The sequence below is a fragment of the Spirosoma sp. SC4-14 genome, from assembly GCF_037201965.1.
In the GTDB taxonomy this organism is placed as follows: domain Bacteria; phylum Bacteroidota; class Bacteroidia; order Cytophagales; family Spirosomataceae; genus Spirosoma.
The window spans coordinates 5,209,258-5,439,943 of the sequence record NZ_CP147518.1 but is presented as its reverse complement, the minus strand read 5'-3'; the positions used below and the strand labels follow the sequence as shown (position 1 = coordinate 5,439,943).

Below are 230,686 nucleotides of genomic sequence, written 5' to 3'. Positions count from 1 at the left end.
TGCACAAACGGGTCAATGAAGGAAATCGACGCGACGAAATTGCTCAGCTCGCCATGACGTTTAATCAGATGCTGTTTCGGCTGGAAGATGCTTTTGTGTCTCAACGTAGTTTTGTCGCCCATGCGTCTCATGAGCTTCGCACACCACTCACCAATACGTTAGGAACTCTGGAAACGTCGCTGCGCTACGACCAGAACCCCTCCGACTGGCGCGACAGCATGGAGGTAGCCGTTGACGAGCTGAAGAAAGTGATTGCACTAACCAACGGTTTGCTGGGTTTAGCTAAAGTAACCGACGGTACCGTTGCGCTCGCAACAGTTCAGGTCGACGACTGTTTGCTCATGGCTATTGGACAGGTGCAGGACAAATATCCGGGGCGGAGTTTGCCGCTTCGTTTTATAGCTGGTGAAGAAGAGTTGTTTACCGTAAAAGGCAACGCAACCTTGCTCACAACTGCTTTTTTGAACGTTCTCGATAATGCCTGTAAATACTCCAGCGAAGCCGTTTCGATACAATTACAGACCAGCGTAAACCAAATCACAGTGACGGTTCTCGACCGGGGGCGGGGTATTGACGAAAGCGACGCTGCGCATATACTCGACCCACTTTTTCGGGGAAAAAACACCGATGGAGTGCCTGGCTATGGGATCGGCTTAGCCGTAACTCAGAAAATTATTGATTTACATCAGGGCACCATTCAGATTATTTCCAGTATAAATGAGGGTACTACCGTTACAATTAAATTACCCAGTCTGATCTGAGTTATCACTATTAATACTAATCGTAAAGCTTTCCTGCTGATTATGAGCTAATTATACGTGGTAGGTTTGGCATCTTTATAAAACCACCCGACTGCTGTACGATTAAGAATCTTAACGTGGAGATTAATAATATTTTAATAAAAATTTAATGATTAACCACTATTTCTAAGGAAAATTCGACGGCATATCAGGCAGATCTGAAGACCGGATAGTATGATGATAAATAGCGGGTATTTTGCCTCTTAAGATTATAAAATAGGATTATTTTTATTATAAGTCTTTACTTAATCCAAAAAAATCTTCTTTTTAAAACGCATAAAATCCTTCATTTGCTGTTGAATTACCCTATATAACAGACTATCGGTTTAAAAATTGCTATAGTGTTTTTTGAACATTTTTAATGTATTCTAATTTCCTTCTCATGTCATTTTAATGTTGCTGTGCTTGCTTTGTAGTGTTCGATACAAGTACACATTATGCAACGCCGGAATTCCCCTTCCATTTTGCTCTACAGTTTTGGACTTGCCCTTGCCCTCTCGCTGGTGTTCAATGGGTATTTGCTGTATGAGCAGAGTCGTCAGCGTAGCATCTATGAATATGAATTAGGAGACTCGGTGCATTCGTTCGATCTGGTTGTCTGGCAACAGCAGCTTTCGGAATGCAAACGGGCCAACCAGCAAAAAGATAGTTTGATTCGTCAGTTAGAACAGGCTCCCAATGCACCGCCTTTGCCTGCTATATCGGACCAGCGAACGTCGTCGAGATAATTCTTCTACCACTATAAAACCTTTGCTACTCTGAAAAACCAAGTTATTATCTCCCCGTATGTGCAGGCAACTGTATTCCCATGTGTTGGGCATTCCACCGTATCTGTAGCCGTTCCATACAGTCTGCCTGAGCTGATCCTGATAAACATGAAGCTATACTCGATTCTATTCACGGCCGTTTCGAGATGCCAGACCTGGATAAGAAATTTTTTAGCAGTGGTTGTTCCAGGCCCAACGTGAATAGTGTCCAGATCCAGAAACTGAAATGAGATAGACTTATCTCTTAAAAATCGTCAAAATAATTCTGTGTAAAAGTTAATATTCCGATGAAGAGAATCCTTATGCTCATGCTCATGAGCTTATTTGCATTACTGGGCTATACAAGCTGTTCACATAAAGAAGAAGAGAAAGGGGAGGAAATCAAGTATACGGCCACGACTCCTCTGGTGACGGATACGACCATTACCAACCAATACGTATGTCAGATTCGTTCGATTCAGCACATTGAGTTAAGAGCGCTGGAAAAGGGCTACCTGCAAAAGATTTTTGTGGACGAAGGGCAGTATGTTAAGAAAGGACAGATGATGTTCCAGATTCTGCCGATTCAATATCAGGCCGAACTGCAAAAAGCCGAAGCCGAAGCCAATTTCGTCAGCGTTGAGTATCGAAATACCAAAGCGCTGGCCGATAGTAATATCGTATCGAAAAACGAATTAGCGCTGGCAAAAGCAAAGCTCGACAAGGCAAACGCCGAAGTGTCTTTAGCAAAAGTACATTTAGGGTTTACGGAAGTAAGAGCGCCTTTCGATGGCATCATGGATCATTTTCAGGTGCGGTTAGGAAGCCTTGTTAACGAAGGCGATTTGCTGACGACACTCTCCGACAATAGCAAAATGTGGGTGTATTTCAACGTGCCCGAGGCCGAATACCTGAATTACAAAACCCACACGCAGCAGGAAAACCTGAATCATGTGAACCTACTGATGGCCAATCAACGGCTGTTCAATCACCCTGGCGTAGTGCAGACTATTGAAGCTGATTTCAACAACGAAACCGGGAACATTGCTTTCCGGGCTACATTCCCGAATCCGAATGGGCTGTTGCGTCATGGCGAAACCGGTAATATTCAGATGACACTGCCGCTCAAAAACGCTATGATCATTCCGCAAAAAGCGACCTTCGAAGTCCTGGAAAAGAAATACGTATATGTGATCGATAAAGACAGCAAAGTTCGTTCGAGGGAAATCACGATAGGGGCCGAGCTACCTCACATTTTTGTTGTTCGATCGGGTCTGAATAAAGATGATAAGATCCTTCTGGAAGGCTTGCGTCAGGTGAAGGAGAATCAAAAAATTGAATACAAGGTTCAGCCACCTGCTTCTGTCATCTCGAATTTAGGGTTGTACGCCGAGTAATAAGCTGTTCTAAAAACCAGAAAATATGTTCACAAAATTCATCCGCAGACCCGTATTCGCTATCGTGATTTCCATCATGATAGTCTTTATCGGGGTACTGGCAATTCAAAAATTGCCTATTTCTCAATTCCCGGATATTGCCCCTACCACCGTAAACATATTTATCGATTATCCTGGATCCAGTGCTGACGTTCTGGTTAAATCTACCCTGATTACGCTGGAACAGGCCATCAACGGGGTTCAGGACATGCGGTATATAGCCACTGATGCAACCAGCGCAGGGGAGGCTACTCTCCGGATTATTTTTGAGCCGGGGACAGACCCGAATACTGCCGTTATTCGGGTAAAAACAAGGGTAGACCAGGTTATGCCCCTGTTGCCCGAACTGGTTCAGCGGGAAGGCGTTATCATTACCCCTATTCAGCCTAGTATGTTGATGTACGTCAACCTCTATGCGAAAGAAAAGGGTATTGATGAGAAATTCCTGTTCAACTACGCTACGGTGAAAATGATCCCCGAAATCAACCGGACCAAAGGGGTTGCCAGAACACAAATACTGGGTAGCCGCCGATATGCCATGCGCGTTTGGCTAAACCCCGACCGTATGCGGGCTTATAACATCTCGGTAGAAGAAGTGATGAAGGCGTTAGGGGAGCAAAGTATCATCGGGCGACCAGGCCGACTTGGTCAAAGCTCCGGTATTGCCGCCCAGTCGCTGGAATATGTGCTTACCTACAAAGGGCGTTATAGCGATCCAAAAGAATATGAAGGAATTATTATTCGCGCCAATTCGCAGGGGGAAAGTATCCACTTGAGGGATATTGGCCGGGTTGAACTGGGTAGTGAATTCGTTAACATCTATTCCAACTTGGATGGCCATCCGTCGGCCGCTATTGTGTTGCGGCAAAACTACGGTAGTAACGCCAGTGAGGTTATTGAACAAGTAAAGGAGAAGCTCGAAGTAATGAAAGAATCCTTCCCTCCGGGTGTGGATTATAAAATCAGCTACGACGTTTCTAACTTCCTGGATGCCTCGATCGAGCAGGTAATTGATACGCTGCGGGATGCTTTTATTCTGGTTGCCTTCGTTGTTTTCATATTCCTTGGTGACTGGCGTTCTACACTGATTCCGATCCTTGCGGTTCCGGTATCTCTGGTAGGGGCTTTCTTTGTGATTCAGGCGTTTGGGCTTTCGATCAACCTGATTACGCTCTTTGCGCTGGTATTGGCCATTGGTATTGTGGTCGATGATGCCATTGTGGTGGTAGAAGCCGTGCATGCTAAGATGGAGGAGAAGCCTAACTTAACTCCTTTTGGTGCCGTCAGGCAGGTGTTGGGCGAGATTAGTGGAGCTATTATCGCAATCACCCTGGTGATGGTGTCGGTGTTCCTGCCTATCTCCTTCATGTCGGGTCCGGTAGGTACGTTCTACCGTCAGTTCTCTATCACTATGGCCAGTTCCATTGTGATTTCGGCCCTGATCGCTCTGACGCTTACCCCCGTATTGTGTGCCATGTTGTTGAAAAATCATCATGGTCATGCCAGAAAGAAAAGCCTGATCACGCGGGCGCTCGATAGTTTCAACCGAGGGTTTGACAAAATGACGGGCTGGTATGTGGGTTTGTTACGATTAATCGTAAACCGCCGGGTCATTACCATCGTCATCTTAGGCATTTTCTGTCTGGGCATAGCCTATGAGAATGAGATTCTGCCAGCAGGTTTTATTCCGAACGAAGACCAGAGTACCATTTACGCTATTATTCAGACGCCACCGGGCACAACGCTGGAGAAAACGAACCAGGTTTCGCAAACGCTACAGAAAATTTGTGAAGAGGTTCCGGGTATCGAGTCGGTATCATCGCTGGCTGGTTATGAGATCATGACGGAGGGTCGGGGTTCTAACGCCGGTACGTGTCTGATCAACCTGAAACCCTGGGGAGATCGCGATAAGAACGTGAAGGAAATCATGGAAGAACTGGAAGGGAAATCGAGAAACCTTGGGGCCACTATCGAATTCTTCGAACCACCAGCTATTCCTGGTTTTGGTACGTCGGGTGGTTTTTCTATGCGTTTGCTGGATAAAAATACCGAAATGGATTACCATGAATTTGATAAAGTCAATAAGAAATTCATGGAGGATTTGGGCAAGCGTAAAGAGCTGATGGGTTTGTTCACCTTCTTTGCCGCCAACTATCCGCAATACGAACTGGAAATCGACAACAACCTGGCCATGCAAAAAGGCGTATCGATCGGGAAAGCGATGGATAACCTTAACATCATGATTGGTAGTACCTACGAACAAGGGTTTATTAAGTTCAACCAGTTCTTTAAAGTGTACGTGCAGTCTGAACCTGGATTCAGACGGTTACCATCTGATATTCTGAAGCTTTTTGTTAAAAACGATCAGGGTGAAATGGTGCCTTATTCGGCCTTCATGAAACTGAAAAAAGGACAGGGTCCTAACGAAATCACCCGTTTCAATTTGTATAATTCAGCGGCTATTCAGGGGCAGCCAGCCAAGGGGTACACCACGGCCGATGCTATTGCCGCTGTGCGGGAAGTGGCCAAACAGACATTGCCAAAAGGTTATGACATTGCATTCGAAGGTCTTTCGTATGACGAGTCGATTCGCGGAAATGAGACGCTGTATGTCTTCCTGATTGTGGTAGCCTTCGTATACCTGGTGTTGGCCGCTCAGTACGAGAGCTTCATCATTCCGCTGGCCGTATTAACCTCGTTGCCGGTTGGGATATTTGGTTCGTTCTTCCTGCTGAAAGCGATGGGCCTCGAGAACAACATTTATGCTCAGATTGGTCTGATCATGCTGGTGGGTTTGCTGGGTAAGAACGCCGTACTGATTGTGGAGTTTGGCGTTCAGAAGCGACTGCAGGGCGAATCTATTCTGGATGCGGCCATTGAGGGAGCTAAAGTTCGTTTCCGCCCCATTCTGATGACCTCGTTTGCCTTCGTTGCTGGGTTGATACCGTTGATTATTGCCAAAGGGGCAGGCGCAATTGGTAACCGAACCATTGGTGCTTCTGCGATGGGTGGTATGTTATTCGGAACCATTTTCGGGGTTATAATTATCCCCGGCCTGTACTACATATTTGGCAATCTGGCAGATGGCCGGAAGTTGATTAGAGAAGAAGAGCATGATTCTTTAAGCGAAAATCTGGTCCATTCAGTTGACACATTTCCCCAACCTGAAGAAAGTGAAGTCAATGACTAATAAGAGATTATTGAGTTGTGTGGGGATAGGCCTTTCTATCCTGGTCGGTTCCTCCTGTACCGTACCTCGCCTGATTTCGAAAACAGAGAATAAAGCCGTTCCTGCGAGTTATTATGGCTCGCAGGATACGACAAATACCGGAAAGAAGCCGTGGAAGGACTATTTTTCTGATCCCTATCTGACGGCCCTGATCGATTCGGCTTTGAGTAATAACCAGGAACTGAATATCACACTACAGGAAATTCAGATTTCAAACAACGAAGTTCTGGCAAGATCGGGGGCCTATCGGCCGTTTGTTAGCCTGGGCGGAGGAGCTGGTGTCGATAAAGTATCCCGGTATACAAGTCAGGGTGCTGCTGATGCTGCTACCGAAATCCGGCCGGGGATAGAAACACCAGAGATTCTGCCGAATTTTTATTTCGGTGCCACAGCCAGTTGGGAAGTGGATATCTGGCATAAATTGCGGAATGCCAAAAAAGCGGCCGTGTCCAATTACCTGGCGTCGATTGAAGGTAAAAATTTCCAGGTGACTAATCTGGTTGCCGAAATTGCCAATTCATACTATGAACTTCTGGCACTCGACAATCAGTTGGACATCATTAAGCGGAACATCGATATTCTGAACAATGCGTTGAGCATTACCCGGCAGGAAAAAGAAGCGGCTAAGGTAACCGAACTGGCCGTCCGTCGATTTGAAGCTGAAGTGGCTAAAACGCAAAGCATGCAATATGAACTGCAACAGCGCATTGTTGAAACAGAAAACCATATTAACTTTCTGGTAGGCCGTTTTCCGCAGCATGTTCAACGGAATTCTCAGATTTTCAACCAACTCGTTCCTACTAAAATTGACGCGGGTGTTCCTTCGCAGTTGTTAGCCAATCGGCCCGATATTAAGCAGGCAGAATGGACGCTGGAGGCTAATAAGTTGAGTGTTACGGCGGCAAAGGCTAATTTTTACCCCTCGCTCAATCTGAGAGGTTTTTTGGGGATTATGTCTTACAACCCGCTGTATCTTCTGAATACACCCGAATCGCTGGTTGCTTCGTTACTAGGCGACTTGGTTGGTCCTGTGATCAATAAAAATGAAATCACGGCTACCTACAAAAGCGCTAATGCGAAGCAGATTCAGGCCGTTTACAACTTTGAGAAAACGGTTTTAAATGCGTATATCGAGGTCGCGAACCAACTGTCGAACATCAATAACCTGGAGAAAAAGTACGAAACAAAAAACACTCAGGTGCAGGCACTGACGCAGTCGACGAACATCTCGCTTAAGTTATTCACATCGGCCCGGGCCGATTATATGGAAGTGCTGCTGACTCAGCGCGATGTGCTGGAAGCCAGAATGGAACTGATTGAAACCCGAAAGCAGCAACTCAATGCCCAGATCAATGCATATCGAGCACTGGGTGGTGGCTGGAAATAAGTAAATACCCACTCTATTCAAAAACGCTACCGCTGGCATGTCTGGCGGTAGCGTTTTTGTTTTTTATACATTTTATTGGCTAAAAATGATATAGGATAAAATGGAATAAAAGCATAAAATGTATATACTTGGCGAGATAATTGCTTTACTTAGAGTATTATTGTCTTCCATCTATGTTCATCCGTAACTTACTATCCTTCTTAATTTGCTGCTATGCCTTTTGGGGTAACGCCTATGCTGATTGTTCAGCTCCCATAGCTCCATCTTCAAATGGAACAACCTATCAATCGGCAGCATTATATTGGGGTAATTATAACAGTAGCCCCTTGGGTTATCAGCTTCAATGGAGATCGGCTGGAAATGCTTCGTGGAATACCGAACCCATTATTACGACGACAAGCACATCGCTGACCGGATTGACGAATAATACCGTTTATGAATGGCAGGTTCGAACGATTTGTGCCGTCGGTGATACCTCTGCTTTTACAACAGGGGCCGCCTTTCAAACCCAGTGTTATTCGGTTAATTATCTAACTGTCAACGCTGTTTCCTTTCAGTCAGCATCCTTGTACTGGAGTCAGATTGGCATAAATACAACATACGACTTGAGATGGCGGCCTGTTGGAGTGACAGAATGGACTGTTGTTAGTGGATTAGGGTCTGGTTACTATACATTGACCGGATTGCCAGAGGATACGTCGATTGAGTGGCAGGTGAGGACTGTATGCGCTCCTTCGATAGTAGCCGATTATGTGGCTGGACCGCTTTTTCGAACACTTTGTCTGCCACCAGGCAATCCGCAGGCTACACGCGTTTTTCCCGACGCTGCCGAATTAAACTGGGATAGCCCTGTTGCCAACGTACATTTTGATCTGCAATGGCGAGTAACGGGGAATGCTAACTGGACGCTGGTGGAAAATATTACAGCTCCTGAATATATTCTGACAGGGCTTACTAATTCCACGGCTTATGAGTGGCAGGTGCGGACGGTTTGCTCGCCTACATCAAAATCTGCATTTTCGGATGTTCGCGTGTTTCAAACTCAATGCCAGGCTCCTTATTATTTAACAACAAGTGCCATAACCTACAATAGTGCGATTCTGCAATGGAACGCTCCTGGAGCTAATCTACAATGGCGGCAGGCGGGTACTACAGACTGGACAACAATTCCGAATGCAAAATCGCCGTATAATTTAACGGGGTTGGCAAACAATACTAGCTATGAGTGGCATATACAAACGGTTTGTTCCGCAACGGCTACGTCTGCTTACACAGCACCTGAATTATTAACAACTCAGTGTACTGCGCCCTGGGGGGTCTATGCCTATGCCAATGGTTCAAAATCTATTACAATCAACTGGGGGGCGGATGAGAGCGCCTATGAAGTGCAATGGCGAATGGCAGGAACCACGAGTTGGTCGGTAGCATCCAATATTTACAATTCGTCGCATACAATTACCAATTTAGTACCAGAAACTACCTATGAATGGCAGGTGCGGAAGATGTGTTCAGCTACCGAAAGTTCCATTTTTGCTACAGGACAGCCGATAAAAGTAAGTTGTAGTGGACCTCCCTATGGGTATACGGAGAATGCTACTAATACGTCAATCGATTTGGTCTGGAATGAACTAGAAACAGGGGGGAACTATGAAGTACAATGGCGAAAGGCAGGAACTACAGATTGGCAACTTATCTCAGACATTACAACAAAACGATATACATTAACGGGCTTGCAGGCGGATGTTGATTATGAATGGCAGATACGTAGTACCTGTTCAATAACAGCCGTCTCGGGCTTTTCGTCTTTGCTAACGTTTAGACTAAGCTGCCAACAGCCCAATTATGTAAGCACGACCTATATCGACTATTCGTCAGCTCAGTTGAGTTGGGGAGGGCTTTTTGTTTTTCCACCCTATGAGGTTCAGTATCGCCAGGTCGGTGCTACCGACTGGCAACTTATTTCTGGCCTGACATCGGTGCCATATTCGCTCACTGGTCTGACTAATAATACGGCTTATGAATGGCGGGTGCGGTCTAGTTGTCCATCGGGAGGATCAACCGATTTTTCGGCTGTACAGACACTACAAACCCAATGTGGAGACCAGTTGCCGACTTCACTTGGTACATCGAATATTGCGTTCAATTCGGCCCAACTCACCTGGTTTCATGGAAATAAAAGTAATTATGAAATTCAGTATCGGGAGGTAGGTAGTCAGGATTGGATCGTACGACAGGTTGAGTCTTCAGAAACAGAGCCTTATAGTGGAAGTCCATATAAGCAATATACCGTTTATGGGCTAACTCCTGGTAAGACCTATGAGTGGCGAATCCGTACAGTATGTGCTTCATCAATTTATTCAGACTTTGTTAATGGACCTCAATTTACTGTAGCTTGTTTGTCGCCTGAAGGTATTTATAGTTCCCAGCAAATAAGTACAGCACTAACAATCAAATGGAATAGCCCTGCGGTCACAACCACGTTTGATTTACAGTGGCGGCAGGCGAGTGTAAATGTCAACTGGAATCAGATCAATGGGATAACCAACAATGCCTATACTCTTACGAACCTTACACCTGGGCAGCTTTATGAGTACCGGATTCGGCAAGCATGCTCTGTTGATAACGTTAGCGATTTTTCGGCTTCGTATATAGTCCAACTACAATGCTTAGTACCTGATTTGCTCCGGGCTGATAAGGTGTCCGGGACTTCCGCTCGCCTTCAATGGGGAGATATTGGGGTAGGGTCGGATCTGGCTTCTACATTCGTTTATGATATGCGCTATCGCCCCTCTGGAACTCAGGATTGGACAACAGTATCAGGTATTATGAGTACAACCTACTCGCTAACAGGTTTGACTCCTGGTGTTACCTACGAATGGCAGCTACAAACGATTTGTTCGCCAGCGAGTAAATCTGGAGACTGGGTTAGTTCAACGTTTTACACATGGTGTTCGGTGCCTTATACCTATGGCTATAGCCCTAAAGTTAGTGCTACATCCGCTATTTTAACATGGGGGGGGAGTTACTTTTCGGACTCTGGGCAAACCTATTTTTTGCAATGGCGGCCAGTAGGTTCAGCCGAATGGAAAGAGGTTTCCGTTGTCAGTAGTGACTATACGGTTACGTATTTATTAACAGGGCTTACTACTGGTGTTAATTACGAATGGCAAGTTGCGGCAGCTTGTGGAAGTGGCCGGTCGAATTTTGCAAGTGGGCAGTCTTTTCTAACAGCATGTCCAGCCAATGGTGCTTATGTATCTATACATAGTATTGGAGCAACTACTGCACAACTAAATATAAACGGGTATGATGCGCTACCAGATGTCATTTATACGGTTCAGTATAGGAAAGCAGGAACTATACTTTGGACGGAAACACCTACTATAACAGGCAACCTTATCAAATTAACCGGACTTGAAAGCAAGACAAACTACGAATGCAGAGTACGGGCCGTTTGCTTACAACAGGGAGAATCAACATACTCGTTTATGAACTCATTCGTTACACAGTGTGTCGGCGCTATAAATTGGTCTGGCTTTACCATTTCCGATCAGGCAATTGGGGTAAAATGGACTAGTGTTGACGAAAATTCAACGTACAACTTACAATGGCGTGAGGGCACTTCTTCAGAAAAATGGAGTGAAGTAAGCGGTATAACAGGGTCGAACTTCACCCTGACTAATCTGAAACCAGGCACTAGCTATCAGCTACGTATTCAGGAGATATGTTCGGCAACAGATGTCTCTTCGTTTCAGATGAATTATATATCGACCCTATCACCTACAATTTTTCATGTAGATGCAGATAGTATTTCGTACGAAAGCATATTCCTGAACTGGCTATCTGGCCCTGATAGTACAGATTATATACTCCGATGGCGCGTAAGAGATGGAAACTGGCAAACTTCCGGTAAAATTTCGAGTAAGCGATACTTACTGACGGGTTTGATGAGTAACGCTACATATGACGTCCGGGTGAGTTATATAGATAAAAATGGAAAGGTTGTGGAAGGCACAAATTCATTTTCTACTAATTGCCCCTATCCATCTAATTTGACTACCACTGCCATTCAGGCTTCATCGGCGAGACTGACCTGGAGTCTGTATCCGAATGCTCCGGTAACTGTTCAATGGCGTATTGCCGGAGCCTCTAGCTGGAACTCTGTAACAGGGGTAACCGGCAACGAATACGAACTGACAGGTTTAAGCAATTTTACAACGTATGAATGGCGTCTTCAGACACCGTGCGGGGAAGGGAGAACCAATGAGTCATTCTCTAACTCATTTCGAACTGTTTGCCAGATGCCGGTTTCACTCAATACATATAATGTAACGACTCAATCAGCACGTATTAGCTGGATTGCCAATGGATCACAGTATACCATTCGCTATCGAATTTTTGGAACTGCCAACTGGATCACTGTAGTAGGCCTGCCAACCAATCAATATACATTGACCGGATTGACGAACAATACTAGTTACGAATGGGAAGTAGCCTCTACCTGTGATCCTGCAATCAATACGATCTTTACTAGCTCTGTATTCTTTCGTACTCAATGTAGCACGCCATATAATTTATACGTCGATGCGGTTTCGGTAGATCAAGCACAACTATCATGGTCAGGAGACGAACCGGGCTATCAATTGCAATGGAAAGCAACAAATAGCCAGAACTGGAATACGTTATCAGCCGTCACTTCGCCCTACATCCTTACAGGGTTGACGGCTGGAGTAAGCTATCAGTGGCGCATTCGATCTGCTTGTGCTACAACTACTGAAGAACCATTTAGTGCGGGCTACGCATTTACTCCTCAGTGTTTTGTTAATTATTATGATATTCCAAGTGCAGTTAATATCATATCAAATTCTGCTACCCTAACCTGGACAAACAATGTGTTGCAGAAATCTATGGTACGATGGCGACAATCCGGTACACAGAACTGGACTGTACTGGGTAACGTTACATCGCCCTATACATTGACGGGTTTACTTAATAATACGTATTACGAGTGGCAACGAAAAGCTGAATGTGAATCAGAATACGGAACGGTGACGGTGTTTCAAACCCAATGTAAAGTACCGGGTGGTTTACAGGTCGATCAACAAACGGCTACTTCGGCTCGCTTGCGCTGGAACAACTCGGGCGATGGGCAGGGCTATGAAGTTCGCTGGCGAATGTTAGGAACCTCTGCCTGGAGTACGATTTCCAATATAACCAGCATAAGCTGTCTGGTAAGTGGGCTGACGAGCTATACACAATATGAATGGCAGGTACGGAGTCAATGTGCAGGCTCCGCCGATTTTCCGATAACAGCGTTGTTTACAACTATCAACGACTGTGCCTCTTCGTTATATACGGTCAAGGCCGGTTCCTGGGATGACCCTACGGTATGGTCGTGTGGGCGAGTGCCTACAGTAACCGACTCAATAAAGCTCTATCATACGCTTTCGGTGCCTGCAAGTTACACAGGGCACGTTCGCACAATTCGGTATGAAACCGGTGGCGGATTAACGTTTTCCGTTGGGGCAACTATTCGACTAAACAACTGACGACACGATCAGTCAGCAGACTTCGGTTTTGCAATCGTCACTAGCTGTGGTCTCCGTTTCGAGCGTTGCATGGCTGATCTTGCGGTGTTCGAGCCGGTGTCGGGCATCGTTCTTGAGGCTGCTGATCTGCGAATCGGACAGCCCCGGCTGAATGATCAGATGGGCCGTGAGTGCATTTTCGGTGGTGCTCATGGCCCAGATGTGTACATGATGCACATCGCTTACACCCGACACCGCCCGCAAGTCGTTGACAACTGCGTCCAAGTCAATATCGGTCGGAACACCGTCGAGGGAGAGCCGTAAGCTGTCGTTCAGCAGTTGCCAGGTTGAGCCTAAAATAACTATTGCTACCACAATGCCAATCACCGGATCGAGCCAGGTCCAGCCGGTATAGTTGATCACAATACCGGCAACTACCACGCCCAGCGATACCAGCGCATCGGCAGCCATGTGCAGATAAGCTCCTTTTATATTCAGATCGTGCTCTTTATCCCGAAAAAAAAGGAACGCCGTTACAGTATTGACAACGATTCCGGCACCTGCTACCCAGGCAACTGCCGTGCCGACGATGGGTTCTGGATGGCGAAACCGCTGAATACTTTCCCACAGAATAGCCCCTACCGTAATCAGCAAAACAACGGCATTGGTTAAGGAGGCTAATACGGTGCTTTTCCGATAACCATACGTAAAACTGGGCGTTTGCCTGACTTTGGCAAGCCGAAAGGCGAGTAATGATAGTAATAGACTGGCTACATCGCTGAGGTTATGCCCGGCATCGGCCGTAAGGGCCAGGGAGTTATAATAAAACCCCATACTAAATTCGACCACAACATAGATGCTGTTCAGCACAGCGCCGATAAGTAGTGCGCGACTAACCGAGGTTAGGGTAACGGGCCCGTGACTGTGGCCTTCATGCGTATGGGAGTGAGTATGATCGTGTGCCATAGAAGTGGGTATTCTGTAAGCCTGTCTTACCGTCTCTTATCTGAATTGATTTGTTGTTGATTACTTGATGAACTGATCGAAGGACGGTCAGGTTTGTATAGGAGCGTATCTTTATAAAAATAGCAAAGCGAATCTGACGGCCTGAAAGTACGGATTACCCGAATGCAACAGGTAGGCGAAAATGGTTTGCTTATCAAAAGTCCCCGATAGCCATTCCTTAACAGATCGGGCAGGGGCTATATCGGTTTATCTTTAAATGCCGAAGTAACAGATGACAACCAATAGGTTCACACATACACCTTCCGTATGCCCTCGCTGCCAGCAACCATTTTTGTGTCGGGCTGGTGCTATTCAGGTTTGCCAGTGCCAGACTGTTTCGCTAACCGATGCACAGCGGCAGTTTATTGCCTCGTTGTTTGAGGGATGTTTATGTGCCAATTGCCTGCGAGCGCTTCAGTCAGAATACAATCAGCTAAAGCCGATTCGGGTTTCGTGAATTGGCCAGAGCTGCCGTTTTAGCCTATTAACTATTCCGTCACTGCCTGAAGATTCAGAATTGCCCTTGCATATCTGAATTCAGTTTAAGCACTGTTGTTATATTTTTTTCTTTTTGCAACATAGTTGCAAAAAGAAAAAAATGCTTTAGATTTGCTCTATGGCAACAAAGCAACATAATGACGACATGGAATCTTCTTTTCCTGCATACGAAGTAATAATTGTCGGTGGTAGTGCCGCCGGTTTAAGTGCGGCTTTGCTGCTGGGACGGTCGCTACGACGGCTGTTAGTCATCGATAATGGAAAACCCGCCAATCGGCAGACACCGCATTCGCACAGTTTTCTGACACGAGACGGTATCTCACCCACCGAACTAAACACCATTGCGCGTGAGCAGGCATTAGCTTACCCGACAGTCCGGTTGATCGACGATACCGCCGTAACAGCTACGCAGCACGCTACGGGCTTTAGCGTAACTACTGAAACTGGAAATACATATAGGGCTGATCGGATCGTACTCGCGACTGGCCTAAAAGATGAACTTTGGCCGATTCCGGGGTTTGCCGAGTGCTGGGGAATCTCGGTTCTTCACTGTCCCTATTGTCATGGCTACGAAGTGCATGGGCAGGCATTGGGTATCCTGGCCAATGGCGATGCCGCCTTCGAAATGAGTCGGCTGATTTATCACTGGAGTCCCAGACTAACCTTGTTTACGAATGGGCCGTCGACGTTGTCGGTTGAGCAGGCTGAAAAACTACAGAAACATCAGATTGAAATCATAGAAACACCCATTACCGAAATTCCTCATCAGAATGGCCAGTTGAGCGGGTTGTTGCTGGCCGATCAGACGCACTATCCATTAACGGCTCTATTTAGCCGGCCTCCTATTGTTCAGGCATCAGATCTGGCCCGACAACTTGGTTGTGTTCACAATGAGTTGGGGTTTGTACAGGTCGATGATTTTGGGCGAACCTCCATACCAGGCGTTTTCGCGGCTGGCGACACACACACCATGATGCGTCAGGTAGTCGTAGCGGCCGCAAACGGATTGCGAACGGCTGCCATGATCAACAAAGAATTGATTGACGAATATTTTAATTAGCAACTGGAAAGTCCTAACCCTGAAGGAGGGTATAAACTTTTGGCATAAAACCCATGACCTAACGCAATCGTGCTCTATCTTTGCGCTATCATGAAAAATGCGCTGGTTTATATCCTCCTGTTTGCAACGCTGTTGCCAACAGTCAGTCCATGGGGAACAATTGCGTATTATCATGCCAATAAGGCGTATATCGCACGCGTTCTCTGCGTTAATCGCGACAAACCGGAGCTGCATTGCGATGGTAAGTGCTTCCTGGCCAAAAAACTGAAGGAACAACAGGATAAGCAGGACAAAGAGACAACAGAACGTGTGCAGAATTTGCCCGTTCTGCAACTGTTTTGTCAGGCTAATCCACTCTTTCAGTTCACTCCTGCCAGCGCCTTGCAACTCTCCTGTAGTTTGCCTGCGTATCGGTTCCCTTCCTATCTAGCTCCATTGACGGGCTTTTTCCGCCCTCCCCGAGTTTAAGTCAGTTTCCTTTTATCGTAAGTAGTCGCCAGTTCAGCGGCTGAGCTATTCCTATGCATTGTGGCATAGCAGAATCGCATATTCTATTTTCTGACTTAAACTGATTTTTAGTGAAAATTTATAATAGTCTCATAATCATTTGGTTATGGGTGATTGCGGCCTTGTGCGCAAATGCCCAGACAACCAATACAGGGCTTGTATTCGATTCGCAAACCAAAGAACCACTTCCGGGCGTAACACTAACCTGGGCCGATGGGAAATCGGGCGTTGTTTCCGATGCCAATGGGCATTTTCTGCTGACGAATTCGGCTTCCAACATTCGCGTATCAGCCGTAGGGTACCGTAGTCAGGAAGTAGCGATCAAGGCAGGCCAGCCCGTTCGGATTGCGCTCGAACCGGCCGTAGAAGATCTGCAAACGGTAGTGGTTACGGGTAATCGGGAAGCAGCTTTGCGTACCGAAACGCCCATTGCCATCTCGAAACTTTCGCCAAAGCTCATTAATGAAACCAAACCGACGAGCATTTTCGAGGTGATCAACAAAACACCGGGCGTGCTGATGGTGAACCTCAACAACGAGCAGCATATGATGGCCATTCGGCAACCGATGACGACTAACGCCTATTTTCTGTACATGGAAGATGGCGTACCGATTCGACCGATGGGTGTTTTTAACCATAACGCTCTACTGGAAATGAACCAGTTTACGGTTAGCTCTATCGAAGTGGTAAAAGGTCCGGTCTCGTCGATTTATGGTCCCGAAGCGGTTGGCGGAGCGGTGAACTTCATTACCCAGCGCCCAACGGCCGTGCCTACTGCGCGTGTGGGCATTCAGTTCGATCAGTGGGGCTATCAGCGGCTACAGGTTGGGGCTGGGGCCCGGCAGGGCAAGTTCGGCATCTATCTGGGCGGTTTTGTGTCGCGGCAGCGCGATTCGTGGATGGCCAGTTCCGATTATGATAAGTCGTCGTACTTTGCCCGGCTGGAGTATGCCTTTACGTCACGCACCCGGCTGACCGGTACGTTGTCATATAACAACTATAATTCGCAGACCAGTGGTAGTGTCGACAGCACGGCGTTTTTTGCCCGGCAGTATGTAAGCACAACCGATTTTACGTACCGAAAAACGGTTTCGCTCAGGAGCCGTCTGACGCTGGAGCACGATTGGAAAGATGGCTCTCAATCGTTTATTACAGCTTTTGTGCGGAATAACAGCGTTGGGCAGAATCCGACCTACTCCATTCGATGGACAACCGGATCGACAACTGCTACCGGACAAATCAACAGCAACGATTTTCAGAGTTACGGCTTCATTGCGCAGCATACCCAGCGGCTGAATTTCCTGAACAGCAAACTGATTGTGGGCGCTACGCTCGATTTGTCGCCGAATACCTATTATGCTTATCAGACCGAACTGGCGGCCGAACTGCGGCCCGATAAAAAATCGGTGTTGAAATATACGCAGTTGAAAGAGCGGCCAGACAGTCAACTGGCAAACTACCAGGCCGATATTCATAACACGGCAGCTTATGTGCAGTATGATTTCGAACCACTGCCCAAATTTCGGGTGTCGGCTGGGCTGCGCTACGACCGCATGGCCTTCGACTATACGAATGCGCTCGACAACAGCTCGGGAGCGAAAGCGTACAGCCAGGTAACGCCTAAAATTGGGGCAACCTACGATTTGGGTAACGGTAAGGGGCTGTATGCCAATTATGCCAAAGGTTTCTCGCCACCGGCCCTTACGTCGATTTTCCTGAAACGAACGACGCCAGCCGCGTCGGGCGACCTATTCTACTACAATTTGCAACCGGCCCGATTCGATAATATGGAAATTGGCGGCTGGGCGTCGCTGCTGAACAACAAAGTGTATGTCGATGGGGCCATTTATCAGATGAATGGTACGAACGAACTGCTGAATATTCGTCAGCCCGACAATTCCTACGACTACCAGTCGGCCGGAAAAACCCTGCACCGGGGTGTTGAACTGGGTGTTACCTACCGCCCATCGAAGCAGGTGTTTTTCCGGTTTGGAGGTACACACGCTGTCCATCGATTTGTTGAGTTCACGCTCAGCCAGCGGTCTTCCGATGCCGTGCAGAACGTAAACGGTAAAGATATGCCATCGGCCCCGCGCTGGCTCTGGAACACCGAAATCAGCTACTATCCGGCCTGGTTCAAAAACTTCCGTACGTCGGTGGAATGGCAGCACGTAGCTGGCTGGTATCAGAACCAGGTCAACACAGTGAGCTACGGTGGCTATGATTTTGCGAATGTTCGGGCGGGTTATCAGTGGAAAGGAATTGAGCTGTTTACCAATGTGCTCAACGTGACCAACGCGCTGTTTGCTACCAATGCCACACGCGGCAACAACGCTACCGACCGCACCACTTACACACCGGCGGCTCCACGCACCTTTGTGTTCGGTATTCAATACAATTTCATTGGGAAACGATAATATATGACACTTTTTGCCATACATGGAAACAAATCCTAAAGCGCTTCGCATTCAGTCGCTTGCCGACGCCGAGCCAAAAGCTATGGGGACTGCCTCTGCTGGTTTGAAAAAGCTCATTCAGCGGAATATGTACCGCTGGCACCGCATCATCGGCATACTGACGGTGGTGCCGGTTATTTTCTGGACCCTTAGTGGTTTGTCGCATCCATTTATGTCGCACTGGTTCAAACCAGCCATTGCGCATGAATTTGTAAAGCCGGAGGTGCTGAACCACTCGCAGTTGACGCTGTCGATAACCGATGTGCTGACCCAGAATAAGGTGTCGGTATTGCGGACGTTTCGATTGGTCGAACTGGCCGGTCAGACCTATTATCAGATAAAAGGTGCGGATAACCAGCTCCGCTACTACAGTGCATCGACAGGGCGGGCACTACCCGGTGGCGACCAGCAATATGCGGAGGCCCTGGCGAGGTATTTTGTCGATGATGCTAAAACGCCAGTTCATATTGAGCCCGTAACGACCTTTTCGGCCGAATATCGGTATGTGAATCGGTTGCTTCCGGTCTGGAAAGTGTCGTTCGATCGGCCCGACCAGATGGATGTGTACGTTGAAACCGAACAAAGCCGACTGGCCAATTACAACGAGCGGAGCCGGAAAGCGTTTTTGTGGGTGTTTAACAACTTCCACAACTGGGACTGGCTCGAAGCGATTACGAACAATACCCTGCGCGTCAGTATCATGGTACTTTGCCTGAGTATAATTATTCTGTCGATGGTGAGCGGGCTGGTGATTTACGGGTTTATGTGGAAGCGTTTCAGAAAACCGCGAAACGCCAGCGATCGCATTGGCTTTCTACGGAAATACCACCGGCAAATTGGCATTGCCGTATCGCTGGTTACGCTGACATTTGCTTTCAGTGGCGCTTATCACGTAACGCGGAAACTTACTCCCGACGAGCGGATTAAGTATGTCCGACAACCAGTTATGACCTCCGCAAAATTGCAGGCCAGTATCTTGAGCTTACCGGTCGACTGGGCTACCGTAACCAATGTATCGCTGGCAACGGTCGATGACCGGTTGTATTATCAGGTTTTCACCAAAAAAGCCAACGATAGCTGGAAAAGCAAGCAGGTCGATAATGCCGAAACGTCGGATAAGCCATCTGGGAAAACGAAAGAATCGAAACCGACCATTGCCTATTACGACGTGCAAACGGCGTCGGTCTTGCCTGATGGCGTTATGGCCCACGCCAAAGATCTGGTGATGAGTTTCTGGGCAGCCGAACAGTCGGGAAAAGGACCGGCCTGTTGTGAGCGAATGGACGAAGAACAGCAGGTGGCTGCTGGCGAGCTGCCCGATTTGCTTTCGATTAGTTTTCTGGAAAAATTTGACCGTGAGTATGGCTTCATTAACAAGCGGCTTCCGGTTGTGAAGCTGGCCCTCGATACACCCGATCATCTGACGTACTATGTTGAACCGTCGACCAGCCGCCTGGCCGCCCGTATTGTCGACAGCGACCGCCGGGAAGGGCTATCGTTTGCATTTTTACATAAGTACAGCGGAATTGATTTTGCCGGAAAAGATGTTCGGGATAGTATAACGATGCTGGCCGCACTGGGCGTACTGGTTGTGAGCCTGTTCGGTCTTGTCCTGTTTCTGAAAATAAAATAAACCACCTGTTTGTGCGGGAGCAGCCTGTTTCCGCACAAACGCATTTAACCACTACATGATGAAAACCTTAGTTGTTGCCGCTTTTGCCGTGTGTTTGTTGGGTTCATGCTCCAACTCCAGCAACGAATCGTCTGCCGAATCGACCACGAGTGCTGATCCTGTATCTGAACTCGAAGCAGGGGTTATGGCCTCGCACGATAGCACAATGGCTCACATGGACGATATTATGCGGCTTAAAAAAGCAGTTAGAAAAAAGCTGGCGGTTACGGATAGCCTGATGAAAAGTGGGAAAAAAGATGCTGCGCTGCAAACCGACCATGAGCAGGGTGAGTCTATTGCCAATAACCTGAATGCAGCCGAAAAAGGGATGATGGACTGGATGCATGGCTATAGTGTAGACACACTTAAAAAGCTCGATCAGCAGAAAGCAATGGAATACCTAAAGGCTGAGAAAGCAAAAATTGATAAGGTCAATGAGTTGACGAAAAAGAGCCTTGCCGATGCCGCAAGCTATGTCCAGTAAATTGTTCTGTTATGAAAAACTTCCAATATGCACTTTGGGTAACGGTACTGGTTGCCCTCGGCGGTTGTAGCGGCCCAGCCGAAAAACTGCCGTATCTGGGCGAACCCGAAACCGTGGAAAAAATCGTTGATGGTAAGAAAGTCAGTGTGGTCGAATATCCGACCATTCCGGATTTTCAGTTTACCAACCAGGATGGTAAGCCCATAACGCAGCAGGATTTTGCCGGGAAAATTTATGTGGCCGATTTCTTCTTCGTGACCTGCCCGACCATTTGCCCGGTCATGAAACGGAATATGCTGGATGTGTATCGGGCCTATAAAGACAGCCCCGATGTACGGATTCTGTCGCACACCATCGACCCGGAGCATGATACGCCCGCTGTGCTAAAAGAATACGCGACGGAGTTAGGCGTAACGAATCCGATGTGGCAGTTTGTGACTGGCGACAAGGAGAAGATCTATGATATTGGCCAGGAGCATTATCTGGTTACGGCCAAAGCCGACTCAACCGTGCAGGGAGGCTATATCCATAGCGGTGCCTTCGTGCTGATCGATAAGGACCGGCACGTGCGGGGTATGTATGACGGTACCACCAAAGAAGGAACCGTGAAACTGATTGCCGACATCGAAAAACTACGAAAGGAGTCGGAGAAGTAAGGTTGTTATTCTGAATCAGGATTCCTGATTTTTCGAAATAGGAAGCTTTTTTTTACGTTACAGAAATAGTCCTGATTTGCTTATGCTTCGCCGATTGCCACCCATTGTTCAGTTTATTTTCGTCAGTATGATTGGCGTGTGTATTGGCACGATTGCTGGACTGGTAAACGAATTTTTTCAGAAACCCTTCAGTGCGGCCAATGCCCTTATCTGGCTATTTCTGCTCTTGATAAGCAGTGTGATCATAGGCGTGATTATTGTGTTCGGACGCAACGGGTTTCGGTGATGCAGCGTACTTGTAAACAAACCGGAAAGGTTTTAGAATTACCCCCAACCCCCTTTAGGGGGCTATTCTGAGTCCGATAATGGCCCTCTTTAGGGTAGGGCTGTTAAGTGCTATTTTTCAACGCCGAAGGTGTGTCGGGATTATAGTAAAAAAGGCTTAACAGCACTGTCTTAAAGAGGGTTGGGGTAATCTTAGATAGTCTCCGGAAGGCTCTTTCAAAACCTTTTAGGCTTGTGTTAGTAGTGCTCCAGTCTCTTAATGAAAATTATAGTACAGGTCATGAAAAAGTATCTATTCTTCAGTCTGTTCTCAGCACTCATAATGGGCTGGGCCGTTGTTGCCTGTAACGAAACGAACCCATATGTTGCGCCTGATTCGTATGGTTCGTTATCGCTGGCGTTTACCAATGTTGCTGGCAGTCAGGCTATGAACCTCAATACCAATACCTACCAGAATGCGGTAGGAGAGTCGTTTACGGTTACGAAGTTCAACTACTTTATCAGCAACATTCAACTGCAAAAAGACGATGGCTCGGTATATACGCTTCCGCAGGAAAGTAGCTATTTTTTGGTCGAAGCCGAGAAACCAGAGTCCCAAACGATGACGCTGACGAGTATACCATCGGGAAACTATACTGGAATGACGTTTTTGATCGGGGTCGATAGTACCCGTAGTCTGGCCGACATTAGTCTGCGAACGGGTGTGCTCGATCCCGCGCTTAACGATGGTATGTATTGGGAATGGAATTCGGGCTATATTTTTATGAAACTCGAAGGAACCTCGCCGTCGGCTCCAGCCGCTCAGAATAATGCGTTTTTCTATCACATTGGCGGGTTTGGCGGGGGCTATAACGGAAAGAAAACAATCAATAACCTGCGCACGGTGACGCTAACATTCAATGGCGATGTTGTGAAGGTCGATTCTGATCTGAAACCACAGGTTCGGCTAAAAACGGATGTGCTTAAGGTGTTCAATGGCTCTACTAAACTGAGTATCAGCCAGTATCCGTCGGTGATGTTTGATACCTATTCGACAAACATTGCCAACAACTACGCATCGATGTTCAGCTACGGGGGCCAAACCAGTCTGTGATGAAACGGGTTATTCGACACATCAACCATATCGGATTATTGATTAGCCTGGTTTTGTTCGGGCTGGCGGTGTCCTGTCAGACAAAAAGTGGTGTCGATGAGCCTACGCCCGACACGACCGATACCGATACGGGGGGCGTTGTCTTCAAACCCACACCCGTGTCGTTTCGGCAACCGTCTAATTTTCCTGCTCCTGCTTATGATCTGAGCCAGAATCCGTTAACCGTTCAGGGTGTTTTGCTCGGTAAAACGTTGTTTTATGATCCACAACTTTCGCGCGACAGTACCATTAGCTGCGGATTCTGCCATCAGCAATTTGCTGGTTTTGCGCACTCTGATCATGCATTGAGTCATGGGATCGACAGTAAGTTCGGCACCCGGAATGTACCGAGTATTCAGAATGCGGCCTGGGGACAGGAGTTTTTCTGGGATGGCGGCATTACGGATCTGAACACGCTGTTTATTGCGCCATTGACGAACCCGGTCGAAATGGATATGAAGTTTGCCGATGTGCTGACACGGGTGCAACAGAGCCCCAAATATCCGGGTATGTTTAAGGCGGCTTTTGGTTCCGATAGCGTTACGACGTCACGTTTTCTGAAAGCCATTTCGCAGTTTGTGCTAACGCTCGTGTCGGCCGATTCGCGCTATGATAAATACGTTCGGAAGGAAGCAGGTGGTGTATTGACGCCGGATGAACTGGCGGGTTTGAATCTGTTCAAACAGAAATGTTCGACCTGCCACGCTACGGATTTGTTTACCGATTACAGCTATCGGAACAATGGCCTTTCGGTGAGTGCCATCGACGATCAGGGACGGTATAAGATTACACTAAATGAAGCCGATCGGCTGAAATTCAAAGTGCCCAGCCTCCGCAATGTCGAGAAAACATTTCCGTATATGCACGATGGACGTTTCAATACGCTCGATCAGGTGCTGGAGCATTACCGAACAGGCGTAAACGATAGCCCTACGCTCGATCCGCTACTAAAAGCCAACGGTCAACTCGGTATTGCGCTGACCGACACCGAAAAAAGCCAGCTTATCAGTTTTCTGAAAACACTAACCGACGATACGTTTCTGACCAATAGAGCGTTAAGCGCAAACTAGTCCCGGTTATTAATGAGCGTGCTGCAGCCGGTGCTGACGAATGTTGAAGAGGTGCGTTGTGACCAGTCCGGCAGAGGCCAGATAGCTGATATATTCAAAGACTGGATTGACATCTTCGAGCAGAATGGCAACGGCAAAGAGTGCTAAAAATCCCCAAAGTGCTTTTTTAATAACCGGCAGTGCATAATGACGCGTGGCAAAATACACGGCCACAATATTGACGCCAATAAAAACATAGTCGAGGCTCAGGTAACCGAAGCGTAGGTGGTCTTCCTGAAGCAGAGCCGAGGACATTAACAAAATAGGCGTAATCATGCAGTGAATAATGCACAGCACCGAACCGGTGATTCCGATATAATCTGCTTTACGGGAGAAAAAATCAGTTTTCATAAGCAAATGCAACAGACGATGCGTCGGCTAATCGTATGTTTGCTTAACCAGCTTTTTTGCAACAAAGTTGCGCAAAGCTAAACTTTTGTCGTTCGCTGAACAAGTACGGTGGAAAAAAATCGGTCATTTGTTATTTGTCAATTGCTGTTGGTCATTTCCTAATGACAGAAGACAATTGACAAATAACTAACGACAATTGACTAATTCGCTTTGCTCAGCAGGGTATAGCCCATCAGCTTGCCGTTTTTGTTGTAGGTTTCGGATTTGATGTCGAAAATCTGGTCGTTTGTACGATAGCTGACAACGTGCATGGAACTCCGAATGGGGATGCCCATGGCCCGGTTTTCGAAGTTCATATCGGACGTTACCTTATAAGTATCGAAGGTTCCGGCAGGTGTTGTAACCGACTGCTGGCCTTCGACCTGCCGGTTGGTCATGGCCATCTTCATGGTCATCATGGTAGTACCATCAGAAGTGAGATCAGCTTCCATTTGGCCATCCGACAGTTTTTGGCCAACACTCAATTTGCCCGGATAGGCAAGCTGGTTGGTTTTCAGCTTCATCTCCATGTTTTTCATGTTGCTTTGCATACTCTGCGCCATACCCGACAAATCGGCAATCAGTTCGTCGCCCGTACAGGTGTAGTGGATAGCGTAGGGAGTTCGCTGATTCCCTTTCTCGTCCTGAAACTGCGCTTCAAGATCCATAACCGTGGCTCCGCCCTCTTTATGAACATCTTTAACCTGATACATAATTTTGCCGGTTGGCTTGTCTTTGGCGTTGAACATACTCAACTCGAAGCTCGTACCCGTTTTGAGTGTAAACCCAAGGCAGTCCTGTGCCCGGCTATTTGTTAGCGATAAAGCAATGAGAAATAGGGTAACCACAAATGATTTCATACGAACAAAATGAATTGGTTCCTGAAACAAATGTAGGATAGACTACCGAACCCCAAACGTTCCGTTGAGCGAACGGTAAGAATGATGAATTATAAATGATGAATTTCCATTTTCCTATTTATCATTCATTCTCACGCCCATACCATGCTGACAACGCCCAATAGCATAATGAGCTTACAGAGGTTGCTCAGATAGCCAAAATCGCGACGGGTGTCAGCAACGACCAGGCGGTAGGTAAGCCAGATCATTGGAATTAGAAGAACAAGGAAAATCAGACCAAGCCGCAGATTGCTAAGCGAATCGGCAATGAGAAACATGCAGAAAATGAACGATCCGATCAGCACATAAAGTAGGTATTTAGTCCGGCGAAGCCCCCACACGATGGGCAAGGTGCGGCAACCAAACCGCGCATCGCCCCGAACGTCCTGCATATCCTTAATAATCTCACGAACGAGCGAAATGCCGAACGAAAACAAGGCATAAATCAGCAGCATATTGGCATTTTGCCGGTAATAAACGGCCAGCACAATCAGCGAAAGGGCCGTAAGGAGCGATACGACAATGTTGCCAATAAACGGCTGGCGCTTAAGCTGAGCCGAATAAAGCCACAATAAAGACACCGAAACAACATCGGTAAGAAACACCCATTTACTCAGATAAAGTCCGATCAGGCAGCCGATTACATTTAATAGCTGATGAGTGCCAATGGCAACCCGGCGTTTGAGGTAACGACCAATAACAACGCGTTCGGGTTTGTTGATCAGATCGATCTTGATATCAAAGTAATCGTTGATGATATAGCCCGCTGCGGCAATGCAAACCGTTGATAGCGAAAGTAGCCATATGGTTGGATCGGTGAGTAGTTGAGGCCAGGCTTCGCGTGGGCCAACCAGCACAATACGCGCCAGAAACTGCGTCATGACCACAATCAGCAGGTTCTGGATGCGAATCAGTCTGAGAAAGCCGAGAGCAAATGCCGAAAAAGGTATAGGCTGGCGCGTAGACATGGCTGTTTTTTTACAAAAATAGCGGTTTTAGACTACTATGTACGCGAATCGGATGCTTACCTACTTAGTGGGTAAAGGGGAGCAGTTATTAAAACTACTTCGCTACCTCACCAGCCCGGTATGCTTACTATCTTTATTATCAAATTACCAAATTGTATTTGTTCGGGATTCTTTTCGAGTATGTTTGGTGTTGTTCGAACAAACCGTTCCCTGCCTATAGGGGATTTATTTCATGAAAATCGGTATTGTATGCTACCCAACCTTTGGGGGCAGTGGCGTTGTCGCCACCGAACTCGGTAAAGCGCTGGCAAAAAATGGCCACCAGATCCACTTTATCACATATCAGCAACCACCCAGGCTAGACTTTTTTAATGAAAACGTTTTTTACCACGAAGTAAATATTCCATCGTACCCTCTCTTTCAGTATGCCCCCTATGAGTCGGCGCTGGCCAGCGAAATGGTCAATGTGGTAACCAACGAAAACGTCGATCTTTTGCATGTGCATTATGCCATTCCGCACGCATCGGCAGCGTATATGGCCAAAATGATTCTGCGTTCGCAGGGGAAAATTGTGCCCGTTGTAACCACTCTGCACGGTACCGATATTACACTTGTCGGGAAAGATGCTTCGTATGAACCGGTGGTTACGTTCAGTATCAACGAGTCGGATGGGGTTACGGCTGTTTCTGAAAACCTGCGGCAGGACACCTACGCTCATTTTAATATCCATCGCGATATAGAAGTTATTCCTAATTTCATCGATCTGACCCGTTTCCAGCGGCAGCAGAAAGAGCATTTCAAGAAGGCGATTTGCCCCAATGGCGAGAAACTAATCGTGCATACGTCAAACTTCCGTCGGGTGAAACGAATCGACGATGCCGTTATGGTCTTTTACCATGTTCAGGAGAAAATTCCCGCCAAGTTGCTGCTCGTAGGCGATGGGCCCGAACGGGCTCGTATTGAGCGACTTGTGCGCGATCTGGGTATCTACGATCAGGTGCGGTTCCTGGGCAAACTCGATGCCGTGGAAGAAGTACTGTCGGTAGCCGATTTGTTCATTATGCCATCCGAAAACGAAAGCTTTGGACTGGCCGCGCTGGAGGCAATGGCCTGTGAGGTTCCGTTGATAACGTCAAATGTTGGTGGCTTACCCGAACTGAATATACAGGGAGTAACGGGTTTTCTGAGTCCGGTAGGCGATGTAGACGATATGGTTAAAAATGCGTTGTATGTATTAGACGACGAGCATTTGCCTCAGTTTAAGGAAAACGCGCTGGCAAGAGCTAAAGAATTCGAGTTATCGCGTATCTTGCCACTCTACGAAGCTTATTATGAGCGCGTATTGCAAGGCGTTATGAACGATGTGTAATACTAGTCATTGGTCATTGGAGGTTTGTCATTGGAACGCACCATGAGTGTTCAAAAAACTAAGTTCAAATGACGAATGCCCAATGACGAACCAGCCAATCGTTATTCAATGAGAAATTGAGAATATGAATCCAAACATACCCCAAACAGATCGGACACGCGTAGTAATTGTTGGTGCAGGGTTTGGTGGCCTGAAACTGGCTCGAATACTATCCCGGAAAAAAGAATTTCAGGTAGTGCTCATCAACAAGCAAAATTACCATGAGTTTCAGCCACTCTACTACCAGGTTGCCACGGCCGGGCTCGAAGCCAACTCCATTTTGTTTCCGCTGCGGGCGGTGTTTGGAAATTGTAAAAATGTCCATATTCGGGTAACCAGCGTAACAGGCGTACGCCCGGCCGATAAAACGGTCGATACCGAACTAGGGCCGATTACCTACGATTACCTCGTAATGGCTACCGGTGCCGACACTAATTTTTTCAATCAGCAGAATATTATTGAAAAAGCGCTCCCGATGAAGTCGGTAGCCGAAGCAATTGCCCTGCGTAACCGGATGCTACAAAACTTCGAAGATGCGCTAAGTGTCGAAACCGAAGACGAAAAAGAAGGGCTGATGGATGTTGTTGTTGTTGGTGGTGGGCCAACCGGTGTAGAATTATGCGGAACGCTGGCCGAAATGCGCCGTACGGTGCTGCCGAAAGACTATCCGGAACTCGACTTTAAGATGATGGATATTTACCTCATCGAGTCGGGTGGAGAAGTGTTGGGGCCTATGTCGGTACAGTCGCAGGAGCATTCGCTGGCTTATCTGAAAGAACTCGGTGTTAATGTTCGGCTCAATACGCGGGTAAAAGATTTCGACGGCCGTATCGTTACCATGAATGATGGCTCAACGCTCCGCACCAACAACCTGATCTGGGCGGCTGGTGTGAAGGCCAATCCACTGGCAGGGTTACCCGCCGAGGTGCTTGGCCGGGGAGGGCGCGTGCTGGTCAATCGCTATAGTCAGGTACAGGGATTTACCGACATCTTCGCCATTGGCGATGTGGCACTGATGGCCGAAGAAAAATGGCCGAATGGACATCCGCAAATAGCGCAGCCTGCCATTCAGCAGGGGAAGCATCTGGCCAAAAACCTTAGGCATCTGGTTCGGGGGGAATCCATGCAGGAATTTACTTATCGCGATCTGGGAACAATGGCAACCGTGGGTCGTGGATTGGCCGTTGTGGATTTGCCATTTTTAAAATTTCAGGGATTTTTTGCCTGGCTTACGTGGTTGTTTGTACACCTGATGGCAATTGTCGGCGTAAAAAACCGATTGGCAATTTTTCTAAACTGGATGTTTAATTACCTGACTTACAGTAATTCCCTGCGATTAATTATCAAGCCTAAACTACCAAAAGGAAATATGATGGCCATGCAGGAGAAACTTTCCGACCAGTTGGAGGTTAGTAAAACATAATTAAGATAGTAAAATCAGTTTACTATCTGTACTGACGGTCTCATTTTTCGTTGTAATTTTGCACTATTACTTTATTGTTAACGTATCAACTCTATGGAACCAACTACTGAGAGGTTACAAACAATGGCCGGTCATGGAAAAACCCGACCCAAAAACAGCGGTACCAAAAAACTATTTGATAATCCACTACTGGAAGCACTTTCGCGTACGCATATTATGGTGCCGATTTCAATGTGGTTAGTCCTTTCGGTTTTCCTGGGCTGGTATGCATTTACTTATACCGACATGGGTGCTGGTACTATTGGAGCCTTGTTTGTTACTGGTTTATTTGTATTTACCCTGTTTGAGTATGTGTTGCACCGTTACCTGTATCATTTAGCACCTTCGACCCCCCGGCGAGCCAAAATTCAGTATACATTCCACGGCGTTCACCACGAATACCCTAAAGATAAGACTCGACTGGCTATGCCACCAGCTCTAGCCGTTTTCGTAGCTGCTGCTTTTTTTAGCTTCTTTTTCCTGATTATGGGCGAAGCAGCCTATGCCTTTTTTCCTGGTTTTCTGGTAGGCTATTCGGGCTATCTGGCTGTACATTTTATTGTGCACGCCTACGCTCCACCAAAGAATTTCTTCAAACATCTGTGGGTTAATCACAGTGTACACCATTATAAAAACCCAGAGAGCAACTACGGTGTTTCGACACCTATCTGGGATTATGTGTTTGGATCATTCCAGAAGTAATTGCTGGAAACAACAGTAAAAAGCCTGGCCGAAAGTTTCGGTCAGGCTTTTTTGTTGCAGTAAGCGTATTGCTAAAGCAGTCATTTACTTATCGTCATCGTCATCATCGGCTTCGGCAACCTGCAAAAAAGCACCCCGTTTGGGAGCGGGCATAACCGATTGTTCACCTTTGACGGCTTTCCAGATAATTTCGTTGAATAGCCGATCGTCAATTTTATCGGCATAGCGCAGATCGAGTTTTTCCGATTGCCGAGCCGATTCGTTCATGGCCGTATTTTTGGCTTCCAGATCAACGTTGGCTGGTTTGTGAATGTAGGGTGTGAGCGTTGGCGTGCTGGTAAAACAGGCAAACATAGGTGTAGCGGCCGCGTCGTACTGGCTCATGGGGGGTAAACCCAGAATCAACTCCATTGTCCGCAGCATACCCGAAGTTGAATACATGGTGTGTTCAACATGCTTGCGTTTGGTGTAGGGGCTGATAACGAGGGCGGGCGACCGATGCGCATCAACATGGTCGGCGCCATTTTGTGCATCGTCTTCCAGCACGAACACCGCCGATTCTTTCCAGATCGGGCTTTTCGACAGGTGCTCTACCAGCCGACCCAGCGCCAGATCGTTGTCGGCTACGTGAGCGGCTGGTGTTGGCGCGCCAATTCGGGCACCGCTGGTATGGTTGTTGCCCAGCCGGATGCTGCTAAAGTTGGGTACAGCATTAGCAGCAATCAGTGAGTCGATATCTTTTTTCCAGATTTCTACCCGGTCGATGTCTTTGATCTTCAAATCATAATCAGGGTAGTTAGTCGCGAACCGACCGTCGAGTGCCGAGCCCTTGCGTCTCGAATAGGCTTCAAATTCGCCGTAACTGCGGTATCGAATGCCTGCTCGCTGGCAATAATCCCAGATGAATCCTTTTTTGGGAAAAGCAATTGGGCGGCTTCCTTCATAATCGTACGTGCCACCGCGACCACCGTAGCTGGTTGGCCAGGTTTTTTCTACGTAATCGTTGGCATAGGCCGCCGTCGACCAGTTATGCCCATCGGCACTAACTTCGGCATCGACATAGAAGTTGTCGAGCAGCACAAACTCACGGGCCAGTGCATGTTGATTGGGCGTTACTTTTTCGGGAAACAGGCAGAGTGACGTATCGCCGTTGCCGCCTGCCATATCGCCAAACACCTGATCGTAGGTGCGGTTTTCTTTAATGATGTAGAATACATACTTGATCTGTGGCGATTTTTCGCCTACCCGTTTGGGAATTGGGTTATTCGGCTCACCAACGGCCAGTTTTTCCTTGTCTTTCGTATACGGTGTATTCTGATAAACCAACTTCGACAAACTGTTCAATTCCGTTGCTTTGGGCAGGTCGAATAGCGATAAGGTGCCTTTGAAAAGCCCGCCAATGTATTCGGTGTCACTCTCGCGCCGTTTGTAGGGGCTGGGTCCTTTCGGATTGGCTTTCGATGAAAAACCTTTGCCATTGGCTACCACTACTTTTTTGCCAACAACTTTCACGGCCGTTGGATACCAGCCGGTCGGAATGAACCCCAATGACCGGCTAAGGCCTGGTTTCGATACATCGAAAACGGCCAGACAGTTATTGTCGGCATTAGCCACGAGCAACGATTTTTGATCGCTGGACAGGGCCAGACCATTAGGGGTACTGCCAGCCGGAGCGTCGGGGTAAAGTGCCGTAGTGACCGTTTCCAGTACTTTGCGGGTTTTTACGTCAATGACCGATACCGAGTTTTCGTTAGCATTGGCCACAAACAACAGCTTGCCATTACGCGAAAATATCAGATCGTTTGGGCGGCTCCCTGTGTTGATTTCACCCGTTATTGCTTGCTGCTTCGGATCGTAGATCAGGACTTTGTCGCCCCCCCAAACCGTAATAAACAAGTCGCCTGTGGCGGGTGAGCGAAGGCAGGTATAGGCTTCGGCAGGTAGCTTGACCCGGTGTTGAACCTGCTTTGTTGCCAGGTCGCAGACATACAGGCTACTATCGTCTTTTGTTACGGCATAAACAGTAGCACCGCTTTTGTCGGTTTCAATTCCTGCAACCGAAATTCGGTTAGGCCAGGGTTTGCCCAGTACAATCGAATCGGATTTTACGAGCCGATCGCCCGAAACATCGTAGATTAGAATACGGTTATCATTGCCACCCGAAGCCAGTAATTTTTTGCCATCGGGGGTAAAACGTAAACCCACCCACGATTTGGCAATCTCCACTTCATTCAGCACCTTTTCGGCCGACAGGTCGATCAGTTGTATGGACTGCGTGCTTTGTCCATTATTTGTAACGGCCAGTCGTTTACCATTTGGCGAAACCGCCAGATTGAGCGGTAAATCGCCCAGTGGCAACGAGCGGCCAATAGGGGTGAGGCTCCAGCCATTGGGCAGCGTGAGCCGTGAGGCTGTTTGCTGTGTTTGTGCCAGAACCGTCAGGCGAAAGCAGATGAGTAGAAGAGTTGCAGAGAGGAAGCGCATACCAATGAGGTTAGGTAAAGTAAAGGTAAAAGCAAATCGCTGACTCTATGTTATGCACATATTAAGGCTAGACAATTCGCTACTGCTTCAAAAACGCTACTACGGCCTGGGCGAACTCCGGTGTGCGCATGGCTCCGCCGTGATCGCCCGGAACAATAACCAGCCGAGAGCCTGGAATGGCATCGACCAATGTCTTAGGGTCGCCATTGTCCATGTCTTTGTCGCCATTGACAACAAGTACGGGTATGTTGATATGGGCTAGTTCCGCACGGGTCGTAACAGGCTGGAACTCCTGCAAACGAGCCAGCACGACGGTGTCGGCTCCCGACTTTTTGGCATAGTCGATAGCGCCCTGCAATTCGGGATGACTACCTGGTTTGATCAGTGCTTCATGAAAATTCTTACGCCGAATCCAGTTCGGGTCTGAGAAATCGACACTGATGCCGCCCATTACGGCCCGATCAATCTGGTTGTCCATCGTTAGCAATTTTGCCGTCAGAATCGCCCCGCGCGAATAGCCAACCACATCGTAATGCTTCAGATTCAAAAGCTTCATTAGTGCCATCACATCTTTCAATTCGGCATTGTCGCGGTAGGCTTCGGCCGAGTGAGGTTTGTCGGAGAGTCCATTACCGCGCAGATCGAGTGTGATTACTTTGAAGCCCGCATCGGCCAGTGCCTGCCGGGTAGCCGAGCGTTTCCAGCTTTCGCTGGTACTGATAAAGCCATGCAGCAATACAACCGGTTTGCCCTCACCAATAATGTCGTAATGAATTTTGGTGCCATCGAACGAGGTGAACAACGGCTCCCGGCTGGCCTGGCCGTATACCGCAACAGAAAATAAAACACAAAGCAGAGCAAACGTAGACTTCATCGGTAGTATTGGTTAATTGGTCAAAAGTCATTGGAATTTCGTCTCTTAACAAAGGCAAATGATCAATGCCTGATGCTTGTTGACCCGTATTCTGGAAAGCAAATAACGGAATAAGTTTAACCTTTCCCATAGGCTATGGGTTTATGTTTCATAAGTCAAAACCCAACAACTATGACTATGGTAATGAACCCAATGTACGATGATATAGAGCTGATTGGCTCGCGTATTGGCCGTGTCGATCCCAATAACGTTCGCAATCAGAGCGGGGCGGCTATTGAAGACGGTGATGACGAGGAAGAAGTTGTCGAGAACGAAGAACTCTATGACGAGCCTGTGGATGAAGACGGCGATCCTACCGGCGAACACGATCATCATCAGGATGATAACTATGCGCTGGGCGGACACGTTACACGATCGGGTGGAGTATAAGCTAACGCACGACCATGAACTCAGACGACAATAAAAATTATAACCCGGCCGACGACGACAATCAGGGTGTCGTGCAGCTACTGGCACAGAGCGAAGAAGCCAATGCAGGCATACCCCAGGCCAATTACATGAACCCGGCCAGAATGCAGGGGCCAGAGCCCGAAAAAGCAGAGGTCGATGGCATCGACTCTGTTGGGATAAATGACGACCTGCTGGCGGAGGAAACCGTTGAAGAGGGTAATGCTGACGAGGAAGAAGAATGAGCAATAAGTAACGAACGCTGGCTATTATCTTTGTCGGAAGTCATCATTATGTTTCTACTGTTCTCATGGCCTGCTTTGATTAATTGTTGTTGGTGTAGTCAATTTGCCTTTCCCAATAACAATTGACCAGGGTTCAGTACTGAGTTCATTGCTCATTCTATTTCAACAGTATGTCTAACAATCAATTGGCCCAGTTGGTCATTCGTATCGGGCTGGGTATCAATATGCTCATGCATGGGCTTGTCCGGATTCCTAAACTGACAACGTTTGTCTCAAAAACCGGAGCGGGATTTTCCACTACCATTCTGCCAACTATCCTGACCAATGCCTTTCTGTATACGCTCCCCTTTCTAGAGCTTACCTGTGGCCTTATGATTCTGCTCGGTGGTCAATTTATCCGTTGGGGGTATGCATTGGGTGGTGCCATTATCGCTCTGTTATTATTTGGCACAACCCTGAAAGAAGACTGGGGCGGAGCTGCCAACCAAATGATCTATGTCATAGCGTTTTATATGGCGTTGCGCGGACTCGATAGCAGTAGCCGCAGTAGGCATCGTTGATTTTTTTTCGATTTATTTTCCAACGCTTGTGCTACCGGCCGAATCAGTATGGGAAACAAATCGAGTTCATAATGAAATCAACGTTAATGGTAATGACCGTTCTTACGGGCAGTTTATTGACTTTATCCGCTTGCAAAGACAATGACATTTCATCACAACCAGGACTACCGTATCAATCTAATTTTCAGCAGGGCCAGGATGGCTGGATAGCCGACATTTCGGATTATGGCGTTGCGCAGGACACCAGTATGCGGTTTAAATCGGCCCGAACCGGTTTGCCTGCTCCGCTCGACACAACCCGCCAATCGCTGATGCTCGAAAGCATGAACCGCAGCGATGACGCGTTTATGTTTCTGAAGAAAAAAGTGACCGGCCTCCAGCCTAACAAAGACTATTCGCTGGTATTCGATATTGAACTGGCCTCGAAATACTCAACCAATTCGATGGGTATTGGCGGTTCGCCGGGTGGTAGTGTCTGGGTAAAAGCAGGCGCTACGGGTGTTGAACCCATGAAAGAAAAGCAGAATGAGTTTTATTCGCTCAACATCGACAAAGGCACCCAGAATAACGATGGCAAAGACGCTATTCTGCTCGGAAACGTAGGGATTGGCGACGACCAGCCCGAAACCTATAAACTCATTACGCGATCGAATGCCGAAAAACCGTTTACGGCTCGTAGTAACGACAAAGGCGAACTGTGGTTACTGGTTGGAACAGACTCTGGTTTTGAAGGATTAACGACACTCTACTATAGTCAGATCAAGGTGACTATCAACTAATTTCTGATTTACTCAACGAACAGGCCGACCGTTAATGCTCCGTAGCTTACTGGTCGGCTTTTTAATTGCATTTGCCGATGGCCGTAACTTTATTTTGATCCAGCTCCCAGCAGTTACCATATACGTCAGCATAGCGGATGCGTAAATGAAACGAACTATCGGCCAGCATAGACGCGACTTGGCTAATAACTGTGTCGTTTTTGCTGACAAATAGTACATCTGTGTTTTCGCCAGATTTAAAAACATCCCCAGGGGTTACATCAGTAAACCCTTTCCCTCCACGCGTATTTTTGCCAATATACTCAAGGAAAAGCGGTTTGGGCCGCTTGTATGTTCTGCCTCTGTAGATCAGTTCGAAGCTTTTAATTATAGCTGGTCCAACCCCTTTATTTTCGAATCCGAAGTGCAGCTCCTGATCGAAATTAGCGCCCATTGTCTGTATATAGGGCCATACTGATGCATACTGTTGTTCACGATCGATTCTGGTTTGAAAAATTGAGACGACCAGAGCCGCCAGACTCAAAAAAGTAGCCGAAATACCAAGCAACAATTCAATGTTGACAGATCGTTTAGGAGCATCCATATCAGAGAGAATAGCTAGAGACAATGCCCGAAATAACGGAAAGTTTCCGATATTTGTCCAACCTGCCAGGAACATACCCACCCGGCCTTTTGTTAAAAAAATACCACGACAGTTCAAAACTTCGTGATTAACCGAAACTATGAGCAAGGACGCTGACATTTTAGAAAGCATAACCAACGCCGAATATAAATACGGATTCGAGACGCTGATTGAGGCCGATGAGGCCCCTCCTGGTCTTGATGATGATATTATTCGGTTCATTTCTGCCAAGAAAAATGAACCAGACTGGCTACTGGAAAGCCGGTTGAAAGCATTTCGTTTATGGCAGGAAATGACCGAACCCCATTGGGCTAATGTGAACTACCCAAAAATTGACTACCAGGCCATAAAATATTATTCGGCACCCAAGCAGAAGAAAACGGTCAATTCGCTCGACGAAATTGATCCTGAACTGCTCGATACTTTCAACCGGCTTGGTATTTCATTAAGTGAGCAAAAACGACTCGCTGGCGTTGTCGACGGGCCAACCGGCGAGTTGCCACGGGTTGCTGTTGATGCCGTAATGGATTCGGTTTCGGTAGCCACTACCTTCAAGAAAGATCTGGCCGAACGGGGTATTATTTTCTGCTCGATTACGGAAGCCGTTCATGAACATCCCGACCTGGTGAAAAAATACCTGGGTTCGGTTGTGCCAGCCAAAGACAATTACTTTGCAGCGCTCAACGCGGCCGTGTTTACCGATGGCTCGTTCTGCTACATCCCGAAAGGTGTTCGCTGCCCAATGGAATTGTCGACTTATTTCCGGATCAATGCCGCCGGTACGGGGCAGTTCGAGCGGACGCTGATCATTGCCGACGAAGGCTCCTATGTGAGCTATCTGGAAGGTTGCACCGCACCCATGCGCGACGAAAACCAGCTTCATGCCGCCGTGGTTGAACTGATTGCCCATGCCGATGCCGAAATCAAATATTCGACCGTGCAGAACTGGTATCCGGGCGATAAGGACGGGAAAGGGGGGATTTATAACTTCGTGACCAAGCGCGGTATCTGCGAGGGCCGGAACTCGAAAATCTCCTGGACACAGGTCGAAACGGGCTCATCGATTACCTGGAAATATCCGTCGGTGATTCTGAAAGGCGATAACTCAATTGGTGAGTTCTATTCGGTAGCCGTTACCAACAATATGCAACAGGCCGATACGGGGACTAAAATGATCCATATCGGGAAGAACACAAAAAGCCGGATTGTATCGAAAGGTATTTCGGCGGGCAAGAGCCAAAATTCCTATCGCGGTCTGGTGCAGGTTATGAAACGCGCCGAAAACGCCCGTAACTATTCGCAGTGCGACTCGCTGTTGCTGGGCGATAAATGTGGGGCGCACACATTTCCCTATCTGGAAGTAAGCAACCCCTCGGCAACGGTCGAGCACGAAGCAACCACCTCGAAAATTGGTGAAGATCAACTGTTCTATTGCAACCAGCGCGGTATTCCAACCGAGCAGGCCGTAGCTCTGATCATTAACGGATATGCTAAGGAAGTACTGAATCAACTACCGATGGAGTTTGCCGTAGAAGCACAGAAACTGCTGGCAATCAGTCTGGAAGGTAGTGTTGGTTAAGTTCTCGTTTCTTTATAGATTGAAGCCTCTGCGGAAACGTAGGGGTTTTTTTGTGAAAATCTTTTGCTCTCTATTAATTAACGAAGAACGGAACGATTTACTCGCACTAAAGACCTTTCTGTAGTAATTGTACTAACGATTAATTCAACAATCGGTAAACACTGTGACAGTTTCCACTCCCTCCCGCAACATACGCTCCCGATCATCACGAATATTACTTAATGCTCAGACCATTAATCGCTGGCTAACGATTCTTTCGATTAGCCTGGCTGGCTGTGCGCTAGTTGGGAAATTGCTGGGGCAACTCTATTTCTTTGAGTTATTCAGCCACTTTGCCATTCAATATGAGTGGCTTTCCTACGGCTTTCTTGCATTCTGGCTAATCTACAGGCGCAGCTTTCGTAACGCTGTGGAGCCATTAACGGGTTTTGTGCCAATTGGGTTGCTCCTTATTACGGCTTATGTAAGCCATACGACCTGGACACCGGGCGATTATAGCGATCCTATACCGGCGCCACAAGGCGATGTGCGCGTTCTCCATGCCAATGTGTTGTATTCGCGGGAAGAATATCGCACTACGGTTGCTATGGTGACCCGGCAAAACCCCGATCTCTATGTGTTGCAGGAAATGACTCCTGATCCTATCCGGTTCGTGACCAGCCAGTTACGCACAGAATACCCATACTGGTTTGCCTGCCGTTCCAAACAGCAGGTCTGGACGCTGGTAGGTAGCCGAACCCGTTTTCGGGTTGAGAAAGCACTGGCGTTGCAACAGCATATTATTTCGCTAACTACCCAGATTCGTGGCAAAAAGATGGCATTAGTGACCGTTCATCCGCATACACCGGTTATTCCGAGTTGGTTCCGTGAGCGAAATACCCAACTGACGCGGGCAGCCCACGAAACACGCACTGGCTCACGGCCGACAGTTTTGATCGGTGATTTCAACATCAGTCCGTTTTCGCCGATTTACAAAACGATTTTCCAGGCTGAAAACTCCACAGCAGAAAAAGGCGCGTTAGTGGCTGCCCGTACAAAAAAAACGCAGCCAACCTGGCCGCGTTTTTTTCCGCCGATGATGATTCCAATCGATCATGCATTCGTGAATGCAGGCTTTAAGCCCCAGCTATTTCGAACGCTCTATCAGCCGGGTTCCGATCATCGGGCTATTGTTGTAGACTTAACATTTAACTAGAAACGCAAAAGGTTCTGAAAACCTTTTGCGTTTAAATACTACATCTTGTGGCAATCAGCCTTATTTCGATGCAAGGTGCGCAGCCACTTCGGCCAAACGGGTAGCATAGCCCCATTCGTTGTCGTACCAGGCGGCAACCGAAAGCAGGTCGCCCTGTTTAGCAGTCAACGGGAGGTCAACAATCGACGAGTGCGGATCGGCAACAATCCGGTTCGATGCCCATTCGCCTTCCAGCACGTCCATCACCCCATTTAACGGGCCTTCGGCAGCGGCTTTCCGGAAGGCTTCGTTCACTTCTTCTACCGAGCAATCTTTTTCGGTCAGCAGGTTCAGTTCGGCAATACTACCCGTACGCACCGGTACCCGATATGCTTTTCCCGTAATTTTCAGGTCAGGCCAGATAAACTTGAGCGCTTTTGCCGCTCCCGACGACGATGGAATCACGTTTTCGGCGGCAGCCCAGGAGTCGCGCCGGTCTTTCATGGGCTGGTCGGTCAACGACTGCGTATTGGTATAGGCGTGTACGGTAGAGAACAGGCCGGATTTAATTCCGAAGTTTTCTTTGATCACTTTCACCACAGCCGCCAGTGCATTGGTCGTACAACTGGCCATGCTAATAATTTTGTGTTTCTCTGGGTCGAACGTGTCGAGGTTGATGCCTTTTAGCAGCACCGCATCGCAGTCGTCGAGGGTTTTGCTGGCCGCGCTGATCAGTACTCGCTTGGCACCCCGGTCTATGTGAGCCTGCGCCACCGACCGAACGGTTGCCCGGCCAGTGCAATCAATAACCAGATCGACGCCCATAGCGCCCCAGTCAGGAATTTCTTTAGCCGAATTGTAATACGGAATATCGCGATCCCCAATTTTCAGGTGACCTTCGGTGCCGCTGACAGGCTCGTGCCAACGGCCGTAGTTGGTATCTACGGCAAAAAGGGCCGCCAGCGTCGATTCATCTTTAATATCGGCAATAGCGACAGGAGTAAACAAATTATCGCGCAGGGCGATTCGGAGAGCTGTACGGCCAATACGACCGAAACCAAACAAAGCAATTTTGCTCATAATAATTGGTTGGTATGTGAGGAATAAAATGCCGGTTTAAACAAAGAATCGACATTGAGATTAGCTCAATTGAACAACACGGTAAAGCAGGTTGCAGTTTCAAAAAAAACGGCTTAATAATTTAGTAATACTCTAAACCGCGAACACTTTCGGCTTTCTGCTTGTCTATCAGATAAAACCAGTCACCCACCTTATGTCACTTTTGGTCATCGTCCGACACGGACAATCGCAGTGGAATCTCGAAAACCGATTCACCGGAAATGTAGATACGCCCTTAACGGAGCTGGGGCGTCACGAAGCCCGCGAAGCGGGTGTGCTACTAAAAGACGAGCATTTCGACGTTGGCTTTACGTCGGTGCTGCAACGGGCCATCGAAACGATGAACATTATTTTGCATGAAATTGGCCAGGAAGGGTTATCTATTGAGCGCAGTGCGGCTCTCAACGAGCGTATGTATGGCGATTTACAGGGAATGAACAAGCATGAAGCCGAGGGACGATTTGGTGCTGAACAGGTGTTTCAGTGGCGACGTAGTTACGATAACCGACCACCCAATGGCGAAAGCCTGGCCGACACCTACCATCGGGTGATTCCTTATTTTGAATCGGCTATTCTGCCTTGTTTGCAGGCAAATAAAAATGTGCTGGTTGTAGCCCATGGCAATAGTCTGCGGGCTTTGCTGATGAAACTGGAATCAATCAGTCCGGCCGATATTGAAAAAGTAGAACTAGCCACGGGTATACCACGCCAGTATACGTTCGATCTGGCAACAGGAGCGTTTGCATTACGACCTAAATAAAACCCTCAGAGCCATATTGCGGCTCCGAGGGTTACACTCTTAAACGGTTATTTCATTACTTCAACCGTGTTCAGTTCGGGCCCTCCACCGTGGTTAGCCGAACCGGCTACGATGTAGATTTTTCCGTTATAAACAACGGCCTGTGTGCCGTGTCGCCCTTCTTTCAGTTTAGGGCCCGACATCCAGCGATTGGTTTTGGGGTCGAGGGCTTCGGCTTCGCTATGAGCAAGCAATTGCGGGCTTTCGCCACCAATAATCCAGACTTTGCCGCCCTGCGTAACGGCCGTTCCACCAGCGCGCTGGGTCGGAATATTTGAACTGGATGGAAGTGTTTGCCACTGCCCGGTTTTGAAATCGTACACATCGACCTCTGGAATGGTCGTTTCCAGCACTTTATTGATCCGGGCGGTTGAATTTCGGCCACCGGCCAGATAGAGTTTATCGCCAACAACAGCGGCCGAAATATGGTCGCGGGTGCGGGGGGCATCGGCCAGTTGTTTCCAGGTGTTTGTTTTGGGGTCGTATTCGTCGAGCCAGGCAACATGGCCATCCCAATGGCCATCCATAATGCCGCAGGCCATATAGATTTTGTTTTTATAGACAACTACGCCCGCTGAACCGCGAAGCCGTTCTTTCGGAATTTCGGGCCCTTTTCGCCATTCGCCTTTTTTCGGATTGTAGATGTAAATATTCGGAATCGGGGTTTCGTGAGGGTATTTTCCTTCAAATGCCCCCATCACATAGATTTCTCCATTGTAGTTGATGGCCTGAAAATGATTCATTTCCAGAGGTGGAGCAGGAAGCCGTTTCCACATAAGTGTTTTTAGGTTTAGGGCTTCCACTGGTTTTATACCTCGTCCGCCAAGGGCATAGAGGCTATCGCCGACCAGTGCGGCTGCATTTTCATGGCGTTTCTCACAGGAATTCTGCGTAGTAACCGGTTGCCATTCCTGACCATATGTGACAACGCTAATGGCCAGCAGCCCAAACAGGGAAAGTAGAGGTGATTTCATAGGAGGGGAGATGGTTTACGGTATTCGGTTTACGGTGGCTCTGCCTGTTAGCATACATCCTTCTACTGCGGAGCAACCGTAAACCGAATACTATTTATACCGACAGGTTGTGTTTTTAGATTTGACGTAGTACGATTTGTAATTCAAGGCTTTAGGGTCGGTGCAGCCTTCCAGGTTCAGGACTTCAACAGTTTTGAAATCAATAGGATGGCTTTCAGCCTGTAGGGCAATGTAGCCCGTACTTAAAGGCGTGTTGGCCCGGCTGATCCAGTAGTTGGCGGCTTCTTTGCTAAAATGACCCGCATTCCAATCGTGGTCGTGACTCACAAAACCACCTCCTATCTGCGGTTTTTCATACGTCAGGACCGTATCCCGACCGATGAGATGATGAACGATGGAGTCGCCCAGCACAATAGCCGAAGCCGTTACCCACTGATCGCCGTTATAGGTTTTGGAGTCGGAGTCGATGCAGTGTTCGGCCCGAAGTTTACCGTTCATATACACCTGCGTGCCGGGCGTGCAGAGATTAGCCGTGTGCCGTTCTCCTTTATCCAGGCCACCGAGCAGTTGTACTTCCAGCGATACCGGAAAGGTTTGATCAAGAGAATTACTGGCTGCCGATTGCGAATGAACCATGACGCCACTGTTACGAACGTTCCAGGAATCGCCACCGGGTATTTGGTTACCTACAAATCGATACGTAAACCGGACGATATAATACGAGAACGGCTTTTTGTAGTACATGTGCCCATATTTACCATCGAAGGTTTTGTATTGATCGTAGGCGATTCGCAGGATGCCATTTTCTACGCGGAAGGTGTTTTTATAATTATTGTTCAAGGGAAGGCCCGCAATTTTTATCTCCCAGTCGCGCAGGTCTTTTCCGTTGAAGAGTGGGATCCATTCTTCTTTATCTGCTTTTGCGTTAGACTGGGCCACAACGGGCGGTATACCGATTAAAAGAAGGATAACACAGGCGATTAAACGGATAACTACATTCATAAAGTAATGATTTGGGCCTTATGGCTGAAAAAGGCTCTTAATGGGGCGTAGTTACTGTAAAGGTTGTTCAAATAATTAGTTGCGCAGAAGATAAGCCTTAGCGCCACTAACGAGCTGAACAACCTTTTGCAATCGGTCTGGATTAGTCGTTTATTATAAGTTGTCGACCCGTTTTACATTATCGTCGGGCGAGCGGTCAACCAGAAAATTAACGGGATCGATTCCGGCTTCAAAGGGTTCTTCTTTCACAACAAACGTATACGTTCCGGCTTTTTGCCGCATACGTTCGCGTCGAATGGCCAGAAGCTTACCTTGCTTTTTGCCTTTGGCTGGTTTGCCGTATACACCTACATCGATCAGGTCGTTCAACGTGGTAGGTGCTTCACGACCCAGTGAGTCTGCGTAAAACTTTTCGGCTTGTACGGCTACCGTTACTTCATACTGGCCGTCCGGGCGTTTTTTGGCGGTTGCGGCCGTGGCCCGGTTGTTGAAAATGGTGATACGCTCAAACTGGTCAGTAATGACCGACTGCAGCGAATCGGGTGTTTGCTGGCGGAATAGATCGACCAGATTGTAAGAAACCGGATACGGTGGCTGCCGATAGGCATATTGCTCAATCAGCGTTTGCAGCGCCTTATTTACGGCGCGTTCGCCGATCAGTTCTTTCAGGTAATACATAACCGCACTGCCTTTATTATAATGAATGTATCCCTGGTTTTCAACTCGCTCCAGAGGGACCTCCTTAAGCGATTCGGTTCCGCGCGAAGATAGATAACGGTCCATTTCATACTTCAGGAAACGCTTCATCCGGCTTTTATCGTACGCTTTTTCCATCACCATCAGTGCCGAATATTGGGCCTGTGTTTCCGAAAGCATAGTGGCTCCCTGCATATAGGCACCCACTACCTGATGAGCCCACCACTGGTGTCCCATTTCGTGGGCTACCACATACTTAACCATGTCGATATCTTCTTCGGGATCGATACGGGAAATAAAGCCGATACTTTCTGAATAGGGCATCGTGCCGGGGAAAGCCTGCGCAAAACTGGCGTACCGGGGAAACTCAATGATTCTTGCCTGTTTATGCCGATAAGGGCCAAAGTGCTCGGTATAATACGCTAGTGATCCTTTAACCGACTCAACCATATCCCGTACGTTATAAGGGTGCTTTTTGTCGTAGTAAACTTCTACATCGATGCCGTTCCATTTTTCACGAGCTACCTCATACCGTGCCGAAATAAATGAATAGAAATTGAGCGATGGATGATCGAGTTTATAGTGGAAATACCGACGGGGTTTACCGGTTGAGTCGTTTTGTTTCCATTCTTTAAGTAGTGAGCCGGGCGCAACAGCAAGCTGGTCGGGTGAGGTACTGATTGTTGTTTCGACCATAACCCAGTCGGAGTTATTGCTTAGGTAATTGTTCATGCAATCGCCCGTGCAGTTCCGTTCCAGTGCAGGCATACGGGCTTTTTCGGGTAAATCGTACTTTTTACGGTCGTTTTTGTCCGACAATTCGTATTGCTCCTGATAACCAATTTGCGGAGCAATATCAAAATTGTCGAAAAAAGAGCCGTTCTGGTTAATCTGTTTGGTATACTGTACTTCGTTTTCGAAGCCTTTCGTACGTTTTCGGGTGGTGAAACGCAGGTGTATTGAGTCGCCAGGAGCTAATGCCGGGCTAAGTTTGTAGATGCGGTATTGTAACAATGAATCATTTAGCGATAGGGTTGCACGATCGAGTCTGAGGCTATACGCTAACCGGTTGGGTAGCACAATATGGACCGAATCAATCGGTTTTTCGGTTCGATTGACAAGCATATAATCACCATTGACAACTAGATTTCGCTCGCCGGGATAGACGTCGATACTATAGTTTATGGTGCTAATTCGGGGTTGCAGGTGGTTTGCATACCGTTTGTATTTCTTTTCGTAGGCGACCTGCTGTTTTTCCTGCACTTTACTCGTCTGATAGTGGTTCAGCACATTGGTGTTATAGAAAATAAACCCGCCTACCAGTAGTAGTGCTGTCGCTAAGCCTGCCAATACCAGCCGATTGGGACCAACCAATGCCTGCCTTGCTGACCGGAACCGGGCGCGCCAGGCCATGTCTTTACCTCTTGCCCAGAACAGAATCGCTACCATACTCAACACAGCCGCCCACAGTAGCCAATAAATCCGAAACCAAGCCAGCGATACAACATATGGGCCCCAGCCGTTCATGTCGGAATATCGATAATTGGGAGAGGCATTGTACTGCACAAGATTACTCTGGATATCCAGTGGTGTCCAGGCATATGCATTGGCAATGAGTAGCGCAATCACCGCAAAAAAAGCAACATATTTGTTGTTGAGTAGTGTATGCGTCAGCATGGAAAGGATAATGATTGGCGCATAGCGAAGCATATCGATGAGCAGAAATTCGACCAGATACTGACCCAGTTCCAGATTAGAATAGCCCATCAGAAGCTGAGTCGTAATACCGGCCAGAATACACAAAAGCTGAATGATGGCAACAATGCCCAGCATAGCCAGAAACTTGCCAACAAACACCGACCAGTTCCGATGAGGCATGGCATCATAAATCTGATCGAGATCGGCGTCACGCTCTTTCCAGATAATAGCCCCGGAATAGAAAATAATGATGGCGAATAGAAACAGCGAAATTGTGCCGCGAATGAGTTGAATAACCTGATAGGTGACAGGGTATGAACTCAAACCGTAGAATTTCCCTGCATATTGCAGCGAAAAGCCCATGTTCAGCAATCCGGCAAACAGAATAACAATGAACGCCGTCCCTTTAACCGTTCCCCAGAAGTCGGTTTTGAATACTCTCGTCATTTGTGTCCATTGTGCCGACCAGCCATAGTGCAGGCTAACGCGGGGCAGAGGCTGCAAGGGTTTGAAAACAGCTTTCCCGATGTCTGCTGCACTTTCGGCAATGGCTTCGCTACGTTTGCGGGCTTTTTTAACTTTCTCTTCGAACGAGAATCGTATGAAGGTGACTCCCAGCAACAATAAACCAACGCCAACCCAGATCGATCGGTTGATCAGTTCGGGCAGATCGGTCAGACCCACCGAGCGGCTATTCTTCTCGCTAACGGTCCAGTATTTAGTAATAAGCTGGAATGGCCCGTAGCCCAGGGCATCGAAGTATACGGCCAGATGCTCATTCTCTACATCACCCAGAAAAGTACCTGCAATCAGTTGCGCTACCAATAACACAATTGCGCCAATAAAGGCCGTAATGGAGGAACGTGTCAGAGATGCCAGCATAAAAATAAATGCACCCGCCAGAAACGTATTCGGTATGGCAAAGATCAAAAAGCTGTTCAGATGGGCCGACCAGACAATTGGGCCATAGCGGTCGGCGTCGGTTGCACCCGTTGCCTGACCAATCCAGGTACCTAGAATGATGCCAATAGAAATGCCCAGAAAGGGAATGAGCGACACCAGAAATGAGCCTAAAAAACGCCCGGCGAGGTAATCAATTTTACGGATGGGCGACGAAAAAACAATTTGGCTCGTTTTATATGTGAAGTCGCGAATGGCAGCACTCTGAACAAATGCTGTTGTCATGAGCAAAGCAAAAACACACCAGATGCCGTATTGATTCTGAATTACATACGGGGAGTTTTTGTAGATATTGCCAAACGTGCCGCCAATGGTCAGGTCGTCGGAAGCGGCAGCCCAGGCAAACATCAGCACATTGACAAGCAGAAAAATGTATACCATTGGCTGACGAAGCCAGTAGCGTATTTCGAACGTAAACAAGTGTAGAAACATGGAGGCAAGCGGGTTGGCACGCCAGGGACGTGGATGAAACAGAAAAGTCGACAGATGCCTATCGTTAGCGCACCATCAGCGCATCGTTCTGAATAGTCGAAAAGAATACGTCTTCCAGATCAGGCTGGGCGGCCACAAAGCCCGTTGCGTCGGCATCGGGAGCCAATTCGCTATAGATATGTACCAGCGGCTTACCTGCTACCAGTTTGCTCGATATAACGTTATAGCGTTCCTGATAGAGGGGTAGTTCACTTTTGGTTATCGACTTCTCCCAGATTTTTCCTTTCAACTCCTCTACCGACGCGGTGGGCGATCCACTATACAAAACGCGCCCCCGATGAATAATAGCCATATTATTACACAGCTCCATAACATCCTGTACAATATGAGTAGACAGGATTATAATCACATTTTCGCCAATTTCTGACAATAGGTTGTAAAAGCGATTCCGTTCGCCAGGATCAAGACCAGCCGTGGGTTCATCAACAATAATCAGTTTAGGATTCCCAATAAGGGCCTGCGCAATGCCAAACCGTTGTTTCATCCCGCCCGAGTAGCTACTAACGGCTTTTTTGCGATGTTCATACAGATTAACCCGGTGGAGCAGAGCCTCAACCAGTTCTTTCCGCTCACGGCTATTGGTGATCCCTTTTAAAACGACAAAATGGTCCAGTAAGTCCGTAGCCGAAACTTTTGGATAAACCCCAAACTCCTGCGGCAAATAGCCCAGTACGCGCCGTACCGCATCTTTTTGATTGAGTAAGTCGAGGTCATCTAATTGGGCGGTACCCGTATCTGCGTCCTGCAGAGTAGCCAGTGTGCGCATTAGGGTCGATTTGCCGGCCCCGTTCTGGCCAAGCAGGCCATACATACCCATTGGAATGGTAAGCGATACATTGTCTAGTGCCTTAACGCCGTTAGGATACGTTTTGGATAAGTTCTGAATAACTAGCTGCATAGAAAGGAGATTAGGTGCTTTAGTCAAAAATAACAATGAGTTACTGGATCGATTAATTTTTAGGTTAAGTGGTTGTAAACCATGCCTAAAAGGCTACGAAATTCGTGCCGATACGAATCGGGAATAAATTTATCTGATTGAGGAGATTAACAGGTGTCCCGACCTATAGAGTATAGTTTTGTTGTCGGCGATTACAAATAGGAGGCATTTTTCGGAAATTTGTTTACTTGGAAGTGGGCTGACCGGGAATTGCATGGATGGTATAAAGGATATGGAACAGAATACGAAAAACCTGTTTCGTTGGGTAGGTAGGCTGGTGAAGGTTTTGGCATTCACTGTACTGGTGCCTGTTGCTATTGTTATGCTCGATTTAGCAGCTATGTTCTTTTCAACGCCTATTCCTGATACGCATACCGAACTGACAAACCTGGCTGACGATACTACGTTTTATGTGGGAAGAGAGACAACTAGCAATAGGGAGGCTGGTGGCTATTTGTCAGTACGGGCAATTGGCGAAGTCGATGGGCCAGGGGCACTTATCTTGGTCGAGTATCTTAGCCATCCAGCAGTAATGGTTCGATGTGAGTTACCAAACGGTAAGGTAAATCAGGTCTGGCATGGCGACTTTTATGAGACTCGGGCAAAGATTTCTTTTCTGCATAATGGTGCCCGAAGTGGCAAACTGAAGCTGGATATTGTGTTTTCTTTACCTCCTGAGGAATGGAAACCGAGAAACGCTGCCTTAAAATAGTTTGCTGATGTTCTGATAGGGTCTTATTTACACCGTGCCCCAACGAACTCCTACTAGCATACCTATATGAGTTTGTGTATATCCTGACGTTTATCGCACAAAAAAGGAGCCTTAGCGACTCCTTCATCCGATCTAGGTCTTACGTTTCTTTTTCCGGGCCGATGGGAATAACACGTTATTCAGAATCAGTCGGTAACCTGCCGAGTGGGGGTGGAGGTTCAGGTCGGTAGGGTTACGAAAGCCACCACCACCACGCACACCCTCAGGATCGTGACCACCGTAGAATGTCCATTGGCCCCGGCCCACTTCCCCATAAATGTATCGGTCGGAGGTTTTGCCTTCGCCCATAACCAACGTACTTGGTTTCACCGCACCTTTACGGAAGGCTGTCGTCTGGCCAAAAAACTCTTTGATGATGTTTTGGTGATTTTGGGTTAGCATCGACGGAATGACGTCCCATTTAGCCGAAAAATTGAACAGTTCAAAGAAACCACTTGCCTGGTCGTAGCCACGTCCGCCCGCCGAGTTGATGTCGGAGAATGTCGAAAATCCCCGGTAGCCATTATCCGCTTCGAGCGTAAAGTTGCCGAACGCCAGTGTTTTCGAGAAATCGAGCTTATCCTGTGCATCAGGATCGACACCGTCGCCGTCGTAAACACTACTGACAATATCGACGCCATCGGCCGCCAGTGCTATATCGAGTGTTTCGGCGGCCGAACACATAGCGAAGAGATAGCCGCCACCCGCGCAAAACTCTTTAATGCCTTTGGCTACAGCCAGCTTCATTTGCGATACTTTCGAAAAGCCATACTTACGGGCAATTTCTTCCTGGGCTTTAATATCGGCCAGCGACATGCGATGCATATTGCGGCCATACTGGCCCGTAAAATCTTCGTGGTGGAGGTGAAGCCAGTCATACTTGGGCAATTCACCTTTGAGTATTTCTTCGTCGTAGACCAGCTCGTATGGAATTTCGGCGTATGTCAGCACCAGCAATACCGCATCGGTATTCTCAAATTCGGCCGGACCTACCTTAGCGGGCGAATAGACAATAATTTTGGCCGCTTTTTGGAGTGTAACCACATTCATATTCAAATCCGGATCGGCCAGTTGCTGTTTGATAGAAGCCGCTTTGGCGTCGGATATGACCTCGAACGAAACGCCCCGAACCCGACATTCGGTCTCAACAGCCTGCGTTTGCTTCATCATAAAACTACCGCCCCGGTAGTTGAGCAACCAATCGACATCCTCATTGTCCTTTAGTACTTTATAAGCAATACCATAGGCTTTGAGGTGATTGCTCTGCTGATCGTCCATCGGAATCAGCACGGAATTGGCTCGGCAGAGCAGCCAGGGAGAAAAAAACAGAAAAAAGAGAGCAATTAGCCGAATTTCAATCCGAAAAGTAACAGGCCGTTTCATAGTGTGCATTATTTTTGACCTAATTCTTCGTCATGGGTAGTCGTTAGTCATTGGCCACAGAAAATACATACAACTGACTAAAAACTCTCTGTACTCTGTGGCTAATAACAAATAACTAATGACTAATTACCAATGACCAACAACTTCCTATGATGCGTTACGGTATTACTGCACTTCTTCTAGCCATGTTGGGGAGCCAACTGCCTGCCCTGAGTCAATCACCAGCCGTCGAAACGGGTGTCTCGCAGATGCTGGCCAAAGCCCGGAAACAAACCATCCACGATGTGGCTTATGCTTTAAAGTTCGACATTCCTGCGCAAAAAAACCAACCTATTCCAGCGACTGAATCAATAACGTTTAACTGGACCAAAAACGCATCGCCAGTTCAAGTTGATTTTAAGGAAGAACGCGCTCATTTGCAGACGGTTTCTGTCAATGGAAAGTCCGTTTCTATTGTATTCCAGAGCGAACATCTGCTGATTTCTACTGCTTTTTTGAAGCCGGGATTGAATACAATTTCAATTCGGTTTACGGCCGGGAATTTATCCTTAAACCGGAACGACGACTATCTCTATACTCTGCTCGTTCCCGACCGCGCCCGAACGGTATTTCCCTGCTTCGATCAGCCCGATATGAAGGCTAAATTCCAGCTATCGCTGACAATTCCCGCCCACTGGCAGGCCATGACCAACGCGGCCGTCAACGATTCAACTACGGCCGGTGATCGTAAAACCATCCGCTTTCGTCAGTCGGAAGTAATTCCTACCTATCTATTTTCATTCGTTGCCGGGAAGTTTACGCCCGTTAGCCGAATCCTCGACGAGCGGCCTATGACGCTTTTCCACCGCGAAACCGATACCGCCAAAATTAAGCTAAGCCTTGACCTGATTTTTAAACTCCATGCCGATGCCTTGAAATTCCTCGAAGACTACACGCAGATTCCGTATCCGTTTCAGAAATTCGATTTTGTGGCCGTTCCCGATTTTCAATACGGCGGTATGGAACACGTTGGGGCCATCGACTACCGGTTGTCGAGCCTGTTTCTCGACAACGGGGCCACCCGAGACCAGAAACTATCGCGGGCAACGCTGATTTCGCACGAAACGGCGCATATGTGGTTTGGCGATCTGGTAACGATGCGCTGGTTCAACGATGTATGGCTGAAAGAAGTATTTGCCAATTTTATGGCCGATAAAATTACGGAAGTCTCCTCCGAAGCGTCGGACCGCCCCGAATCCAATTACGATCTTCAGTTTGTGGTCGATCATTTTCCGGCCGCTTATGGGGTAGACCGTACCGAAGGCGCGAATCCGATTGGCCAACCGCTGGCCAATTTGCAGGAAGCCGGAACTCTTTACGGGGGCATTATCTATCACAAAGCTCCGATCATGATGCGCCAGTTGGAACGGTTGATGGGAAAAGCCGCCCTGCGCGATGGTCTGCGTGAATACCTGAAAAAGTATGCATTCGGCAATGCGACCTGGAACGATCTGATTTCGATTCTGGATACACACACACCTGCCGACCTGCAAGCCTGGAACAAGGTATGGGTAAATGAAGCCGGACGACCAGCCTTCTCGTATCAGTTCGACAAACAGAACGGTAAAATCAGCCGGTTTGTCATATCGCAACAGGGCGAAGATGGGTCTAAACGGTTGTGGCCGCAGGGATTCGAAGTGGCGCTGGTCTATCCCGATCATGTCGAAGAGCTAACCGTTAATATGAATCAGCCGCAGGTTACGCTGGCCGAAGCGGCTGGCAAACCGGCTCCGTTGTTCGTTGTTTTCAATTCGTCGGGGCAGGGCTATGGCGTGTTTCCGGTCGATACGGCTATGATTCCGCAACTGGCAACCATCAAAAATCCGGTAACGCGGGCGGCTGCTTACATCAATTTGTATGAGAACATGCTGTCGGGAAAGCTAATCACGCCCGCGCAGTTAGCTTCTGTATATCAATCCTTGCTTGCCAACGAATCGGAAGAACTGAACCTGCGGTTGCTGACCACCGAACTGGCCAGCATTGTCTGGGATTATACCCGGCCCGAAAGCCGTCCGGCGCTGGCTGTTGCCGTTGAACACAATACCTGGCAGGCCATGGAACGGGAAACGAGTGCTGGTAAGAAGAAACTTTTGTTTCGGCTATACCAGAACATTGCCCTCAGCACCGAAGCCCGCAACGGGCTGTATGCAATCTGGCGCGATCAGAAAGCACCGGCAGGCGTAACCCTCACCGAAGACGACTACACCAGTCTGGCTCTGGCGCTGGCCGTTCGCGATTATCCGGCAGATGGCATTCTGGCCAAGCAACTGACGCGTATCAAAAACCCGGATCGGAAGAAACGGCTGGAATTTATGATGCCTGCCCTATCGTCGAACGTAGCGGAACGGGATCAGTTTTTTGCGTCGCTGGCATCGGAAGCCAATCGCGAACACGAAGCCTGGGTAACGGCGGCACTAGGGTATCTGCATCACCCGCTGCGGGCCGAAAGCTCCGTCAAATACCTGCCTAAGAGTCTGGAATTGCTGGAAGAAATACAGCGAACGGGCGATATTTTCTTTCCTGAATCGTGGCTCCGGTCAACCTTGTCGAGTTATCAGACACCCGAAACCGTGCGACTGATCCGCAAATTTCTGGCCGACCGCCCGAACTATAATCCCCGATTGAGAGCGAAGCTCTTACAGGCGGCCGATGGGCCATTCCGGGCGAGTAAGTTGTTGTATTCGCTATGACACCCAGCGATCTTTTTCCAGCCATTAGCCCGGCAATGGCCCGTGAACTTTTCCTGATCAGAGATGCGTCGTGGGCCGATCGATTTAAAGAAAATTTCAATCAGTTTATCGTTGCGCCACTGGAATATAGCTGGCCAGTTATCAGGCTGCCGCTGCCGCCCTCACGCACCAGCAACCATGCCCTGATTATGGTCAATAGCGGTCGGGTCGACATTACGATTGGCCATCAAGCTTATACGCTTCGGTCGCAGGAACTGGTCATTGTGCCCGCACTTCAGATTTTTACGCTCCATACCATTCAACCCGATTCGGTTGGTTTTATGTCGTTTATCAGTCAGGAGTTGATTTTAAGTGCGGGTAGTGATATCGATTTTGATTTTTTGAAATTGACAGGCAATCCGTACATCCGTTTATCGGATCAGCAAACGCAGTTTGTTCATACGATTCTGACTCGACTCACTATCGAATATCAGGAAAACGGAGCAACAAAACCTGAGTTAATCCGGCCGTATTTGCTGGCCCTGTTTGCCGAAATCGACCGGGCGTATATTGGTCCGATGTCAGCTAAAACCGACATGGGCGAACGACTTGTTCAGCGCTTTATGGATTTGCTAACGATCCGTATTCGCGAAACCCGATTTGCCAGTCAGTATGCCGATTGGCTGGCCGTGAGCCCGAATTATTTGAACAAGGTAGTGAAAAGCCGAACCGGTAAATCGCCTTCCGTCTGGATCGATGAACGGGTTGTGCTGGAAGCTAAAGTATTACTTGTACAGTCGGATTTGACCGTAGCCCAGATTGCCCACGAAATGGGCTTTCCAGATCAGTCGACTTTTGGAAAGCTCTTTCGAAAATACACGAGATTAACACCCACTCAATTCAGGAGCCAGTTTGTAGGAAATAAGGCAGTTATGAGCAATACAACATAACCTTAAACAAACATGCAATTAAATCAAATAAAAGCGACAATTAAATCAGGTCAAGAACAATTGACCTATAATAATAAGCCGTTGGACTGTTCGCTGCTTGACTTTTGGCGTTGGAGCGTTTCAGATATCCTTTCTAATGCGACTAGAGGACGATTTGCGGAATTTATAGTTGCGACAGCCACAAATATTGATAAGACTACTGTGCGAGACGAATGGGCAGCATACGATTTAGAAACTTCTGATGGTATTAAACTTGAGATAAAATCTGCAGCTTATGTTCAATCTTGGTTTCAAAGAGCATTTTCTAAAATTTCATTTAGCACAAAAGCTGCTTTACACTGGGACAGTTTAACCAATAAGCAATCATCTGAAAAGAAACGGTATGCTGACATTTACGTTTTCTGTTTATTATATCACAAGAACAAATTGACGGTTGACCCACTCAATATGAATCACTGGGAATTTTATATCATGGCAACAAAGGAACTTAATGAATACACCCGAAGCCAACATTCTATTACATTGAAATCGTTGCAACGGCTAACTAATTCTGTTCCTTATGGCAAATTATACGAGACGATTAAGGCAAAACACAAATTGAATGGCGAATGAAAATGCTTAGATAAACTTAGTTTCTAAAATTAAGGAAATGATTGATTTTGACTAAAACTATCCCGTTTCGGCCTAAACGCATTTCGGTAAGGTGCCAGACCTTTGTGGTCGTATTCAGGCTTCAGCAATTCCATGATTTATTCCATTCTTCTGGTTGTTCATAATGCCCTGCGATGGCTGGTTTTGGGAAGTTTATTGATCGCACTCAGTACCAGCTATTCGGGCTGGCTACGGGCGCGTTCGTACCGGCCTATCGATCAGGCAGTGCGGGTGATAGCTACGTCGATTGCCCATACGCAGTTGCTGGTTGGTTTTTATCTGTATGTTCAAAGTCCAATTGTAAGTTATTACTGGAAATTTTCGCCCGATGCCAGTCAGTCGCCCGAGTTTCGTTTTTTTAGTCTGATTCATATCGGACTAATGTTCACAGCAGTAGTGATTATGACCATCGGGTCGAGTAAGGCGAAACGACAGCCGACGTCACACCAGAAGTTTAAGACAATCGCTATTTATTTTACCATTACCCTTTTCGTACTTTTGATCGCTATTCCCTGGCCCTTTTCGCCCCTGGCAACCCGCCCATTGTACCGAACATTTTAAGTATACAAACGACTAATCATGCATTTTTTCAACTCGCTCAAAATCCGGCTTCGCGTTGTGGGTTTCGCCGAAGGGATTTCCTACCTGCTTCTGTTGTTTATTGCCGTACCACTAAAACGACTTGGTGGCCATCCTGAGGCCGTACAGATTCTGGGGCCAATTCATGGCGTGCTGTTCATCTGGTATGTACTGGTTATTATTCAGGCTAAAACCGAATATGGCTGGTCGGCAGGAAAAACGGCTATGGCTTTTCTGGCGTCGATTCTTCCGGGCGGAACGTTCTATGCCGATCATAAGGTATTCCGATTTTTACCGGCAACAGCGGAGGATGCTTAAACCTAAAAGGTTTTTAAAACCTTTTAGGTTTTGGGAAAAGCCCTTACCGAAACAGCAACGGGGCAATGTCGGTCAGGTTTCGTCGCCAGACCATGAACGTATGTCCGCCGGGCGTTTCCACCTCTTTAAACCTAACCTTTTTCGACGCCAGATATTCCTTGAAATGCTTGTTGTTCTGATACAGAAAATCATCGACTCCGCACGAAATCCAGAGGAGCTTTAGCTGTTTGTTGGCGCTCTCATCCAATTTCGGATAGGTTTTGGCGAAGACGTCCATCATTGCTTTTGTTTGCTCGTCCGGCGAAGCCGTTGCTGCCGGACGAGATCCTCCAAAACCAACTGCACTGCTAAAGCCGCCCACGTAGGCAAAATGGTCCAGGTTGTTCAGCCCGGTATAAAATGCCGTTCCACCACCCATCGACAAACCAACAATAGCCCGCTGGGTTCGATCTTTGGCGGCATTGTAGGTTTTTTCCAGTTGGGGTATGATTTCCTGAAGCACCTCGGCCGTATATTTCTCATTACCGCCGTATCCCAGCGTGTTAACCATAATCATGGGCCTGGCTTTGCCTTCTGCAATCAAATTATCCAGAATGATATTGGCCTGGGCATTTACGATCCACGACAGAGCCGTACCGGTGGCGCCGTGTAGCAGGAAAAATACCGGATAAGGTTCCTTGCGTTTGGGGTCGTAGTTGGGGGGCAGATACACATAATAATCGCGATCTTCGCCCATCACCGCCGACCGGTAGACATGGTGATCGACGATACCACGGGGTACGTCCTTGATCTCCCAACTCAGTGAAGCCGGTCCCGGCATATGCGCCAGACTCTGACCATTGCATTGATAACAGGGCTTGGCAACTGGATTGGCCGGGTCGGGAATACGAAGACCATCGACCACAAAGGCATAGTCATACACATCGGGTTCGAGTTTTTTAGTAAAACTCCAGACACCCTGATCGTCTTTTGCCATCGTTTCCTTCGACACACCTTCGATGTCGAGAATCACTTCCCTGGCGTTTGGAGCCCGCAGCCGGAAAATCAGTCCACCGTCGGTCACTTCCGGCGATTTAACCGGTGGCATTCGGGGAACCTGGGACAGGACCACTGTAGTCTGGAGCAGGAGACAACTGAAAAGAAGTTGCCAATTTCGTAGAGTCATAAGGTTTGTAAAGCAAGGGTTTAACAAATTGTTACGAATCTACTACGCTTTTCATTTATTATGTATTTTTTACATTAAGACTGGTGGCTTTTTTCAACTTAGCAGATACCGATTAAATAATCTTTAACCGTTCTTCTTCCAGGTCGATTTGATATAACTGCTGTCGAATTATTTCTTCGTCAATCTTCGGGTCTTTGTTTAGTTCGCTAAGGTACTGCCGCTGGCTTTCGAGCAATTCCACAAAAATGGCTTTCGTTTTTTCGTTCATCCAGCTATCATCGGTGGCTTTGGCTCGCTCTTCCCATTGGTTGAGAAATTTCTCCAGGCCGGTGTGGCCATTCAGTTCGTTTTCATATTTAGTTTTCAGAAACTGATATACATGCTGTTTTAACCCTTGCTTCATCTTTTGTCGGGCCTGTTTTTGGGATTCATCTTCGATTAAGCCGTCAAACAGGCCCGACCGGGTTATAAAATAAGGAAGTGTAAGCCCCTGCACCAGAAGTGTAAGTAGTATTACGACAAACGTAACAACTAGAATGAGATTCCTATTGGGAAAAGCGGTGCCATCATCTAACGTAATGGGAATGGCTAAAGCCGCAGCCAGCGATACCACTCCCCGCATACCTGTCCAGCCCAAAAGTAGGGGTAACAGCCAACGCCTTCGATTGGAACGGGCACGAGGCACTACGCCAGGACGAAAGATAATCGTAGCCAGTAAAGCGGCATACGAGCTAATCATTCTGGCAGTAATTAAGACACCCGTTATCAGCACGCCATAACCAATGGCAGTACTCAAGGGTATACCTTCAACGCGTAGCCCTTCAGCAATTTCGGGAAGCTCCAGACCGATAATTAAAAAAACAACACCATTCAAAATAAAGACAAAACTTTCCCAAACACTGAAGCTTTGAATACGACTGGCACTGTTAAGAAACACCAGTCGTCGGGCCGACATGAACAACCCCCCGCTCACTACCGCCAGTACACCCGAACAATGAGCCTGCTCAGCTATCCAGTACATAAAATAAGGCTCAATAAGCGTCAGAGCGATATGTGACTGGGCATCGAGAGGAAGGCGTTTATGGGCATTAACAAAAATCCAGGCGATCAACAGGCCAATGCCCGCACCACCTATAACCATCCATAAAAAACTTAGAGCGGCTTGCTGCCATATGAACTGCCCCGTACCAACTGCCACCAATGCAAAGCGGAAAATGATCAGCGAAGACGCATCGTTGAGCAGGCTTTCTCCCTCCAGAATAGCCGAAGTGGACTTAGGGATTTTGACAAATCTGGTAATAGCTCCAGTACTGACCGCATCGGGTGGGGATACGATTCCGCCTAACAGAAAACCTAAGGCAACCGTAAACCCTGGCAGGAACTGATGAGCCACTATCGCTACTGTTAAAGCGGAAAAAAACACGACCAGAAAGGCGAAACTACCGATAATACGCCACCATTTCTTCATTTCTTTGAATGAAACGGTCCAGGAGGCTTCAAACAAAAGTGGTGGCAGGAAAATAAAAAAGATAAGGTCGGGATTGATGCTCACCTGAGGTAGCCCTGGAATAAAACTGACGAGCAACCCGGCTATAACGAGTAGAATCGGATAAGCAATTTTTAGTTGGCTAGCCCACATGTTCAATAGCACAATGGCGGCTATCATGGTAAGCAAAAACGGTAACAGCGTGTGCATTGAGCTAGAGATAAATACAAATTAGGTTTCCCAAATTTAACTCTTCTCATCAACCTGGCACAAGTTCTATTCTATTTTGGAGATGGCAGTAAGTTGACACAACCCACTACCTTTCTCCGCACACGCTTAGTGTTGCAAACAGCAGGGCAGTTCGGACAGGTCAGCGACTTAGGTCCTTTTTGTCCAGAAAGATGCCCGTACCGACCATCTTTACCGGGCCGTAGTATAAGCCGTAGTTGGGCTTAATGCCAAACTGGGTTTTTAGTCGCTGTTGCAGGGCGTTGGCTTGCTTTTGTCCATTCACAATGAGTTCGTCGGTGCTTAACCCAAACCAGTCTATATCCGATGGGTCGGCAACTATTTTTTCGGCAACCAGCGCGGCAATCACGCCACGCACCCGCTCCTGATCGTGGCTTATATCGGGCAATATGGACTGCTTTTTCTTCTCCAGGTTCTGCACTTTCGCCAGGCTATCGGCTAACGAAAAACCCGATTTCTTCGATTGACTGAACGTTTTCTCCGGCTTGTCAGGGTTTTGGAGAGGTTCGAGCAATTTTTTCGAAGCTGGCATTTCCGTTTTTCCATTCAAACTCCGTTGCTCCAGATGAGCTTTTTTCGTCAAATACGCTTCTTTGTCTTGTTGCAACTGCTGGTCTCGTTCACTTTTCATGCTGGCAATAACCTGGTCGCGTTTTTTCTGCTTTTGCTGCCGTTTTTCAGCCATCGCACGATCAATCTGCTGCAGTAAATTTTGGTACTGGTTCAGATCTGTTGCTGGAATTGTTTTGTCGTTCACCTCAAGAGCGACCAGTTGGCTATTGGCAATGTTCAGATGGTATCGATTGCCCTGATCGTCCTTCACCCTCATTTCCCGATTAACGCTATCATGGTTGTTGTTGACAAACAGGATACTCGTAAAAATTCGGTTGCTATCGGACAGAACAACTGGCTCTTGCTCAAACTCCCTCTCCTGTTGACGCTTCGTCTGATTTGGCTTAGCAACAGACCGGATTGGATCTGTTGCTGTTAATGCGCCAGTGGAGATGGTGGTCGACTTTGTCTTGCCGACCTTTATCTGTTGATGAACTTCTGGAGTTGCTTTCGATACAAAAATGGAAACCAGCAACAGGAGCAATCCCGACAAGAGGGCAATTTTTTCGGCTACACTTAGTCGCTTATTTTCCTGTGTTGCCATGCGCCTGAGTCGATCCATCAGTTGCTGGTTCCGAAACCCCAGCGGCATGGCATAACTGGCAGGCTGGTAAGAATTGTTCTGAAAAGCCAGCAGGGCTTCCAGATAATGACGCTTGGTAGTTGTTTGAGCCAGCACCATGTCATCGCAACAAATTTCCCGTTCGTTGCGAATCAATGCGGAAATCCAGAGTAGGGTCGGGTTGAAAAAGAAGACCGTTTCGACCAGACTTTGCAGCAGGTTTATCAAATAGTCGCGCCGATATATGTGCGCCAGTTCATGCCAGAGTATGGTGTCGATCTGTTCAGCAGGCAATTGTGTCAACAAGCCAACCGGCACCAGAATGACCGGCTTCAGGATGCCAACCGTAACGGGAATTTTTGCTAACTGAGATTCAACTAAAGCAATTGATTGGCGGATACCCAACTGGCTGCTGAACGACTCAACTTTCTGTTGCCATTCCTTCGCCGGGGCATACACACCATACGACCGAATTCGCTCGATATAAACCAGTCCACTCACCATTCGCAGGCTTTTCAATACAAAAAACAACAGCCAGATCGCAACAATCCAATTGCTATTGACATTAATAAATTCGGTCAATCGCGCCCTTATCGATACTGTCTGAATGGAAACGATGTGCTGTTGCCGGGTTACCAAATCGGAAATTGGCGCGTAGTTTCTGGCTTCATTTTGGTTGATTTTTGCTTGTTCGGGAAGCACCCGTTCCTGATAATAGGCAACGCCGGTGGCCATGACAAACAGAATCAGACAGGCGCAGAGAAGCCGGTAGCGAAGGCGCGGAGACGAGTGTCGCGTGCTGGTAATAACTAGCCCGGCCAGAGCTGCCACAATCAGCCCGATCCAGAATGAGTGTATTAATGTCCAGCAAATGGCACTGACCTGCCGTTCTGAAAACCATTGGGTGAAAAGCGTTGTCATAACGGATTATTGCTTTTGGTCGATTTTTTTGATCAATTCCCGAAACATTTCCATATCGCTGGGGTCAATTTTTTTGTTGCCCAGCAACTGCATCATCAGACTACCTGCCGAACCATTGAACAGCGTATCGACCACCCGGTCTAATAAGGCTCCCTTCGTTTTCGATTCTTCAACGGCAGCCCAGTAAATATGCTTCATCTGACTTTCGTCTTTTTTCAAATAACCTTTTTCAACCATAATCTGCATCAGTTTCAGCGTCGACATATAAATGACCTTGCGCGTATGCTGATTCAGATGATCATTGACGAATCGGGCCGTGGATGGACCGTACTTCCAGAGGATTTGCAGAATCTCCAGCTCCGACTTAGTGGGTTCGGATGAAGAGGGATTTTCGTCTTTTGTTGTTTTCATGTAGTAAACGTAAGAAAGTTTTCTTAATAAACATAAGAAAACTTTCTTACTATGAAAAAAAAACCGTAAGCTTGCCACACGTTCTGGTAATCAACGCCCTATTGATAAGAAATTTTTCTTATCAATAGGGCCGTCCTAGTATGAATCGAAGCAAGTCAATCAAAACTCAAAATGACCATGACAACAAATGCCAGGTACAAAACCTTGTTTTTCATCGGACTGATGACTCTCACTATTTCTTCAGTGGCGCAACCCAACACAAGCCAGTCAAAAACGGCCCGTATCGACTCATTTCTAACCGCGCTGGCTACGCATAATCTGTTTAATGGAAGCATTTTGGTAGCCGAACAGGGAAAGATTATTTATCAGAAATCTGTTGGCTATGCCGATGTTAACCGGCATATGAAGAACACCGACACGGCCCAGTTTAACCTGGCCTCTCTCTCAAAACCATTTACGGCCATTGCGGTACTCCAGCTTGTGCAAAAGGGAAAGTTAAAGCTGGATGATCCACTAATTACCTACTTCCCCGATTTTCCCTACTCGTCCGTCAATATCCGCCATCTATTGACACATACCTCTGGTCTGCCCAGTCTGGAACGGCAGGAAGATGACTATATCAAAGCACATCCTGATGAGTTCATCAGCGCCCAAACCGTCTATGCGCATCTGATCGAACAAAAAAAAGCACTCGCTGGTCAACCCAGTGACGCCTGGCGGTATAATAATATGAATTATATGCTGCTGGCGATGCTGGTCGAAAAAATTGACCGAATGCCGTTTGCCGACTATATGCAGAAAGCTGTATTTACTCCGGCTGGCATGAAAAAGACCTATGTTCGAACGGCAACGATGCCCAATACCATTCGCTATACCCGCCCGACATTCTACTTTACGACCTATCACAATGTTGATTCGCTGGATCACAACCAGTTTTACACCTATTACCAACTGGGCGGATTGGCTGGTCCCGGTAATGTGGTGAGTACGATTCAGGATTTGTGGCGTTTCGACCGGGCTTTAGCTGCCGGAAAGCTTCTGAGCCCGGAGTTGATGCAACTGGCTTTTTCGCCGGTAACACTCAACAATGGAAAAGCATACCGGGCCGGTGAGAGTACTCGCTCATACGGATTAGGCTGGACAGTCTATCACAGCAAAACGGAACCCGTCAATAACTTTGTTTTTCACGATGGACATATTGTGGGCTTAACCACCTTTCTGCATCGTAACCTGACCAACGATCAAACTATCATTTTCTATGATAATACCGACAATAATCCAATTCAGGTCATGGTTTCGGTATCCAATCTGCTGAATGGGCTGGCTCCATTAGCTATCCAGTTTCGCCAATCGCTGGTGCGGGTATATGGCGAAGCATTGGTAAAGAAAGGGCCCGATTATGCCATCAGCAAATTCAATGAATTGAAAGACGATACCGCCCATTATTATGTTGATGAGCTGGAAATGAACCGCCTTGGCTTCGACCTGATGAAATCGTCGTTACCCGGTCATGAGGAACTTACGCTGGAAGTGTTCAAGCTCAATACGCTTCTTTACCCGAAAAGTGGCAATACCTACGACAGTTACGCTATTGCACTGGAAGGGGCTGGCCGGAAGGAAGAAGCCATCGCTATGTATCGAAAATCGGTTGTATTATGGCCCGGCAACGACGATGGCAAAAAAGCTCTGAAACGCCTGATGGAGCAAAAAGAGTGACGTTAGCCCTGTCAATTAAAAACGCGACAAGCCGGATTCTACGTCCGGCTTGTCGCATGGTAATATCGGTTGTACTATTTAAGTGCAGCAGCCGCTTCGGCGGCTGCTATATCGGCACTGTTTTTCTCGCCAAACGCATCGCGCTTACTCTCGAAGTATGAAAAAATTTCGTTGATCGAATCAACGTTCTCGGCGATTTTCGAGTGCATATCGCTAAGATTTTTCTCCAGCTTCGAATCGTTCAGACCATTCATATTATCCACTTCGATCTGACTGATTTTGGTAATGAGGGCTGTCTGGCTGTTTTGCAGATCTTCCAGTTCCCGAACCACTTTGTTCATCAGTTCAAACTTCTGTGCCTTGTCCATGTTGTTTCTGTTTTGTTGAGTATGCTTGTATTAACGACCCAGACATAAAATGGTTTTTTATGGCGTGAGGTATTTCTGGAATTGCCAGTACATTTGACGTACCTAAACCAGTCATAAAATCATCATGCATATCAAGCCCACCCGTACGTTTTCGCTGACGTTTGTAGCCGTTACATTGCTCGAAATTCTTGGCGATGGTTTCGATATGCGCGTGTTGCACTATGGATGCAAACCGCTGATTATGGCGTTGCTGATGCTGTATGTCTGGCAGTTCTGTCAGGCGGTTGGCTTCGTCGCTTACATTCGCTGGTTGCTTGCGGGCATGGCGTTCGCGATGCTGGGCGACATCCTGCTGATGATTCGGGAAGTCGATTTGTTTGCGTTAGGATTAGGGGCCTTTCTGATCATGCAACTCTGCTACAGTATTGCTTTCTGGAAGTCGATCCGGGCTGGCAGACAGACCATTACAGGTCGGTGGCTTATGCGAAGTGCTATTCCATTTGTTCTCTATCTGGTCATCTTTCTGCTTTTATTGCACCCTGCTTTTGTGGAGAATCCGGCTTTGGAACCCTTGTGGTGGCCAGTGGTTGTCTATGCCATTTGCCTGAACGGTATGGGCCTGTTAGCCGTCCAGCGGCAGGGATTGCCGGGCTATAACCAGGTTGTAACCGGTGCGCTGTTATTCATCCTATCCGACTCAGCCATTGCTGTCAATAAATTTCTGAGCCCGTTTGCGGGTTCTACCTGGCTGGTCATGACAACCTACGCAGCCGCTCAATATCTGATTATGGTCGGTATGATTCAGCAGGTAGGGAAAGAAATGAGGAACGGTTTATAGCTTACGGTTGCGCTGCCAATTTGCAGATACTCTATCCATGCAGTAAAACAGAATACCATAAACCAATATAAATATTGTCTATGCGATAATCAATTAAATCAATTTGATAGATAAGTAGCTTCCTGTTACTATTGTCTTGTAAAACAAATTGAAAAGAACAAAACAAACCACATTCGCGCTTAAACCAAATCTTTAGAACAAAATGGATAATATGTCAGGTGATATCAGCAAGTGCCCATTTCACAATGGGACAATGAAAACTGCTGAAAAAATTAGTGTAGCCGGTAACGGAACACAAAACCAGGATTGGTGGCCAAATCAATTGAAAGTAAATATTCTTCGTCAGAACTCGTCGCTGTCGAACCCAATGGGCGAAGAATTTAACTACGCCGAAGAATTTAAGAGTCTTGATCTGGAAGCGGTGAAGCAGGATCTTCATGCCCTGATGACCGATTCGCAGGATTGGTGGCCAGCCGATTTTGGACATTACGGACCGTTGTTTATCCGTATGGCGTGGCACAGTGCCGGTACCTACCGCACGGGCGATGGCCGGGGTGGTGCCGGGGCCGGTCAGCAGCGGTTTGCTCCGCTCAATAGCTGGCCCGACAACGTGAGTCTCGACAAGGCCCGCCGGTTGCTCTGGCCAATTAAACAGAAATACGGCCGCAAAATCTCCTGGGCCGACCTGATGATTCTGACCGGCAACGTGGCGCTGGAGTCGATGGGCTTCAAGACCTTTGGGTTTGCCGGTGGCCGTCCTGATGTATGGGAACCCGAACAGGATGTGTACTGGGGCGCTGAGAAAACCTGGCTCGGGGGCGACATCCGGTATGCGCATGGTTCCGACGGTGTGGTCGAAGATCATGGTGTGCTCGTGTCGGACGATAATGCCGACGGCGATATTCACTCCCGGAACCTGGAAAACCCGCTTGCGGCCGTACAGATGGGTCTGATCTACGTAAACCCCGAAGGGCCCGACGGTAATCCTGACCCTATTAAAGCCGCTAAAGACATTCGGGATACGTTCGGACGGATGGCGATGAACGATGAAGAAACCGTTGCACTCATTGCGGGAGGCCATACGTTCGGCAAGACTCACGGTGCTGCACCGGCATCGCACGTAGGTCCTGAGCCTGAAGGTGCCGATATTGAAGCACAGGGATTAGGCTGGAGCAATAGCTTTGGTACCGGTAAAGGGGGCGACACCATCACCAGTGGTCTGGAAGTTACCTGGACAAGTACGCCCACAAAATGGGGTCATGGCTTTTTCCAGAACCTGTTTGGCTTTGATTGGGAACTGACCAAAAGCCCGGCCGGTGCTCATCAGTGGAAACCTAAAAACAACGCTGGTGCCGGTACGATCCCCGACGCGCACGATCCGTCGAAGAGCCACGAGCCACGGATGCTGACCACCGACCTCGCCCTGCGATTTGATCCGGCTTATGAAAAAATCTCCAGACGTTTCCTCGAAAACCCCGACGCGTTTGCCGATGCATTTGCCCGTGCCTGGTTCAAACTAACCCACCGCGATATGGGTCCCCGCGCCCGTTACCTGGGTCCCGACGTACCGCAGGAAGAGCTAATCTGGCAAGATCCAATTCCGGCTGTTGATCACGAGCTGATCGATGATAACGATGTTGCTGCCCTGAAAGCGAACATTCTGGCTTCGGGACTGACCGTGTCGGAACTAGTGTCAACGGCCTGGGCTTCGGCTTCTACCTTCCGGGGGTCCGACAAACGGGGTGGTGCCAATGGTGCCCGCATCCGGCTGGCTCCTCAAAAAGACTGGGCGGTGAATAACCCTGCTCAACTAGCCAACGTGCTGGGTACGCTCGAAAGTATTCAGGAAGAATTTAACAGTACGCAGACGAACGGCAAAAAAGTGTCGCTGGCCGACCTGATTGTGCTGGCGGGTAGTGCTGCCGTCGAAAAAGCTGCGAAAGATGCAGGCCACGACATTACGGTTCCATTCACCCCTGGCCGAATGGATGCCTCACAGGAGCAAACCGATGTGGAATCGATGGCTGTGCTGGAGCCGCTGGCCGATGGTTTCCGCAACTACCTGAAAGCCAAATTCACAATCTCGACCGAAGAACTGCTGATCGACAAAGCGCAGTTGCTAACCCTGACGGCACCGGAGCTGACGGTTCTGATTGGTGGTCTGCGAATGCTGAATATCAATTACGATGGTTCTAAACACGGTGTTTTTACCGCGCAACCGGGCGTGCTGACCAACGATTTCTTTGTTAACCTGCTCGATATGAGTACCGCCTGGAAAGCGGTTGCCGATCATAAAGAAGTGTTTGAGGGCCGCGACCGCAAAACGGGCGAACTGAAATGGACCGGAACCCGTGCCGATCTTATTTTTGGTTCGAATTCCGAACTTCGCGCCCTGGCCGAAGTTTATGCAAGTTCGGATGCACAGGCAAAGTTTGTCAAGGACTTTGTAGCTGCCTGGACCAAAGTGATGAATCTGGATCGTTTTGATCTGGCTTAATCCAATACACTTAATTTTTAGCTTTCTCTAAAACGAAACACGCCGGACAAAAATGTCCGGCGTTGTTTTTTACGATTAAGGTTCGGCAAGCTGACCCTACCAGGGTTTCAAACCGTGGCACCGCTGCTTTCCGGCTAACCTCTACCCTTCAGGGGTTGGGCTTGGCGCGTCCGGTTTTTTTCCGAGCACATCGTTTATGGTAGCTTCGGCGTCGGGGAAATTAGCTTTCAGCACGTCGGCCAACTGCGTTTTTAGCTTCTCAAAATATTCCGGCGCGTTATCGATAGCCCCTTCGGCTTCTGACTTAAGTTGCATACCTTTTTCTTTCAGATCGGTCATAAGCTTCTGACCGTCTTCGGTTTGTGCGTATTTGTTGAGGGCCACTCCGGCGGCTGCTCCCAAAATAAACGTAGCTAAATGTTTGGCGTTAACTGGCATAGGTTCTATCTGGTTTAATGACCGATGTAACCTACTAAAAAGTTTTTAGTTCTCAATAGTAAAATACATCACCTGCTCTACCCGTCGTTGGAAGGTAAATTAGGCTTTCTGAACGGCGACCCTATCCAGACATCGAAACCGAACGCCTAATACCAACAGCCAGATCAGCCAAAGTGTACTACCCACTAAACCAGCCTGCTCCCAGACAGGAAAACCAGGCACAACAGTTGCAAACAGATCGCCCTGCGCCAGCAGGTAAATTGCCGAAGTTGTCAGGCCCAGGTAACTTATCCAGCGCGGAAATAAAGTCAGTCGACGTAAAGCCATTGACAGCAATACCGTATAGGAAATGGTCAGTAATTGGCCCAGATGCTCCCCCAGCACAACTCCGCCGTACTGATGAATAACCGTAAAAACAACTACAGTAGCCTGCCGGGTAGCTGGGTCGGTAGCCTGAACATACTGCGCTGCCAATACCGGCACCACAAACGGCCAGCGCAACAACCCAATGATTTGCACGATCCCCGAAATCACGCCCAGTGTTGTTGCCCACCGCAGATCAGGTTCTTCGGGTTCCAGTCTCTGCCCGATGCGTATATAAGCTTGCAGCAGAACCAAACCACTAATGGCAAAGAACCACCATACACCAATTAACAGACTTCCTCCCTGGTGAAAGCGGGTTAGGATGATACCGGGTTCGTAGCGTAGTATATTGGGATAGTCGAAGAGCATCGTTAAGGCCATATACGGAACGATGACCAGGCTAACCCCGGCGATAAGCAGGTTACCGATCTGACTAGCCGAGGGTAATGTAGCGGATTTCATTTGCCTAGGAAATGAGTTGATCACCAGTGAAAAGAATAGCTAATGCCGGGTGTAGGATTGATTCGAACCTCTTTGCCTTCAGCCGCTAAAGCGAGTACGCCCAATCGTATATTTAATCCTTGCCAGACCATCCATCGAAAACCAACCTCTGCCGAAAAGGCGTTTTGATCCTTATATTCGAGATTGAGTCCACGCAGGTACGAAGCCGATGCATAGAAGGAGGATGGATTTTCGCGTCGGTTAACGGCTAGAAACCAATAGGTCACCCCCGTTTTGGCAAATTTCGTGGTAACCCCCGCTGTAAGCGCGGTGATGTAGTAGCCCGCATGTACCGAAACATGGTTACGTCGGTATTCAAGGCCAATGGATGGATTACGAAATGCATTGATGGTGATTTCGTTGTGAGAAAATCGCTGAGCGGTGGCTATGTTGCAGAGCAGAAGAAAACTTGCCAGGAGGAATCGTTTCATATCGTCTTTTTGTGAATTGTTTGACGATACAAAATTGGTTGAGCACTCCGCCCAGAGTCCTGGACAAATGTCTAAATCGTTCGGAAGCAACGGGTTTTAGCGAATGTTTCCCCGAATGCGACTCAGATGTCGGGGTGTAACGCCTAAAATGGAAGCGAGATATTGAAGCGGTACTTCCTGCAACAAATGCGGTTCTTCGTCTATTAGTTTCTGGTAGCGTTGTTCGGCATTGAGAGTCAGTAGGTTATGTCGGCTTTCTTCAATGCAATTGATCTGTTCTTCGAGCAAAACCGTATAGAATGATTCAAACGCCGGGATACCTTGCCGCAATTGATTGAATGCCCGACGGTTGATTACCCAAAGCACACTATCCGTCAACGCCCGGATGGACTCGCGAGCAGGATTTTGTTTCAGGAAACTCCCCAGCGAAACCACAAAATCGCCCCGTCTGGCCGTATATGTAGTTAGCTCGTCGCCATTGCGGTCGGTGAAAAACTGAAATAACCCCTGCTCCACAAACGCCAACTGATCGCAAACGCGACCAATCTGCACAAAAAGCTCTCCCTTTTTCAGCTCCCGGCGACTGAACTCCTGCACAATAGCCATTTGCTGCTCATCTTCGAAGCCACATTCACCGAGAAACTGCCATAGATTATCCATTGAATTCTGGGTAGTTTTGTTTTTCTAAATTTACAAGGCATACGCAAGGTCTCGAAGCGCGGGTTCGTTGTGTGATTTGCGTATAACCTTCACGATCTCTGCGGTTTAGGCATTACGTTTGATTGGTAAAGTACGTAAAAGTTGGATGATAAAAGCTCAACTATCCAGAAGTGTGATGCTCATATAAAAAACTCCGCAAGAATCGGGTTTCTGGTCTGAGCAATTAGGGCGATTTTTGTAGAGTCAAAAACACAACTACAATGACAACCAACAGCACCTACACCTATCAGCAAATTGCCCGCGCCATCGAGCACCTGACCGCTACGTTTCAGGAGCAACCTTCGCTGAGTGAACTGGCCAGTGAGGTCAATATGAGTGAGTTTCACTTTCAACGGCTGTTTACCGAATGGGCCGGTGTCAGTCCCAAGAAGTTCGCTCAGTACTTAACCCTGGAACACGCTAAAACTCAACTTCGCCAGGGAGCACCCCTGGCCGATGCCGCTTATGAAGCGGGTTTGTCGGGTACGGGGCGTTTACACGATTTGTTTGTCACGATCGAAGGCGTCACACCGGGGCAGTTCAAACAGGCCGGTTCGGGGTTGCAGCTAGTCTACGGTGTGTTCGACAGTCCTTTCGGCGCGTATGTACTGGGAGCTATCAACGGTAAAATTGCGCTATTACATTTTTTGAACGAACACAGCGTTCCAGAAGAAATCTTAAAAGCCGCCTGGTCCGAAGCCTCACTGAATCATGATCCTGAAGCCGTTCAGGAACTGGCCGACCAGATATTTCCGGCTGTGGGCGAATCCAATTCGGTCTTCACCAAACCCTTGCCCGTATTGCTGCGCGGCTCGGCGTTTCAGTTGAAAGTGTGGGAGGCTTTATTGAAAATACCGGAAGGGCGGCTGGCCAGCTACGACCAGATTGCCGATGCCATTGGGCAACCCACAGCATCGCGGGCGGTTGGAACGGCAATTGGTTCTAACCCAATTGGGTATCTGATTCCCTGTCATCGGGTCATAAAGAAAACCGGGCTTTTTGGCGGCTATCGCTGGGGAGCCGAACGCAAACAGGCGATGCTGGGCTGGGAAGCCGCACGGGTAATAATTAGTGAATGAGTGATTGAGTGAGCGACTGGTTATTCACTAATTCACTCAATCACTAATTATCAACGTAGACAATGACAGTAGACACTCTTTCAGAAACCGGCTTTGCCGTGTTGCCAACACTACTCAGTTCGGACGAATGTGAACGTTTGGCCGCTCTTTTCGCTGCGTCTGACCTGTACCGCAAAACGGTCGTGATGCAGCGGCATGGCTATGGCAGTGGCGAATACAAGTATTTTAGCTATCCATTACCGCCTGTTGTCGATCAGCTTCGGCATGACTTGTTTACCCAACTGGCTCCCGTCGCCAACGACTGGAACGCTAAACTCGGTATCGATCGGCGCTATCCTGCCAACCTCAACGAATGGCTGGCAACTTGCCACGAAGCCGGGCAAATTAAACCAACGCCCCTGATTCTGAAATATGGTCCCGGCGACTGGAATGCACTGCATCAGGATATGTACGGCGAACTGTATTTCCCGTTTCAGGCGGTTCTGTTCCTGAGTCAACCCGGTCTGGACTATACCGGTGGGGAGTTTGTGATGCTGGAGCAACGGCCCCGGATGCAATCGAAACCCATTGTGCTCCAGCCCGAACAAGGGCAGGTAGTTGTGTTTACGACCAAATACCGGCCCGCCAAAGGCGCTCGCGGCTATTACCGGATGCAGATGCGGCATGGCGTCAGTGAGGTTTTGACCGGTACACGCATCAATGTCGGGCTTATTTTTCACGATGCCGCATGATCCGGCATACCGATCTGGGCACCACGCCCTTTGCCCGATTGCGAAGGCTGGCTATCGAAATACAAACGGGCCATATAGTGCTGGGTGGCCACCGCCCCGGCAAGCTCTATGGTCGGCTGGATTGTCGGACCGGCAGGCGCATGAAGCCGGAGAATCGGGTGTTTTTTCGGGACGAAACAGACGCAATTTCGGCTGGCTATCGCCCCTGCGCTGTCTGTATGCCAGATGCCTACAAAGCCTGGAAAGCCAACCAGTAACTTGCGCCTTTGTTGTTTTTTTTAGTAACCTTGTTAGGGTGATAAATTTAGAAACCACTATGGCTGATATCGTCGCTAAAACGCCACGGCAGACACGCCGACTCCCATCTGGCAGTATTCCTCCTGCGCTCATCTATGAAATGTGGCAAGGTAAGCCTGTGTATTACCGGAACTACCGGGATGTACTGACAGGCAGGAAAACAATCGAAGAAGTTAGGTCGTGTTCCGATTTTCAGAGTGTTTTAGTATCACTTTTAAACGGTTACTTATATACCATTATCAACCGGCAAAAATACCTGCTGGCAACGAATGAGATCGGCTTGCATTTGGCGCTGAATGATAACCTTGGGAACGACATTGTGCTGCTGGAAAAAGAGAAAATGGGCAAACTCAAAGGGAAATATTTCGACATTGCCCCCCGGATTGTCATAGAGGTAGATATAAAAGCTGATTTGTCGGATTTTCCGAACAAAGCTGATGAGTATATCATGCGGAAATCACAAAACTGCTTGATTTCGGCGTAGAGAAAGTGCTTTGGATTATTACCGGCATGCAAAAAGTGTACGTGATCGACCGAAACGACCCAACCTGGTATGTTGTCAATTGGTCGGAAAACATTACGGTAGTAGACGATTGCATCCTGAACATCAAACAACTGCTCGACGAAGAAGGAATCGAGTACTAAAGCTTGCCAAGAACGGTTTTCAGGATCGCTACACCCTGTTCCAATTCCGTTTCAGTACTTGAGGCAAACCCAAGCCGCGTACCGTTAAGCCGTTGACCGGCTGGGTTATGCGAAACACCACTCGACAAAAACAAACCGGCCTGACCTGCGCAAACCGCTAATTGTTCCATATCGATACCTGAGTCGAAGCGTGTCCAGACGGCCATACCGCCGTCGGGTTTGGCAAACGCTATCGCATGGGCTAGTTCTGCCGTGAGCAGTTCACAAAACCGATCGCGCCGGGCCTGATACGTCCGAAGTGCTTTTCGAAAATGCCGTTTTAAATCGCCGGTTTTAAACAATTGCCCAATCGCAAATTCAAGCATCGGATCGCCCTGCCGGTCGATGATGCGCCGGAGCCGGGCCAGTTCATCGATTAGCGTGCTCGGTGCTACCACATAACCAATGCGAAATGCCGGAGCTACGGACTTGGTCAGTGAGCCAACATAGACCACCATGCCATGCTGATCGGCACTGGCTAGCGGCAGAATGGGTCGGCTGAGGTAATGAAAATCGTAGTCATAATCGTCTTCCAGAACCACAAAGCCATAGTGTTCGGCGAGTTGTAGAAGCCGGATTCGGCGGTCGGGGCGGAGGGTAACTGTGGTTGGATAGTGGTGGTGTGGCGTTACGAAAACCAGGCGAATGCGACTTTCCTGGCGGCACAATTGCGCCAGAGCATCCACATCCAGCCCATATTGATCGACGGGAACGGTTAACAGCCGGGCACCTGCTTTCTGGAAATTCATCATGGCTCCAGCCCAGTTTGTTTCGCCCGTAATTACTATATCGCCCGGTCGAAGCAGCGTCTGGCTGGTGAGATATAGTCCCATAATGCTCCCTCGGGTAATCAGAATATTGTCGATGGTCGTTCGCAGGCCGCGCGTTTCGTTCAAATAGAGAGAAAGTTGTTCGCGCAGAAGAGGATGTCCCTTTGTATCGCCATAGCCAAAATGCGTCTGCGGATTTCCCCAGCGAAAATAAGACCGGTATGCCCGGCTAAGTTCGTCCATTGGCGCTAATCGAATATCGGGGAAGCCGTCGTCCAGTTTCAAACCGCCCGCATTGGTCAATACCGGTCGGTGTAGAAATGGAAGGGATTCAAACGAATAGCCGGGCAATTGAGTTGCGGTTGCTTTTGGAGACTCGTTGTCTGTCGGATGGCTCAGCGGCAGTGGTTTAACTTCTGGTAAATGAGCAGCTACATACGTACCGCTACCTGCCCGACTTTCGAGCCAGCCCTGCGCCAGCCCTTCGTCGTAGGCCGCCACAACGGTTTGCCGGTTCAGATCGAGCAGATTGGCAAGCTGGCGTGTGCCGGGTAAACGCTGGCCTGCGGGCAATATTCCTTCGCGGATCAACAGGTGTAGTTGCTCGCTGATTTGCAGGAAAATAGGAGTTGCTGATTCTTTGTCGACCGAAAGCAGCGATTTAAATGGGACCATAACCGGACTAGTGGAAATATGAAAACCGGACGGTTTAGATAGGCCAGCAAATAACGACTTTTGTTTGAAAAAAGAGACAAGACGTTGAATACTGGACGCTATATAATGAAGCTAAGCACTAAATATCCAATATCAATTATCCAGCGTCCAAAGGCTAACATCCTCAATCTTATGCAAACCGAACGCACAACCCCCAGCCGTTTAGCCAAACGGGCTTATTACGACGAAGCGACCATTCACCCCATTTTAGACGAAGCACTATTTTGTACTGTCAGTTATGTTGTTGATGGGCAACCGATGGCCATCCCGACCGCCTATGCCCGCAAAGGCGACAAGCTATACATTCATGGCTCAGTAGGTAGTCATTTTATTCGGACTATCGAGAACGGGGCACCGGTTTGTATAACGGTTATGCTGGCCGATGGGCTGGTACTGGCCAAGTCGGCGTTTCATCATTCCGTAAACTATCGGTCGGTGGTGGTTTTTGCCAATGCCGAGAAGGTTACCGATGAGGATGAACGGATGGAAGCACTGGCGCTCATTACCGATCACCTGATTCCTGGCCGTTGGGACGATCTGCGCCCAACCACTGCCAGCGAAATGCGTAAAACCACAGTTCTGGCGTTTTCACTGGCCGAAGCATCGGCAAAATTGCGTACAGGAGGACCGAACGATGATCCTGAGGATGAAGAATTGCCGACCTGGGCAGGCGTTGTTCCCCTGAAAACGGTGCGCGAAACGCCGATCCCGAAAGAAGGCGATATGGCTATTCCGTTACCCGATTATCTGTTGTGAAACTGGTTGAACTGACAGTAGCCGAAAATTATGGCTACGGAGCTTTTATGCAAAAAGGTTTTGTCGCGCATCCTGATTGCTTTCGCATTAGTCCGGCCGATCATCGTTATGAATCGTTTCCAACTACGGGCCAGCCCGATAGCTTTACACTTGGTGCGCTTACCGATCAGGGTGAATTGGCGGGCTCTGTGAGTTTTCGCCGAGAGGGGCAAAACCGTGAGCGCCTACGACACAAAGGACTTCTGTTTGCCATGTACGTAGCTGCCGACTATGGTGGTCAGGGAATCGGACGCAGGCTCATAGAAGAAGTAATCGGGCGAGCCCGTTCACTACCCCATCTGGAGCAGATCGTTCTGACCGTTATTGCGACCAATCATGTAGCGAAACGGCTCTACGAATCAATCGGATTCTGTTCATTTTCGCTGGAACCCAGGGCTATAAAAGACGGAAATACCTATTATGACGAAGAGCAAATGGTTCTTTTTCTGGACAGAAACCTTAATGCTGCATTTTCTTGATAGTATCCGCCAGTGACTTGTTCCTTTATGCTTCAGCGGCTCTTGATTTCTATCCCACAGAGACGTTGTGTCGGAATGGCGTTGCTGCTGGGGGTGATGGCTGGCTTTTTGGTGGCTTTTGGGCTGATAGCAGTATTTAGGGCTATTCCGATAGCCTATGAACTGCTGGGCTGGGAAATTATTCGACCTGGTGATACATTGCTGGTTTCAGACTCGTCCCGGTTATATTCGGCTCCAGCGGTAGTTGATGGCCAGTATCCTGACCGGATTGGCCGTTCGTATGGCTATTGACAAAGGAAAATAAGGGTAGTCTTACATAGGCACAATACCCAGCCGTATGGCCTGAAGTGCCAGACTTACCCGGCTTTTAACGTTGAGTTTCTGAAACAGACTTTCGCGGTAACCGTCAACTGTTCGGGGGCTAACACACATTTGGTCCGCAATTTCTGCATACGTTAACTCACTACAGGCCAGTTGGATAAAGTTCAGTTCCCGTTCATTTAAACCCAGTGCCTGAATCGGATCAATTATATGATCAGGGTTCAGGCTTTTTATCAATTTGTCGGTAATATATTCTGTATAATAGAACCCTTTTTTTACGATAGCATCTAATGCCTGTTTTAATTCGGAAGGTTTACAATCTTTTAAAATATAACCTCTGGCGCCATTGCGAAGCATCTTTACAATGACCTCTTCCTTATCGTTCATGGTGAGCACCAATACCTTAACTTCCGGATAGTTGTTTTTTAGCCACAGTGATGTTTCGTAGCCATCCATTTTTGGCATGTTAACATCCAGCAGAACTATATCTGGAATTATATTTAAATTGAAATGCCGGATTAGTTCCAGACCATTTTCTGCCTCATAAATTACTTCGTAATCGTCCATACGGTTTATGAGACTGGTTATGGCCTTGGCTATTAATTGGTGATCATCGACGATGGCTATTGTGTATTTCATAATCATTGATTCGGAATAAGGAACGTTAGTTGAGTGCCATTTCCGGGCGACGAAAAAATTTCGCATGTTCCGCCAATAAGCGTTATCCTGCGTTTTATATTACGTAGTCCGGCTCCCGACTGGCTCATGCTATTTTGGCTAATAGTTTGATAATCAAATCCTTTTCCGTTGTCGAGTATAGATAGGGTCAGTTGTTCGGGCGAAAACTGTAGTTGAACGGTTAACTGGCTGGCTTCAGAATGTTTTATGGCATTGTTAAGGATTTCCTGTGCAATACGGAATAATACAATTTCGCGCTGAAAACCGAGAGAATATACCGTACCACTTATTTGCAGTTCGGTTCCGAATCTGCGGGTTTGCCGAATTCGTTGCAGTTCCTGAGCAATACTTTCCTTTAGCCCGAAGTCCTGCACAAAATCGCCATCCAGGCTTTTGGTTAGTGCGCGTAAATCACTGATCGATTGGGCCACCAGTTCGTTAGCCTGTTGAATAAATTCACGGTTTTCGTTGTCGGTCCCCGCTTCTTCCACTATGTTCAGGTTTATTCGTGCTACCGATAGCAACTGGCCAATGTTGTCGTGTAACTCCTGGCTGATATGTTGTAGAGTAGCATTCTGAACTTCAATCTGCGAGGTTAATATTTCCTGTTCGTATTGAGCTTTAAGCGCAGCTTTTTCCTTGAAATAATGCATTTGCCGTTTTTGAGAGTTCCAGAAAAGAGCTCCAATGAAAATAACTAAGAATAAAAAAAGTACTGTTGATAAAATAATAACAATGATAACCTCATCTGCCTCGCCCATCAGTTTTCTGTAATCGAATATTTATTAAATAACTTTTGCGAAGAAAAAGAGAATGCAAGCAAACAGTAGAAAGCAAACGCAATAATCGTTGTGAAGTCATATAAAACCAGGGTCCATTTATTTTTGTGTAGTATTAAATAATTTAACATGCCAGTAGCTACAAAATTTATAGAAGCGTAAAAAATTAAGCTAATGCTTATTAAAGCCATGGTGTCTTTTATTAGAAAAGAGGAATAGTTGCTGGCTATGAAATACCACAGATAAAGGCTAGACCATAGAGCGAGGAGGAAAAACGATACTAATTGTATATGCGTATTATAAAACTGAAGTGTTTGAACAAATGTGCCTAAAAGAAAAGCTAATATAAAAATGGATAGAATGGAGAAAAGTATACCTAGCTTAAGATAAGGCCTGGGTAATAGTTGATAATAGGGAAGGCTTAGAAACGTATATTGAAGCGGTGTTAAAAAATGGAAGAAAAAAAGATTGTTTTCATAGTCAAGAATATAACCATAATAGGTTGCCATGGTCTCAATAATAAAGGTTATCAAAACCATGATAGCTATAAATAGGGATTGTGGTGGTAAATTTTTACGATTTACGTACCAGGACACCAAGCACAGTAGCTGAAATATAGTATTGGCTACCCACCACCCCATTTGTGTAAATGATTAAGTTGTTGGTTTATAGGGAGCAGGAAGAAAGGGGTCATTATCGAACTTACGATCGAGAGGAGGTTGAGGTTCCCCGAGCTTTGTACCGGGTGGCCTGCCACAACATTCTAATTCAACACCATGCCTGATTACGCCATCTCCTTCAGTAGGTAATAAAACTTTACCATCAGCATTAGTACCTACTATCAAAAAAATGTGCGTGCCGTCGTCTTGGAGCGCCGGATATACCCGAATAAATTCTGCGCCAATTGCTAATAATCGGAGAATTTGCAGACGATGGAAATTAGAGGCATGTTTAAATTCGAATTCACCAACTGCCCCAGATTGTTCAAGGCCGTGCACAAGCGTTGCATAATTATCAGTTATCCATTTTCTGATGGTTGCCTGATCGATAATCTCTTCTCTAAATGAGGGTAACAAATTAGAACCATCAACGTTACAACCGTCGATTGTGCTTCTGACTTTTATTGGGCCTGCCATGGTTAGGATTTCGGTTAAAACTTTTGAAAAATACGATTATTTTGACTGATGCAAAGATGATCGCTACAGAATTGTGCAACAACGGGGAAATCACCGGATTTAATACCGGAACTTCCCCGCCTAGTTACCTGCTTTTTCCGATTGCCTGACCATACGAAGCCGTGGTAAGTTTGCATATCGAAATTAGTTTCTATCCGCACCTTCTCGCGGCCTGCCCTGAAAGCAGGCCGCTTTTTATTGTTTGTTTGTTTACGACCGCGATGAAAGCTATGCCATTACGTCGGGGGCATGGTTTATTCAATTATGCAGGAACCAAAATGCTCTTTAAACCGGGTGATCTACTGGTTGTGCCAGCCGGAGTAGAATATCGTTTCGAAGATTTTACGGAGGATTTCGCTACCTGGGTGCTATTTTACGGACCCATAGACGCTGAAGCACTTATGGCGACAATGTAGTTAATGACCCGTTATGATCATGTCTAAGCAACATACTTATACACTAACAACCAGGTGGACTGGCAATACAGGAGAAGGCACCCGTTCATATCGTTCGTATGAGCGCGATCATGTTATTATGGCCGGTACTAAACCCCCAATTCCGGCTTCGTCGGACCCCTCGTTTCGGGGAAACAAAATGCGCTATAATCCCGAAGAACTACTGGTGGCTTCGTTATCGTCCTGTCATATGCTTTGGTATTTGCATCTATGCGCTGAGGCTGGTGTCGTTGTGGTTGACTATACCGATGAGGCTACCGGCACAATGCTCGAAACCGCCGATGGAAGTGGACATTTCAGTGAAGTAACCTTGTTCCCGAATGTGGTTGTTGCCGATGAGTCGATGATTGAAACGGCGAATGGGCTTCATCATCGGGCTCACCAACTGTGTTTTATTGCCAATTCCTGCAACTTTCCGGTCTATCATAAGCCAATATGTAGGACTGTTGAGAACTAACTGATTTTTACACTTAATAGATTAAAAAGGCTGCCAGGAATCCTGACAGCCTTTTTTCATAAACCAGTATTCACGGCGTAAGCTATTGCTTGACGATCTTGATCGTTTGTCGATGGGATTCACTCTCCACCTGCAACAAATACACACCCCCGGTAGCGCCTAGTTTCAGTTGAAGTTTCTCCTGACTACTTTCCAGATTACGATTGACATCGCTGACCCGGTTACCCTGCTGGTCGACTACCTGCAAATGCACCTGCTGGCCCTGGCTACCCCGCACTTCTACCTGAAGTACCTCGCCCACTACCGGGTTGCCCAGTATCACTACCTCAACCGGACGAAGTTCCGGTGCACCAACCCGACCGGGTGTGTTACAGGCTGCCAGCCAGTTGTAGCTGTAACTGGCTTCACCTGCTGTGCCTTGCTGGGTGGCTTTTAGTGTAATCGTCGGGTTATCTGTATACAGATTTAATGTATATGGTCCAGCCGCCGTAGTGGGCACCATTTCATTGACCACCCTGAAACTAATCGTCTGGCCCGTCACGCCGTCATATTGTGGGGTGAAACTCACCCGACGCTCTCCAGCGCTTACTACCTCGCAACTCACTGTCGAAACTCCGGTGATGGCAAAGTTACCCGGTGTAGTGGTTTGCGAACTGGCCGGGCTAACAACGATCTCGAAATTGGTGCTGGTCGACAGATTACCCGGATCGGTAGCCGTCAGTGTTACCGCAAAGGTGCCGGTTTGGCTGGTCGTGCCCGAAAGCGTGGTACCATTGATCGCGAATCCACCCGGTAAGCCGCTGGCTGTCAGTGCCAGACTGTTTGGGGTTTCTCCATCCGTAAACGTACCCGCCAGATTCAGACTAAAGAACTGACCAGAGGTAGCCGTTTGGTTGGCTACCGGTGTAAGCAGCCACGGAGCGGTGTTGGCCGGTGGGTTGGCCTGACAAGCTTCCAGCCAGTTGTAGCTGAACGTGGCCATGCCTTCGCTGCCTTGCTGAGTCGCCTGCAACAGAACAACCGGATTGTCGGGGTATAGCTGCAGCGAATAGGGCCCTTCCTTCGTAGTCGGTATTAGTTCATTATAGACCCCGAAGGTGATCGGTTGTCCATTCAGGCCCGAATAGTTCGGCTGGAAACTGATATCGAAGCGATTGTCGCTGATGGGCGTACAGTTGATGGTCGTTACACTCTGTATGGCAAAGTTGCCCGGTGTTTCACCACTGCTAACCGTAATCATAAAGTGGGTACTGGTCGACAGATTACCCGGATCGGTAGCGGTTAGGGTCACCGTAGATGTACCCGTTTGCGAAGGTGTACCCGAGAGAACCGTACCAATCAGATTCAATCCATTGGGCAGTCCTGCGGCCGACAGCGTGAGGCTATTGGGCGTCTCGTTGTCAGTAAATACACCATCCAGATTGAGGCTGAACGGTTGACCCTGCGTAGCGGTCTGATTAGTGGGTGTGTTAACTACCGTAGGGGGGGTATTGCCCTGGGGAGCTTCCACAACCGTAATCATAAAGCTGGTATTGGCCGTGAGCCCGCTGGGGTCGGTGGCTGTCAGCGTGACAGTAGTAGTCCCGATCTGAGACGAGCTTCCTGAAAGAATAACACCGTTCAGCGTCAATCCATTGGGCAAGCCAGTAGCCGACAGTATGAGGCTGTTAGGTGTCTCATTGTCAGTAAATACTCCTCCTAAATTGAGACTAAAGGCCTGATTTTCGGTCAGGGTTTGATTGGCTGGTGAACTAACCAATGTTGGTGGAGTATTGTTGCTGCCAATAGTCTGACAGGCTTCCTGCCAATTGAAACTGTATACGGCCGGTTGTGGTGTTCCTTGCTGGATGGCATTGAGCACGATGACCGGGTTGTCGGTATACATCTGCAAGGTATAAGGGCCTGAGGCTGTTGTGGGCACCATCTCATTGACGACCGAGAACGAGATCGGCTGGCCAGTCAGTCCGGTATAGTTTGGCTGGAAACTGATGACTCGTTTGTAGGCATCAATAGGCGTACAATTAAATAGTGTTACGCTGGTGATAGCAAATGGCGCACTAACAACAGGGTCGACGCTAAGGTTGAAGGCCGTTGAGGTCAGGCTGTTACAAGCCCCGGTTACCACCAGCGAATAGGAACCAGCATCGGTGAGTTGCACATTGGTCAGCGTGAGCGTTGCCGTTGTTTGACTTGCGACAGGGTTCGCGAAATTGTCTTTGTACCATTGGAATGAAAGGGCTTGCCCAGAGACTGAGCTATAAACCGAGACATTGTCGCCCACGGTGACTGATGAGGTCGAAGCTGGCTGTTGCGTAAAGGCTATAGTTTGGCCAGTTAGCTCTTCAACACTAGCCGAAGCCGTTGCAGTACAGCCGCTGCCCGAAGTCAGGGTTACCGAGTAGGTGCCCGCTGCTGAGACGGTGATGGCGGATGTGGTTTCACCGGTGCTCCACAGCACTGAACCTGTGCCATTAGCCGTCAGGGTAGCCGATGGATTAGCGCAGGTCAGGGTGGTGGAGGTTGGGGTAATGCTCACCGATGGGGCCGTCTGGTCGGCCTGCACACTGGCGTTGGCCGTGGCGGTGCAACCGCTGCCCGAAGTCAGAGTGACCGAGTAGGTACCCGCTTCGGAGACGGTGATGGCGGATGTGGTTTCGCCGGTTGACCACAAGACCGAACCAGTGCCATTGGCCGTCAGGGTAGCTGATGGATTGGCACAAGTGAGCGTGGTGCTTGTGGGTGTAATGCTCACCGATGGGGCAGTTTGGTCAGCCTGCACACTGGCGTTGGCCGTTGCAGTACAGCCGCTGCCCGAAGTCAGGGTCACCGAGTAGGTGCCTGCTGCCGAGACGGTGATAGCGGATGTGGTTTCACCGGTGCTCCACAAGACCGAACCGGTGCCATTGGCCGTCAGGGTGGCTGATGGGTTGGCGCAAGTGAGCGTAGTGGACGAAGGCGTAATGCTGACGGTTGGTGCCGTCTGGTCAGCCTGCACACTGGCGTTGGCCGTGGCGGTACAACCACTGCCCGAAGTCAGGGTGACCGAGTAGGTGCCCGCTTCGGAGACAGTGATGGCAGAGGTGGTTTCACCAGTGCTCCACAGCACTGATCCGGTTCCATTAGCCGTCAGGGTAGCCGATGGGTTGGCACACGTCAGGGTGGTACTTGTGGGTGTAATGCTCACCGATGGGGCTGTCTGGTCAGCCTGCACACTGGCACTGGCCGTGGCGGTACAGCCGCTGCCACTTGTGAGGGTGACCGAGTAGGTACCCGCTTCGGAGACGGTGATGGCCGAGGTGGTTTCACCGGTTGACCACAAGACCGAACCCGTGCCGTTAGCCGTCAGGGTAGCCGATGGGTTGGCACACGTCAGGGTGGTGCTTGTGGGCGTAATGCTCACCGATGGGGCTGTCTGGTCAGCCTGCACACTAGCCGAAGCCGTTGCAGTACAGCCGCTGCCCGAAGTCAGGGTCACCGAGTAGGTGCCTGCTGCCGAGACGGTGATAGCGGATGTGGTTTCACCGGTTGACCACAATACCGAACCGGTGCCATTGGCCGTCAGCGTTGCCGATGGGTTGGCACACGTCAGGGTGGTGGAGGTTGGGGTAATGCTGACGGTTGGAGCCGTCTGGTCGGCCTGCACACTGGCGTTGGCCGTTGCAGTACAGCCGCTGCCACTTGTGAGGGTCACTGAGTAGGTGCCCGCTGCCGATACAGTGATGGCGGATGTGGTTTCACCGGTGCTCCAGAGCACTGAACCGGTGCCGTTGGCCGTCAGCGTTGCCGATGGGTTAGCGCAAGTGAGCGTAGTCGAGGTTGGGGTAATGCTGACGGTTGGTGCCGTCTGGTCAGCCTGCACCGATGCCGAAGCCGTGGCGGTGCAACCACTGCCACTGGTTAAGGTGACCGAGTAGGTGCCCGCTTCGGAGACGGTGATGGCCGAGGTGGTTTCACCCGTTGACCACAAGACCGAACCGGTTCCGTTAGCCGTCAGCGTTGCCGATAGGTTGGCACAAGTGAGCGTGGTGGACGAAGGCGTAATGCTGACGGTTGGTGCCGTCTGATCAGCCTGCACGCTGGCACTAGCCGTTGCGGTACAACCACTGCCACTTGTGAGGGTGACCGAGTAGGTGCCCGCTTCGGAGACAGTGATGGCGGAGGTGGTTTCGCCCGTTGACCACAGCACCGAACCGGTTCCGTTAGCCGTCAGGGTAGCCGATGGGTTGGCGCAGGTCAGGGTGGTGGAGGTTGGGGTGATGCTGAGCGATGGCGTTGCCTGGTCGGCCTGCACCGATGCCGAAGCTGTGGCGGTACAACCGCTGCCACTTGTGAGGGTAACCGAATAAGTGGCAGCTGCCGAGACGGTGATGGCGGAGGTGGTTTCACCGGTTGACCACAAGACTGAACCGGTGCCGTTGGCCGTCAGGGTAGCCGATGGGTTGGCGCAGGTCAGGGTGGTGGAGGTTGGGGTAATGCTCACCGATGGGGCAGTTTGATCAGCCTGCACACTGGCACTGGCCGTTGCGGTGCAACCGCTGCCACTTGTGAGGGTGACCGAGTAGGTACCCGCTTCGGAGACAGTGATAGCGGATGTGGTTTCGCCGGTTGACCACAAGACCGAACCGGTTCCGTTGGCCGTCAGGGTGGCTGACGGATTGGCGCAAGTGAGCGTGGTGCTTGTGGGTGTAATGCTCACCGATGGGGCTGTCTGGTCAGCCTGCACACTGGCGTTGGCCGTTGCAGTACAGCCGCTGCCCGAAGTCAGGGTGACCGAGTAGGTGCCCGCTTCGGAGACGGTGATGGCCGAGGTGGTTTCGCCGGTTGACCACAAGACCGAACCGGTTCCGTTGGCCGTCAGGGTGGCTGACGGATTGGCGCAAGTGAGCGTGGTGCTTGTGGGTGTAATGCTCACCGATGGGGCTGTCTGGTCAGCCTGCACACTGGCGTTGGCCGTTGCAGTACAGCCGCTGCCCGAAGTCAGGGTGACCGAGTAGGTGCCCGCTTCGGAGACGGTGATGGCCGAGGTGGTTTCACCCGTTGACCACAAGACCGAACCCGTGCCGTTAGCCGTCAGGGTAGCCGATGGGTTGGCACACGTCAGGGTGGTGGAGATTGGGGTAATGCTCACCGATGGAGCCGTCTGGTCGGCCTGCACCGATGCCGAAGCTGTGGCGGTACAACCGCTGCCACTTGTGAGGGTAACCGAGTAGGTGCCCGCTTCGGAGACGGTGATGGCCGAAGTGGTTTCACCGGTGCTCCACAGCACTGAACCGGTTCCGTTAGCCGTTAGTGTAGCCGATGGATTAGCGCAGGTCAGGGTGGTGGAGGTTGGGGTAATGCTCACCGATGGGGGTGTCTGATCAGCCTGCACACTGGCACTGGCTGTGGCGGTACAACCGCTGCCACTTGTGAGGGTAACCGAATAAGTGCCCGCTGCCGAGACGGTGATGGCGGATGTGGTTTCACCGGTTGACCACAAGACTGAACCAGTGCCGTTGGCCGTCAGGGTTGCCGATGGGTTGGCGCAGGTCAGGGTGGTGGAGGTTGGGGTGATGCTGAGCGATGGCGTTGCCGTGTCGCTGGTTACGGTTGTTGAGGTTGTACTGAAACAGCCCGTTTCGGTATTCGTTACCGTTACTGAGTAAACGCCCGAGGCATTGATGACCGCAATTCCGCCTTCGGGGTCCTGACTGAGAATGCCGGGTCCACTAAACACAAAATCATCTCCGCCGGTAGCCGTTAGCGTCAAACTGGTTTGAGCACAAGTAAGTACTCCGCCATTACTGGCCGTTAGCGTTGCCGCTGGCAATTCACTAACCGTTAATTCATAGACTTCGGTAGCCGATTGACCATTACTACTCACTGTGAGTGAAAAAGCCTGAATGCCCGATGTTGTAGTGGTAATTAGTTGACTAAAGTTTGCATTGCTGCTGTTACCAGTGGTTGTGCTGGTGCCATTGGTAAGTGTGTAGGCATAGGAACCCGTCAAATTACCTAAGCTAGCCGAGAAGGTGACCTGATTGCCCGCACAAACTGGATCGGGATCGGCCAGAAAATCGCTGATAGTAGGCAATGGGTTGTATTGGATCGAAAATAGATTCGACGCGCTGTTACCGTTGCCCGCCATATCCTGAGCAACACCAGAAGCAACACTAGCCGAAACAACCCCTGCTGATACAGGCACTATGTTGACAGTATACTGAGATCCAGAACCAGTGAAATCACTCAAGGTGCCGTTCGTTACCGCAATATCGCCTGCCAGGAAACCTGTTACCGATTCCGAAAAAATAATTGTAAGCGGAATCGGGCTGGTATTGGTTGGGTCGGGAGCGGTGCTGCTGAGGCTCACCGTAGGCACAACGGTGTCGATCGTAAACGTATTGGTATTACTATTAGGGCTGGTATTGCCAGCCAGATCTGCTGCCGTGGCTCTTACGGAGTGTGAACCATCTGGTAGCGGAGTAGTGGGAGTAAAACTCCAGTTGCCGCTCGCATCGGCCGGGGCGGTACCAATGGCCGAGTTATCCACATATACCGTCACTGTACTGTTGGACTCAGCCGTACCGGTATACGTAGGAGTGTTGTCGCTGGTTATTTGACCATTAGCTGGTGTCGTAACCACTGGAGATGCCGGAGGGGTTGTGTCAATCGTAAAGTTGTTGGTGTTGCTGTTGGGGCTATCGAGACCGTTGAACGTAGCAATGGCATATACCTGGTGTGGGCCATCGGTCAATGGTGCCGATGGTGTATAACTCCAGTTTCCGCTGACATCGGTGTTAATCTGGCCAAGATTACTTCCGTCAACAAATACCGTTACACTACTATTAGGAGCCGCTGTTCCCGTATAGGGTGGCTTGTTGTTACTCAGTAGACTACCATTTGCCGGAGTAATCACGACAGGGGCTGATGGAGCGCTCGTCGTTGAGAAACTTTGCACGGCGCCATAGCTGGTACCGGCTACGTTAATGGCATAAGCGCGTACCGAGTAGGTCGTACCTCCCGACAGATTGCTTACCGTCTGAGAGAAACTTCCCGTTCCTGAGCTCATTGTTACTTTAGTATTGCTGGTAGTGGGTGTACCGTTGCCCGTCATATAGACCACCCCCCGATCCGTGACGGAGGCCCCGCCATCGGCGGTGACGTTGCCGCCCAGCGTAGCACTCGTACCCAGAATGCTACTGGGGGGCGCTGTTGTTACGGTGGCGGTTGTACTAACCAGCAGACTATACGTGGCTCCAATGGCCGAACAGCCATTGGCATCCGTAGCCCGCACCGTAATGGAGAAACTACCGCTTTGGGTCGGAATGCCTGATAAAACTCCTGTTGTGGCCAGATTTAAGCCAGTAGGTAGACTGCCACTCGCAATACTGAAGCTCAGGGGAGCTGTTCCACTGCTGGTGGTGAAGGTTTGGCTGAAAGCTGTGCCAACTGTAGCCGTAGTGATAAGTGGATTAGTAACGCTTACGACTGCCGTATTACTATAAATGGTCGTATTTGTCGTGGCCGTACAGCCATTCGCCCCCGTAACCGTTACCGAGTAAACCCCGGCGGTATTTAGGGTCGCGGTGCCTGCTGCCGAGTTGATACCTATAATTCCGGGGCCACTAAAATGATAACTGGGGCCTCCGCCTGCGGTGAGCGTCAGGCTTGTCTGATTACAGGTTAAGGTTGCCGACGGGCTTGCCGACAGTGTTGGCGTTGGCGGAGTTGTGTCGGACGTAACGGTAAAACTGCTGGTTGCGGTACAGCCATTATCTGCCGTAACCGTTACCGAATAAACACCGGCTGCGTTGACATTACGGGTATCAGTGGTTTGATTATTGTCCCACCGATAGGATGTGCCTCCCGAAGCCGTAAGACCTATAACGCTGACATTACAGGTTAGCGCCCCTCCGTTTCCGGCTGTAATGCTGACGGTTGGTGTCGTCGTATTGGCGCTTATACTCCTGGAGGCCACGGCCGTACAGCCGTTGGTTCCGGTAACGGTAACGGAGTAAGTACCACTGGAAGAAACCGACCGAATGGCATTGGTCGAGTTGTCATCCCATCGGTAAGTGCCGCCACCAGTCGCTGTCAGGCTGAGGTTGGGCGTACTACAGGTAATGGTGGTGCTGGCGGGGGCCAGAACGCTGGCCGTAGGCGGAGTGGTGTTGACGCCAATGACCTGCGAATCGACCGCCGTGCAGCCGCTGGCTGAGGTGACCGTTACGGAGTAAGTACCACTGGAAGAAACCGACCGAATGGCATTGGTCGAGTTGTTATCCCAGCGGTAGGTGCTGCCGCCGGTGGCCGTCAGGCTAAGGGTAGGCGTACTACAGGTAATGGATGTACTGGCGGGCGTCAGAATGTTGGCTGTTGGCAGTGGATTTACCGTTAATGTCGCCGAGCCGGAATTGGTATTCCCACCATCGCCCGTGGCAACGCAGCGATACTGGTACCCATCGAGTCCGGCTACGTTGCTGATCGTTAAGGTAGTTCCGGTAGCGCCCGAGTACGGAGTCGTATTGCTGATATTGTTAAAACCTCCTCCCGTATTGACCTGCCACTGGTAGGAATTGGCCCCTGATGCGGCTACCGTAAACGTAGTACCGCTTCCGCTACAAACACTTTTGCTGGCCGGATTGGTAGAAAAGACTGGTGGAGGGGTATACGTATACGTAAAGGGTACAATGTAGGTACAGCCCCCTCCCGATGGTGTTATTTTCGCATAAAGTGTTTGGGCGCCGGAGGATAAACCCGATGGCACGAATGTATTCGGGGCTGTAAACGTACCGGCTGATGTAGTGGCTGCAGAGTTGGTATAGATCCCGTTTACAGTACCCAAAAACGTACCTGTGTAGGTAAAGATCGTGCTGTTGGTTGGATTATCGTTGACGATTACAGAGCCATTATTACTAGTGATCGAAACATAATTAGATCCATACTTTAACACCCCATTATTGGTAAAGGAGTTTACACCATAGATGGAACCCTGAACCTGGAGTAACCCACTATTTGTGATGGATCCAATATTATCATAGCCAATGAGATTTCCGTTAACGATAATAAACTGCCCACAGGCATAGTTATTTATTATGGCGCTCGTCGGTGATTGGCCAACATTTCCACCCAATTCGACGGCAGTGCTGTAGGAAGAATTAACACGGATGGTACCATAGTTTTGCACAAGAGAATAGTAATTTCCAGATCCAAAAACGCCCGCAACCGGTCCACCGGCAGCCGTTTCCATGGCAAGGGTTCCATAATTAATTAGGATTGAATTTGGGTAGAGATCGACATATTTATATAAGGTGCCATCACCTCTAACATTCAATTGGCCTCCACTATTTATGGTCAGTGTTTTGTTGTCTATCTGTATACTAATGATAGTGGCAGTTGTTCCTGACCCGATAACAGGATTGCCTGTTCCACCGTTAATATATACATTGTCTGAAGCAGTAGGTACTCCAGAAGGGTTCCAGTTATTGGCCGTATTCCAGTCGTTATTGGTTGTCCCTGTCCAGAACTTATTCGTCGCAAAGAGTGAGTGGCTAACGCCAAAACCCAGAAAGAGTAAGACGAGGTAAACGTATCGATTCATAAAAAGAGGAAGTTTTTGGGTATTCGTAACTAAGCGTTTTAGGAATTTCGTTATCAGACAATCGTGCTAATAAACTGGAATCAGGTGCTCAATCGTCGGTGAACACTGGCCTGGAGCCGGTCGCGGGTACGTTTCAGCCGCATTTTTACGGCACTTTCAGAGAGATTGTACTGCTGGCTTAGGGCCCGAATCGATAGCCCGTCCTCGTATTTAAGCCGAAGTAGCGTTAACTCCTCCGGCGGTAGTTCCCGTAGTGATGTTTCCTGAGCCTGACGACGCTCTTCTGCAATGTCGGGTGGCCAATCGTCTGCCAACGACTCCGCAAACGGTAGATCGGCAATTGGCTCCATTTTCTTCCTGCTTTCTTTTTTTAGCTGAGTCAGACAATGGTTGTAGGAAACCGCATATAACCAGGTCGACAGGGAAGAGCGGTTTTGAAAGGAATCGAGCTTGTCAAAGACTTTCAGAAAAATATCCTGTGTATAATCCTGAGCCGAAGCACTGTTGTTGGTTAACGTCATACAGGTTCGGAATACCTTATGGACATATTGGCGATAGAGTTGTTCAAAGTTGTTTGCCTCGCTGCCGGGTGGTAATGGATAGGCTGGCGGTTGGCGGTGACGTTTCGGTTTTTTCATACGTATGAGCGATACTCCAAATCGAAAAAATGGGCCTCAATAAGGCTAAATCAATAACCTGCAAGTACTCTGTCAATCGATAAAGCTGCTAACACTCTCGTTACATTCGTTACCACTCATGTTACACACTATGAAAAAAATGGATTTTCGGGGAATGTGCTCAGCCGCTCATGTCGAATGATAGGCTAAATGTGGTTCTGATCCTGCGACTCCGACTGGGGGCGTTTAGCGTATTGCGACGGCAGAACACCATATTTTTCCTGAAAGACCTTGGCAAAATAAGACAGGTTATCGAAGCCAACGGCGTAGGCTATCTGGGTTACACTCTCGGTTTGGGCCATAAGCAGTGTGGCTGCTTCGCCAAGTCGAAGGTCGCGGATATAAACGGTAGCCGTAGTATTGGTCAGTGCCTTTAGCTTTCGGTGCAATTGCACACGACTCAGGTTAACAGCCTCGGCCAGTGCTTCGACACTGAACTCCGGGTCGTTCAGATGGTGCCGAACTACATTCGACAATCGATCCAGAAACTGTTGTTCGGCCGTAAGGGCGGGTGGAACAATTATGTCAGGTTTCGGCTGTTGTTGGTTGAGGGCAAACCACTGAAACAATCGTTCGTGTTGCTGAAGCAGGTTCCGAACCCGAAGCAATAGCTCCTGCCGGTCGAAGGGTTTGGTCAGATAGTCGTCGGCGCCAATGGTTAATCCTTCGATCCGGCTTTCCATATCGGCTTTGGCCGTAAGCATCACCACCGGAATGTGGCTGGTTGCTTCCTGAGTTTTGAGTTGCCTACAGAAGCCAAATCCATCCAGACGTGGCATCATCAGATCGCAAATGACCAGATCGGGCAGGGTGCTGAGTGCTATCTGCAAACCGTCCTGTCCGTCTATGGCTTCGGCAATCAGATAAGCAGGTTCGAGCACATGCCGGATATACATCCGCAGGTCATCGTTATCTTCAATAATTAGCACTGTTTTTTTGATGGAGGTTTCGTCGGCAACAGTCAGAGGCTCTTCTGGCTGAATGGCTTTCTGATTGAGCATAGCAACGGGTATCGCATCGGATTCCTTACGGGGTAGAACCGGAGCCGCAATTGGCACCAGCGGCAAGTCGATACTGAAGGTAGTTCCCTGATGCGGCTCGCTACTGACACGAATCTGGCCGTTCATGCTCGTAACCAGTTCTTTCACCAGGGCTAAACCAATGCCTGTGCCTTCATAACCTCGTTGCTGGCTGTCGTCGACCTGATAGAACCGGTCGAAAATTCGGTTTAGTTTTTCAGGAGGAATACCAACACCGCTATCATTGATTTGCAGCGTTATTCCTGGTTCCGGCGAATGATAGATGACGGTTAGCTGTACGGTTCCTTTGGCGGGGGTAAACTTCAGGGCATTCGATACCAGATTTGTTACGATCTTTTCGAGCTTATCCGAATCGTATTCCATCCATTGCTGGAACTGATTTTGGGTTAGGGATAGCTTAATATGCCGACTTTGGGCCAGCGACTCGAACGAGGCCACCCAGATCCGAAATTCGTCGGACAGATTGCCGGGTTTCAGATCCAGTTGTAATTGTCCCGCATCCAGCTTGGCCAGATCGAGCAATTGGCCGATCAACGTTTGCAGGCGGGTGGCATTGCGGTACATGACCTGATAGAGCGTATTGGCGGGGTGTTGTTGCCGAAGGTCGTTGAGTGGGCCGAGCAGCAGGGTAAGAGGGGTTCTGAATTCATGCGACAGGTTCGTGAAAAAGCGGGTTTTCAAGGCATCCAGCTCCGCTAACCGACCGGCTTCTTTGTGTTCGAAAGCAACTTGCTGCTGAAGCAGCAACCGTTGGGTCTGAAACCGGTTCAACTGCCAGATAAGTAGTCCCAGGGCTGTGAGATAAATCAGATAGGCCCACCACGTACGGTAGAATGGGGGTTGTATTCGAATGGATAACTCCAGCGGTTTACTCCAGTGTTCGCCATCGACCGATCCCATCATTTGTAGCCGGTAGTTGCCATCGGGTAGTTGGGCATAATTGGCAAAACGATTGGTTCCGGCTTCTACCCAGTCGTCGTCGATACCCTTCAGTTGGTAGCGATAACGATTATTGGCGGAGTTGGTATAATCCATAACCCCAAACTCAAAGGTGAGCAGGTTCTGGTCGTGCCGTAAATTAAGTTGCTTCGTGTATTCGAGTCCCTTGGAAAGCACATCGTCAAGTCCCCTTACCTCAACGGGTTTATTATTGATTCGTAGTCCTAAAATGTTCACCATTGGCGGCATTTGATCGACTTTGGCCAGTTCCGACGGTCGGAAGGTATTCAGGCCATTTACACCGCCGAACAGCAACTCGCCCGAAGCCGATTTAAAGAACGATGCTGTGTTGAATTCGTTATCCTGAAGCCCATCGGCCTGGGTATAGTTGCGGAATTGTTCCGTTTTGGGGTTAAACTGCGATAAACCCCGATTGGTACTGAGCCATAGATTACGGAACTCATCGACCAAAATGCCATACACCACTTTGTTGGGCAATCCCTGCGCTTCGGTAAAATGGTCGAAGAGGCCAGTTTGTTTGTCGAGTCGTTCAAGCCCTCCGCCTTTGGTGCCTATCCACAAATAGCGGCTGGGTTCGTAGGGGTCATCGACCAGGCACAACACGAAATCATTACTTAAACTTTGCCGACTCGTTGTTGAGTTTTTATAGTAGGTATAAGTTGGCTTTTCCGGAAGGTGCTCGGCTTTAATAAGCCCCTGTTGCGTACCGATCCAGAATGTGCCATCGGGTTCGCGAAGCAGCGCATGAGTTTCGGTTTCGGGGTTACTGCGCGCTAAATAACTGAATACCTGAAAGGTTTCGGTTTTAGGGGTAAAGTGGAGTAGTTTCCCGTTTGTAGCCCCAATCCATAGCGTACTGTCTGGGTCTTCTACCGTTTGGTTTACCCAGAAGCCAAATGAGATTCCGGCTGGTAAGGGATATTTTTTGAGCAGTTGCCAGGTACTGGAAAACTTGAACAAATGTTGTTCATGGGTTTGAAAATTGACATTAGACACCCAGAAAAGCCCCTGCCGACTCTGTATGATATAGCGTTGGCGTCGGTCGGCCTCGGGGAGTTTTTCGTCCAGAAAGGGGAGTAGCCGGTTCGATTGCCGGTCAATGAGCCCGTAGGCAAACTGATAGCGGCCATAGGTGCGCCCCTGCTTGTCGACGTAGAGTTGCGAGAGCGAGGTTCGGGGCAGGTATGAATGAAACTGATTGACTCGTGGGTTAAACTTACGGATGCCATAGCCACTGGTTCCTACCCAGATGTTGCCGGTTTTGTCGCGCAACAGTTTTGTGATGGCATATAAATTTGGTGGAAAGGTCATGAAAGCATCCCGCACGGTCAGGCTATCTCTGCTAAAAAGTTCCGTAGGGGATAAGAGCCAGAGGTGGCTAACTGTAGAAATGGCTAATGTGTTGGCGTCGATGGGTTTAATTTGAACGCCCAGGTCGTTTCTGACGGGAAAATCAATTGTTTTCGTAATACCCTTATGCCAGCATTTGATCTGGTGGCTGGTACTGATGAACAGAAAATCGTGTCTGCCATCCTCGTAAAAATCGAAAATGTCAGATGTCTGATTCTGAAATAAACGGAGTTTCGTTAGGCTGGTCGGCTTTTTCCAGTGAAAGGAATAAATGCCGTTGTCGAGCCCCGTAAGACCTTCGCCATTGGGCTTAAAGCTAAAATAAAGATTGGGCCGATTTGATTGTTCGCTGGTAATCTGGAGTGGTGTAAGCTGAACCTGATTCGTAAAATCGGGCTGATTGGGAAATGCCTGCTGGAGGGCAGCCGGTAAGGTGATTTTGAACGGTCGGCCTACACCAGTGCCTACCCAGATATTTCCTTCGGGATCTTCGGTCAGTACTCTGACCTCATAACTAGTCCCGCTCTGTGTTTTTTGATCGCGGATGGCAATGTGATAAAAACGCTGGGTCCGCTCGTCGTAGAGATTAAGACCCTTGTTGAGCGTACCGATCCAGAGCCGATGGTGCCGGTCGATCAGTAACGCCGAACAGGCATTGTCCGAAATGCTATATGGGTTGTAGGGATCATTGGTAAAAACCTTAAAATTGTAGCCATCATAGCGGTTCAGTCCATCTTTGGTCGCAATCCAGATAAATCCTTTCTGGTCCTGTTTGAGATCGAAGACCATGCCCTGCGACAGGCCATTGGCTATCGTAAGTTCCTGCCAGCCTTTCGGTTGGGCAACTATAATACCTGGAATAAAAAAGAGTAGGTAGAGGAAGCGCATTCAATATGCTGAATTTACACGTATTATACGCAAATTTAGCGATCCGGGATTCAGTTGATCGATCTGCAAAATGGACAAACGAAAACGTATGCCCCTGCGTTGGCTTCCGGAGATCCTGATTCATTTCACGCTACTACTATGGAAATTCGTCCTTTCAACCCCAGTGATACCGACCAATTGCTGACGGTTTTCCGGGAAAGTGTGCCTGGTGCATTTGGGATTAATGAAGTTGATGAATATGCAGAGTTTTTAAGGACCAATACTGATCCCTATTTTGTGGCCACTTACCAGGAAAAGCCAATTGGTGCCTGTGGCTACTACTGTTTGGAAGGGAAAAATGTGGCTCGCATCTGCTGGATACTTACTGACCCTGCCGCAAAAGGATTGGGTGTAGGTGGTGCTTTACTAACGCACACACTAAACCTGATTCGACAACAGACTAACATTCAGCAGGTTGAATGCCGAACGTCGCAGGTAGCCTATCGCTTTTTCGAAAAGTACGGGTTTCGGCTTCACTATACAGAGCCTGATATGTGGGCACCCGGCCTGGATCTGTATTTTATGACATTGGCTTTATAGACCTTTCAGGTTTCTGAAACCTGAAAGGTCTACTCGTTCCGCTATTTCTGGGGGTGATAAACCAGGACCGGAACCATCGACTTTTCGACCAATTGAGCCGTATGATTGGGGTGGAGTAAACGATCCAGAAAACCGGATTCTGGGTACAGTTGCATGACAATCAGGTCGGGGTGAGCGGTGCTAAGCTGATCGTCGGTTAACACCATAAGCTGAGCATGGAATAATTCCAGCAGCGAATCGGTTTGTGCCGACACAAGGCTCTGTGTTGTTTGGGGCTGCATGGCGTACACAATGGTATGCACCTGTGCCGGACGAATGGGCTTTCCTTCGTGGGGCATTGGTATAATCAGAACGGGGCAAACGGCTTCGTCGGCCACTTCGCTTACGGCGCTGCCCGCCAGCCGGTCGAAAAAGGTGCTCAGATCGCTGCGGCCCATAATGATCAGATCGGCCATGATCTCTTTGGCAACGTCCAGAATTTCATCATCAACCAGGCCAATTCGCCACTCCGCCCGTATCGATAAGCCTTCGGCTTCCAGTTCTGTAGCTAGTTTGGTAAGTCGCTGACGACTGATTTCTTCCACTTCCTGAGACGCCAGTATGCCCAGGCCGGGGTCGCCAACGGTGGGTAGTGTGGTATCGGGAATAATGGGCTGAAAAACGTGGAGGAGGGTAATGGTTGCTCCAGTTTTGCGGGCAAAAAGCCGTACCCAATCGAGTGCGGCCGATGTATTCGTTGAAAAATCGGTAGGAAAAAGCAGGTTTGTCATACTTGCGTGAACAGTGATTTGTATGATGAACAAACAAGTCGATCAATCGTCCCGGATAAAGCGCATAAATTTCCGAAAGACCGAAAATCGCGGTTACTTTCTTACAATTTATTGTCCACAGAGGTCACACAGAGAATTTGTTAGAGCATATTATGAGAAAACCTAATTACAACGATTTAGGACTGTCGGCCACAATGGGCCCTAAATTAAGGACATTTGTAGAAAGGCAACTTTTATGGGATTTAGCAAACTATAGTGTGACCATTGAGAATCTAAAGTTTGATTGGTTGGACAGTTGCATTGAAGGACGTGATACAAGTTGCTTAGACGGACAATTGGAAAACTTTTCTGGTATCACTGTCTATGATATTAATGACAAATTGGTTGCAGACGGTTGGATGGACTTTATTCACGAAGGAGATTTCTTTTTAGCCTATTGGGATTTTATTACTGTTTGGCAAGGCAACAGAAAAGTCTTGGATAAAACCAGATCTGGTATTCCAGATCATATCTGGCGACAAATCCCGGAGAGTATTCAGTGGAATTATAAACAAGCCCGATATTGAACCAAAGGCCTGTTAAGTTCTGGTGTTCAACCCCGAAGGGGTAAACTTATTATAGTCAAGAAAGGATCTATAATCAGCCAGGAGCCCCGAAGGGGTGATAGGGTTTCACCTCTTCGGGGCTCCTGGACCCTCTAAATCACACTAGCGGGCCGGCCTGTCAGGCTTAAAAAAGCAAACACTTAACAACCCCGCTGTCAACGTGAAGATGGAACCAGTAATGCTTGTTAAAGTCTATGCTTAAATGGAGAACTGTTGCCATAGAGCCGGAAAACCTCTGTGTCTTTGTGGACAAACAGAAATTACATCGCCGATGGGGTAATGATTGGTCCGGTCCCGTTACTGCCGTTCATTTTTTCGATAGCCAGCACCTGCCGCATAGTTTTTTCCATGGATTCAGTCGAGCCATCCAGGAAAATAACATTGCCTTTTCCATTTTCGGCAAAGTGTTTAATGGCTTCTGTCCAGATCGAAAACAGAATCAGTGAGGCATCCAGATTGGCTTCATTCATTACTCGGGCCGACTCGGCCATGCCTTTGGCAACTTCTTCGCGGAAGAGCGCAACGCCCTGACCGCGCAGTTGCGACGCCGTTTTTTCGGCTTCGGCCGATATTTTGATCGCATTCCCTTCGGCTTCGGCGGCTTTCGTTTTGGTGATCAGCAGTGCCTGGCCTTCGTTTTCGGCAGCCGCCCGCAGGTTCGATGAGGCCACTACCTGTGCCATCGACCGCATAATGACTTCATCGAAAGCGATATCGTTCAATTGCAGATCGGTGAGGTGATAGCCCCAGCTTTCGAGCAGCGTGTCGAGCTGCGACTTTACGTGTTCGATAATTTCGGAGCGGAGTGCCAGAATCTCGGACTGGCGTTTGGTTGCCACAAAGCTACGGATTGAGCCTTCGATGGTACGAATCAGTGCCTGCATGAACGACGCTTCATCGATAAACTTAAACGCTACATTCTTGATTGTTTCTTCGCCCTGATTCAATACCGAATACACCAGCATGGCCTTGAAGTTTACGTTGGCCTGATCGGCCGTAATGGCCTGAAACGCCAGCTCGACGGAGCGGTTCTGGATCGATATGCGTCGGTAGATGACTTCGATGAATGGGATTTTAAAATTTAATCCCGGACCCAGCACGCGGGAATACTTACCAAAAACGGTGATAACGGCTACCGTACCCTGCTGCACAATAACGATAGACAGGTAGATGACAATAGCTAGCAGAACGAATAAAATCCCTAAAAAGCTCATGTGGAAATTTGGCTACATACAAAAACGGATTCTGCGTCAAATTACAGAATCCGTTCATAGGCCAGGCAAAATATTGTGAGACCGGTAGGGCTTAATGACTGGTTGCCAGCTCGTAGGAGTCGGCGCTCTTTTGCCGGAAGTATACCATAATGGCCAGTGCAAAACCGCTGAATGCCAGCATGGCACCAATCCATTCGGGTGAGGTATAGCCAAAACCGGCCGCAATGGGCAAACCGCCCAGATAGGCACCTATGGCATTGCCGATATTAAATCCGGCCTGACTAACCGATGATGCCAGCATTTCGGAGCCGTTGGAGGCCCGAATCATCAGAATCTGAATAGGAGCGCCCAGCGAAAACGCAATGGCTCCCGTAATGAAGGTCATGATGAGTAGCGGCACTTTAAACGGAGCGACAAAGTAAACCGTGATCAGGCAGATAACCATCAGCAACAGAAACAGTGCTGTTGCTTTGATGGGTGAAATAAAGTCGGCCATACGTCCGGCAATCAGGTTACCGACGGCCATGCCTAACCCGGCCAGCACCAGAATCCAGGTGATTTGGTCACTGCCGAAATGGGCTACTTCGGTTAGGAGGGGCGCAATGTAGCTGAACCAGGCAAACAAACCGCCGGTACCGATAGCTGTGATTCCCAAAATCAGCCAGGGTTCAACGTGCGTAAAGAGTTTCAGGTCTTTACGAAGATTCGACTCACCCACAACCGGCAGATCGGGAAGCAATTTCTGAATGCTGGCCATTGTGATCAGCCCGACAGCGGCAATGATAACAAACGTCAGCCGCCAGCTCATCGAATGACCAATGTAGGTTCCGAGCGGAACCCCGATGATATTGGCAATGGTCAGCCCGGCAAACATCATCGAAATAGCCTGCGCTTCTTTTCCCCGTCTTGCTAAGCGGCTGGCTACTACGGCACCAACGCCAAAAAAAGCACCATGTGGCAAGCCCGACAACAAACGCGTAATCATCATGATTTGGTAGTTGGGCGCAAAAGACGACAGTGCATTACAAAACGTAAAGAGCGCCATCAGGCCCAGCAGAATCTTTTTGGGCGGATAATTCCCCGCAATGCCAACCAGCAACGGAGCGCCCAGTACTACGCCCAGGGCATAGGAAGAGATGAGGTGACCGGCAACGGGGATGGTGATATGTAAGGTGTTGGCAATGTCTGGCAGAATACCCATCATCACAAATTCGGTCATTCCAATCCCGAAGCCTCCGATGGTGAGAGGCAACAAACTTCTTTTCATTTTTGCAGCTTTCTATTGTTAACAGCGTGCGAATTTTATCTTGAAAAATTCACAATAATCATCCTTTTATGGTGATTATACAGTTGCTCAAATAGAAAAAATACAAAATTGTTCCCGCTTCTGCGAATGTTCTAATTTATTGATGCGTAGATGCAATTGACTGTTTGAGTGGACTACATCAAGGCATACCAATGATACATGCAGAGCCATGACTGACCAAGGTTTTATCTTTCCCTGATTCTCATCATATGTCTGCGAGGTGGCCAAACCTACTTTTGTTTCACTGATTTAGGCATCCTACCAATCAGAGCAAACTTTCTTTACAATCCTACTTAATCAACCCTTTCAAGTTATGATCCCAACAATGATGAAAGCGGCTGTTGCAAGAGCCTATGGTCAGCCTCTACAGATTGAACAGGTTCAGGTTCCTGCCGTTACGCCGGGGCGGGTATTAATCAAAGTGGCGGCCTGCGGAGTTTGCCATACCGACTTACACGCTATCAATGGCGATTGGCCCGTAAAGGCAACGCTGCCACTGATTCCGGGGCACGAGGGCGTAGGCACCGTTGTGGCTAAAGGAGAAGGCGTAACCGAAGTTGAAGTTGGAGATCGGGTGGGTGTTCCCTGGCTTTATTCGGCCTGTGGTCATTGCGAGCACTGCTTTACTGGCTGGGAAACCTTATGCGAGAGTCAGCAGAATACGGGCTATTCTGTACATGGTAGTTATGCTGAGTATGTTTTAGCCGATCCCAACTACGTAGGTCGCATTCCCGATTCGCTGTCGTTTCTGGAAGCGGCCCCTATTCTTTGTGCTGGTGTTACCGTCTATAAAGGGCTGAAAGAAACCGAAGTGAAGCCAGGGCAATGGGTTGTTATTTCGGGTATTGGCGGGCTGGGACATCTGGCCGTGCAGTACGCTAAAGCAATGGGTATGCGGGTAGCTGCTGTTGATATTCAGGACGATAAGCTCAGACTGGCCCGGCAGGTAGGAGCGGAGTTGGTTGTTAACGCGGCAGTAGATGATCCGGTTGCCGTGATTCAGAAACAGATTAAAGGCGCACATGGCGTTTTGGTTACGGCGGTTTCCCGGCCGGCTTTTGCGCAGGGAGTAGGTATGCTACGTCGTCATGGAACTATTGCCCTTGTTGGATTACCGCCCGGCGATTTTGACCTGAATATCTTTGATATGGTTCTGACCCGAAAAACAGTCCGTGGGTCTATTGTCGGAACTCGGCAGGATTTGGTCGAGAGTCTGGAGTTTGCTGCCAGTGGAAAGGTAAAAGTACACTATCGAACCGACCGGCTTGAAAACATCAATCAGGTTCTTGCCGAGATGACCGAAGGCAAAATAGATGGACGGGTCGTACTTGATATGGCTGCTATAGCCCCCCAGCCAGAAACGCAGGCCGAGCTTGCGCCTGTGGCCGAATTGAGTTAATAATGGAATAAGGGTACAATGTATTGATACGAGCGAATTCCGGTTCGGGGCCGGAATTCGCTCAACTATAGCTCACCGTTTAGTGCGCCAGCAGCCAGTTTTCGCCAACTCCAATGCCGGTTTCCATCCGAACGGCCATTAACTGGCCTGATTTAGAACATTCCAGCTCTCGAGAGGAATAGAAACCTGTTTGGTAGGCATTTGGCCATCCTGATAAATCGCTTCGAACCGGTTTTCTATCTGCTTTAATGTTTTTATGTCGTAATATTTTTCTCCACAATACGTACAAACCTGTGTTGGTACCTCATCAACGACCATCAGCAAACCATTACGCTGGTAGATATACTGCGTCGATACATGCTTAAATTCCTCATTGCCACAAAAGCTACATTTATCTGTCATGATCGATTGCGTTTAAGTGGTGTTATAAATTTAGGTGGAGTTGGGATATAAACAGTTATAATAACGACCTGTTCCGCCTTTCTGCCAATCACGATATGAATGGGCTTTCCTTCTGATGTAAAACCAGCGACCAGACAACATGCCCCTCTGCCTGTATCCGCATACTGCTCAAGGATAATTCCATGCTGTATTGCCTCTTCCACTTCGGTAAGTGTCAGATTATCAGCCAATCGTTCTTTGTCAGCGTGGGCTGAATACAGATACGTTTGTGCCTGTATTCACGCTTTGATCCAGTCAGGCTCAATCATCTTGTCAGTGCGCCAGCAGCCAGTTTTCGCCAACACCAATGCCGGTTTCCATCCGAACGGCCATGGGAATGGCGTTCTTCATGATGTCGTCGACGCGTTCGCGCAGCAGATCAATTTCGGAGCGGTGAGCATCAAATACCAGTTCGTCATGAACGGTCAGGATCATCTTCGATTTGAGCCGTTCGGCCTGCATGAAATCGTGGATACGAATCATGGCAATCTTAAGCATATCGGCTGCACTGCCCTGAATGGGTGCGTTGACGGCGTTGCGCTCGGCAAACATCCGATCGGTCTGGTTGCGGGAGTTGATGTCGCGCAGATACCGACGACGCCCCAGAATGGTTTCGGCATAGCCAAAGCCACGGGCTTTTTCAATGCTTTGATCGATAAACCCTTTTATGGCCGGGAATTCGGTAAAGTAGTCGTCGATGATTTGAGCGGCTTCTTTACGCGGAATCTTCAGCCGCTGCGACAAGCCAAAGGATGAAATGCCGTAGATGATACCGAAGTTGATTGTTTTGGCTTTCCGGCGCATATCGCTCGTAACCTCGCTGATGGGCACACGGAAGACCTTGCTGGCTGTTTGTGTATGAATGTCGACGCCGTTGTTAAAGGCATCAAGCATGGTCTGGTCGCCACTGAAAGCAGCCATAATTCGTAGTTCGATCTGCGAATAGTCGGCCGACATGATCAGAAACTCCGGCCCACGTGGCACAAACGCCTTCCGAATTTCCTGACCGCGTGGTGTGCGAATCGGAATGTTTTGCAGGTTAGGGTTCACCGACGATAGGCGTCCGGTTGCGGCCACAGCCTGATTAAATGAGGTATGAATTCGTCCGGTTCGTTTGCTGATCAGCGTTGGCAGCACATCGACATAGGTATTTTTGAGCTTGACCAGTTCGCGATAGTCCAGAATTTTACGGGCAATTTCGTGTTCGGCTTCCAGTTTCGACAGGATCTCTTCGCCTGTTGCATACTGGCCGGTTTTGGTCTTTTTGGCGTTTTTATCGAGTTTCAGTTTATCGAACAGCACTTCGCCTAATTGTTTCGGCGACCCAATGTTAAATGGTTCACCGGCGATGTCGTAGATCTCCTGCTGCACCTGCCGCATATCAATTTCCAGCGTGGCCGACAGGTCGGCCAGGGCATTGGTATCGATCGTAACGCCTTCCAGCTCCAGATCGGTTAGCACCCGAACGAGTGGCATTTCGACCTGATCGAATAGCTTATGGAGGTTATCTTTTTCGAGCCGGGGCGCAAAGGTTTCTTTCAGTTGCAGCGTAATGTCGGCGTCTTCGCCCGCATACTCCACAACCTTTTGCACATCCACATCGCGCATCGACAATTGCCCCTTGCCTTTCTTTCCAATCAGCTCTTCGATTTCGACCGGATGGTAGTTCAGATACGTCATGGCCATCATGTCCATGTTGTGCCGCATTTCGGGCTCAATCAGATAGTGAGCAATCATGGTGTCGAAGAGTTTTCCCTGTACTTCAACGCCATATTTTTTCAGCATCAGCAGGTCATACTTAAGGTTCTGACCAATTTTGCCGATGTTTGGGTTTTCGAATACTGGTTTAAACTGATCAACAATGGCCTGTGCCTGATCGCCATTGTCAGGAACGGGCACATAGAACGCTTCGCCCGTGCGGTAGGCAAACGACATTCCGACCAGATCGGCTTCAACCGGGTCAATAGCGGTGGTTTCGGAGTCGAAGCAAATGCTCTCCTGAAGACTTAGGTAATGAACCAGGCTGGCCCGCAATTCGTCTGTATCGATCAGTCGGTAATCGTGTTTTACCGACATGATATTCTTTCGTCGCTCGGGCTGCGTAGGATCAATCTCATAATCAGGATAAACGTCGAGATAAGCGGGCTGATCGTCGGCACTGGGTTTCTGCTCGTTACCTTCAATCGATACTGCATCGGTTACGCCATTCGGTGTGGCTGCTGTTGCCGATGCGGTAGGGGCTTTGACTGGTGTTTTTTGCTGACGAATAGGAGACGCAATGGGTTGCGTCTCTACATTACTCGAAAAATCGAATGGTAACTCATCGCTTCCTGATGGAGTATCAGGCATTGGCAAAAACGCCGGAGCATCGAACAGATTCATTTGGGCCGATGCGGGCGTTTTGAAGGCTTCGGGCAATGGCTTTTCGTCGTAATTGGCTCCCAGCAGGCGGGTTTTCATCTGCCGGAATTCCAGCTCGTCGAGCAATGCTGCCAGCCGGGGCTTGTCGTATTCACTATGGCGCAGGTGCTCTTCGTCGAAAGCGACCGGAACGTCGAGATGAATAGTGGCCAGTTGTTTCGACAGCAGACCTTGCTGGCCGTAGTTAACGACGTTTTCTTTCAGTTTGCCCTTTAGCTGGTCGGCATTGGCAATCAGGTTTTCGACCGAACCAAAGTCGGCAATGAGTTTTTGGGCCGTTTTTTCGCCAACGCCCGGGATTCCCGGAATGTTATCGACCGAATCGCCAACCAGACCGAGCATATCAGTCACTTGTTCGATGCGTTCGATCTGCCAGCGCTCCAGTACTTCTTTGATACCCTGCTTTTCGGCTGGTTTGCCCATAAAGGCGGGCTTATAGATATGAATATGCTCTTCAACCAGTTGCCCGTAATCTTTATCGGGGGTCATCATATACACCTCAAAATCGGCCAGTGCTGCTTTTTTGGCAATAGTTCCAATAATGTCGTCGGCTTCGTAGCCTTCCAGAATCAAAATCGGGATGTGCATAGCCTCAATAATTTGTTTAATGTAAGGCGTGGCTATGCTTATGTCTTCGGGTTGCGACTGGCGTGTGGCCTTATACATCGGGAACTGTTCGTGCCGAAACGTTTTTTTTGCTGAGTCGAACGCTACCCCAATGTGCGTGGGTTTTTCTTTGTTCAGGACCTCAATCATCGAATTCATAAAGCCAAAAATGGCGGAGGTATTTACCCCACGCGATGAGATCCGGGGAGATTTGTTAAATGCAAAATGGGCGCGGTAGATCAGGGCCAGCGCATCTAACAGAAAGAGTTTTTTTTGTGGTTGGGCCATTCGATACAGGTCACAGGTCAATGCGCCAAAGGTCGAAAGTCTTGCGGAAAATCCCGCGTTTTCGCCATGACAAATTAAGACTAATCTGGATTTATGCTTATAAACATAACAGCCCCAACAGGGTTTTGATTCCTCTTCAGTAGTCTGGAATCGTGCTAAAAAAGAAGCCGTTCCCGGCCAGGGAACGGCTTGAGTAACGAGTTGGTCATTAGTCATCCGTGTCGTAGACACAAACCTCCAGCATCTGTGATATAAGCGCGGGCGACTACTAACTAATCACCATTTATTTCGGCAATAGCAATCGATCGATGATGTTGACGACGCCATTCGTGGCTGGAATATCAGGGAAGGTTATATTGGAGGCTGTACCACCATTGCCGGTGCCCGTAACTGTTAGCGCCGTTGTGCTACTTGCATAGGTGATGGTTGTGCCCAGGGCCGTTGTTAAACTCGATCCGCTGGTAATGAGTGGTGTAAAGACCCGGCCGGGAACAATATGGTACTGGAGAGTTTGAGCCAGGGCTTTTATTTTAGCGGAATCGGCGGGTAACGATAAACCAGCTATCTCGCTTACGTCTTTATAGCCAGATGCCATAAAGGCTACATCTGTGGGCGCAAAAACGGTCATCGGAGTTGTGCCTGTCAGCGAACTTACCGCGCCGACTTTTGCTACGGCTGCCTGCAAAAACGTAAAGGAAACCGTAGGGAATAGGGTCGGAATGCCCTGAATTGTACTGGCCAGATCGCCCAGAACAGGCGGAATAAGCACCCGGTCGATCACATGAACGACGCCGTTACTGGCTTGTACATCGGCCCTTACGATATGGGCACCATTCACAGAAATTGCGCTTGAGGTCGACGACGAAGCCACTTTAGAGATGTAGAGCGGTAAGCCGTTCAGTGCCTGAACAGGCGTAAGGAGTGCTGTCGGAATCGCTGAAGATTCTGTTTTTGCCCCCAGAATGTGATACTGAAGAACTGCCTGTAACTGTAGCTGGCTGATTTGCTTTAAGGCATTTGTATCGGCATAAGCTGGTCCGAGTAGCTTAAAGGCATCGTCGGTTGGAGCAAAAACGGTGTATGTACCCGGCTGACTCAGAGCACCGCTTAACCCGGCCAGCGAAATAGCTTTTTTGAAGAGCGTAAACTGATTATTGATCACATTGCCATTGCTGATCAGATCGTTGATGGTTGGCGGAATGGGTGTGTTGTCATCGTTTTTTTTACAGGAAGAAAAAGTAAGTGTTAGAAGCAGCAGCAGTGCTGATAGTAAGCCCCACGGGCGTCCGTTGGGTAGTAGTTGAGTGAGATTCATAAGGGATTGGTAGTTTATTCTGGATAAAAAAGAAGCTAAACGTTTTTGATCCGTTCTGCAAATGAACGACTGTTTATGGGTTTTGTTCACATCGTTTCACCAATATTTATTGCAGATTCGATTAAAAAAAGGTGAAAGCATCTTCTGCCTGATCGCTAAACCATGTATCGGGTTGTTAGTTATGGAGTAATCAACACAGTCCTGCTTATGCGCACTTTATTGCTGTTCTGTAGCCTTATGATACTGGTTAGCTGCCAGAAAAACTCGTCTACTGAGTCAGAAAAAGCGAATAGTCAACCTGGGGAGGTTGCTATAAAGCCAGATACGCTTTGCTTTCAGCAAATCCTGAAACGCGACACTACAACGCTCCAATTGAAGATCGACGGGCCGACGGCTTCGGGGTATTTAGATAATAACCCTTACGAAAAAGATCGGGCTCGCGGCCCGATCGAAGGTACGGTAGCAGGTAATCAGATTCGGGCTACCTGGAGTCGATCAGGCGAAGGCATTACAGAACGATACGCTATAACCTTTACGCTGAAAGGCGATGCTATCGTGTGGCGCGAAGGCGAACGGGTTCAGAAGCAGGGTATCTGGGTTTTGAAAGAACCAGCCAGGGGTTACGAATATGTCTTGAATAAAACCGATTGTAAGTAACCCTACGCCACCTTACATGTGACGCCATCCATCGCTTCCAGAGCTCGCAGGAACGTGTTGGCTGGGAATACCTTCACCGTTCGCGCCTGTAGGCTCACCTCAATCCGTTCGATCGGATCAACGACATTTAACGACAAGGTGCAGGTACCGGGGTGGGCATTGATCAGTTCGTTAATTTGGTTGATGAGTTGCGCATTTAACACATCCAGCATGAGCGATACCCGAACTTCTTTGCAGAACTTTTCGCGCATTTCGTTTAGCAGACGAATGTTTGTCGGTTTAAATTCCAGTTGATCGGAATTCCAGCGGTTTTGCGTTTTGCCCGTAATGTGAAGAAAACGACCCACGTCGACATACTGACCCATTCGCACATAATCGTCGCCAAAGAGGGCCATTTCGATGGCGGTGCTGTAATCTTCGATTTTGAAAATACAGAAGGGATTTCCGTTTTTAGCAATCTTGGTCTGTAGTGACGTTACGATACCTGCCACCTTGATTTCAGGTGTTTTGACTTCGTAAATCTTGTCGAGCGTACAGTTGCAGAATCCTTCCAGTTCGAGTTTGAATTCGTCCAGTGGGTGTCCTGTGATGTAGAAACCAACAACATCTTTTTCAAACTTCAGTTTTTCGATCTGATTCCATTCGGGCACGATTGGGGGCTTAGGGCGCGGTAACATGGGTTCTCCGCCCGTAATAGACCCAAATAAGGATTGTTGGGCAGCGGCTTTTTCGGCGTGGTAGTTGTTGGCGTAGCGAATAATTTTCTCCAAAAACGCGCTGGTTTCGGTCTGCGGTATGTCAAAATACTGCGCCCGGTGATATTCGTCCAGCGCATCGAAAGCACCGGCATAGGCCAGCGATTCGAGGGTTTTTTTATTCACTGTGCGTAAATTTACCCGAATGGCAAAATCGAAAATATCCTTATAGGCTCCCCCTGCGTTCCGTTCTTCAATGATGGCTTCTACGGCAGCATCGCCCGCACCTTTAATGCCACCCAGCCCAAACCGAATTTCACCTTTTTTATTGACACCGAATACCCGCTCCGATTCATTTACGTCAGGACCAAGCACGGGAATGCCAAGGTTTTTACACTCTTCGAGGAAGAACGTAATCTTGTCGATGTTACCCAGGCAGCTTGTTAATACGGCTGCCATGTATTCTGACTGATAATAGGTTTTGAGGTAGGCGGTCTGGTAAGCAACAAACGCATAGCAGGTTGAGTGCGATTTGTTGAAGGCATAGGACGCAAAAGCTTCCCAGTCGGTCCAGACCTTTTCGCAGATTTTCAGGTTGAGTCCATTGGCTGCACAGCCGTCCATAAACTTACCTTTCATCTTGTCGAGCACATCCTTCTGCTTTTTCCCCATGGCTTTCCGCAGAATGTCGGCATCTCCTTTGGTGAAGTTGCCAAGTTTCTGCGACAGCAGCATTAACTGCTCCTGATAAACCGTAATGCCGTACGTATCTGCCAGATATTCCTCCATTTCGGGAAGGTCATATTTGACTTCCTCGCGCCCGTGTTTTCGGGCAATGTAGTTTGGAATGTAGGCAATTGGCCCCGGGCGGTAAAGGGCGTTCATGGCAATGAGGTCCTCGAAGCGGTCGGGCTTGAGGTCCTTCATATGCTTTTTCATACCGTCGGATTCGAACTGAAAAATGGCGTTGGTTTCGCCCCGCTGGAAGAGTTCGTAGGCTTTGGGATCGTCGAGGGGAATATCGTCAATATCCGTTTCAACGCCATTGACAAAGAAACCGCCATAGTTCTGTTTAATGAGCCGCAGGCATTCCTTGATGATGGTGAGGTTGCGCAGCCCCAGAAAGTCCATCTTGATAACACCCGCATCTTCGATTACTTTTCCTTCATACTGCGTGATAATCAGGTTCGTATCTTTGGATGTCGACACGGGTACGATGTTCGACAAATCGTCGGGGGCAATAATGATACCGGCTGCGTGAACCCCTGTATTCCGAACGGTTCCTTCGAGCCGTCGGGCCTGTTGCAATACGTTCTGTACCTTTTCGGTATCGATCAGTTTCATGGTTCGCCCTACCGACTGATCGCCTGATTCGAGGGCGCGCATTCGGCGAACGTTCTCGACTTCTTCGGGCTGAATGATACTGGCCAGGCCACCAGGCCCTTCGATAGGATCTTCAAAGATCCGCCGGAGGGTCATATTGTAGGTGGGTTTGTCGGGAACGAGTTTGGCCAGCGCGTTGGCGTCGGGCAGGGGTAAATCCATCACCCGGCTTACGTCTTTAATGGCCGATTTGGCAGCCATTGTACCATACGTGACAATAGCTGCCACCTGCTGTTTGCCATATTTGTCGACCACATAATCGATTACCCGTTGGCGGCCTTCGTCGTCGAAGTCCGTATCGATATCGGGCATCGATTTCCGGTCGGGGTTCAGGAACCGCTCGAACAGCAAATCGTATTTAATAGGGTCGATATTGGTAATGCCAATGCAGTAGGCCACGGCACTACCAGCGGCACTACCCCGTCCGGGGCCTACCATCACACCCAGGTCGCGCCCGGCCTTAATGAAATCGGCTACAATGAGAAAGTAGCCCGCAAATCCCATTGTCTTGATGGTGAACAGTTCAAAATCAAGGCGTTCCTGGGCTTTCTGGTCAATTTCGCCCCATCGTTTTTTGGCTCCTTCAAAGGTAAGATGCTTGAGGTATTCCCACTGGTTGGCTACATCGTCGGTATGGAGTTGAAACTCCTGCGGGATGGGAAAGTTGGGCAGCAGAATATCACGTTTCAGTTTCAGCACTTCTACCTTGTCGACAATTTCGTTGGTATTGTCGATGGCTTCGGGTAAGTCGTGAAACAAAGTGCTCATTTCCTGCGTGTTCTTGAAATAGAACTGATCGCTGAAGAACGCAAAACGAGTGTTTTTGGGCATCACCTCGTCGTCGCTGAATTCTTTCATCGAAGGCGTACTCTGTTTCTCGCCCGTATTCACACAGAGCAGAATGTCGTGGGCTACCCAGTCGTCGCGGTCGACATAGTGTGAATCGTTGGATGCTATAATTTTGACATTATATTTCCGCGCAAACTTAACGAGCACTTCGTTTGCTTTAATCTGATCGGGAATCTCATGGCGCTGCAGCTCAACGTAATAGTCTTCGCCAAAGCGGTCGAGCCACCATTTAAACTCAATTTCGCCGGCTTCTTCGCCTTTTTTCAGGATTGTTTTCGGCACAATGGCCCCAATGCAGCAGGTAGTCGCTATCAGGCCTTCCTTGTATTTGTCGATCAGAGCTTTTGTTACTCGCGGATATTTGCCATACAGCCCTTCCATATAGCCCAGTGAACAGAGCTTGGCCAGGTTTTTATAGCCCTGTGGGTTTTTGGCCAGTAGCAACTGGTGGTACCGAATGTCTTTTTGCTCTTTGGTAAACTGCTTTCGTGTATGGTCTTCTACGACGTAAAATTCGCACCCAACAATGGGCTTGATACCCTGTTTGCTGGCTTCGGCCACAAACTCGAATACGCCAAACATATTGCCGTGGTCAGTAATGGCTACGGCAGGCATATTGTCGCCTTTTGCTTTCTTGATCAGCTTTTTAATATCGGCCTGCCCATCGAGCAGCGAATATTGAGTGTGGCAGTGGAGGTGTGAGAATTGCATAGGTCTGAACTGTCTGAACCGCACGGGTGGCTCCGCAGGATTTTGATGATTTTCCTGACCTGCGGGATTTTGTTCTTTTGTAAAAATAGGAAAACTCGCGGGTTCGGGGCTAACGATGGAAAGGGAATTTTGGAAAGATTTTGGTAAGGTGTTGAGGGTGAAAGCAATTTAAGTGAAAGGGGCGAATTGAAATGGGAGATTCGTTTAAACGGCGAAGAACAGTTGCACACGTATGTACTTTGCATACCCCAAGTGATAAGTAAGCAGGATAATTTGTCTTGTATCGCCTTTACTAAAAACCACCCGAAGGTGCAGGAAGGACAACGCACTAAAGGGGGGCAACTTGCTGCTCTAATGCTGATAATTTTACAGATCGACCTGCTCAAAATGAGAAAAATAAGCTTCGTTCTCGTGTGCATACTTATTGCAGCCATAGAGACTGTTGCGCAGAAAACGACGAAGGCTACTTTCCCCGATGGGAGTTCAATTGGTAGTTGGTTTACTGTATCTCCCAAAATAAACCTTGCGCAACTCGGAAAAACGTATGTGATTACCGATTTTGGGGCGAAGCAAGACAGTATACTCGTACAAACCAACGTTATTCAGAAGACTATTGACCTCGCAGCCAGTAAGGGTGGGGGTGTAGTCGTAATTCCGAAGGGGACGTTTAGAAGTGGTGCTTTATTTTTCAAGCCCAAAACCCATTTATATGTAGCAGAGGGCGCGGTTTTGAAAGGGTCTGATACTATTGCCGACTACCCAAAGTTGCCGTCGCGTATGGAAGGCCAGAGTCTGGATTATTTTGCGGCACTGGTCAATGCCTATCAGGTAGATGGGTTTACCATCTCGGGGAAAGGAACGATTGATGGCAATGGATTGCGATTTTGGGAAGCATTCTGGGCACGACGCCGGGAAAATCCGAATTGCACAAATCTGGAGGTTTCACGCCCCCGGCTCGTATTTGTCTGGAAATGCAACAACGTACAGGTGCAGGACGTAAACCTGCACAATGCAGGTTTCTGGACCAGTCATTATTACCAGTGCCATAATGTGAAAGTGCTGGATGCGCATATTTATTCGCCCTATAAACCCGTAAAAGCCCCCAGCACCGATGCTATTGATATTGATGCCTGCACAAACGTGTTGATTAAAGGATGCTACATGTCGGTCAATGATGATGCCATTGCGCTTAAAGGTGGCAAAGGCCCCTGGGCCGACCGTGTACCCAACAATGGGGCTAACTCCAACATCATTATCGAAAACTGTGAGTTTGGCTTTTGCCATTCGGCGCTTACCTGCGGTAGCGAAGCCATTCATAACCGAAACATTATCATGCGAAACTGTCATGTCAGCGAAGCCAGCCGGGTGTTGTGGCTGAAGATGCGGCCCGATACGCCCCAACTGTATGAGTACATCAGTCTCGAAAACATAAAAGGGCAGGCGCATAGCCTGCTGTATGTGAAGCCCTGGACTCAGTTTTTCGATTTGCAGGGGCGTCCTGATGTTCCGCTGTCGTATTCCGATCACATAAGTCTAAAAAATATTGAACTTAGCTGTGATACGTTCTTCGATGTTGCCATTTCAGAACATGACAAACTCTCTAATTTCACGTTCGAAAATTTCGTGGTCGACAGCAAAAACGCGGCTATAGACAAAAAGGTAGTCAGCGGTTTTATCCTCAAAAATGTAAAAATCAATCGCGCCCTCGTAGAGTAAACAGTTGCCCGCAATTAGCCATTCTTTTGCTTTAAAAACCTCATGAAACGTTGGATTATCCTCTTTAGCCTTCTTTGTCTGATCAGTGCTTCCACCCACAAAGAACTTACCTGGGTCGCGCTGGGCGATTCCATTACGTATTTGAACGAACATCAGAATGAAACCAACAACCGGATTACGAAGGGCTATATGACCCGTGTGGTGGAGAAATTGCCATACATCCACTACATTAATCAGGGGCATAATGGCTGGACGGCCGTACGGATTGCCGAACAGATCGATAAACTGGGCTTAACGAAAGCGGATGTCTATTCCGTGTTTCTGGGTACGAACGACTGGTGGGCCGGGCGCCCGCTGGGGCGTTTCTCCGATTATGAAAAAAACACTGGAACGGGCACGGTTTATGGCTCGTTTCGGATCATCGTCGACAAGCTGCGGAGCCTGAATCCAGCCGCTAAAATCCTGCTGATCACACCCATGCAACGGGTCGATTTTGTGTATGTAGCCAACATGAAAAACAATGCGTTTGGGTCGTATAAGGCCAAAAACGGCCAATATCTCGAAACGTTTGCCAACGCTATCGACTCCATTGGGCACTACGAGAAGTTTCAGGTAGTTGATTTATACCACCTGAAAAAACTCGACCATAAGAACCTGGTGAAGTACAAACGCCTGAAAGATCCGGCTACCGGCCAGTATACCAACTATGCCTATCCGAAGTTTATCGATATTCCATTCAATCCCGAAACCGACGAATACCCTTATCCGGTCGATGCTATTGACATGACCTACGATGGTCTGCATCCATCGGATAAAGGCTACGATCTGATAAGTCGGAAGCTGGTGAAGATTATGAAAAAATACTGAGCCACTACCCGCGCACCGATTTTTATTGCCAGGCTATTACCATCCGAAATCTTTCCGGCTAACGGCGTCGTTATCCGGAAAAGCCTGTCCTGATGGTAGCGAACGGGGAATATAGCGGTTCAATTCCGGATCGTAGAGGGCATCTTTCAAAAATGAAACCAGTTGTTTCTGTTCGTCGGCGGTCAGGTTCAACGGTTTAAATTCGGTAGCCAACTGAGTAGTCGGTACATTGCCATTCTGCGACACGGCTGCGTTTTTATAAGCTACCACTTCGTCCAGCGAGGTAAACGATGCCCCATGTCCGTAGAAAGGCGAATCTTTCATGTTGTAAAGCTGTGGTACTTTAAACTTAAACATATCCTCGGTTCGGCCCGTGAACCCTCCCCGGCCTTTGTGCTCCACTTTCGACGGATCGGCCTGAACAACAGCGTGGTTGCCATAACTTCCGTTCTGAAGGTCGGCCATACCTAACGCATAAAAGCGCATACTGCTCAGCCCAGGACCCGTGTGGCACCGGACGCACTGGGCTTTCCCGAAAAACAGTACGGCGCCCTGTTTTTGCTCGTCGGTCATGGCGGCCACCTCACCGCTTAGCCACCGCTGAAACGGTGCCCGGTTGGGCAAAAGCGTGCGCTCATAAGCCGCCATTGCCAAACCGGCGTTTATAGCGGTCTGAGCTTCATTGGTCCACGAATCGTTAAATGCTTTCTGAAAAAGTGCCTTATAGATCGAATTTCCCTGAAAGGCCGTTGCCCGCATATTGAGCCGATGCACGTCCTGACCCGCAATGGCCTGGGTTTCGACACCCTGAAAGCCAAGTTTGTTTTTCTCTTTAGGCGTACCGGCCGTCCAGGCATATTCTGTGCCAATATTTACTCCTGTAGCACCGAACTGACCATTCCAGACAATGTTGGTCTGGTAGGCAATATTGAGGATCGATGGGCTCCGTATGGGCTGTACATCAATCTGACTATCTTCATACAGCGTATTTCGCTGACGGGCTTCGCCATTTTGCCCAAAGCCCACACCGCCATCGCCAATACCCTGTGGCAGGCAGGCCTGAAAACCAGCTTTCACGTGGTGGCAACTGGCGCAGGAATACGTTCCGAAACTAACAAGCTGGCTGGGGTGTTGCGACAGAGCCGTTTCGTGAAAAAGCAATTGGCCCAGAGCTACTTTGTCGGCTGTAATGGGGTTTTTAGGGTCTTGCGGAATCTGGTCGTAGTCGGTACTTTGCGGCATACGGAAATAGGGCGTGCCCACGCCCGACGAAGCCTGCTTAAGGGCCGTTTCGAGCTGATCGTCGAGCGGGCCTTTCTCAACCACATCGGGCTGTTTACTACAGGCGGTCAGACAACTTAAGAGCAGGAAAGTGGCAGCGAAACGATAGTAAATTTTAACGTTCATAACTTGAATGAGTGGGGGCAAGATGGCGTGCCCAACATCAGATGGTCAGGGCAGCAACCAGAAGAAAACAGATTTAGTTAGTTCCTTGCATATATTATGCCGATATAGACAGTGTAGATGAAATTTCTGTCTATATCGGCATAATGGAGGCTATCAATGAGCCGATTCGCAGAAAGAAAAAGCAATACTATTGGCTTATTTCGACGCGATAGTTGGCGTAGGTAACAGCGTATGAACTACCCACTGGCCAATATGCTCGCCTTGCCGGGTACCTTCTTCAACCCCGTCGCGGAAGTGAATGCCACCATAAACCCGGCTAATAGACGCTTCCATATAGGCATCTTTAATGGATTTAAATGAGCGAACACCATGTCCGTATGGATGCTCCGTTGAATCGACAAATGCTACGTTCTGCCCAATCAGGTGTCCGATTACCTGTCCGGCAGCCGCCGAAATATCGCTGTGACCACTTACGTATTCAGGAAATGCAGGGGTTTCCAGGTAAGGACGCCAGGCCGGGTCGATATTGTTGTTGATGACCGTTTCGGGCCGAATCCGAACGCTGCTGTATTTTTCATCCCAGCAAACAATGAAGGCATCGTACATGGCAATGGACGCCAGGGCATAGACCTGTGCCGTCTGAATCATGTCTAGTTTCTGCTTCCTGGCCAGCGTTGTGGCAATGGCAATCCAGTGGCCAGGAGGAGTCATTTTTTTGCTGGCAAACATAACGTGTCCCGATACGTTGGTCACAAACGCATTGTCGTCCCAGAAATAAGCGATTTCCTGTTCTGTTTTATCTTTCCGTTTGCCCATCTCATAAACTTCTTCGGTTAATTTCCAGAATGGGCTGTTATGGTTCAGATCATATTTTGCGGGCGGAGGGCAGCGAAACTGCCGAAGTGAATCTACTGTAAACATACGAACCGTATTCCACTGGGGTTCGCAGGCATCGGCGTAGGCAGGTGGAGTGGGCACCCAGCTTCCGGGCTTGTTGGTTACGGTATACCGGAAACCCCGCGTTTCTTTATAATGGTCTTTGCTCGAATAGTCAAGAACGTGCCGGGCTACCTGCTCGCCATATTGCATGGATCGTTCATAAACATCGTTCGGAATGTTGAGCGCTTCGAGTTTCGGCATAAGCTCGGCTTCGAATTTATCCCACATATCGGCCGAAAAGGTCAGCGCCCGAGCCACGGTCAGAAAAGCCTTCAGACTGGCCAGCGGAAAGCAATAAACTTCACCGGCTTTAGGGGCTGGTGCCGGTGTCGATCCTTTTATTTTGCCCATGATGACCGGATAATCTGAATAGCCTGGCCGCAGGGCTTCGTAGGTCGCCATATAGGTATAACCATAGATCCGACTGGCCACGGGGGGCTTAAAAATGTCGTGAATCATGATGTCGGTCAACGCCTTCGAACAGTCATACAGAAATTGAGGATTCGAAGCCTGAGCGTTGTATTGTTCGGGGGTAGCTTTGGGCTTGCAGCCATTGAGGCTGATAAGCAGAAAGGCAATAATTGATAAATATTTCATGGGTAAAATAGCCTGTAAAAGTTTTGGGCGTGTTCGATGAGGACGCCTTTAGAAACGACGATAGAATAGTCGCAACCTGGGTGTAGGCCGGACTGTTATCAAAAAAAGCAGGGAAAAAACAGGGCTATTGCTGAGGAGGAGGGGAATTGGGAACCTGATCGACTCCATAGTGAGCGAACCAGATGTTGCCATAAACAGAGTGTTCGGACAGGCTTACGGCTAATGGTTGGGTCAGACGGTAGAGAGAAGGTAGTAAATAGGTTGTCAGGCGCTCTTTGAGAAGCTTTAACAGACGGCTCAGCGGGGTTTGGGACGCTTCCTGATCAGTGCTGAATTGCTGCAACTGATCGGCCAGGTCGAAAAAACGATCGCGGGCATTCTGATTGGTTTTCAGCAACGTGTAGAGCGTGTCGTTGGCATACCGCTGATGAACAATATTGTAAAAATTATCGCCATCCTGAACAAGCCCGTCCAGACCATCGGGGTTTTCCCAGGATGCGGTATAGGGCAACGAAATGGGAAGTTTAACCAGTTTCCAGTGATCGTCGGACGATATGGGCGTTGCCGATTGGTAGGTTTCGTCAAAGGTAAGTACAGCCAATGGCAACCCTATCAAATGATAGAGCAACAGAATGAGAAAACCAATGGCGGTAAACGATTTCAATGGAAATAGTCATTTTTACGGTGCGCGCTTGCAATTTACCAAGATATTGGTTCTGCACCTATATTCTCTTTAGACTTTTTCGAATTGAAACCTGAGCCTTCGTTTGGTATAGCCTTAGCCGATCAGTCGTTTGAGTGAAAATTTTGCTGATTTTTCTAGTTTCCCTTCAACCGTATGGGCGGCTATTTCGCCAAATGATGCGCCCTGTTTATAGCCGTGTCCTGAGTCGCCACCCATGAGCCAAAGATTATCGGCTTCGGGGTGCGTGTCGAGAATGAAATCAGTATCGGGCGTGCTGGTATATTGACAAACACGCTGCTCGATGAGCGGTTGACCAACCATTTTCGGGAACCGACGTTTCAGTACACCCAGCGCCATGTCGAATTCTTCCTGTTTTATGATGCGGTGATAGGTGTCGAATCGGTCGGTAATGTTGTTGTCGGGTGGTGTCAGACCAACTTTAAAACCTCTGAAATCGCTTCCCGGTACGCCAAATGAACGGAATGGCCCGGTCATGTCGCGGTCCATCCAGGTTGGTAATTTATTTTCCATCAGATCGGCCTGGCCAGACGGGGAGGCAAAAAAGAAACACAACGCACGCATTACCTTTAGTTTCCGGGTCAACTGCGGAAACAAACGAACCAGCCACGGTCCACAGGCAAATACAACGCTGTCGGCTTCGAGTCGGGTGCCGTCAGTCAGTGTTATGGAAGTGACTTTCCCGTTCTGAATCGTTTCGGTCTGCACCCGCTGCTGCAAAAATGTGCCGCCTTCTTTAAGAAACAGATTGCAAACGGCCAGACAGCCTTTGCGCGCATCCAGATAACCTGCCGAGGGATCGTACAGGACATGGTCGAGGCCTTCAACGCCAATCTGTGGCCATCGTTTCACCGCATCATCGAGGCTAACTTTTTCGAGCGGCAGGTTCGCTTTTTTGTAGATGGCAATGGCAGCTTCAGATTCGGCTTTGCTGGATGGATAATTGAACAGTAACAATCCATTCTGATGCAGAATCGTTTGTTCCATACGCGGTTCATTTTCTTTCCAGAGCGTAACGGCCCGCATTGCCATGTCAACATAGACCGGATCGCTGTAATAGGCTCGTATCAGCCGGGTTTCGCCACCCGAACTGGCCTGACTGTTGCCCGCGCCAAACTGATCGACAAGCGTTACGTTATAACCCTTTCGAAGCAGATGCAGGGCTGTCCAGCCACCGAACGCTCCGGCGCCCACTACCACGATTTTACCATTTTTTGGCCGTTGACTCAAAAATGCCGGAGCACTGGCTTTGGCTGAATTGGAGAGTGCGGAGCCGAACGCGGTCAAGGCAACGCCCTGAAGGCTATATTTCAATAGATCTCTGCGGTTGAGGCCCGACTTCTGGTTATCGTCTGTCATTCGGTATTGGTCAGTTGTCAGTTGTTATTGAGATGGTTCGTTCCAATAACAAATAACTGGTTATATAGCATCCGATAGCGAGGTAAACGTAAACTCCCGGATTTTCATGGCCGGAACCAGGTAGTTGGCGAACGACCCTTCACTACTTACGACTCGTTCGACTTTCCCGAGTGATTCCAGGTTGTTGAGCATGATAACCGGGCTTTCGTTGAACCGGAAATTTTTGACCGGGTGTTTGAGTTTACCGTTCTCGATATAAAACGTTCCATCGCGGGTGAGGCCCGTAACCAGCAGCGATTGCGGATCAACAGAGCGGATATACCAGAATTTGGTGACCAGAATGCCCCGTTGTGTGCTTTTGATCAATTCATCGAGGGTGGCGGTGCCACCTTCCATCATGAAATTAGTGGGTACCGGAATTGCCTTAACCCCTTTTTTCTCGGCCCAGTAACGCGAATACGTAAGGTTTTTGATGATGCCTTTGTCGATCCACTTTATTTTCTCCTGTGCCCGTCCGTCGGGTGCCCAGGGCGAAGCGGGTAAGTTAGGATTGGTCGGGTCAGAATAAATCGTCACACGCTCGTCCATAAGTCGCTCGCCCAGTTTTGATTTTCCTCCCGGTTTGCTCAGGAACGAACGACCCTCATCGGCACTGCGGGCATCCAGACTCCGAAACAGGTGTTCGAGCAGTACGGCGGCTGCCAGCGGCTCCAGAATAACGGTGTATTTGCCGGGTTCGATGGCGCGGGCGTTAACCGATGCCACTGCTTTCTGAAGCGCAATTTTAGTAGCCGATGCGGTATCAAGTCGCAGAAAATCGCTCACACCCTGTGTGGCATAACCCGATCCGGTTCCGTCGTCGGTACGAATGGTTGCACTAAAATTGACCCGTGTGTCTGGATAGTAGGCAAACAATCTTTTCGAGTTCATCATGGCCGAGTAGCCAATCCGATCTTCCAGATAACCGGCCACGGTTTGGCTTTGCGATTTGGCGATCTGAATACTCTGGGCTACGGCCCTGGCCCGGTCGGCCGCCGATACGTTTGCCGTTGATTCGAAATAACCACTGGCAGGCAGGTATTGCTGAGGGCTCAGCAACCCGATATATTCGGGGTTTTCGGGAGCTAGTCGAGCAAGCTCTTCTGACCGACGCACTACTTTTTCAATCGATGCGTCGTCGAATTCATCAATTGTGGCAACGCCGATTTTTTTACCAAAGGCTGACTGAACGGCCATACGGTTATATGTGACAGACCCGCAGGTCGATACTTTGTTGCGCGCATATCGAATGTTGCTCCATTCTTCGCCCGTGAGATTCACTTCGCACTCGTCGGCTTTAGAATGGGCAAGTGCCTTGCTGAGTAAGGCTTTTACGGCCGGTTCTGGAAGTATGACTGACATAGGGAGACGGTTTGGGGTGTTCGGTTTTATGGTTGTTCCGCTTATTTAGGCCCTAACAGGCAGCGACCCCATAAACCAAAAACTTAAATTTTCCGGGCAGTGTTGATTACGTTGACACCGTTGAAACGGGCGGTGGCACTACCGTGCGAAACGGCATTGATCTGGATGGGTTGCCCTTTGCCGTCGAAAAAGGAACCGCCCAGCCGGTAGTCGCGCTCGTCGCAGACACTAACGCAGGAGTTCCAGAATTCCTGCGTGTTGGATTGATAGGCTACATCTTTCAGCATCCCGGCAATCTGCCCGTCTTTGATTTCGTAGAACAACTGTCCGCCAAACTGGAAATTATAGCGTTGCTGATCAATGGAATAAGAGCCATCGCCAATGATATAGATACCTCGTTTGACGTCCTTGATCAGCTCATCGACCGACAGTTGGTCTTTTCCGGCAGCCAGCGAAACATTGGCCATGCGTTGAAACTGAACGGTGCTCCAGCTATCGGCATAGCAGCAGCCCTGCGATTCGGTTTCGCCCAGCATACCAACCTGATCGCGGATGGCCTGATAGTTGACCAGAATCCCGTCTTTAACCAGATCCCAGCGTTTGGTTTTTACACCCTCATCGTCGTAGCCAACCGCTCCCAGCGAACCCGTCTGAGTTTTATCGGCAAAGAGCGTAACCCGTTGGCTACCGTAATTGAAATGTTTCGTTTTCCACTTGTCGAGGGTAGCAAACGAAGTACCGGCAAAGTTGGCTTCGTAGCCCAGTACCCGGTCGAGTTCGAGGGGATGGCCAACCGATTCGTGGATGGTTAGCCAGGTGTGTGATGGATCGAGCACCAGATCGTATTTACCGGCTTCGACCGATTTGGCCGAATGCTTCTGTTTAGCCTGTTTGGCCGCAGCTACCACATCTTCGAGCATGTCGTAGCCTTTGTTGTAGCGGGTTGTAATGCCGGTTAGTTTATCGGCCGGATTCGTCTGCAGGTATTCGTAGCCCATGCCCATCGGTGCGCTCAGGGCATCGCGGGTTTCGAACTTACCCGTTTTAGGATCAATCACCGTAACCGTAAATGTAGGCCAGAGCCGGTGAATGGTCTGGTCGATATAGGAGCCATCGGTAGAGGCAAAATATTTCTGTTCGTTAATCAGAAACAATTGCGAGTTCACAAAGCTGGCTCCATTTTGCATGGCAGCATTATTGACGCTCAGCAGCAAGTCGACTTTTTCTTTGATGGGCACTTCGAAACCATTTTTCAGGATCGGCGTTTCCCAACTTATCTGGCCAAATCCTTTCTGTGGTGCCAGTTGAACCGGCTCTTCTGAGAGCATGGCATTGGCTTTCGCCATTGCTACGGCCTTTTCGGCTGCTTTCGCTACTTCGGCCTCTGTTTTAGCTTCGCCAAGAGCAGCAAAACCCCAACAACCGTCGGCAATCACTCGTACACCGATCCCATACGATTCGGTATTGGTCAGGTTTTGAACCTTGTCTTCGCGGGTAATAACAAACTGATTCAGGTAGCGGCCAATGCGTACATCGGCATAGGTGGCGCCTTTCGATTTGGCTGCATTGAGGGCCGCATCGGCCAGTCGTTTCTTAACGGCAACGTCGAGGCCCGGTGCCAGCAGGGCTTCGGGACTGACCGGGCGACCAACGACGGGAATTTGTGTCAGTAGGAAAGCACTGGCACCTTTGCCCGCAACGGACATGAAATCTCGGCGATTCAACGTAATGGTTTGGCGTTTGGTTAATAGAGGGATCTACCTGCTATTGCACTTTCGGTTTGAAAGTAGATAGAATTGATTTTTGAAAATTATGAATTTTCGCTATTTATTAAAATTAAAATTGCTTTAAATTATATTTAACTTAATTAAATTCTATTATTTATTTTTAATATAAAATAATATATGGAAAATTGCTTGGGGTGAGCATTCGATCTAAAAGAAAAAGGGCATACGGCCGGGCAACTGAAGAAATAAGTAATGATAGTTTGGTGTTGGCAATGGCGGTCTGCTTTACTGCTGTTTTTTTCGGTCTGATGTATGTTTTTCGGCTTCTTATTCACTTTAGCAATGGTCTATGCAACTGAGAGTCACATCTTTGAGTGAAATTGGTAAACGCATATGGCAATTATCGAAACACGGGGGCTTACAAAACAATATGGTCAGTTTACGGCCGTCGACGATGTCTCTATCCGGGTTGAGGCTGGTGAAATTTATGGCTTTCTGGGGCTGAATGGTGCCGGGAAAACAACCACGATCCGAATGCTGCTGGGCATGATTCGGCCCACATCGGGCGAAATACAGATAGCTGGTGAACGGATTCGAAGGGGGCAACCGGGGCCATGGAACAAAATTGGCTATCTGGTCGAAGTGCCCTTTGCCTATCCTGAACTGACCGTTCAGGAAAATATTGAAATCTGCCGCCGGTTGCGTGGCCTGACCGATAGGGTAGCAACAAACCGGATCATTGAACAGCTACAGTTGGGAGCCTATCAGCACGTTCGGGCGCAGAATCTGTCGCTGGGTAATGCGCAGCGGCTGGGTTTGGCGAAAGCTCTGATCCATCAGCCCGAGTTGCTTATTGTGGACGAACCCACAAATGGACTCGACCCGGCGGGTATTGTTGACATACGGGAGTTGTTGCGGGAGATGGTTCGCCAACGGGGCACAACCGTGTTCATTTCGAGTCATATTTTGGGCGAAGTTGCCCGGCTGGCTACCCGAATCGGTATTATTGACAAAGGTGTTCTTCTACAGGAACTTACGGTTCGTCAGTTAGAACAGCTTCGAAAAAAACGACTGTGCCTTCAGTTTCGTGAACCAGCCGATTCGGCGCATTTTCTGAACCGACAAGGGTATCAGGCTCAGTTTACAGAAGGCAATATGCTGGCGATAGAAGACGAGCGGGCTGTGCAATGGCCCGAAAGTGTTGTGCAATCTCTGGTTGGAGCGGGTCATATACCCATACGGCTGGGGGTGGAAGAAGAAGATCTGGAATCATATTTTTTACGAATCATTCATCAACATAACCCGAAGCAATGAATTCTCTGCTTACTGCCATTTGGGCCGAACTGCTCAAAGTGCGCCGGTCGCGCGTAGTTTGGCTAACATGGCTGGCTTTTTCGTTTCTACCCCTTATGGCTGGATTCTTTATGATTCTACTACAAAATCCGGGGCTTGTTTCGGGCGGAATGATGAATGAAAAAGCCAAACTCCTGACCGGTAAGGCCGACTGGATTTCATTCATAGGGCTGATTACGCAGGGTGTGGCCGTAGGTGGGTTGCTGGTTTTCGGGTTCCTGACAAGCTGGATCTTTGGCCGGGAATATGCCGATCATACCCTAAAAGACCTGCTGGCATTGCCCATGGCCCGGTCTACGATCATGCTGGCCAAATTTATTGTTGTGAGTGGGGTGTGTTTGCTGTTGCTGGCTGCTATTGTTCTGGAAGGTTTTCTGATTGGCAAGTGGCTGCATCTGGCTGTTTGGCCCGGTAATGCCTGGTTGGCTAGTTTAATGTTGCTTGTCAAAACGGCTGGGCTGACTATTCTGCTGAGCTTTCCGGCGGCTTTGCTGGCTACCATTGGTCGGGGCTATTTAGCGCCGATTGGCTTTGTGGTACTCACGCTGGTTTTGGCCCAGATTATTGCGGCTGCTGGTTTGGGGAGTTACTTTCCCTGGGCCGTTCCGGGACTAAATACAGGCATGGCAGGGAGTGTGGCAATTCCGCGGGTGAGCTTCCTGCTGGTTTGGCTGACTGGGCTGGCTGGTTTCGTGAGCACGGTACTTTGGTGCCAATACGCTGATTTTGATAAGTGAACAATTTGTAGCGGTCAGAAACTGGTAGATAGCAGCATAAACCGTTGCTGATTTTGAGGATTAATATGCGTTTGCAAAGGAGCGTAATCTAGAAAACCTGCCTAAATTTGCTCTTTTTAGCATTGTCTATACTTGACAAACCCGGCACAACGTTTGATAGACAGCTTACAAACACAATTCATATTATCTTTCAGAATCATGGCTACTCGCTCTGCCGCTCGATCCCTCCGTACTTTATTTGTTGCCATAACGCTTGTTGGCTCATTAACAACAGGCTGTAAAAAATCGGGTTCCGGCTCCGATGTTGACCCCCGCGATCAGTATGTGGGTACCTACGATGGTGGAGCCCAGGGCTACCAGAGTGTGATTTCGTTGGGGTCTATTGCTTTGAACCCTGAGTATGGTGCTACAACGATTGTAGTTACGAAAGGGGCAAATGCAAACGAGATTTATATTGAAGCCAGTGAGCAATCGTATAAAGTAACAGCTGAGCTTAGCGGCTCATCGTTTACAGTTATCGATAAAACAAGCGGTCAGATTTTTATTCCGCCCAGCAATACCTACACGGGCGATTATAAGGCAACGGGCGTTTTTGGCGTCGATCAGGCAACCACCAAAAAGGCTATTGCCATTACGGCTACCACCGAAACGCTCAAAGATGGAACATCGGTCAAGAAAACAGAAACGTATACCGGTACGCTGAAATAACTATCTTCGTACTGGCTCCTAACTCCGGTTCTTTCATGAAAGCATTTGTTTTAACCGGCCTGATGGCCGGTTTTTTTCTGTCGGCCTCTGCGCAACCAATCGCTCCCCGGGCTGCTTGGGTAAAAACAACCGCAAACACGGCAATCTTGCAGGAGGCTCCTGCCGAAACAGTGGGTATGAGCACCGCCCGTTTGCAGCGGATGGATGCCGTGATTAACGATTACATTGCCCGGAAGCGGCAGGCTGGCGTGGCTGTGCTGGTAGCTCGCAATGGCAAAATTGTCTATCATAAAGCGTATGGGCAGGACGACATTCGGGCCAAAACACCGCTGAAACGCGACGCTATTTTTCGGATTGCTTCGCAAACGAAGGCCATTGCCAGCATTGGTCTCATGATGTTGTTTGAAGAAGGGAAATTCCTGCTCGATGATCCGATTTCGAAGTATATTCCGGCCTTTAAAAACCCGAAAGTGCTGGACAAATTCAACGAAAAAGACACTACCTATACGACCGTTCCGGCAAAACGAGAAATCACCATTCGGCAGTTGCTGACCCATACGTCGGGCATTAGCTACCCGAGCATCGGTACAAAAGAAGCAGTGGCTATTTATGCCAAAAATAAAATTCCGAGCGGCATCGGTACGCCCGAAGGAACACTTGCCGATGCCATGAATCGACTGGCAGCACTGCCACTAATCCACCAGCCTGGCGAACGCTGGTCCTATGGTTTGAGCGTCGATGTGGTGGGGTATCTGATTGAAGTACTGTCGGGGCAATCGCTCGATCAGTATCTGCGGACCCGGTTGTTTGAGCCGCTCGGAATGAACGATACCTATTTTTACCTACCTGCCCAAAAGCAGTCGCGACTGACAAAAGTCTATACCGAAGATTCGACCAAAACGGTTCAGCCTTTGCCTTCTCTCAATGGCATCTCGGCCGATTATCCGAAAGTGGCCGGTACGTATTTTTCGGGCGGAGCGGGTTTGTCGTCGACGTTATATGATTATGCTATCTTTCTGCAAATGATGCTCAATAGGGGCGAATACGACGGAAAGCGTTTTCTGAGCCCAACAACGGTGCGACTGATTACAAGTAATCAAATTGGCGATCTGAATGAGGGAGCCGATAAGTTTGGGTTAGGATTTTCCATTACGTCGGAGCGCAGCGCTGCCCGATTGCCCGTTTCGGCAGGAGCCTACAATTGGGGCGGGTTCTTCGGCACAACCTACTGGGTCGATCCAAAAGAGGGTATTGTTGCGTTGCTGTACACCCAGAAAGTGCCAAACAGTTTTGGCGATCTGAACGACAAATTTAAAGTACTGGTTTATCAGGCCATCATGCAGATGCAGGCGAAATAAGGCGAAGCGCTGCGCTAAAACGGTAGGAATGACAACGCCTTTTCTTTGGTAGGTATGAAAAAAATCCTTATCCTCTCCTTCGTTCTGTTGGCTCAGCGAGCACATGCACAATCGGCTGTGGCAACGACTGATGCCATAAAAAAAGCGGTTATCAGCGCCGAAAAAAAGCGTTTCGATGCGCAGGTTAGCAAGAATTATGCAATACTGGAGCAGACGCTTAGTAATGATCTCGTATATACCCACTCGAACGGCAATACCGACTCCAAGCAGTCGTTTATTCAGTCGATTCGCGACGGCAAATCGAAATACGACGCAATTAATGTTGAAGAGCAGAAGGTTCGTATCTACGGCAATACGGCTATTATTAATGGGGTTTGCATGATCAAGGCCATGAACAATGGTCAAACGATCAATACCCACCTGAAATACACGGATGTGTATGTCCGTACAGGAAATCAATGGCAACTGGTAACCTGGCAATCAATTAAGCTGGCGAAGTAATTCTGAATTTTCTGACTGCCTTTGCTTTGTGTTCGCTTCTTTGACGCGTTTTTGATAATTAATGTGGTGTCGGTTTGTAGGGAGGCTGTGCTTTGCTGCAAACCGATATTTTTATTGACCAATACGGATGTCTAGCCAGGTTGGGTGCCTACTGTGTATGTTTCATGGATAGGCTTGTCTGATCGTTTCGGTTTTAGGCCAAACAGAATGCGGGGAATAACGAATGGACGAATCAGAAAGTGATAGATGACTAGTATTGTTATAAAGCAGACAAGAATCAATACTGCCAGTTTGAGCCCTATTGCGCTATTCCATTGAACGACATAATAGCCGGTAGCTACGATCACGGTCTGGTGAAGGATGTAGAACGGATAAACAGCGGGAGTTAGATAGGTCAGCCGCCGATTCGAAAAATTCATGTATCGTCGGGCGTAGCCCACGGCGGTTAAAATGATTGTCCAGATCTGTAAGCCGTCAAAAAAACCATAAATATACAGCGACGTGTCCTGCTGTTTGGGTAACTCCACGGTCCAGTAGTACTTCCAGAATAGAAAAGCTACGCACACAAGTACAATTCCTAAAAAGGATCTACGATAGCGTTCGCAGGTATCCCAGAAGGAAGGCAGATCTGCCAGAATAAAACCTAAGAAATAGAATGTGATTGACGAATCGAAAACGAACCAGTCGTCGAGCAGGCTACCCTGTGCTGGCCAGCGGATGTATAGCGTGAAGTAGTAGCCAATAAAGGGAATCGCTAGCAACAGATTTGAAATTGGGTAGCGGAAAAAGACATCGGCTCGTTGTGCCCAGGTTTGCATGGCTTTGGTTTTAAATACGGCAAAAGCTGGCAAAAGCAGAATCGTAAAAACAAAAAGATAAACTACAAACCACATATGGCTCCAGGTGAGTGAGCCTTCGGGGTAGGGAGTCATTGCCCAGACGCTTGGATAAAACTGCCAGTAGCTTTTGTGGATTTTACCCGTTTGCAACCATTCAAAATAAACCTGAAGGGGAATTGTGAAAAACATGGCGAACACAAGCGGAATGAACAATCGAACGACCCGTTCGCCAAAGAATGCAGCTACCGACCGTTTTCGTAACGAAAACCGGACGCCAACGCCCGAAATAAAGAACAATAGAGGAAGTCGCCACTGATGAAGCCAGATAATGAGCCGATCCAGGAAAATGGAGTGCTCACGATTTTTGATCTCCCAGCCGAATTGTACAAACGGCATAGCACAGTGAAAAAAAATCAGGATCATAAAGGCCAGAACTCTGATCCAGTCAATATAATATAATCGCTGCGATGGCCGTGCCGCATCTGAAGGGTTGTAAAGTGTCATTGTCTTAGTACAAGCTCTTTACGGCAAGATGCAGCAAGGTGGAGAGAGGGTTGCACCAGGATTTATATGATTTTTGTGACGGCCCTTGATTTTGTTTGATTAAAAACCGCGTTAAAGAAGCGAACACAATCAAGGGCCGTCACAAAAATCATATAAATCCTGGTCAGACTTTCAAAAACTCCCGAAGTTCGGTTGCCTCCTGCGCTTTCATCCGACCGGCCAATACTAACCGCAATTGCCGCCGACGGAGGGCGCTGGCATAACGGTCTTTTTCTTCGTCGGATTCGGGAACAACCTGCGGCACTTCTATAGGCCGACCGCTCTGGTCAACAGCCACAAAGGTGTAATAAGCACTGTTAGTGCTAACCCGAACACCAGCCGGAATGTCTTCGGCCCATACCTCAATGAATACTTCCATCGATGAGCTAAAAGCCCGTGTTACCTGTGCTTTCATGGTAACGATATTGCCCAGCCGGATCGGTTCCGAAAACGAAACGTTATCGACTGAAGCCGTTACGACAATTCGATTTGAATGTTTTTGAGCGGCAATGGCAGCCGCAATGTCCATGAAGTGAAGCAGCCGGCCTCCCATCAGGTTGTTGAGCGTGTTGGTGTCGTTAGGAAGCACCATTTCCGTCATCACCGTCATGGATTCGCGGGCAAATTTTGGTTGAGGCATTGTCAGTAAGCAGTTAACGCAATCAATGTTACAAACCAACGACCGAAAACCGACATGGGCAAATGTTGGACGCAAAGAACACGAAGATGGCGCAAAGGCACCCGGAAAGAGGAATAGTGTAGCAAGGGTAAGAAAATTATATGCTACAGAAAGCGTATATTTGGCTAATAGCAATAAAAAGTAAGACAAAACCTATGGAGCGTTTCGTCGATTATTTCGAACATATACCATCACTGCACCGTAGCCTGATTCTGGTAGGCGGTATTGCCATTTTCTGGCTGATTGAAAGTGCGATTCCACTGTTTGAGTTTTCGTACCGGAAAATAAATCATGCTGGTATCAATATCTTCTTTACAATCACCACCATTGTGGTCAATTTTCTGCTGGCATTTCTGCTATTGCGTACCAGCGACTGGTCTATACAGCACCATGTTGGGCTACTGCAATGGCTATCGTTGCCGCTTTGGGCCGAACTGATTGTTGGATTGCTGGCACTGGATCTGGTTGGGGCCTGGTTGCCCCACTGGACGCAGCATAAGGTTAAGTTCCTGTGGCGGTTTCATCTGATTCATCATTCCGATGTTTATGTAGATACCACAACGGCAAACCGGCATCATCCCGGCGAAAGTGTTATTCGGTTTGCCTTTACGATGTTGGCAGTTTTGATAACGGGTTCGCCCATGTGGCTGGTTTTTCTGTATCAGGCCTTATCGGTGCTGTTGTCGCAATTCAACCATGCCAATATTGAGCTTCCCCGCTGGGCCGACCGGATGCTGGGACTGGTTATTGTAACGCCCAATATGCACCACGTTCATCATCACTACGTATTGCCCATAACCAATACCAACTACGGCAATATTTTCCCCTACTGGGATCGCTTGTTTGGGACGTATTATGAAATGCCGAATAAGACCATTCACTATGGAATTGATACGCATCCCGAGCCTTCCGAACATGCCAATATTAGTAATCTGCTGAAAATTCCCTTCCAGAAATATCGCCCTCCGGTAGGGGAGCCGACACGCTCTGAAAAGCAACTTCGCATAAACGGAATAACCGACTCCGTAAACTGAGATCAGGAACTAATCGCCCCGAAAACGGTTTATGTGGGAGAAACAAGTTAAACTAAATAAACAGATTTCACTCATGGCAGCAGGATCACATGCCGTCGAAGCGACCGATGCGAACTTCAACGAACTGATTAATTCCGATAAGCCGGTTTTAGTAGATTTTTGGGCCGAATGGTGCGGTCCTTGTAAAATGATCGGTCCAGTTGTGGAGCAACTCGCTGGCGAATACGAAGGCAGAGCCGTTGTGGCTAAAATGGACGTTGATCAGAACGCCCAGATTCCCGCCAAGTTCGGTATCCGTAGCATTCCAACGTTGATGGTTTTCAAAAACGGTCAACTCGTTGATAAAGTTATCGGTGCTGTTCCCCGTAACGTCCTGGAACAAAAATTACAGGCTGCTCTGGAGCCAACAACGGTTTAATCGCCTATCCTTAATAGATATAAAAACCCCCGCCGGAACGTTCCGGCGGGGGTTTTTATTGGTTTAGGGGTGCTCCACTTGTTCAGAACCTAAATGAGCGGAGCAACCCTAAAGCCTAAGCCGATTTTACACCAGCATCCGCATTGGGTCTTCGAGCAATTGTTTGAGCGTTTGCAGGAAAGCCGCGCCGGTAGCGCCATCGACAACCCGATGATCACAGGAGAGCGTAACTTTCATGACGTTGGTTGGCTTCATTTCACCGTTTTCAATTTTAACGGTTTGCTTAATCGCACCAACGGCCAGAATGCACGAATCGGGTGGGTTGATGATCGCCGTAAATTCTTCAATGCCGAACATACCCAGGTTCGAGATCGAGAATGTGCTGCCTTCCCAGTCTTTCGGCTGTAGTTTTTTGTCCTTCGCCTTTCCGGCCATTTCTTTCACTTCGCCCGAAATGGTCGACAGCGTTTTCTGATCGGCATTACGAACAACGGGCACCAGTAAGCCTTCATCGACGGCTACGGCTACACCAATATTGACATATTTGTACTTCCGGATTTTATCGCCCAGCCACGACGAGTTTACGTTCGGATGTTGTTTCAGCGCCAGAGCGGCCGCCTTGATTACAAAATCGTTGAACGAAACTTTCACCGCGCTTACGCCATTGACCGTGCTACGCAGTTCCATCGCTTTGTCCATGTTGATTTCCATGGTCAGGTAGAAGTGCGGAGCCGTGAACAGGCTTTCGCTCAGGCGACGGGCAATGGTTTTGCGCATTTGCGAAACCGGCACATCTTCATATTCGCCCTGTGGCTGTGGCGCAGTTGGTTGTGCGGCTGGTGCTGGCGCAGGAGCCGGTGCTGAAGCTGGCGTTGCGGCAGGAGCAGGCTTAGCGGCCGGAGCACTACCCGGAACAAACGACTCAACATCACTTTTCACGATGCGGCCTTCGGGGCCAGTTCCGTGAACCTGAGCCAGATTGATACCTTTCTCTTCGGCGATGCGCTTGGCCAATGGCGATGCCTTAACACGGCCGTTTGATTCGGCAAGATCGCCTGCGCCACCAGCATACGACAGATCGGTGTCGGCATTGGCCGGGACGCTGGCCTGCGGATTTTGCTCAGCCGTCTGCAAACCACCTTCGCCGGTAGCGGCCGGAGCAGCCGAAGAGCTACCTTCCAGCAGCACTTTGAAGTTGGCACCTTTTTCGCCAACAACGGCAATAATGTCATCGACAGCAACAGACGAACCTTCTTTTACACCAATGTAGAGCAGTGTACCTTCTTCGTAGGCTTCGAGGTCCATTGTTGCCTTGTCGGTTTCGACTTCGGCCAGAATATCGCCCGATTTCACGGTGTCGCCTTCTTTTTTATGCCACGCTACAATGGTACCTTCGGTCATCGTGTCGCTCATTTTGGGCATCCGAATAACCGTTGCATTGACGCTTTCGGCGGGGGCTGCCGAAACAGCCTGCTGGTCGGAGAGTTTGGTGGCGGTTTCTCCGCTTGCGGCTCCGCTGGGTGCCGGAGCTGGCGTTGCGGCTGGTGCTGGTGCCGCTTCCTGACTGCCACCACTCGATCCGTTGAGTAATGCTTTGTAATCTTCTCCTTCGGCTCCAATAACGGCCAATACACCATCTACTGGCACCGAAGCGCCTTTTTCAACGCCGATGTAGAGCAACGTACCATCTTCGTACGATTCAAGATCCATGGTGGCTTTGTCGGTTTCGACTTCGGCCAGTACGTCGCCTGATTTTACTTTATCGCCCACTTTCTTGTGCCACTCTGCAATGACGCCTTCGGTCATTGTGTCGCTCATTTTGGGCATTCGGATTAATTCAGCCATATCAGCTTAGTATATTTCGAGTTGTAAAAAGACCGGTCGGGACCGCTGTTGCGGACCGCAACTGAGCGAATGTGGGCCAAAATTAACGGAAAGGCCCCTATGTTGTATAGCCCCGTTTCAGATTTCTATGTATATCGTTCCCTGATTGTATTCATTAACACCAAATGAGCCCGTTTCGTTGGGCCAGCCCTACCTTATTCGACCCATAGTACCAGCCCTTTCAGGTAGCCGCCTTCGGGATGGAACAGGCTGACCGGATGATCGGCAGGCTGGCTAAGATGATGCAACACCCGCACCTGTCGCCCGGCTTCGATGGCAGCCGCTACAATGGTGTTGTAAAATAACTCACGATCAACCACCTGCGAGCAGGAAAACGTAAACAGAATGCCTCCTTTAGCCACCCGGCGTAACCCTTCTGCATTGAGTCGTTTGTAGCCCTGCACGGCCCGGTGCCGTGCCGTCAGACTTTTGGCAAAGGCGGGCGGATCGAGTACCACTACATCGTACTGATGATCACCGTTCCCTTTCAGATAGTGCATTACATCGTCGGCAAAAGCTTCGTGCTTGTCGGTTTCGCCGAAGTTGGCCGCAACGTTCTGATTGGTTAACGCAATAGCTTTTTGCGAAACATCGACCGAATGCACCAGACTGGCACCAGCCTTGATCGCATAGATCGAAAAACCGCCCGAATAGCAGAACGCATTCAGTACTTTCTTGCCGCGCGAATACTGAGCCAGCAGTTGCCGGTTGTCGCGCTGGTCGAGAAAGAATCCCGTTTTCTGTCCAGTAATCCAGTCAATCAGGAACGTGTTGCCGTTTTCCTGTACCGGATGCGGAACGGGTGTATGACCATATAGGTATCCGTTCACTACGCTGGAGCCATACTCATCGGGTAGTGTTTCGGCACTTTTATCGTAAACGGCTTGCAGTTCGTTGCCAAACACATTTTTCAGCGCTTCGGTAATCAGCAGCCGTTCGCGGTGCATTCCGATGGAGTGAGCCTGCAAAATGGCAACGCCATTATACATATCGATAATGAGGCCGGTGCAGCCGTCGCCTTCGCCATGCACCAGCCGGTAGCAGTTGGTTGGTCCGGCACCCCGGTTGCCAGTAACAATGGCCTGTCGAATGCTGTGTATGTGCCTCAGCTTTTGGGTCCAGTAGTCGACATCGGGCGTGACGGGGCCGCCAGCAGTGGCTCCGAACGAAAAAATGCGGACTGCAATGCTGCCGTCGTGGTAATGGCCGCTGGCCAGATAGTGCCCTTTGCGGTCGTATACTTCAACCACATCACCATCCTGCGGATTGCCTTCGTATCGTCCAATGGCTCGTGAAAAAACCCAGGGATGAAAACGCCGAACGGCTTCATCGCGTCCGGCCTGTAGATATACTTTAGTGAATGACATTCCTGATCTAAAAAATCTCGCAAAGATACGATGTGCTCGACTGATACGCGCATAGTGTCGTCGGGAGAGGTACAAGTTCTTTTTTCGACAGGATTAACCGGATTAGTTTTGACAATAGCTAGTTCACTAATCCTGAAAATCCGGTTAATCCTGTCGAAAAAACGCATTATCATGCCCAGAGTCTGACCATTTTGTGGCTTTTTTGCAGGCTCATTGTTGGTATGTAGCCTCTGCTGGCTTGCAAATGGGGCACATTGTTCGTCCTCAAGTATGAAAAAAACGATTATTAGCCATCTGGCTTTCGGCAGTTTGTTAATCTGTTTCCTGGTAAGTACGTCAGTTTTTTCGTATCCTCAGGCGAAAAAGCCCCGATTTAGAGTGGTGGCTATGACCGAAGCGGGAGGCATTCATGCGCCATTTGTGGCTGCGGCCAAAGTGTGGCTGAAAAAACTGGCCGACGAAAACAACTTCACCATCGATTATATCGAAAATGCCGAACCGGTCAACGATGCATTTCTGTCAAAATATCAGTTGTTTATTCAACTGAATTTTCCGCCTTATATGTGGAGCGATACGGCCAAAGCCGCTTTTCGGAAATATATTACCGAGGGCAAAGGAGGATGGGTTGGGTTTCATCATGCGTCGTTGCTGGGTGAGTTCGATGGCTATGCCATGTGGCCCTGGTTTTCGGAGTTTCTGGGCGGCATTCGCTATAAAAACTACATTGCCAGTTTTGCCAAAGCCACCGTGCATGTTGACGCCAAAAACCATCCCTGCATGAAAGGGGTACCGGCTTCATTTGACGTACAAACCGAAGAGTGGTATACGTACGATAAAAGTCCCCGACCGAATGTGAAGGTGTTAGCCACGGTCGACGAATCGACGTATTCGCCCAATTCTGATATAAAAATGGGGGGCGACCATCCGGTTATCTGGTCGAACGAGCACATGAAAGCTCGTAATGTCTACATCTTCATGGGCCACCATCCTAATTTATTCGATAACGACGCCTTCACCACTATTTTCCGCAATGCTATTTTCTGGGGAAGCGGTCATTAGACGTTGGATACACAGACCTAAAAGGTTTTTGAAACCTTTTAGGTCTAGCCTGGAAACAGTTTCGAAGACCATTGACCACTCAACCAATGACAATCTTTATACCTCGCTTTGTAAAAAACATTGGCCTGCTGATTGCCTTATTACTTCTTTCGTTAACGCTTCATGCCCAATCGGTTAAGGTGCTGACCAATCAGGTGGGCTACGATAGTAAGAAAGCGAAACGGGCTGTTATTCTGGCCAACCGGCAGTTGTCGATTCCACTGGTTCAGCTTGTTGATGCCGAAACGGGTAAGATCGTTTATTCGGGTAAGCCGGTGTTTAGCGGGCCAGTGAATAAATGGAAAAACTGGCTGTTCTGGACAGTCGATTTCAGTGCATACGCAACCGAAGGGAATTACAAACTTCAGGTTCCGGTGTCGGGCAAAACCGTATCGTCGTATCCGTTCGCAATTGGCAGGAGTGTGCTGGAGCAGTTTACCCTGTCTGATGTGCTCTACTATTTTAAAGGGCAACGGAGTTCGGGGTTGCTCGACAAGGCCGATCATCACCTGATTCTGGCCGGTAAACCTGGCGATACGCTCGACGTACATGGTGGCTGGTACGATGCTACCGGCGATTATGGTAAACACCTGTCGCACCTGACATTCTCGTCGTACTTTAACCCACAACAAATTTCGCTGACCGTCTGGAGCCTGTTGAAAAGCTATGAACGACTAACAAAACGAACAGGAACCGACTTTCGTCAATATAACCGCCGGTTGCTCGATGAAGCCATGTATGGGGCCGATTATTTGGTGCGTGTGCAGGCTAAAAACGGGTCGTTTTATCGATCCGTAAAAGCGCCGGGACCGCGCAAGCTGGCCAATGACCGGGTGATTCAGGCCGAGGATAAAGCGTATCGGATCAAACAGACCAAAGAGCAGACACTTGCCAGTGCTACCGACGAAACCAACTGGCGGAGTTATCAGGTCAGCTATCGGTCGGGTGGTGGAGTGGCTATTGCTGCGCTGGCTATGGCGTCAACCTATCCTGGCGACATGACGGGTGATTTCGGGCCAGCCGATTATCGGAACGCTGCCGAAAAGGCCTTCGCATTTCTGGAAAAAGAAAACGTAGCCATGACCAACGACGGACGGGAAAACATCGTAGACGATTACTGTGCCCTGACGGCTGCTACCGAATTATTTCGGGCTACAAAGAAAGAAATGTATAAGCAGGCGGCCGAAAAACGAGCGAAACAGTTGATTGGCCGCCTGGCTTCCTGGAAAAACTACACCGATTTCTGGCGGGCTGATGAGAAAGACCGTCCGTTTTTTCATCCTTCTGATGCGGGCTTGCCTGTCGTGAGCCTGATTACGTATTACCCATTGGCTTCGTCCGAAACACAGGTTGCTATCAAACAGGCGATTAAGCGATCAATGGCGTTCGAGCTGGCCGTGACAAAGGAAGTCAGCAACCCGTTTGGCTATAGCCGCCAACTGGTTCAGGACACGCTGGGTGCTCGCCGAACCACGTTTTTCTTTCCGCACGGCAGTGAAGCCTCGCCCTGGTGGCAGGGCGAAAATGCGCGGCTGGGGTCGATGGCTACAGCCGCCCGAATGGCTGCGGAGTTGTTTGCCGATGATAAACCCATACATGACCAGTATGAACGATTTGCGCTCGATCAGTTAAACTGGATTCTGGGCCTGAATCCCTTCGATGCCTGTATGTTGCAGGGCGTTGGCCATAACAATCCGGCCTATGGTTTTTTCGGTACGTTTGAATACACCAACGCCCCCGGCGGCATTGTAAACGGAATTACATCCGGTCTGGATAACGAAGACGATATTGATTTCAATCTGGCCTATACAATGACCGGCAAAGATTACGACTGGCGCTGGGCCGAGCAGTGGCTTCCGCACGCAGCCTGGTATCTGCTTGCCATATCGGTCAACGGTGAGTAAGATGCAAGCTAAACTGTGGCACGATTAACGGGTAAAATGATCGTCAGAAACTTCTTACAACCGTGCTACAGTTTAGCTTGTTGTCTATACCTGAACCAACTGAATATGATTACCACAGGTATCGTCGAGGACGGCTATTGTTACCGGACCCATCGTAGTTGGGGGCATACTAAACGAAACGTCTAGTTTTACAAGCCGTTCGTATTCGGTGTGAATGTCGTCTACGTTGAACATGGCAGCCGGAATTCCGGCCGCGAAGAGGGCTTTCTGGTAGCTCTGGGCTGGTGCAAATGCCATCGGTTCGAGGAGCAATTCGACCCCTTCCTGCTCTTCGCTGGAAACAACCGTTAGCCATCGATGATCGCCCAGTGGTATTTCAGTTTTTTTAACGAATCCCAAAACATTGGTGTAGAAGTGTAGCGCTTTGTCCTGATCGCTAACCATCAGGCTTGTTACTTTGATCTTCATCAGGTATAATGCCGTCAATATATGTTTGGCAAAGATTGTGGATTACGGCTGAAGATGCTTCTTGAAAATTGCGGTTATGGTAGTTTCCTGTTGCCGATGCGGATAGTCGGATGGCGTATAGCCTGTTGCTTTTTTAAAAAGCCCGGTAAATGAACTGGTGCTCTCAAAACCAACAGCGAAACATACGTCTTTAACGGCTCTGTTGGCTCGTAATAGCCGTTTCGCCTGTTCGATCCGAACACTGATGACATACTGGTGCGGTGTGCGGCCATACAGTCGTTTAAAGACCCGGATAAAGTGGAACCTGGACAGAGATGCTTCGCTGGCTATCGTGTGGAGGTCGATGTTATCGGAAAAGTGATTGTCGATGAATCGTTTGGCACGCATCACCTGTTGGCATATATACTCATCGGCGTAACATTCACTACGAATTTTCAGGAACTGCTGTTGGTAGAATGTCATAGATTATTACGCCGTTACCAGTTCTTTGCGTTCGCCAATTTGCTGGCGCCACATGGCATAATAGAGCCCTTTCTGCATCAACAGGTCTTCGTGGCGTCCCTGCTCAACAATGTGCCCCTGTTCGAGCACAAAAATCCGGTCGGCGTGAAGAATAGTGCTCAATCGGTGAGCAATCAGAATCGTAATTTGCTGGTTCATAGACGATACCTGCCGAACCGTATCCGTAATTTCTTCTTCGGTGAGCGAATCGAGGGCCGACGTGGCTTCGTCGAAGACCAGCAGGGAAGGTCTTCTAAGAAGGGCGCGGGCAATGCTTAGCCGCTGTTTTTCTCCACCCGATACCTTCACACCACCTTCGCCAATAACCGTATCGAGCCCTTGTGGAGCGCGGGCAAGAAGCGAGTCGGCAGCCGCCTGGTGCAACGCCATCAGACACTCATCGTCGGTAGCATTGGGCGCTACGAACCGAAGATTTTCGCGAATGGTGCCCGCAAACAGTTGCGTATCCTGCGTTACAAAGCCAATTTGTTCGCGCAGTTCGTCGAGGTTAACATCTGAACCCGCTATGCCGTTATACAAAATCTGACCACTCAGCGGTTTGTATAAGCCAACCAATAGTTTGACGAGCGTTGTTTTACCCGATCCACTGGGGCCAACAAAGGCAATGGTTTCGCCAACGCGCGCGTTGAATGAGATGCCGTCGAGGGCCGGTTTTGCGGCCGTTAGGTGCTTAAAGTGAACGTCGTCGAAAGCCAGTGTTTGGAGCGAGTGTACGGGTTGGGGTAGAGCCGGTTGTATATCGCGGGGTGTATCCAGAATCTGCTGAAAATTGGCCAGCGACGCTTCTGTTTCGCGGTATACGTTGATAATGTTGCCAAGTTCCTGCAACGGGCCAAAAATGGCAAACGAATAGATGAACAAGGAGAAAAATTCACCGACCGTTATCTGCTCTTTCACCACCAGATATAGCATAAACAGCATGATTGCATTGCGGAGCAGGTTCACAAACGTGCCCTGAATGAAGGATAATGACCGGATGTAGCGTACTTTTTTGAGTTCGAGTTTCAGAATTTTACCGGTAGTGGCATTGAGCCGTTCGGTTTCCTGCTGAGCCAGGCCAAGGCTTTTTACGAGTTCGATATTCCGTAAGCTTTCGGTGGTCGACCCGGCTAGTGCGGTTGTTTCGGCTACAATTGTTTTCTGAACGGTTTTGATTTTTTTGCTCAGCAGCGAACTGACAAAGCCCAGGAGCGGAATAGTCAGGAAGTAAGCGGGAGCGATAGGCCAGTAGACCGTGGAAGCATACCACATCACAAAGATAATGCCCACTACTGACGTAAACAGCACATTCACAAACGATTGGATCAGCTTTTCGACATCGGCCCGCACTTTTTGCAGTTTGCCCAGCGTTTCGCCCGAGCGCTGGTCTTCAAAGACCTGGTAGGGGAGGTCGAGCGAATGCCGTAAGCCATCGGTGTAGAGCCGGGCACCCAGTCGCTGCGTAATTACATTGACATAATAGTCCTGAAAATTTTTGGCAATACGGCTGACCATAGCCACGCCAAGTGCCTGTAAAATCAATAGGCCCGCACCGCCTTTCAGGAAACTCCAGAAACCGGTTGGACGTAATTCGCCACCGGGTTTGACGACATACTGGTCAATAATTTTTCGGAAAATGTAGGGATCGAGCAGGGAGAAAACCTGATTGATGGCGGCTAAGAGCAGGGCAAGCCCCAACAGGCCCCAGTAGCGCCGTAAATAGCTGTAAAGAAGTTGCATAAAGTGATGGTAGTAAGGCGATCAATGCGTGTTGGCTCAAAACACCAGATAGCGTTTCTTTTACAACACAAAAAGGGACAATTTAGGTCACTGCCTGTGGAGTTGTTTGTGGACTGTCAGAATCAGAGCAGATCGTTCTGGTAGCAATCGAAAAGGGAGGGAGATTTTAGCGATCAAACAGCCCGTTAACGGTTAGCCGTAAGTCTGATAATACTGGAGCCGCACTCAGTATGTCGTTATCCGTACAGATAATAACAGTTTTTGGGGAGGTGTATGCGTAAATTTCTTTATAGACCTGTGAATTAACTTGTAATGAAGCCTTCTTCCAAAAAAAGGGAATAGGCTTCATTACAAGTTAATTCACAGGTCTATAAGACTAAATGCTTTTTGATTGTTTATTTAAAAAATAAGCCGGTAAGGTAAACCTACCGGCTTTGCTACTTATAACGCGCCAGCCTTGATTTCGTCTACTACGGCCGGATCGAGTAGGGTAGTGGTATCGCCCAGATTACTGGTGTCTCCTTCAGCAATTTTGCGCAGGATTCGACGCATGATTTTGCCGGAGCGCGTTTTGGGTAAACCGCTCACAAACTGAATCTTGTCGGGTTTCGCAATCGGACCAATTACCCGGCTTACCGTTGCCAGAATGTCGCGCTTGGTTAACTCGGCGTCGTGGGCGGCTGGCTGCTGATCGGTAATCACGTAGGCATAGATGCCCTGGCCTTTGATGTCGTGCGGGTAGCCGACTACCGCGCTCTCTACCACGCCCGTGTGCATGTTGATGGCATTTTCTACTTCGGCGGTGCCGATGCGGTGCCCCGATACGTTCAGCACATCGTCGACCCGGCCTGTGATGCGGTAATAGCCATCTTCATTACGCAGGCAGCCGTCGCCTGTGAAATACAGGCCCGGGTATGTCGCAAAGTAGGTCTGGCGGCAGCGCTCATGATCGCCATAGGTTGTTCGCAGCATGCCCGGCCAGGGGAATTTCATGCACAGGTTTCCGCTTACACCATTACCTTCGATTTCTTTACCGTTCTCATCTACCAGCATGGGCTGCACACCTGGTAGCGGCAGCGTAGCATAAGCCGGTTTGGTAGGTGTGATACCTGCCAGCGGAGAGATCAGAATACCACCCGTTTCGGTCTGCCACCAGGTATCGACAATTGGGCAGCGATTTTTGCCAATGTGGTCGTCGTACCAGTGCCAGGCTTCTTCGTTGATCGGTTCTCCCACCGAACCAAGTACCTGCAAACTGCTCAGGTCGTGGTTTTCCACTTTGTCCAGACCAAAGCCCATCAGCGAACGAATGGCGGTAGGAGCAGTATAGAGAATATTGACGTTATATTTATCGACAATATCCCAGAAACGACCCGCGTCGGGATAGGTAGGAACGCCCTCAAAAATGATAGAGGTTGCTCCACAGGCCAGTGGCCCGTATACGATGTAGCTATGCCCCGTAATCCAGCCAATGTCGGCCGTACAGAAGTGTGTTTGGCCCGGTTCGTACTGAAACACATTCTGGAACGAATAGGCCGCATAGACCATATAGCCCCCGCAGGTATGCACAACCCCTTTCGGCTTGCCGGTTGAGCCAGACGTATAGAGAATGAACAGCATATCTTCGGCATCCATCTCTTCGGCAGGGCAGTCGGCCGTTACCTGCTTAATTTCCTGTTCCCACCAGACATCGCGTCCTTTCAGCATGGAAACCGGGGTGCGGGTACGGGTCATCACAATGACTTTTTCAACGCTTGGGCAGCCAATCAATGCATCATCGACGGTGCTTTTGAGCGGAATTTCTTTATTACCCCGGTAAGCGCCATCGGCCGTAACAACCACTTTGCACTGGGCGTCGTTAATCCGGTCGGCGATACTCTGTGCCGAGAAACCACCAAACACAACGGAGTGGATAGCGCCAATGCGGGCACAGGCCAGCACGGAAATAGCCAGCTCGGGAACCATCGGCATATAGATACAAACGCGGTCGCCTTTCACAACCCCATTGCGCTTGAGAACGTTGGCAAACCGGCAGACCTGATCGTGGAGCATCCGGTAGGTGAGCGTAACCCCCGCTTCATGTGGATCGTTGGGTTCCCAGACAATGGCGGGCTGGTCGCCCCGGTCGGCAAGGTGCCGGTCGAGGCAGTTTTCGGTGATATTGAGCTTGCCGCCCATGAACCATTTAACGTTCGGTTCCGTGAAGTTCCACTGTAAGGTTTTGGTCCAGGGTTTGCGCCAGAGAAAATTCTGTGCGATTTCGGCCCAGAATGCTTCAGGGTCTTCGACGCTTTTCTGGTAAGCAGTCTGGTAGTCGGCAAAGGTTCGGATACGCATAAAAATAAAGGGTAATAAAGAAACTTTTGAATTATGCGGGTAAAGTTAAAAGGCGTTGAGTATAGTTTGTTCTTAAAGTTTGCTTATTTGCTATAGATCGCTGCTGGCGAACGCCAAACCAATGCGATACAACTGGAGATTGGCTTTGATTTCGTCGAGAATAGCCGGATCGTCGATGGTTGGTGGCATCGTAAAATTTTCGCCGTCAGCGAGTTGTCGAATGGTTTTGCGCAGAATTTTCCCCGACCGCGTTTTGGGGAGCCGCTTTACGGCTATCGCCTGCTGAAAACAGGCGATAGCGCCAATTTGCGTTCGGATTAAGGTAACCAACTCCTGTTCGAGTTGTATGGCATCTATGCTTAGTCCATCTTTAAGTACTACGAGACCCACCGGCCGCTGGCCCCGCAATTCACAGGCAATGCCAACTACAGCACATTCGGCAACGGCCGGATGACTGCCTACCAGTTCTTCCATTTCTCCGGTCGATAACCGATGTCCGGCTACGTTGATAACGTCATCCACCCGACCCATAATGAATACGTAGCCATCTTCGTCAATATACCCACCATCGCCGGATAGGTAATAGCCCGGAAACCGGCTTAGATAACCGGCCTGAAACCGGGGAGTGTCGCGCCAGAGCGTCGGAAAGCAACCCGGCGGTAGCGGCAATTTCAAACAAACTAAACCCGTTGTGTCGGGAGGTTGATTATTGCCATCTTCATCCAGAATTTGTAAATCATAACCCGGTACCGGCTTTGTAGCCGATCCGGCCTTAATGGGCTGTAATTCAATGCCGGTCGGATTGGCCACCATTGGCCACCCTGATTCGGTTTGCCACCAGTTATCGATGACGGGTACGCCTGTCGTTTCCTCAAGCCAATGAAGTGTCGATGGGTCGCAGCGTTCGCCCGCCACAAAAACATAACGTAGTGACGATAGATCATACTGGTCTCGCAAACTGGCCGTTGGGTCTTCTTTCCGAATTGCCCGAAAGGCGGTCGGTGCCGTAAATAAAACCTTTACATGATAGTCATGGATAATCCGCCAGAACGTACCGGCGTCGGGCGTTCGGACCGGTTTGCCTTCCAGAATGACCGACGTACAGCCGCGAAATAGTGGTGCATAAACCGAATAGCTATGTCCAACGGCCCAGCCAAAATCAGATGCGGTAAAGATTACATCGCCTGGGTCGAGCGAAAAAACGGTTTCCAGACTGTAGGAAAGCGCTACGGCATGGCCTCCATTGTCGCGAACAATGCCTTTGGGTTTGCCGGTGGTGCCGGAGGTATACAGAATATAGAGCGGATCAGTGGCGTTGACCGGAACGCAGTCGGCAGGCGTGGCCTTCGCAACGGCGGTTTGCCAGTCGAAATCGCGGTCTGGTTGAAGCGAAGCTGTGTACTGCGGGCGCTGTAAAATGAAGGTACACAACGGACGGTGGCTTGCTTTGCCGAGGGCTTCATCGAGCAAAGGCTTATAGGCAATGGTCCGGTCAAACTCGATACCGCAGGATGCCGACAGGATCACTTTCGGCTGGGCGTCGTCGATGCGAATGGCCAGTTCGTGTGGAGCAAAGCCTCCGAATACTACCGAATGAACAGCACCAATCCGCGCACAGGCCAGCATGGCAAAGGCCGTTTCGGGAATCATGGGCATATAAATCACCACCGTATCGCCTTTTTCGACACCAGCCGCCCTCAATGCTCCGGCCAGTTGCGCGACTTCATCGCGTAGCTGACCGTAGGTGATGGTTCGTTTGGTTGCCGTTACGGGCGAGTCGTAGATCAGCGCAGCCTGGTTGGCGCGACCATGATCGGCATGATAATCGACCGCAGCATAGCAGGTATTTAGCACGCCATCGGCAAACCAGCGAGTCAGGCCTTCCTCGTCGGTAGTCAGAATCTGGTCTGGCGTTTTATACCAGGGAATGCGCCGGGCCTGCTCAGCCCAGAAATTTGCCGGATCGTTCAAGCTTCGTGCATACTCGTCGGCATAGGTGCGTGATGCAGTAGTCATGATCGTAAAGATTTTGGTAACGGTCAGGTTGGGCGGCCAGTGAGCATTTCGCGAACTTTGCTAACCAGTTCGCGGGTCGAAAACGGTTTGGTTAGGTATAAGTCGGCACCAGCATCGTAGCCACGCTGAAAATCAATATCTTTATTCTTGGCACTCAAAAAGATAACTTTCGTATGCTCAAAGCCCGGTGTTTTGCGGACATACGCACACAGTTCATAGCCATTCATGCCGGGCATCATAACATCGAGCAGCAGCACTTTAGGATGGTGTTGTTGCAACAGTTCGTAAGCCTCTGCGCCATCGCGTGCAATCAATACCTGATAGCCTTGTTTTTTCATCAAAAATTCAAGTGACATCAGAATGCTGGGTTCATCGTCGGCAATAAGTATGTGCGTATTCATAGTTGCGGTTCTATTCGGCGGCCTGGCAGAAATCAATGTAAATAAGAGTTGCTAATATCATTATTTACTGACGTATTAACCAGTAGTGGGAGCTGGATGGTAAAGGTCGACCCCTGTCCTGGTCTGCTCCTGACGGAAAGAGCGCCCTGATGTAACTCAACCAACATGCGGGAAATGGCCAGACCAAGGCCACTTCCTTTCGGTTTTCGCGGACCGCTGGGGTGAGCCTGATAAAATTTATCAAAAATCAGCTCCTGATGAACTGGGTCAATGCCAATTCCGCGGTCGGTCACGTCTACGGTGCAATATTGATGATCGGAAACCAAACGAACGTCGATGGGTAAGCTGCCTTCCGGGCTGAATTTGACCGCATTGGACAGTAAATTGATCATAACCTGCATCAATCGGTCATAGTCGGCCATAATCGATACCGGTCGGGCGGGAGTATCGATGGAAATAGTTAGTTTTTTGTCGGCTGCCAATGGACGAACGGTTTCGACCGATTCCAGAATCAGGTTCGTTGGTGATACTTCCGTTAGCGAGAGTGGAATACGGCCCGACTGGATTCGGTCGAGTTCGAGAATCTGGTCGATGAGCCGGGTAAGCCGTTCCGATTCCCGAACAATAGTATTCAGAAACTGCTGACGGATGTCGATCTCCAGATCGGGTTCGTCCTGTAGGATTTCGGTCAGGGCGCGTATCGAGGTGATAGGCGTTCTGATTTCGTGGGTTACAGTCGACAAAAAGTCATCTTTCTGCTGATCGGCCCGTTGAAGCCGTTCGTTAACATCGCGTAGCTGACTGGTTAGCTGCTGGAGTTCGGACGACTGACGAATTAGTTTTTTGTTGGCGATCATTAATTCCTGCGAACTCTTCAGAATCTGAATAACTTCGCCGGTGCTCAGGGGTTCTTCCTTGGTTACGGACGAAACCAGAATCCGGGCCGAAGCAGCACCTACGGCTCCCGCCAGAATCCGTTCGGCCTGTGTAACCAACCGAGGATCGGCAAACGGCTGACTCGAATCGATGCTAAAGCGCCGGATATAGCGTTCCAGAATATGAATAGCCCGTTCTCTGCCAAAAAAAGTAGCCAGTAAGCCCTGAATGTCGGTAAGAAGCGCAGTTCCTTTCCAGGCTACCGGGTGCGAACGCTCGAGCCGGAACACATCTACGAACAACACGGCCTGATTAACGTCGGTTGCGCGTTGCGACTGGCGGAGCGACCCCCAGACATATAGACCCGTATTAATCAGTAGCGACCAGAATACAGAATGGGCAATAGGGCCGTAATGATGCAGACCAAACAAAGCATTGGGACGCAACAGCCGCAAAACAGACGGAGTATTTGTGAGAATAGCCGGGTACTCGTCGACGGGGATAATAGTGGGCAGAACAAGGGTATAGAACCAGATACCAACACCAGCCAGCAGGCCTAGCCGGGCTCCGGCAAATGAGCCTTGTTTCCAGAAAAGCCCGCCAATAATTGCCGGTGCAAACTGGGCTACAGCCGCAAACGAAATCATACCTACCGAAACCAGTGGAAGCCGGTCGGAAACCACACGATAATAGACATAAGCCAACAGAAGAAGCGCGAGAATGGCCAGTCGACGGGTGTTTAGAACGAACGAGGCTGGGTGCATACCCCATCGGTTTTGCCAGGAAGGACGGGTCAGTAACAGTGGCATCACCAGGTTATTGCTGATCATGACGCTCAATGCTGTTGTTTCAATGATAATCATGCTGGTAGCGGCCGAAAAACCACCCAGATAGGCCAGCATAGCTAAACCCGGCTGGTTGTTTCGGAGTGGAAGAAACAGCACATACTCATCGGGGTTTGCCGAAGCTCCCAGAACCAGTTGGCCACCAAATGCCATCGGTAACACAAACAGCGTAATCAGAAACAGGTAGAGCGGAAAGAGCCACATCGCTTTGTTGAGGTGCTTTTCGTCGACATTCTCGACAACGGCCACCTGAAACTGACGCGGTAGAAACAACACCGCAAACCCGGATAATAAACTTTCCCAGAACCAGTCGCTGGTGCTGTGACCAGGCCCGAAATGAAAGTTGTCGGCCAGCTTGGGCAAGCTGGCGGCCCGACCAAAAATATCGCCGGGACCGTTGAACAACCCGAACGTAACGAATGCGCCTACAGCTACAAAGGCGACGAGTTTTACCAGCGATTCGAACGCAATGGCTGCTACCAGACCTTCGTGCCGTTCGTTGGCTTCGAGTTTGCGCGTGCCGAACAGAATAGCAAATAAGGCCAGCAACAGTGTTAGCAAAAACGCATGATCGCTCAGAAACGATATGGGTTTAATCGATGATCCTTTTCCTGATAAACTGGCAAAGCTGGTGGCAATGGCTCGTATCTGAATCGATATATAGGGCGTTATGCCAATAACACAGACCAGTGTGACCAGCACACCTAATCCACGGCTTTTGCCATAACGGGCCGATATAAAATCCGCGATATTGGTGATGCCCTGCCGTTTGCAGATGCGGATCATCTTCCGCAGAATAAGCCACCAGAGCGGTGCCATCAGCGTGGGGCCAATGTAAACCGACAGAAAGCCTATACCTTCGGAGGCTGCTTTGCCAACGCTGCCATAAAAGGTCCAGGCTGTGCAGTAGACCGCCAGCGACAGAGCATATACGTAGGAATTGCCGACTATGCCACGACCTGTATGGCCTCGGGCGCGTTGGCGTTCGGCCCAGTCGGCAATTCCAAACAATATACCCAGATACAGTAGCGAGCAGATGATCAGAGACAGGCTAGTCATCGTTGGGCAGGGCGTTGTCGGAGGGTGGTGTCTGCCGGACGCAGTAGGCGATCAGGCCGATCAGTAAAACCCAGACCAGTAGCACATAGACGTACAATCGCGGAATGCCGCCCAGTAAGGTTGCATCATTGACAATAGAAATAATGGGTTCGTTAAAAAGGAGCAGAAAAATAGTGCTCAACAAAAACAAACGAACGGTTTTCATAAGATACGGTAGGTACGAAACGGGTATTATTACGTTGGCAATTGGGATTAGTCATTAGTTTTTGTCATTAGTCATTGGATACATGAGAACTGATACCTAATGACCAATTAACTTATGACAAATGACCAAAAACAAATGATCGATGACTAATCACCAATGACCTGCATAACGCTGAGGCAAACCACGCTTACGATCGATTATCCGACTCGTCGTATTCGCCCTGAAGGGCATACAAACCGAAACGAGCCAGGCCACCCACAATAATGGGCATGAGCACAAATACAATGATGATTCCAAAAACAAGGTCGTCGGTTTTGCCCGAGGTAAGCTTGGGTAGCCCCAGCGACGTGATGCCGAAGTAACCGGCCAAAGCGGCCAGACCTAGCCAAACCACTCCCAGATAACGTTTAATGGTATTCATAAGATGATACGAGTTTAGAGCAGAATTAGTCGACTACCTGTGCACGATTTCGGATGTAAACAAGGCCAATTAAGAAACTAACGGCAGCAACGATAATTGGATACCAGAGCCCTTCCAGATACGGAGCTGCATACGGCAGGGCCGATCCAGCTTTTTCGGCAGCCAAATTGGCTTCTTTAGCGCCCGTGGCCAGATAGGTAGCCACGGCTGGCAATAGCCCACCGAACACGCCATTGCCAATATGATAGGGCAGCGACATGGACGTATAGCGAATTTTGACCGGGAACATTTCAACCAGAAAGGCCGCAATTGGACCATATACCAGCGTGACAAAAATGACCTGAATAAAAATGAGCCAGATTAGGGTCCACCGGTCACTGTCGTTAATCAGCACCGTTTTTTTGATGTCTGGCTTTGCTGGTTCTGCCGAGGGATCGGCGGCTATTTTAAGTTTACTTACTTCGGTGAGTTTGGTGCCGTCGGTGTATTCGCGTTTGATGGTTTTGGTCTGGATAAAACCCCCGTCTACTTTAGGATCTGGAGCCGTAGTCGAATCGGCCGAGAAGTTGGTCGTAATCTCCTGCTTGTTCTTCAGATTCGTTGTCTGGTAGATTTTTTCATAAATCGCCCGGTAAGAAAGCAACGCTACCAGCATACCGATCAGCATGATCCCTTTACGCCCGATTCGGTCCGACAGCCAGCCAAACACCACAAAGAACGGAGTGCCCATCAGGAGTGCCACCGACATCAGCTCGTCGGATTGAATGGCATCGACATTACAAACCGTTTTGATAAAGCTCATGGCGTAGAACTGTCCGGTATACCAGACAACCCCCTGGCCCATAGTTGCTCCGAACAGAGCCAGTAGTACAAATTTGAAATTGTAACGATTCCCAAAACTCTCCTTGAGCGGATTGGTAGAGGTTTTTCCTTCGGCCTTGGCTTTGGCAAACAGCGGTGATTCGCTCATGTTACGCCGGATTACATACGAAATCAGAACCATCAGCACCGATACCAGAAACGGAACCCGCCAGCCCCATTCATCGAAGGATTCTTTCGACATCGACTTACGGGTTATCAGGATTACGAGCAGCGAAACAAACAGCCCAACGGTAGCCGTTGTCTGAATCCAGGAGGTCCAGTAGCCGCGCCGATTGGTTGGCGAGTGCTCGGCTACATACGTAGCCGCTCCACCGTATTCGCCACCAAGTGCCAGCCCCTGAAGCAGTCGTAGGAGCAGAACCAGCGTGGGTGCCAGAAAGCCAATTGTTTCGTAACTGGGAATTAGTCCGATGGCGAAGGTAGCTCCGCCCATCAGCAGTAAGGTAACCATAAATGTATATTTACGACCGATGAGGTCGCCCAATCTACCGAAAAAGATGGCTCCAAACGGCCGAACGACAAACCCGGCCGCAAAGGTGGCCAATGTCGACAGAAAGGCGGCTGTAGGATTGCCTTCGGGAAAAAACTTGGTGGCCAGCACCGTAGCCAGCGAACCGAAGATGTAGAAGTCATACCACTCGATGAGCGTTCCGACCGAAGAGGCCCCAATAACGCTAATCAGGCTACGAGTGTTTGAAACAGTCTTGCGTGCTTCTGTAATCATGAGAGGAAACAGGTTTGTATAAAAGGTAAGGGGTTGATTGTCAAAAAGTCGGGAATGTTACAGGTATACCTGTGCTTGCAGGATGAATTCGCCTTTATTGCCACTAATCGTACCCGGAGCCGTGTAAATCGGGCGCGTGGAGTATTGGGGTGTTATTTTGGCATGATGGCCATCCAGATAAAAATTACAGCCTACATCGTAATAGTTACCTGCTTTACCGAGGGCTTCAAAGTTCTTATAGGTATAAGCGGCAAAGGGCTGGACCCGCATTTTGGGCTTTTCTTTGGCTTTCGGTAACAACAGGCCAGCCTGCGTATACCAGATGGAACCTGTTCCGACAAAAGCCCGTGCGTTGCCAGCACCGGCCAAAGCCCGCTGACCCGTAAAAGTAGGGTCGCTAGTGGCCGGATTGGCAATGCTAATGTTTCGCAGATAATTCGGGCCGAAGTCATAATTATAGTATACGCTGTAGGCTGTCAATGCCATGTTTTTGTTTTTATCGCCAATCGGTAAATCGGCAAACAGATCGATGGCCATCAGCGAGACCGTATGCTCCTGTTTATTGCCTGAAGTGGTTGAAGCCGACTCGCTTACATAGCTTTGGGTGCCTCCTGGCTGGTTATAAAAACCCGCCCCGATATTGAAAACCCGTTTGGTACCAACATACGTCCCAACCTTATAAGGAAGTACATTCGCTTCCTGATCCAGAAACTGGTACTCAACATACCCTCCGGCCGACATTTTACTAACACCATTGTTATCGACAGCGACATTTGGAGTCGTTACCGTACCGGCCATTGGCGGGGTTAGGTTGGTCGCGAAGGGCTTATTATAATTTAGCCGGTATTCGAGTTTGCCAAGTTTTCCTTTGGCATAAATACCGAACAAACGGGCAAACTGATCCGTATTATCAATCAGAGGCCAGTTAATGATGGGTGCATCAACGGCTAAAAAATTAAGCGTACTGGCCGACGACATCCGCGAAATGCCATTCCAGTAATGTAGTCCGGCTCCTATATAAAGCGTATTTTTTATCGTTCTGCCATCGGGGGTTTTTCCGGCTGGAACAACGGCATACTCGTTCCAGAAATCATGAAAGAAAATCTGGGGCTTTTTCCCGGCTCCATAACCGCCTGTTCCGGTTGTGCCGGAGCCACCGCCCGTGGCAAAGGTTTGGTTATTGATGCCAAAATGGGCCAGAATCAGGTAGCGGGGTGTAATTTGAGCATAGGCCAGCATTCGGGCCCGACGCGCCATAATGTCGGTCGAATGGTCGGTAGGGACGCCGTTGACAGCAGAGCCAGGGTTTAGGTCCATGGAGCGAAACCAGATTTGATTCCAGATAATAAAGCGGACGTAGCGGTTTCCTTCGGGATTCAGGTTAAACTTTAAACCCGATCCGTAGTCGGAGGAGCCCTGGCCAACGGCGGGCCATATGGCCAGTAGGCTAAGGCCCATGATGAGCAGATAAGTACAAGTTCGGTTTAGCATTAGGTTTTAGGAAGTTACGTTGTATTGACCAGCCAAAACTGGACGTAACATCAACCATTGCCAAACAATCGGTATAGTTATGCTGAATAGCTATAGATAGGAGACTAGGTGTCACGAAACCGCTCCCATTTGATGAGCATGAATTTGTCGCCCAGTTCGGTAACAATCATACCGGCTCCCGTTACGTTGTCGCGACTGCTGAAATAGGCCGTTAGCTCACTATGGCTAAGAATTCGGTAGGTAGGATGATAGGTGTTTTTTTCGGGAATTCGGATCTGGTATTTCTTTACCCAGTTCATTACCGATACATGGCTAACGCCTAGTAACCGCTCGATTTCCCGGAAACTTACACCCTCGATGTATAACTGGAGGGCTTTAATTACATAGTAGGTATTGATGCTTTTTCCGGCTTTATGGACTGTGAAATTATATTCGCAATTTTTGCACCGAAAACGCTGTCGACCCCCTACAATACCGTTGCGGACGGTCGACTTGCTGTCGCATTTAGGACATTTTGAAGAACTCATGAAGACGTAAGGGTTGCTATCTATAGTAATTAGCAAATATATAGCAATTTAGCAAAATCCCTCAAAAATATCCAGATATAAGTCAATTTTTGATATGTTTACGGTGCTAATCGTTCCAGTGTCCAGGGCTGATCGGGCGATTCCCGGCGGTAGCGGATACGGTCGTGAAGGCGACTAGGGCGACCCTGCCAGAACTCAATGGCATCTGGTATAACCCGATAGCCACCCCAAAAGGGCGGGCGAGGTACTGGCTGATCGGCGAACTGCGTTTCGAGTTCCTGCCGGCGTTTTTCCAATACGTCGCGGCTTTCGATCACGGAACTCTGGTGCGATACCCAGGCTCCGATCTGGCTACCCCGTGGCCGACTGCCGAAATAAGCATCGGATTCTTCAGGGCTAACTTTTTCGACCCGGCCTTCAATCCGAATCTGGCGTTCGAGGGCCTGATAAAAGAAAGTGAGTGTGGCAAACGGATGTGCGGCAAGTTCGTTACCTTTGCGGCTCTCGTAGTTTGTATAAAACACAAAACCTGCGTCGGTTACGTCTTTTAAAAGCACAATACGTCCATCAGGACGCCCTTCTGAGGTCACTGTGCTGACGTACATGGCATTGGGTTCTGGAACATTGGCAGTAAGAGCCGAATCGAACCAATCCTTAAATTGGGCAATGGGGTTCGGTGAAACATCAGTTGTATCTAAACCGTTTAGCGTATATTCTTTCCGTAAATCACTGATTGTCGACGGCATAGTTGTGGGTTAGTTTAACGGCTTTTCAATGGCTGGAATACAGGAAAATCCGCATATTGTCGTACTTTTGCAAAAGTAATCGGTACGTTCCCAACATGGCAAACCAAGAACAGGAAATTAACCAGCAGCCGGAAACCACCAATCAGGTGTCCGAGACGCTGGCAGTTAATACCCCCGAAGACACCACGACGCAACCCACACAGGCAGTCGAGGGCACCGAAACTACGCCCGAATCGGCGGAAGTTTCACCCGCACCTACTGCCCAGACTGAACCGGAAGCCGCTGGTACAGACGACACTAACCCATCTACTGACAACCCAACTGCCGAATCGCAGAATGCCCAGGAAGCCACGTTGGAAGCCACTGTTGAGACAACGGAGGAACCGGTAGCTGAGTCAGCACCAACTGTAGAAACCACATCGGTAGAAGAACCCGTTGCCGAAGTAACGCAGGAACCAGCAGCAGAGCAGGTGACAGCAGCACCGGTCGAATCAAGTGCCGAGGTGGCGGAAACTACTGCCAGCGAAGAAACCACAGCAGAGTATGCTGATGTAGTCGAAACCGAAGACGATTCGTCGGCCCATCCCGAAACAGATTATAGCCAATTCTCAAAGCAGGATTTTGTTAGCCTGCTGGAGAATCAACTGGCAGCTGTCAGCCTGGCTTCGGTTACCCCCGGCGATTTTAAGAAAGCCGATCAGGTGTTAAAAGAAGTAAAACCGCTATTCGATCAGATGAAGCGGGCAGAGCGTGACGCAGCATCGCAGATCTATATAGCTGATACGGGCTCGGAAGAAGGTTTCGAATATAAATATGACGAAGCCATTCAGCGGTTCGAAGAGCTTTATAAACAGATCAAAAGTCTGAAAAATACCTACTTCCAGAACCTTGATAAGGCTAAAGATACCAACTTTGCGGCTAAAACCGATTTGTTGACTCGGTTGCGCGAATTGGTTGAAACCGATGAGAACAACGCAGGGGATCCTAAAGCAAGCTGGAATGAGTTCAAAAAAATACAGGAGGAATGGAAAGCCGCCGGTAATATGAACTCACCCCATAATGCAACCCTGTGGGCAACCTATCATGCTCTCGTTGATCGCTACTATAGCAATCGAAATATCTACTTCGAGCTGAAAGAACTGGATCGCAAGCGGAATGCGACGCTGAAAGCAGAGGTCATTGAAAAGGTCGAAGCGATGGCGAAAGCTGCGGAGGAAAACTCCGTTACACGGCAGACCATTGATGAGGCCAATGCCTTGTTTGAAGAATATAAGCACATTGGACCCGCTCCTAAAGCCGAACAGGAAGTGCTTTGGGGACGTATGAAAGCGGCTCTGGATGTGCTATACGATAAACGTCGCGATCAAACCAATGAGCAACGTAAAGAGTCGGCACAGTTGTATGAAGAAAAGTCGGCTATTTACGAAGAACTGGTTCCACTAACATCGTTTTCGTCGAACAGTATCAATGACTGGAACGACCGGACGAAGGTGGTTATGGCGCTACAGGATCGCTGGAATGCCATAAAAGGACCTATGCCACGCGAAGAAGGCAAAGAACTGAGCAAAAAGTTCTGGGCTGCTCTGAAAACATTCTTTCACAATAAAGGTGAATTCTTTAAGCAGCTTGAAAGCAAACGGGAAGAGAATCTGCGGGCAAAAACCGAGCTTTGCGAACAGGTAGAAGCTATCCTGGCAGCGGGCGAAGAGTCGCCGGAGATTACCCAGACGGTTATTGATTTGCAGCGCCAGTGGAAAAATATTGGCCAGGTGCCCGAGAAACAGAAAAATTCGATCTTCGATCGGTTTAAGTCGGCCTGTGATGCGTTTTTCAATAAAAAACGCTCAAAAAACCAGGAAACTGAACGTGAATTTGAAGCGAATCTGGCGCGGAAAACTGCCCTTATTGAGCGTATTGAGGCCGCTGCCAGCGAAAATGCCGACCTTTCTCAACTGAATGAGTTCAAGAAAGAATGGAATTCGATTGGGTTTGTGCCTAAGAAAGATATGCAGACTACGCAGAAACGCTATATCAATGCCGTAAATGCACTGGTTGGCGCAACGGGTAAGATTCCGGCAAAAGATAAAGAACGGGTGATGCTCCAGAACGAAGCCGAAGTAACTCGGTCGGGAGGTCGGGACCGTGGCGACCGTGATGGGGGTAGCAACAAACGCGAAAATGATATTCGCCGTCGGATTTCGGCTATCGAAAACGACATTGCAACCTATCGAAATAATATTGAATTCTTTGCCCGTTCGAAAAACGCTGATAAACTTCGGGCCGAAATCGATAAGAAAATTGCTGATGCTGAGAAACAACTGGAGGACTTGCGCCATCAGTTACGAGTTGCTCAGGCCTAAGCAGGACAAAATGCCCCGACATTTTTTTGGTTGTCGGGGCATTTTTTTTGGGGCGGGTATTGCGCCATCGATATTAAAACACTACTTTTGCATCACAATTCGGGAATAGGTCATTTGAACCGGATTTGTACGGATTGCCAGTGTCGGATAGCGGTCGATTCCGCCTGATTTGTAATCAGGATGCGCAAGCGCGTCGGGGGTTCGAATCCCTCCACTGGCTCATTGAAAATCAAGCACTTATCAGAAATGGTAAGTGCTTTTTTTATGTCTCTGCTCTAATTTTTGCGACTTAGGGATCAAGCCGAAAAGTTGTGGATGGTATTGTTTTTCAACTTTATAGTTTTTCCAAGATCTGGCCCGTTTAGGAAGCGTGCTTACTCTATGAGTGCGAACAGTAGGGATATGCCGCCGAAGTAGCGGTCGAAGTTGAGCGAGGCTGTAGAAACGACCTTTCAACGAATATGCCTGGGTATAGTGTACGCCAATCCGTTTACTTTTATGAACGACTCCTCTCGAATCGTACCGATATAGTTGTTTATCCGCACCAAAGAAATAATTGGGGAATACTTCAATGCCCTAAATCGGTACGATTAATAAATTGGCGACAATTTTGTGAGGCATCTGGAGGTAGACGTAGTATAGATCAGCTATTATTGTAATGTTGGCTATAAAGCAAGAAGATATACTAAACCTTTTGTCTTCTCTATCAGTCTGTTATGGTTTAGTGAACTTGCGTATAATACTATGTTGGGTGTTTCCTCATCAAGTGAAGTGTCCGCATTGCCGGGTTGTGGGCGACAGGTTACAGGTCGCAGATGTAAGGTTTTTTGCTTGTTCGGTGAGTTTTTGCTGACACGAGAAATGCTCCGATTGGCCGGGTTTGGTTTGTAAGGTGGGTCGCGTGCGACACAGGAGCACAAGTAATAAAATGGAATTAGATTCTAAACAACTGTTCATCAAAGCCGAATTTCTGTACCGTCAGGTAAGTTGGATCGATTGGCAGTATTTCGGCTTAGAGACTATGCAAAGGTTTAATTACGTGTGTTTTAGCTAAGTGGCTTATGCGTCATCAGTCCTTTCGGTTGTTTGCGGGTTGCGTCTGGTAGACCGACCGTCATGGCGGCCATGTTTTGATGTACTAAGCGGGTTCTGGTTGACTGAGTAAACGGCTAACCAAGTCAAAATTAAATTAGACAATAATATGAAAACGTTCGTCTGTATTTTATTTGTCGCGTTTTTCAATGCCCATACTATTGAGAAAGCCACCTTTGGTGGTCATAAATTAACTCTGCACGAAGCCGAACGAATTTTAGGGGAATCCTGTCAACTCAAAGAAAGTGTAAGTTCTCTGGAAAATGGAAGACACAAGTACACAAGTACTTATCTAGCTAACTCAACCGATGAAAAAATAGATAGGCGAGTGGCTTTGAATTTTATGTTTGAAAGCTATGGGGCCGAAATTGATGCTAAAAAAATGTTCGGAACCTTTAAAGCATCTAATCAATCGTACGCTGGCTTTGAACTATTGCCTAATCTGGGTGATGAAGCATTTTTTCACAGCGATAATAAGAACTTTTATCTGATTATCGCACGTAAAGGAAACGAAATGATACGCTTGAAAGTGAATAAGATTACCGAAAAAACGTCACTGGCTGAATTGAAAAAAATAGCGGCTGATGTGATTGACAGGGTATAAACTACCGCTTTATATTGTTGCCCGCTTTATGTGGGGCAACTCAATAGCCCTACTCATCTGTCCGCAGATGAACAAAAATTGTCCAGTAGCGGACACGTACTCATTGTGGTTGAAGTTGTAATGATCTGATAATCAGTGTTGTTTTGCGTTTGGCACGGCCTTTGGCATATAAGCAGTGAACAGATAAACAACACTAAACACAACAATCACCATGTTTACCCTACTGAGTAATCTGACCCTTTCGGCCCTGATCAGCGCTTCGACTCTTGCTAATCCAACTACGCCAAAATCTGAGTCCTTTGGTGCGAGTGCGTACGTATCGGTTGATCATAAAATTCGCGTAGCTGTTGTTAAACCCGCCGATGCGTCTGCTGAAATTCTGCTTCGTGATGCCGATCATCAGGTTGTATTCCGGCAAAGCCTGAGCCGTAAAGATGAGAAGGTATCCCTGAAATTGAACGTCGATGAACTGGCCGATGGCAAGTACGAACTCGAAGTAAAATCGGGAGAAGGCAGTTTCCGGAAGCAACTGGATCTGTCGTCGCAGCCAGTGCAGCAGACAAACCGGGTTGTGGCTATGCAATAAGTGTCTTCAACCTATTCTAATGAAGAGCCTGGCAACTGTCAGGCTTTTTTCGTTAATCAGTGGTAACCAGTCCGAAAGTGAAGTTGCCTGAGCATACCAGTAGCTGGCATGCTGCATCTGCCCAACTGAGTGACGGTGAAAACGGTGACTTTATTTGGGAGTGGTAGAATTACGCTGGCTCAATTCAGGTTGAGAATGGTCGCGCTTTATCCAGCGATATGCCGCAACGGAATTCTTCCAGAAATACTTCTCGGCCACAATCTGACCTTTTGCTGTAAAGTATTCCCGCACCAGCTTCAACCCAGCCTCAAAAGGCAACCACTGATCGCTGTTGGGCCAATCGCTGCCATACAATAACCGATCTTCGCCAAACATGTCGAAAAGTGTGTCCAGATGATCTCGATAGAACGATACTGTCGACGGAATTTTTCCATCTACCCGGCGCAGCACCTCCGAGATTTTCACGTATATCTGGGGGCGATTGCTTAGGGCCTGTAGGTCGGTTTCATAGGCTTTCCGCAGGGCCGGTTCTACCGGAATTGCCATTTGGGGGAGGTGGTCGATCACTATCTGCAACTCCGGTATCTGATCCGTAAGGCGAACGAGTGCCGCAAGCAACGCTGGGTTTGGGTTCGCCGTGTCCAATACTAAACCGGTGCGGGCAAAAAAACGAAGATCGGCTACGACTTTTGGATTCGATAATTGTTGGGATAGATTATGACCCCAAAGGTTGCCGTAGCGAATGCCCCGAAACAGCGGATTGCGCCGGAACTGTTCGAGCTGTTTTTGAAAAGCTGAACTTCCTGGTTCGAGATTGCCTATGGTGCCAACCAGGAGCTTATCCTTAGCCGCCTGGTCGAGAACCCACTGATTGTCATCCGGTAAAGGACTGGCTTCCACAACAATTGCTCCGACAATGCCAAGGGGTACAGCAATTTTACGATAGCGGTCGGGTAGAGCGGGCTGAAAAAGAATGCCATCATTGGGCGTTGGCCACGGCACTCCCTGAGGGCGTGTGGTATCGAATAGGTGAATGTGCGTATCAATGATGGGAATGACGGTATTTGCCTCCCTGTCCAGCGAAGAAAGACCTGTAGTTAGAGATGCACCAGCAGTAAGGGTAAGAAAATCTCTACGGTTCATAAGTATGAAAGTAGAGTGGCGGGTAATTCTCACAAGATTTACTGCATTTTGTGTTTTTGATCCTATCAATTAATTAGATCAGTCCGGCACCATTGGGTTGAATGCCTGGGTTTGGATTGTCCCATCTGGCAGTACCGTTACGGAATTATTAATACCCGTTTTGGATAAAGACCAACGGCTACTATTCACAAAAGCATCGTCGGTAGAGGCAATCACTTTCGCATTGACTGCTTTGGCTAATGCATGCATAAACTGAACACCCTGCCCATTGCTATTCCCCGAAAAAGTACCCCGCTTTAATGTTTTGCCCGGTTGAAGCATATTACTGTGGAGCGCTACATCGCTGGCCACGGCGCAGGAATGTATTTCTACGCGGGCGGCTGGGTCGAAACAACCTTTCAGCGGTTGCCAGTCAATGAAGCTATTCTTCTGATAGACTTGGCCCAGAAAAAATGCTCCGCTATCGCCATGAGCAACAATGCGCAGGATGTGGATTTTATTAGGGCCAATCTGCTGTTTGATCCAATTGCAAACGGCACCAGGATGAGTGCCAAAAGCCACAAGCTTTTTGTAGGTAGTCATAAAATTGACAGAACGACCGTTGTCGGTGCCATACAGTTTCATGAAATTAGCGTCGCTGCCATCGAACAGATGTACGCTTACTGATTCAAATTCATCCATAATCGTAGATCATTTGCTGGAAAGAATCCCTTTCATTAACTACTGAAGTGGGTGGGCACCATATAAAGATAGGTCTTAAGAAGGACCAGCTAGATGGCATTGAGTCAATGGCTATGCAAACTTAGCCGACGGTTGTCTTTAATGATGGAAATGTATTGAAAGCAGCTAGGATTATTGATAATCAGGGCCTAATCTGAGCTATGGTTCTTGCATAGCGCAACGTAACCGTTCGCTTTATATACAAAGAAAAAGGATACAAATAAGTTGCTAACCAGGCTAGTCGGTAAGCGTTTGTATCCGTAAATGGAGGTAACTAATGTTTAAGTAAAATGTTTTTTATTGAATATATGCGTATATTGTCCCCTATATTAATTGTTTAGTGGAACAGCCCGGTTGCTTTGCGACCGGGTATTGTCTTTTTAAAAGTACGGTGGATTAATAGAAAAAATGAGAGCCAATTCGGTAGCTCCCATCTGTTGGTTTAGTGGTTAGATAAAGCAATAGTGCAAAAAGGAGGACTATTCGAGCAGCGTTAGTTCGGCCAGAACCGGTAGGTGGTCAGAGGCATAAGTCTCGCTAATAACCTTCGTGGAGCGGCTTTTGATCAATCTGTTTGATTTGAACATGATAAAATCGATGGCGCGGTTCGGATTTTCGACAGGAATGGTTGGTGCACAATCCTGGCAGCTTTGGGTAAATTGCTGACTCAACAGGCGAATGACGTTGCTGTCTGACTGAGCATTAAAGTCACCAGCCAAAATCATTGGCAGGTTCGACGTCTTAAAATGATCGATAATCAGTTCTGATTGTGTGAGTCGGTTGGGTTCTTTCAGGTCGAGGTGAGTGCTGGCAAAAATGATCTTTTTCCCGTTGATGGGTTCAATTGTAATGGCGGCTATAGTTCGGGTTTCGCCACCAATGGCCGGGTCGATTGGGAGAATAAACCGGGTGGAGTCGAGAATGGGAAAGCGCGAAAGAACCGCTACGCCATAGTCGCCCCCCTGATGGTCGATCGCTTTCGAGAAGAAGAAATGCATACCCGTTAACCGGGCCAGTTCTTTGGCCTGATGAAGCCCTTTGCCCGAACGTTCGGTGTTGACATCAACTTCCTGTAAGGCCACCAAATCGGGCTTTTGTTGCGTAATAACGCGTGCAATAGCTTCTACATCAATTTTAGCCCCGGCCGATGGTGGATTGCAGTGATGGATGTTGTAGGTCATCACTTTCATCGTTTTTCCTTTTCGGGTTGGCGACTCTGCCCAACTTAGATTAATGCACAGGATGGCCAAAAGGTGGATGCCAACTAAACGGCTGAAAGTAGTCATGAGATTTCGTAAATTGAGTAATTGCCTTGTACTGAAGATCTGCTGTCGGGAAAAACAAACCCGAAAAAGGTTCGAAATCCTTTTCGGGTTTACTAGGGGCGGGTTTTTTTGGGAAGCGTAAGCTTACCCACCACTTCGCCGTCGTCGCGAATCATGTTGAGCCGAAGTTCTTTGGTGGTAGCGTGGAGCCTGATCAACGTTCGTTGGCCTTCCAGCGGTCCGCCACCAATCACAATTGGGTAGTTGTGCGTGGTATCGGGCTGGTGGGTCGCATAACGATGGGTGTGTCCGGAAATCTGAAGGTCAATTTGGGCTTTGTTCAACAAAGGGCCGAACTGTTCGCGGCAATGCAAGGTGCCATGCCAATCGCCCGAATGATAGGGCGAAATATGAATGAACACGACCCGGAACGGAGCTTTTTTGAATTCGGAGCTTTCAATTTCTTTTTCCAGCCACGTTCTCTGGGTTTCACGATAGCGGTCAAACGCCGATAAACCGCCATATTCGACGCTGTCGTCGGTTTTGTCTTCACCCGAGTCTAGCACCACAAACCGAACGGGCCCCCGGGTGAAGGCATAATAGTACTTAGTTTCGGGGTAGGCAAAATAATTCGGGATATGTCTCGAAAAACTACCCCGGCATTCATGATTGCCCTGTGTCAGAATGAACGGCTTTTCGGTGGCAAAAATATCGACCGTCGGTTTGATAAGATGGTCGACCATCTGACGTTCTTCGGTGACCCAGTCGAAGCAGTCGCCATTGAAGACCACAAAGTCGTAGTCGGGTTTGTTGCCCGTGTAACCGTGTCGGTAGAGCAATTGTGGAATAAGTTGCGGTCGGTCGTGGATGTCATTAAAAACAACCAGTTTAAACTCTTCCTCATTTTCGGCCGGAGTTTTGAAGGTGTATGTTGGGCTGGTAATAGTTTCGCCAAACTCTACCTTCGAGCCTTTATAGCCCAGAATTTCGGTCGAAACAATCCGATATTTATGATCTGCGCCCGGTTTTAGGTCGGTAAGCGTGATTTTGTTGATGCGGTTGTTGGCTTCGATCAGCCCATTATTGTAGCCAACTGCCCGTTTGTAGGTGAACATGCCAGCTCCATATTCGACCCAGCTAAGGCAGTTTTTGTGCGTAATCCACATAACGGTTACCTCGTTAGTGCCCATGTTTTGCAGATAGGGGCCAACCACAACATGGTTTTTTTCTTCGGCAGAAGCGTTGCTGGCTAATGTTGGGGGCGCAGAAAGTAGGCTGAGAGCCCCCATCTGCGACATTTTTTCGAGAAAAGAACGTCGGTCAGAATGCATTCTTGAATAGGAATTTAGGATAAGTCGAGAATTGATGGAGTGCGTAAACAGTTCGTAAGTATCTTCCGATGAACTGTTTACGCATGGTTAATGCCTACTTCCAATAACCACTATTCCCAGTTTGGGTTCTGGGTCAGATTGGGGTTCAGCAGTCGTTCCTGAGTCGGAATTGGGTAGAGGTAGTCGCGGGCTTCGTTGAATTTTTTGGTGATATGCCCATTGATAATGATGTTCCCACCCTTATTGCCATTTTCGAGTAAGATTTCGCTGCCCAACTTAAGAAGCTGCGCGCCCGAAACCGTTGGTTTGGCACCTTCGTAGATCACCAGATCGACCTTCCCGTTTTTATCGAGGTCATAACTACCGGCTCCCGGAAAATACATACCCTTAAATTGCCGGGTCAGGAGCTGACCTTCTTTCCAGCGGATGATGTCGTCCCAGCGCAGAAAATTTTCCATCACCAGCTCAACGCGTCGTTCCCGACGAATTTCCAGAATAACGCCTTTGTTGCTACCGCTTAGCTGCGAATATTGCTGAGCCAGATACGGATCGGGTTTTGAGTTGGCCATTGCCAGATCGATGTTGGGCATACCAACCCGGTCGCGAATCAGTTTGATCGAACGATCCAGATCAGGCTGGGTTAAAGTACCGCGTTCTGCTTTGGCTTCGGCAAAATTGAGCAGTACTTCGGCATACCGGAATATGGGCATATCGGTAATGTCTTTGTTGTAGGTATCCCATTTGGGAGCCGAAACAAACTTGATCAACTGATAGCCCGTAACGGTAGCACCAAATTCAGGCACCAGCGGAGTAGTTTCGCCAATGCGCGTATAACCCGGTGTCCGAATGGTTTGCTTCAGTCGGGGGTCGCGGTTTTGCACTTCGTCGTAGAACTGGTTGGTCTCGTAGCCCGGAATATCGGTAAAGCGTGTTCCATCGGCCATGAGGTAACTGTTCACCAGGCTTTTTTCCAGGCCGGGTTTGCCATACGAAGCCGTCATGGTATAGTAGTTCAGGTTATGATAGACCTGAAGTTCATCGCTGAAATCGCGGGCCAGAATTACTTCATCAGGTATGGCGTTATCGGACGAAAACAGTTTGAGATAAGCCGTTTCGGGCGTGTCTTTGTAAATCGTATAGCCACTTTTTGTCATTAGCTCGTCTGAGGCCGAAATGCATTCGTCCAGAAACTTATTAGCATTCGGCAGGCTGAATTCGGGGTGATATTTTCGAAACGTACCTTCATAGAGCGCAATTCTGGATTTTAGCGCAAGGGCTGTCCATTTCGTAATGCTGTTGACCTGCCGCGATGCATCGAGGTTGGCAATGGCATAATTAATGTCGGCCATCACCGAATCCATCACCACCGTGCGCGGATCGCGTGCTTTGGTCAGCATTTCCTGATCCATCACGTCGACCGGTCGCGAATACCAGGGCACATCGCCGAACCGTTTCACCATACCAAAATAAAAATAAGCCCGGAAAAAACGTGCCAGCCCGTTGTATTTGGCAACAACTTTTGCATCGGGGCACTTGCCCGAATTGGCCAGAAAATAGTTGATGTTGCGCAGGGTTCCCCAACTCCAGCCACCTCCGCTGGTGGGCACTATGCGTGTACCCTGCAATTCGTCGCGGAGGCTGTTTTTAACCACATTATCGACGTCTTCGTTGTATACGTCTTCGGCCGAAGGCAACGCATTATAGAACGAATTTGTATAGAGCAGGAGATCGTTTTCGGTTTTGAAAAATGTTTCGGGCGAAATGGCATCCTGCGGGAGCAGGTTAAGATCGCAGGCTGTCAGTCCTATTGAAACAGCGATAAGGCTTATATATTTTTTCATCAGAATAGTTGGAATCAGCTTAGAAGGTGATATTCAGGCCCGCAGAAATGGTTTTAGACAGGGGATAGGTTCGGCCGTTGGTGGCGTCGCCGTCCAGTTGTTCGGGATCGATGTACTTAGTCCGTAAGGGCGTATAGGTGAGCAGGTTTTCGCCACTCACATAAATCCGTGCTTTGGGTATCCGGATGCGTTTGGTAAGCGCTTCCGGGAAGGTGTAACCAATTACCACGTTTTTCAGGCGCAGGTAGCCGATATTCTGGATGTATCGGTCGTTAGCGGCATTCAGGTCGCCACCGCCATTGAGCGCCGTGTAGCCCCGTAGTACCGGGAAATAGGCATTCGGGTTTTCGGGTGTCCAGACATCGTCGGCGAAATTGGCCGGAATAAAGGAATAATACGGACGCGAGTAGGGCCCCCAGAATTTATCGGCGTTGTTGCCCGGATACCAGTTTTTGCGAAGAATGCCCTGCGCCAGCAGCGATACGTCGAATCCATTCCAGGTTGCCCCCAGATTGATACCGAAGCGATACCGCGCCCGGTCGTTACCAATCACTTTCAGGTCGCCATGATTGGCCAGGGTGTTGGCTCCCGGATCGATCTTGCCGTTGCCATCCCGATCGATAAATTTCAGATCGCCCGCCTGAAGCTTGCTCCATTCGCCGGGGGCACTGAGTCGTTGTTTGTTCACCAGTGTCTGATCGACGGTGTAGGCCTGGGCTTCTTCGTTCGACTTGAAAAAACCGTCGATGGAGTAGCCCCAGATGTCGCCAATGGTTTGGCCTTCGTAGCGGTTCGACAGAATCTTGTTCGGGTTGTCGTATTTGGTAATGATCGATTTTGAATCTGAGAGAATAAACGACGCATTGTAGCTGAAGGGTTTGCTGGCCAGCTTAAACTGGTCGCGCCAGCCAATCGACAGTTCGAACCCTTTGGTTTGCAGATCACCCGCATTTTCGGTCGGTACCGTTGCGCCGTAAACAGCCGGAAGCACCTTGCCCGGCACCAGCATGCCCGTGGTTTTACGGACATAGGCATCGAAGGAAAGATTCAGTCGGTTTTTAAAGAAACCGGCATCCAGTCCCAGGTTGGTAGTAGTGGCTTTTTCCCAGGTCAGATCGGGCGAAATGGGATTGGGGTTGTTCACATACGTTAGCTTCTGACCGTTGTTGATCCAGCTCGACTGAGCGGTTGGCATAATGGCAATGTAGGGGTAGAAACTGGCCGAGTTCGTATTCGATGGCAACTGATTGCCCAGCGTACCGTAGGATGCTCTGATTTTGAGGTTATCGACAAGGGTGCGTGCTGGTTCGAAGAAGGCTTCTTCGCTGAGCCGCCATCCGGCCGATACCGATGGGAAGAAACCATACCGCCGACCTTCGCCGAAGCGGGAGGTGCCATCGTAGCGGCCGTTTACTTCGAGCAGGTATTTTCCTGAAAAATCATAATTCAGTCGGTAGAAAGCGCCAAACAGTGAATACTGGTACGAATCGCCCGCCGATAGTTGTTCGCCCGTACCGAGGTTCAGGTCGTTGAGGCTTTCGGACAATAGGTTCTTACGGGCTCCGAACAGCCGCTGATGCTTTTTGGACTCGTGGTTCAGACCAGCCGTTGCACTGACATAGTGCTTCCCAAACGTATGGTTATAGGACGTATAAATGTTGGTTACATTCATGGGATCGAACCACATCGTCTTGCGGTATTGATCGGTATTGTAGTTGGGAACCGTGGTCAGAATACCCGGCTGAATGGAATACTGTGCCACGGCCGAACGGTACCAGTCGTCGGCGATGTAGAACGAAAAAGAATAGTTCGCTACTAGGTTCCAGTTCCGGGTGAAGTCGATAGTCATGGAGTTGATGGCCATTAACTCATGAACTTTTTTCTCGCCACCAGCAACGCCTTTCAGTAAGTTTGCATACAACCCATCGCCAATGGAGTAGTTGTTTTTCAGTGTGTTATAAGTGGCTGTGCCGTCGGGGTTGATGGGCGCATAGGCTGGCAGCGCGTGTACCGTAATGGCAACGAAGTTGGCGTTGGCTCCACCTTCCAGACCTGGATATTTGTATTTGGAATCGAAATACTGGATGTTGGTTCCAACTTTTAGCCAGGGTGTTAGCTGAGCGTTGATTTTGCTGCGTAGGGTGTAGGATGTGAACCGATCGGTATTGATTTTCATAATGCCGTCCTTTGTGAAGGTCGACCCCGAAATGAAGTAGTTCACTTTATCGTTACCGCCCGAAAGATTCAGATTGTGCTGCCGCGACGGTTCCGACATGTTAAAGAGTGTGTTCCACCAGTCGTAGTTGCCGTAATAGTTATAAATGTCTTTTCCGTTGACGTTTTTAACCACAACCCAGGGCCGCTCAGGATTTTCGACTTTGTCGTATCGACGGGCTTCCAGTTCTTTATAATCTTCTTCCGAATAGCGCGTATAGCTATTGCCAGTCGCCCGCATAAACGCTTCGTCATTCAGGCGAACAGATTCATAGCCATTTGTCAGAAAATTCGTGCTAACCGTAGGTTTCGACCAGCCGAAGTTGTTGGTATACGATATCGTCGTTTTGCCATTTTTTGCCGTTTTGGTCGTAACCAGAATAACCCCAAAAGCTCCACGTGCCCCATAAATGGCTGAAGCGGCTGCATCTTTCAATACCGATACAGACTCCACATCGGCCGGATTGATGCGGTTGATGTCGCCCGGAATACCATCGATCAGTACCAGCGGGCCGCCACCATTGATGGAGGTTTCGCCACGAACATTCAGGTTGCCGCCCTGCCCTGGCTGCCCCGTGCTGAAGGTGATGTTCAGGTTGGGAACCATGCCCTGAAGAATCTGCGACATGTTGTTTAGCGGGCGATTTTCCAGTTCTTTGGCCTGTACCTGCGAAACGGCACCGGTCAGGTTCACTTTCTTCTGCGTACCATAGCCCACCACAACCAGTTCTTCGAGGGTTTTATTGTCGACAGCCAGATTAACGTCGATGACTGACCGGCTACCTACAATAATTTCCTGGGGTGTATAACCAACAAAGCTAAAAACCAGCACCGAACTGGCATTCGGTACCGCAATGTCGTAGTTGCCATTACCATCGGTTGTGGTGCCTCGTGTGGTGCCTTTCAGAACAACACTAACGCCTGCCAGCGCCCCCTGACCATCTGAAGAGGTAACCGTTCCGCGGACGCGGATTTCCTGTTTGGCAAGATAAGCTTCCAGTTTGTTTTCATAGCGTGAAAGCAACGACTCGTATTGGCTGACTTTTTCTTTGGCCAGCACAATCTGTTCGTTAATGACCTTGTAGGTAATACCTCGGGGAGCTAAAAGCTGGTTTAGAACCGTAGCTAGTTTCTGGTTTTTAACCGTAATTGACACCTGGTCTTTGAGTGATACCCGGCTGCTGTATACAAACCGGGTATTGGCTTTTTCCTGAATCTGGTCCAACGCCACTTTAAGCGTCACATTGTTGAGCTGAAGCGTTATATCCTTACTTAGAATCGACTGAGCTGCAATGTCGCGGGCATTGGCAATGCCTGCCAGAATAACAGCAAGTGCCCATTGAAGTAACCCAATACGCATAACTTTTCGCCAGTCGATCGACTGGTTTAGGACTGAAAATTGCATAATTTTGATTGTCTGATAGTGGTAAACTGTTAGGACAAATCCTCCTTGCGTTCGGTGGCACGATACGGGAGAGGAGGAGCAAATTGAGCCGGGGGTGGTGGCACACTCCCGGTTTTTTGTTGCCTTATGGTGGTTCGGCGTTGTGGCTGTGCATAGAGATCGGTTTCGTTTTTTTGATTAAGAGAGGCTATAATTCAAGGGTGGTGAGGAGCTTGATTAATTGCAGGGAAGACCATCGAGCGTGATCACATTGCCCGAAAGACTGTAGGTAGCGTCCAGCGCCGTACAAAGCATTTCCATAATTGAGGGCAGGGGCTGGTGCTCGAAATCGGCATTGACCAGACACGACGACATTTTTGGGTTCTGGAGCCGAATCTGGACACTAAATCGCTTTTCGAGTTGCTTAACTACCTCATTGATAGGTGTATTGTCGAACTGAATCGAGACCGGTTCATAGATTTCGTGTCGGTTCTGAAGCGGGATCGCTGACGCCACCAGTCGCCGGGAGTCGGTTTCGAAAATGGCCTGTTGCTGCGGATGCAGAATAATCTGCTGTTCGGTTTTATTCTTGTCGGGAGCCGTTACCTGAACCCGACCCGTTACGACCGAAATCTGGAAGATCCGGTGACTCGCCGGAGCTTTTACATTGAAGCTGGTTCCCAATACTTTAATCTGCATTTCGCCACTCCGGATCAGGAAGGGCCGGGTTTTATCTTTCTGAATATCAAAGAAACCTTCACCCGAAAACGTAACCTGTCGGCTAGTGGCGGCAAACGATTTGGGATAGGTAATAGAAGCGCCCGAATGCATCCAGACGGTGCTATTGTCGGGCAGACGGTGCATTATCAGGCGCGGTTCCTGATTGACAAATCGTATGGCTGCAACATCGTTGCTATGCATTCTTTTCTCCGTATGAGCCACTGTTGTAACAGGATGCCGATTACCTGCATAGCGATATATGCCATACAGACCCAGTAGGAGTGCAATTGAAGCGGCCAGCCAGGCCAGCCGGCCCGGTGAAAAGAAGTTGACAACTGGTTGTTCGGGCAGATCGATCTGGTGCTGGATGGCCGAGAACGTTTCATTCTGGAGCCGTTGCTGTTCTTCGTCGGGTAAAGAGTCCAGATAATCTGGAGTTCCGTTGAGCGATGCATACCACGCTTCAACCAATTCTTTTTCCTGGTCGGTACATTGGTTCCGGAGATATTTATCAAGCAGAATTGGTGAAATTGGCGAAGGGGGCATAGCGTAGCGTAGGTTTCAACACCTAAGTCGCACGCCGAACCGCTAACCCTTAGTCGGCTCGAAAAAAAAATGGAAATGAACTATCCGTCAGACGTCAGTTAGTCCGTGACCAAAGGATCATGGTTGTGTAGCTGTTTAGGGCAGTCTGAGACTATGCCAACCAGCCCTGTTAGTCGAGGAAGCTAAAAACACTCAGGAGCGCGTAGGCGAGGTGTTCTTTCAGGTAGGTTTTGAGGAGCCCCCTGGCTTTTGTTATGTGTTGTTCGACCGTTTTTTCTGAAATGGCGAACTGTTGGGCAATTTCGCGATTGGAGTGACCTTTTCGGCTAAACAAAAAAACTTCCCGGCATTTTGGCGAAAGCAACCGCAGCCCATCCTCGTAATGTTGCTGAAGATCGGCGGTGAGCAATGGCTGATCGGTTGATTCCGTACTTTTTTCGCTGTGAATTTCCCACTGGCTGTAGTGGTGCTGGCGCGTGTATTCTTTGCGGTAATACGAAATGATCAGGTTTTTAACGCTGGCGAATAAGTAAGCCTGATTCGACTGAATGGTATTGCTTTGACGCTGTTTCCAGATGCTGATAAATAACTCCTGAACGATTTCCTGGGCTATAAACTGATCATTGACCTTGCTGTAGGTATAGTTAAATAAAGCCCGGAAATAGCGGCTATACAGCTCAGAAAAGGCTAGTTCTTCGTTCTCGTCCTCGTTTGGCCTTTGGGTTTTTTCGTCGGAAAAGGCAATAAAAGTGGATTTCATAACCTGGTTTTTCCTAAGCCTGTAAAGTTTGTCAATACGTTTCCTCTACAAAGTTCGGCCTAATTTCATTCTAATGTATTACTCATTTGTTAAGGATTCATACAGCTTTTTCTTACTATTAATAAATGTTTAATAAATTGTTAACACTAGTTATTTATCGTAAGCTAATGCTGTTCGTTTGGTGAAAACGCTGCTTTCTGGCAATAGAAAACCAGCGCATTTTTTATATGACTAAACTCTATAAAGTAAGTCTAAAGAAATAGACAGCCTAACTCAATCAAACGGATGAAATGGCCTATTTTCGGCGATTTATCGCCTAACGAAGCCTATAATTTTTCGACAAAACCCAGCGACAACTGGCCCGTTCGGGTGCTAATCGTAATCGGTCTTTGCTTCATGGCTGGTTTTCTCTGGGTGTACTTCCAGCCGCAGAATCAGGGATATTCCTGGCTATTTGGTTTATTGACAGCTTCGGTTCTATACAAATTGCTGCGATTATTGCACGAATGGTACCATTACTGGAATGTGAAGTTGCCAGCGCCCCCCACTCTTAGCCGCCACTTCACCGTCGACGTTCTGACAACGTATTGTCCGGGCGAACCCCACGAGATGGTTATTAATACCTTACGGGCCATTCAAAACCTGCGCTATCCGCATACAACTTACCTATGCGACGAAGCCAACGATCCTTATTTAAAAAAGATGTGTGCCGAGCTGGGCGTTCGGCACATAACCCGGCAGGATAAGACGGATGCGAAAGCGGGCAACATAAATAATGCGCTTCGGCAGGCTACCGGCGAAATCTGTCTCATTATCGACCCGGACCATGTGCCGGTTCCCGATTTTTTAGATCATGTACTGGCCTATTTCGAAAACCCGGAAATTGGTTTTGTGCAGTGTGTTCAGGGATATTATAACCGAAAAGAGAGTGTTGTTGCGTTTGGGGCCAGCGAGCAGACCTACAGTTTCTATGGGCCAATGATGACCTGCATGAGCAACTACGGTACGGCTCAGGCCATTGGAGCCAACTGTACGTTTCGTCGTTCGGCTCTCGACTCAATTGGGGGGCATGCCAATGGGCTATCGGAAGATATGCATACGGCCATGTTGCTTCATGCCAACGGCTGGAAATCGGTTTATGTGCCCTTGCCCCTCTCGTATGGGCTAGTACCGGCAACACTGTCGGCCTACTACAAACAGCAGTTGAAATGGTCACGAGGAACGTTTGAACTGCTGTTTACAACCTATCCGAGGGTATTTGGCCGGTTAACGAACCGGCAGCGATTTCACTATGGAACGTTGCCCCTATACTATCTGCTCGGTACTGTTCAACTAATCGATCTGCTGATTCCGATTGCGTCGTTGATTATGATGCGGCTTCCCCTCCATCTGGATCTTGTGCTGTTTGGAACGGCCTATATTCCGCTGTTACTCACCGGTTTTTTGATCCGGCAGTATGCGCAGCGATGGTTGATTGAAAAGCACGAAGCCGGTTTTCATCTGGTAGGAGGGGTGTTGGCCAGTGGAACCTGGTGGGTATACGTATTGGGACTGATCTATACAATTTTTCGGGTGAAAGTGCCCTACATACCTACTCCTAAAGACGATCGGCCCCGCAACAATTTTCTGCTGATTTTACCTAACCTTATCGTGAGCCTGATTACCCTTGGGGCTATTGGATACAGTATATACTGGTATGGCCGATTTGCACTCAGCAATATATACGAACAATTGATGATCGGATTTGGCTTGCTGAATGTGCTGATTTTAGGGCTAAATGTGCTGATTGGTCAGGAAAAAATGCTGGCGGACATCAGCCAGTGGATTGGACGTCTTTCGTTGCACAGACCCATATTTTTTCATGCCTTACGAATGGCAGGCCTGCGTATTCGGTATAATCTGTACTATTGGTTGCGCTTGGCGGCTATTCCCTTAAATGGAGCCGTATTGGTAGCTGCGATTAGTTTGGGCTATTTTATTTTTTATAAACGGACTAATGCCCCGGCCATCGACATCCATAATGCTAATACCCAGCCTTTTTATGTTGGATCAGAGTCGAGTTCCGTACTTCAGAATTCGATGGGAGCATCGGCAGCAACGGCTCCAATTGTTCCATACCATATAGCCTGGCCGGTGGCGTCGCCATCGGGTCTTACGTATCCCAAACTGGCCCATGCTGCCAATGAGCTTCCTTTGTTCTATCTCGAGCCTCAGGGTCTATTGACAGATTCGAATCATACGGTTCATTCGTTTCTGACGGGCATATTGCTGGGGAATTGCAACAATGAACTGACGAAGCTTGTGCAGGAAGCCAAATTGTATGCTCACCCGATTCTGGTCAGCTTTATGCCCGAATTCGACAATACCGACAAGCCCTGGGGCACAGCCAGTGAATCGAATCTGGTTCTATTTCGGGATGTATGGCGGTATGTTGTTCGGTACTGTCAGCAGCAGGGTGCTACCAATCTGGTTTGGGTATGGTGCCCGGCGCAGCCCTCGTCGCTGGTAGCCTATTACCCCGGAAGTGATTATGTCAACTGGCTTGGCTTTTCGGTCGTTAATGACCCATGTACTGCTCCCGATAGACGAAGCCATTCGTTTGCGGCTCTTTATCAACTGCCCCATACTACAGTACGGACACATGCCGCCTATAGTATCCGACAAAAGCCTATTCTGATTACCCGGCTGGCCACTACGGCAAAAGAGTCGTCGACCAGTGCCGATCATTGGTTTAGTGAGGCTATCGAAATGTTACAGGAGCGTTATCCGCAGGTACGGGGTGTGGTGTTTTCGGACGAAAAGTCGTTGATTGCGCATCGTCGTGAACTAATGAATCTGCAACCCTAAGGCGCTGTTACTTCGAATGAAAAGTTAGCACTCGCTATATGCCGGTTTGTGTCGTAGACATTGACAAACAGGCGATAGGCACCTGGTTTTTGCGGAAGCCGGAATTGTACTGTTGGCGTATTGGTCTGTAATAATAAGCCCTGCATGGCCGGAACCGGAACGCCCACATAGTCGCCACCATATTTAGCCCGGGGTTTAATTTCCCAACTGTAGCGCAGCGGACTGCCTTCTGGGGCAGTGGCCTGAATCTGAGCCTGATGAATGGCTGAGCTAGCCGTAAAGGATTTGTGGGCAATAATCTGACCATCAATTCGGAGGGTCTGGATTTCCGGGGCTTCATGGTCGGGCTGCTGCCCCGACCATAGTTCCTGCATGGTTCCCACTAACGGTGTTTCGAGCCCCTGCTCGTCGAAAGTACTGAACCAGGTGTGGGTTTCTTCCTGCTTGTGGCCCCAATAGAATAAGTAGGCCCCCAGGAAATTGACCGGACGACTGCTGATGTATTTTCTATAAAATTGGCGAATGAAAGCTACTTTTTGCTGACTATTGGGCTCGTCGGGAGCGCCCCAGGCTGCCACCGGAACCTCCCAGTAGGCGGGGGCTCCATATTCAGAAATGAGATACGGCTTTGTCCAGCCTCCCTTATCCAGAAATTCTTCCAGTTTAGGGGTAAGTCCGTACGAATTAACGGCTAAAATGTCGACATCCGGGCACCGGGTTCTGACCAGCCAAACGGCCCGTTCGCTATCGGGCGAGATAACGGTGGAAACCGGATGGCTTGGGTCGAGCTCGTGAATCATCCGGGTGATGCGGTTGACTTCGTCAAATACCTTAAAATTATCGGCATGGAGCGACCATTCATTGCCAACGCTCCAGAGCAATAGGGCCGGATGATTCCGGTATTTAAGCACCGTTTTGCGAATTCGCTCGAACTGTTTGTCTACCGCATCCTGATTGTTATAATCGAAGCCTTCCATTTCCCGTTCTACCCACAGACCAAACATGACGGTTAAATCAAGGCGCTGCGCATCGTCCAGAATTTGCTGGCCATCAATGTCGTCCCAGATACGTATCGAATTACCACCACAGGATTTTAACCGGTCGAAATAGCTGATTCCGCCTGCCCCTTTAATGAAATAAGGTTTTCCGTAGCGGAGGAGCTCATAGGAGGAGCCATTGAAATGAAGGCTGGTGGGAACAGATGCGCTTACCGTTGTTGACTGCGATTGATCTTTTGGCTGGCAACTGGTCAGACAAAGGAGTGCCAACAGAATGGCTAAACGAGCAGTATTGGAAAAGAGGTATGTAGTGGTAACCTTCATACACTGATGACCCTGATAATTGGGGATGGTCACTTCGATTCCAAAATTATGTAATCGACTATGATAGCGCAGCGGGAAAATTGTCGATAACTTTAAATGGTTTGTAGTGAATACGTTACATGCCAGGCAGTTTTTTGATGACGCCCTTAGGCCGGTAGAGAAATCGGCGCCCAAATACCAGCCGGAAATATTCAGCATCGGTGTTGACTAGCGTATTACCAAAGGTGCGGTTTGCCAGTGTCATGGATGCATAAATTCCGCCGTAATAGCGGGGTGTACTGTAGCCTATGGTAGCCGATGCGACACCCTGCCAGCCAAGCCTTAAACGGCTTGCTAAGCTTGATGAAACATTGTCCTGCTGCCAAAGAATCGACAGGCCGGGGCGTAGGGTGAGATTGGTAAATAGATACTTACCCAATACGAATGTTTGAGTATAGCCACCATCAACTCCCAGGCTTATGGTTCGGTAGCGACTAAAATTTGATACCGCCGGGAAGTCGGTTAGCAGATGAGGGAGAATAAAACTGGAATCTGCATGAATATACTGATAGATTAGAAATCCGCCCACGATCCAGGTGCCTGCGCTCTTTTGTTGCCGCTCCCGTTGGAGTAAGCTGGCCGGAATCGATAGTTGTAGCGGATTGAACAGATATTGTACCTGTGTGTTGATAGTCTGGCTTTTGAGATCATTCCGGTAGGGGTAGGTCGTATGATGAAGTAGCCAATCAGCTTCCAGCGCATCAGGATTTGCCAGATAAAAACCTCGGTAGAACTGATACTGGCTGGAAATCCACAACCTTCGGTTATTGACGTTAAAGGTAGCGCCGAATGGTTTTGTTTTCCCTTTCGTTGCTGTATTGTAGCCCAGAAAAGGGAGCTTAACCGTGATTTCCGTTCCGATCCATCTGTAGTCTATGCCAAGCCCAAGTGCCCAGGCCAGATTGGGTTTATAATGCAGCGAATAAGTTGGGCCAGCAATCCGAACGCCATAATTCTGACGATCACTGACAGCATACAAATGGAGCCGCCCGTAATAGGTTGTGATGAACCGTTTATCGACTCGGGGGATTTTGGTTTTCAGTAACGTATCCAGTGGAATACCCAGAAACCGCAATCCCTGCGCGTTGCCTGCGACCGAAATGGCAATGAGCAGATAGCCGAATACCAACCATGTTTTATGGAAGCGTACCGGATGCAGTATTGGCGGTGCCATAACAATTTGGCCGATCAATTGGTAAGGCCCACTTTTGCCGCCAGGCAGCAGGAAGAATGATTCATTGCTTAGTCGGATGACGTATGTCAGCAGCATTGCTGGCTGCTACATAACTCAACAGACCCCGTCGAAGTTTAAATGATTGTTGTTTAAAACAGTCCGCTATCGATTGACGCTGCCTTGCTTCAGATGCGGGTTCGCGAATTCGGGATTCGTAACAAACGAACTGTCGGTGAATAATTGTAAAAAAGCGAGTAGATCTGCTTTTTCGGAAGTAGTCAGATGGAATCCGTTTGCCTGATTGGGTAATTCGCGACTTACGGCAGGGCTGTTCTCGATATGAGCGCTATAGTGATCCAGTACATCGCCTAGCGTGGCCAGCCGACCGTCGTGCATGTAGGGAGCCGTAAGGGCAATATTTCGCAGTGTAGGGACTCGAAAGCGTCCCTGGTCGAGGGCAAGTCCCGTAATCTCCCGACGTCCGGAATCCGTTGCTTTTTGGGTTAGCCCATTATTATGAAACACTTCCTGATAGAGCTTGGGACCGCCGTGGCAATGGGCGCAGTTGCCTCCCCGAACCGTTTGATCGGCCGATGGGGCTCGCATAAATAACTGTAAGCCCCGTTCTTCGGTAGGGGTTAGCGTATAGCTTCCTTGCAGATATTGGTCGTAGGGTGAGTTGGCAGAAATTAAGGTTCGCTCAAACTGGGCGATGGCTTTGCCAATCCGAGCGTCGGTAATTGTATCGGAGCCAAAAACCCGTCTGAAAAGGGCAGGGTAGGGTGCTAGTCCCTGTAATACATTAGCTGCCTGACCGGGTTCCAGTCCCATCTCGTCGGGGTGCCTCATCGGCACCAGCGCCTGTTCTTCCAGACTGTTCGAACGTCCATCCCAAAAAAGTTGGCGAACCCACAGCAGATTGGCCAGCGACATGGCGTTGCGTTTGGTCGGTTTGCCACTGACACCTATGCTTAGGGCCCGACCGTCGGTGAAGGCCCGTTCCTGCTGGTGGCAACTAGCGCAGGAAATGGTTTTTGTGGCTGAAAGACGAGGCTCATAAAAGAGCATTCGACCGAGGTAGACACCTTGTCTGGTGGTTGGGTTATCGGCCGGAATGGTAAACCGGCCACCAAATGCGGCCGGATACTGCAGGGTATAGGGGCCAACAGGAACGGGGTCGTCGAAGATAACCCAGGCCGATGAACCCATAAGCACTATTCCGCCAAAAAGAATACCAATCCAGCTCCGCATGGCTGCTTTATTTAGCAAATCGTACGTCAATGGCTTTTACTTCCCGTATCCAGCGGGCGGGCTTTTTTTCGCCGGGAACAACAATCCTGTAGGGGCCCACTCCCGTCGGTAAAGGAGCACCATCGACGCTGTCGGCGAGCAGTATGGTTCGGGTGGCAAATTCGGGATCAAGTTCAGGGAGCGCGAATAATACTTCATAGCCGTCTATGGCTTTTATAACGGCATATTTCATCAGGTTTTCGCCCCGTAGTTCACCGCCCAGCGTAGCGCCGGCCTGTTTTAGTAACGCTGCGAGCGGAATGCCCGAGTAGCGGTGTTCTTTGCCATCACGGTCTTTGCCGGTTACTTCCGTATGAGGCATAGCCTTCAGATCGCTAGCCTGTAAGGTTAGAGGGTTTGTCACTTCGCCCGAGATTGTTATTGCCGTTTGTGCCTGAAGGTGTACAGAGAATCCGGCCAAAAAGAGGATCAGCAAAAGGGATTTGATGGTATGAATGAACAGATTCATGATGGCTTTTATAGGTTAGCAATTACTAGATTAACAAAGAAATTACGGCCCGGTTCGGGAAACCCTTCGGCTAGCGCGTAGTTCCGGTCGAAGATGTTGTTGACGCCACCTTCCAGACTAACATACTGCTGTAGCCGAACAGAGCCTTTGGTATTTGCGACAACAAAACTGCCCGCCTGTGTGCCGTAACTGGTGCTGTAGCGGGCCGAATTGTATTCGACACTTCCTACCAGTGCCACCCGACGAAACAGTTGAGCCTGTGCATAAACGAACACTTTATGATTGGGTACATCAACAAATTTCAGGTCGCGATTGCTCAGATTCTGGCGGTGAATATACGAGTACTGCGCACCAGCCTGAAATGCAGCACTTACCTGAGCTTTCAGACTGGCATCTCCTCCGTAGAACTCTGCTTTTCCGGTATTCTGAAACTGATAGATTCCCGGTTGCACGTTATTGACCTGCTGAATTACGTCGGTTAAGCGACTGTAGAAAACACTGGCCTGTAGGGATAAAAACTGAGCTGGATGGCTAAGTGCAAGCTGGTCTGTATAGGCCGTTTCGAAATGCAAGGCCGATTCTGCCTTTAAATCGGGATTGGGAATGGCTGCCCCCATTCGGTACGAATACCGGTCTTTAATTGTAGCAAATCGGGTTTTTCGGGCTACCGTAATGCTAAGTTGTTGCCGATTGCCGGGATTGTAGAACAACCCTGTCTGCGCATTTAATGCATCACTATTATTCCCGGAAAAGGGCGTAATGGTTTTGGTCGCACTTTCATAATTTTCGGCCCGCAGGCTCCGCCGACTGTTATAGCTGATCCCCGGCACCAGTGATAGTTTGGGGGTTAACGTATAGACATCTTCTATACCTGCCGATAGCGTCTGGTCGATAAACGTGCGTACTGGCTCCCCCTGGTTATTTTCGCGGTGGCGGTCCTGTTTGTAGTGAAACGAAGCTTTCAGGTTGTGCTGCCTGACAATCCGATTGCCATATTCGAGCGAACCACCTTTGGTGTCGTCGTTGTAATAGCTGTTAAATGACGACCCTTTTTTCTGAGTCGAATAGGTGTTATCGTCAAAAGCACTCAGCAGGTTTCTGAAGCGATCATAAAACAGCCGGACTTTCAGATAGCTGGTAGACGTTAAGGCCGTACGGGAAATAAAATACCAGCTCTCTTTGTTCCAGTAAGGCCATTGCCAGAAACGGGCCGTTTGTTTGGGATCGCTGCCAACATAGGGAGGTGTGCCTTTAGTACCCTGCTGATTGATGTAGCTGATCGTATATTCGTCGGTTGCGTTGGGCGTAAAGCCAAGTTTCAGGCTATACTTTCGGTCGTTTCGGTAGGCGTTTTCCCTACGGCCGCCATCTTCCTGCGGCTGAGGAACAAATTGAGCCGACAAGGGAAAGGTTTGCTGCCGGAGCTGCGAAGCCGATCCCTGCACATAAAACTTGCCCAGATTGCTGCCGATATTCAGGTTTAGCCGATGCCCCTGCCCGCTCAGCAATCCGGCCCGACCATCGAATTCCAGTCGTTTCTGCGGTCGGCGTGAGACAAGATTAATTGCGCCCCCCAGTGTATTAGGGCCATAGGTGACCGAAGAAAAGCCTTTCGCTACATTTACTTCGGCCAGATCAAAGGTTGTGAATCGCCCGAGGTCGACATAACCGTCGTAGGGAACATAAACGGGTATGCCATCAATGAAAACCGGAACCTGACGTAAATCGAAACCGCGTACATAAACCATCGACTCGTTGCGGGCTCCTACATTCGATAAGGTTACACCGGGCAGGAGGTTGAGTGCCCGGCCCACGTCGAGCCGGTTAAACGCTTCAATACGTCGGCTGAGGGCTGTATTGGCCGAATCAATTCCCCGCCTGCCCGGCACAGTTACTTCACCCAGACTAAATACCCGAACAGGGTCATTGGAAGGTAATGGTTGAGTCCAACCAGGTATACACAGGTAGCTAAGAAACAAAATGGACAGAAAGAGGACAACTTCGGTACAGGGTTTCATCAACGGCCAGGTCGTTATTTCCTGTCAAATATAACGACCGGCCCCAAAAAAAGCTATTCGATAAAATCTGTAGAAGGGGTGGAAACGGTCAGAGGGAGTAGTAAACCGAGCCTGTAGGCTCGGCTTATAGCGAACGCCAGCGCTCGCCATGCTTATCGATGGCTTTTTTTGCCCGATCTATAGAGGAGACGGTAGCACATATATAGCCCGAAGCAGGATCAATGATCTGATAGGCAGTTTTTGTAGCTGCAACCGTATAGTCCTCATCGTTTTCTTCTTTGGTGAGAAAAACTTCCTTAGGCGTAATGAGGTATCCTTTATAGTTGATTTTTGTATCTGTAGTTTTCAAGGTAGTAACATTGAGTATTTTTAGTTTACGAAAATATACAGATGCTTATTTATTTTCCAACAGAGATGGACTAGTTTCTTGCGAAAGAAATGCTCAGATACGAATGTAACGTTGAATCGTACCTGAAAATCTTTCTTATTTACAAGTAGTCACTACTGTTAAACTACTTGTTGAGATGTTATTAGACGTAATGTAAGCTTCGACGTCATCTCCGCAGACTTTATTTTCTATTCGGCTGGGTTGCGCGGTTTGGGGATTATACGTTAAGGTTTCGCAGGTTTTACAGTTTTTTTTCTTAAAAACTCCCCCTTCACAAGCAACTAATCCGGTTGCTATCAGAAAGGCTAATAAAGCAGGCTTCATGGTAAGTTGAGTTAATAATGCTGAGGCTAACTTTTGTTTGCTAACGCACTCAGTAACTAATATAAACGCTTGTTTTCGGCGTTGTATTGCTAGTTTAACTGTAAAGTAATACCCCGACGACAAAATTGTTTGCCAAGGCCAAAACTCATTCGGTATAATATTGTTTATTGTTAATATATGGATTTTATATAGATATAAATAATTTACCAGCATATCTATGAGTGTTATTCAGAGCGCCATTCAGAACCCGTTGCTCATCGACTACTTGTCAGGAGCCAATAACTATACATGGCTTTGTTTTCGGAATGGAGAGAAAAAGCTATTGGCGAAACCAATCAGTTATTTAGAGACGAAGCTGCCCAGTTTTGTCAGAATTCATAAGACGGCTCTGATTAACCCTAATAGCGTAAAAAAACTTGAGCATCCTCCGCGAAAGAAAATGGCTGGAGCTGTACATCTGGAGAGTGGCGTGGTTTTGCCCGTTAGTCGTCGGCGCTGGAGCCAGGTAGTAGATGCCCTTCAACCGAATACGATACTGTCCGATATAGACGGTTTGGCTTCCGATCTGGTTAAAAAAGTACCTGTGGCCACAACGACGCCGATCGCAGCACAGCAGCGGTCGATAAATCTGGTGACTGATGACCAGCAGTGTGCCAGCGAATTGAAAAAGATCCTTGAAATGCAATGGCCCTTCACGCTGCACATTTTACAACAGGCAGCTTATCTGCCCGAGTTGCTGCACCAGCTTCCCGAACCGGAGCAACCCGCGTTTATACTGCTGGATGCCCGTACATCTGCTCCTGAGCGGCTTAAAGCCCTGGAGCGACTAAAGGAAGATAACCAGCTTTGTCGGATACCGGTGATATTGCTGGTTGGCCAGTCTGATAAATTGGTGATTAGCGGATACCGGCAAGGGGCTAATTCGGTAATAGCAATGCCAGCGCGAAATCCGCAGTTTGTTGATACTGTAGAGCGTGTTTGTAAATTCTGGCTAAAAACGGCTTCCTTACCTGTTCAGATGAATTAAGCGCATCAAACCGAAAAATAGATTGGAGGCAGGGTAACGGTTTCCCACCAATAGGAGCGCAACTCCTGAAAGTATTTTAGCCACTCGTCATTTTTTACGGGTTTTACCATATAAGACGAACTTCCCCGCCGATACGACTCTGCAATGTCGGCCGGGTTGTTTGAGTTACTTAACATGACAACCGGAATTTGTCTGCATGGCGAGGACATTCCTTTAATTTGGTCGAGGAGTTGCCAGCCATCCTGACGCTCTGGCAGATACAAATCCAGTAGAATTAATTTAGGCATATCCCACTCCTGAATGCTCCACTCGTTCAGGAGCGATAGCGTTTGTTCGGGCGACTTCGCCCAGTGGAGGTTTATTTCCGGCAGTGAGCGTTGCATGGCTTTTTCGATCAAAACCCACTGGTCTGGATTATCGTCAATGATTAGCACATTCGCTCGGTTGAAATTGGCTTTTATGGGTCGGTAATCTTCGTTGAGGATCATAGGCACTAAAGAGTGAAGAAGCGTACAGTATAATATGACTCCTAATAAGAATAACTATCCAAACTTTTGTTTGATTAAGTATTGCTCATTAAAAATCCAGAGCAATAGTGTTTGTTTACTGTTTTTTTATGGGTAATAGTCTGATAAACAACGCATTAATTTTATGTTTGTGCTGAGTTTATTTTCTGTCGTTAGGCTCACGAAGGCAAGTCCCCGCCCTTAATCAAGAGCGGGGGCACAGAAATCCCCTCTTTAATTTCTTACCCTGGTAAGCGTACGGATTCATCAATACAATTCTGCGGGTTCCATTGTATTGCCTCGGTTGGGAGCCAGGGTCATTTTTTTACGATAGAACAGCCTGTAAATGATCGGGAAAATCAGTAGCGTTAGAACGGTTGCTGTGATGAGTCCCCCAATAACCACAATAGCCAATGGTTTTTGGGTTTCGGAGCCGATTCCGGTGGATATCGCTGCCGGAAACAGGCCAATAGCGGCCATGAGGGCTGTCATAACTACGGGCCGGATACGCGATTGAACACCCTCCCGAATGGCGCTGTCGAGAGGCATGCGGGCCTGGCGGTTTTTGTTGAAAACCGAAATCAGAATTACCCCGTTTTGCACACAGATTCCAAACAGGGCAATGAACCCTACTCCGGCCGATATACCGAAGTTTACGCCTGTTGTGTGTAGGGCCAGAATACCGCCAATCAACGCAAACGGAACATTGAGCAGCACCAGCCCGGCATCTTTCGCATTGCCAAAGGTGATAAATAGAATCACAAAAATGGCGGCAATGCTGATCGGAACAACCTTTGCCAACTGGTCGGTTGCCCGTACCTGGTTCTCAAATTCGCCTACCCATTCGACGGAGTAGCCTTTTTCGAGTTGAAGCTTCTCGCGAACGCGCTGCTGGGCTTCGGCAATGGTGCTACCCAGATCGCGGCCGCGTACCGAAAATTTAACCCCAATAAACCGCTGGTTCAGGTCGCGGTAGATAAATGCAGGCCCGGTTATTTGCCGAATCGTAGCAATTTCTTTCAGGGGAATTTTGCCGCCACTCATGGTTGGCACCATCAGCCGCATAATGTCGTCGTCGGTTTGGCGGTATTGGGGCAGAAACCGCACCCGAATATCAAATTTGCGTTCTCCTTCGTAAAGGATAGATGCGGTTTTACCGCCAATGGCCATTTCGATCACGGCCTGCGCATCGGCTGTATTGACTCCATAGAGTGCCATTTTATGATCGCTGAACAGAATGCTCATTTCGGGCTGACCTACGTTGCGGATAATCCCCAGATCTTTAATGCCATCGACATTCCTGACTGCATCCAGCGCCTGATTGGCATATTTCTCCAGTTCATAGACATCGCTGCCGAAAATCTTGATTCCATTACTGGCTTTGTAGCCCGCTACTGCCTCCGCAACATTATCGATAATGGGCTGGGAGTAATTGTAAAGCACACCGGCATAGTTTCGGAGTTTGACATCCATTTCGTCGGTTAGCTGCTCGGTAGTGATGGTTCGGGTCCACTCGTCTTTCGGTCGCAGATCGACCTGAAACTGACAGAAATAGAAGCCATTCGGGTCGGTACCGTCGTTGGAGCGGCCAACCTGCGAGAGTACCTGTTTCACTTCGGGGAACGATTTCAGATCCTGCCGAATGGTTTTAGCCATCGCTACACTTTCGGGTAGCGACATGCTCATGGGAAGTTCGGCTGTTACCCACAAAGCCCCTTCGTTGAGCTGTGGTAGAAATTCGGTACCGAGCAGGCTCGACGAAAAAAACGTAGTAATCATGAAGCCGATGGCTCCTGCCAGACTAATCCGACGATTGCGATAGCACCAGCCAAAGGCCCGCATCACAATCCGTTCAAAAAAATGGACTACCGGATTATTTTTCTCCCGAACGTTTTTCTTTAGCAGTAGGGAGCATAGAACGGGCACTAGGGTGAGAGTGAACAACAACGCTCCTAACAGGGCGAATCCGAGTGTCCAGGCCAGGGGCGAAAACATCTTGCCTTCTACTTTCTGAAATGAGAAAATAGGCAACAGGGCCGTAATGATGATCAGCTTGGAAAAGAAGACCGCTTTGCCTAACTCTCCGCCCGTTTTACGAATCAGACCAAGTTTGGCCATCCGGTTGTAGCGGTTCATGCCAACCCGATGGGCCAGATGATCGAGTGAAACAAAAACGCCCTCAACCATTACAACCGCACCGTCGATGATGATGCCAAAATCAACGGCACCCATCGACAACAGATTGGCCGACATACCCCGCAGGCGCAGACACATGAAGGCAAACAACAACGCCAGTGGAATGATGATAGAAACAATGAGCGTTGTGCGCCAGTCGGCCATGAATAAAAAGACGATAACAGTTACCAGAATGATGCCTTCGGTAAGGTTGTGCAACACCGTATGGGTACAAAATTCGATGAGGTTATCGCGGTCATAAAACGTAACCATCTTCACGTCTGAGGGCAGAAGGCGGGTATTTAAATCCTCGATTTTTGCCTTGACCCGACCCAGTACTTCGCTCGGATTTTCGCCTTTTCGCATCACCACAATGCCCTCAACCACATCGTCGCTGGCATCCAGCCCAACCTGACCAACCCGTGGCAGATTCGACTCGGCTACTTCGGCAACGTTTTTGACCAGAACCGGGTTGCCCCCCATTTCTTCGATGATGATGTTTTCGATGTCCTGAATGGAGGTCAACAGACCAACCCCGCGTACGACATAGGCCTGACCGTTTCGCTCAATGACATCGCCCCCCACATTGATATTACTGCGGGTAACGGCCTGGTAGACCTCCAGGGGCGTAATATCGTATTTGGTCAACTGAGTTGGGTTGACACGGAGTTCGTAGATTTTGTCGCGACCACCGAAAGCCACTACATCGGCAACGCCCGGTACGCTGCGAAGCTGCCGGTCGATTACCCAGTTCTGCAACGTCAGCAATTCGCGGCTGTCGCGGTCTTTGCTTTCCAGGGTATAGCGAAAAATTTCGCCGGTTGGTCCGTATGGTGGCTGTATTTCGGGTTCAACGCCTTCGGGCAGCGATACATTGCGTAGTAGGTTATTGACCTGCTGACGGGCAAAAAAATCATCGACACCGTCTTCGAAAATGACTTTCAGTACCGAAAGGCCAAACATGGTTGTCGATCGAACATTGGCTTTCCGCTGAACGGAGTTCATCGCCACTTCAATCGGCACCGTTACGAACCGTTCTACCTCTTCGGCCGACCGGCCACTCCATTCGGTAACTACAATTATTTGCGTATTTGTGACATCGGGGAAGGCTTCGAGCGGAGTTTTCAGATAGCTGAACACCCCGGCAATTACCAGTGCTGCTGTCATGAAGAAGACGAAAAACCGATTCTTAAGTGAAAAACCGACTATGTTATTGATGAGTTTGTTCATATATGTGAGCGTAGAGCAGAGGCTTAGAGCGTGCGTGGAAATGGCGGAGAGCAGGGGACTTTTATTCGATATAACTCCACGCCCTATACCCTATGCTAATTATTCAGCGCGTTGTAGACCAGCAACTGATCTTTGGAAATAACTTTTTCGCCGGGTTTAACTCCCTTACTGATATAGGCTACGTTGCCCAGCGATTTAAACACATCAACTTCCCGTGTTTCAATTGTAGAGCGATCCCGATAAACCAGCACGTAGCGTTTGGAGCGGTCGAAAATGATAGAACTGGCTGGTACCGTTGCCAGTTGGCCCCCCGTGGTGTAGCGAAGGGTAACCGTAGCGTGCATTTCGGGTCGAAGCTTCATGCTCGTATTGTGCAGTCTTATCCGTACGGTCATCGCTTTGGTGTTAGGATCGAGTACGGTATAAATTTTATCGACATGTCCCTGAAACACGTCGTCGGGATAGCTCAGGGTCTGGATAGAGGCATCCATCCCCTGCCGAACCCGGCTAATATCGCTTTCGTTGACGTTGGCCAGCACCCATACTTCGCTGATCTGGCCAATAGTGAAGAGGTTGTCGGCATTGTCGGAGCGGAGTTGCATATCGCGGTTAACATTTTTTTCGATAACGTAGCCGTCGATGGGTGCTTTAACCGTATAGATCGATGATTTGCCGATGCCGTAAATTCTGGAAACTTCTTTGATCCGATTTACATCGGCCTGGGCCCGCTCTACTTCTTTCTGGGCTGCCACCACTTCGCGCTGGGAGGTAAGTTTTGTTTCGAACAGATCCTGAGTAACTCGTAGGTTTTTTTCTGCCAGCAACAGATCGGCATTGGCCTGAATGCTCTGCCGTTCCAGATCGGCTACTTCGCTGGAACGGATAGAGGCCAGTGTCTGCCCTTTGCGGACATAATCGCCCAGTTCAACTTTAACTTCTTCGACACTGCCACCAACGAGCGGAAAAACCTTAATTACCCGGTTTTCGTCGGCCACTACTTTGCCGACGAGCGTTAATTCGCTTCGAACCGGCTGCGTTATCACGCTATCGAGTTTGATTCGGTTCATCATGGCATCCGACAAACTGAAGGCTTCCTGTTCTTCGTGAGCGGGTTTCGGCTCACAGCCAGCCAGAACCGCGAGGCCAATGATGAGTAGCAGAAAATTGGTTTTCATGATGTTGTTTGGCCAGACCTAGCATCTGGCCGAATTAGGGTTTACATAAACAGATCTTCGCCAACCAGATAGCTGAGTTCTTCATAGGCTCCTACACGGTCGGCTTTGAGCCGATTGAGTTGCTGAATGCTATCGTTATAGGCTTCAATGAGGTCCACGAATTCGAGCAGAGTGAGGTTGCCCTTCTGAAAGTTGATGATTACCCCCTGGTTCAACTGCTCAAACTGTTCGCTAAACTGCTGTTCTACTCCCTGCACCCGGCGTTCTACCTCGCGAACTTTTTGCAGAGAAGTACTAATTTCGTTGCTGATCTGAATAGCGCGCTGGTGCTGGAGGTGTTGTTGATAACCTATCTGACTGCGAGCTGCCCGGATAGCGCCCTGATTGCGATTAAAGACCGGAATATCGGTCGAAAGCGATAGTCCGACGTAGTTATTAATGTAGCTTCCGGCCTGATCATATGCCCCGCCTATACGGACGTCGGGGATGGCCAGGGACCGCTGCAGATTGTAATTTAATTCGGCCTGTCGGGTTAGCGATTCGGTAGCCAGCAGATCGGGGCGCTTGCGCAGGGCCAACTGGCGAAGTGAGTCGTCGGGCTGGGCCGGAAGCCTGTAGCGTGCGAGGGTGCTTTCGTCTACCAGCGGCCTGATGGGTACTTCGACCGATAGCAACGTTCGCAGTGCCTGTTCGTCGTCGGCAAGTTGGAATACGATACTGGTCCGGTCATTATTGAACTGGAAAAGCAAAGCCTTTAACCGGAGCAGTTCGCGCAGGGATACGTTGTTGCGATTGTACTGTTTTTCGTAAGCCGCAACGGTTGTCTGGAGTGTAGCAAGCTGCTGATCGAATCGGGCCAGCGTTTGCTGCTGAAAGTAAATGGAATAGAATCGGGTTCGGAGGTCGAACCGAAGTCCACGTAGTAAATCGAGCATTTCCAGCCCCGTCAGCCGGGCCGCTTCTGAGGCCAGAGCAATTCGTTTGTTCCGTTTGCCAGCCGTATAGAGCAACTGCTCAATGGATACGGTTTTTTGCCCCTGCCGACCCACATCCAGCACTCGGTGGGTTTCGTTGTTATACGTGCTTAGTTCGACCGTAACGGTTGGGTTGTCGCGCAGACTGGCCTGAATAACCTGCGCCTGGCTGGCATCGATCCGAAATCGCTCGGCCAGAAGCTGTAGGTTTTTTTTGAGGAATAAACTATCGGCCTGCTGTAAGGTCAGATAGAGCGAATCTGATGATGCAGGGCTTGTGGGCAAAGCCGATTGGCTCTGGGCATACTGAGAAAAGAGAAGAAAAACGAAAAGTAGCTGCAATCGCATTAGTACTGGATTATTACGATTGCAAAGGTCAGAACAGGCAATTACAGCCGACTTAGAGGAGCCTTAAGGGAGAGTTAGAAATAGCTTAGAAAAAGATTAGAAGCGATTGGGGAATAGTCATTTGACGAATAATCAATGACTATACATGCGGCAGCGACACGGTGAAGGTACTGCCGATGCCTAACTGGCTTTCCACCGAAATAGACCCATGGTGAAGCTCAACAATGCGTGAACAGATTGACAGACCAATACCAAAACCCTCATAAACCCGAGCGTTGGTGGCTCGGTAAAACGACTCAAAGATGTGTTGCTGATCGGTTTCGGAGATACCAATACCCTGGTCATAAACCGTAATATGGCAGTTGTGTGCGTCAGTGCTGATCCGTACCTGAGCTACATGATTGGCGGAGTATTTACAGGCATTATCGAATAGATTGAGCAATACCTGTTTCAGCAGATCTTCGTGCCCGTTAACCAGCGTTTCGGTTTCACTATTGGGAATGTTTTTATAGTCAATTTCGATGCGATAGGACGGTTTGGCGCTCACTAATTCATCTTTAGTCAGAAACACAATGTCGTCGATCCGGACGGGCTGAAACGGAACAGTTTGGATCGATTCGAGCGTTCGGGCCAGAAATAACAGGCTGTTTGTGAGGCCAATCAGTCGATCGGTGTCCGATAGCAGATTAACCAGTACATCTTCATGTTCTGAAACGCTCAGTGGACGACGTAAGCCCAGTTGAATCTCCGATTTAAGCGCAGCCAGTGGTGTACGTAGTTCATGTGAGGCATGAGAAACAAAGCTGCGCTGTTGTTCAAACGCTTTTTCGAGCCGTTGCAGCACATCGTTGAAGTTGATGGCCAGCCGGGCAATTTCGTCCTGGCGGTTTCCTTCATCGAGCCGCTGGCGCAGATTTCGGGCAGTGATGGCCGATACCTGTTCGTTAATTCGGCTGATGGGACGAAGCGACTGGCCCGCAAAGAAAATGCCCAGTCCAATGGTAACACTGAGCCCTCCTAACAGCCCCCAGCCTAGTGTAAGCTGAAGGTTGGCCAGCTTACTTCGCCCAAACTGGTCGTAAGCGGAGGCCAGCACGACCAGATCACGACCATTGTGCTGATACAATAGGCCAACCAGCTCGTTGTTGCCGCTGTATGTTTCTACCTCTTCTTGTTTTCGAACTTCGTCCAGCAGCCGGGCATCATAATGAATGACCTGGTCATCTACGCTGCTATAAATCAACTGGTTGTGGATGTCGAAGACGAGTACTTTTTCATTGAAAAGAGCGGTCAGCGTATTGCGGTCAATAATTTTGAGCAACTCACGGTCCACTTCATTCACTTCAACCAGAAAACGAACGGTTGTGCGAGCCTTGCTTTTCAGCCGCTCATAAAACTCTTCCCGGCGATAGGTTGCTGAAACGGAGTATATTACGACTGAGAAAACAACCAGGATTGACGCTACAATCAGCGAAAACTGTAGGGCGATGCGGTTGCGGATCGTCATGCGGTGCTTATTCCTTTTCCTCTTTTAAGACGTAGCCCATACCGGGGCGGGTATGAATAAGTTTTGGCTCGAAATCGCGATCAATTTTACGACGCAGGTAGTTGATATATACTTCAACGACGTTCGTGCCAGGATCAAAATTAAGACTCCAGACGGTTTCTGCAATATCGGCTTTGGGAAGTACGCGGCCTTTGTTTCGAATCATGAATTCGAGCAATGCAAACTCTCTGGCCGTAAGGTCGATGATTACATTGCCTCGCCGAACTTCCTTCGTTGTTACATTAACAGTCAGGTTGGCTATTTGCCATACTTCTTCGCTTTCGGCTCCCGTATTGGTGCTAAGGGCCAGACGACGAAAGCAGGTGGCAACGCGGGCAATCAACTCCCGAAAATCGAACGGTTTTACAAGATAATCGTCGGCTCCTAACGTGAGTCCTTCAACCTTATCTTCTATTTCGCCCAGTGCCGACAATATGATTATGGGCAACTTTGGGCGTTCGGTTCGAACAGACCGGCATACCTCAAAGCCACTTAAGCCTGGTAGGTTAAGATCAAGAATCAACAAATCAACATCCGGCTGAATAGCTGCCTGACGGCCATTCAGTCCTTCATAAACAACCTCCGTCAGATAACCTTCATCCTGTAGGCCCCGGCTGATATTCTGCGCAATACGCCGGTCATCTTCTACAATCAATATCTTTTTCTGAGACATACAATGCGGACGATTAGTTAATGAGTGACAGAGCGTTCCTGGTTAGGTTATTTATCGAATAAAATAAATAAGCAATCACGCAGAATTAGGTTAGATGAATTAAGTGGTTAACTTATTATACATTAATGGGTTATACGTCAGTTTGTCTTTCGCACGTTCACGCTATACCCGGTATCGTTTCAGGGTTAGCAGGAGGGCTGGTAGCAAAATCAGGTTTGTGAGGCAGGCCATCAGTACGGTAGTGGCTACCAGAACACCTAGGGCCGCCGTTCCGCCAAAGCCCGATGCGGCAAAGACAGAAAAACCACCCGCCAGAATTAAGGCTGTATAAATTAAACTGACGCCGGTTTCGTGGATCGCTGCCGTAATGGCTGCTGCCGGAATAAGCCCTTTTTGTAACTGTTGGCGGTAGCTGGTCAGAAAGTAAACCGTTCCGTCGGATGATAGCCCAAATGCAATGCTGAATATCAAAATGGTTGATGGCTTAAAGGCAATGTTGGCATACCCCATAATTCCGGCTGTTACCAAAAGAGGAATCAGACAGGGAAGTTTCGATAGCAGAATGATGGGAACTGACCGGAATAAAACCATGCCGACCAGGGCAATCAGCAGAATGGCAATGCCCAGACTTTCGTATAAGTTGCCCAGTAGATAGTCATTACTTTTTAGAAATACCAGACTATGACCGGTTAGGCTCACCTTATAGTTCGTATCGCGGAAGAGCGAATCGATGCGGGGTTGCAAATGGCTCATCACTTTCTGCATCCGAATAGACCCAATGTCGGCCATTTGATAACTCACCCGGGCAACCTGCTGGCTACTATCGACGTATGCCCGTGCGGCTGCTGTCGATTTTGTGCCGATTGGAGCCTCAGAAGCCATGTCGCGCAGGGCCATGGCGGGCGGTAATACATAGTATCGGGGGGCACCACCCCGATATGACTGGTAGGCAAAGCGAATGGCATCGACTAACGAACGGGGTTTCGAGAACTCAGGATACTGGCCAATAATCCGTTCCAGCGCTCTGATTTTGTATAACGCTTCGCCCGTTCCCGACAGAATACCATTCGGTTTTCCGGTGTCGATCATCACTTCGAAGGGTAAAACACCCTTGAATTCCTTTTCGAAAAACCGCATGTCGGTATAGACCGGATCATTTTTCGGCAAATCATCGACCACAAAGCCCTCAACCCTGATCATTGGTAAGCCTAGTGCACTGACTAAGGTAATGACCATAATCAACCCATAAACAAATGGTCGTTTATGATGGACCCAGCCATCAATGCGGGTCAATAACTTTTGCCAGGCACCTACCTGCGTCGATTCCTGTTGCGGAATTTTCGGTACGGGCAGATAGCTCAGAATAATAGGAACCATCAGCAGGCAAATCACATAAACGGCTAACACACAGACGGAGGCAACCAGCCCAAACTCGACCAGAAGGCGGCTGTTGGTGAAATAAAACACCCCAAAGCCAATAGCTGTTGTTACGTTTGCCAGGAACGAGGCTAACCCAATTTCCCGGATCGAATTTTCGAGCGCCAGTTGTTTTTGCCCGTGTTCGGCCAGTTCGGCGTGGTATTTATTAACCAGAAAAACACAGTTAGGAACGCCAATAACAATGAGCAGGGGAGGCACCAGACCCGTTAGCAACGTAATTTCATAGCCAAACAGAACAATTGTTCCAATGGCAAAACACACCCCCATCAGCACCACCGCCAGCGACAGCATCACCACTTTTAATGATCGAAACAGTATCCAGACAATTAATCCCGTAACGGCGGCTGCCAGCGCCATAAAGAGTTTCATCTCGCCCGAAACCCGTTTGGTTACTTCTGTCCGGATCGACGGGAGACCCGAATAATGTACGGTTATGCCGGTTTTTTTTGCAAATGCTTCTCCTCGTTGTCGGATAGCTGCTACGATGCCCAATCGCTCTTTGGTATTTAGTTTTTTCTCATCGAGCGAAATCGCAATCAGGGTAGCGTGGGTTTCGGAGTTGACGAGTAGGCCATTGTAGAAAGGCAACGACAGAATCTGTTTTTCCAGCGTGTCGACCTCCTGCTGGCGCTGGGGGCGTTTGGTAACCACCTGATTAATACCCCAACTGGTATCTTTTTTGGCAATCGTATACAGTCGTGCTGTTGACAGTACATCTTTCACCCCGTTCAGGTTGCGGATATCCTGAGTCAGATCGTACCAGGCCTGATAGACCGGCAGCTCAAACCAGCGTTTATCCTGCCAGCCCATAACCATGGCAGAGCCATCGACCCCGAAACGCTGTTTGAAATCTTCGTAGTGCTGTTGAGTGGTATCTGATAGCGGTAAAACGCGGGCAAGCTGATACGAAAGCTGTAAATGAGTGCCCAGATAGGCCATTCCAATGGTAACCAGAATGAGAATACTGAGCCAGAATAACCGCAGCTTTAGTATGCCACGGGCAATTGATAACCACATAAGCGAATCGCATTATAAGATGGAAACCGAGCAGACTATTGTTTCCGTTCGGTTCAGTAAGTGCTACCCACAATTATATACGAGGTGGTAACACTCAGTCCGGCAGGTATCCAATAAACGACAAAATAAGGCCTGATCGTACCGAACAACTACCGTTGGAGGTAAACTGATCAATTCTTTTGAATAGAGAACACATGGTTATGCTCGGTGGTGCAAAGATTCAGTGAATCGTCAAAGATTACAAATTCATTAGACTTTCCATGAGTCATAAGGTAAGTGTTACTGGAAAAATCCAGTCAGCCAGTAGTCGGGCTAAGCTAAAGCTTATTGGATCTAAAGCTGATTTATGATCCTGACAAAAACGTTCGGACAAACAGAAACAAAAAGCCGGTAGCCGTAAAACAAATGGTAGCTGTTACTTAGTTATTCATTTTTTGTCTAAGTATTAATACGTAGTGTTTTCGGTGTGTGGCTATCCTTTAATCCGTATACGAGTAGATTTTGAGCGAAGATTAATGATTTACGGAACAGGTAAGCTATACTATAGCTATTTTTTATCTAAATTCTTGTCTACTTATATGGTTTCAAAACTGTGTTTATGGTTTATTAATACATATTTTAATTGTTAATTATTTTATATTGGTAACATTTTGATTTCTTTTTCTGTTACGCATGTAGTAATCATATCCACCAAAAACTGTGTATTAGGTATGCCGTATAACAAATAATGAGTTAAATTTTTGATTTATACTTCCATTTTTATTGTTCATTATCATTGGATAGTAAACAATTAATTATCTTTACAGATGCGGAAAAGACCCTATTTCTACTTAGGGTACTGAGCTTCCAAATTATTAATAATACAATCAAAATGAAGTCGCTTTATCATGTATTAATTGCCGAAGATGACCCCTTCATCCGTAAAGTTCTCCGACAGACCCTGAAAGATGACTTTGAGGTGATTACTAAAGAAAATGGTATCGAAGCTGTAAGTTGGATCGAGGAGGGTAATCCGGTTGATATTATTTTATCTGATATTCAGATGCCACACATGGATGGCAAAGACCTGATTCGAACATTGCGTTCGAGCCCACTTTTTCACAAACTGCCCATCATAATCCTTTCTACTTATTCTGACAGTGCTACCCGAATTGATTTCCTGAAACTTGGGGCCGACGACTATGTTGTTAAACCTTTTAATCCCATTGAGGTGAAAGCCAAAATCCTGGCCGTGTTGCGTCGTGCCGAAGCCAGTAATGCCGGTTCTTCGAATTAGAACGAAGAAGCATACCTAAATGAGTTGTAGCCATGCAGGAAGAAAAAGAAAAGGGACAACAACCGTTTCGCGTGCTCTATGTTGAGAACAACGACCGGTCTGTGGAGGCATTTAGGCAAATGTTTGGTGCTGATATTGACATCGTTGTTGCGCCAGACGGCCCCCTGGCGCTGGCACGTCTGGATAGTAAAGAGCCTGTAGATATGGTGCTCTATAACGACCGGCTGGACAGCATCGCGTTTCTGAACAGATTAATGACAAAACGGGATTGGTCTAATTTGCCGGTAATGCTGTTGACCGATCGTAAAAATATCGATCTGTCAGCCGATCCTTATCACGGACATGTTGTAGATGCATTTCCATTTAATTATGCCGAAGCCGATTTACGGACCCGTTTAAACTACCTGATTCAGAAAAAGAAATATAGCAAAAGTGGATTTGCCAAGTCGAAATCGGCATCCGTACGTATTCCCGTTGGAAAACGGTTGTTCGATATTGGACTATCTCTGTTTATTTTGCTGATGATATCGCCTTTGTTGCTGGTGGTGGCTATATTGATCAAACTCGATTCGAAAGGCCCAATCTTCTACAGTTCCAAACGTGTTGGAACGGGCTTTAAAATATTTGATATGTATAAATTTCGCACCATGCGGACCGATGCCGATCAGATGCTGGCCAGTATGGCTTCGCAAAATATGTATAACAAAGCTCCGGCCGAGAAACCTGCCGATGAGCGTTGCGAAGATTGCCAGTTGGCCGGTACCGAATGCCAGCGACCCTTATACATGGATCAGAAACAGATTTGTGAGGTCCTTTATCAGCGTGAACAGAAAGAGAAAGCCATGTTCACCAAATTTAAGGAAGACCCTCGCGTAACCCGGCTGGGTAAAATACTGCGGAACACGAGTATTGATGAGTTGCCGCAGCTCTTCAATATTCTTAAGGGGGATATGTCGTTTGTAGGAAATCGCCCATTGCCGCTCTACGAAGCCGAAAAGCTGACAACTATTGGGTATGCCCGGCGTTTTGCCGCACCGGCTGGCCTCACTGGGTTGTGGCAGGTGACCAAACGGGGTAAGTCGAAAGTATCGGATATGGAGCGGATTCAACTCGATGTGCTGTATGCTAAACGCTATTCATTCCGCACCGATATGCTGATTCTTCTGAAAACGCTCAAGGCAGTATGGCAGAAGGAAAACGTATAAGACCCCTGATTTCTCTGATCACTGTTAACTACAATCAGGCGGTAGTAACCTGCGACATGCTGGAGTCGACCCGGCAACTGGACTATTCAGATTTTGAAGTAATTGTGGTCGACAATGGCTCGCGCGAAGACCCAACGAGTCGGATTGAACAGGGAAATTATCCAAACGTACAGGTAATTGTAAGCCCCGAAAATCTGGGCTTTTCCGGAGGGAATAATCTGGGTATTCAATATGCCAAGGGCGATTATCTGTTTCTGCTGAACAACGACACGATTGTTACTCCCGATTTGCTCGATCGATTATTGGAACCATTTTTGCTTGATGCTAACATAGGTGTCGTATGCCCTAAAATTCGGTACTACGATCAGCCAACGATTCTTCAGTATGCAGGCTATCATCCGCTCAATGAGTTTACGGGCCGAACCTGGGCTATAGGTCTTAACGAACCCGATACCGGTCAGTACAACAAACCAGGGCCAACCTATTTTGCTCATGGGGCAGCCATGATGGTTAGTCGGGCCGTGCTGGAACGGGCCGGATTGCTGGACGAAAGCTTTTTTTTATACTATGAAGAGCTCGACTGGTCGGCCCGAATACGGCGAGCTGGTTTTACAATTTATTACCAGCCAACGGCTCTTATTTACCACCGTGAATCGATGAGTGTAGGAAAAATGAACCCGATGAAAGCGTACTATCATATACGTAATCGTTTGTGGTTCATGCGCCGGAATGTAAGCGGTATTTCGTTGCTGATTTTTTACCTGTATTATTTTCTGGTGGCGGTGCCTAAAGCACTGGTTCAGTATACGGTTCGCTGGCAACCCGATTACCTGAAAGCTGTGAAAGATGCCATTGTCTGGAATTTGAGACACACTCCCAAACAGTCTTCATCGATGCCGTTGCCCGTAACGGTAGCTATTTGATTCGGTTTATTCGTTTTTGTATGGAAGTACTACTACTCATCTGCGTCGGGCTGGTTTTATACACCTATCTGGGTTATGGCCTGGTTGTGTGGGCACTGGTTCGTATGCGTCCGCGTCGTCCTGCTGTTACCGATGTGTCGGCCGATTTTATGCCCGATGTTACGCTGATTGTGCCAGCCTATAACGAAGCCGATTGCCTGCCTGCCAAAGTTGCCAACTCGCTTGGCCAATCCTATCCGCACGAGCATATCCGATTTCTGTTCGTAACCGAAGGGTCGACCGATAATTCGGAAGCTTATCTGCGCGACAACTATGGCGATCGTGTTGAGATTTTGGGAGGAACCGAACGGCGGGGTAAAGTAGCGGCCATGAACATGGCCATGCAGCAGGTAAAAACCCCCATTGTTATTTTCACAGACGCGAATACGCAACTAAATCTGGATGCTGTCAGCAACATTGTGCGGCACTTTCGCGACCCGAAAGTGGGTGCCGTGGCGGGCGAAAAGCGCATTCAGACAACAGACAGCGAGTCGGCAGCCGGGTCGGGCGAGGGGCTGTACTGGAAATATGAATCGCAACTCAAAAAATGGGATGCCGAACTACACACCATTGTAGGAGCGGCTGGCGAACTGTTTGCGGTTCGCACCGAACTCTACGAACCCGTATCGCCCAACACGATTCTGGACGATTTCATGATTTCGCTGCTGATTGCAGGTCGTGGCTATCGGGTTGAATATGAGCCAGAAGCATATGCGCTCGAACGCCCTTCATTTTCGATTATGGATGAGCAAAAGCGGAAAATCCGGATTGCAGCCGGTGGGTTTCAGTCGATTGTCTGGCTGAAGCATTTACTCAACCCATTCCGGTATGGTGTCCTGACGTTCGAATACGTTTCGCACCGGGTAATGCGATGGGCCGTTACGCCCTTGTGTTTGCCGTTGATTTTGCTCTTAAACCTGGGGCTGGTTATTCGGGACGGTTGGTTTACGGGCTGGGGCTTGCTACTGGCAGGTCAGGTTCTTTTTTATGGAGCAGCCTGGCTGGGTTATTTGCTCGAAAAGCGGCAAATGCGCTGGAAGGTAGTTTTTGTCCCGTTCTATTTTACGTTCATGAACGTGTGTGCACTGGCTGGCCTGGTACGCTATCTGCGCGGGAACCAATCCGGAACCTGGGAAAAAGTTCGGCGGGCCAATGCCGTCGATGCACTGACTTAACCGGCCGTTGGCATAACTAGTTAGACTATGGCACAGTTGGCTTATTTACTGAAGAAAGAGTCGTCCAACTATTTCTGGTTGTTTAGCCTGCTTGGTGTGCTGTATACGATTGGAACGGGCTTTCTGGTCAGTAAAGTCGGTCCGGCGGGTGCGGTGTTGGCGGTGCTTGGCCCGGTTGGACTAGCTATTGTAATCGGCATATTGCGAGAGCCTCGTTTTGGCCTGTTCATCTATGTTCAGTTAGGTTTCACGGTGGGGTTTGCCCGGTTCCTTCCTGCTTCGATTCCGGCCGGTTTGCTGGTCGATGGTGTACTGTTTCTGACGCTGATGAGTTTGTTTCTCAATGGAAAGCGTATGGAATGGCATCGGCTCCGAAGCCCGGTTTTTGCCTTCATAGCCATCTGGTTTCTGTATAACGTTATTGAGTTATTGAACCCGGAAGCCCCGTATCGACCAGCCTGGTTTTTTCATGTTCGGCCTTTTTCGATGCACTGGATACAAGTGGCCTGCATGGTGCTGGTGATACCCATTACTCGCAAAGACATTCGTTTTTTTGTGAATACCTGGCTCACCTGGTCGTTTCTGGCCGCGCTTTGGGCGTTCAAACAACAGTATATTGGGTTAACTCCCAACGAGCTGATCTGGCTGAATAGTGGAAATGCGGCCACCCACATTCTGTTCGGGCAGTTGCGTAGTTTTTCGTTTTATTCCGATGCCGCTCAGTTTGGTGCCGAAATGGCGGGCGTAACGCTGGTTGCCGTAATCCGGATTTTTGAAGAGAAACCGCTCAAAAACAAACTGTTTTTTGCTTTTCTGGCACTGGTTTATTTCTGGGGATATGCCGTTTCGGGAACGCGCAGTGCGTTATTTGTGATGATTGCTGGTTTTCCTTTCTATTTGCTGTTAAAACGCGATTTTACGAAGCTCGTTATTGGCGTTATCCTGGCGGTGCCGCTCATTCTACTGCTAATGTATACCAGTGTTGGCAGTTCTAACTATCAGGTTCAGCGAATGCGGTCGGCCCTTACACCAATGAACGACCCATCGTTTATTCTGCGGTTGCAAAACCAGGCCAAGCTGAAAACCTACCTACGCGACCTGCCCTTTGGAGCCGGTATCGGTACATCGACCGATGGTGGGTCGCGGTTTTCGCCCTGGCACTGGGCCGCTCAGATTGCACCCGATAGCTGGTATGTGCAATTATGGATGGAAACGGGACGGGTGGGTGTTACGCTGTACATTCTTGTCTTGATTGGAGTCGTGGGCATTGGTATATACCGTGTCTGGCAATTAAAAGACCCGTGGCTGATAAAAACCATGTATGCTTTTCTGGCCGAATTTGTCGGAATTGCGTTCATGGGCTACTCGAATCCCGTACTGGGCCAATTTCCTACCAATACAGTTGTTCTCATTAGCACGATTCTTGTAGCTACTTGTTACCGTTGGGATAGCAGGCAGCCAAAAACTGATTTAGAGAGATACCAATAGATTGAGCCTACCTCTTATGAAGCAATTTGATAGCATTATCTGCATTGCGCAGACTCCCTGGAAAGGCGATTTTCAGAAAGCTGTCGTACAGCTTATGACGGAGCTATCGGCCCGGCATCGGATATTATTTGTCGACTACCTCTATACGATGAAAGATCTGACGCAGGGAGTAATTGGGCGGCACGATATTCCGGTTCGGGAAATCATGCACTTCAATAACCCATTGACCAAAATAGAAACAGAATATGGTGGCGACCTGTATGTTTGGACACCACCGGTGATGTTTCCATTAAACTGGTTGTCGGCCCGGCCACATGATCAGTTGCTTCATTGGAATACCGATCGGCTAGTCAGTGGAATTCGCGGTGTTATGCAGCGACTCAAAATGCGTAGGCCATTAATAATCAATGCATTCAATCCAGTAGTTGGACTGCCGTTGCTGGGCAAGCTAAATGAATGCGCCACCATCTATTATTGCTTCGACGAAATTACAACGGCTGGGCCCTGGATGAGCCGACACGGAAAACGCTATGAAGATGCCTATCTGAAGCGTGTTGATGCAGTAGTGACGACCTCCGAAACGCTTCGGCAGGATAAATCGGCAATGCAACCACAAACATTCTGTGTTAAAAATGGGGCAAACTTCGATCTGTTTAATATAACCCGGCAACTAGCACAGAAAAACCCGCCCCAAAAACCTGTTGTTGGGTATCTGGGATCGGCCGATAATCGAATCAACATTGACCTGATGGCGTATTGCGTGCAGACTATGCCAGATGTTGAGTTTCAGTTTATTGGCGAGGTTCACGAGCCTGCCTTACCCAATCGGTTAAAAAACTATCCTAATGTAACCTTTATACCTCCGCGTCAACCGGCAGAACTTCCACCACTACTGGCAAAATTGAGTGCTGGCATTATTCCATTTGTTTGTAATAAACATACCTATACCATTTACCCCTTGAAAATTAACGAATACCTGGCCGCTGGGTTACCCGTTGTATCAACTCCTTTTTCAATTCTGGACGATTTTGGGGGAATCATCGAGATAGCCGATACACCTGAGGCTTTTGCGCTGGCCCTTCGCCGGGCACTGGCCGATACTGACCCGCAACGAGTTCAGCAACGGGTCGATACGGCACAGGCCAATTCGTGGACCCAACGGGCGATTGAATTTGAAGCCGTCATTCAGCAGGTTCCGAAAGCCTGGCGTCAGGAACAGCCCGTATGAGCAGGGTTTTCCTATAAGCCCGTTACACTCAGATTTCAGATCAGACCATTAAATCAGTTATCGCTAACTGTAGAGGAAAATACGGCCAATTTACATTAGTAAACAAATTGATAAATCTATAAATATGTTATAGATTTATACTGTTAATAAAACAACATGAATCAATATATAATGAACCGACTTTCTTGTTTTAAGTACTCGTTGGTACTGGGGCTTGCAGGGTTGATCGTTGGAGTAAATTGTGTTTTTGGGCAGGCTACTACACCGGCATCGTCGCTGACTACGCCGGCCGGAAGTACGCAGCTCGACAGTATGACATTTGATTTTAATCGGGATATTTCGGTGCAGTTGATTTCGTTTGAAGAGATATACAAAATTGCCCTCGCTTATTCGCCTGCGGTCAAATTTGAAGGGGCAGTGTCAAATTCGCAACAGGCAGCCTTGCAACTGGCTAAATTACAGATTCTTCAGAATGCGGCCGGATACGTAAACTATTCAACTGGTAATCAGGCTATTTTGTCGACCGGAACTAATGTTAACGATCAGTTAGGGCAAATTTCGAATGGGTATCGGCTGGGTGTGAATGTAACCATCAGTATTCATGATCTGTTTGGGCGTCCGCAACAAATCCGACTGGCACGGGCCAACTACGAAGCAACCGTTGAGCGCCGACACATTGCCGAAATTCAGCTTAAACGGGAGTTGTTTAACCTCTATCAGGATCTGATACTGGCTCAGCGAATATTGCAGGTACGGCTTCGTGATGATCAGGCTTCGCTGGCTGCGTTCCGAATTGCCGAAGTTGAACTTCAGAAAGGTAAAATTACGCCCGAAACTCATGCTTTTAATAGTAACCGATATGCCGAAACCCGGTCGACTGTAGAACAGGCGAAAACCGGGTTTATCAAGAGCCTTTATGCGCTTGAGCTGGCTGTGGGTGTTCCTATCCATCAACTGAAACGCAACTAGCCTTATGACATTGAAGGGAATTGGCCGGCTTCTGAAGCAGCATCTCATTTGGTTTATTCTGTTTCCGGCGTTGGGAGCGGGGGCGGTTTATTATTTTATGCGGAATGAAGCCAAGGTCTACAAAACCAATGCAACCTTGTATACGGGATTTACCTCGGGTTATTCACTACGCTCGGCGCAGGAGGGCTTCCAGACCGACTATTCGGGGGTTAGCAATGCCTTCGATAATATTTTGACAACGCTAAACTCAAATCAGACTCTTTTCAACGTTGGCGTTAAGTTGTTGAGTCATCATCTGCTGTTAGCCAAACCAGCAGAACAGGAACTGTCGGCGGCTAGTTTTCAGTCGTTGCAGAAAGCCGTTCCGTCGGCTTTTCGCCAGTCGTTGATTCGTGAAGGTGATCCTGCCTATACGGTTGCGCGGGTCGATAGCCTGGCCAGAAGCCAGACCGATAACCCGATCAGAACGCTGATTCAGAAATCTGATTCGTATTACTCGCCAGACTATATCAGCAAAAAACTCAAAACCGTTCGGAAGGGCTCCAGTGATATGCTCGATCTGGAATACGAAGCGCCCGATCCGGCAGTAGCGCAACAGACGCTGAATCTGGCCATTGCCGAGTTGAACGAACGATATACGGCTCTGAAGCGGGGCGAAACAAATCCGGTGGTAACGTATTATGAAACGAAAACCAAGGAAGCTAAAAAACTGCTCGACGATGCTGAGGCTAAACTCCGGGCATTCAATGTACAGCACAATGTGCTCAATTTTGAAGATGAACTCAAAACCCGGTCGGCCACGCGCGAAGCACTGGTGACCGAATATAATGATGAAGTTATGCGCAACCAGGCCGCAAAGGCTGCCATGGCTGCGCTGAATCAGCGGATGAGTGGGGGCGGAAATCTGCTGAAAATCAACACGGCACTTACGGATAAGCAGGCCGAACTGACCGATGCTGAAGCACAACTGATTAATGCCCGAACCAACGGTCAGCCACAATCGGTGCTGGATCGCTATCAGGCAAAAATCGATAAAGCGTCGGAAGAGCTGAAAGTAATTGCCCAGACCTATTTTGCAGCCGATAATACGGCCGAATCGGTTCCTAAACAGCGGCTCATTAATGAATGGCTGGCTAAAGTGCTCGAATACGAAGAGTCGGGGGCTCGTATGGCCGTAGTGAAAAAAAGACTGGACGACTACCAGAAAGAGTCGACCTCCTTCACACCACTTGAATCGGAGCAGCGGCAGCTTACCCGCGACATGGAAGTTGCCGAAAAAGAGTATCTGGGTCTGGTGCAATCGCTGAATCTGGCCAATACGCATCGGCAGGATATTACGATTGATGGATCGCTATCGGTGCTCGATCCGCCCGTATTTCCGTTTTCGCCCCAGCCTGCCAAACGCTTACTGTTTATGGCTGTTGGGGCAGGTGCAGGCCTGGTAATTGCGTTGCTGTTGGCTGCCATTCGGTTATGGACCGACAAGCGGATCAATTCGCTCGATCAGGCTGAGCAGCGTATTGGAAGCGCTGTTTCGGCGGTTTTTCCGACAGTTAAAAAATTCGCTGTCAAGTCGAAAGCCAGTCGTGCGGCAGTTAGTATGTTCGAGCAGTTGGGCAATGCCATTAATATCGAGATCGAGCATCGGAAAAAAGCGGCACAGCCACCTCTGGTTGTTTTATTCAGTATGCGGGCCAGACAGGGCAAAACCTGGTTTGCGCATGGGCTGGCCCGGCTCTATGCCGAATCGGGCGAGCAAGTGGCTTACTGCTATCCCAAACTGTCGGAAAATGACCAGAAGTTTGAGCAGGAGGGTATTTATTTTTTGCCCTACGAACTGCACCCAAACTTCATGAACGTGCACGAACCCGAAGACCTGCTGGCGGGCGACGATACCTTGTCGACTACCCAGTTCGATAAAATCATTCTGGAACTACCGGCACTGGTTGGAAGTCCTATTCCCCTTCATCTCGTTCATCGGAGTGCGGTGTCGCTTATGGTGCTAACGGTTCATACCATTTGGGGCCGACGCGATAAGCAACTGTTTAATCTCTATACAAAAGCAGCAAAACACACGGTGCTGATTGCGCTCAATAAAGTTGAAGATGGCGATACCGATGCACCAACAGTGGGCGATATTCAGCAGGGAGTGGTTCGTACAAAACGGTATTCTGAACCAAATGAAGTGATACCTGGAGCCTCGACATCGTCTAATGAAAAAGCACTTGCCCGACAGTCCCGATGAGTCATAAACAACAGGCAATTAGTGGCGGTAAATGGATGAGTACGTCCACGGTCATTTCTACGATTTTTCAGTTCGGGCAGGTCGCCATTCTGGCCCGGTTGCTGGAACCATCGGTATTTGGGATTGTGAGTGTCAGTACACTGCTGATTGCCTTCTTTTCTATTTTCGCCAATCTGGGCTTTTCAAATTCCATTATTTATAAACAGGAAGAAGATCGCCAGGTGTTATCAACGATTTATCTGCTCAATCTGGGATTAGGCTTATTTATTGGTATTGTCGTCTTTTTCTCATGGCCGCTGGTTGCTGCTTATTATAAAGAGCCCCGGCTCGAAAATGTGATCAAGCTATCGTCGCTGTATTTCATCATCGTGTATGTCGGGCAGATCTATCTGTTTCTGCTTCAGAAAGAACTTCGCTTCAAGGCCGTAGCGAGCATCGACATTACGGGTACCATTGTAGGTACCAGTGTTACGCTGTTGCTTGCCTACAACGGTTTTGCCGAACTGTCGCTGATTTTTGGTCAGCTTGCTCAGCAAACGGCCAAGTCGGTATTGCAGATGGTTTTTGGCGCCCAATTATTTACGCCCATGCTGAAATTTGACCTCAGCCTTATTAAAGACCATCTGCGGTTTGGTCTCTACAACGTAGGGGATGGTATTGTCGGTTTTATTCAGGCCAACTACGATAACATTCTGGTGGGCGGTTTGCTCGGTGTAAAACCACTGGGTTACTATGCGCTGGCCTCGCAACTGGCAGTGTTTCCGATTACCCGGCTGAGCCCAATTATTTTGCAGGTGGCTTATCCTATTCTGGCTAAGTTCAAGGGCGATACTAACGAACTCAGGAAGTCGTATCTGGCCATTCTGGATCTGATGAGTTATGTAAATCTGCCGCTGCTGGCTGGTTTGTTCGTGACAGCCGATAGCGTAGTGCCTTTATTTTATGGCCCCGGCTGGGAACCAACCATTTTGCTGATCCGGATTTTTGTTTTCGTCAGTATGTTTTCTGCCCTAAGCAACCCGCTGTTTACGCTGGCTTTTTCGAAAGGAAAGCCAAAGCTGCTGTTCTTGTTAAATGTAGCTACCCTGGCCGTTAAAATTCCACTTGTTTACTGGTTTGGCCACGAATGGGGCGTTGTTGGCATTGCCATGGCGTTTCTGACGGCTACGTTCATAAACCTGATTCTTAATTTCCGGATTGTTCACACATTGATAGGGGCGTTTTTGGGCGAGTTCTTCCAGAATTTCACAAAACCTTTTCTGTTCTGCCTGGCAATGGTGGGGGCTATTACGCTCTATAAATCGTATGCCGATTCAATTAATGTGATTAATACGTCGGTAGAGATTGCGATCGGGGCCTTGATTTACATTGGCCTGACGTTACGCTTCAAGTTGCCACTGGCTGAATTGAAAACGTTTGGTAAAGCAGTTTGATGTTTATGTGTATGCAACAACTGATCCTTAAATCGCTGTATGTGGTAGCCCGGCTACAGTATCCTGGACTTCGGAAGGATCTGCCCTATTTTGTGCGCGATAACTACTACTGTAAGCTGGTTCAGGGACGTTACCTGATGCAGGATTATGTGCTGAAAAAGCCGTATAAAGTCATTAGCTATCATGGCGAATTTGATCAGGAACTACGGTATGTAATTCCATTTGCCTATTGGCACTACCTGAACGGAACCTTACAGAAAACAATTGGCGCCCAAAATACCCGCGAGTTTTACTTCTTCAGTGCCAATCACGAAGAGCGCTTCGAAAAGCGGGTCTGGACCGAGTCATACGCGCATTACGATGTGCCCAATATGACACACAGCAATTCATACAGCTTTCGGAAATGGGCGCAGGTGCCGTATAAAGCGCACTATCGAAACGATGTTTTTGTGTATGATAAACCGCTGCTGGTCATTGCCAATAAATACAACATCGAGTGGGACCAGCCACCCATTAATTACCTGGATATCCCTACTCTCGATCGAATAATAAAAGCCTGCGGGGCTAATTATCAGATTGTTTATAACCGGCCGCTACCTACTCAAATTGTTCAGGATAATAGCGAAACCCTGCAACTGAACGAACACGCCTGGCTCCGTGAAACGCATCCTGAGGTGATTTTGATGGATGATCTCTATAAACAGTATCATCCATCGGTCGTCAACAATTACAACCATCTGCAATTGATGGTCTACGCCAACAGCGATCATTTTATATCGATGCACGGCGGAACGGCGGCTCTGGCCAGTTGCTTCGGTGGCACAAATATCATCCTGTCGAACCCAAACTGGGGGATGGAACATCATTTCAACGAATACGAAAATCTTTTCCCCCGATTATCGGGAGCCAAAATTCTTCATGCCCGCACACGCGAAGACATATTACCCTTTTTAGGAGATCATTTTTAGTTTTTGGTAATAATAAATACGTATATGTCCCTGATAGGGGGTGTAGATAACGACTTTAGGTTAATTTTTTTGGTAAAACGTTTGTTATATTAACCAATAATTTTGAATAAGTAATTGGTTGAAACTGAATGGTGATAGTGTTATGATTATTAGTAGAATAACTAGTGGTTTGGGAAACCAGCTTTTTCAGTATGCAACTGCCCGGCAGCTTGCCCTGAAAAACAATACTGGTTTGTATCTCGACCTGAGCTATTACCGATATCAGTACGAAACCGATACCCCAAGAAGTTTTAAGCTCGATCAGTTTTCGATACCCTACCGTGAATTGCAGGATTCGCTCTTTCAGTACCTCTCTAAAGCTACCAAACTGTTACCCAACCGTAGTTTACCCCCGCTTTGTCTGTTTCTGAAAGAAAAACACTTTCACTTCAACGAAAACGTGGTGCAGGCTCATGCCAGTTGTATCACGCTCGACGGATTCTGGCAGTCGGAGCGCTATTTCAAGGAGAGTGCCGATACCATCCGCCGGGAACTGACCCTAACGAAGACACCCAGTGCGGAGTTTAAGCGGTATGAAGAATTGATTCGGACAACCCCGACGCCCGTGTCGATTCATATTCGGCGGGGCGATTACGTGAATCATCCGGAGTTTAGCAAGACGTTTGGTTTTGTTGGAATCGACTATTACACCGAAGCCCTTAGGCAGTTAGCGGCTGCTGTTACTAATCCGTTGCTCTACGTTTTCAGCGACGATAAAGAATGGGTTCGGCAGCATTTGCCGCTACCCGACTCCGCCGTTTATGTCGAAAATACCGGCCTCAACAGCGATGTTGCCGATCTGGTGCTCATGAGCCAATGCCATCATCATATCATTGCCAACAGTTCGTTCAGCTGGTGGGGAGCCTGGCTCAATCCGAAGGCCGACAAGCTCGTGATTACGCCGAAACAATGGTATAAAAATCAACCAACCTGGAATACAAAAGATTTACTGCCACCTACCTGGCTGGCTATCTGACTTAGACCGACTCACTGAATCAACCGTTGCTTGCCATGACTAAATTATTTATCGATCATCAGAAATTCAGCACCCAGAAGTATGGCGGCATCAGCCGCTACTTCGCCAATATTATTCAGGGAATAAAGCACTCGTCTGATTTTACATATCAGTTGGGAGTAATGCATAGCAAAAATCATTACATCAAAAACGAGCCTTTACCCATAAAAGGGAAGCTAAGCGACCGGGTGCTAAATCGGAACGAACGGTATGATTATCGGCTGAATCAGCTATACTGCAAGCGCTTACTGGAAAAAAATGATTTCGATCTATTCCATCCTACCTACTACGACCCCTATTTTATTAAGTCGCTGAAAAAGCCTCTGGTCGTTACGATTCACGATATGACCTATGAGCGGTTGCCCGAGTATTTCTGGGCGCAGGACCCCCTCACGCAACAGAAACGGCTTAATGTTGAACGGGCCGATGCGATCATTGCCATTTCGAATACGACCCGAAACGACCTGCTTGGTTTTTTTGATGTCGATCCGGCTAAGGTGTCAGTCATTTATCATGGGATCGATATTGAAACCCCCTTAAGGCTTCAGTCTGTACCTAATCTGCCAGAGCAGTATGTTCTGTTTGTGGGCGACCGGAGCGGATACAAAAATTTCTACCTGTTTATGAATGCCATGCGTGAGGTTATGAATCGGTTTCCGGACCTGCATGTGATCTTGACGGGTGGAGGCAAACTGGAAGTGGCCGACCGGGAGTTTCTGCACCGGCTACAGTTGACGGAGCGGGTTCGGCATATCAATGCCACCGACGAGCAACTGAACTTTCTGTATCAGAATGCGCAGTTGTTTGTTTATCCCTCGCTCTACGAAGGCTTTGGCCTGCCAATTCTGGAAGCCTTCAAAGCCGGTTGCCCTATTTTGTTGAGCGATACGGAGTGTTTTCGGGAGGTTGCTACCGATGCGGCTGTATACTTCAATCCCACTTCAATCGACGATCTGATTTACAACCTGGAAACGCTGCTCACCGATTCGGCTCTGAAAGCCCGGCTTGTTGAGCGGGGTACCCGACGGCTGGCCGATTTTCCCCTTCAAAAATCCATCGACCAAACACTGGATGTGTATAGATCGGTGGCAAATCCTGTTGATCATAAACAGCTTGTGGTATGAGATTTCGTGCGGTTGATTCATTTCGGGGAATGGCGGCTGTGATGGTAATTTTGTTTCATCTACAGCATCTCGACCTATTGTCGGGAAGTTCGTTTGTTGCCAAAAGCGATATTTTCGTTGATTTCTTTTTTGTGTTATCAGGATTCGTGATGACACACAGTAACTATGCTAAAATCAACAACCTGTCGAGCATAAAGCCGTTTGTTGTTCGCCGATTCAAACGATTATATCCGCTGCATCTGTTCACGCTTTTTCTGCTATTGTTCTTCGAAACCTTTCGGTATGGCATTGATCGGTATGTTGTTCACTTATCGAATACCATTTTTGGCCCCGACCGAACCTTGCTGGCGTTTATCAGCAACCTAACGCTAACTCAGGCGCTGGATTTGTTCGATACAGTAACCTGGAACGGACCTAGCTGGAGCATTAGCGTTGAGTTTTATACTTATATTATCTGGGCTATCTGTCTGGTGTTATTCCGAAAGAACCTGCTCGTTATCTGTAGTATATGCTTTAGCCTGCTGGCCTGGTTCATTATCAGTCATCAGGGCAATATCATCTATACATACGACTATGGTATTGTGCGGTGTTTGTATAGTTTTCTGATCGGGATGCTCGCTTACCGGCTGAGCCAGCAACTATCTTTTGCCTATACGTATTGGCAGAGTACTGGAATCGAGATTCTGCTGTTCGGTTTAACAATCTATTTTGTTAGTCAATTTACGCATTCGGAGAGCTGGCTAATGCCCTTTCTGTTTGCGTTGGTCATTATTGTTTTCTCGCGCGAAGCTGGTGCTTTTTCGAAAGTGCTGGCCAGCAATCGACTTGAGTTTCTGGGCAAACTTTCGTATTCCTATTACCTCAACCATACGCTGGTATTATCGGTACTGGACCTGTTGCTGTTTAAGATTATTAAGGTACCGCACTCGTCGCTGGGCGAACTAGCCTATGTGTGTGGCTGCCTCCTGGGTACGCATCTGATGTCTGTCTTTACCTACCGATATATCGAATTGATACTGCAGTCACCATCGTCGGCCAAACCTCAGAAAGTAGCGACCCATATGGCAACTGCCTGATACGATCTCTAAACGAAATTCCTCTATGAACCTCTTTAAAGCGCCCGATTGGGTAAACCAGTTTACGTTTCCCTACGCATCGTTCGACGAAATTCCTCAATCAGTATTTGACACCATTAATCGTGACCTGCGTGTTTTTGATCAGTCTAAGCCCGAGGTAAGTATCGTAATACCAGCCTGGAACGAGGAGGTGAATGTGCTTCGGAGCATTGCATCGCTGGCTAAGCTAAAAACCGATATACCCTTTGAAATTCTGGTTGTCAACAACAATTCGACCGACCAGACCCAGAAGACCCTCGACAAACTGAACATTCGATCTGTGTTTCAGCCCATTCAGGGATGGGGGCCTGCCCGGCAAAAAGGGCTTGAGGAAGCAAAAGGTAAATACATACTAACTGCCGATGCCGATAGTTTGTATCCACCCGATTGGGTAAATGAAATGATGGCGGTGTTGCACCAGCCCGGTGTAGTGTGTGTGTATGGACGGTATTCGTTTATTCCATCGCCCGGCTTTTCGCGCTGGAAACTGACAATACTGGAGACCTTAAAAGATGGCATTGCCGAAGTGCGGCACATGAAACGGCCACACCTGAACGCTTATGGCATCAGTATTGGCTATCTGCGCGAACATGCCCTGAAAATTGGGTATGTGATGCACAAAATCAGGGGTGAAGATGGTCGGATGTGTTTCGACCTGATGAAATACGGTACAGTTAAACAGGTGAAAGCATCCAGAGCCCGCGCCTGGACCGGTACGCGAACACTCGAAAAAGATGGCAGCTTTTCGCGGACACTGTTTTTAAAAATAGCGCTGGAATTACGAAGGCTGAGCAGCATGTTTGTTGCCCAGCCACCGCATGATACGAAGACATCGGTAAACCCCTAAGCCTACTGTTTTGGGTAGCGTATGGTCGTGAATCATGTCGGACTATTATCGGGAAGGGCATTTTGCTGGTGGAGTCTGGCATGGCTTATGTCGCTGAATGCGGCCTGGGCACAGTGTAGTCCAGGGGCTATTATTTGTGAAACCTTTGGCGCTGGAACACGCGGAGCTCTACCTCAAGGGCAAACCAACTTTAGCTATAAACCAATTGCCTGTCCCGACGACGGCGAATATAACGTGATGGATACTATAGCGGCTAGTTGTCATGGCGATGCCTGGCATCATGTTCCTGAAGACCACACACCGAACGATGTTCGGGGCAATATGTTTGTTGTGAATGCATCGTATCAGCCCAGTGAGTTCTATAGCCAGAAAGCATCCGGCCTTTGCCCTGGGGTTACCTACGAGTTTTCGTTATGGGTACTGAACATTAATAAAGTGCTGGAGCCAGGGGCCTGCGATGGCTACAACCTGCGTAATCCGATTATTGCCATGCGGGTGGAGCAGACCGATGGCACACTCATTAAAGAAGTAGTGCAACCTGCCATACCGCGTACGACAGCCCCGGTTTGGGTTCAATTAACTATGCAGTTCGTAATTCAAACCAATACAAATGACATTGTTGTTAAGCTGATCAACAAAGGTTTAGGTGGCTGTGGTAACGATTTGGCCATCGACGATATTGGCTTTCGGCCCGTACATCCCGACCTGAGCATTCAATTTGTGGGAGCGCCCGTATCAGAAACAACCGTCTGCACTAATACGTCACTGCCACTAACGGTTGGTACGGCTACGGGATATCCTAACCCGGTTTATTTGTGGCAGCAAAGCCTGGATACTATAAACTGGACAACTGCTCCCGGTAGCGGACAGGCGACGTATACGATTAACCCGGTTCGTGCGGGCAAAACGTATTATCGGCTCCGAAATGCGCAGCCCATTAATGCCGATGCCATTGGGCGGTCGCAGTGCTCTACAGAGTCGAATGTGTTGATCGTCAATGGTCGGCCTGATGCTCCCTTCACGCTGGGCGACGATTTAGTGCTCTGCGAAGGTGCTTCGCAAACGGTGCAGGTGCCAGCAAACCTCCCGGCTGGCACTACCTATGTCTGGTCGAATCAAACGTCGACTCAGCAGTTGCGCATTGATACACCCGGAAGCTACTGGCTCGAAACGAATCTGAACGGTTGCCTCTATCGCGACACTATTGAGGTTGTTACGCAGAATTGCCGTCTAGAAGATGTTTTCGTACCGGATGCTTTTTCGCCAAACAACGACTCGATTAATGATGAGCTTGTTGTACTTCATCCCGGTAATTTTTCGCGCTATGCGTTTCGGGTATATGACCGTTGGGGAAGCCTGATTTTTGTGAGCCATCAGCCAGACATATACTGGAATGGAACGTACAAAAACCAGCCCTGTCTGGAAGGAATTTATGCCTGGACAATTGACTATACTGTTCTCGATACGCTGAATCAGGAACGGCACGTAACGCGCAGCGGGCGAGTGGTGCTGGTTCGATAGAAGAATGAAAAGACAAATCCGATAACTCCCTACCATAAGCAAACTATGCCGCAATCGTATTATTTCCCCGATGTTACCTTACTGATAACCCATTATAATCGAAGTCAGTCGTTACAAAACCTGCTCTCAACGTTTCGGGCACTGGCCTGCACGTTTGGGGATATTGTCGTATCGGATGATGGTAGTAAGGAAACGCACCTTCAGCATCTGAGAGAACTTCAGCCTGAATTTGATTTTCGCCTTATTACAACACCTGTCAATAAAGGCCTGGGCAATAACATCAACAAAGGCCAGGATGCTGTTCATACGCCATATACCTTATATGTGCAGGAGGATTTTGAGCCATCGGCCTTATTCCCCGATACCTTTGTCGATGCCTTAGCCCTGTTCAGAGAGCGTACCGAATTCGATATTATTCGCTTCTATTCCTATATCCCGTATCCTTACCTACGCCCTTATAATGAGTTATATTCGGAGATGGTTATTCCTCCGTTGGCCACCCGATATACGAAAGTGTATTACTATAGCGATCATCCACATCTCCGTCGTAGTTCATTTTCGGAGCGTTTTGGACGATATGTAGAAGGACTGGCACCCGACAAAACCGAGTATAGAATGTGCATATCGTTTATTCAGCATAAAGGCAGAGGGCTGTTTTATAACGATTATCAGCAATTGTTTACCCAGCGAAACACCCAGGAAGAACCTAGCACCTATACGCAGAAAAAACGAACAATCAGTAAAAATCAGTTGCTGGTTTTAGTGAGGCATCTCTATCGACAGGTTAAATACAACTATGATATTTATTTTCTGAAAGCCCGTTCGGCCGCCAGACCGAAAGTTCATGATCCTGTTCGGGTAAACTAACGAGATGGCAAAACCGCAAAAAGGAGGTGCTTTGTCGGGCTTGCTACAAGGCAGGTGTTAAAAAGACTTAAACCCCTCCGATGCTCTACAACGCTATGCGCTTTTACAATCTCTCTATAATGAACAAACTATAGCTGAGATGAAAAAGTATCTATTCGTAGTGGGGTTAGTATTACCTCTGGCAGGAAAAACGCAAACGCTGATTGATGATAAGCAGCAGGATTTATTAGGAAGAGGCCATGTCAACATAGGAGTCAGTGTTGGGCAAGGCCACCGGGGAACTTATCCCACGACCAACTATCTGTCTCCCCGTGTTCAGTATTTCATCGCTAACGGCTGGTCCATTGCTGCCGAAGGTCGTTATGTTGTGAGCAACATCTATCCGCAAACGGTTAATAAGCCCGACTATAGGTTGCTGGGAGGAGGTCTATCAACGCGCTACTATTTTCTTCGTGGGAAACGGATAGCGGTATTTGCTCAGTTAGGGTCTACTTACGGACAAAGTACCCTTCGGATGAAGTCCGATGCGCCTACAACAGTCGCCCGAATCTGGCAAACAGAAGTAGGGCTAGGAGCCCAGTACCGAGTGGGGAAGCGATGGGCTGTTGAAGCGATGGCTGGGCGTAGCTGGTCGAGTAGTACCATTGTTACTTACACTGGTCTTACCCCACCCGATAATTTTAATAGGTGGCAGTTTAGTGTAGGGCTTAATTATTACTTTTAATAAGGGCGCTAACTACGTATAGAGGGTGGTACCGCACAAGTCTGAAAAGACCAAAACGGTGATGGTACGTAAATAAGCACCATCACCGTTTTTTGCCGACCTTGGGCTCGATTGGACTTAATCGGGCAGTATTTTAATCTGTATGTCTTTGTAATACACCATACTCTTGGGGTCGTGGCCCTGCAAGGCAACCGTACCGCTGCTCAGTCGTTTGGGATCGGTGCCGTTGCTGCGGCTCTCGGGCTCGGTATATTCGTTAATGGTTTTGTCGTTGATTTTAACGGTTACTTTTTTGCCCTGAACAATGATGTGTTCGGTGTACCATTCATCGTCTTTCACAAACACATCTTTCACATCCTGAAGCCCGTATACACTACCGGTTTTCCGCCAGTCGGTATGCGACTGATTTACCTGAATTTCGTAGCCTTTCGAAGGCCAGCCAGTTTCCTGATATTCGGTATGGATAAACATACCCGAATTGGAGCCTGGTGTGGTTTTAACCTGAGCTTTCCATTCGAAGTTTTTGAAATTGTGATTACCAACGGGGCCTTCATAAAACAAATGCGCCCGTGGGCCATGAACAACAATGGCACCATCTTCGACACTGAACGTGGAGGCATTATCGCCAACTTTCCAGCCGTTAAGGGTTTTACCATCAAAAATACTTACCCAGCCATTGGCAACTGGCCGAACAGTCAGATTCATAAACAGGCCAGACAACAGAACGGCCAGCACAAACAGGAATTTTTTCATACGATCAGGGGCAATGTTTAAACGTGTGAGGGCTGCCCGTTTATGAAAGCAGAAAAGTATAAAAACCTAATGATGGACACCCCGAGTACTGAGCCTCCCAACCAGTTATCCGAGCCGATTGGTTTTCCAGTTGCTGCGCTGCCGGGTCACCTCAATACCAGTTGTATGCGTAGCTGGTTTTTGATTGTTCAGCAGCCATGCCGCCAGTATTGCCCCTAACTCAGCTTCGTTCGGATCGGTAGCCGCCAGTAGCTTATCGGGCGTAAAATATTTTGTAACGAAGCCCGTATCGAACTGGCCCGATCGAAAGGCATCGTGTTCCATCACAAACCGACAAAAGGGAAGTGTTGTTTGAACGCCCGAAATCTGGTATTCATCGATGGCGCGGATCATCTTCTGAATGGCCTCAGCGCGCGAGTCGCCATACGTAATCAATTTGGCAATCATCGGGTCGTAATAAATCGGAATCGCCATGCCCTGTTCAAAACCATCATCTACCCGCACTCCATTGCCTTGTGGCCGAACGTAGGTTTCGAGCGTGCCCACGTCGGGTAGAAAGTTATTGGCCGGATCTTCGGCATACACCCGAACCTCCACTGCGTGCCCTTTAATGCGTAAGTCGTCCTGCCGAATGGTTAGCGGTTTTCCTTCGGCAATATAAATCATCTGCTTAACCAGATCGACGCCCGTAATAAGCTCCGTTACGGGGTGCTCAACCTGCAGGCGGGTATTCATTTCGAGAAAATAGAAATTGAGTTGATCATCAACGATAAACTCAACCGTTCCGGCTCCGTAGTACCCACAGGCCCGTGCCACATCAACAGCCGCCTGGCCCATAGCCTCTCGGATTTCGGGAGTCAGGATGGCCGATGGCGCTTCTTCAACTACTTTCTGATGACGACGCTGCACAGAGCATTCGCGCTCGAACAGATGAATAATAGTGCCGTGCTGATCGCCGAGTACCTGAATTTCTACGTGCCGGGGCGAGGTGACATATTTTTCGATAAACACCGACCCATCGCCAAAGGCCGACAATGCTTCACTCACGGCACGATCCATCTGCTCGTCGAAGTCGGCTTCCCGTTCGACCACCCGCATCCCTTTGCCTCCGCCCCCGGCACTGGCTTTAATCAGAATAGGATAGCCAATTCTGGCCGAGATCGCTTTCGCTTCGTCGCGGTTGGTAATAGCCGACGGCGTACCTGGCACCATCGGAATGTTATAGTGAGCCACGGCGGCCTTAGCGGCCAGCTTGCTGCCCATAATTTCGATACTTTCGGGCGAGGGGCCAATAAAAATCAGGCCAGCTTCGCGGACTATTCGGGAGAAATTAGCATTTTCGGATAAGAAACCGTAGCCGGGGTGTATGGCATCGACATTGAGCTGACGACACACATCGATAATGGCATCGGCTTTCAGATACGATTCGGATGAAGGGGCCGGACCTACACAAACAGCCTCGTCGGCATAACGAACGTGTAGGGCATTCCGGTCGGCTTCTGAGTAAATAGCTACCGTTTTAATGCCCATTTCACGGGCTGTACGCATAATTCGGAGCGCAATTTCGCCCCGGTTGGCTACTAGAATTTTCCTGATCTCTGGCATAAAGGACGTAGGAGAGAAAACACTCAATGCTGGATGAACGATACTGGATTTTGGTCTGTAATGTAGTGTCGTTTAGGTAGCACCGGCCTAAATTAACGCTTTTGTAACAAAACGATTAGAAAACTGAATTTTGGGGGATCAATTTGAACTCCCAAAAGTTAAGCGTATTTTTGCACTTACCACGTAAAAAACAAGGGATTAGCCCATTAAACCATAAAGAAAAGTGGATTTATTTGAGAAACTGCGCACCAATCTAGGCCCTATAGGCTCATCTTCGCGGGAGTACAACGGCCACCATTATTTTGCTTTCCCCAAGCTCGAAGGCGAACTGGGTCCTTATATGCGCTTCCGGGGTAAAGAGGTGCTGAACTGGAGCCTGAACAACTATCTGGGGCTGGCCAACCACCCCGAAGTTCGTAAGGTTGATGCCGAAGCAGCCCAGCAGTGGGGGCTGGCTTACCCAATGGGAGCCCGGATGATGTCGGGAAACAGCGATCTGCACGAGCAGTTCGAAAAAGAACTGGCTCAGTTTGTTGGGAAGGAAGATGCATTCCTGCTCAACTACGGCTATCAGGGCGTTATGTCGGCAATTGAAGCCGTGGTCGATCACCGCGATGTAATCGTCTACGATGCCGAATGCCATGCCTGCCTTATTGACGGTATCCGGCTCCATAAAGCCAAGATGGGCGAGTATTACAAATTTAACCACAACGATATGGCCAGCCTGGAGAAAAACCTCCAGCGGGCAACCAAAAAAGCCGAGGAAAAAGGCGGCAGCATTCTGGTCATTACAGAAGGCGTTTTTGGGATGTCGGGTAAAGTGGGGAGTCTCGACAAAATTGTCGCGCTCAAAAAATCGTACAATTTCCGCCTGCTGGTCGATGATGCCCACGGTTTCGGAACAATGGGAGCTACTGGCGCGGGTGTGGGCGAAATGCTCGGTTGCCAGGAAGGTATCGATCTCTATTTTTCAACATTTGCCAAGTCGATGGCGGCTATTGGTGCCTTTATTGCGGCCGACCACGACATCATCATGTACCTGAAGTATAATATGCGTTCGCAGACCTACGCGAAAGCGTTGCCAATGCCTTATGTGATTGGCGGGTTGAAGCGTCTGGACATGATTCGCAACTCGTCGGAGTTTCGCGATAAACTCTGGACGAACGTGCGGGCGTTGCAAAGTGGGCTTCGTGAACGTGGTTTCGATATTGGCGATACGCAGTCGCCGGTAACTCCTGTTTTCCTCCACGATTTGCAGGGGGGCGTTGCCGAAGTGGCAGCGATGACGATGGATCTTCGCGAGAACATGGGAATTTTCTGTTCAATTGTTGTGTATCCGGTTGTTCCGAAAGGAACCATCATGTTACGCATCATTCCAACGGCTTCACATACGCTCGACGATGTTCAGAAAACGCTCGAAGCATTTTCGGAAGTAGCCAGAAGGCTGGAGAAAGGAGCATACCGCCAAACTTCGACTCAAACCGACCCAGAAACGGTAGAAGTATCGGCCGAAGCAGCCGCTGAGTAGGGTTTTGCTCAAAAAGTTGCATTTTTTTTCGATTTTTTTGGCTGAGCTATTGCTCTGTATGAGAGAATGACTAAATTTCAGCCGAAAACCGCGTTTTTAGCGGAATTTGGGCATTTTTTCACACTTAAACCCATACATATCGCTATGGCTCGCTTCGATGAAGTAAAGAATTTAGTCATGTCGCTCGAAGCTGATTTCGAGAAGTTCTACGAGAAAAATAACCAGGCTGCTGGTACTCGAGTTCGTAAAGGAATGCAGGATTTGAAGACATTGGCACAAACCATTCGTGCCGAAGTTCAGGATACCAAAAACAAAGCCGAGTAGGCGTAAGGAACGGTTCCTAAACAACCATAAAACTCCCTCGTTGGATATGATCTGACGAGGGAGTTTTGTATTTAATCGCTATTGGGTGGGCTACTGTATTTTTTCCCGATGCATCAGGGTTGCCACACCGCGGGTAGTCACTTTTTTCGTTTGAACATCACGGATTTCGCCCAGAATCTGTGCTGTGTGCCTGGCCGGGTCCACAGATTGTACGGTAAATGTGGCTTCGTAGTCGGTATCGACAAACATCGGTCGTAAGAACTCCAGTGTTTGTCCCAGATAAACCGATCCATAGCCCGGAAATTCGGTGCCCAGCACTTTGGTAAATACGCTGGCACCGAGCATTCCATGAATAATAGGACGCTTAAAAGGCGTAGTAGCCGCAAACGCAGCGTCGAGATGAAGCGGATTGTTGTCGCCCGTTACGCGGGCAAAATCAACAACATCGGCTTGCGAAAAGCGAAAAGTATACCGATGTACGGCGTTTAATCCAAATTCCATGCGTAGGTATTGTAAACTGAAGGATGTATACTTGACATACTAACTGAGGGCAAAGTTCGCTACTTTGCCCGAAACCCCGATCATTTAGCATTCGGGAACTATCACTCGTATATTATCCACTACCTTCGCGGATAATTATGTTGACAAAACTATTTTCGATCAACGCGTTGGATGCGAAGCGCGTGTTTGGATTAGATGTAATGCGAGCCACTGCCATTCTGATTGTGGTAGACGCCCATGCCACAATTGCCCGGAATGATTATACCGGCTCATTTCTGCGCCAGATCTTGCCCGACGGAGTGGAGTTGTTTTTTGTGCTAAGTGGTTTCCTGATCGGTGGTATTCTGATCCGTTCGTATGAAAAAAAAGGCCAGTTCGACCGAGGGTTACTCCTTAATTTCTGGACTCGCCGGTGGTTCCGTACGTTGCCCAACTATTATCTGGTTTTAGGCAGTCTGGTTGGTCTTACGCTACTGCGAGCCTGGCGGAGTGGACTGCGCCATACGCTTCCGCCCAAAGGCATTCTGATCAAATACTGCTTCTTCCTGCAAAATTTTGCCGACCCAATTCCCGACTTTTTTCCGGAAACCTGGAGCCTGGCCATTGAAGAATGGTCGTATATCAGCCTGCCGTTGCTGCTCTGGATTATACACAGTATGCTGCCTGCCAGTTGGCCGAGGCAACGTATTGTGCTGGTCGCTATTCTGACAATTATTGTTGGTACCAATTTGTACCGGTTCATCACGGCTTTGCAACACCCAATTGCCGACGGTGAACTGGGCTACCGGAGTATTGTGCTGACCCGGCTGGATGCTATTTCATATGGTGTGCTGGCGGCCTATGCAAAGCAGTATTTCCCTACTCAGTGGACTAACCCACAGCTTCGGCGTCGGCTTTTCATTAGTGGCATTCTGATGACGATTCTTGTGGCGCTTTCGGCTTCTGTTTATATCCTGCGGTTCTATGTTGAAGCTGGGGTTTATCCGGCCTACGTTTTCTATAAGCGCACGTTTTATTTTCTCTGCATCGGTATCAGTATGGCATTGCTGATGCCCTATATGGACGGCTGGAAAACGGCAACCGGCGGCTGGGCACGGTTTGGTATTGCTCAGGCCATCACACACATTAGCCTGATTTCATACTCCATGTATCTGCTGAACCTGACCCCTATTATGATCACTTTTGTCGAGCGGATTCCTACAACCTCAACTGCCATTGGCTGGATAAAGGTGGGCATATTCTGGCTATTAGTACTAACTCTGTCGACACTACTATATAAATACTTCGAAAAGCCCGTTACCGAGCTTCGTGAGCGGCTTTCATCAAAAGAACCAACACTCCTGGTTAGTGAAAGAGTGAAAGAGTGAAAGCGGTGGTTTCCTATTGTTGCTCTTTCGCTAATTCGTATGATCGCTGACGATTACCCATCGTTTTCTGATTTTTCGCCATAGTAGCGAAAAGTAACCGCCCCTATTACCAATTTTTGGACGGTCCAGTTGCCAGCGACCAATGACATAGGCCACATTCGGAGCTGGAAAATCCATTTCCAGTACATCGAATTTGAGTGAGCCCATTGAGGCTTTAGTTGGGTATCGTTTTTTATAACTGGACAGTGTAGCCGCATATCCGTACGTAATACCGGCCTGACTGATAAACGTGAGCGAATCAGACTCCCAATAAGGATTCATGAACCGGTCGATATGCCCGGCATTCCAGTCTTCGGTCTGTTGTTTCAACATAAGCAGGATCGCGCGCCGATCACTTGCCTGCCGATCCGTTTTTTTTTGACCTGACGCAGGAAAGGAAAGCGAAACCAAAAGAATATAAGCTGACAGAAATTTCATTTGTCTATTTTTTTAACGGTACACCCTTCTGGAAAACCCCGTCAGGTATATCACTTTATAGTAATCGGGATAGTACTTGCATTGTTTGTAGCTATGAAGTGGTTCTGACTATTAACTTTGATTAGAAAGAAAACAGGCAGATCAGAACAGACTTTGTGTTTAGAGTAGAAACAAAAACCATGAGATTGCAGGATAAAGTTGCCATCATTACCGGAGCCGCCAGAGGCATTGGCCAGGGAGCTGCCGAAGTATTTTGTCGGGAAGGCGCCACCGTTATTATCTGGGATGTGCTCGAAGAAGGCGAAGCCACCGCCCAATCACTAACAGATCGCGGCTATCGGGCTAGTTTTATGCCCGTTAGCACAACGGATGTGCCCCGCATCGAAGCAGCCGCCCGCGATGTTGTCGATCGCTACGGACGAATCGATATTCTGATTAATAATGCAGGCATCACCCGCGATAAAACGCTGCTCAAAATGTCGTATGATGATTGGCAACAGGTTATCGATGTCAACCTGTCGGGCGTGTTTAATTGCACGAAAGTAGTCGCTCCCTATATGGTCGAACAGCAATATGGTCGAATCATCTGCACATCATCGATCAATGGTGTGCATGGTGCGTTTGGGCAAACGAACTATGCCGCGGCAAAAGCGGGTATTATCGGCATGGTTCGAACGTGGGCTAAAGAACTAGGACCCAAAGGCATTACGGCCAATGCTGTAGCCCCCGGCTATATCCGTACACCCATGACCGATGCTATGCCCGAAGAAGTTCGGAAACAGGCCGTGTCGTCGATACCCGTTCGGCGGATGGGCGAACCCAGCGATATTGCTTATGCCTATTTATTTCTGGCTTCAGATGAGGCTTCGTTTGTTAACGGGCATGTGCTGGCCGTTAATGGCGGACAGGCGTTGTGATGTTCAGTTTACAGTTTTCAGTGGCTCCGCCCGAGTTAAGTTCTAAATGGGCGAAGCACTGAAAACGGAAAACTATAGCCTGTAAACTGTGAAGACTGATTACCTTTACAAAAAGAACCGTACACCTATGAACCGGATCCGGAAGTTCTATAACGAGTATAAGCCCTATATTTTTTCCGACGGCTGGTACTATGTTTTTATCGTTGTTTTTATTCTCATCCTTTTTATTTTCTTTTCCTGAGTGGCCTCTTTATCTGTTGCGCTGGCCATCATTAATCCATTGTCGGGCACTACTACGGCCGAGCAGAAAGCCGTTCTTCATGATGCCTTTCTCCGCCGTGCCAGCGCTCTGGGCTATGCCCCCGAAATTGTGATGACGACACATGCCGGCCATGCTACCGAACTGGCAACGGCAGCTGTAGAACGCGGAGTGAATCGTATACTGACCATTGGTGGTGATGGAACGATTAACGAAACGGCACAGGCCCTGCGCCGGTCGGCAACTGCGCTGGGTATAGTGCCAATTGGGTCGGGTAACGGACTGGCCCGGCACCTGGGCATCCCATTGAATCCGTTAAAAGCCATCGAGCGTGCGCTAACGGGGCGGCCTGTTGTAATCGATAGTGCCCAAATCAACGAACATCCTTTTTTCTGTACGGCTGGCCTGGGCTTTGAGGCCTACGTTGCCCATGCGTTTGCCCAGGAGCCCGTACGCGGCCTGCCGACCTATGTTCGCACCGCTTTTCGGGCCTTTATGGGGTATAAACCTCCGCAGTTTCTGATTGATGGACAAACGAAAGAACTCTTTTCGCTCACGTTTGCCAATGCTGGTCAGTTTGGGAACAATGCCTGGATGGCTCCTAAAGCCAACATTGCCGACGGACGGCTCGAACAGTGTGAAATTCGACCTTTTCCAATACAGGCTGCCGGTATGATAACCTGGCGATTGTTTAACAAAACCCTCGACCAATCGGCATACTGGCGCGGAAGATCCATTACGCAGGCAACCATTCAGGCCGAAGGTCCCTTGCAAATCCATGCCGATGGCGAACCGCTGACGGTGCCCGACGGAAACGTAACAGTCAGAATAGTACCCGGAAGCTTGTTAGTATTGTTATAGACCTGCAATATGCCACGCCAGATCCGTAAATACGTTATATCACTCGATACCTATCTGAGCATTCTGGCAGTCGTATCCAGTTTTTGCGCCATTGGCATTACCTTCTACCAGGCTTATCTGCAACGAACCGAACAGTATGCTTCCGTCATGCCAATTATGGACAGCTATTTAAACAATGGCGGTGATGACAGAGAATGGAAAGTGGCCTTTGTGTTTGTGAACAATGGCGTGGGACCTGCCATTATCCAGAAGTGCGAGCTTACCTACCGAGGGAAGTCCTATAAAGATATGCGGGAAATCACACACGCCATTGTCGATGAAAAGCTGGCTAAAAAAGCAGCTAAGCCCGAAGATATAGCGGGCTATTCTTTTACGCAAGGTGGTTTTTGGCCAACACGGGTGATTACGGCAGGCCAGAGTGTCGAGCTATGCAATATCGATCATAAATACGTAGCGCGCTGGGTCGATGACGTTCTCAATATGGGCGAGGTTCGGGTGAAAATCTGGTATAAATCAATCTACGGCGAACAGTGGCGGTTCGACACAGTTCCCGAACGAATTGAGCTTCGAAATGTTAAAATAGAGTAGTGTTTCAAACTGCATTTTGCTGGTTGAACCCTTCTATTTCTTTTGATAGTGCTTAATTGACCCATCTACCAACTTCTTTAATACGTCGGTATCAATATCACTTACCGATTTTATGTAGACACAAGCCTTCGCCGTTTTGTGTTTGCCGAATGCCTGAAGCAACTCCGGTTTCCCGTCGAAATTGGCTATATACAGCGCAAATTCAGCTTTTCGGGGTGAAAAGCTAACGAGTGGGGCATCGCCTTCGCGACCGCTGTCATATTTATAGTGATAACTACCAAAACCAATAATGGCCGTTCCCCACAGTTTGGGTTCGAAACCCGATTGCGCCTGCATAAGGTCGATCAGTGTAAAACAATCGACCTGTCTTTGCTGATCTGCAATTGTTTTCACAAAATCAGAAACACTTTGAGTGGTTTCAACGGTTTTTGCCTGAGCCTTTGCCATCGGTTCTTATTGTTTTAGTTCGTAACAAAGTTCGACCAGGCCATTTTTATAGGCTGTGGCGTCTTCCAGATGTAGCGCCTGTTCCTGTCCAATCTGGTCAAAAAAGGGCAGTCCGTCGCCCAGAATAATCGGCAGAATGGTTACTCGTATTTCATCCGCCAGTTTCAACCGAATAAAGTCTTTAACGAGTGCCGCACCGCCAACTACCCAAACATTTTTGTAGCGGGGTTTTAACTGTTCCTCGACAAGGCTGTGCAAATTGCCCGAATAGGTTTCGATAGTGGGCCTGTCAACGGGTAAATTACGGTTGGAGACAACAATAGTGGGCACATTGCCATACGCCCAGCCGTATGATTTTGATAGCTCCAGCGCGAGTTCGTAGGTCCGCGAACCCATTACATAGCAATCGATGGTTTTCAGAAACTTCTCGACGTCGGGTGCATCGGCTCCCTTTTCATACCTGTCCGATGTCTCAAACCACGAAACGCTATTATCTTTTTTAGCGATGTACCCATCCAGACTTGAGACCATGTGGATGGTGATTTTAAACGCGTCGGTCGTCATTTTATCGTACCTGTTGTCTTATAAAGAGATAGGAAACACCGATGACACGGCTTGAACGGATCTTATCTGTATAAATATCCGTGTCATTCGTGTTCTAATTTTATTCATACTAAGAAAACCAACTGATTGCTGCGGTCGGTCTTAGTGCGATTTCATCAAATTGATCGAAAGTACTACCATATCCTTAATCTGTCCGCCATTTTCATAGATTGGATCTTTAGAACGTGTTGGGGAATTTTATTTGGTGAAGCAGTCAAAGGCGTTGTAGCATGATCTGAATGTTTGCTAAATACAGCCAACTCACCGAAGAAGATAGCGTGTACTCGTAATCTTTGACGATGCGCCGGAAGAAATTCGTCCAGGCAATGCTCCGTTCAACGACCCATCGCTTGGCCACAGGCACAAAACCTTGGGTTGATTCGGGACGCGAAGCCTTCTCGAAATCGATGCTCCACTCGGTTAATGCCTGGGCAAAAGCTCCATTGTAAGCCTGATCGCCGTAAACCTTCTCCAGGCGTTCCCCAACTCGCCAAAGGATTGTCCCAATCAGAGAAATTGACGCCGGTCCTTCTGCTTCATTTGCCGCATGCACATCGACCACCCACAAGCGGCCGTCGGTATCCACGACGAACTCTCGTTTTCGCCCGTTGACGCGTTTATTGACGTCCATACCCCGGTGTTCGCAGATCATGGGATTTAACTTAACACTTTGTGCATCAATGCATAGAACAGATGGCTGAGCTTCCTTACCCACTCGTTTTCGGTCTGATTGATTCAAGGCTGCGTTGATTCGTTCGAAGGTGCCGTCCTGCTTCCAGCGGTCAAAGTAATAGTAAACCGCCTGCCAGTTAGGCCATTGCGGTGGCAGGTTCCGCCATTGACAACCGGTTCGCAGCAGCCACAGAATAACGTTGATGATCTGGCGCAATTCATGTTTTCGCTTGCGTTTGAGGTCAAAGAAAGGCGAAATTGCGTCCCATTGAGGGTCGGTCAGTGGTTGCCACTGTTTGGTCATCACTTTGCATTTTGGTCGATACAAAGTTGACACGACTCTCAACTCTTTTCAATTCCCCAACACGCTCTTATAATTATCTATGAAGAAGTTTTCTCGAATAGCTACGATTTTAAAGCCTGATTTTTTATAAAACTCAATTTCTTTATCGCAACGGTCACACGTGCCAACAAGTAGTTTTTTGAAGCCTCTTTGAGTAGCGTTAGCAGTGATATAGCTCAGTAAAGTTGTTCCAATACCCTTGCCTTGCTGATTTTCGCGTACGGCGATATTCTTGATTTCGATTGAATCGACTGCTATAACTTTTAAAATAAAGGAAGCAATAATTTCATCGTTGATCTTTGCTACAAATAATTCCCCTTTGTCGAGGTTTTTGTTTATCGCTTCTATTGTGTCGTCCGATAAAAGTAATAAATCATAAGGTATTTGTTCGTTAGTTATTGGATTGATTAGTATTTCTTCTTTATTCATTTTAACTATTAGATGGCACGACCGTCACTTGCTTCGCTTCTAAAACTGTTTGTTTAAATTATGATATTCAATTTTTGACATATAAGGAAAATATGGCAATGTTTCTATAAGCTCTTTAGTCCTGGTTTCGTCAATATCTTGAAAGATTAGAACAGCGTCTTTTTTCGTCACAGAAATATAGAAGTTCTCCAAAATGTTTTCCTGTTTCCATTGGCCGACAAATTCCATTTCTTTTTTCGGTAGTTCTGGTGTGCTTTTAATGGTTTCTATTCCGCTGTCCGAAAGTGTAATTAGAACTAAAATTCGATTCATGGCATTTTGTTTTCAGTCGTTCGTGATTATTACAATTTAATGCGCTTAGTCAACATTATAGGTAACGGACAGGTATTGCCGATGGTGGGATATTTATATTCGTCCACCCGGAACTGCTGCCTGGCTTTTTGATAAAGTTAACTATTAAGAACTAAAGCTGGGGTTTATTCGTCTAGCCCCGAACCACCGTACAGCAGAATTACCGCTACTGATTACTCTAATGTAAAGCCCCACTATTGGCAATACCAATGTTAGCGGTTCGTTGTTTTTGCTGAATGGGTAATTGTCACCATTGTTGAAATCGAATACCGAGTTGATTGTCTGCAATTGCAAACTCTTTTGCACCCCAGGGCCTTAGTGTAACTTGGTTAAGATTAGGGTGAAGTAGATGAGGATGCGATGAAGATACTTTTGCATATACTTCTTCAATATTATCTGTCACAAGTCTTAATTCCGGATTATGTTCTTTGGCTAATTGTTCATCTTGAAAAAGCATGATGCTTATTCCATCTTTTTTTAATACACAGTAAGGTTGTGCGGTATTTAAATCTTTGTGTTCAATTGCAAACTGTAGGCAATCGACAAATAATTTAAGGCCTTCTGAAATTTCTGTGTAAAATACACTTGGTACTAATTTTGTAAAAGTCATATTCGTTTTATTTTATTTGCCATTAACAATAGTCGGATCAATCTTTTTTTAGTAGGATGCCGACCTGCAATGAGCCTTAATGGTTAAGGATTTCGCGTTCGGTCGGGTTTCGGAATACAACGTTAAAGCATTTGTGAAGGCATAGAATAGTGCTTCGTCAGCTTGATAAAATACTTAATTAAAAAGCTGAAGTTGAAAATAATCACAAATGCTTAATGACTAATATCTGTAGATAACAAAAGGTGATAAATTAATAGCAGGCGAAGCTTATCCGTCAGCCGTGCTTTTTACAAATTCAATTGTTGTGTACAGCTTTTTGTTTTTTTAATTATTTACCTTCTGTAGCATTATATCTATCGAATCTTTTCCAAGCATCCCTACCAACATTAAGTTTCCGGTGTCATTCGCTGTAGATAAAGTTCCGTCGAAAACAGGCTTATTTATTGGTGAGGACCATTTTATTTTGATGCTATTATTGCTTTTTGTAAAGGAGCCATTCCATCTTTTAGCCGGAGTATTGAATTGAAATACGCAACCATTTTTAATATCAAAGTAAACCACCGTAAGTATGCTGTCTGCACAATTGTTTCTTTGTAGCAACTGCTGATTTATCCTTAATTGTTTTACTTCATACTTTCCCGTTAAATCAGGGTACTTGTCTACACTGCCATGTATGGCTATTAATAGCAGGGGAATATAAATGATGGAAAGGCGGATAATCCATTTCACATATTTGGAAAAATGGAGTTGGGGCGACCGGTTAGTGGCCGAAAAGAAAAACTCCTTCAGGCGCTTAAATTCAATGGCCACGAAATATAAGAGGCCTGCCATCAAGATAAATGCATCGACAACAACACTGTAGCCAATACCGTAGAAAATATCCCTCAGTGCTGGACATTGAAGAAAAAGATGCGGATAGGAATCTTCAGCGGCTTACTTAACTGCTTCATCAACCAATCTAAGAAATGTTCAATCGAGCTAAGCTGATTAACCACGCCTGAATAACCCTTGCGGAACACCGACTCCCGTGGCTGAAAGTTGCCCAATTCCTTCTTTTTCGGACGAAGCCGATGATACTGCCGAAAGCCTTCAGCGACACAGATCACGTATAACACGACGATAATGACCACTAACAGCCTAATTTTAGCCCAGTGCTGAACGCCCAGCTCTTCTACATGGAACCCATTGCTCTTCAAATGCTTGAACAGACACTCCGTGGTCCAGCGGATGCGGTAGCGCTCAACAACGACGTGTTTGGACCAGCTTAGATTACTGATCAAGAGCACCAAAGGGTCCGCACTTTGGGCGCCATCCTGATGAGACCGAGCTACAAACTGGTAGCGGTGGCCCTCCAGGGTAAACCACTGGCTGACGGTGCGGCCCCTTAAAGCTCGCTTGAGCAAAGCACTGTAGGCCTTGCCCCCGGCGCTAATAGCCTCTTTATAAGAATCTTTGGGTAAACGGATAATAAAGTTGAGGCCACTCTGGGTTAGAAACTGCAACCAGGCTTTACCCCCGTACTCACGATCCCCTAACAGGCAGAAGCCCTTCACGGGGTAGAGCTTCATGGCTTGCTGGAGCAAGCGTTTGCGCTGCTGCTGAGAAGAATGACCTTTCCTGGCCAAATCCATCCAGAATAAAGGCAGGCTCACCTGCCGATAGACCAGAGACAAAACCAACAACTGAATAGGTTGTTTACCTAGCTGCCAACTGGTAGCATCCAACGTTAGGTAAAGGCTCATGGAGCGGCCATCCCAGCGTTTGATATAGCCTAAGATCCACACCAGCAGCCACTTCCACAGCCTCCGCTGGGCCACTGGATGGTCAAAGAAGCGGGTAAGTCGGCGATAGTGCGAATCCGTCTGGGTGTGCTGATTACCTAGTAGTAGCCCCATGTGGTTCTTAAGCTTGTTAAGGTTGACGGTCTCCTTGATGAGGATGGCGCAGCCGATGGCGATGAGATTTTTCAGCAGAGTCGGTGAGAGATCCTGGCCAAAATCCTTAGCTTTGTCCAAAAGCGAGGAGTGGAATCTTGTTAAGTTGGTCACGCTACAAAACAAGCATTTGCCCTCGCTTTTTCCTATTCTACTCCCTCAATGTCCAGCACTGAGGGATTCAGCTTAACGCTTTGTGTATCAATAGATAAAACAGAGGGGTAGGCTTCTTTCCCCACCCTCTTACGATCCAGTTGGTTCAAGGCTAAATTGATCCGTTCAAACGTACCATCTTGCTTCCACCGGTCAAAATAGTAGTAGACAGCCTGCCAGTTAGGCCACTCTTCAGGCAGGTTTCGCCATTGACAACCTGTTCGCAGGAGCCATAAAATAATGTTAATCATCTGGCGTAAATCGTGTTTTCGCTTGCGTTTAAGATCGAAGAAAGGCGAAATTGCGTCCCATTGAGGGTCGGTCAGTTTGCTGAACTGTTTGGTCATCACTTTGCTGCTTGGTCGCTACAAAGTTGGCACGACTCTCAACCTTTCTCAATTCCCCAACACATTCTTAAGATACAAAGCCCAGTGTTCATTCTGATGCCCAGGGTTATTCGTCTGCTGAAATTGAAGCTGAATAGCGAACAAAAAGTTGAGAATGTATTCGTCGCCCCGCCATATTGCCAATGCAATGTTAGCGGTTCGGGCTTCGTTATTTCGTTGTCGCCTGAATATAAAATTTTTGCAATTCCTCAGAATAGTTTAGTTGCTTCTCTATAATTTCAATCAACTGTTTAAGGTCAAGAGGTACAATCAATAAATCTGCTTTTGAGTTTCGTAAATCTTCAAGTCCAAACGTTTTTGCAAAACCCTTTGCTGATATAAAGAAGCCAAGCTTCGCTCTACCTCTTCTGTTTTCTAATTTTTCTCGAAAAGCAACGTACTCATTTTTTCCTGCTGGTTTCTTTGTCCAGTTTTTGCACTCAACCAAAATTAAATTGCTCTCAGATTTCCAAAAGCTTTGTTCAGCGTTGTTAACAATGACAATGTCAATTTCTTCAGTTTTGGTTCGCTTTCTTTCGATTATTTGAAAGCCTTTTATTTCAGAGAAAAACCTTGCAACTAATTCTTCAAGATATTTTCCCATTTCGTCTATGTCTGTTGCGGTTTTTACTTTTTCAATCAAATCAGGAAGGTGAAGTAACGATGTTTCATTATACTTTTCAATTACGCCATTTATTAGCCCTGCAGCTCCTTCTTGTGCAGTTTGTACAGTATTTTCAATCCAATCGAGAATTTCATTTGCATATTTCAAAGCATCACCAATTGTCTGTGCAGCAGCAGGAATTAAGATTTCGTAATTCAGATGACACCAATCTCCTTCGTCCTCAAATTGAATGTTTGTTAAGTCTTTGTTTTGGCTTGCTCGAAACTCTGCAAGGCGTTTCATTAGGTCCATATGAAATGGTAAACCCAAAGGCAAATCCCAATATTTTCTATACCAATCGTGTCTAACGAAAGCACAAAAAATTTCATTTTCCCATCCAAACTCACCTTCAAACCTACTGTGATAAATACCATTATCTGCTAAGTCTGAAACTTCAATGAGACTATCTTTTGGAATGTCCTTTATTAATGTCTTGTCTAAGTCAGGTGTGCCAATTGTAATTATGTCATTGTCAAATTCGTGTAATGTAGTGTCGCTCATATTTTGTTTGGTGATTGTCGTTTAGCCTGACCGCTAACGGTTAACGGCTTGGCGTTGTGGCGGTATTCTGTGTTCCGTCTGCCCACAACTGAAGCCGAATGATGAACTAATGTACAAGTTTATTTCTATTGCTGGATAGCGTTCGGTCAAGCTGAATGTTTAGCAAAATAGCGGAACAAAAGCTGTAGTTTATTCCTTCAAGCCGCCATAATGCCAAACCGATGTTATGGGCAGGGCTTCTCTTGCAGCTTGCCATAAATTGTATTATCAAAGTCAGTCGAATTTTTTCCGTATTCCAGTCTTATTATTTTGCCACAGTTTACTTGCAATACAAATGCAAAGTTTTCCATTGATGCTGACATGTTCCCACTACCATTGTCAATATGGTCAAGATAACCAGGTAGGTCATTTTTCAATGGTTCAAAGTCGTCACCAACTTTGTATTTCGGGATTGTTTTTGCTACAATCTTATATCTTATCTCGTCTGGCATAAAGCGAAAAACTAACGAAGGTCCGATTGCAGGCATAACCGACAGAAAGAAAAAAAGGATTAAAGCAGGCGATAGTATGAAGAAGATTTTTGTAAAGGGTCGCCTGTTCGGCAAATCAACAACTCTGTCTGACTGAATTAGCAAAGAGTAGGAAACACCAAATATCGCTCCAGTCAGCAAGGCTAACGGCATAAACATTGTTACCAATTCAAAGCTGCGAAATAGTCCACCAACAATGATTGAATAGGTTAATGCTCCATAAATTGCTGAAATAATTGGAAATATGGTTGGCTTGAAGATGTTTTTTGTGTGGTCAAGCTTCTTCAACGGATAAATAATGAATACTGCCCACGCAATTGCTATAAAGAGTCCCGACCAGAAGATAACAACTCCGCTATCGTCGGCTTTGCCGTCTGTCCATCCAAGATAGACAGAATGTAGAAGGTTCATCAATGCCCAAGCAATGGTCATTGAGAAAAATCCAAGTGTCTGCTTTACGCTATTTAATTTGAGGGTTGTCATTTTGCCTTGCCCATAACGTTTCTCGGCTTTGCAAAGTGGCGGATTTTCTGCACAAATGTTCAATTGAAAAACTGAACTTGAACCTTGCACTAAACTTTCATAGAAGCACTAAACCCGCCATTTTGCAAAACCGATGTTATGCCTTCGTTGTTCTTTTTCAGCAGGTCTTTCGTCTGCAATTCAAGTGATTTCATTATTGTTACGTCCGATTCAAAACCAAAAAGTCGGCTTATTCCTGTTTCTCTTGTTTGGATTAGGATTTTCATTTTATAGTCCTTACCATAAGATGCCTTTTCTAGTTTTTCAATTGCATCTTCAATTGTTTCATATTCTCCTTGAATTTTTACTGGAACTGGTATACCTTCAAAATGGTCTTTTAAAAATCCGTCAATCCCACTATTTCTTTGAACAGGAAAAGCATTTATATTTTGTAAAATGGCTAGTTCTTTTTCAGTTTTCTCTTGATACTCGTTTGTTCCTTTGTTTAAAAGATTAGATTCTGAAATTACCATTTCTTCTAATCGTGAATTTGCAAGTTCAACCGCATCCTTTGAAATGTCAATTCCAATAAATTGTCTCTTTAATGATTTTGCTGAAACACAAGTTGTTCCACTGCCACAAAAAGGATCAACAACCAAGTCACCTTCGTCTGTAACGATATTTAAAATTTGATTGAGTAATAAAACTGGTTTTTGAGTTGGGTATCCCGTTCTTTCTTTTGCTTTTGGATTTAAGTATGGAATTTCCCAAACGTCAGAAAGAGGAACACCTTTTTTCTCTTTACCTAAAATCACATTACCGTTTTCATCTTTTTTATAAACAGATTTTCCGTTTTTATCACGTTCTCTTTCTTGTAATATTTGGTCAAGATTTGTTGTGGCTGAATAATCTGTATAAAGAGTATTGAATTTAAAGTCTTGTGTTTTAGAATAAAAAAAAATTACTTGATGAGCATTTAACAATCCTTTTTTCGCATTGGACCATCTTTTGTATGACCAAATAATTTCACTTTGAAAGTTCTCACGTCCAAAAACCTTGTCCATCACAACTCTAATATTGTGCGATGCTGTTTTGTCGCAATGAAGAAAAACACTTCCTGTATTTTTTAATACTCTTTTTGATTCTAGTAAAACATTTTCAACAAGTTCTAAATACTCTTGAATAGAATTGAATTTGTCGTCAAATTCATATGTTTTAGAATTGTCTTTATTCGTAAGACTGTGTTTGCGTTGAGTAAAGAAAGGCGGGTCAAAGTAAATCAAGTCAACTTTGTTGGCTTCAATTTCTTTGAGTTTTTCAACACAATGTCCGTGATAGATTTTATTAGTTTCCATTTTCGGGTGTCCTTTCGTTAGCAATCTGTGTCAAAATAGCTTTAGAGCGTGTTGGGGAATTGAAAAGAGTTGAGAGTCGTGTCAACTTTGTATCGACCAAAATGCAAAGTGATGACCAAACAGTGGCAACCACTGACCGACCCTCAATGGGACGCAATTTCGCCTTTCTTTGACCTCAAACGCAAGCGAAAACATGAATTGCGCCAGATCATCAACGTTATTCTGTGGCTGCTGCGAACCGGTTGTCAATGGCGGAACCTGCCACCGCAATGGCCTAACTGGCAGGCGGTTTACTATTACTTTAACCGCTGGAAGCAGGACGGCACCTTCGAACGAATCAACGCAGCCTTGAATCAATCAGACCGAAAACGAGTGGGTAAGGAAGCTCAGCCATCTGTTCTATGCATTGATGCACAAAGTGTTAAGTTAAATCCCATGATCTGCGAACACCGGGGTATGGACGTCAATAAACGCGTCAACGGGCGAAAACGAGAGTTCGTCGTGGATACCGACGGCCGCTTGTGGGTGGTCGATGTGCATGCGGCAAATGAAGCAGAAGGACCGGCGTCAATTTCTCTGATTGGGACAATCCTTTGGCGAGTTGGGGAACGCCTGGAGAAGGTTTACGGCGATCAGGCTTACAATGGAGCTTTTGCCCAGGCATTAACCGAGTGGAGCATCGATTTCGAGAAGGCTTCGCGTCCCGAATCAACCCAAGGTTTTGTGCCTGTGGCCAAGCGATGGGTCGTTGAACGGAGCATTGCCTGGACGAATTTCTTCCGGCGCATCGTCAAAGATTACGAGTACACGCTATCTTCTTCGGTGAGTTGGCTGTATTTAGCAAACATTCAGATCATGCTACAACGCCTTTGACTGCTTCACCAAATAAAATTCCCCAACACGTTCTTAAGGTCAACTCCTGAATATGCTTTTAAGTATTCCCAAGCTTCATCACCGCCATAATATTCTCCTTCCACACCTGCATAAAGTGTTTTCAAGGTTTCTTGAATTCTGATAGCTTGTTCTCTTTGAGGATAATAGAACATTACTCTGATTGGCTTGTAACCGTGTTCTCTGATTACTTTAACTCTTGTATGTTCTTTTGTTATGTGGTCTCCGTCCGTAGTTGCATCTCTCCACTTAACTTCTATGGCATCATTTCCATTTAGAAAATCAATCTCAAAAGTTTTAGGTCGTTGTCCAATCGTGTTTTCTACCTTGGTCTTAATGCCATCAGGAAATTTAAAATTTAAACATAAGGTTGCAGCATCTTCAAGGAATGAACCTGCATATTTGTAAAGAAATCGTCCTGTGTTTTGATATTGGTCAATAAGTTGTCCTTCTTCTAAAGAAATACCTAAAACACGATAAACGAGGTAATGAGAATTGTCGTCAGCTTTCATTTCTTCTGTTCTGGCTTCAATTTTACCTTTCAAGTTTGCAGAATAAACTTCAGCTAAATTCTTTATATTTTGTATTAATTCGTCCATTCGTTTTTGATATATGAATTGTTTCGAAAGATACGAAATTTTGTTTGGTTGCCGGTCGTCCTACAATGAGGCATAACGTTCGGGTATTTGCGAAGGCAGGGAATTCAGTGATTGTCCAGCCCGGTACAAATGCCCAATTGAAAATATGTTGTTGAAGTTATGAACTAAAGCTGAACATGGAACGTCGAGCCCAAACCGCTGCTGATGATTGCACATAGCTGAAGTTACATTGTCAAGCCCTGCTTTTGCAAATACTTTTGTTAGCGGTTCGTGTTTTTACAAAAATAAGTCTGTTAGTTTTAAAATAAATCGCTGGTCAAAGTTGGTGCTCAGGTTACACGTAATTGCAATGATCAGCTGCTCTTTAGGATAAACTAAAAGAAAAGAACGCCCACCAATTGAGCTTCCACCATGATAAACAAATTTTCGTTGCATATTATCCTTGTCCAATTTCCAACCAATTCCGTAAGCTATCTTTTCACCGTTTTGCAGCGTGTCATTATTCCAAAATTTTTGTAAAGTTTGCTCACTTATAAATTGATGCTTTAACAGGCTTTGAGACATACGAACAAGGTCAGTAGGTGTACTGATAAAACCACCGCCTGCCCATTTGTTTGAATTATTGACATGATAGCCATTAACAATCTTCCCGTTTGATTCGTCATAAAAACTTACTCTATGGGCAACAATACTGTCGTTAAAATCAGGAACTGTGTTTTGCAAACCTATGGGAATAAAGACACTGTCATGCATGTACGGCAGAAAATCTTTGTGTGCAGCACCTTCAATAACAGCACTTAATAGCACATATCCATAAGTGGAATAACTATATTTTGTACCGGGCTGAAACAATAGAGTATCATCTTTAAAAATTGAAATGGCGTCCTTTACAGAACCATAATTCTTATCGCTTACATACTCACCGTTTCTATAGTTGTAATCACGTATCCCTGCAGTATGGGAAGCCAGTTGGTAGATTGTAACAGGATATTTTTTCTCTGGAAAATAGGGAACATATTTTTGAACCGGGTCTGAAAGGTTAATCGCATTTTCTTCAATCAGTTTTCCCAATGCTAAAGCGGTTAAGGTTTTAGAAATACTGCCAATGCGAAACTTAGATTGTAGTGTGACGGGTACTTTGTTTTCCATATCTGCATAGCCAAAACCTTGCGCCCATAATATTTTGTCTTTCGTTGAAACACAAACAGACAAACCGGGAATGCTTTTCTCCCTCATTAAAGAGTCAACCAGTTTTTGTGCTATTGCAATTTTAGCGGAATATTTTTTGTCAACAAAAAGCGCTTTTTTTTGATCTATTGTCTGTGCGTTGCAAATACTGCTTAGCAAACTAAGAACGACTAATAATTTTTTCATCTTTGAATTTTGTAAGGTTTGTCTTAACATGACCGCTAACGTTCCCACGCTTGGCGTTCGTGCGGGATTTCGGAGCACAAAACTGTCAACCCAGCACTAAAGCCCAATTGGAAAACGGAACTTGAATATAAGCACGTCACCCCGCATGACGCCAAACGTGTGTTGGCGGTTCGTTGTTCTTTGTCAGTCGAATTTAAGTTGTCCATTGTCAATTAGTTCTGCATACATTGTCGCACCTTTTTTAGTTACTTTTATTTTGTCCTGCAATTGGCTATTTATAAGGTGCTCAACATCTCCATTTGTTTTGAAACTTTTAGAAATGCTTTTTAAGTCAGAAAGTTTCATTTTCTTTTTCAACTCTACTTGTTCGAGAATTTGACTACATAAAACTGAAATTGTTGGTGTATATTTTCCATTTGGCTCATTTACTGTATTTGATTCTATTGATGAAGCCTTTGAATCTTCTTCAATTTGTCCCGTTTTTTCTGGCTCGGTCTTGCTTTGGGAGCTTTCTTCTATATGACTTTCTGTTTTACTTTTTTGATATTCTTCAATTGTTTCAGCGTATGCGGAAATCAATATCTTAACATTCGATTTGTCTTCGGTAATAGATTCTGTTAAGGTCTTTGGAAGAATAGCTGCCCCATAAATGCTACCCCAAAGAGTGTAGTAAATTAATGAATGTTGAATTTCTTCTCTTTCATTGTTTTCAATGAACCTTAATAAATCTCTACCTGATGTAAACAGAACAGCTATAGATTTTAAAACTTCGTTTGAAGTTCTTGAAATGTCAAATCCGCCCCTTAAGCTTTCAAATGATTTAAGTAATTCAACAAGATACAAACGCTCTTTCGAACCATCAAAATTGTCAATTGTATCTTTGAAGTGTTTGGCAAGGTCAATGAGAATAGTTTTTCGATTAGTGAAAAAAGTCTCAAGGTCAGAGATATTGTCTGTTTCGATGAAGAATTTCAAGCTTTGAAGCAAATATTTCTTTTCATTTTCTAAAAGACCTTCTGGAATAATTAACTCCATTTTGTCATTCGCAAAATGGGGTCTTACAAGTGAATCACTTGTTAGTTTATTGTTTTTTCTTGATAAATAAATTTCATCTTCTATTTTGTTTCTTACATCTGAAAATGCGTTGTTAACTCTTTCAACATAGTTACTTGGATACTTTGAATTGAACTTTGAATTAATTGCTCTCTTTAGCTTTTCTAGCTTTAATGAAAGAGGAAGTTCAGCCTTTGATGTTATAAGTAATCCTTCAATAAGAAGATTAAATGCAGATATACCAAATACTTTAGATTGTTTAAGTGTGTTTAGTATGTCAGATGTGAATGAAGAATTAGAGCCTAACATAATAGCTTCTTCTAATTTTTCAATGGTTTCATAAGTCTTGAGAATTTTGTCTGTTATTTCTAAAACCTGCTTTTTTTCAAATTCATTATTCTCTGAAATCTTGTTTAGAAACAATGAAAGGTTGTTATTTAAGAGCCTAAATAGTATTGAAATTTCTTGCCACTCTTTTGATGTTAAATTTGTATAAGCAATTGAACTACCTAAAATAGCACCAAGTATTCTGTTTAGTTTTCTGTCCTTGAAGAAAGTCAAGGAATTAAAATTGTTATTAACTGTTGGAAATTGAATGAATGGTATTTCATTGACGAAGCAATCTACTTTTATAACTTCAGAATTTTGTTTCGCTAAAGCAGAATACTTTGTTTCAATACTCTTTAATGACTTAGCAAAAGTTTCATTGAGTTCTTTTTCTCTCCTAAACAACAATTTAAAATTGTTAAGCAGAAATACAGTATAATCAATTATTACATAATTGAGCCCATTTGCTGTAGTTTGCCATTTGCTTTCGGTTATTTCAGTTTCAATTAAGACTGGAAAGCCGTAGTCCTTGTCAAGTTCTCGGTTGTGGAATATGGGTTTTTCATATCCAACCAAAAAGTCTTCACTTTCATTTAAAAAGGTCGTTGTTGCCCTTTTGAAACTGTATTTTCTATTAGGATAAAAGGAAAAGGGTGAAATTGATAGTGTTGTAAAAACACTATTAAAGTCGTTTGAATTGAACGGAATATATACTCTCATTTTGTAATTTCTTTAGAAGGGTAAATCGCTGCTTGCAGATGATTTGTTTTTTTCGTTGTGATATTCAAACAAGTTTCTGTCAATGTTTGCGATGAAAGTAGAAAGGTGGTTTGAATACAAGATGAATAAATCTCTATAGCTCCTGGTTAAAGCAACATAAAGTGGATTTCTATCTTTCTCGTCACCTGAAATACACATAGGAATGAATACTGCTTCAAATTGCAATCCTTTTGCACTATGGTATGTCATTAGTTTGGGGTTGTCTGTTTTAAAGTCCAAATCCATTGAGCCTGCTCCATATCCAATTTTAGCTTCAACTCCCCATTTTTTACTGTCGAAATATTTTTTCGCGGTTTGAACATCATTATTGGTCGGAAATAAAATGCCAACATCTGTGTAATTTTGAGCTTTAACGACATCAATTATATAATCAAGTTGGTCATTAAAAGAGGAGCATTCTACAAGTCGTGGTTTATTAACTCCTTCTTTGTTACACCTGTCAACAAGTGGGTCATTAGATAAACTTACTTTTTCTGCAACTCTTGCAACTTTCTTGGGTAGTCTATGGTTAATAACCAAATTCTCCATAGGGATTCCAGTTTGAATTTGGATTTCTTCCATTGTCAATAGTTTCCCCTTATTAGGCACATTTTTGTATAATTGTTGAGCAGAGTCTCCGAACAAAATAAAATGCTTCTTGGCTGCTTGTTGCAATTCTCTTAATTCATCAGTATCGAAGTCTTGAACTTCGTCAACGATGATATATTCTGCTGATGGTTTGTCTCGTCTGTTTATCCATTCCCAATGATAAAGAACCTTTGATTCGTCAACCCCTATTGTATGAATACCGTCTTCAATGAATTGTTTGAGAGCTTTAGTAAAGACTATGATTAGATAGTCATTGTTCCCTTGCTCAGCAAGTTCTTTTGCTCTCCATAATGCCAAAACGGTTTTTCCACTTCCTGCACAT

At 48.0% G+C, this 230,686-nt stretch carries 190 protein-coding genes and 1 tRNA gene (2 of these 191 running past the window's edge); 90 read left to right on the top strand and 101 right to left on the bottom strand.

Annotated features, from left to right (window positions below; genetic code table 11):
* From WBJ53_RS22200 to WBJ53_RS22175, 6 genes are all read left to right on the top strand, one after another.
* On the top strand, positions 1–761 hold the 3' portion of the coding sequence (locus tag WBJ53_RS22200; protein ID WP_338870228.1) for an ATP-binding protein. 595 nt of this gene lie to the left of the window's left edge; 761 of the gene's 1,356 nt are visible here — the last part of the coding sequence; its start codon lies beyond the left edge, outside the window; its stop codon occupies positions 759–761.
* Positions 762–1,237: 476 nt separating this feature from the next.
* Positions 1,238–1,528 carry a hypothetical protein gene (locus WBJ53_RS22195; protein WP_338870226.1) on the top strand — a complete coding sequence of 97 codons (291 nt, stop codon included), beginning with the start codon at positions 1,238–1,240 and terminating at the stop codon, positions 1,526–1,528.
* A gap of 326 nt (positions 1,529–1,854) precedes the next feature.
* Positions 1,855–2,943: an efflux RND transporter periplasmic adaptor subunit gene (locus WBJ53_RS22190; RefSeq protein WP_338870224.1), complete on the top strand. Its 1,089-nt coding sequence runs from the start codon at positions 1,855–1,857 to the stop codon at positions 2,941–2,943.
* A 25-nt stretch (positions 2,944–2,968) separates the two neighbouring features.
* Positions 2,969–6,172: an efflux RND transporter permease subunit gene (locus WBJ53_RS22185; protein WP_338870222.1), complete on the top strand. Its 3,204-nt coding sequence runs from the start codon at positions 2,969–2,971 to the stop codon at positions 6,170–6,172.
* Entirely contained in the window at positions 6,165–7,598 is a 1,434-nt protein-coding gene (locus WBJ53_RS22180; RefSeq protein WP_338870220.1) for an efflux transporter outer membrane subunit, read from the top strand. Before WBJ53_RS22185 ends, WBJ53_RS22180 begins: the two co-directional genes overlap by 8 nt.
* 326 nt (positions 7,599–7,924) lie before the next feature.
* A complete protein-coding gene (locus WBJ53_RS22175; RefSeq protein ID WP_338870218.1) occupies positions 7,925–13,147 on the top strand; it encodes a fibronectin type III domain-containing protein in 5,223 nt (1,740 codons plus the stop codon).
* A 12-nt stretch (positions 13,148–13,159) separates the two neighbouring features.
* Here WBJ53_RS22175 and WBJ53_RS22170 read toward each other — a convergent pair whose 3' ends face one another.
* Positions 13,160–14,092 (bottom strand): cation diffusion facilitator family transporter, encoded by a 933-nt coding sequence (locus WBJ53_RS22170; protein ID WP_338870216.1) that lies wholly within the window; start codon positions 14,090–14,092, stop codon positions 13,160–13,162.
* Between the two features lie 271 nt (positions 14,093–14,363).
* Here WBJ53_RS22170 and WBJ53_RS22165 point away from each other — a divergent pair, with 271 nt between their 5' ends.
* From WBJ53_RS22165 to WBJ53_RS22120, 10 genes are all read left to right on the top strand, one after another.
* Complete coding sequence (locus WBJ53_RS22165) at positions 14,364–14,588, top strand: cysteine-rich CWC family protein (protein ID WP_338870214.1); 225 nt, start codon at positions 14,364–14,366, stop codon at positions 14,586–14,588.
* Between the two features lie 186 nt (positions 14,589–14,774).
* Positions 14,775–15,689, top strand: coding sequence for an NAD(P)/FAD-dependent oxidoreductase (locus tag WBJ53_RS22160; protein ID WP_338870212.1), 915 nt, complete (start codon positions 14,775–14,777; stop codon positions 15,687–15,689).
* Positions 15,690–15,779: 90 nt separating this feature from the next.
* A complete protein-coding gene (locus WBJ53_RS22155) occupies positions 15,780–16,157 on the top strand; it encodes a hypothetical protein (protein ID WP_338870210.1) in 378 nt (125 codons plus the stop codon).
* 149 nt (positions 16,158–16,306) lie between these two features.
* Positions 16,307–18,613: a TonB-dependent receptor gene (locus WBJ53_RS22150; RefSeq protein WP_338877219.1), complete on the top strand. Its 2,307-nt coding sequence runs from the start codon at positions 16,307–16,309 to the stop codon at positions 18,611–18,613.
* Between the two features lie 22 nt (positions 18,614–18,635).
* Positions 18,636–20,285 carry a PepSY-associated TM helix domain-containing protein gene (locus WBJ53_RS22145; protein WP_338870208.1) on the top strand — a complete coding sequence of 550 codons (1,650 nt, stop codon included), beginning with the start codon at positions 18,636–18,638 and terminating at the stop codon, positions 20,283–20,285.
* A 55-nt stretch (positions 20,286–20,340) separates the two neighbouring features.
* On the top strand, positions 20,341–20,808 hold the full coding sequence (locus WBJ53_RS22140) for a hypothetical protein (protein WP_338870206.1): 468 nt from the start codon (positions 20,341–20,343) through the stop codon (positions 20,806–20,808).
* A gap of 11 nt (positions 20,809–20,819) precedes the next feature.
* The gene (locus tag WBJ53_RS22135) at positions 20,820–21,464 is read left to right on the top strand and encodes an SCO family protein (protein WP_338870204.1); all 645 of its coding nucleotides are present in this window, start codon (positions 20,820–20,822) and stop codon (positions 21,462–21,464) included.
* A gap of 82 nt (positions 21,465–21,546) precedes the next feature.
* A complete protein-coding gene (locus tag WBJ53_RS22130) occupies positions 21,547–21,750 on the top strand; it encodes a hypothetical protein (protein WP_338870202.1) in 204 nt (67 codons plus the stop codon).
* 279 nt (positions 21,751–22,029) lie between these two features.
* Entirely contained in the window at positions 22,030–22,842 is an 813-nt protein-coding gene (locus tag WBJ53_RS22125; protein WP_338870200.1) for an MbnP family protein, read from the top strand.
* The gene (locus WBJ53_RS22120) at positions 22,842–23,951 is read left to right on the top strand and encodes a cytochrome c peroxidase (protein ID WP_338870198.1); all 1,110 of its coding nucleotides are present in this window, start codon (positions 22,842–22,844) and stop codon (positions 23,949–23,951) included. Before WBJ53_RS22125 ends, WBJ53_RS22120 begins: the two co-directional genes overlap by 1 nt.
* Positions 23,952–23,960: 9 nt before the next feature.
* Here WBJ53_RS22120 and WBJ53_RS22115 read toward each other — a convergent pair whose 3' ends face one another.
* The 3 genes from WBJ53_RS22115 to WBJ53_RS22105 all read right to left on the bottom strand — a co-directional run bounded on the left by WBJ53_RS22115 (position 23,961) and on the right by WBJ53_RS22105 (position 26,247).
* Positions 23,961–24,341: a MerC domain-containing protein gene (locus tag WBJ53_RS22115; protein WP_338870196.1), complete on the bottom strand. Its 381-nt coding sequence runs from the start codon at positions 24,339–24,341 to the stop codon at positions 23,961–23,963.
* Positions 24,342–24,541: 200 nt separating this feature from the next.
* Positions 24,542–25,240, bottom strand: coding sequence for a hypothetical protein (locus WBJ53_RS22110; RefSeq protein ID WP_338870194.1), 699 nt, complete (start codon positions 25,238–25,240; stop codon positions 24,542–24,544).
* Positions 25,241–25,371: 131 nt separating this feature from the next.
* A complete protein-coding gene (locus WBJ53_RS22105) occupies positions 25,372–26,247 on the bottom strand; it encodes a geranylgeranylglycerol-phosphate geranylgeranyltransferase (protein WP_338870192.1) in 876 nt (291 codons plus the stop codon).
* A gap of 232 nt (positions 26,248–26,479) precedes the next feature.
* Between WBJ53_RS22105 and bshA the strand changes: the two genes are divergently transcribed.
* From bshA to WBJ53_RS22090, 3 genes are all read left to right on the top strand, one after another.
* Positions 26,480–27,616, top strand: a complete 1,137-nt coding sequence (gene bshA / locus WBJ53_RS22100; RefSeq protein ID WP_338870190.1) for an N-acetyl-alpha-D-glucosaminyl L-malate synthase BshA — start codon at positions 26,480–26,482, stop codon at positions 27,614–27,616.
* A 124-nt stretch (positions 27,617–27,740) separates the two neighbouring features.
* Complete coding sequence (locus WBJ53_RS22095; RefSeq protein ID WP_338870188.1) at positions 27,741–29,078, top strand: NAD(P)/FAD-dependent oxidoreductase; 1,338 nt, start codon at positions 27,741–27,743, stop codon at positions 29,076–29,078.
* Between the two features lie 93 nt (positions 29,079–29,171).
* The gene (locus WBJ53_RS22090) at positions 29,172–29,819 is read left to right on the top strand and encodes a sterol desaturase family protein (protein ID WP_338870186.1); all 648 of its coding nucleotides are present in this window, start codon (positions 29,172–29,174) and stop codon (positions 29,817–29,819) included.
* An 84-nt stretch (positions 29,820–29,903) separates the two neighbouring features.
* On the opposite strand, the gene WBJ53_RS22085 is transcribed toward WBJ53_RS22090, so the two are convergent.
* A complete protein-coding gene (locus WBJ53_RS22085; RefSeq protein ID WP_338870184.1) occupies positions 29,904–32,303 on the bottom strand; it encodes a bifunctional YncE family protein/alkaline phosphatase family protein in 2,400 nt (799 codons plus the stop codon).
* Positions 32,304–32,382: 79 nt separating this feature from the next.
* On the bottom strand, positions 32,383–33,177 hold the full coding sequence (locus WBJ53_RS22080) for an alpha/beta hydrolase (protein WP_338870182.1): 795 nt from the start codon (positions 33,175–33,177) through the stop codon (positions 32,383–32,385).
* Positions 33,178–33,348: 171 nt separating this feature from the next.
* Between WBJ53_RS22080 and WBJ53_RS22075 the strand changes: the two genes are divergently transcribed.
* The 4 genes from WBJ53_RS22075 (at position 33,349) to WBJ53_RS22060 (ending at position 35,208) form a co-directional block, all read left to right on the top strand.
* Complete coding sequence (locus tag WBJ53_RS22075; RefSeq protein WP_338870180.1) at positions 33,349–33,606, top strand: hypothetical protein; 258 nt, start codon at positions 33,349–33,351, stop codon at positions 33,604–33,606.
* Between the two features lie 14 nt (positions 33,607–33,620).
* Positions 33,621–33,869, top strand: a complete 249-nt coding sequence (locus WBJ53_RS22070; RefSeq protein WP_338870178.1) for a hypothetical protein — start codon at positions 33,621–33,623, stop codon at positions 33,867–33,869.
* Between the two features lie 170 nt (positions 33,870–34,039).
* Complete coding sequence (locus tag WBJ53_RS22065; protein ID WP_338870176.1) at positions 34,040–34,429, top strand: DoxX family protein; 390 nt, start codon at positions 34,040–34,042, stop codon at positions 34,427–34,429.
* 71 nt (positions 34,430–34,500) lie between these two features.
* Positions 34,501–35,208, top strand: coding sequence for a hypothetical protein (locus WBJ53_RS22060; RefSeq protein WP_338870174.1), 708 nt, complete (start codon positions 34,501–34,503; stop codon positions 35,206–35,208).
* Between the two features lie 61 nt (positions 35,209–35,269).
* On the opposite strand, the gene WBJ53_RS22055 is transcribed toward WBJ53_RS22060, so the two are convergent.
* The gene (locus WBJ53_RS22055) at positions 35,270–35,791 is read right to left on the bottom strand and encodes a hypothetical protein (protein WP_338870172.1); all 522 of its coding nucleotides are present in this window, start codon (positions 35,789–35,791) and stop codon (positions 35,270–35,272) included.
* Between the two features lie 139 nt (positions 35,792–35,930).
* On the opposite strand from WBJ53_RS22055, the gene sufB reads away from it, so the two are divergent.
* Both sufB and WBJ53_RS22045 read left to right on the top strand, forming a co-directional pair.
* On the top strand, positions 35,931–37,409 hold the full coding sequence (gene sufB / locus WBJ53_RS22050) for a Fe-S cluster assembly protein SufB (protein ID WP_338870170.1): 1,479 nt from the start codon (positions 35,931–35,933) through the stop codon (positions 37,407–37,409).
* Positions 37,410–37,572: 163 nt separating this feature from the next.
* Positions 37,573–38,604, top strand: coding sequence for an endonuclease/exonuclease/phosphatase family protein (locus WBJ53_RS22045; protein ID WP_338870168.1), 1,032 nt, complete (start codon positions 37,573–37,575; stop codon positions 38,602–38,604).
* A 60-nt stretch (positions 38,605–38,664) separates the two neighbouring features.
* Here WBJ53_RS22045 and WBJ53_RS22040 read toward each other — a convergent pair whose 3' ends face one another.
* Positions 38,665–39,663: a glyceraldehyde 3-phosphate dehydrogenase NAD-binding domain-containing protein gene (locus WBJ53_RS22040; protein WP_338870166.1), complete on the bottom strand. Its 999-nt coding sequence runs from the start codon at positions 39,661–39,663 to the stop codon at positions 38,665–38,667.
* Between the two features lie 193 nt (positions 39,664–39,856).
* Here WBJ53_RS22040 and WBJ53_RS22035 point away from each other — a divergent pair, with 193 nt between their 5' ends.
* Positions 39,857–40,462, top strand: a complete 606-nt coding sequence (locus WBJ53_RS22035; protein ID WP_338870164.1) for a 2,3-diphosphoglycerate-dependent phosphoglycerate mutase — start codon at positions 39,857–39,859, stop codon at positions 40,460–40,462.
* 47 nt (positions 40,463–40,509) lie between these two features.
* Here WBJ53_RS22035 and WBJ53_RS22030 read toward each other — a convergent pair whose 3' ends face one another.
* From WBJ53_RS22030 to WBJ53_RS22015, 4 genes are all read right to left on the bottom strand, one after another.
* Positions 40,510–41,475: a kelch repeat-containing protein gene (locus WBJ53_RS22030; RefSeq protein ID WP_338870162.1), complete on the bottom strand. Its 966-nt coding sequence runs from the start codon at positions 41,473–41,475 to the stop codon at positions 40,510–40,512.
* 90 nt (positions 41,476–41,565) lie between these two features.
* The gene (locus WBJ53_RS22025) at positions 41,566–42,477 is read right to left on the bottom strand and encodes a DUF1080 domain-containing protein (RefSeq protein ID WP_338870160.1); all 912 of its coding nucleotides are present in this window, start codon (positions 42,475–42,477) and stop codon (positions 41,566–41,568) included.
* 153 nt (positions 42,478–42,630) lie between these two features.
* Positions 42,631–46,263 carry a M1 family aminopeptidase gene (locus WBJ53_RS22020; protein ID WP_338870158.1) on the bottom strand — a complete coding sequence of 1,211 codons (3,633 nt, stop codon included), beginning with the start codon at positions 46,261–46,263 and terminating at the stop codon, positions 42,631–42,633.
* Positions 46,264–46,327: 64 nt separating this feature from the next.
* On the bottom strand, positions 46,328–47,221 hold the full coding sequence (locus WBJ53_RS22015) for an ABC transporter ATP-binding protein (RefSeq protein ID WP_338870156.1): 894 nt from the start codon (positions 47,219–47,221) through the stop codon (positions 46,328–46,330).
* 271 nt (positions 47,222–47,492) lie between these two features.
* On the opposite strand from WBJ53_RS22015, the gene WBJ53_RS22010 reads away from it, so the two are divergent.
* The gene (locus WBJ53_RS22010; protein ID WP_338870154.1) at positions 47,493–47,972 is read left to right on the top strand and encodes a hypothetical protein; all 480 of its coding nucleotides are present in this window, start codon (positions 47,493–47,495) and stop codon (positions 47,970–47,972) included.
* Positions 47,973–48,104: 132 nt separating this feature from the next.
* On the opposite strand, the gene WBJ53_RS22005 is transcribed toward WBJ53_RS22010, so the two are convergent.
* Positions 48,105–49,289, bottom strand: a complete 1,185-nt coding sequence (locus WBJ53_RS22005) for an asparagine synthetase B (protein ID WP_338877218.1) — start codon at positions 49,287–49,289, stop codon at positions 48,105–48,107.
* A gap of 257 nt (positions 49,290–49,546) precedes the next feature.
* On the opposite strand from WBJ53_RS22005, the gene WBJ53_RS22000 reads away from it, so the two are divergent.
* The 5 genes from WBJ53_RS22000 to WBJ53_RS21980 all read left to right on the top strand — a co-directional run bounded on the left by WBJ53_RS22000 (position 49,547) and on the right by WBJ53_RS21980 (position 54,600).
* Positions 49,547–52,123: a M1 family aminopeptidase gene (locus tag WBJ53_RS22000; protein ID WP_338877217.1), complete on the top strand. Its 2,577-nt coding sequence runs from the start codon at positions 49,547–49,549 to the stop codon at positions 52,121–52,123.
* Complete coding sequence (locus tag WBJ53_RS21995; protein WP_338870152.1) at positions 52,120–53,052, top strand: helix-turn-helix domain-containing protein; 933 nt, start codon at positions 52,120–52,122, stop codon at positions 53,050–53,052. The genes WBJ53_RS22000 and WBJ53_RS21995 overlap by 4 nt, the downstream gene beginning before the upstream one ends.
* 12 nt (positions 53,053–53,064) lie before the next feature.
* Complete coding sequence (locus WBJ53_RS21990) at positions 53,065–53,664, top strand: hypothetical protein (protein WP_338870150.1); 600 nt, start codon at positions 53,065–53,067, stop codon at positions 53,662–53,664.
* Positions 53,665–53,796: 132 nt separating this feature from the next.
* Positions 53,797–54,264, top strand: coding sequence for a hypothetical protein (locus tag WBJ53_RS21985; RefSeq protein ID WP_338870148.1), 468 nt, complete (start codon positions 53,797–53,799; stop codon positions 54,262–54,264).
* An 18-nt stretch (positions 54,265–54,282) separates the two neighbouring features.
* A complete protein-coding gene (locus tag WBJ53_RS21980; protein ID WP_338870146.1) occupies positions 54,283–54,600 on the top strand; it encodes a DUF3817 domain-containing protein in 318 nt (105 codons plus the stop codon).
* 43 nt (positions 54,601–54,643) lie between these two features.
* On the opposite strand, the gene WBJ53_RS21975 is transcribed toward WBJ53_RS21980, so the two are convergent.
* The 4 genes from WBJ53_RS21975 to WBJ53_RS21960 all read right to left on the bottom strand — a co-directional run bounded on the left by WBJ53_RS21975 (position 54,644) and on the right by WBJ53_RS21960 (position 60,006).
* Positions 54,644–55,765 (bottom strand): alpha/beta hydrolase-fold protein, encoded by a 1,122-nt coding sequence (locus WBJ53_RS21975; protein ID WP_338870144.1) that lies wholly within the window; start codon positions 55,763–55,765, stop codon positions 54,644–54,646.
* A 112-nt stretch (positions 55,766–55,877) separates the two neighbouring features.
* Positions 55,878–57,461: a Na+/H+ antiporter gene (locus WBJ53_RS21970; protein WP_338870142.1), complete on the bottom strand. Its 1,584-nt coding sequence runs from the start codon at positions 57,459–57,461 to the stop codon at positions 55,878–55,880.
* 160 nt (positions 57,462–57,621) lie between these two features.
* A complete protein-coding gene (locus tag WBJ53_RS21965; RefSeq protein WP_338870140.1) occupies positions 57,622–59,595 on the bottom strand; it encodes a M56 family metallopeptidase in 1,974 nt (657 codons plus the stop codon).
* 6 nt (positions 59,596–59,601) lie between these two features.
* On the bottom strand, positions 59,602–60,006 hold the full coding sequence (locus tag WBJ53_RS21960) for a BlaI/MecI/CopY family transcriptional regulator (RefSeq protein ID WP_338870139.1): 405 nt from the start codon (positions 60,004–60,006) through the stop codon (positions 59,602–59,604).
* A 177-nt stretch (positions 60,007–60,183) separates the two neighbouring features.
* Between WBJ53_RS21960 and WBJ53_RS21955 the strand changes: the two genes are divergently transcribed.
* Positions 60,184–61,722 carry a serine hydrolase domain-containing protein gene (locus WBJ53_RS21955; RefSeq protein ID WP_338870137.1) on the top strand — a complete coding sequence of 513 codons (1,539 nt, stop codon included), beginning with the start codon at positions 60,184–60,186 and terminating at the stop codon, positions 61,720–61,722.
* Between the two features lie 74 nt (positions 61,723–61,796).
* Here WBJ53_RS21955 and WBJ53_RS21950 read toward each other — a convergent pair whose 3' ends face one another.
* Complete coding sequence (locus WBJ53_RS21950) at positions 61,797–62,090, bottom strand: hypothetical protein (protein ID WP_338870135.1); 294 nt, start codon at positions 62,088–62,090, stop codon at positions 61,797–61,799.
* A gap of 124 nt (positions 62,091–62,214) precedes the next feature.
* On the opposite strand from WBJ53_RS21950, the gene WBJ53_RS21945 reads away from it, so the two are divergent.
* Positions 62,215–62,928 (top strand): lysoplasmalogenase, encoded by a 714-nt coding sequence (locus tag WBJ53_RS21945; protein ID WP_338870133.1) that lies wholly within the window; start codon positions 62,215–62,217, stop codon positions 62,926–62,928.
* A gap of 202 nt (positions 62,929–63,130) precedes the next feature.
* The gene (gene katG / locus WBJ53_RS21940; protein ID WP_338870131.1) at positions 63,131–65,425 is read left to right on the top strand and encodes a catalase/peroxidase HPI; all 2,295 of its coding nucleotides are present in this window, start codon (positions 63,131–63,133) and stop codon (positions 65,423–65,425) included.
* A gap of 141 nt (positions 65,426–65,566) precedes the next feature.
* On the opposite strand, the gene WBJ53_RS21935 is transcribed toward katG, so the two are convergent.
* The 4 genes from WBJ53_RS21935 to WBJ53_RS21920 all read right to left on the bottom strand — a co-directional run bounded on the left by WBJ53_RS21935 (position 65,567) and on the right by WBJ53_RS21920 (position 67,818).
* Positions 65,567–65,863: a YtxH domain-containing protein gene (locus WBJ53_RS21935; protein ID WP_338870129.1), complete on the bottom strand. Its 297-nt coding sequence runs from the start codon at positions 65,861–65,863 to the stop codon at positions 65,567–65,569.
* 99 nt (positions 65,864–65,962) lie between these two features.
* Entirely contained in the window at positions 65,963–66,688 is a 726-nt protein-coding gene (locus WBJ53_RS21930) for a DUF4386 domain-containing protein (protein WP_338870126.1), read from the bottom strand.
* Between the two features lie 20 nt (positions 66,689–66,708).
* Positions 66,709–67,158, bottom strand: coding sequence for a hypothetical protein (locus WBJ53_RS21925; RefSeq protein ID WP_338870125.1), 450 nt, complete (start codon positions 67,156–67,158; stop codon positions 66,709–66,711).
* 96 nt (positions 67,159–67,254) lie between these two features.
* The gene (locus WBJ53_RS21920; protein ID WP_338870123.1) at positions 67,255–67,818 is read right to left on the bottom strand and encodes a Crp/Fnr family transcriptional regulator; all 564 of its coding nucleotides are present in this window, start codon (positions 67,816–67,818) and stop codon (positions 67,255–67,257) included.
* 260 nt (positions 67,819–68,078) lie between these two features.
* Here WBJ53_RS21920 and WBJ53_RS21915 point away from each other — a divergent pair, with 260 nt between their 5' ends.
* The 5 genes from WBJ53_RS21915 to WBJ53_RS21895 all read left to right on the top strand — a co-directional run bounded on the left by WBJ53_RS21915 (position 68,079) and on the right by WBJ53_RS21895 (position 70,609).
* Positions 68,079–68,936 carry a methylated-DNA--[protein]-cysteine S-methyltransferase gene (locus tag WBJ53_RS21915; RefSeq protein WP_338870121.1) on the top strand — a complete coding sequence of 286 codons (858 nt, stop codon included), beginning with the start codon at positions 68,079–68,081 and terminating at the stop codon, positions 68,934–68,936.
* Between the two features lie 62 nt (positions 68,937–68,998).
* Complete coding sequence (locus tag WBJ53_RS21910) at positions 68,999–69,667, top strand: 2OG-Fe(II) oxygenase (protein ID WP_338870119.1); 669 nt, start codon at positions 68,999–69,001, stop codon at positions 69,665–69,667.
* Entirely contained in the window at positions 69,664–69,924 is a 261-nt protein-coding gene (locus tag WBJ53_RS21905) for an Ada metal-binding domain-containing protein (protein WP_338870117.1), read from the top strand. Before WBJ53_RS21910 ends, WBJ53_RS21905 begins: the two co-directional genes overlap by 4 nt.
* Before the next feature lie 59 nt (positions 69,925–69,983).
* Positions 69,984–70,448, top strand: coding sequence for a Uma2 family endonuclease (locus WBJ53_RS21900; RefSeq protein WP_338870116.1), 465 nt, complete (start codon positions 69,984–69,986; stop codon positions 70,446–70,448).
* A 26-nt stretch (positions 70,449–70,474) separates the two neighbouring features.
* Positions 70,475–70,609 carry a hypothetical protein gene (locus WBJ53_RS21895; protein WP_338870114.1) on the top strand — a complete coding sequence of 45 codons (135 nt, stop codon included), beginning with the start codon at positions 70,475–70,477 and terminating at the stop codon, positions 70,607–70,609.
* Here WBJ53_RS21895 and WBJ53_RS21890 read toward each other — a convergent pair.
* Positions 70,606–72,093: a PLP-dependent aminotransferase family protein gene (locus WBJ53_RS21890; protein ID WP_338870112.1), complete on the bottom strand. Its 1,488-nt coding sequence runs from the start codon at positions 72,091–72,093 to the stop codon at positions 70,606–70,608. The two genes, WBJ53_RS21895 and WBJ53_RS21890, sit on opposite strands and share 4 nt — an antisense overlap.
* Positions 72,094–72,264: 171 nt before the next feature.
* Between WBJ53_RS21890 and WBJ53_RS21885 the strand changes: the two genes are divergently transcribed.
* The 3 genes from WBJ53_RS21885 to WBJ53_RS21875 all read left to right on the top strand — a co-directional run bounded on the left by WBJ53_RS21885 (position 72,265) and on the right by WBJ53_RS21875 (position 73,697).
* Entirely contained in the window at positions 72,265–72,888 is a 624-nt protein-coding gene (locus tag WBJ53_RS21885; RefSeq protein ID WP_338870110.1) for a pyridoxamine 5'-phosphate oxidase family protein, read from the top strand.
* Entirely contained in the window at positions 72,885–73,406 is a 522-nt protein-coding gene (locus tag WBJ53_RS21880; protein ID WP_338870108.1) for a GNAT family N-acetyltransferase, read from the top strand. The genes WBJ53_RS21885 and WBJ53_RS21880 overlap by 4 nt, the downstream gene beginning before the upstream one ends.
* A gap of 75 nt (positions 73,407–73,481) precedes the next feature.
* A complete protein-coding gene (locus WBJ53_RS21875; RefSeq protein WP_338870106.1) occupies positions 73,482–73,697 on the top strand; it encodes a hypothetical protein in 216 nt (71 codons plus the stop codon).
* A 21-nt stretch (positions 73,698–73,718) separates the two neighbouring features.
* Here the strand turns inward: WBJ53_RS21875 and WBJ53_RS21870 are convergent, their stop codons facing one another.
* From WBJ53_RS21870 to WBJ53_RS21860, 3 genes are all read right to left on the bottom strand, one after another.
* Positions 73,719–74,366 carry a response regulator transcription factor gene (locus WBJ53_RS21870; protein WP_338870104.1) on the bottom strand — a complete coding sequence of 216 codons (648 nt, stop codon included), beginning with the start codon at positions 74,364–74,366 and terminating at the stop codon, positions 73,719–73,721.
* 2 nt (positions 74,367–74,368) lie between these two features.
* On the bottom strand, positions 74,369–75,058 hold the full coding sequence (locus tag WBJ53_RS21865) for an ATP-binding protein (protein WP_338870102.1): 690 nt from the start codon (positions 75,056–75,058) through the stop codon (positions 74,369–74,371).
* A gap of 779 nt (positions 75,059–75,837) precedes the next feature.
* Positions 75,838–76,320 carry a hypothetical protein gene (locus WBJ53_RS21860; RefSeq protein ID WP_338870100.1) on the bottom strand — a complete coding sequence of 161 codons (483 nt, stop codon included), beginning with the start codon at positions 76,318–76,320 and terminating at the stop codon, positions 75,838–75,840.
* Positions 76,321–76,580: 260 nt separating this feature from the next.
* Between WBJ53_RS21860 and WBJ53_RS21855 the strand changes: the two genes are divergently transcribed.
* Entirely contained in the window at positions 76,581–76,775 is a 195-nt protein-coding gene (locus WBJ53_RS21855) for a hypothetical protein (protein ID WP_338870098.1), read from the top strand.
* A gap of 19 nt (positions 76,776–76,794) precedes the next feature.
* Complete coding sequence (locus WBJ53_RS21850) at positions 76,795–77,271, top strand: OsmC family protein (protein ID WP_338870096.1); 477 nt, start codon at positions 76,795–76,797, stop codon at positions 77,269–77,271.
* A gap of 82 nt (positions 77,272–77,353) precedes the next feature.
* On the opposite strand, the gene WBJ53_RS21845 is transcribed toward WBJ53_RS21850, so the two are convergent.
* The 3 genes from WBJ53_RS21845 to WBJ53_RS21835 form a co-directional block, all read right to left on the bottom strand.
* A complete protein-coding gene (locus tag WBJ53_RS21845; RefSeq protein ID WP_338870094.1) occupies positions 77,354–86,851 on the bottom strand; it encodes a putative Ig domain-containing protein in 9,498 nt (3,165 codons plus the stop codon).
* 80 nt (positions 86,852–86,931) lie between these two features.
* Complete coding sequence (locus WBJ53_RS21840; RefSeq protein WP_338870092.1) at positions 86,932–87,489, bottom strand: RNA polymerase sigma factor; 558 nt, start codon at positions 87,487–87,489, stop codon at positions 86,932–86,934.
* 185 nt (positions 87,490–87,674) lie between these two features.
* A complete protein-coding gene (locus tag WBJ53_RS21835; RefSeq protein WP_338870090.1) occupies positions 87,675–91,766 on the bottom strand; it encodes an ATP-binding protein in 4,092 nt (1,363 codons plus the stop codon).
* Between the two features lie 138 nt (positions 91,767–91,904).
* Between WBJ53_RS21835 and WBJ53_RS21830 the strand changes: the two genes are divergently transcribed.
* A complete protein-coding gene (locus WBJ53_RS21830) occupies positions 91,905–92,345 on the top strand; it encodes a GNAT family N-acetyltransferase (RefSeq protein WP_338870088.1) in 441 nt (146 codons plus the stop codon).
* Positions 92,346–92,386: 41 nt separating this feature from the next.
* Here the strand turns inward: WBJ53_RS21830 and WBJ53_RS21825 are convergent, their stop codons facing one another.
* A complete protein-coding gene (locus WBJ53_RS21825; RefSeq protein WP_338870086.1) occupies positions 92,387–93,115 on the bottom strand; it encodes a universal stress protein in 729 nt (242 codons plus the stop codon).
* Positions 93,116–93,267: 152 nt separating this feature from the next.
* Here WBJ53_RS21825 and WBJ53_RS21820 point away from each other — a divergent pair, with 152 nt between their 5' ends.
* Positions 93,268–93,681 carry a hypothetical protein gene (locus WBJ53_RS21820; protein WP_338870084.1) on the top strand — a complete coding sequence of 138 codons (414 nt, stop codon included), beginning with the start codon at positions 93,268–93,270 and terminating at the stop codon, positions 93,679–93,681.
* Between the two features lie 299 nt (positions 93,682–93,980).
* Here WBJ53_RS21820 and WBJ53_RS21815 read toward each other — a convergent pair whose 3' ends face one another.
* Entirely contained in the window at positions 93,981–94,934 is a 954-nt protein-coding gene (locus WBJ53_RS21815) for an SPFH domain-containing protein (RefSeq protein WP_338870082.1), read from the bottom strand.
* A 91-nt stretch (positions 94,935–95,025) separates the two neighbouring features.
* On the bottom strand, positions 95,026–96,201 hold the full coding sequence (locus WBJ53_RS21810) for an MFS transporter (RefSeq protein WP_338870080.1): 1,176 nt from the start codon (positions 96,199–96,201) through the stop codon (positions 95,026–95,028).
* 352 nt (positions 96,202–96,553) lie between these two features.
* Between WBJ53_RS21810 and adhP the strand changes: the two genes are divergently transcribed.
* Positions 96,554–97,639: an alcohol dehydrogenase AdhP gene (adhP, locus tag WBJ53_RS21805; protein WP_338870078.1), complete on the top strand. Its 1,086-nt coding sequence runs from the start codon at positions 96,554–96,556 to the stop codon at positions 97,637–97,639.
* Between the two features lie 138 nt (positions 97,640–97,777).
* Here adhP and WBJ53_RS21800 read toward each other — a convergent pair whose 3' ends face one another.
* The 3 genes from WBJ53_RS21800 to WBJ53_RS21790 form a co-directional block, all read right to left on the bottom strand.
* Complete coding sequence (locus tag WBJ53_RS21800) at positions 97,778–98,041, bottom strand: type II toxin-antitoxin system MqsA family antitoxin (RefSeq protein ID WP_338870076.1); 264 nt, start codon at positions 98,039–98,041, stop codon at positions 97,778–97,780.
* 312 nt (positions 98,042–98,353) lie between these two features.
* Positions 98,354–101,395 carry a DNA polymerase I gene (gene polA / locus WBJ53_RS21795; RefSeq protein WP_338870073.1) on the bottom strand — a complete coding sequence of 1,014 codons (3,042 nt, stop codon included), beginning with the start codon at positions 101,393–101,395 and terminating at the stop codon, positions 98,354–98,356.
* 283 nt (positions 101,396–101,678) lie between these two features.
* Positions 101,679–102,710, bottom strand: a complete 1,032-nt coding sequence (locus tag WBJ53_RS21790) for a fasciclin domain-containing protein (RefSeq protein WP_338870071.1) — start codon at positions 102,708–102,710, stop codon at positions 101,679–101,681.
* A gap of 207 nt (positions 102,711–102,917) precedes the next feature.
* Between WBJ53_RS21790 and WBJ53_RS21785 the strand changes: the two genes are divergently transcribed.
* The gene (locus WBJ53_RS21785) at positions 102,918–103,367 is read left to right on the top strand and encodes a hypothetical protein (protein ID WP_338870069.1); all 450 of its coding nucleotides are present in this window, start codon (positions 102,918–102,920) and stop codon (positions 103,365–103,367) included.
* A gap of 2 nt (positions 103,368–103,369) precedes the next feature.
* Here the strand turns inward: WBJ53_RS21785 and dnaE are convergent, their stop codons facing one another.
* Entirely contained in the window at positions 103,370–107,005 is a 3,636-nt protein-coding gene (gene dnaE / locus WBJ53_RS21780; protein ID WP_338870067.1) for a DNA polymerase III subunit alpha, read from the bottom strand.
* Positions 107,006–107,392: 387 nt separating this feature from the next.
* On the opposite strand from dnaE, the gene WBJ53_RS21775 reads away from it, so the two are divergent.
* The gene (locus tag WBJ53_RS21775; protein ID WP_338877216.1) at positions 107,393–108,721 is read left to right on the top strand and encodes a glycosyl hydrolase family 28 protein; all 1,329 of its coding nucleotides are present in this window, start codon (positions 107,393–107,395) and stop codon (positions 108,719–108,721) included.
* Between the two features lie 42 nt (positions 108,722–108,763).
* Entirely contained in the window at positions 108,764–109,588 is an 825-nt protein-coding gene (locus WBJ53_RS21770) for an SGNH/GDSL hydrolase family protein (protein ID WP_338870065.1), read from the top strand.
* Between the two features lie 36 nt (positions 109,589–109,624).
* Here WBJ53_RS21770 and WBJ53_RS21765 read toward each other — a convergent pair whose 3' ends face one another.
* The 6 genes from WBJ53_RS21765 to WBJ53_RS21740 all read right to left on the bottom strand — a co-directional run bounded on the left by WBJ53_RS21765 (position 109,625) and on the right by WBJ53_RS21740 (position 117,718).
* Positions 109,625–110,995 (bottom strand): cytochrome c peroxidase, encoded by a 1,371-nt coding sequence (locus tag WBJ53_RS21765; protein ID WP_338870063.1) that lies wholly within the window; start codon positions 110,993–110,995, stop codon positions 109,625–109,627.
* Positions 110,996–111,190: 195 nt separating this feature from the next.
* The gene (locus WBJ53_RS21760) at positions 111,191–112,531 is read right to left on the bottom strand and encodes a vanadium-dependent haloperoxidase (protein WP_338870061.1); all 1,341 of its coding nucleotides are present in this window, start codon (positions 112,529–112,531) and stop codon (positions 111,191–111,193) included.
* Between the two features lie 124 nt (positions 112,532–112,655).
* On the bottom strand, positions 112,656–113,195 hold the full coding sequence (locus WBJ53_RS21755) for a hypothetical protein (RefSeq protein WP_338870059.1): 540 nt from the start codon (positions 113,193–113,195) through the stop codon (positions 112,656–112,658).
* 114 nt (positions 113,196–113,309) lie between these two features.
* Positions 113,310–114,593: an FAD-dependent oxidoreductase gene (locus WBJ53_RS21750; protein WP_338870057.1), complete on the bottom strand. Its 1,284-nt coding sequence runs from the start codon at positions 114,591–114,593 to the stop codon at positions 113,310–113,312.
* Between the two features lie 60 nt (positions 114,594–114,653).
* Positions 114,654–115,994 (bottom strand): TldD/PmbA family protein, encoded by a 1,341-nt coding sequence (locus WBJ53_RS21745; RefSeq protein WP_338870055.1) that lies wholly within the window; start codon positions 115,992–115,994, stop codon positions 114,654–114,656.
* Positions 115,995–116,077: 83 nt separating this feature from the next.
* Complete coding sequence (locus tag WBJ53_RS21740) at positions 116,078–117,718, bottom strand: TldD/PmbA family protein (RefSeq protein WP_338870053.1); 1,641 nt, start codon at positions 117,716–117,718, stop codon at positions 116,078–116,080.
* A 396-nt stretch (positions 117,719–118,114) separates the two neighbouring features.
* On the opposite strand from WBJ53_RS21740, the gene WBJ53_RS21735 reads away from it, so the two are divergent.
* The 5 genes from WBJ53_RS21735 (at position 118,115) to WBJ53_RS21715 (ending at position 122,378) form a co-directional block, all read left to right on the top strand.
* The gene (locus WBJ53_RS21735; protein ID WP_338870050.1) at positions 118,115–119,035 is read left to right on the top strand and encodes an ABC transporter ATP-binding protein; all 921 of its coding nucleotides are present in this window, start codon (positions 118,115–118,117) and stop codon (positions 119,033–119,035) included.
* Positions 119,032–119,811, top strand: coding sequence for an ABC transporter permease (locus WBJ53_RS21730; RefSeq protein WP_338870048.1), 780 nt, complete (start codon positions 119,032–119,034; stop codon positions 119,809–119,811). Before WBJ53_RS21735 ends, WBJ53_RS21730 begins: the two co-directional genes overlap by 4 nt.
* Before the next feature lie 198 nt (positions 119,812–120,009).
* Positions 120,010–120,519: a hypothetical protein gene (locus WBJ53_RS21725; protein ID WP_338870046.1), complete on the top strand. Its 510-nt coding sequence runs from the start codon at positions 120,010–120,012 to the stop codon at positions 120,517–120,519.
* Positions 120,520–120,554: 35 nt separating this feature from the next.
* Entirely contained in the window at positions 120,555–121,877 is a 1,323-nt protein-coding gene (locus tag WBJ53_RS21720) for a serine hydrolase domain-containing protein (RefSeq protein WP_338870044.1), read from the top strand.
* A gap of 54 nt (positions 121,878–121,931) precedes the next feature.
* Positions 121,932–122,378 carry a nuclear transport factor 2 family protein gene (locus tag WBJ53_RS21715; RefSeq protein ID WP_338870041.1) on the top strand — a complete coding sequence of 149 codons (447 nt, stop codon included), beginning with the start codon at positions 121,932–121,934 and terminating at the stop codon, positions 122,376–122,378.
* Between the two features lie 131 nt (positions 122,379–122,509).
* On the opposite strand, the gene WBJ53_RS21710 is transcribed toward WBJ53_RS21715, so the two are convergent.
* Together WBJ53_RS21710 and WBJ53_RS21705 are read right to left on the bottom strand one after the other, a co-directional pair.
* Complete coding sequence (locus WBJ53_RS21710; RefSeq protein ID WP_338870039.1) at positions 122,510–123,721, bottom strand: acyltransferase family protein; 1,212 nt, start codon at positions 123,719–123,721, stop codon at positions 122,510–122,512.
* Positions 123,722–123,884: 163 nt separating this feature from the next.
* Complete coding sequence (locus WBJ53_RS21705) at positions 123,885–124,400, bottom strand: acyl-CoA thioesterase (RefSeq protein ID WP_338870037.1); 516 nt, start codon at positions 124,398–124,400, stop codon at positions 123,885–123,887.
* Positions 124,401–124,594: 194 nt separating this feature from the next.
* Between WBJ53_RS21705 and WBJ53_RS21700 the strand changes: the two genes are divergently transcribed.
* Together WBJ53_RS21700 and trxA are read left to right on the top strand one after the other, a co-directional pair.
* On the top strand, positions 124,595–125,473 hold the full coding sequence (locus WBJ53_RS21700; RefSeq protein ID WP_338870035.1) for a sterol desaturase family protein: 879 nt from the start codon (positions 124,595–124,597) through the stop codon (positions 125,471–125,473).
* Between the two features lie 73 nt (positions 125,474–125,546).
* Positions 125,547–125,891 carry a thioredoxin gene (trxA, locus tag WBJ53_RS21695; protein WP_162391103.1) on the top strand — a complete coding sequence of 115 codons (345 nt, stop codon included), beginning with the start codon at positions 125,547–125,549 and terminating at the stop codon, positions 125,889–125,891.
* A gap of 126 nt (positions 125,892–126,017) precedes the next feature.
* Here the strand turns inward: trxA and WBJ53_RS21690 are convergent, their stop codons facing one another.
* Positions 126,018–127,736, bottom strand: a complete 1,719-nt coding sequence (locus WBJ53_RS21690) for a pyruvate dehydrogenase complex dihydrolipoamide acetyltransferase (RefSeq protein WP_338870029.1) — start codon at positions 127,734–127,736, stop codon at positions 126,018–126,020.
* A gap of 194 nt (positions 127,737–127,930) precedes the next feature.
* Complete coding sequence (locus WBJ53_RS21685; protein WP_338870026.1) at positions 127,931–129,142, bottom strand: class I SAM-dependent rRNA methyltransferase; 1,212 nt, start codon at positions 129,140–129,142, stop codon at positions 127,931–127,933.
* A 270-nt stretch (positions 129,143–129,412) separates the two neighbouring features.
* Between WBJ53_RS21685 and WBJ53_RS21680 the strand changes: the two genes are divergently transcribed.
* Entirely contained in the window at positions 129,413–130,201 is a 789-nt protein-coding gene (locus WBJ53_RS21680) for a ThuA domain-containing protein (protein ID WP_338870024.1), read from the top strand.
* A gap of 86 nt (positions 130,202–130,287) precedes the next feature.
* On the top strand, positions 130,288–132,144 hold the full coding sequence (locus WBJ53_RS21675) for a glycoside hydrolase family 9 protein (RefSeq protein WP_338870021.1): 1,857 nt from the start codon (positions 130,288–130,290) through the stop codon (positions 132,142–132,144).
* Positions 132,145–132,228: 84 nt separating this feature from the next.
* Here the strand turns inward: WBJ53_RS21675 and WBJ53_RS21670 are convergent, their stop codons facing one another.
* The 13 genes from WBJ53_RS21670 to pdxH form a co-directional block, all read right to left on the bottom strand.
* Positions 132,229–132,612 carry a VOC family protein gene (locus WBJ53_RS21670; protein ID WP_338870020.1) on the bottom strand — a complete coding sequence of 128 codons (384 nt, stop codon included), beginning with the start codon at positions 132,610–132,612 and terminating at the stop codon, positions 132,229–132,231.
* Positions 132,613–132,654: 42 nt separating this feature from the next.
* On the bottom strand, positions 132,655–133,074 hold the full coding sequence (locus WBJ53_RS21665) for an AraC family transcriptional regulator (protein WP_338870018.1): 420 nt from the start codon (positions 133,072–133,074) through the stop codon (positions 132,655–132,657).
* 6 nt (positions 133,075–133,080) lie between these two features.
* Complete coding sequence (locus tag WBJ53_RS21660) at positions 133,081–134,853, bottom strand: ABC transporter ATP-binding protein (protein WP_338870016.1); 1,773 nt, start codon at positions 134,851–134,853, stop codon at positions 133,081–133,083.
* Between the two features lie 441 nt (positions 134,854–135,294).
* Entirely contained in the window at positions 135,295–137,190 is a 1,896-nt protein-coding gene (gene acs / locus WBJ53_RS21655) for an acetate--CoA ligase (protein WP_338870014.1), read from the bottom strand.
* A gap of 90 nt (positions 137,191–137,280) precedes the next feature.
* A complete protein-coding gene (locus WBJ53_RS21650) occupies positions 137,281–139,206 on the bottom strand; it encodes a propionyl-CoA synthetase (protein ID WP_338870012.1) in 1,926 nt (641 codons plus the stop codon).
* A 23-nt stretch (positions 139,207–139,229) separates the two neighbouring features.
* The gene (locus WBJ53_RS21645; RefSeq protein WP_338870010.1) at positions 139,230–139,607 is read right to left on the bottom strand and encodes a response regulator; all 378 of its coding nucleotides are present in this window, start codon (positions 139,605–139,607) and stop codon (positions 139,230–139,232) included.
* 32 nt (positions 139,608–139,639) lie between these two features.
* Positions 139,640–142,387, bottom strand: a complete 2,748-nt coding sequence (locus tag WBJ53_RS21640; RefSeq protein WP_338870008.1) for an ATP-binding protein — start codon at positions 142,385–142,387, stop codon at positions 139,640–139,642.
* Entirely contained in the window at positions 142,380–142,592 is a 213-nt protein-coding gene (locus tag WBJ53_RS21635; protein ID WP_338870006.1) for a hypothetical protein, read from the bottom strand. Before WBJ53_RS21635 ends, WBJ53_RS21640 begins: the two co-directional genes overlap by 8 nt.
* A gap of 187 nt (positions 142,593–142,779) precedes the next feature.
* Entirely contained in the window at positions 142,780–143,013 is a 234-nt protein-coding gene (locus tag WBJ53_RS21630) for a DUF6814 family protein (RefSeq protein WP_338870004.1), read from the bottom strand.
* Between the two features lie 25 nt (positions 143,014–143,038).
* Entirely contained in the window at positions 143,039–144,619 is a 1,581-nt protein-coding gene (locus WBJ53_RS21625) for an MFS transporter (protein ID WP_338870002.1), read from the bottom strand.
* Between the two features lie 57 nt (positions 144,620–144,676).
* Positions 144,677–146,110, bottom strand: coding sequence for a porin (locus tag WBJ53_RS21620; RefSeq protein WP_338870000.1), 1,434 nt, complete (start codon positions 146,108–146,110; stop codon positions 144,677–144,679).
* Positions 146,111–146,214: 104 nt separating this feature from the next.
* On the bottom strand, positions 146,215–146,637 hold the full coding sequence (locus tag WBJ53_RS21615) for a hypothetical protein (protein WP_338869998.1): 423 nt from the start codon (positions 146,635–146,637) through the stop codon (positions 146,215–146,217).
* A 98-nt stretch (positions 146,638–146,735) separates the two neighbouring features.
* A complete protein-coding gene (gene pdxH / locus WBJ53_RS21610) occupies positions 146,736–147,383 on the bottom strand; it encodes a pyridoxamine 5'-phosphate oxidase (protein WP_338869996.1) in 648 nt (215 codons plus the stop codon).
* Positions 147,384–147,478: 95 nt separating this feature from the next.
* Here pdxH and WBJ53_RS21605 point away from each other — a divergent pair, with 95 nt between their 5' ends.
* The 4 genes from WBJ53_RS21605 to WBJ53_RS21590 all read left to right on the top strand — a co-directional run bounded on the left by WBJ53_RS21605 (position 147,479) and on the right by WBJ53_RS21590 (position 152,025).
* On the top strand, positions 147,479–149,743 hold the full coding sequence (locus WBJ53_RS21605) for a DUF349 domain-containing protein (protein ID WP_338869994.1): 2,265 nt from the start codon (positions 147,479–147,481) through the stop codon (positions 149,741–149,743).
* A gap of 136 nt (positions 149,744–149,879) precedes the next feature.
* Positions 149,880–149,963: transfer RNA gene (locus tag WBJ53_RS21600), tRNA-Thr, on the top strand.
* Between the two features lie 981 nt (positions 149,964–150,944).
* Positions 150,945–151,439 carry a hypothetical protein gene (locus WBJ53_RS21595; RefSeq protein WP_338869992.1) on the top strand — a complete coding sequence of 165 codons (495 nt, stop codon included), beginning with the start codon at positions 150,945–150,947 and terminating at the stop codon, positions 151,437–151,439.
* A 211-nt stretch (positions 151,440–151,650) separates the two neighbouring features.
* Positions 151,651–152,025 carry a hypothetical protein gene (locus WBJ53_RS21590; protein WP_338869990.1) on the top strand — a complete coding sequence of 125 codons (375 nt, stop codon included), beginning with the start codon at positions 151,651–151,653 and terminating at the stop codon, positions 152,023–152,025.
* Between the two features lie 150 nt (positions 152,026–152,175).
* Here the strand turns inward: WBJ53_RS21590 and WBJ53_RS21585 are convergent, their stop codons facing one another.
* From WBJ53_RS21585 to WBJ53_RS21550, 8 genes are all read right to left on the bottom strand, one after another.
* On the bottom strand, positions 152,176–153,168 hold the full coding sequence (locus tag WBJ53_RS21585; protein ID WP_338869988.1) for an amidohydrolase family protein: 993 nt from the start codon (positions 153,166–153,168) through the stop codon (positions 152,176–152,178).
* Positions 153,169–153,246: 78 nt separating this feature from the next.
* Positions 153,247–153,849, bottom strand: coding sequence for a hypothetical protein (locus WBJ53_RS21580; RefSeq protein ID WP_338869986.1), 603 nt, complete (start codon positions 153,847–153,849; stop codon positions 153,247–153,249).
* Between the two features lie 518 nt (positions 153,850–154,367).
* Entirely contained in the window at positions 154,368–155,174 is an 807-nt protein-coding gene (locus WBJ53_RS21575) for an endonuclease/exonuclease/phosphatase family protein (RefSeq protein ID WP_338869984.1), read from the bottom strand.
* Positions 155,175–155,266: 92 nt separating this feature from the next.
* The gene (locus tag WBJ53_RS21570; RefSeq protein WP_338869982.1) at positions 155,267–156,484 is read right to left on the bottom strand and encodes a metallophosphoesterase family protein; all 1,218 of its coding nucleotides are present in this window, start codon (positions 156,482–156,484) and stop codon (positions 155,267–155,269) included.
* Positions 156,485–156,594: 110 nt separating this feature from the next.
* A complete protein-coding gene (locus WBJ53_RS21565) occupies positions 156,595–158,325 on the bottom strand; it encodes a RagB/SusD family nutrient uptake outer membrane protein (protein ID WP_338869980.1) in 1,731 nt (576 codons plus the stop codon).
* Between the two features lie 19 nt (positions 158,326–158,344).
* Complete coding sequence (locus WBJ53_RS21560) at positions 158,345–161,944, bottom strand: TonB-dependent receptor (RefSeq protein ID WP_338869978.1); 3,600 nt, start codon at positions 161,942–161,944, stop codon at positions 158,345–158,347.
* A gap of 216 nt (positions 161,945–162,160) precedes the next feature.
* The gene (locus WBJ53_RS21555) at positions 162,161–163,189 is read right to left on the bottom strand and encodes a FecR family protein (protein ID WP_338869976.1); all 1,029 of its coding nucleotides are present in this window, start codon (positions 163,187–163,189) and stop codon (positions 162,161–162,163) included.
* Positions 163,190–163,358: 169 nt separating this feature from the next.
* A complete protein-coding gene (locus tag WBJ53_RS21550; protein ID WP_338869974.1) occupies positions 163,359–163,949 on the bottom strand; it encodes an RNA polymerase sigma-70 factor in 591 nt (196 codons plus the stop codon).
* Between the two features lie 285 nt (positions 163,950–164,234).
* On the opposite strand from WBJ53_RS21550, the gene WBJ53_RS21545 reads away from it, so the two are divergent.
* Positions 164,235–166,796, top strand: coding sequence for a glycosyltransferase family 2 protein (locus WBJ53_RS21545; protein ID WP_338869972.1), 2,562 nt, complete (start codon positions 164,235–164,237; stop codon positions 166,794–166,796).
* Here WBJ53_RS21545 and WBJ53_RS21540 read toward each other — a convergent pair.
* From WBJ53_RS21540 to WBJ53_RS21510, 7 genes are all read right to left on the bottom strand, one after another.
* On the bottom strand, positions 166,793–168,118 hold the full coding sequence (locus WBJ53_RS21540) for a glycoside hydrolase family 2 TIM barrel-domain containing protein (protein ID WP_338869970.1): 1,326 nt from the start codon (positions 168,116–168,118) through the stop codon (positions 166,793–166,795). The genes WBJ53_RS21545 and WBJ53_RS21540 overlap by 4 nt on opposite strands.
* A gap of 115 nt (positions 168,119–168,233) precedes the next feature.
* Entirely contained in the window at positions 168,234–169,427 is a 1,194-nt protein-coding gene (locus WBJ53_RS21535; RefSeq protein WP_338869968.1) for a DUF4421 family protein, read from the bottom strand.
* Positions 169,428–169,493: 66 nt separating this feature from the next.
* Positions 169,494–170,582, bottom strand: a complete 1,089-nt coding sequence (locus WBJ53_RS21530; protein WP_338869966.1) for a cytochrome c peroxidase — start codon at positions 170,580–170,582, stop codon at positions 169,494–169,496.
* Between the two features lie 7 nt (positions 170,583–170,589).
* A complete protein-coding gene (locus tag WBJ53_RS21525) occupies positions 170,590–171,090 on the bottom strand; it encodes a molybdopterin-binding protein (protein WP_338869964.1) in 501 nt (166 codons plus the stop codon).
* Between the two features lie 8 nt (positions 171,091–171,098).
* The gene (locus WBJ53_RS21520; protein ID WP_338869962.1) at positions 171,099–173,108 is read right to left on the bottom strand and encodes a TonB-dependent receptor plug domain-containing protein; all 2,010 of its coding nucleotides are present in this window, start codon (positions 173,106–173,108) and stop codon (positions 171,099–171,101) included.
* Between the two features lie 124 nt (positions 173,109–173,232).
* On the bottom strand, positions 173,233–173,457 hold the full coding sequence (locus tag WBJ53_RS21515; RefSeq protein WP_338869960.1) for a hypothetical protein: 225 nt from the start codon (positions 173,455–173,457) through the stop codon (positions 173,233–173,235).
* A 135-nt stretch (positions 173,458–173,592) separates the two neighbouring features.
* Positions 173,593–173,820: a hypothetical protein gene (locus WBJ53_RS21510; protein ID WP_338869959.1), complete on the bottom strand. Its 228-nt coding sequence runs from the start codon at positions 173,818–173,820 to the stop codon at positions 173,593–173,595.
* A gap of 217 nt (positions 173,821–174,037) precedes the next feature.
* Between WBJ53_RS21510 and WBJ53_RS21505 the strand changes: the two genes are divergently transcribed.
* Complete coding sequence (locus tag WBJ53_RS21505; RefSeq protein ID WP_338869957.1) at positions 174,038–174,847, top strand: LytTR family transcriptional regulator DNA-binding domain-containing protein; 810 nt, start codon at positions 174,038–174,040, stop codon at positions 174,845–174,847.
* 5 nt (positions 174,848–174,852) lie between these two features.
* On the opposite strand, the gene WBJ53_RS21500 is transcribed toward WBJ53_RS21505, so the two are convergent.
* The 7 genes from WBJ53_RS21500 to WBJ53_RS21470 form a co-directional block, all read right to left on the bottom strand.
* Positions 174,853–175,335, bottom strand: a complete 483-nt coding sequence (locus WBJ53_RS21500; RefSeq protein WP_338869955.1) for a response regulator — start codon at positions 175,333–175,335, stop codon at positions 174,853–174,855.
* 285 nt (positions 175,336–175,620) lie between these two features.
* Positions 175,621–178,758 carry a CusA/CzcA family heavy metal efflux RND transporter gene (locus WBJ53_RS21495; RefSeq protein WP_338869953.1) on the bottom strand — a complete coding sequence of 1,046 codons (3,138 nt, stop codon included), beginning with the start codon at positions 178,756–178,758 and terminating at the stop codon, positions 175,621–175,623.
* A gap of 95 nt (positions 178,759–178,853) precedes the next feature.
* Entirely contained in the window at positions 178,854–179,933 is a 1,080-nt protein-coding gene (locus WBJ53_RS21490) for an efflux RND transporter periplasmic adaptor subunit (RefSeq protein ID WP_338869951.1), read from the bottom strand.
* Positions 179,934–179,974: 41 nt separating this feature from the next.
* Positions 179,975–181,255 (bottom strand): TolC family protein, encoded by a 1,281-nt coding sequence (locus tag WBJ53_RS21485; RefSeq protein ID WP_338869949.1) that lies wholly within the window; start codon positions 181,253–181,255, stop codon positions 179,975–179,977.
* 139 nt (positions 181,256–181,394) lie between these two features.
* Positions 181,395–182,762: a HAMP domain-containing sensor histidine kinase gene (locus WBJ53_RS21480; protein ID WP_338869947.1), complete on the bottom strand. Its 1,368-nt coding sequence runs from the start codon at positions 182,760–182,762 to the stop codon at positions 181,395–181,397.
* A gap of 7 nt (positions 182,763–182,769) precedes the next feature.
* A complete protein-coding gene (locus WBJ53_RS21475) occupies positions 182,770–183,474 on the bottom strand; it encodes a response regulator transcription factor (protein WP_338869945.1) in 705 nt (234 codons plus the stop codon).
* 162 nt (positions 183,475–183,636) lie between these two features.
* Positions 183,637–185,931 (bottom strand): MMPL family transporter, encoded by a 2,295-nt coding sequence (locus tag WBJ53_RS21470; RefSeq protein WP_338869943.1) that lies wholly within the window; start codon positions 185,929–185,931, stop codon positions 183,637–183,639.
* An 871-nt stretch (positions 185,932–186,802) separates the two neighbouring features.
* Here WBJ53_RS21470 and WBJ53_RS21465 point away from each other — a divergent pair.
* The 17 genes from WBJ53_RS21465 (at position 186,803) to WBJ53_RS21385 (ending at position 206,132) form a co-directional block, all read left to right on the top strand.
* On the top strand, positions 186,803–187,207 hold the full coding sequence (locus tag WBJ53_RS21465) for a response regulator transcription factor (protein WP_338869941.1): 405 nt from the start codon (positions 186,803–186,805) through the stop codon (positions 187,205–187,207).
* A 32-nt stretch (positions 187,208–187,239) separates the two neighbouring features.
* Entirely contained in the window at positions 187,240–188,412 is a 1,173-nt protein-coding gene (locus tag WBJ53_RS21460) for a sugar transferase (protein ID WP_338869939.1), read from the top strand.
* The gene (locus tag WBJ53_RS21455; RefSeq protein WP_338869937.1) at positions 188,391–189,335 is read left to right on the top strand and encodes a glycosyltransferase family 2 protein; all 945 of its coding nucleotides are present in this window, start codon (positions 188,391–188,393) and stop codon (positions 189,333–189,335) included. The genes WBJ53_RS21460 and WBJ53_RS21455 overlap by 22 nt, the downstream gene beginning before the upstream one ends.
* Before the next feature lie 20 nt (positions 189,336–189,355).
* Positions 189,356–190,549 carry a glycosyltransferase family 2 protein gene (locus tag WBJ53_RS21450; RefSeq protein WP_338869935.1) on the top strand — a complete coding sequence of 398 codons (1,194 nt, stop codon included), beginning with the start codon at positions 189,356–189,358 and terminating at the stop codon, positions 190,547–190,549.
* A 27-nt stretch (positions 190,550–190,576) separates the two neighbouring features.
* A complete protein-coding gene (locus WBJ53_RS21445; RefSeq protein WP_338869933.1) occupies positions 190,577–192,037 on the top strand; it encodes an O-antigen ligase family protein in 1,461 nt (486 codons plus the stop codon).
* Positions 192,038–192,053: 16 nt separating this feature from the next.
* Positions 192,054–193,265 carry a glycosyltransferase gene (locus tag WBJ53_RS21440; RefSeq protein WP_338869931.1) on the top strand — a complete coding sequence of 404 codons (1,212 nt, stop codon included), beginning with the start codon at positions 192,054–192,056 and terminating at the stop codon, positions 193,263–193,265.
* A gap of 171 nt (positions 193,266–193,436) precedes the next feature.
* Entirely contained in the window at positions 193,437–194,234 is a 798-nt protein-coding gene (locus tag WBJ53_RS21435) for a TolC family protein (RefSeq protein ID WP_338869929.1), read from the top strand.
* Positions 194,235–194,238: 4 nt separating this feature from the next.
* The gene (locus tag WBJ53_RS21430) at positions 194,239–196,479 is read left to right on the top strand and encodes a hypothetical protein (protein WP_338869927.1); all 2,241 of its coding nucleotides are present in this window, start codon (positions 194,239–194,241) and stop codon (positions 196,477–196,479) included.
* Positions 196,476–197,912 carry an MOP flippase family protein gene (locus WBJ53_RS21425; protein ID WP_338869925.1) on the top strand — a complete coding sequence of 479 codons (1,437 nt, stop codon included), beginning with the start codon at positions 196,476–196,478 and terminating at the stop codon, positions 197,910–197,912. Before WBJ53_RS21430 ends, WBJ53_RS21425 begins: the two co-directional genes overlap by 4 nt.
* 11 nt (positions 197,913–197,923) lie before the next feature.
* Complete coding sequence (locus WBJ53_RS21420) at positions 197,924–198,880, top strand: hypothetical protein (RefSeq protein ID WP_338869923.1); 957 nt, start codon at positions 197,924–197,926, stop codon at positions 198,878–198,880.
* 142 nt (positions 198,881–199,022) lie between these two features.
* Positions 199,023–199,895 carry an alpha-1,2-fucosyltransferase gene (locus tag WBJ53_RS21415; RefSeq protein WP_338869921.1) on the top strand — a complete coding sequence of 291 codons (873 nt, stop codon included), beginning with the start codon at positions 199,023–199,025 and terminating at the stop codon, positions 199,893–199,895.
* A 35-nt stretch (positions 199,896–199,930) separates the two neighbouring features.
* A complete protein-coding gene (locus tag WBJ53_RS21410) occupies positions 199,931–201,058 on the top strand; it encodes a glycosyltransferase family 1 protein (protein ID WP_338869919.1) in 1,128 nt (375 codons plus the stop codon).
* Positions 201,055–202,134 (top strand): acyltransferase, encoded by a 1,080-nt coding sequence (locus tag WBJ53_RS21405; protein WP_338869917.1) that lies wholly within the window; start codon positions 201,055–201,057, stop codon positions 202,132–202,134. Before WBJ53_RS21410 ends, WBJ53_RS21405 begins: the two co-directional genes overlap by 4 nt.
* Positions 202,135–202,159: 25 nt before the next feature.
* Positions 202,160–203,020, top strand: a complete 861-nt coding sequence (locus WBJ53_RS21400; protein ID WP_338869915.1) for a glycosyltransferase family 2 protein — start codon at positions 202,160–202,162, stop codon at positions 203,018–203,020.
* A gap of 21 nt (positions 203,021–203,041) precedes the next feature.
* Positions 203,042–204,541, top strand: a complete 1,500-nt coding sequence (locus WBJ53_RS21395; protein ID WP_338869913.1) for a gliding motility-associated C-terminal domain-containing protein — start codon at positions 203,042–203,044, stop codon at positions 204,539–204,541.
* Positions 204,542–204,586: 45 nt separating this feature from the next.
* Complete coding sequence (locus WBJ53_RS21390) at positions 204,587–205,408, top strand: glycosyltransferase (RefSeq protein ID WP_338869911.1); 822 nt, start codon at positions 204,587–204,589, stop codon at positions 205,406–205,408.
* Between the two features lie 139 nt (positions 205,409–205,547).
* Positions 205,548–206,132 (top strand): porin family protein, encoded by a 585-nt coding sequence (locus WBJ53_RS21385; RefSeq protein ID WP_338869909.1) that lies wholly within the window; start codon positions 205,548–205,550, stop codon positions 206,130–206,132.
* A gap of 117 nt (positions 206,133–206,249) precedes the next feature.
* On the opposite strand, the gene WBJ53_RS21380 is transcribed toward WBJ53_RS21385, so the two are convergent.
* Together WBJ53_RS21380 and accC are read right to left on the bottom strand one after the other, a co-directional pair.
* Positions 206,250–206,885 (bottom strand): DUF1080 domain-containing protein, encoded by a 636-nt coding sequence (locus WBJ53_RS21380; protein WP_338869907.1) that lies wholly within the window; start codon positions 206,883–206,885, stop codon positions 206,250–206,252.
* A gap of 105 nt (positions 206,886–206,990) precedes the next feature.
* Entirely contained in the window at positions 206,991–208,490 is a 1,500-nt protein-coding gene (accC, locus tag WBJ53_RS21375) for an acetyl-CoA carboxylase biotin carboxylase subunit (protein WP_338869905.1), read from the bottom strand.
* Between the two features lie 223 nt (positions 208,491–208,713).
* Between accC and WBJ53_RS21370 the strand changes: the two genes are divergently transcribed.
* Both WBJ53_RS21370 and WBJ53_RS21365 read left to right on the top strand, forming a co-directional pair.
* On the top strand, positions 208,714–210,018 hold the full coding sequence (locus WBJ53_RS21370; protein ID WP_338869903.1) for a pyridoxal phosphate-dependent aminotransferase family protein: 1,305 nt from the start codon (positions 208,714–208,716) through the stop codon (positions 210,016–210,018).
* 144 nt (positions 210,019–210,162) lie between these two features.
* Entirely contained in the window at positions 210,163–210,342 is a 180-nt protein-coding gene (locus WBJ53_RS21365) for a histone H1 (protein ID WP_338869901.1), read from the top strand.
* Positions 210,343–210,432: 90 nt separating this feature from the next.
* Here WBJ53_RS21365 and WBJ53_RS21360 read toward each other — a convergent pair whose 3' ends face one another.
* Complete coding sequence (locus WBJ53_RS21360; protein ID WP_338869899.1) at positions 210,433–210,843, bottom strand: MaoC family dehydratase; 411 nt, start codon at positions 210,841–210,843, stop codon at positions 210,433–210,435.
* A 137-nt stretch (positions 210,844–210,980) separates the two neighbouring features.
* Here WBJ53_RS21360 and WBJ53_RS21355 point away from each other — a divergent pair, with 137 nt between their 5' ends.
* A complete protein-coding gene (locus tag WBJ53_RS21355; RefSeq protein WP_338869897.1) occupies positions 210,981–212,210 on the top strand; it encodes an acyltransferase in 1,230 nt (409 codons plus the stop codon).
* A gap of 30 nt (positions 212,211–212,240) precedes the next feature.
* Here the strand turns inward: WBJ53_RS21355 and WBJ53_RS21350 are convergent, their stop codons facing one another.
* Positions 212,241–212,582 (bottom strand): nuclear transport factor 2 family protein, encoded by a 342-nt coding sequence (locus WBJ53_RS21350; RefSeq protein WP_338869895.1) that lies wholly within the window; start codon positions 212,580–212,582, stop codon positions 212,241–212,243.
* A gap of 284 nt (positions 212,583–212,866) precedes the next feature.
* Here WBJ53_RS21350 and fabG point away from each other — a divergent pair, with 284 nt between their 5' ends.
* The 3 genes from fabG (at position 212,867) to WBJ53_RS21335 (ending at position 215,312) form a co-directional block, all read left to right on the top strand.
* A complete protein-coding gene (fabG, locus tag WBJ53_RS21345) occupies positions 212,867–213,604 on the top strand; it encodes a 3-oxoacyl-ACP reductase FabG (RefSeq protein WP_338869893.1) in 738 nt (245 codons plus the stop codon).
* Positions 213,605–213,845: 241 nt separating this feature from the next.
* Positions 213,846–214,724, top strand: coding sequence for a diacylglycerol kinase family protein (locus tag WBJ53_RS21340; protein WP_338869891.1), 879 nt, complete (start codon positions 213,846–213,848; stop codon positions 214,722–214,724).
* Positions 214,725–214,733: 9 nt separating this feature from the next.
* Positions 214,734–215,312 carry a hypothetical protein gene (locus WBJ53_RS21335; protein WP_338869889.1) on the top strand — a complete coding sequence of 193 codons (579 nt, stop codon included), beginning with the start codon at positions 214,734–214,736 and terminating at the stop codon, positions 215,310–215,312.
* Positions 215,313–215,345: 33 nt separating this feature from the next.
* Here the strand turns inward: WBJ53_RS21335 and WBJ53_RS21330 are convergent, their stop codons facing one another.
* From WBJ53_RS21330 to WBJ53_RS21275, 12 genes are all read right to left on the bottom strand, one after another.
* Positions 215,346–215,759 carry a DUF1801 domain-containing protein gene (locus WBJ53_RS21330; RefSeq protein WP_338869887.1) on the bottom strand — a complete coding sequence of 138 codons (414 nt, stop codon included), beginning with the start codon at positions 215,757–215,759 and terminating at the stop codon, positions 215,346–215,348.
* 6 nt (positions 215,760–215,765) lie between these two features.
* Complete coding sequence (locus tag WBJ53_RS21325) at positions 215,766–216,323, bottom strand: dihydrofolate reductase family protein (RefSeq protein ID WP_338869885.1); 558 nt, start codon at positions 216,321–216,323, stop codon at positions 215,766–215,768.
* A gap of 253 nt (positions 216,324–216,576) precedes the next feature.
* Positions 216,577–217,338 (bottom strand): IS5 family transposase, encoded by a 762-nt coding sequence (locus WBJ53_RS21320; protein WP_338868759.1) that lies wholly within the window; start codon positions 217,336–217,338, stop codon positions 216,577–216,579.
* Positions 217,339–217,386: 48 nt separating this feature from the next.
* Complete coding sequence (locus WBJ53_RS21315) at positions 217,387–217,806, bottom strand: GNAT family N-acetyltransferase (protein ID WP_338869883.1); 420 nt, start codon at positions 217,804–217,806, stop codon at positions 217,387–217,389.
* 39 nt (positions 217,807–217,845) lie between these two features.
* The gene (locus WBJ53_RS21310; RefSeq protein WP_338869881.1) at positions 217,846–218,118 is read right to left on the bottom strand and encodes a hypothetical protein; all 273 of its coding nucleotides are present in this window, start codon (positions 218,116–218,118) and stop codon (positions 217,846–217,848) included.
* 286 nt (positions 218,119–218,404) lie between these two features.
* On the bottom strand, positions 218,405–218,767 hold the full coding sequence (locus WBJ53_RS21305) for a hypothetical protein (RefSeq protein WP_338869879.1): 363 nt from the start codon (positions 218,765–218,767) through the stop codon (positions 218,405–218,407).
* Between the two features lie 324 nt (positions 218,768–219,091).
* Positions 219,092–219,496, bottom strand: coding sequence for a hypothetical protein (locus tag WBJ53_RS21300; RefSeq protein WP_338869877.1), 405 nt, complete (start codon positions 219,494–219,496; stop codon positions 219,092–219,094).
* Between the two features lie 155 nt (positions 219,497–219,651).
* Positions 219,652–220,782: a transposase gene (locus WBJ53_RS21295; protein WP_338868327.1), complete on the bottom strand. Its 1,131-nt coding sequence runs from the start codon at positions 220,780–220,782 to the stop codon at positions 219,652–219,654.
* A 65-nt stretch (positions 220,783–220,847) separates the two neighbouring features.
* Positions 220,848–221,201, bottom strand: coding sequence for a transposase (locus WBJ53_RS21290; protein ID WP_338869875.1), 354 nt, complete (start codon positions 221,199–221,201; stop codon positions 220,848–220,850).
* 208 nt (positions 221,202–221,409) lie between these two features.
* On the bottom strand, positions 221,410–222,405 hold the full coding sequence (locus WBJ53_RS21285; protein ID WP_338869873.1) for a restriction endonuclease: 996 nt from the start codon (positions 222,403–222,405) through the stop codon (positions 221,410–221,412).
* Positions 222,406–222,629: 224 nt separating this feature from the next.
* Positions 222,630–223,481: a hypothetical protein gene (locus WBJ53_RS21280; RefSeq protein WP_338869872.1), complete on the bottom strand. Its 852-nt coding sequence runs from the start codon at positions 223,479–223,481 to the stop codon at positions 222,630–222,632.
* Positions 223,482–223,507: 26 nt separating this feature from the next.
* Positions 223,508–224,752, bottom strand: a complete 1,245-nt coding sequence (locus tag WBJ53_RS21275; protein WP_338869870.1) for a site-specific DNA-methyltransferase — start codon at positions 224,750–224,752, stop codon at positions 223,508–223,510.
* A 111-nt stretch (positions 224,753–224,863) separates the two neighbouring features.
* Between WBJ53_RS21275 and WBJ53_RS21270 the strand changes: the two genes are divergently transcribed.
* Positions 224,864–225,625 (top strand): IS5 family transposase, encoded by a 762-nt coding sequence (locus WBJ53_RS21270; protein ID WP_338869868.1) that lies wholly within the window; start codon positions 224,864–224,866, stop codon positions 225,623–225,625.
* Positions 225,626–225,630: 5 nt separating this feature from the next.
* On the opposite strand, the gene WBJ53_RS21265 is transcribed toward WBJ53_RS21270, so the two are convergent.
* The 4 genes from WBJ53_RS21265 to WBJ53_RS21250 all read right to left on the bottom strand — a co-directional run.
* The gene (locus WBJ53_RS21265) at positions 225,631–226,242 is read right to left on the bottom strand and encodes an ApaLI family restriction endonuclease (protein ID WP_338869866.1); all 612 of its coding nucleotides are present in this window, start codon (positions 226,240–226,242) and stop codon (positions 225,631–225,633) included.
* Positions 226,243–226,518: 276 nt separating this feature from the next.
* Positions 226,519–227,616: a serine hydrolase domain-containing protein gene (locus WBJ53_RS21260; RefSeq protein ID WP_338869864.1), complete on the bottom strand. Its 1,098-nt coding sequence runs from the start codon at positions 227,614–227,616 to the stop codon at positions 226,519–226,521.
* Between the two features lie 183 nt (positions 227,617–227,799).
* Positions 227,800–229,716 (bottom strand): hypothetical protein, encoded by a 1,917-nt coding sequence (locus WBJ53_RS21255; RefSeq protein ID WP_338869863.1) that lies wholly within the window; start codon positions 229,714–229,716, stop codon positions 227,800–227,802.
* Positions 229,717–229,728: 12 nt separating this feature from the next.
* Positions 229,729–230,686, bottom strand: partial view of a 3'-5' exonuclease gene (locus WBJ53_RS21250; protein WP_095164336.1) — the 3' portion only. It continues 98 nt past the right edge of the window; only the last 958 of its 1,056 coding nucleotides appear in the window; its start codon lies off the right edge, out of view; the stop codon is at positions 229,729–229,731.

Coding starts and splice junctions, on each gene's coding strand:
- WBJ53_RS22195 (WP_338870226.1), top strand. CDS start 1,238: ATGCAACGCCGGAATTCCCCTTCCATTTTGCTCTACAGTTTTGGACTT.
- WBJ53_RS22190 (WP_338870224.1), top strand. CDS start 1,855: ATGAAGAGAATCCTTATGCTCATGCTCATGAGCTTATTTGCATTACTG.
- WBJ53_RS22185 (WP_338870222.1), top strand. CDS start 2,969: ATGTTCACAAAATTCATCCGCAGACCCGTATTCGCTATCGTGATTTCC.
- WBJ53_RS22180 (WP_338870220.1), top strand. CDS start 6,165: ATGACTAATAAGAGATTATTGAGTTGTGTGGGGATAGGCCTTTCTATC.
- WBJ53_RS22170 (WP_338870216.1), bottom strand. CDS start 14,092: ATGGCACACGATCATACTCACTCCCATACGCATGAAGGCCACAGTCAC.
- WBJ53_RS22165 (WP_338870214.1), top strand. CDS start 14,364: ATGACAACCAATAGGTTCACACATACACCTTCCGTATGCCCTCGCTGC.
- WBJ53_RS22160 (WP_338870212.1), top strand. CDS start 14,775: ATGGAATCTTCTTTTCCTGCATACGAAGTAATAATTGTCGGTGGTAGT.
- WBJ53_RS22155 (WP_338870210.1), top strand. CDS start 15,780: ATGAAAAATGCGCTGGTTTATATCCTCCTGTTTGCAACGCTGTTGCCA.
- WBJ53_RS22145 (WP_338870208.1), top strand. CDS start 18,636: ATGGAAACAAATCCTAAAGCGCTTCGCATTCAGTCGCTTGCCGACGCC.
- WBJ53_RS22140 (WP_338870206.1), top strand. CDS start 20,341: ATGATGAAAACCTTAGTTGTTGCCGCTTTTGCCGTGTGTTTGTTGGGT.
- WBJ53_RS22135 (WP_338870204.1), top strand. CDS start 20,820: ATGAAAAACTTCCAATATGCACTTTGGGTAACGGTACTGGTTGCCCTC.
- WBJ53_RS22130 (WP_338870202.1), top strand. CDS start 21,547: ATGCTTCGCCGATTGCCACCCATTGTTCAGTTTATTTTCGTCAGTATG.
- WBJ53_RS22125 (WP_338870200.1), top strand. CDS start 22,030: ATGAAAAAGTATCTATTCTTCAGTCTGTTCTCAGCACTCATAATGGGC.
- WBJ53_RS22120 (WP_338870198.1), top strand. CDS start 22,842: ATGAAACGGGTTATTCGACACATCAACCATATCGGATTATTGATTAGC.
- WBJ53_RS22115 (WP_338870196.1), bottom strand. CDS start 24,341: ATGAAAACTGATTTTTTCTCCCGTAAAGCAGATTATATCGGAATCACC.
- WBJ53_RS22110 (WP_338870194.1), bottom strand. CDS start 25,240: ATGAAATCATTTGTGGTTACCCTATTTCTCATTGCTTTATCGCTAACA.
- WBJ53_RS22105 (WP_338870192.1), bottom strand. CDS start 26,247: ATGTCTACGCGCCAGCCTATACCTTTTTCGGCATTTGCTCTCGGCTTT.
- bshA (WP_338870190.1), top strand. CDS start 26,480: ATGAAAATCGGTATTGTATGCTACCCAACCTTTGGGGGCAGTGGCGTT.
- WBJ53_RS22095 (WP_338870188.1), top strand. CDS start 27,741: ATGAATCCAAACATACCCCAAACAGATCGGACACGCGTAGTAATTGTT.
- WBJ53_RS22090 (WP_338870186.1), top strand. CDS start 29,172: ATGGAACCAACTACTGAGAGGTTACAAACAATGGCCGGTCATGGAAAA.
- WBJ53_RS22085 (WP_338870184.1), bottom strand. CDS start 32,303: ATGCGCTTCCTCTCTGCAACTCTTCTACTCATCTGCTTTCGCCTGACG.
- WBJ53_RS22080 (WP_338870182.1), bottom strand. CDS start 33,177: ATGAAGTCTACGTTTGCTCTGCTTTGTGTTTTATTTTCTGTTGCGGTA.
- WBJ53_RS22075 (WP_338870180.1), top strand. CDS start 33,349: ATGACTATGGTAATGAACCCAATGTACGATGATATAGAGCTGATTGGC.
- WBJ53_RS22070 (WP_338870178.1), top strand. CDS start 33,621: ATGAACTCAGACGACAATAAAAATTATAACCCGGCCGACGACGACAAT.
- WBJ53_RS22065 (WP_338870176.1), top strand. CDS start 34,040: ATGTCTAACAATCAATTGGCCCAGTTGGTCATTCGTATCGGGCTGGGT.
- WBJ53_RS22060 (WP_338870174.1), top strand. CDS start 34,501: ATGAAATCAACGTTAATGGTAATGACCGTTCTTACGGGCAGTTTATTG.
- WBJ53_RS22055 (WP_338870172.1), bottom strand. CDS start 35,791: ATGGATGCTCCTAAACGATCTGTCAACATTGAATTGTTGCTTGGTATT.
- sufB (WP_338870170.1), top strand. CDS start 35,931: ATGAGCAAGGACGCTGACATTTTAGAAAGCATAACCAACGCCGAATAT.
- WBJ53_RS22040 (WP_338870166.1), bottom strand. CDS start 39,663: ATGAGCAAAATTGCTTTGTTTGGTTTCGGTCGTATTGGCCGTACAGCT.
- WBJ53_RS22035 (WP_338870164.1), top strand. CDS start 39,857: ATGTCACTTTTGGTCATCGTCCGACACGGACAATCGCAGTGGAATCTC.
- WBJ53_RS22030 (WP_338870162.1), bottom strand. CDS start 41,475: ATGAAATCACCTCTACTTTCCCTGTTTGGGCTGCTGGCCATTAGCGTT.
- WBJ53_RS22025 (WP_338870160.1), bottom strand. CDS start 42,477: ATGAATGTAGTTATCCGTTTAATCGCCTGTGTTATCCTTCTTTTAATC.
- WBJ53_RS22020 (WP_338870158.1), bottom strand. CDS start 46,263: ATGTTTCTACACTTGTTTACGTTCGAAATACGCTACTGGCTTCGTCAG.
- WBJ53_RS22015 (WP_338870156.1), bottom strand. CDS start 47,221: ATGCAGCTAGTTATTCAGAACTTATCCAAAACGTATCCTAACGGCGTT.
- WBJ53_RS22010 (WP_338870154.1), top strand. CDS start 47,493: ATGGAACAGAATACGAAAAACCTGTTTCGTTGGGTAGGTAGGCTGGTG.
- WBJ53_RS22005 (WP_338877218.1), bottom strand. CDS start 49,289: ATGGACGATCAGCAGAGCAATCACCTCAAAGCCTATGGTATTGCTTAT.
- WBJ53_RS22000 (WP_338877217.1), top strand. CDS start 49,547: ATGCGTTACGGTATTACTGCACTTCTTCTAGCCATGTTGGGGAGCCAA.
- WBJ53_RS21995 (WP_338870152.1), top strand. CDS start 52,120: ATGACACCCAGCGATCTTTTTCCAGCCATTAGCCCGGCAATGGCCCGT.
- WBJ53_RS21990 (WP_338870150.1), top strand. CDS start 53,065: ATGCAATTAAATCAAATAAAAGCGACAATTAAATCAGGTCAAGAACAA.
- WBJ53_RS21985 (WP_338870148.1), top strand. CDS start 53,797: ATGATTTATTCCATTCTTCTGGTTGTTCATAATGCCCTGCGATGGCTG.
- WBJ53_RS21980 (WP_338870146.1), top strand. CDS start 54,283: ATGCATTTTTTCAACTCGCTCAAAATCCGGCTTCGCGTTGTGGGTTTC.
- WBJ53_RS21975 (WP_338870144.1), bottom strand. CDS start 55,765: ATGACTCTACGAAATTGGCAACTTCTTTTCAGTTGTCTCCTGCTCCAG.
- WBJ53_RS21970 (WP_338870142.1), bottom strand. CDS start 57,461: ATGCACACGCTGTTACCGTTTTTGCTTACCATGATAGCCGCCATTGTG.
- WBJ53_RS21965 (WP_338870140.1), bottom strand. CDS start 59,595: ATGACAACGCTTTTCACCCAATGGTTTTCAGAACGGCAGGTCAGTGCC.
- WBJ53_RS21960 (WP_338870139.1), bottom strand. CDS start 60,006: ATGAAAACAACAAAAGACGAAAATCCCTCTTCATCCGAACCCACTAAG.
- WBJ53_RS21955 (WP_338870137.1), top strand. CDS start 60,184: ATGACAACAAATGCCAGGTACAAAACCTTGTTTTTCATCGGACTGATG.
- WBJ53_RS21950 (WP_338870135.1), bottom strand. CDS start 62,090: ATGGACAAGGCACAGAAGTTTGAACTGATGAACAAAGTGGTTCGGGAA.
- WBJ53_RS21945 (WP_338870133.1), top strand. CDS start 62,215: ATGCATATCAAGCCCACCCGTACGTTTTCGCTGACGTTTGTAGCCGTT.
- katG (WP_338870131.1), top strand. CDS start 63,131: ATGGATAATATGTCAGGTGATATCAGCAAGTGCCCATTTCACAATGGG.
- WBJ53_RS21935 (WP_338870129.1), bottom strand. CDS start 65,863: ATGCCAGTTAACGCCAAACATTTAGCTACGTTTATTTTGGGAGCAGCC.
- WBJ53_RS21930 (WP_338870126.1), bottom strand. CDS start 66,688: ATGAAATCCGCTACATTACCCTCGGCTAGTCAGATCGGTAACCTGCTT.
- WBJ53_RS21925 (WP_338870125.1), bottom strand. CDS start 67,158: ATGAAACGATTCCTCCTGGCAAGTTTTCTTCTGCTCTGCAACATAGCC.
- WBJ53_RS21920 (WP_338870123.1), bottom strand. CDS start 67,818: ATGGATAATCTATGGCAGTTTCTCGGTGAATGTGGCTTCGAAGATGAG.
- WBJ53_RS21915 (WP_338870121.1), top strand. CDS start 68,079: ATGACAACCAACAGCACCTACACCTATCAGCAAATTGCCCGCGCCATC.
- WBJ53_RS21910 (WP_338870119.1), top strand. CDS start 68,999: ATGACAGTAGACACTCTTTCAGAAACCGGCTTTGCCGTGTTGCCAACA.
- WBJ53_RS21905 (WP_338870117.1), top strand. CDS start 69,664: ATGATCCGGCATACCGATCTGGGCACCACGCCCTTTGCCCGATTGCGA.
- WBJ53_RS21900 (WP_338870116.1), top strand. CDS start 69,984: ATGGCTGATATCGTCGCTAAAACGCCACGGCAGACACGCCGACTCCCA.
- WBJ53_RS21895 (WP_338870114.1), top strand. CDS start 70,475: ATGCAAAAAGTGTACGTGATCGACCGAAACGACCCAACCTGGTATGTT.
- WBJ53_RS21890 (WP_338870112.1), bottom strand. CDS start 72,093: ATGGTCCCATTTAAATCGCTGCTTTCGGTCGACAAAGAATCAGCAACT.
- WBJ53_RS21885 (WP_338870110.1), top strand. CDS start 72,265: ATGCAAACCGAACGCACAACCCCCAGCCGTTTAGCCAAACGGGCTTAT.
- WBJ53_RS21875 (WP_338870106.1), top strand. CDS start 73,482: ATGGCGTTGCTGCTGGGGGTGATGGCTGGCTTTTTGGTGGCTTTTGGG.
- WBJ53_RS21870 (WP_338870104.1), bottom strand. CDS start 74,366: ATGAAATACACAATAGCCATCGTCGATGATCACCAATTAATAGCCAAG.
- WBJ53_RS21865 (WP_338870102.1), bottom strand. CDS start 75,058: ATGCATTATTTCAAGGAAAAAGCTGCGCTTAAAGCTCAATACGAACAG.
- WBJ53_RS21860 (WP_338870100.1), bottom strand. CDS start 76,320: ATGGCAGGCCCAATAAAAGTCAGAAGCACAATCGACGGTTGTAACGTT.
- WBJ53_RS21855 (WP_338870098.1), top strand. CDS start 76,581: ATGAAAGCTATGCCATTACGTCGGGGGCATGGTTTATTCAATTATGCA.
- WBJ53_RS21850 (WP_338870096.1), top strand. CDS start 76,795: ATGTCTAAGCAACATACTTATACACTAACAACCAGGTGGACTGGCAAT.
- WBJ53_RS21845 (WP_338870094.1), bottom strand. CDS start 86,851: ATGAATCGATACGTTTACCTCGTCTTACTCTTTCTGGGTTTTGGCGTT.
- WBJ53_RS21840 (WP_338870092.1), bottom strand. CDS start 87,489: ATGAAAAAACCGAAACGTCACCGCCAACCGCCAGCCTATCCATTACCA.
- WBJ53_RS21835 (WP_338870090.1), bottom strand. CDS start 91,766: ATGCGCTTCCTCTACCTACTCTTTTTTATTCCAGGTATTATAGTTGCC.
- WBJ53_RS21830 (WP_338870088.1), top strand. CDS start 91,905: ATGGAAATTCGTCCTTTCAACCCCAGTGATACCGACCAATTGCTGACG.
- WBJ53_RS21825 (WP_338870086.1), bottom strand. CDS start 93,115: ATGACAAACCTGCTTTTTCCTACCGATTTTTCAACGAATACATCGGCC.
- WBJ53_RS21820 (WP_338870084.1), top strand. CDS start 93,268: ATGAGAAAACCTAATTACAACGATTTAGGACTGTCGGCCACAATGGGC.
- WBJ53_RS21815 (WP_338870082.1), bottom strand. CDS start 94,934: ATGAGCTTTTTAGGGATTTTATTCGTTCTGCTAGCTATTGTCATCTAC.
- WBJ53_RS21810 (WP_338870080.1), bottom strand. CDS start 96,201: ATGAAAAGAAGTTTGTTGCCTCTCACCATCGGAGGCTTCGGGATTGGA.
- adhP (WP_338870078.1), top strand. CDS start 96,554: ATGATCCCAACAATGATGAAAGCGGCTGTTGCAAGAGCCTATGGTCAG.
- WBJ53_RS21800 (WP_338870076.1), bottom strand. CDS start 98,041: ATGACAGATAAATGTAGCTTTTGTGGCAATGAGGAATTTAAGCATGTA.
- polA (WP_338870073.1), bottom strand. CDS start 101,395: ATGGCCCAACCACAAAAAAAACTCTTTCTGTTAGATGCGCTGGCCCTG.
- WBJ53_RS21790 (WP_338870071.1), bottom strand. CDS start 102,710: ATGAATCTCACTCAACTACTACCCAACGGACGCCCGTGGGGCTTACTA.
- WBJ53_RS21785 (WP_338870069.1), top strand. CDS start 102,918: ATGCGCACTTTATTGCTGTTCTGTAGCCTTATGATACTGGTTAGCTGC.
- dnaE (WP_338870067.1), bottom strand. CDS start 107,005: ATGCAATTCTCACACCTCCACTGCCACACTCAATATTCGCTGCTCGAT.
- WBJ53_RS21775 (WP_338877216.1), top strand. CDS start 107,393: ATGAGAAAAATAAGCTTCGTTCTCGTGTGCATACTTATTGCAGCCATA.
- WBJ53_RS21770 (WP_338870065.1), top strand. CDS start 108,764: ATGAAACGTTGGATTATCCTCTTTAGCCTTCTTTGTCTGATCAGTGCT.
- WBJ53_RS21765 (WP_338870063.1), bottom strand. CDS start 110,995: ATGAACGTTAAAATTTACTATCGTTTCGCTGCCACTTTCCTGCTCTTA.
- WBJ53_RS21760 (WP_338870061.1), bottom strand. CDS start 112,531: ATGAAATATTTATCAATTATTGCCTTTCTGCTTATCAGCCTCAATGGC.
- WBJ53_RS21750 (WP_338870057.1), bottom strand. CDS start 114,593: ATGACAGACGATAACCAGAAGTCGGGCCTCAACCGCAGAGATCTATTG.
- WBJ53_RS21745 (WP_338870055.1), bottom strand. CDS start 115,994: ATGTCAGTCATACTTCCAGAACCGGCCGTAAAAGCCTTACTCAGCAAG.
- WBJ53_RS21735 (WP_338870050.1), top strand. CDS start 118,115: ATGGCAATTATCGAAACACGGGGGCTTACAAAACAATATGGTCAGTTT.
- WBJ53_RS21730 (WP_338870048.1), top strand. CDS start 119,032: ATGAATTCTCTGCTTACTGCCATTTGGGCCGAACTGCTCAAAGTGCGC.
- WBJ53_RS21725 (WP_338870046.1), top strand. CDS start 120,010: ATGGCTACTCGCTCTGCCGCTCGATCCCTCCGTACTTTATTTGTTGCC.
- WBJ53_RS21720 (WP_338870044.1), top strand. CDS start 120,555: ATGAAAGCATTTGTTTTAACCGGCCTGATGGCCGGTTTTTTTCTGTCG.
- WBJ53_RS21715 (WP_338870041.1), top strand. CDS start 121,932: ATGAAAAAAATCCTTATCCTCTCCTTCGTTCTGTTGGCTCAGCGAGCA.
- WBJ53_RS21710 (WP_338870039.1), bottom strand. CDS start 123,721: ATGACACTTTACAACCCTTCAGATGCGGCACGGCCATCGCAGCGATTA.
- WBJ53_RS21705 (WP_338870037.1), bottom strand. CDS start 124,400: ATGCCTCAACCAAAATTTGCCCGCGAATCCATGACGGTGATGACGGAA.
- WBJ53_RS21700 (WP_338870035.1), top strand. CDS start 124,595: ATGGAGCGTTTCGTCGATTATTTCGAACATATACCATCACTGCACCGT.
- trxA (WP_162391103.1), top strand. CDS start 125,547: ATGGCAGCAGGATCACATGCCGTCGAAGCGACCGATGCGAACTTCAAC.
- WBJ53_RS21690 (WP_338870029.1), bottom strand. CDS start 127,736: ATGGCTGAATTAATCCGAATGCCCAAAATGAGCGACACAATGACCGAA.
- WBJ53_RS21685 (WP_338870026.1), bottom strand. CDS start 129,142: ATGTCATTCACTAAAGTATATCTACAGGCCGGACGCGATGAAGCCGTT.
- WBJ53_RS21680 (WP_338870024.1), top strand. CDS start 129,413: ATGAAAAAAACGATTATTAGCCATCTGGCTTTCGGCAGTTTGTTAATC.
- WBJ53_RS21675 (WP_338870021.1), top strand. CDS start 130,288: ATGACAATCTTTATACCTCGCTTTGTAAAAAACATTGGCCTGCTGATT.
- WBJ53_RS21670 (WP_338870020.1), bottom strand. CDS start 132,612: ATGAAGATCAAAGTAACAAGCCTGATGGTTAGCGATCAGGACAAAGCG.
- WBJ53_RS21665 (WP_338870018.1), bottom strand. CDS start 133,074: ATGACATTCTACCAACAGCAGTTCCTGAAAATTCGTAGTGAATGTTAC.
- WBJ53_RS21660 (WP_338870016.1), bottom strand. CDS start 134,853: ATGCAACTTCTTTACAGCTATTTACGGCGCTACTGGGGCCTGTTGGGG.
- acs (WP_338870014.1), bottom strand. CDS start 137,190: ATGCGTATCCGAACCTTTGCCGACTACCAGACTGCTTACCAGAAAAGC.
- WBJ53_RS21650 (WP_338870012.1), bottom strand. CDS start 139,206: ATGACTACTGCATCACGCACCTATGCCGACGAGTATGCACGAAGCTTG.
- WBJ53_RS21645 (WP_338870010.1), bottom strand. CDS start 139,607: ATGAATACGCACATACTTATTGCCGACGATGAACCCAGCATTCTGATG.
- WBJ53_RS21640 (WP_338870008.1), bottom strand. CDS start 142,387: ATGACTAGCCTGTCTCTGATCATCTGCTCGCTACTGTATCTGGGTATA.
- WBJ53_RS21635 (WP_338870006.1), bottom strand. CDS start 142,592: ATGAAAACCGTTCGTTTGTTTTTGTTGAGCACTATTTTTCTGCTCCTT.
- WBJ53_RS21630 (WP_338870004.1), bottom strand. CDS start 143,013: ATGAATACCATTAAACGTTATCTGGGAGTGGTTTGGCTAGGTCTGGCC.
- WBJ53_RS21625 (WP_338870002.1), bottom strand. CDS start 144,619: ATGATTACAGAAGCACGCAAGACTGTTTCAAACACTCGTAGCCTGATT.
- WBJ53_RS21620 (WP_338870000.1), bottom strand. CDS start 146,110: ATGCTAAACCGAACTTGTACTTATCTGCTCATCATGGGCCTTAGCCTA.
- WBJ53_RS21615 (WP_338869998.1), bottom strand. CDS start 146,637: ATGAGTTCTTCAAAATGTCCTAAATGCGACAGCAAGTCGACCGTCCGC.
- pdxH (WP_338869996.1), bottom strand. CDS start 147,383: ATGCCGTCGACAATCAGTGATTTACGGAAAGAATATACGCTAAACGGT.
- WBJ53_RS21605 (WP_338869994.1), top strand. CDS start 147,479: ATGGCAAACCAAGAACAGGAAATTAACCAGCAGCCGGAAACCACCAAT.
- WBJ53_RS21595 (WP_338869992.1), top strand. CDS start 150,945: ATGAAAACGTTCGTCTGTATTTTATTTGTCGCGTTTTTCAATGCCCAT.
- WBJ53_RS21590 (WP_338869990.1), top strand. CDS start 151,651: ATGTTTACCCTACTGAGTAATCTGACCCTTTCGGCCCTGATCAGCGCT.
- WBJ53_RS21585 (WP_338869988.1), bottom strand. CDS start 153,168: ATGAACCGTAGAGATTTTCTTACCCTTACTGCTGGTGCATCTCTAACT.
- WBJ53_RS21580 (WP_338869986.1), bottom strand. CDS start 153,849: ATGGATGAATTTGAATCAGTAAGCGTACATCTGTTCGATGGCAGCGAC.
- WBJ53_RS21575 (WP_338869984.1), bottom strand. CDS start 155,174: ATGACTACTTTCAGCCGTTTAGTTGGCATCCACCTTTTGGCCATCCTG.
- WBJ53_RS21570 (WP_338869982.1), bottom strand. CDS start 156,484: ATGCATTCTGACCGACGTTCTTTTCTCGAAAAAATGTCGCAGATGGGG.
- WBJ53_RS21565 (WP_338869980.1), bottom strand. CDS start 158,325: ATGAAAAAATATATAAGCCTTATCGCTGTTTCAATAGGACTGACAGCC.
- WBJ53_RS21560 (WP_338869978.1), bottom strand. CDS start 161,944: ATGCAATTTTCAGTCCTAAACCAGTCGATCGACTGGCGAAAAGTTATG.
- WBJ53_RS21555 (WP_338869976.1), bottom strand. CDS start 163,189: ATGCCCCCTTCGCCAATTTCACCAATTCTGCTTGATAAATATCTCCGG.
- WBJ53_RS21550 (WP_338869974.1), bottom strand. CDS start 163,949: ATGAAATCCACTTTTATTGCCTTTTCCGACGAAAAAACCCAAAGGCCA.
- WBJ53_RS21545 (WP_338869972.1), top strand. CDS start 164,235: ATGAAATGGCCTATTTTCGGCGATTTATCGCCTAACGAAGCCTATAAT.
- WBJ53_RS21540 (WP_338869970.1), bottom strand. CDS start 168,118: ATGAAGGTTACCACTACATACCTCTTTTCCAATACTGCTCGTTTAGCC.
- WBJ53_RS21535 (WP_338869968.1), bottom strand. CDS start 169,427: ATGCTGCTGACATACGTCATCCGACTAAGCAATGAATCATTCTTCCTG.
- WBJ53_RS21530 (WP_338869966.1), bottom strand. CDS start 170,582: ATGCGGAGCTGGATTGGTATTCTTTTTGGCGGAATAGTGCTTATGGGT.
- WBJ53_RS21525 (WP_338869964.1), bottom strand. CDS start 171,090: ATGAATCTGTTCATTCATACCATCAAATCCCTTTTGCTGATCCTCTTT.
- WBJ53_RS21520 (WP_338869962.1), bottom strand. CDS start 173,108: ATGAAACCCTGTACCGAAGTTGTCCTCTTTCTGTCCATTTTGTTTCTT.
- WBJ53_RS21510 (WP_338869959.1), bottom strand. CDS start 173,820: ATGAAGCCTGCTTTATTAGCCTTTCTGATAGCAACCGGATTAGTTGCT.
- WBJ53_RS21505 (WP_338869957.1), top strand. CDS start 174,038: ATGAGTGTTATTCAGAGCGCCATTCAGAACCCGTTGCTCATCGACTAC.
- WBJ53_RS21500 (WP_338869955.1), bottom strand. CDS start 175,335: ATGATCCTCAACGAAGATTACCGACCCATAAAAGCCAATTTCAACCGA.
- WBJ53_RS21495 (WP_338869953.1), bottom strand. CDS start 178,758: ATGAACAAACTCATCAATAACATAGTCGGTTTTTCACTTAAGAATCGG.
- WBJ53_RS21490 (WP_338869951.1), bottom strand. CDS start 179,933: ATGAAAACCAATTTTCTGCTACTCATCATTGGCCTCGCGGTTCTGGCT.
- WBJ53_RS21485 (WP_338869949.1), bottom strand. CDS start 181,255: ATGCGATTGCAGCTACTTTTCGTTTTTCTTCTCTTTTCTCAGTATGCC.
- WBJ53_RS21480 (WP_338869947.1), bottom strand. CDS start 182,762: ATGACGATCCGCAACCGCATCGCCCTACAGTTTTCGCTGATTGTAGCG.
- WBJ53_RS21475 (WP_338869945.1), bottom strand. CDS start 183,474: ATGTCTCAGAAAAAGATATTGATTGTAGAAGATGACCGGCGTATTGCG.
- WBJ53_RS21470 (WP_338869943.1), bottom strand. CDS start 185,931: ATGTGGTTATCAATTGCCCGTGGCATACTAAAGCTGCGGTTATTCTGG.
- WBJ53_RS21465 (WP_338869941.1), top strand. CDS start 186,803: ATGAAGTCGCTTTATCATGTATTAATTGCCGAAGATGACCCCTTCATC.
- WBJ53_RS21460 (WP_338869939.1), top strand. CDS start 187,240: ATGCAGGAAGAAAAAGAAAAGGGACAACAACCGTTTCGCGTGCTCTAT.
- WBJ53_RS21455 (WP_338869937.1), top strand. CDS start 188,391: ATGGCAGAAGGAAAACGTATAAGACCCCTGATTTCTCTGATCACTGTT.
- WBJ53_RS21450 (WP_338869935.1), top strand. CDS start 189,356: ATGGAAGTACTACTACTCATCTGCGTCGGGCTGGTTTTATACACCTAT.
- WBJ53_RS21445 (WP_338869933.1), top strand. CDS start 190,577: ATGGCACAGTTGGCTTATTTACTGAAGAAAGAGTCGTCCAACTATTTC.
- WBJ53_RS21440 (WP_338869931.1), top strand. CDS start 192,054: ATGAAGCAATTTGATAGCATTATCTGCATTGCGCAGACTCCCTGGAAA.
- WBJ53_RS21435 (WP_338869929.1), top strand. CDS start 193,437: ATGAACCGACTTTCTTGTTTTAAGTACTCGTTGGTACTGGGGCTTGCA.
- WBJ53_RS21430 (WP_338869927.1), top strand. CDS start 194,239: ATGACATTGAAGGGAATTGGCCGGCTTCTGAAGCAGCATCTCATTTGG.
- WBJ53_RS21425 (WP_338869925.1), top strand. CDS start 196,476: ATGAGTCATAAACAACAGGCAATTAGTGGCGGTAAATGGATGAGTACG.
- WBJ53_RS21420 (WP_338869923.1), top strand. CDS start 197,924: ATGCAACAACTGATCCTTAAATCGCTGTATGTGGTAGCCCGGCTACAG.
- WBJ53_RS21415 (WP_338869921.1), top strand. CDS start 199,023: ATGATTATTAGTAGAATAACTAGTGGTTTGGGAAACCAGCTTTTTCAG.
- WBJ53_RS21410 (WP_338869919.1), top strand. CDS start 199,931: ATGACTAAATTATTTATCGATCATCAGAAATTCAGCACCCAGAAGTAT.
- WBJ53_RS21405 (WP_338869917.1), top strand. CDS start 201,055: ATGAGATTTCGTGCGGTTGATTCATTTCGGGGAATGGCGGCTGTGATG.
- WBJ53_RS21400 (WP_338869915.1), top strand. CDS start 202,160: ATGAACCTCTTTAAAGCGCCCGATTGGGTAAACCAGTTTACGTTTCCC.
- WBJ53_RS21395 (WP_338869913.1), top strand. CDS start 203,042: ATGGTCGTGAATCATGTCGGACTATTATCGGGAAGGGCATTTTGCTGG.
- WBJ53_RS21390 (WP_338869911.1), top strand. CDS start 204,587: ATGCCGCAATCGTATTATTTCCCCGATGTTACCTTACTGATAACCCAT.
- WBJ53_RS21385 (WP_338869909.1), top strand. CDS start 205,548: ATGAAAAAGTATCTATTCGTAGTGGGGTTAGTATTACCTCTGGCAGGA.
- WBJ53_RS21380 (WP_338869907.1), bottom strand. CDS start 206,885: ATGAAAAAATTCCTGTTTGTGCTGGCCGTTCTGTTGTCTGGCCTGTTT.
- accC (WP_338869905.1), bottom strand. CDS start 208,490: ATGCCAGAGATCAGGAAAATTCTAGTAGCCAACCGGGGCGAAATTGCG.
- WBJ53_RS21365 (WP_338869901.1), top strand. CDS start 210,163: ATGGCTCGCTTCGATGAAGTAAAGAATTTAGTCATGTCGCTCGAAGCT.
- WBJ53_RS21360 (WP_338869899.1), bottom strand. CDS start 210,843: ATGGAATTTGGATTAAACGCCGTACATCGGTATACTTTTCGCTTTTCG.
- WBJ53_RS21355 (WP_338869897.1), top strand. CDS start 210,981: ATGTTGACAAAACTATTTTCGATCAACGCGTTGGATGCGAAGCGCGTG.
- WBJ53_RS21350 (WP_338869895.1), bottom strand. CDS start 212,582: ATGTTGAAACAACAGACCGAAGACTGGAATGCCGGGCATATCGACCGG.
- fabG (WP_338869893.1), top strand. CDS start 212,867: ATGAGATTGCAGGATAAAGTTGCCATCATTACCGGAGCCGCCAGAGGC.
- WBJ53_RS21335 (WP_338869889.1), top strand. CDS start 214,734: ATGCCACGCCAGATCCGTAAATACGTTATATCACTCGATACCTATCTG.
- WBJ53_RS21330 (WP_338869887.1), bottom strand. CDS start 215,759: ATGGCAAAGGCTCAGGCAAAAACCGTTGAAACCACTCAAAGTGTTTCT.
- WBJ53_RS21325 (WP_338869885.1), bottom strand. CDS start 216,323: ATGACGACCGACGCGTTTAAAATCACCATCCACATGGTCTCAAGTCTG.
- WBJ53_RS21320 (WP_338868759.1), bottom strand. CDS start 217,338: ATGACCAAACAGTGGCAACCACTGACCGACCCTCAATGGGACGCAATT.
- WBJ53_RS21315 (WP_338869883.1), bottom strand. CDS start 217,806: ATGAATAAAGAAGAAATACTAATCAATCCAATAACTAACGAACAAATA.
- WBJ53_RS21310 (WP_338869881.1), bottom strand. CDS start 218,118: ATGAATCGAATTTTAGTTCTAATTACACTTTCGGACAGCGGAATAGAA.
- WBJ53_RS21305 (WP_338869879.1), bottom strand. CDS start 218,767: ATGACTTTTACAAAATTAGTACCAAGTGTATTTTACACAGAAATTTCA.
- WBJ53_RS21290 (WP_338869875.1), bottom strand. CDS start 221,201: ATGACCAAACAGTTCAGCAAACTGACCGACCCTCAATGGGACGCAATT.
- WBJ53_RS21285 (WP_338869873.1), bottom strand. CDS start 222,405: ATGAGCGACACTACATTACACGAATTTGACAATGACATAATTACAATT.
- WBJ53_RS21275 (WP_338869870.1), bottom strand. CDS start 224,752: ATGGAAACTAATAAAATCTATCACGGACATTGTGTTGAAAAACTCAAA.
- WBJ53_RS21270 (WP_338869868.1), top strand. CDS start 224,864: ATGACCAAACAGTGGCAACCACTGACCGACCCTCAATGGGACGCAATT.
- WBJ53_RS21265 (WP_338869866.1), bottom strand. CDS start 226,242: ATGGACGAATTAATACAAAATATAAAGAATTTAGCTGAAGTTTATTCT.
- WBJ53_RS21260 (WP_338869864.1), bottom strand. CDS start 227,616: ATGAAAAAATTATTAGTCGTTCTTAGTTTGCTAAGCAGTATTTGCAAC.
- WBJ53_RS21255 (WP_338869863.1), bottom strand. CDS start 229,716: ATGAGAGTATATATTCCGTTCAATTCAAACGACTTTAATAGTGTTTTT.